198 protein-coding genes and 6 pseudogenes (1 of these 204 running past the window's edge) are annotated in these 230,686 nt (G+C 60.6%); 115 read left to right on the top strand and 89 right to left on the bottom strand.

Annotated elements, in window-relative coordinates; all coding sequences use genetic code 11:
• The 3 genes and pseudogenes from BLT00_RS32000 to BLT00_RS32070 form a co-directional block, all read left to right on the top strand.
• Positions 1–59, top strand: partial view of a hypothetical protein gene (locus tag BLT00_RS32000; RefSeq protein WP_218190042.1) — the final stretch only. 1,753 nt of this gene lie to the left of the window's left edge; the window shows 59 of its 1,812 coding nt (coding positions 1,754–1,812); its start codon lies beyond the left edge, outside the window; it ends in the stop codon at positions 57–59.
• Positions 60–121: 62 nt separating this feature from the next.
• Positions 122–943, top strand: a complete 822-nt coding sequence (locus BLT00_RS06140) for a hypothetical protein (RefSeq protein WP_092143406.1) — start codon at positions 122–124, stop codon at positions 941–943.
• Between the two features lie 140 nt (positions 944–1,083).
• Positions 1,084–1,228 (top strand): annotated as a pseudogene (locus tag BLT00_RS32070) (plasmid replication region); the annotation flags it as partial.
• A gap of 194 nt (positions 1,229–1,422) precedes the next feature.
• On the opposite strand, the gene BLT00_RS06135 reads toward BLT00_RS32070, so the two are convergent.
• The 3 genes from BLT00_RS06135 to BLT00_RS06125 all read right to left on the bottom strand — a co-directional run bounded on the left by BLT00_RS06135 (position 1,423) and on the right by BLT00_RS06125 (position 5,830).
• On the bottom strand, positions 1,423–3,204 hold the full coding sequence (locus tag BLT00_RS06135) for an ATP-dependent helicase (RefSeq protein WP_092143403.1): 1,782 nt from the start codon (positions 3,202–3,204) through the stop codon (positions 1,423–1,425).
• Positions 3,197–4,975 carry an ATP-dependent nuclease gene (locus BLT00_RS06130; protein ID WP_092143400.1) on the bottom strand — a complete coding sequence of 593 codons (1,779 nt, stop codon included), beginning with the start codon at positions 4,973–4,975 and terminating at the stop codon, positions 3,197–3,199. The genes BLT00_RS06135 and BLT00_RS06130 overlap by 8 nt, the downstream gene beginning before the upstream one ends.
• A gap of 240 nt (positions 4,976–5,215) precedes the next feature.
• Complete coding sequence (locus BLT00_RS06125; RefSeq protein WP_092143397.1) at positions 5,216–5,830, bottom strand: hypothetical protein; 615 nt, start codon at positions 5,828–5,830, stop codon at positions 5,216–5,218.
• 976 nt (positions 5,831–6,806) lie between these two features.
• On the opposite strand from BLT00_RS06125, the gene BLT00_RS06120 reads away from it, so the two are divergent.
• Complete coding sequence (locus BLT00_RS06120) at positions 6,807–9,203, top strand: DUF4238 domain-containing protein (RefSeq protein WP_158265814.1); 2,397 nt, start codon at positions 6,807–6,809, stop codon at positions 9,201–9,203.
• 288 nt (positions 9,204–9,491) lie between these two features.
• Here the strand turns inward: BLT00_RS06120 and BLT00_RS30845 are convergent, their stop codons facing one another.
• On the bottom strand, positions 9,492–9,692 hold the full coding sequence (locus BLT00_RS30845; RefSeq protein ID WP_139199604.1) for a hypothetical protein: 201 nt from the start codon (positions 9,690–9,692) through the stop codon (positions 9,492–9,494).
• Between the two features lie 148 nt (positions 9,693–9,840).
• Positions 9,841–10,101: a helix-turn-helix domain-containing protein gene (locus tag BLT00_RS06110; protein WP_092143388.1), complete on the bottom strand. Its 261-nt coding sequence runs from the start codon at positions 10,099–10,101 to the stop codon at positions 9,841–9,843.
• 87 nt (positions 10,102–10,188) lie between these two features.
• Between BLT00_RS06110 and BLT00_RS06105 the strand changes: the two genes are divergently transcribed.
• Positions 10,189–10,662: a hypothetical protein gene (locus BLT00_RS06105; protein ID WP_092143385.1), complete on the top strand. Its 474-nt coding sequence runs from the start codon at positions 10,189–10,191 to the stop codon at positions 10,660–10,662.
• On the opposite strand, the gene BLT00_RS06100 is transcribed toward BLT00_RS06105, so the two are convergent.
• From BLT00_RS06100 to BLT00_RS06080, 5 genes and pseudogenes are all read right to left on the bottom strand, one after another.
• Entirely contained in the window at positions 10,663–11,247 is a 585-nt protein-coding gene (locus BLT00_RS06100) for a plasmid pRiA4b ORF-3 family protein (protein ID WP_092143382.1), read from the bottom strand. It lies immediately after the preceding gene.
• Between the two features lie 3 nt (positions 11,248–11,250).
• Positions 11,251–12,049: pseudogene (locus tag BLT00_RS06095) on the bottom strand (transposase).
• Between the two features lie 35 nt (positions 12,050–12,084).
• Positions 12,085–12,429 carry an IS66 family insertion sequence element accessory protein TnpB gene (tnpB, locus tag BLT00_RS06090; RefSeq protein WP_092143378.1) on the bottom strand — a complete coding sequence of 115 codons (345 nt, stop codon included), beginning with the start codon at positions 12,427–12,429 and terminating at the stop codon, positions 12,085–12,087.
• Positions 12,426–12,803, bottom strand: coding sequence for an IS66-like element accessory protein TnpA (locus BLT00_RS32450; protein ID WP_057448444.1), 378 nt, complete (start codon positions 12,801–12,803; stop codon positions 12,426–12,428). Before BLT00_RS32450 ends, tnpB begins: the two co-directional genes overlap by 4 nt.
• 366 nt (positions 12,804–13,169) lie before the next feature.
• A complete protein-coding gene (locus tag BLT00_RS06080; RefSeq protein ID WP_063321245.1) occupies positions 13,170–13,994 on the bottom strand; it encodes a hypothetical protein in 825 nt (274 codons plus the stop codon).
• Between the two features lie 643 nt (positions 13,995–14,637).
• Between BLT00_RS06080 and BLT00_RS06075 the strand changes: the two genes are divergently transcribed.
• Positions 14,638–15,318: a peptidoglycan-binding domain-containing protein gene (locus tag BLT00_RS06075; protein WP_092143374.1), complete on the top strand. Its 681-nt coding sequence runs from the start codon at positions 14,638–14,640 to the stop codon at positions 15,316–15,318.
• A complete protein-coding gene (locus tag BLT00_RS06070) occupies positions 15,315–17,228 on the top strand; it encodes an HNH endonuclease family protein (protein WP_092143371.1) in 1,914 nt (637 codons plus the stop codon). The genes BLT00_RS06075 and BLT00_RS06070 overlap by 4 nt, the downstream gene beginning before the upstream one ends.
• On the opposite strand, the gene BLT00_RS06065 is transcribed toward BLT00_RS06070, so the two are convergent.
• The 9 genes from BLT00_RS06065 to BLT00_RS06025 all read right to left on the bottom strand — a co-directional run bounded on the left by BLT00_RS06065 (position 17,223) and on the right by BLT00_RS06025 (position 26,664).
• Positions 17,223–17,756, bottom strand: coding sequence for a carboxypeptidase-like regulatory domain-containing protein (locus tag BLT00_RS06065; RefSeq protein WP_139197685.1), 534 nt, complete (start codon positions 17,754–17,756; stop codon positions 17,223–17,225). The two genes, BLT00_RS06070 and BLT00_RS06065, sit on opposite strands and share 6 nt — an antisense overlap.
• A 220-nt stretch (positions 17,757–17,976) precedes the next feature.
• Entirely contained in the window at positions 17,977–18,945 is a 969-nt protein-coding gene (locus BLT00_RS06060) for an ABC transporter ATP-binding protein (RefSeq protein ID WP_092143365.1), read from the bottom strand.
• Complete coding sequence (locus tag BLT00_RS06055) at positions 18,945–19,934, bottom strand: ABC transporter ATP-binding protein (protein ID WP_092143362.1); 990 nt, start codon at positions 19,932–19,934, stop codon at positions 18,945–18,947. Before BLT00_RS06055 ends, BLT00_RS06060 begins: the two co-directional genes overlap by 1 nt.
• Before the next feature lie 2 nt (positions 19,935–19,936).
• Entirely contained in the window at positions 19,937–20,818 is an 882-nt protein-coding gene (gene ddpC / locus BLT00_RS06050; protein ID WP_092143359.1) for a D,D-dipeptide ABC transporter permease, read from the bottom strand.
• A 1-nt stretch (position 20,819) separates the two neighbouring features.
• Complete coding sequence (locus BLT00_RS06045) at positions 20,820–21,836, bottom strand: ABC transporter permease (RefSeq protein WP_003201952.1); 1,017 nt, start codon at positions 21,834–21,836, stop codon at positions 20,820–20,822.
• A gap of 76 nt (positions 21,837–21,912) precedes the next feature.
• Positions 21,913–23,493: an ABC transporter substrate-binding protein gene (locus BLT00_RS06040; RefSeq protein WP_092143356.1), complete on the bottom strand. Its 1,581-nt coding sequence runs from the start codon at positions 23,491–23,493 to the stop codon at positions 21,913–21,915.
• A 162-nt stretch (positions 23,494–23,655) separates the two neighbouring features.
• Entirely contained in the window at positions 23,656–24,195 is a 540-nt protein-coding gene (ddpX, locus tag BLT00_RS06035; protein ID WP_092143352.1) for a D-alanyl-D-alanine dipeptidase, read from the bottom strand.
• A gap of 38 nt (positions 24,196–24,233) precedes the next feature.
• A complete protein-coding gene (locus tag BLT00_RS06030; protein ID WP_092143349.1) occupies positions 24,234–25,088 on the bottom strand; it encodes a MurR/RpiR family transcriptional regulator in 855 nt (284 codons plus the stop codon).
• 199 nt (positions 25,089–25,287) lie between these two features.
• Complete coding sequence (locus BLT00_RS06025; RefSeq protein WP_092143344.1) at positions 25,288–26,664, bottom strand: XAC2610-related protein; 1,377 nt, start codon at positions 26,662–26,664, stop codon at positions 25,288–25,290.
• 155 nt (positions 26,665–26,819) lie between these two features.
• Between BLT00_RS06025 and BLT00_RS06020 the strand changes: the two genes are divergently transcribed.
• Both BLT00_RS06020 and BLT00_RS06015 read left to right on the top strand, forming a co-directional pair.
• A complete protein-coding gene (locus BLT00_RS06020) occupies positions 26,820–27,449 on the top strand; it encodes a LysE family translocator (protein WP_072345288.1) in 630 nt (209 codons plus the stop codon).
• A gap of 63 nt (positions 27,450–27,512) precedes the next feature.
• A complete protein-coding gene (locus tag BLT00_RS06015; RefSeq protein WP_092143341.1) occupies positions 27,513–28,193 on the top strand; it encodes a class I SAM-dependent methyltransferase in 681 nt (226 codons plus the stop codon).
• Here BLT00_RS06015 and BLT00_RS06010 read toward each other — a convergent pair.
• The 3 genes from BLT00_RS06010 to BLT00_RS06000 all read right to left on the bottom strand — a co-directional run bounded on the left by BLT00_RS06010 (position 28,182) and on the right by BLT00_RS06000 (position 31,562).
• Positions 28,182–28,895 (bottom strand): phosphoglycerate mutase family protein, encoded by a 714-nt coding sequence (locus tag BLT00_RS06010; protein ID WP_175456208.1) that lies wholly within the window; start codon positions 28,893–28,895, stop codon positions 28,182–28,184. The two genes, BLT00_RS06015 and BLT00_RS06010, sit on opposite strands and share 12 nt — an antisense overlap.
• 25 nt (positions 28,896–28,920) lie before the next feature.
• The gene (locus BLT00_RS06005; RefSeq protein ID WP_092143335.1) at positions 28,921–30,159 is read right to left on the bottom strand and encodes an OprD family porin; all 1,239 of its coding nucleotides are present in this window, start codon (positions 30,157–30,159) and stop codon (positions 28,921–28,923) included.
• A 119-nt stretch (positions 30,160–30,278) separates the two neighbouring features.
• Complete coding sequence (locus BLT00_RS06000) at positions 30,279–31,562, bottom strand: MFS transporter (protein WP_170862041.1); 1,284 nt, start codon at positions 31,560–31,562, stop codon at positions 30,279–30,281.
• Positions 31,563–31,824: 262 nt separating this feature from the next.
• On the opposite strand from BLT00_RS06000, the gene BLT00_RS05995 reads away from it, so the two are divergent.
• The 11 genes from BLT00_RS05995 (at position 31,825) to BLT00_RS05945 (ending at position 42,475) form a co-directional block, all read left to right on the top strand.
• Positions 31,825–32,772 (top strand): LysR family transcriptional regulator, encoded by a 948-nt coding sequence (locus tag BLT00_RS05995; protein WP_092143328.1) that lies wholly within the window; start codon positions 31,825–31,827, stop codon positions 32,770–32,772.
• 92 nt (positions 32,773–32,864) lie between these two features.
• Positions 32,865–33,656 (top strand): putative hydro-lyase, encoded by a 792-nt coding sequence (locus BLT00_RS05990; RefSeq protein ID WP_092143324.1) that lies wholly within the window; start codon positions 32,865–32,867, stop codon positions 33,654–33,656.
• 39 nt (positions 33,657–33,695) lie between these two features.
• Positions 33,696–34,229, top strand: coding sequence for a hypothetical protein (locus BLT00_RS05985; protein ID WP_092143321.1), 534 nt, complete (start codon positions 33,696–33,698; stop codon positions 34,227–34,229).
• 58 nt (positions 34,230–34,287) lie between these two features.
• A complete protein-coding gene (locus tag BLT00_RS05980) occupies positions 34,288–35,208 on the top strand; it encodes a LysR family transcriptional regulator (protein WP_092143729.1) in 921 nt (306 codons plus the stop codon).
• Positions 35,209–35,301: 93 nt separating this feature from the next.
• Positions 35,302–36,090: a hypothetical protein gene (locus tag BLT00_RS05975; RefSeq protein WP_092143318.1), complete on the top strand. Its 789-nt coding sequence runs from the start codon at positions 35,302–35,304 to the stop codon at positions 36,088–36,090.
• Positions 36,091–36,167: 77 nt separating this feature from the next.
• Positions 36,168–36,983, top strand: a complete 816-nt coding sequence (locus tag BLT00_RS05970) for a fatty acid desaturase family protein (RefSeq protein ID WP_256572756.1) — start codon at positions 36,168–36,170, stop codon at positions 36,981–36,983.
• Positions 36,984–36,986: 3 nt separating this feature from the next.
• Positions 36,987–37,721, top strand: coding sequence for a metal-dependent hydrolase (locus BLT00_RS05965; protein ID WP_092143312.1), 735 nt, complete (start codon positions 36,987–36,989; stop codon positions 37,719–37,721).
• A 93-nt stretch (positions 37,722–37,814) separates the two neighbouring features.
• Entirely contained in the window at positions 37,815–39,194 is a 1,380-nt protein-coding gene (locus BLT00_RS05960; protein ID WP_092143309.1) for a UDP-glucose dehydrogenase family protein, read from the top strand.
• A 177-nt stretch (positions 39,195–39,371) separates the two neighbouring features.
• Positions 39,372–40,079 carry an HPP family protein gene (locus BLT00_RS05955; protein WP_057450721.1) on the top strand — a complete coding sequence of 236 codons (708 nt, stop codon included), beginning with the start codon at positions 39,372–39,374 and terminating at the stop codon, positions 40,077–40,079.
• 134 nt (positions 40,080–40,213) lie between these two features.
• A complete protein-coding gene (locus BLT00_RS05950; protein WP_092143306.1) occupies positions 40,214–41,320 on the top strand; it encodes an enoyl-CoA hydratase/isomerase family protein in 1,107 nt (368 codons plus the stop codon).
• Between the two features lie 3 nt (positions 41,321–41,323).
• Entirely contained in the window at positions 41,324–42,475 is a 1,152-nt protein-coding gene (locus tag BLT00_RS05945) for an acyl-CoA dehydrogenase family protein (protein WP_092143303.1), read from the top strand.
• A gap of 219 nt (positions 42,476–42,694) precedes the next feature.
• Here BLT00_RS05945 and BLT00_RS05940 read toward each other — a convergent pair whose 3' ends face one another.
• The 11 genes from BLT00_RS05940 to pssA form a co-directional block, all read right to left on the bottom strand.
• Positions 42,695–43,468 carry an enoyl-CoA hydratase gene (locus BLT00_RS05940; RefSeq protein ID WP_063321225.1) on the bottom strand — a complete coding sequence of 258 codons (774 nt, stop codon included), beginning with the start codon at positions 43,466–43,468 and terminating at the stop codon, positions 42,695–42,697.
• 13 nt (positions 43,469–43,481) lie between these two features.
• A complete protein-coding gene (locus BLT00_RS05935; RefSeq protein ID WP_092143300.1) occupies positions 43,482–44,609 on the bottom strand; it encodes an acyl-CoA dehydrogenase in 1,128 nt (375 codons plus the stop codon).
• Between the two features lie 9 nt (positions 44,610–44,618).
• Positions 44,619–45,806: an acetyl-CoA C-acyltransferase gene (locus tag BLT00_RS05930; RefSeq protein ID WP_092143726.1), complete on the bottom strand. Its 1,188-nt coding sequence runs from the start codon at positions 45,804–45,806 to the stop codon at positions 44,619–44,621.
• 16 nt (positions 45,807–45,822) lie between these two features.
• Positions 45,823–46,584, bottom strand: a complete 762-nt coding sequence (locus BLT00_RS05925; protein ID WP_063321223.1) for an SDR family NAD(P)-dependent oxidoreductase — start codon at positions 46,582–46,584, stop codon at positions 45,823–45,825.
• A 16-nt stretch (positions 46,585–46,600) separates the two neighbouring features.
• Positions 46,601–48,265: an AMP-binding protein gene (locus BLT00_RS05920; RefSeq protein WP_092143723.1), complete on the bottom strand. Its 1,665-nt coding sequence runs from the start codon at positions 48,263–48,265 to the stop codon at positions 46,601–46,603.
• A gap of 845 nt (positions 48,266–49,110) precedes the next feature.
• Positions 49,111–50,568: an ArnT family glycosyltransferase gene (locus BLT00_RS05915; protein ID WP_175456213.1), complete on the bottom strand. Its 1,458-nt coding sequence runs from the start codon at positions 50,566–50,568 to the stop codon at positions 49,111–49,113.
• Positions 50,569–50,635: 67 nt separating this feature from the next.
• Entirely contained in the window at positions 50,636–50,929 is a 294-nt protein-coding gene (locus tag BLT00_RS05910) for a lipid-A-disaccharide synthase N-terminal domain-containing protein (protein ID WP_092143294.1), read from the bottom strand.
• 1 nt (position 50,930) lies between these two features.
• Positions 50,931–51,674: a glycosyltransferase family 2 protein gene (locus BLT00_RS05905; RefSeq protein ID WP_092143291.1), complete on the bottom strand. Its 744-nt coding sequence runs from the start codon at positions 51,672–51,674 to the stop codon at positions 50,931–50,933.
• A gap of 32 nt (positions 51,675–51,706) precedes the next feature.
• On the bottom strand, positions 51,707–52,678 hold the full coding sequence (locus BLT00_RS05900; protein WP_092143288.1) for an NAD-dependent epimerase: 972 nt from the start codon (positions 52,676–52,678) through the stop codon (positions 51,707–51,709).
• 162 nt (positions 52,679–52,840) lie between these two features.
• Entirely contained in the window at positions 52,841–53,857 is a 1,017-nt protein-coding gene (locus tag BLT00_RS05895) for an AraC family transcriptional regulator (protein ID WP_092143720.1), read from the bottom strand.
• A gap of 11 nt (positions 53,858–53,868) precedes the next feature.
• A complete protein-coding gene (pssA, locus tag BLT00_RS05890; RefSeq protein WP_092143285.1) occupies positions 53,869–55,212 on the bottom strand; it encodes a CDP-diacylglycerol--serine O-phosphatidyltransferase in 1,344 nt (447 codons plus the stop codon).
• Between the two features lie 121 nt (positions 55,213–55,333).
• Between pssA and BLT00_RS05885 the strand changes: the two genes are divergently transcribed.
• The 4 genes from BLT00_RS05885 to BLT00_RS05875 all read left to right on the top strand — a co-directional run bounded on the left by BLT00_RS05885 (position 55,334) and on the right by BLT00_RS05875 (position 57,449).
• The gene (locus tag BLT00_RS05885; RefSeq protein ID WP_092143282.1) at positions 55,334–55,897 is read left to right on the top strand and encodes a TetR/AcrR family transcriptional regulator; all 564 of its coding nucleotides are present in this window, start codon (positions 55,334–55,336) and stop codon (positions 55,895–55,897) included.
• Positions 55,898–55,942: 45 nt separating this feature from the next.
• Positions 55,943–56,422 (top strand): nuclear transport factor 2 family protein, encoded by a 480-nt coding sequence (locus BLT00_RS05880; protein WP_046062452.1) that lies wholly within the window; start codon positions 55,943–55,945, stop codon positions 56,420–56,422.
• 148 nt (positions 56,423–56,570) lie between these two features.
• Positions 56,571–56,738, top strand: coding sequence for a hypothetical protein (locus BLT00_RS31795; RefSeq protein ID WP_158265815.1), 168 nt, complete (start codon positions 56,571–56,573; stop codon positions 56,736–56,738).
• A 309-nt stretch (positions 56,739–57,047) separates the two neighbouring features.
• Positions 57,048–57,449 (top strand): hypothetical protein, encoded by a 402-nt coding sequence (locus BLT00_RS05875; RefSeq protein WP_083569150.1) that lies wholly within the window; start codon positions 57,048–57,050, stop codon positions 57,447–57,449.
• A 36-nt stretch (positions 57,450–57,485) separates the two neighbouring features.
• Here the strand turns inward: BLT00_RS05875 and BLT00_RS05870 are convergent, their stop codons facing one another.
• The 4 genes from BLT00_RS05870 to BLT00_RS05855 form a co-directional block, all read right to left on the bottom strand.
• Positions 57,486–59,909: a TonB-dependent receptor gene (locus BLT00_RS05870; protein WP_092143279.1), complete on the bottom strand. Its 2,424-nt coding sequence runs from the start codon at positions 59,907–59,909 to the stop codon at positions 57,486–57,488.
• Between the two features lie 67 nt (positions 59,910–59,976).
• Positions 59,977–60,921, bottom strand: coding sequence for a FecR domain-containing protein (locus BLT00_RS05865; RefSeq protein WP_092143276.1), 945 nt, complete (start codon positions 60,919–60,921; stop codon positions 59,977–59,979).
• Positions 60,921–61,430 carry a sigma-70 family RNA polymerase sigma factor gene (locus BLT00_RS05860; RefSeq protein ID WP_063321215.1) on the bottom strand — a complete coding sequence of 170 codons (510 nt, stop codon included), beginning with the start codon at positions 61,428–61,430 and terminating at the stop codon, positions 60,921–60,923. The genes BLT00_RS05865 and BLT00_RS05860 overlap by 1 nt, the downstream gene beginning before the upstream one ends.
• Positions 61,431–61,619: 189 nt before the next feature.
• The gene (locus BLT00_RS05855; protein ID WP_092143273.1) at positions 61,620–62,141 is read right to left on the bottom strand and encodes an SgcJ/EcaC family oxidoreductase; all 522 of its coding nucleotides are present in this window, start codon (positions 62,139–62,141) and stop codon (positions 61,620–61,622) included.
• A gap of 173 nt (positions 62,142–62,314) precedes the next feature.
• On the opposite strand from BLT00_RS05855, the gene BLT00_RS05850 reads away from it, so the two are divergent.
• From BLT00_RS05850 to BLT00_RS05830, 5 genes are read left to right on the top strand one after another with little or no spacing between them, the layout of a single operon-like run.
• Positions 62,315–63,499, top strand: a complete 1,185-nt coding sequence (locus BLT00_RS05850; RefSeq protein WP_092143270.1) for a sensor histidine kinase — start codon at positions 62,315–62,317, stop codon at positions 63,497–63,499.
• The gene (locus BLT00_RS05845) at positions 63,496–64,164 is read left to right on the top strand and encodes a response regulator (RefSeq protein WP_092143267.1); all 669 of its coding nucleotides are present in this window, start codon (positions 63,496–63,498) and stop codon (positions 64,162–64,164) included. The genes BLT00_RS05850 and BLT00_RS05845 overlap by 4 nt, the downstream gene beginning before the upstream one ends.
• Positions 64,161–66,473, top strand: coding sequence for an ATP-binding protein (locus BLT00_RS05840; RefSeq protein WP_092143717.1), 2,313 nt, complete (start codon positions 64,161–64,163; stop codon positions 66,471–66,473). The genes BLT00_RS05845 and BLT00_RS05840 overlap by 4 nt, the downstream gene beginning before the upstream one ends.
• Positions 66,470–66,937 (top strand): response regulator, encoded by a 468-nt coding sequence (locus BLT00_RS05835; protein ID WP_092143264.1) that lies wholly within the window; start codon positions 66,470–66,472, stop codon positions 66,935–66,937. Before BLT00_RS05840 ends, BLT00_RS05835 begins: the two co-directional genes overlap by 4 nt.
• Positions 66,938–66,969: 32 nt before the next feature.
• On the top strand, positions 66,970–67,866 hold the full coding sequence (locus tag BLT00_RS05830) for a helix-turn-helix domain-containing protein (RefSeq protein ID WP_092143261.1): 897 nt from the start codon (positions 66,970–66,972) through the stop codon (positions 67,864–67,866).
• A 164-nt stretch (positions 67,867–68,030) separates the two neighbouring features.
• On the opposite strand, the gene BLT00_RS05825 is transcribed toward BLT00_RS05830, so the two are convergent.
• From BLT00_RS05825 to BLT00_RS05805, 5 genes are all read right to left on the bottom strand, one after another.
• A complete protein-coding gene (locus tag BLT00_RS05825; RefSeq protein ID WP_092143258.1) occupies positions 68,031–68,846 on the bottom strand; it encodes an energy transducer TonB in 816 nt (271 codons plus the stop codon).
• On the bottom strand, positions 68,843–69,289 hold the full coding sequence (gene tolR, locus BLT00_RS05820) for a protein TolR (protein WP_092143255.1): 447 nt from the start codon (positions 69,287–69,289) through the stop codon (positions 68,843–68,845). Before tolR ends, BLT00_RS05825 begins: the two co-directional genes overlap by 4 nt.
• Before the next feature lie 13 nt (positions 69,290–69,302).
• Entirely contained in the window at positions 69,303–70,010 is a 708-nt protein-coding gene (gene tolQ / locus BLT00_RS05815) for a protein TolQ (protein WP_092143252.1), read from the bottom strand.
• A gap of 64 nt (positions 70,011–70,074) precedes the next feature.
• Positions 70,075–72,000 carry a phytase gene (locus tag BLT00_RS05810; RefSeq protein WP_092143249.1) on the bottom strand — a complete coding sequence of 642 codons (1,926 nt, stop codon included), beginning with the start codon at positions 71,998–72,000 and terminating at the stop codon, positions 70,075–70,077.
• 162 nt (positions 72,001–72,162) lie between these two features.
• A complete protein-coding gene (locus tag BLT00_RS05805) occupies positions 72,163–74,685 on the bottom strand; it encodes a TonB-dependent receptor (RefSeq protein WP_092143246.1) in 2,523 nt (840 codons plus the stop codon).
• A 448-nt stretch (positions 74,686–75,133) separates the two neighbouring features.
• Here BLT00_RS05805 and BLT00_RS05800 point away from each other — a divergent pair, with 448 nt between their 5' ends.
• Positions 75,134–76,048, top strand: coding sequence for a GGDEF domain-containing protein (locus tag BLT00_RS05800; RefSeq protein WP_092143243.1), 915 nt, complete (start codon positions 75,134–75,136; stop codon positions 76,046–76,048).
• Positions 76,045–77,082, top strand: coding sequence for an AraC family transcriptional regulator (locus BLT00_RS05795; protein WP_092143240.1), 1,038 nt, complete (start codon positions 76,045–76,047; stop codon positions 77,080–77,082). Before BLT00_RS05800 ends, BLT00_RS05795 begins: the two co-directional genes overlap by 4 nt.
• A gap of 161 nt (positions 77,083–77,243) precedes the next feature.
• On the opposite strand, the gene BLT00_RS05790 is transcribed toward BLT00_RS05795, so the two are convergent.
• The 3 genes from BLT00_RS05790 to nirB all read right to left on the bottom strand — a co-directional run bounded on the left by BLT00_RS05790 (position 77,244) and on the right by nirB (position 80,782).
• A complete protein-coding gene (locus tag BLT00_RS05790) occupies positions 77,244–77,684 on the bottom strand; it encodes a CBS domain-containing protein (protein ID WP_092143237.1) in 441 nt (146 codons plus the stop codon).
• A gap of 150 nt (positions 77,685–77,834) precedes the next feature.
• The gene (nirD, locus tag BLT00_RS05785) at positions 77,835–78,221 is read right to left on the bottom strand and encodes a nitrite reductase small subunit NirD (protein WP_092143234.1); all 387 of its coding nucleotides are present in this window, start codon (positions 78,219–78,221) and stop codon (positions 77,835–77,837) included.
• The gene (gene nirB / locus BLT00_RS05780; RefSeq protein ID WP_092143231.1) at positions 78,221–80,782 is read right to left on the bottom strand and encodes a nitrite reductase large subunit NirB; all 2,562 of its coding nucleotides are present in this window, start codon (positions 80,780–80,782) and stop codon (positions 78,221–78,223) included. The genes nirD and nirB overlap by 1 nt, the downstream gene beginning before the upstream one ends.
• Positions 80,783–81,340: 558 nt before the next feature.
• Between nirB and BLT00_RS05775 the strand changes: the two genes are divergently transcribed.
• Positions 81,341–81,754, top strand: a complete 414-nt coding sequence (locus BLT00_RS05775; RefSeq protein ID WP_072345929.1) for a CBS domain-containing protein — start codon at positions 81,341–81,343, stop codon at positions 81,752–81,754.
• An 80-nt stretch (positions 81,755–81,834) separates the two neighbouring features.
• Here BLT00_RS05775 and BLT00_RS05770 read toward each other — a convergent pair whose 3' ends face one another.
• Positions 81,835–82,458, bottom strand: coding sequence for a TetR/AcrR family transcriptional regulator (locus BLT00_RS05770; RefSeq protein WP_092143228.1), 624 nt, complete (start codon positions 82,456–82,458; stop codon positions 81,835–81,837).
• A gap of 82 nt (positions 82,459–82,540) precedes the next feature.
• Between BLT00_RS05770 and BLT00_RS05765 the strand changes: the two genes are divergently transcribed.
• Complete coding sequence (locus BLT00_RS05765; RefSeq protein WP_092143225.1) at positions 82,541–83,170, top strand: NAD(P)H-dependent oxidoreductase; 630 nt, start codon at positions 82,541–82,543, stop codon at positions 83,168–83,170.
• 2 nt (positions 83,171–83,172) lie between these two features.
• Here the strand turns inward: BLT00_RS05765 and BLT00_RS05760 are convergent, their stop codons facing one another.
• Positions 83,173–84,735, bottom strand: a complete 1,563-nt coding sequence (locus BLT00_RS05760) for a L,D-transpeptidase family protein (protein ID WP_092143222.1) — start codon at positions 84,733–84,735, stop codon at positions 83,173–83,175.
• A gap of 162 nt (positions 84,736–84,897) precedes the next feature.
• Here BLT00_RS05760 and BLT00_RS05755 point away from each other — a divergent pair, with 162 nt between their 5' ends.
• Complete coding sequence (locus BLT00_RS05755) at positions 84,898–85,581, top strand: murein L,D-transpeptidase catalytic domain family protein (RefSeq protein WP_092143714.1); 684 nt, start codon at positions 84,898–84,900, stop codon at positions 85,579–85,581.
• A gap of 172 nt (positions 85,582–85,753) precedes the next feature.
• Positions 85,754–86,716 carry a class I SAM-dependent methyltransferase gene (locus tag BLT00_RS05750; RefSeq protein WP_092143219.1) on the top strand — a complete coding sequence of 321 codons (963 nt, stop codon included), beginning with the start codon at positions 85,754–85,756 and terminating at the stop codon, positions 86,714–86,716.
• A gap of 3 nt (positions 86,717–86,719) precedes the next feature.
• Here BLT00_RS05750 and BLT00_RS05745 read toward each other — a convergent pair whose 3' ends face one another.
• The gene (locus BLT00_RS05745) at positions 86,720–91,816 is read right to left on the bottom strand and encodes a dermonecrotic toxin domain-containing protein (RefSeq protein ID WP_092143216.1); all 5,097 of its coding nucleotides are present in this window, start codon (positions 91,814–91,816) and stop codon (positions 86,720–86,722) included.
• Between the two features lie 128 nt (positions 91,817–91,944).
• Positions 91,945–92,889, bottom strand: coding sequence for a LysR family transcriptional regulator (locus BLT00_RS05740; RefSeq protein ID WP_063321195.1), 945 nt, complete (start codon positions 92,887–92,889; stop codon positions 91,945–91,947).
• Positions 92,890–93,015: 126 nt separating this feature from the next.
• Between BLT00_RS05740 and BLT00_RS05735 the strand changes: the two genes are divergently transcribed.
• The 4 genes from BLT00_RS05735 to aldA are packed head-to-tail and all read left to right on the top strand — an operon-like array spanning position 93,016 to position 97,771.
• Entirely contained in the window at positions 93,016–94,311 is a 1,296-nt protein-coding gene (locus tag BLT00_RS05735) for an MFS transporter (protein ID WP_092143213.1), read from the top strand.
• 17 nt (positions 94,312–94,328) lie between these two features.
• Complete coding sequence (gene rhmD / locus BLT00_RS05730) at positions 94,329–95,528, top strand: L-rhamnonate dehydratase (protein ID WP_046064328.1); 1,200 nt, start codon at positions 94,329–94,331, stop codon at positions 95,526–95,528.
• Positions 95,525–96,325 (top strand): aldolase/citrate lyase family protein, encoded by an 801-nt coding sequence (locus BLT00_RS05725; RefSeq protein WP_063321192.1) that lies wholly within the window; start codon positions 95,525–95,527, stop codon positions 96,323–96,325. Before rhmD ends, BLT00_RS05725 begins: the two co-directional genes overlap by 4 nt.
• A 12-nt stretch (positions 96,326–96,337) precedes the next feature.
• The gene (gene aldA, locus BLT00_RS05720) at positions 96,338–97,771 is read left to right on the top strand and encodes an aldehyde dehydrogenase (protein ID WP_092143210.1); all 1,434 of its coding nucleotides are present in this window, start codon (positions 96,338–96,340) and stop codon (positions 97,769–97,771) included.
• A gap of 175 nt (positions 97,772–97,946) precedes the next feature.
• Here the strand turns inward: aldA and BLT00_RS05715 are convergent, their stop codons facing one another.
• The 8 genes from BLT00_RS05715 to BLT00_RS05680 form a co-directional block, all read right to left on the bottom strand.
• On the bottom strand, positions 97,947–98,549 hold the full coding sequence (locus BLT00_RS05715) for a LysE family translocator (RefSeq protein ID WP_092143207.1): 603 nt from the start codon (positions 98,547–98,549) through the stop codon (positions 97,947–97,949).
• Positions 98,550–98,603: 54 nt separating this feature from the next.
• On the bottom strand, positions 98,604–99,440 hold the full coding sequence (locus tag BLT00_RS05710) for an AraC family transcriptional regulator (RefSeq protein ID WP_092143204.1): 837 nt from the start codon (positions 99,438–99,440) through the stop codon (positions 98,604–98,606).
• A 179-nt stretch (positions 99,441–99,619) separates the two neighbouring features.
• The gene (locus BLT00_RS05705) at positions 99,620–100,045 is read right to left on the bottom strand and encodes a GlcG/HbpS family heme-binding protein (RefSeq protein WP_092143201.1); all 426 of its coding nucleotides are present in this window, start codon (positions 100,043–100,045) and stop codon (positions 99,620–99,622) included.
• Positions 100,046–100,114: 69 nt separating this feature from the next.
• The gene (locus BLT00_RS05700) at positions 100,115–100,897 is read right to left on the bottom strand and encodes an ABC transporter substrate-binding protein (protein WP_063321187.1); all 783 of its coding nucleotides are present in this window, start codon (positions 100,895–100,897) and stop codon (positions 100,115–100,117) included.
• A 144-nt stretch (positions 100,898–101,041) separates the two neighbouring features.
• Positions 101,042–101,392, bottom strand: a complete 351-nt coding sequence (locus BLT00_RS05695; RefSeq protein WP_092143198.1) for a RidA family protein — start codon at positions 101,390–101,392, stop codon at positions 101,042–101,044.
• Positions 101,389–102,762 (bottom strand): FAD/NAD(P)-dependent oxidoreductase, encoded by a 1,374-nt coding sequence (locus BLT00_RS05690; RefSeq protein WP_092143195.1) that lies wholly within the window; start codon positions 102,760–102,762, stop codon positions 101,389–101,391. Before BLT00_RS05690 ends, BLT00_RS05695 begins: the two co-directional genes overlap by 4 nt.
• Positions 102,755–103,084, bottom strand: a complete 330-nt coding sequence (locus BLT00_RS05685) for a (2Fe-2S)-binding protein (protein WP_092143192.1) — start codon at positions 103,082–103,084, stop codon at positions 102,755–102,757. Before BLT00_RS05685 ends, BLT00_RS05690 begins: the two co-directional genes overlap by 8 nt.
• The gene (locus tag BLT00_RS05680; protein WP_086936577.1) at positions 103,074–104,198 is read right to left on the bottom strand and encodes an NAD(P)/FAD-dependent oxidoreductase; all 1,125 of its coding nucleotides are present in this window, start codon (positions 104,196–104,198) and stop codon (positions 103,074–103,076) included. The genes BLT00_RS05685 and BLT00_RS05680 overlap by 11 nt, the downstream gene beginning before the upstream one ends.
• 157 nt (positions 104,199–104,355) lie before the next feature.
• On the opposite strand from BLT00_RS05680, the gene BLT00_RS05675 reads away from it, so the two are divergent.
• From BLT00_RS05675 to BLT00_RS05665, 3 genes are all read left to right on the top strand, one after another.
• On the top strand, positions 104,356–105,261 hold the full coding sequence (locus tag BLT00_RS05675; protein WP_063321183.1) for a LysR substrate-binding domain-containing protein: 906 nt from the start codon (positions 104,356–104,358) through the stop codon (positions 105,259–105,261).
• Positions 105,262–105,399: 138 nt separating this feature from the next.
• Positions 105,400–106,485 (top strand): aromatic ring-hydroxylating oxygenase subunit alpha, encoded by a 1,086-nt coding sequence (locus BLT00_RS05670; protein WP_092143189.1) that lies wholly within the window; start codon positions 105,400–105,402, stop codon positions 106,483–106,485.
• The gene (locus BLT00_RS05665; protein WP_092143186.1) at positions 106,482–107,432 is read left to right on the top strand and encodes a PDR/VanB family oxidoreductase; all 951 of its coding nucleotides are present in this window, start codon (positions 106,482–106,484) and stop codon (positions 107,430–107,432) included. The genes BLT00_RS05670 and BLT00_RS05665 overlap by 4 nt, the downstream gene beginning before the upstream one ends.
• Before the next feature lie 195 nt (positions 107,433–107,627).
• Here BLT00_RS05665 and BLT00_RS05660 read toward each other — a convergent pair whose 3' ends face one another.
• The gene (locus BLT00_RS05660; RefSeq protein ID WP_063321180.1) at positions 107,628–108,341 is read right to left on the bottom strand and encodes a GntR family transcriptional regulator; all 714 of its coding nucleotides are present in this window, start codon (positions 108,339–108,341) and stop codon (positions 107,628–107,630) included.
• A gap of 100 nt (positions 108,342–108,441) precedes the next feature.
• Positions 108,442–109,473, bottom strand: a complete 1,032-nt coding sequence (locus BLT00_RS05655) for an Ldh family oxidoreductase (RefSeq protein ID WP_092143183.1) — start codon at positions 109,471–109,473, stop codon at positions 108,442–108,444.
• 234 nt (positions 109,474–109,707) lie between these two features.
• On the opposite strand from BLT00_RS05655, the gene BLT00_RS05650 reads away from it, so the two are divergent.
• Both BLT00_RS05650 and BLT00_RS05645 read left to right on the top strand, forming a co-directional pair.
• Entirely contained in the window at positions 109,708–114,540 is a 4,833-nt protein-coding gene (locus BLT00_RS05650) for a dermonecrotic toxin domain-containing protein (protein WP_092143180.1), read from the top strand.
• Between the two features lie 159 nt (positions 114,541–114,699).
• On the top strand, positions 114,700–115,701 hold the full coding sequence (locus BLT00_RS05645) for a FecR family protein (protein WP_072345955.1): 1,002 nt from the start codon (positions 114,700–114,702) through the stop codon (positions 115,699–115,701).
• A 221-nt stretch (positions 115,702–115,922) separates the two neighbouring features.
• On the opposite strand, the gene BLT00_RS05640 is transcribed toward BLT00_RS05645, so the two are convergent.
• Positions 115,923–118,271: a bifunctional acylase PvdQ gene (locus BLT00_RS05640; protein ID WP_092143177.1), complete on the bottom strand. Its 2,349-nt coding sequence runs from the start codon at positions 118,269–118,271 to the stop codon at positions 115,923–115,925.
• A 295-nt stretch (positions 118,272–118,566) separates the two neighbouring features.
• Between BLT00_RS05640 and BLT00_RS05635 the strand changes: the two genes are divergently transcribed.
• A complete protein-coding gene (locus tag BLT00_RS05635) occupies positions 118,567–118,947 on the top strand; it encodes a hypothetical protein (protein WP_063321175.1) in 381 nt (126 codons plus the stop codon).
• 9 nt (positions 118,948–118,956) lie between these two features.
• Here BLT00_RS05635 and BLT00_RS05630 read toward each other — a convergent pair whose 3' ends face one another.
• Positions 118,957–119,145 (bottom strand): hypothetical protein, encoded by a 189-nt coding sequence (locus BLT00_RS05630; RefSeq protein ID WP_003202135.1) that lies wholly within the window; start codon positions 119,143–119,145, stop codon positions 118,957–118,959.
• A gap of 150 nt (positions 119,146–119,295) precedes the next feature.
• Here BLT00_RS05630 and BLT00_RS31790 point away from each other — a divergent pair, with 150 nt between their 5' ends.
• From BLT00_RS31790 to BLT00_RS05555, 16 genes are all read left to right on the top strand, one after another.
• Positions 119,296–119,433 carry a hypothetical protein gene (locus tag BLT00_RS31790; protein ID WP_175456207.1) on the top strand — a complete coding sequence of 46 codons (138 nt, stop codon included), beginning with the start codon at positions 119,296–119,298 and terminating at the stop codon, positions 119,431–119,433.
• A 229-nt stretch (positions 119,434–119,662) separates the two neighbouring features.
• Complete coding sequence (locus tag BLT00_RS05625) at positions 119,663–120,109, top strand: DUF411 domain-containing protein (protein ID WP_092143174.1); 447 nt, start codon at positions 119,663–119,665, stop codon at positions 120,107–120,109.
• Positions 120,109–120,543 (top strand): YqaA family protein, encoded by a 435-nt coding sequence (locus BLT00_RS05620; protein WP_092143171.1) that lies wholly within the window; start codon positions 120,109–120,111, stop codon positions 120,541–120,543. Before BLT00_RS05625 ends, BLT00_RS05620 begins: the two co-directional genes overlap by 1 nt.
• An 85-nt stretch (positions 120,544–120,628) precedes the next feature.
• Positions 120,629–121,660, top strand: coding sequence for an alpha/beta fold hydrolase (locus tag BLT00_RS05615; RefSeq protein ID WP_092143169.1), 1,032 nt, complete (start codon positions 120,629–120,631; stop codon positions 121,658–121,660).
• Between the two features lie 11 nt (positions 121,661–121,671).
• Positions 121,672–122,634 carry a D-2-hydroxyacid dehydrogenase family protein gene (locus BLT00_RS05610; RefSeq protein ID WP_092143166.1) on the top strand — a complete coding sequence of 321 codons (963 nt, stop codon included), beginning with the start codon at positions 121,672–121,674 and terminating at the stop codon, positions 122,632–122,634.
• Between the two features lie 629 nt (positions 122,635–123,263).
• The gene (gene glgA, locus BLT00_RS05605; protein WP_092143163.1) at positions 123,264–124,835 is read left to right on the top strand and encodes a glycogen synthase GlgA; all 1,572 of its coding nucleotides are present in this window, start codon (positions 123,264–123,266) and stop codon (positions 124,833–124,835) included.
• 7 nt (positions 124,836–124,842) lie between these two features.
• A complete protein-coding gene (treZ, locus tag BLT00_RS05600) occupies positions 124,843–126,645 on the top strand; it encodes a malto-oligosyltrehalose trehalohydrolase (RefSeq protein WP_072345971.1) in 1,803 nt (600 codons plus the stop codon).
• On the top strand, positions 126,642–128,720 hold the full coding sequence (gene malQ / locus BLT00_RS05595; RefSeq protein WP_092143160.1) for a 4-alpha-glucanotransferase: 2,079 nt from the start codon (positions 126,642–126,644) through the stop codon (positions 128,718–128,720). Before treZ ends, malQ begins: the two co-directional genes overlap by 4 nt.
• Entirely contained in the window at positions 128,717–131,503 is a 2,787-nt protein-coding gene (locus BLT00_RS05590; protein ID WP_092143157.1) for a malto-oligosyltrehalose synthase, read from the top strand. Before malQ ends, BLT00_RS05590 begins: the two co-directional genes overlap by 4 nt.
• Positions 131,504–131,523: 20 nt before the next feature.
• On the top strand, positions 131,524–131,877 hold the full coding sequence (locus tag BLT00_RS05585; RefSeq protein ID WP_092143154.1) for a DUF2934 domain-containing protein: 354 nt from the start codon (positions 131,524–131,526) through the stop codon (positions 131,875–131,877).
• 229 nt (positions 131,878–132,106) lie between these two features.
• Complete coding sequence (glgX, locus tag BLT00_RS05580; RefSeq protein ID WP_092143151.1) at positions 132,107–134,266, top strand: glycogen debranching protein GlgX; 2,160 nt, start codon at positions 132,107–132,109, stop codon at positions 134,264–134,266.
• Between the two features lie 250 nt (positions 134,267–134,516).
• Positions 134,517–135,281, top strand: a complete 765-nt coding sequence (locus tag BLT00_RS05575; RefSeq protein WP_092143148.1) for a PIG-L deacetylase family protein — start codon at positions 134,517–134,519, stop codon at positions 135,279–135,281.
• Between the two features lie 199 nt (positions 135,282–135,480).
• Entirely contained in the window at positions 135,481–136,245 is a 765-nt protein-coding gene (locus BLT00_RS05570) for an endonuclease/exonuclease/phosphatase family protein (protein WP_219737683.1), read from the top strand.
• Positions 136,246–136,632: 387 nt separating this feature from the next.
• Positions 136,633–139,092: an autotransporter family protein gene (locus tag BLT00_RS05565; protein ID WP_092143145.1), complete on the top strand. Its 2,460-nt coding sequence runs from the start codon at positions 136,633–136,635 to the stop codon at positions 139,090–139,092.
• A gap of 294 nt (positions 139,093–139,386) precedes the next feature.
• Positions 139,387–140,301: an autotransporter domain-containing protein gene (locus BLT00_RS05560; RefSeq protein WP_092143142.1), complete on the top strand. Its 915-nt coding sequence runs from the start codon at positions 139,387–139,389 to the stop codon at positions 140,299–140,301.
• Positions 140,302–140,497: 196 nt separating this feature from the next.
• Positions 140,498–142,123, top strand: coding sequence for an NADP-dependent glyceraldehyde-3-phosphate dehydrogenase (locus BLT00_RS05555; RefSeq protein ID WP_092143139.1), 1,626 nt, complete (start codon positions 140,498–140,500; stop codon positions 142,121–142,123).
• A 19-nt stretch (positions 142,124–142,142) separates the two neighbouring features.
• Here BLT00_RS05555 and BLT00_RS05550 read toward each other — a convergent pair whose 3' ends face one another.
• Positions 142,143–143,036: a DMT family transporter gene (locus BLT00_RS05550; RefSeq protein ID WP_063321161.1), complete on the bottom strand. Its 894-nt coding sequence runs from the start codon at positions 143,034–143,036 to the stop codon at positions 142,143–142,145.
• 133 nt (positions 143,037–143,169) lie between these two features.
• Here BLT00_RS05550 and BLT00_RS05545 point away from each other — a divergent pair, with 133 nt between their 5' ends.
• Complete coding sequence (locus tag BLT00_RS05545) at positions 143,170–143,607, top strand: Lrp/AsnC family transcriptional regulator (RefSeq protein WP_003202176.1); 438 nt, start codon at positions 143,170–143,172, stop codon at positions 143,605–143,607.
• A 160-nt stretch (positions 143,608–143,767) separates the two neighbouring features.
• On the opposite strand, the gene BLT00_RS05540 is transcribed toward BLT00_RS05545, so the two are convergent.
• Together BLT00_RS05540 and BLT00_RS05535 are read right to left on the bottom strand one after the other, a co-directional pair.
• Complete coding sequence (locus BLT00_RS05540) at positions 143,768–145,117, bottom strand: hypothetical protein (RefSeq protein WP_092143135.1); 1,350 nt, start codon at positions 145,115–145,117, stop codon at positions 143,768–143,770.
• A 311-nt stretch (positions 145,118–145,428) separates the two neighbouring features.
• On the bottom strand, positions 145,429–147,915 hold the full coding sequence (locus BLT00_RS05535) for a UvrD-helicase domain-containing protein (protein ID WP_092143132.1): 2,487 nt from the start codon (positions 147,913–147,915) through the stop codon (positions 145,429–145,431).
• Positions 147,916–148,149: 234 nt separating this feature from the next.
• Between BLT00_RS05535 and BLT00_RS05530 the strand changes: the two genes are divergently transcribed.
• A complete protein-coding gene (locus tag BLT00_RS05530) occupies positions 148,150–148,845 on the top strand; it encodes a pirin family protein (protein WP_092143129.1) in 696 nt (231 codons plus the stop codon).
• 178 nt (positions 148,846–149,023) lie between these two features.
• Here the strand turns inward: BLT00_RS05530 and pgm are convergent, their stop codons facing one another.
• From pgm to BLT00_RS05510, 4 genes are all read right to left on the bottom strand, one after another.
• Complete coding sequence (pgm, locus tag BLT00_RS05525) at positions 149,024–150,670, bottom strand: phosphoglucomutase (alpha-D-glucose-1,6-bisphosphate-dependent) (RefSeq protein ID WP_063321156.1); 1,647 nt, start codon at positions 150,668–150,670, stop codon at positions 149,024–149,026.
• A gap of 91 nt (positions 150,671–150,761) precedes the next feature.
• Positions 150,762–152,159, bottom strand: coding sequence for an aminotransferase-like domain-containing protein (locus BLT00_RS05520; protein WP_092143126.1), 1,398 nt, complete (start codon positions 152,157–152,159; stop codon positions 150,762–150,764).
• A gap of 96 nt (positions 152,160–152,255) precedes the next feature.
• The gene (locus BLT00_RS05515) at positions 152,256–153,746 is read right to left on the bottom strand and encodes a hypothetical protein (protein ID WP_092143124.1); all 1,491 of its coding nucleotides are present in this window, start codon (positions 153,744–153,746) and stop codon (positions 152,256–152,258) included.
• 681 nt (positions 153,747–154,427) lie between these two features.
• Entirely contained in the window at positions 154,428–155,453 is a 1,026-nt protein-coding gene (locus tag BLT00_RS05510; RefSeq protein WP_092143121.1) for a zinc-dependent alcohol dehydrogenase family protein, read from the bottom strand.
• A gap of 257 nt (positions 155,454–155,710) precedes the next feature.
• Between BLT00_RS05510 and BLT00_RS05505 the strand changes: the two genes are divergently transcribed.
• Entirely contained in the window at positions 155,711–156,625 is a 915-nt protein-coding gene (locus BLT00_RS05505; protein WP_069970812.1) for a LysR family transcriptional regulator, read from the top strand.
• Positions 156,522–156,935 (top strand): LysR substrate-binding domain-containing protein, encoded by a 414-nt coding sequence (locus BLT00_RS05500; RefSeq protein ID WP_256572754.1) that lies wholly within the window; start codon positions 156,522–156,524, stop codon positions 156,933–156,935. The genes BLT00_RS05505 and BLT00_RS05500 overlap by 104 nt, the downstream gene beginning before the upstream one ends.
• A gap of 149 nt (positions 156,936–157,084) precedes the next feature.
• On the opposite strand, the gene BLT00_RS05495 is transcribed toward BLT00_RS05500, so the two are convergent.
• The gene (locus tag BLT00_RS05495) at positions 157,085–157,570 is read right to left on the bottom strand and encodes a winged helix-turn-helix transcriptional regulator (RefSeq protein WP_092143118.1); all 486 of its coding nucleotides are present in this window, start codon (positions 157,568–157,570) and stop codon (positions 157,085–157,087) included.
• Between the two features lie 268 nt (positions 157,571–157,838).
• Here BLT00_RS05495 and BLT00_RS05490 point away from each other — a divergent pair, with 268 nt between their 5' ends.
• The 7 genes from BLT00_RS05490 to BLT00_RS05460 all read left to right on the top strand — a co-directional run bounded on the left by BLT00_RS05490 (position 157,839) and on the right by BLT00_RS05460 (position 163,185).
• Entirely contained in the window at positions 157,839–158,822 is a 984-nt protein-coding gene (locus tag BLT00_RS05490) for an MBL fold metallo-hydrolase (RefSeq protein WP_092143115.1), read from the top strand.
• Positions 158,823–158,829: 7 nt separating this feature from the next.
• Positions 158,830–159,723 (top strand): alpha/beta hydrolase, encoded by an 894-nt coding sequence (locus tag BLT00_RS05485; RefSeq protein WP_063321004.1) that lies wholly within the window; start codon positions 158,830–158,832, stop codon positions 159,721–159,723.
• Positions 159,724–159,775: 52 nt separating this feature from the next.
• Positions 159,776–160,186: a hypothetical protein gene (locus tag BLT00_RS05480; RefSeq protein WP_092143112.1), complete on the top strand. Its 411-nt coding sequence runs from the start codon at positions 159,776–159,778 to the stop codon at positions 160,184–160,186.
• 55 nt (positions 160,187–160,241) lie between these two features.
• Positions 160,242–160,655, top strand: coding sequence for a tautomerase family protein (locus BLT00_RS05475; RefSeq protein ID WP_092143109.1), 414 nt, complete (start codon positions 160,242–160,244; stop codon positions 160,653–160,655).
• 92 nt (positions 160,656–160,747) lie between these two features.
• The gene (locus BLT00_RS05470; RefSeq protein ID WP_092143106.1) at positions 160,748–161,368 is read left to right on the top strand and encodes a flavin reductase family protein; all 621 of its coding nucleotides are present in this window, start codon (positions 160,748–160,750) and stop codon (positions 161,366–161,368) included.
• 101 nt (positions 161,369–161,469) lie between these two features.
• Positions 161,470–162,366 carry an alpha/beta hydrolase gene (locus BLT00_RS05465; protein WP_092143103.1) on the top strand — a complete coding sequence of 299 codons (897 nt, stop codon included), beginning with the start codon at positions 161,470–161,472 and terminating at the stop codon, positions 162,364–162,366.
• Positions 162,367–162,396: 30 nt separating this feature from the next.
• Complete coding sequence (locus tag BLT00_RS05460; RefSeq protein ID WP_092143100.1) at positions 162,397–163,185, top strand: enoyl-CoA hydratase/isomerase family protein; 789 nt, start codon at positions 162,397–162,399, stop codon at positions 163,183–163,185.
• 153 nt (positions 163,186–163,338) lie between these two features.
• On the opposite strand, the gene BLT00_RS05455 is transcribed toward BLT00_RS05460, so the two are convergent.
• The 4 genes and pseudogenes from BLT00_RS05455 to BLT00_RS05440 form a co-directional block, all read right to left on the bottom strand.
• Positions 163,339–163,650 carry an ArsR/SmtB family transcription factor gene (locus tag BLT00_RS05455; protein WP_092143097.1) on the bottom strand — a complete coding sequence of 104 codons (312 nt, stop codon included), beginning with the start codon at positions 163,648–163,650 and terminating at the stop codon, positions 163,339–163,341.
• 59 nt (positions 163,651–163,709) lie between these two features.
• Entirely contained in the window at positions 163,710–164,831 is a 1,122-nt protein-coding gene (locus tag BLT00_RS05450) for an alkene reductase (protein ID WP_092143094.1), read from the bottom strand.
• 96 nt (positions 164,832–164,927) lie between these two features.
• Positions 164,928–165,287, bottom strand: a pseudogene (locus tag BLT00_RS05445) (IS5/IS1182 family transposase); the annotation flags it as partial.
• Between the two features lie 368 nt (positions 165,288–165,655).
• Complete coding sequence (locus tag BLT00_RS05440) at positions 165,656–166,261, bottom strand: TetR/AcrR family transcriptional regulator (RefSeq protein ID WP_092143091.1); 606 nt, start codon at positions 166,259–166,261, stop codon at positions 165,656–165,658.
• A gap of 95 nt (positions 166,262–166,356) precedes the next feature.
• On the opposite strand from BLT00_RS05440, the gene BLT00_RS05435 reads away from it, so the two are divergent.
• Both BLT00_RS05435 and BLT00_RS05430 read left to right on the top strand, forming a co-directional pair.
• Positions 166,357–167,238, top strand: a complete 882-nt coding sequence (locus BLT00_RS05435; RefSeq protein ID WP_092143088.1) for an SDR family oxidoreductase — start codon at positions 166,357–166,359, stop codon at positions 167,236–167,238.
• Between the two features lie 221 nt (positions 167,239–167,459).
• Positions 167,460–167,852, top strand: a complete 393-nt coding sequence (locus BLT00_RS05430) for an MAPEG family protein (RefSeq protein ID WP_158265816.1) — start codon at positions 167,460–167,462, stop codon at positions 167,850–167,852.
• A gap of 202 nt (positions 167,853–168,054) precedes the next feature.
• Here BLT00_RS05430 and BLT00_RS05425 read toward each other — a convergent pair whose 3' ends face one another.
• On the bottom strand, positions 168,055–169,080 hold the full coding sequence (locus tag BLT00_RS05425) for a LacI family DNA-binding transcriptional regulator (protein ID WP_092143082.1): 1,026 nt from the start codon (positions 169,078–169,080) through the stop codon (positions 168,055–168,057).
• 338 nt (positions 169,081–169,418) lie between these two features.
• Between BLT00_RS05425 and BLT00_RS05420 the strand changes: the two genes are divergently transcribed.
• From BLT00_RS05420 to BLT00_RS05410, 3 genes are all read left to right on the top strand, one after another.
• Positions 169,419–170,447 (top strand): Gfo/Idh/MocA family oxidoreductase, encoded by a 1,029-nt coding sequence (locus tag BLT00_RS05420; RefSeq protein ID WP_092143079.1) that lies wholly within the window; start codon positions 169,419–169,421, stop codon positions 170,445–170,447.
• Positions 170,444–171,403 (top strand): sugar phosphate isomerase/epimerase family protein, encoded by a 960-nt coding sequence (locus BLT00_RS05415; RefSeq protein ID WP_092143076.1) that lies wholly within the window; start codon positions 170,444–170,446, stop codon positions 171,401–171,403. The genes BLT00_RS05420 and BLT00_RS05415 overlap by 4 nt, the downstream gene beginning before the upstream one ends.
• A 95-nt stretch (positions 171,404–171,498) precedes the next feature.
• The gene (locus BLT00_RS05410) at positions 171,499–172,917 is read left to right on the top strand and encodes a sugar porter family MFS transporter (protein ID WP_092143073.1); all 1,419 of its coding nucleotides are present in this window, start codon (positions 171,499–171,501) and stop codon (positions 172,915–172,917) included.
• 31 nt (positions 172,918–172,948) lie between these two features.
• On the opposite strand, the gene BLT00_RS05405 is transcribed toward BLT00_RS05410, so the two are convergent.
• Positions 172,949–173,884, bottom strand: coding sequence for an AraC-like ligand-binding domain-containing protein (locus tag BLT00_RS05405; RefSeq protein WP_092143070.1), 936 nt, complete (start codon positions 173,882–173,884; stop codon positions 172,949–172,951).
• A 562-nt stretch (positions 173,885–174,446) separates the two neighbouring features.
• Between BLT00_RS05405 and BLT00_RS05400 the strand changes: the two genes are divergently transcribed.
• The 10 genes and pseudogenes from BLT00_RS05400 to BLT00_RS32445 form a co-directional block, all read left to right on the top strand.
• Positions 174,447–175,502, top strand: a complete 1,056-nt coding sequence (locus BLT00_RS05400; RefSeq protein ID WP_092143067.1) for an aliphatic aldoxime dehydratase — start codon at positions 174,447–174,449, stop codon at positions 175,500–175,502.
• 87 nt (positions 175,503–175,589) lie between these two features.
• Positions 175,590–176,456, top strand: a complete 867-nt coding sequence (locus BLT00_RS05395) for a transporter (RefSeq protein ID WP_092143065.1) — start codon at positions 175,590–175,592, stop codon at positions 176,454–176,456.
• 106 nt (positions 176,457–176,562) lie between these two features.
• Positions 176,563–177,087, top strand: a complete 525-nt coding sequence (locus BLT00_RS05390; RefSeq protein ID WP_092143062.1) for a group I truncated hemoglobin — start codon at positions 176,563–176,565, stop codon at positions 177,085–177,087.
• A gap of 267 nt (positions 177,088–177,354) precedes the next feature.
• Entirely contained in the window at positions 177,355–178,869 is a 1,515-nt protein-coding gene (locus BLT00_RS05385; RefSeq protein WP_092143058.1) for an amidase, read from the top strand.
• Between the two features lie 76 nt (positions 178,870–178,945).
• Positions 178,946–179,584, top strand: a complete 639-nt coding sequence (gene nthA / locus BLT00_RS05380; RefSeq protein ID WP_092143055.1) for a nitrile hydratase subunit alpha — start codon at positions 178,946–178,948, stop codon at positions 179,582–179,584.
• Positions 179,585–179,604: 20 nt separating this feature from the next.
• Positions 179,605–180,258 carry a nitrile hydratase subunit beta gene (gene nthB, locus BLT00_RS05375; RefSeq protein ID WP_092143052.1) on the top strand — a complete coding sequence of 218 codons (654 nt, stop codon included), beginning with the start codon at positions 179,605–179,607 and terminating at the stop codon, positions 180,256–180,258.
• Entirely contained in the window at positions 180,255–180,695 is a 441-nt protein-coding gene (locus BLT00_RS05370; RefSeq protein ID WP_092143049.1) for a nitrile hydratase accessory protein, read from the top strand. Before nthB ends, BLT00_RS05370 begins: the two co-directional genes overlap by 4 nt.
• 59 nt (positions 180,696–180,754) lie before the next feature.
• Positions 180,755–181,432 (top strand): energy-coupling factor ABC transporter permease, encoded by a 678-nt coding sequence (locus tag BLT00_RS05365; protein ID WP_092143046.1) that lies wholly within the window; start codon positions 180,755–180,757, stop codon positions 181,430–181,432.
• Between the two features lie 115 nt (positions 181,433–181,547).
• Positions 181,548–182,540: pseudogene (locus BLT00_RS05360) on the top strand (PAS domain-containing protein); the annotation flags it as partial.
• A gap of 3 nt (positions 182,541–182,543) precedes the next feature.
• Positions 182,544–182,828, top strand: a pseudogene (locus tag BLT00_RS32445) (methyl-accepting chemotaxis protein); the annotation flags it as partial.
• Between the two features lie 82 nt (positions 182,829–182,910).
• Here BLT00_RS32445 and BLT00_RS05355 read toward each other — a convergent pair.
• Positions 182,911–184,087 (bottom strand): annotated as a pseudogene (locus BLT00_RS05355) (NADH:flavin oxidoreductase).
• Between BLT00_RS05355 and BLT00_RS05350 the strand changes: the two are divergent.
• The gene (locus BLT00_RS05350) at positions 184,038–184,340 is read left to right on the top strand and encodes a winged helix-turn-helix transcriptional regulator (protein WP_256572753.1); all 303 of its coding nucleotides are present in this window, start codon (positions 184,038–184,040) and stop codon (positions 184,338–184,340) included. The pseudogene BLT00_RS05355 and the gene BLT00_RS05350 overlap by 50 nt on opposite strands.
• Positions 184,341–184,358: 18 nt before the next feature.
• Here the strand turns inward: BLT00_RS05350 and BLT00_RS05345 are convergent, their stop codons facing one another.
• Both BLT00_RS05345 and BLT00_RS05340 read right to left on the bottom strand, forming a co-directional pair.
• On the bottom strand, positions 184,359–186,563 hold the full coding sequence (locus BLT00_RS05345) for a TonB-dependent siderophore receptor (RefSeq protein WP_256572752.1): 2,205 nt from the start codon (positions 186,561–186,563) through the stop codon (positions 184,359–184,361).
• A 325-nt stretch (positions 186,564–186,888) separates the two neighbouring features.
• The gene (locus BLT00_RS05340) at positions 186,889–187,746 is read right to left on the bottom strand and encodes an AraC family transcriptional regulator (RefSeq protein WP_092143037.1); all 858 of its coding nucleotides are present in this window, start codon (positions 187,744–187,746) and stop codon (positions 186,889–186,891) included.
• A gap of 150 nt (positions 187,747–187,896) precedes the next feature.
• Here BLT00_RS05340 and BLT00_RS05335 point away from each other — a divergent pair, with 150 nt between their 5' ends.
• Positions 187,897–188,280 carry a hypothetical protein gene (locus tag BLT00_RS05335; protein WP_092143034.1) on the top strand — a complete coding sequence of 128 codons (384 nt, stop codon included), beginning with the start codon at positions 187,897–187,899 and terminating at the stop codon, positions 188,278–188,280.
• A 46-nt stretch (positions 188,281–188,326) separates the two neighbouring features.
• Here the strand turns inward: BLT00_RS05335 and BLT00_RS05330 are convergent, their stop codons facing one another.
• Complete coding sequence (locus tag BLT00_RS05330) at positions 188,327–189,514, bottom strand: OprD family porin (protein WP_371914686.1); 1,188 nt, start codon at positions 189,512–189,514, stop codon at positions 188,327–188,329.
• A 902-nt stretch (positions 189,515–190,416) separates the two neighbouring features.
• Between BLT00_RS05330 and BLT00_RS05325 the strand changes: the two genes are divergently transcribed.
• Together BLT00_RS05325 and BLT00_RS05315 are read left to right on the top strand one after the other, a co-directional pair.
• Positions 190,417–190,779: a DUF6124 family protein gene (locus BLT00_RS05325; protein ID WP_092146055.1), complete on the top strand. Its 363-nt coding sequence runs from the start codon at positions 190,417–190,419 to the stop codon at positions 190,777–190,779.
• Positions 190,780–191,012: 233 nt separating this feature from the next.
• The gene (locus BLT00_RS05315) at positions 191,013–191,633 is read left to right on the top strand and encodes a TetR/AcrR family transcriptional regulator (RefSeq protein WP_092146051.1); all 621 of its coding nucleotides are present in this window, start codon (positions 191,013–191,015) and stop codon (positions 191,631–191,633) included.
• Between the two features lie 71 nt (positions 191,634–191,704).
• On the opposite strand, the gene preA is transcribed toward BLT00_RS05315, so the two are convergent.
• The 3 genes from preA to hydA form a co-directional block, all read right to left on the bottom strand.
• A complete protein-coding gene (preA, locus tag BLT00_RS05310; RefSeq protein ID WP_092146049.1) occupies positions 191,705–192,979 on the bottom strand; it encodes an NAD-dependent dihydropyrimidine dehydrogenase subunit PreA in 1,275 nt (424 codons plus the stop codon).
• The gene (locus BLT00_RS05305) at positions 192,980–194,347 is read right to left on the bottom strand and encodes an NAD(P)-dependent oxidoreductase (protein WP_092146047.1); all 1,368 of its coding nucleotides are present in this window, start codon (positions 194,345–194,347) and stop codon (positions 192,980–192,982) included.
• Positions 194,348–194,530: 183 nt separating this feature from the next.
• Positions 194,531–195,970, bottom strand: coding sequence for a dihydropyrimidinase (gene hydA / locus BLT00_RS05295; protein WP_092146043.1), 1,440 nt, complete (start codon positions 195,968–195,970; stop codon positions 194,531–194,533).
• A gap of 608 nt (positions 195,971–196,578) precedes the next feature.
• Between hydA and BLT00_RS05290 the strand changes: the two genes are divergently transcribed.
• The 4 genes from BLT00_RS05290 (at position 196,579) to BLT00_RS05275 (ending at position 201,457) form a co-directional block, all read left to right on the top strand.
• The gene (locus BLT00_RS05290) at positions 196,579–198,057 is read left to right on the top strand and encodes an NCS1 family nucleobase:cation symporter-1 (protein ID WP_092146041.1); all 1,479 of its coding nucleotides are present in this window, start codon (positions 196,579–196,581) and stop codon (positions 198,055–198,057) included.
• A 59-nt stretch (positions 198,058–198,116) separates the two neighbouring features.
• On the top strand, positions 198,117–199,400 hold the full coding sequence (locus tag BLT00_RS05285) for a Zn-dependent hydrolase (protein ID WP_063320667.1): 1,284 nt from the start codon (positions 198,117–198,119) through the stop codon (positions 199,398–199,400).
• Positions 199,401–199,484: 84 nt separating this feature from the next.
• On the top strand, positions 199,485–200,969 hold the full coding sequence (locus BLT00_RS05280) for a helix-turn-helix transcriptional regulator (protein WP_092146039.1): 1,485 nt from the start codon (positions 199,485–199,487) through the stop codon (positions 200,967–200,969).
• Positions 200,970–201,208: 239 nt separating this feature from the next.
• The gene (locus tag BLT00_RS05275; RefSeq protein WP_092146037.1) at positions 201,209–201,457 is read left to right on the top strand and encodes a DUF1652 domain-containing protein; all 249 of its coding nucleotides are present in this window, start codon (positions 201,209–201,211) and stop codon (positions 201,455–201,457) included.
• 752 nt (positions 201,458–202,209) lie between these two features.
• Here BLT00_RS05275 and BLT00_RS05270 read toward each other — a convergent pair.
• A complete protein-coding gene (locus BLT00_RS05270; protein WP_092146035.1) occupies positions 202,210–203,595 on the bottom strand; it encodes a sensor histidine kinase in 1,386 nt (461 codons plus the stop codon).
• Positions 203,573–204,256, bottom strand: coding sequence for a response regulator transcription factor (locus tag BLT00_RS05265; protein WP_047230191.1), 684 nt, complete (start codon positions 204,254–204,256; stop codon positions 203,573–203,575). The genes BLT00_RS05270 and BLT00_RS05265 overlap by 23 nt, the downstream gene beginning before the upstream one ends.
• A 266-nt stretch (positions 204,257–204,522) precedes the next feature.
• Here BLT00_RS05265 and hcnA point away from each other — a divergent pair, with 266 nt between their 5' ends.
• The 3 genes from hcnA to hcnC are packed head-to-tail and all read left to right on the top strand — an operon-like array spanning position 204,523 to position 207,510.
• A complete protein-coding gene (hcnA, locus tag BLT00_RS05260) occupies positions 204,523–204,849 on the top strand; it encodes a cyanide-forming glycine dehydrogenase subunit HcnA (protein ID WP_092146033.1) in 327 nt (108 codons plus the stop codon).
• On the top strand, positions 204,846–206,255 hold the full coding sequence (hcnB, locus tag BLT00_RS05255; protein WP_092146031.1) for a cyanide-forming glycine dehydrogenase subunit HcnB: 1,410 nt from the start codon (positions 204,846–204,848) through the stop codon (positions 206,253–206,255). The genes hcnA and hcnB overlap by 4 nt, the downstream gene beginning before the upstream one ends.
• Positions 206,248–207,510: a cyanide-forming glycine dehydrogenase subunit HcnC gene (gene hcnC / locus BLT00_RS05250; RefSeq protein ID WP_092146029.1), complete on the top strand. Its 1,263-nt coding sequence runs from the start codon at positions 206,248–206,250 to the stop codon at positions 207,508–207,510. The genes hcnB and hcnC overlap by 8 nt, the downstream gene beginning before the upstream one ends.
• A gap of 281 nt (positions 207,511–207,791) precedes the next feature.
• On the opposite strand, the gene BLT00_RS05245 is transcribed toward hcnC, so the two are convergent.
• Positions 207,792–208,397: a glutathione S-transferase gene (locus BLT00_RS05245; protein WP_092146027.1), complete on the bottom strand. Its 606-nt coding sequence runs from the start codon at positions 208,395–208,397 to the stop codon at positions 207,792–207,794.
• Positions 208,398–208,427: 30 nt separating this feature from the next.
• Complete coding sequence (locus tag BLT00_RS05240; RefSeq protein WP_063320674.1) at positions 208,428–209,351, bottom strand: MurR/RpiR family transcriptional regulator; 924 nt, start codon at positions 209,349–209,351, stop codon at positions 208,428–208,430.
• A 313-nt stretch (positions 209,352–209,664) separates the two neighbouring features.
• Between BLT00_RS05240 and iolC the strand changes: the two genes are divergently transcribed.
• The 14 genes from iolC to BLT00_RS05175 all read left to right on the top strand — a co-directional run bounded on the left by iolC (position 209,665) and on the right by BLT00_RS05175 (position 226,691).
• Positions 209,665–211,602, top strand: coding sequence for a bifunctional 5-dehydro-2-deoxygluconokinase/5-dehydro-2-deoxyphosphogluconate aldolase (iolC, locus tag BLT00_RS05235; protein ID WP_092146025.1), 1,938 nt, complete (start codon positions 209,665–209,667; stop codon positions 211,600–211,602).
• A 193-nt stretch (positions 211,603–211,795) separates the two neighbouring features.
• Positions 211,796–212,689 (top strand): myo-inosose-2 dehydratase, encoded by an 894-nt coding sequence (gene iolE / locus BLT00_RS05230; RefSeq protein WP_092146023.1) that lies wholly within the window; start codon positions 211,796–211,798, stop codon positions 212,687–212,689.
• Positions 212,686–213,495, top strand: coding sequence for a 5-deoxy-glucuronate isomerase (gene iolB, locus BLT00_RS05225; RefSeq protein ID WP_092146021.1), 810 nt, complete (start codon positions 212,686–212,688; stop codon positions 213,493–213,495). Before iolE ends, iolB begins: the two co-directional genes overlap by 4 nt.
• A gap of 30 nt (positions 213,496–213,525) precedes the next feature.
• Positions 213,526–215,028, top strand: coding sequence for a CoA-acylating methylmalonate-semialdehyde dehydrogenase (locus BLT00_RS05220; protein WP_063320678.1), 1,503 nt, complete (start codon positions 213,526–213,528; stop codon positions 215,026–215,028).
• Positions 215,029–215,063: 35 nt separating this feature from the next.
• A complete protein-coding gene (locus BLT00_RS05215; RefSeq protein ID WP_063320679.1) occupies positions 215,064–215,885 on the top strand; it encodes a TIM barrel protein in 822 nt (273 codons plus the stop codon).
• Between the two features lie 148 nt (positions 215,886–216,033).
• Complete coding sequence (iolD, locus tag BLT00_RS05210) at positions 216,034–217,965, top strand: 3D-(3,5/4)-trihydroxycyclohexane-1,2-dione acylhydrolase (decyclizing) (RefSeq protein WP_092146019.1); 1,932 nt, start codon at positions 216,034–216,036, stop codon at positions 217,963–217,965.
• Between the two features lie 31 nt (positions 217,966–217,996).
• Complete coding sequence (locus tag BLT00_RS05205) at positions 217,997–219,007, top strand: bifunctional inositol 2-dehydrogenase/D-chiro-inositol 1-dehydrogenase (RefSeq protein ID WP_092146017.1); 1,011 nt, start codon at positions 217,997–217,999, stop codon at positions 219,005–219,007.
• Between the two features lie 39 nt (positions 219,008–219,046).
• Positions 219,047–220,099, top strand: a complete 1,053-nt coding sequence (locus BLT00_RS05200) for a Gfo/Idh/MocA family protein (protein WP_092146015.1) — start codon at positions 219,047–219,049, stop codon at positions 220,097–220,099.
• A gap of 142 nt (positions 220,100–220,241) precedes the next feature.
• Complete coding sequence (locus tag BLT00_RS31785; protein WP_175456230.1) at positions 220,242–220,394, top strand: hypothetical protein; 153 nt, start codon at positions 220,242–220,244, stop codon at positions 220,392–220,394.
• Between the two features lie 51 nt (positions 220,395–220,445).
• On the top strand, positions 220,446–221,372 hold the full coding sequence (locus BLT00_RS05195) for a sugar ABC transporter substrate-binding protein (RefSeq protein WP_063320683.1): 927 nt from the start codon (positions 220,446–220,448) through the stop codon (positions 221,370–221,372).
• Between the two features lie 77 nt (positions 221,373–221,449).
• Positions 221,450–223,003, top strand: a complete 1,554-nt coding sequence (locus BLT00_RS05190) for a sugar ABC transporter ATP-binding protein (protein WP_063320684.1) — start codon at positions 221,450–221,452, stop codon at positions 223,001–223,003.
• A 148-nt stretch (positions 223,004–223,151) separates the two neighbouring features.
• Positions 223,152–224,174 (top strand): ABC transporter permease, encoded by a 1,023-nt coding sequence (locus tag BLT00_RS05185; protein WP_063320685.1) that lies wholly within the window; start codon positions 223,152–223,154, stop codon positions 224,172–224,174.
• Between the two features lie 327 nt (positions 224,175–224,501).
• The gene (locus tag BLT00_RS05180; RefSeq protein WP_003202859.1) at positions 224,502–224,906 is read left to right on the top strand and encodes a TraR/DksA family transcriptional regulator; all 405 of its coding nucleotides are present in this window, start codon (positions 224,502–224,504) and stop codon (positions 224,904–224,906) included.
• Positions 224,907–225,086: 180 nt separating this feature from the next.
• Positions 225,087–226,691 (top strand): methyl-accepting chemotaxis protein, encoded by a 1,605-nt coding sequence (locus BLT00_RS05175; protein ID WP_092146013.1) that lies wholly within the window; start codon positions 225,087–225,089, stop codon positions 226,689–226,691.
• Between the two features lie 314 nt (positions 226,692–227,005).
• Here BLT00_RS05175 and BLT00_RS05170 read toward each other — a convergent pair whose 3' ends face one another.
• The 3 genes from BLT00_RS05170 to BLT00_RS05160 form a co-directional block, all read right to left on the bottom strand.
• The gene (locus BLT00_RS05170; protein WP_072341896.1) at positions 227,006–227,242 is read right to left on the bottom strand and encodes a DUF2789 family protein; all 237 of its coding nucleotides are present in this window, start codon (positions 227,240–227,242) and stop codon (positions 227,006–227,008) included.
• Positions 227,243–227,329: 87 nt separating this feature from the next.
• Positions 227,330–227,560 (bottom strand): hypothetical protein, encoded by a 231-nt coding sequence (locus tag BLT00_RS05165; protein ID WP_063320688.1) that lies wholly within the window; start codon positions 227,558–227,560, stop codon positions 227,330–227,332.
• Positions 227,561–227,689: 129 nt separating this feature from the next.
• Complete coding sequence (locus BLT00_RS05160) at positions 227,690–227,926, bottom strand: hypothetical protein (protein WP_092146011.1); 237 nt, start codon at positions 227,924–227,926, stop codon at positions 227,690–227,692.
• A gap of 426 nt (positions 227,927–228,352) precedes the next feature.
• Here BLT00_RS05160 and BLT00_RS05155 point away from each other — a divergent pair, with 426 nt between their 5' ends.
• From BLT00_RS05155 to BLT00_RS05145, 3 genes are all read left to right on the top strand, one after another.
• Positions 228,353–228,802, top strand: a complete 450-nt coding sequence (locus BLT00_RS05155; RefSeq protein ID WP_003202850.1) for a hypothetical protein — start codon at positions 228,353–228,355, stop codon at positions 228,800–228,802.
• Positions 228,803–228,973: 171 nt separating this feature from the next.
• Positions 228,974–229,984: an ABC transporter substrate-binding protein gene (locus BLT00_RS05150; RefSeq protein WP_063320691.1), complete on the top strand. Its 1,011-nt coding sequence runs from the start codon at positions 228,974–228,976 to the stop codon at positions 229,982–229,984.
• Positions 229,985–230,124: 140 nt separating this feature from the next.
• Entirely contained in the window at positions 230,125–230,562 is a 438-nt protein-coding gene (locus BLT00_RS05145; protein ID WP_063320692.1) for a DUF3995 domain-containing protein, read from the top strand.
• The last annotated feature ends 124 nt before the right edge of the window (positions 230,563–230,686 follow it).

Below are 230,686 nucleotides of genomic sequence, written 5' to 3'. Positions count from 1 at the left end.
CGTTCTTTGCTGCCTGTGCAGAGGTAGGTGCATTTGGCTGTGTGATTTGCCAAGAATGAGACTTTTCCGGGGGATGGTTGACGCGCCGGAACAACTGACGATGACATGAGGATGAGCGGTGATGGCGGTATCTATTCCCTGGGGGCTTGCTGGAATAGTGGTTGGGTGGGCTTGGAGGAGGATCGAAAAAGTGCTGTTCTACAAAACCTACCTGGTGTCCCACCGAAGATGGTCGAACCAGTACGGGTTAGGCGCATATTGGGAGCTGCTTGGCGAAGATCTGGAATATACGCTGCGCATTGCCCAATCGACCGACCCATTGCCGCAGGTGTCGAAAATTGCGTTCCGTGCGAGGAAGCATGTGGTCAAATGCTTCAAGGGGGTATTTGAAGCCAAGGGCATGGATGTGCGGTACCAGGAAAGCATCACGATCTTCGATGTGGATGCCACACCGATCATTTACAGCTTGGTCAATCTCCCCATGTGCGAGCCCATTGACGTTAACCAACACGCCATCCGATTTTCACTGGATACGGTCAGATTCCGGCTCTGCAGCGTCGAGTTCGAGGATGGGCGGCTTGAAAGGATTTCAGATCCTTTGACGCAGACGCTTACCCAGACCTGGGCGCAAAATTCACAGTGGAAGGAGAATTGGGGGAGCTACTGGAATCTCGATGCCATCCACTTTGCTAAGCAGGAACTCGGAATTTTCTGGCGCTGGTTTGGAACATATTCCTATATTGGGCGCTACTCTCCAGGCGGTCAGCTATCTGGCTCGGCACCCTGGTGGCGGCCAATGGCCAAAATAGTCGGCTGGGTGATGAGCCTTCCGTGGCTGGTAACGGTACAGTTCTGGTTGGCGATCTGGTCTGGCCTATTTGTTCTCGACAAGGACGATCGATTGAGCTGGCGCAGGAAGGGCTCCGCGGGTGATCCGGGTTGATGGGGGAGTGCACCTGTATCATCCTTCTGCCATCTGGTCCGGAGGCACTCCAAGCTGCAGGTCGAGCGGGCGCTGATTGCTGAGATGATCGAGCTCGCCGGCTGTAGTGAGGATATGGATACGGTTCGAATGGGCAGTCGTGGCAACAGGCGATCCACTTGGCCCAGGGCGCAGCCGAACAAGCGCTGTCCGAACAGCGGCAGGTGTTACTCACCGAGAGAGAGCCGCTCGCGGCAGTTGAGGATCAAGCATCACCGGGATGCCGCCCAGCATCGTCAGCAGGCGGTGGCGGTCTGCCGATCTACCGTTGAAACCCTGGAGCAGCAGTTGCGGCAAACGATCAAGGCCGAACGCAAGAGCGGCGCCGCCCAAAAAGCGCTGATTGTGTTTTCTCATGGCCACCTATGACTTCTGGGCTTTGATACTTCTCTTAATGGTCAGATCTTGCGTCAGCAAGATGTAAGCGAGCGAGGCGGATATCAACCACTCAGACTGCGCCGATATAGCTCATCAACCCAGGGCGATTGATTGTTCCCCTGATACACTAGGCACAACTCTCTACGAGGGCGCGTGACGCCGACATAGAAGAGTCTCCGGGCTTCACGCAGTGCAGAAGTACTTCGGTTGTCTCGCGCGTTGGGAATATCGCCCTGATTGATACCGAACAGGATGACAGCGTCGAACTCGCGGCCTTTGGCACTGTGCAGCGTGCTCAAGGTCACTCGGCCAGTGCCGTCGAATCGGCCGGCAAAGGTGTTGAGCGGAATGTCACGACCCTCCACCGGATCGGTTCGCGCGATCATCTCGGAACAAACCTCCCATTCCTGGTGGACGTTTCGGGCAATGGCCCGCCAAGGCACGATCAACTCCTGATAAGCACGGTGTAGCCAAGTATGAGTGGTTTCGCCTGCATCAATGCTGCTGCGCAGAAATGCCATCAGCTGGAGTGATAGTGCATCCTCCTCTGCCTCATTCGCACGTCCTCCGTAGACAAGTGAGCGCGCCTGGCTGAGTAGTCGACCATAAGGTGGAGCTGCAACACACCACCCGCCAGTAACCCAGCCGGCACAGGACTCTATGAAGCGAGCAAGGTAGGAACTGCGTTTCACCAGCGCGTTGCCGTCAGTACGGACAAAGGTGCTGTTTGCACTTTCAAGCGCAACCGCAACCTTGTCACCGAGCCAGGCAGCGCGGTAGAGAATCGCGACCTGTTCGGCTTGAAACCCACTTGCTATGAGATGGGGTAAGACGGTTTTGGCGATATACGACGCTTGCTGGTCAAGGCCTCCCGGAACCGGAAAAAAGCTTAAATTTCCCTCTGAGGCACCTTCCACGCCACAATAATCACGCTCCTCGCCAAGCGCAGCCATTGAGGCGTTGATGATCTTCGCACCTGATCGATAGTTGAAGCGCAGGCGAACTGTTTTGACGTCCCTTCGTTCAGTAAGCCCTTGCAGTAGTCCGGGATTGGCGCCCGCGAAGCTGTAGATCGACTGATCGGCATCACCGACCGCAAATAGCCGGATCCCGCCCTCGAAGCAGAGGAGCAATACCAGTTCATGGAGCGCATGACCCAGGTCTTGATACTCATCGACAAACAGCACGGGAAAGCGAGCTCGGAGGGCTTCACGGATCCACTGGTTTTCCTTCACCATGCGGTAGGCAATGAGCGGCATGTCGTCGAAATCGATCAGCCCTTTGCGCCGTAGCTCGGTCTCGTACGCTTCGATGAAATCGGCCAGTTCAGGGTTGCTCCCTCTCCAACTGGGGCGGCTGCGATCAACCTCACGGCGGCGCTTTTCCTCAGCAAAGCCCCACCGCTCCTGCGGATCGTCTGCATCGCCGAAGACAGTCTCATGGGCCGTCTCAACCGCACGACGGCTCTCAGCGCGCGTCGCGACGCGAAAGCTGCCTGGAAGAAGGCCTGCAATACAGCGGGCATAAGGAGCAATGACTTGGGTGAGCGCAAAACTATGGACGGTGCCGATGAAGCTACGATCACTACTCATGACGCCGAATCTGGAAAGACGCGTTTCAAGTTCAATCGCACATTCGTTGTTGTAGGTGATGCATGCGACCCCACGCGGATCGATAACATCCTCCATAAGCGTGCGCGCCATGGCGGTGGTCAGCGTCTTGGTCTTGCCGCTGCCTGGACCGGCCAGAACCACGCAATGCTCGCGCTCACATACCGCTTCGTATTGCTCTGAGTTGTGTGCAAGCTCCGCGAGCGCTTCTTCCAGCGCGAGACGTTTAGACATGGGACACCACAAACTGAATCGCCGATGCGATATAGGCTGGCGGTACCAATCCAGGTAGTTTCCTTTTGAGCTTCGCGCTCAGGCGACCCTTGCCGATGTCCGAAATCATCGCGAGTAATTGGTCGGGATCGACGTCCGTACCGGAACGCCAGGCGGCGATGCGTTTCGTGCGAATGGTGCCAAACTCCTGTTCGTCGAGGATGTCGAGTAACACCTTAAGTAGGTCGGGGGTATTCGCCACCGCAACTTCGAAGGTCCGGTCGTTCAGGAAAATCCCCCGCTTTGCCCAAGCCAAACTGAAAGCGGTGAAATCGGCTTGTTCGCACCATGTGCGACCTTCGGGCGTAAGCGGAGTCGCTGCGGATACAGTGCAAAGGGCGTCCCAGATCCCTACCGTGCGGGCTTTCCCGAGCGGAGGCTGGGAACCGTCAAGTGGGTCCCAGTCGGTAACGACAGCGAATGGCAGGCCGAGACTGCTAGCGAGCTTCACATAAGGCGTGAAATTGGTACCGGCGACATTGCAGACGGTAATGCCGACCTGGTCCAAGTTGTAACCTAGCGCCTCTGCGAATCCAGGTAGCAGCGCTTCCTCCGCGTCGCCCTCAACGAAGATTACCCCCCGTGCGAAAAGTAGCTCGGACCGTGTTCCAGTCAGATAGCGTTCGATATCGTCGAGCTCTTCGGACGTTACTGGTAGCAAGGCTAGGGAATACGCGAGGGTAACGCCTTTCACTGAGCGCAAGTTCACGACCGATCGCAGCGGTGCAACCGCAGCCAGGGTAGGGGAGTGGCTAGTGACGATCAGCGCCTGAGCAGGGTCGGTACTCTGGAAAAGCTTGTCGAACACGGCTCGCTGAAGCTGAGGATGAAGGTGCGCCTCGGGCTCCTCGATACACAGCAGCGAATAGTTTCGCTCATTCTTTGCTCGCCGCCAGGCAAACTCCGCCAGTTTTAACGCGACCAACGCGACATTGGCGGAGCCCAAGCTCGCTTCAGCAATACCACGCTTCCCGTCGTCGACGAACATAGAAATCGATCGAAACAGCCGCAGGGGGTCGGCCGGCGCGAAGCGTAACCGAGCATCTATGTCATGTGTCTTTCCAGACAAATTAAGAATGCCATTGCGGAGCGAGTCTTCGAGCGCTTTCACCGACGGGAAGCTTTCCATCTTCTTAGTTGCTGCCTCAAGATCGGCGGCGACATTCTCCAGCTCGGGGCGGCTGACTGAAGCAACCGCGTCTTCGAGCAATGGCCGAAGTGGCGAACTACGCCAGGATGCGAGCTGTCCCTCTGCATCGCGCAAGGCATCTAGTAAGTCGAGCGCAATCCGGCGACGCACTCGACTTGGCACTGACCGGGATTCATCGCCTCCGCCATAGACGATGAATTCGCAATCCTCGCCAGACTGCGGCACTCCTGTTACCTCAGCTTTCTTGCGAAAGGCATAGCTCAGTCGTGCGACCTTAGGATCAGCGGCTATGCGAAAGTCGGTTAACAAAGCCACCAGTGCATCGTCATGATCGAAATCGGTGAAATCGAGATGCACTTCAATCTGAGGATCGTGCGTGAGGTCACATCCATCCCAAAAGTCCGAGAGCCTCAGTTGCCGCGCCGAATCAGGGAGGGTCGGGTCAAGTACCAGTCGAATGGCGAAAAGCAGGTTGCTCTTGCCGACTCGGTTCTCTCCCAGCAACACCACGTTGCCAGCGAGCGGGATGTCGACGCTCTGAAAATTTCGGAAGTTGTGGATGATCAATTTGGCTAGACGCATGTCATTCCCTCTATCACGCGCGGATCTGCGGAGAAGTGATATCACTTTGAGGGTATCGCGTCGATATCGACTTTCGACCAAGAGCAAACGCGCCAAGGACAGGACATCGCACAGCATTCTCATACACAGCGTAGTGCTGTCAGCTACTGTGCCAGGGCACAGCATCGTAAAGCCTGAATCAGGGCCACATTGGCCCGCAGTGTGCGGCCTTCCCCAGCCCGTCAGATCGGAAACATCGACTCAGGCTTGAGCCTCAGCATGCCGGATGATCACCTTCGGTACATGGGCGTCCGCGAGGCGATAAATTTCCTGCAGCTCTGCCTCAAATGCCCGCAACACTTCTTCAAAAGTCGGTAGTCCCCCGTTCAAAGCAGATGCGCGCCGCAAGCGGCTTTTCACTTTGTCGTAGATTTTATTCAGCACCTGGGCTGTATCGACATACTTCTTCAAGCTGGCAAGCTTATGAGGATCGGAAAAACCTGCGGCGGACGCTTCGATCATCGCCTCGTATTTGGACATGTCCACTGAAAACGCGGGTTCGATGAAGAAGTGATGGATGCAGATTTCTCTAATCCGCTGATCAGCCTCATACTCCTCTTCCTGCATGCATAGCCTTTCGCGTTCGGCCTCATCTTCGGCCTCAATCAACCTCTTCACCTGTATCTCCGCCTTCGAGGCAATAGCGAGGAGCTCCATATCATCCTGCTCGTAGGCAATCTGCTTCAGGAAAGTTGCAGCACCCAGCACCTTGTAGTCGAGGAAGACATCATCTTCTGCATACTCTGCATCAGCGACTCTTTGTGCTTCCAATTGACTGACCCATGCTTGCAAAGTGACCTTGATTGACTCACGCATCCATTTATCCCTGTCGATTGTTCAAGCTGTGTTCGTCCATGGCTGCCTAGCCACCTGCAACCAGATCGCCTCCCTAGTATCAAGTTATCGTGCGACGGCGCCGCCGGATGCCAGAAGCTTGCCGTCGGCGTGGTCGCTATGCACCGATGAAGAGTAGTGGCGCAATGGTATCAAAAAGGTCATGAGCGGTGCACGGCAGACCGACGACCTAGGAGGTTTGCAAAAGTATAGAAATCGCTCAACAGCCATGTGGACCACTAAGCGGGGGGAGCCAACGAGCGCGTTGGTAGGTCGACAGCGGCCAACGGTACCGCATGCCCACCCGCCGCATTTTTTCCGCCTCCTTTAACCCTCGGAACGCGATTGTGTCAGCGGCGTGGAGCAGACCATGGGCCAATCGTTAGCACGGTTCCAAGCCCTCCAAGGAATGGTACTGCGAGCAGGGAAAGCGCTGTAACACCGCCTGCAGCTACCACTTAGCCCGCAGCACGCGCAGTACCTTCACTGGCGGCGATTGAGTAGGTGAGGCGAGGCTTGCCGGTGACAAGTCACTCAAACGCTAGATCGCTGCGTGACGACGCTGACACGCCTGGACGGCCCACGGCGATGAGGGTCAAAATCCGTCGGAATTTGGATGCCCTGTTTACACTCGCGAAGCGGCTTGACCTGTGGTTCGATGTCCAGCGTCATTAGCCTGCTTGATATCAGGTGCCCGTGAGATGAATAGAAAAATGAATATCGCCGTAAGCGCAGTAGGACTGGGTTTGCTGGGCGGGGCTGCTATCTGCACATCTTCGGCTGTTGAGTTGATCAGAACCCAGTGGACGGGGTCACGGCGGTTAGCTATCGTCGAATCGTCATCGCTTAAGTATTGAGAGCGTCATTGGGTCCGGGTACGGCGGTCATTACCGTCCTCCTGACGTTGTGAAACTTGGCTTTGTATCAATCGCACGTTATCTCTACCGGAAGCTTCTCCGTGACGGACCAGCACACTCACGAAAACCATTACGTGCCCGTGTGGTACCAGAAGCGCTTCATACCCGCTCCTGGAGCGCAGCTTTTCTATCTCGATCTCTCGCCGCCGATTTATCCGAAAGGCCCAGGGAAATCGCTCACCAAACGCGCCCCAAAGAGCAGCTTCAAGACAACGGATCTCTACACGACCTGGTCCGGGGGACAGCCCAACGATGAAATCGAGCGTATGTTGTTTGGTGAGATCGACAATGCTGGGGCAGTCGCGGTTCGCCAACTCGCCAATAGTCAGCCAGAGGACGTACATCATGCCTTTGAGCCTTTTTTCGAATACCTGGGCGCGCAGAAGTTGCGTACGCCGAAAGGCCTAGACTGGATCAATGCCCATTACTCACTGCTTGATCAGTCTGGCCTGATGAGGGAAATGCAACACTTACTGACGCTGAACTTGACCATCTGGAGCGAAGGGGTTCGCGAGATCGTCTCTGCCAAAGAGTCGGACGTGAAGTTCATCATCACCGACCATCCTGTCACCGGTTACAACGCGGCATGCCCGCCGGACGCTTCGGCATGTCGCTACCCTAATGAGCCGGCCGTGCAATGGAACGGGACTCAGACGATCTTTCCCCTGGATGCAGAACACTGCCTGATCCTCAGTCATCTCGACTACGCGAACCGGCTAGCAGGCCTAGACCTGCTAGCCGACCGACAGAATGCCCGGCACTTAGGCAGAACGCTGGTTCGGACGGATGCATGGATTCGATCAAGGTCGCTGTCTAGAGAACAAGTAGTAACGATCAACTACCTTCTAAAGACGCGCGCGCGGAAGCATGTGGCGGCGCCAGTGCAGGATTGGCTCTATCCGGAGAAGGAATACGCCGGCGATTGGAGCGAGATCGGGGAGGTGTTACGCCCTCCAGCTAACGAGCTTTGGCATTTTGGCGGAGAGATGTACGTCGGGTACGAGGATGGCTCAACGGACTATCAAGACCCGTATGGGCGTACCTCGGGCAGCCATGAGTACCTGAAGAAAACTCCCCAGTCAGCTCCCATTGAGGATGGAGCTGAGTGCGGTTGCGGCAGCGGCTGTTCATTTGCAGCGTGTTGCAAGGATATTCCTGAAGCTCATCGTCCTACCTGGTCGGTGGCAAGCATTCGGGAGCGCAACCTGATGTTCATCGGCAAGGTGAACAACATCCTCGGGTTGGACAGCGGGAAAAGCTGGAACGACGTGCGCGCAGAACTGAACGACGAGCACGTCGCGCAAATTTATCGGTGTCTTCAGGCATTGTGGCCAGCTGACACAAACTTCAGGGAGCTTTGGCCGCGGCCGGATCCTCGAATTTTTCGGGCGGTGTACATGGGCTGCATCGACCCCCGCACAGTCGTCACCAGTGTGCTGGCCTGGACCAGCTATTTCGACGAGGTCGTGCTCCTCAACCCGTTTATCAATCCGACCTGTATACGGCCTGAGTTCAGCCCCGTCGAAAATCCAGCTCAGCACAGGGTGCAGACCCTGAAAAATGTGATGCTCTTACTCGAACTCGAGCCTTTCATTCGGGCCGGGATAGTTCACTTCGTCCCTGACCCGGGCGAGCTCGATTTCGCTTTTGGCAAGGCGATGCGGGACATGGCGCTATCTCGCGTCGGTGCTGCGGGGGACTCTCACGACGACACTGGTTTTCTCAAGCGCCTTGCCGAGGACGATACTGAGCGACTACTCACACGGCTGCCACTTAAGGCTTTCAGCAACATCATCCGCAAAGCGTCGCCCCACCTTAATGTGGCCGATGCCGATGAAATGGCACGACGAATCATAGAGAGTAGAGCTGATGACCCCTTGGCGCTACTGCAGCCTGTGGAGCCAGGAAAGGAGCACAGCCAGCTCATGGCGTTTCGTTGTGCACCGCTTGAGCTTTCGATGTTCATGGCCCAGGTGACCGGCGCCGCAGTGTTTACGGATCTTCCGGTTTTCTGGCGACAACTGCATGCTTCAGCGCAAGCTCAACCTTCCGCAACCTGCTGGGCACCATTCACGGCTTTGACCGATGAGTTGTCCTTTACGCTGGCTGATGATCTGCGCGAAATCTATCGCCTGCGGACATCAGAGGGCTTGTCCGATTTCCGAGGCGTGTTTAGAAAAGTGTCGAGTTTGCTTATCGCGCCACAGGGAGATATAGCAAGCCAGGTTGAGCAGCTTGCAACTAATACTGAAGTAGCATCCCTAGCTGCTCAGGATTGTTGGACGACTGATTGTCCCGCCGGTTCTGCGCGACGACTCAGAATTGCTATTCCTGAGGACGGATTTGCCTATACAGCGGTGCAGCGCCAGGTCCTAACCTACGGGCATGAGAACGCTCTGAAGACCGTTCCGCTGGCTCTATTCGTGGAAGCGCCTTGAGAGATCATCCGCTGCCATATATCTAGTTGTTCGACGTTGGGCAGTCCAACGTGCGGGCTTACGCCGTTGATCAACGCAGTCGTTGCCCGCGAAGCAGCCTCAAATGACTCCACCGCGCAGTACAATTCGCCAAAGCCACGGGGGGACTTGGTCGTTATGAGTTGGGACTGAATACATTGAAAATCACGGGTTCTGGCGCAGAACCGACTTTCAGAAATTTGTGTATGGGGCTTAGGGGAGACTTCAAAGCGCAGCTGTATTTCAAGAGGGGAGGAGCCGTACTTTTGCTTATCGGGCAAACTCCGGAGGGAGAATGCGTTGACGACGTGATCCAGCTGACTTTTTCATCGCCTCTTTCAAACGTTGAGCAGATCCTTCAAGCTCGGACGGCGACGCAAGGCTAAGAGCAAGCATTAACGCATCGCGGCGTTTCTGTTTACCTTCCAAAATTTCAGAGAGGCTACTTTCCGGCTGAATAGGGCGCTTCATCGTTGCTGACCTCGATCTTCGGATCAGATTGGATGCTAGCACAAGCCATACAACCCGCAGCCTTCCGTTGATCCACTTCGTATGAGGCATCAGAAATACGAATGGATCTTCTGCCGCTGCTGGTAATGGCATGTCATTTATCAGATGATCATTTCATCTCGCTTGGCAGCTCCGTTCGGATGCGGGAAAACAGTTCGTCGAGTGAGATCGGATTGTCCTGAAGCAGATAACAACCTACGAGAATAGTCAGCGGATGAACGTCCAGAACAGATGCCAGCTGACTCTTCAGGCCGCGCTCTAGAGTGCTGAGATAGGTGCGACTGCTGACATCGGAGAAATCCTCCTGCGAAAGCTTCCTTTTCGATCTCAGCTGTTTCAGAGCCACGCCAAATGCCTGCTTCAGTTCCATATTGCCGATCTCGCAAAAGGAACGATGAAGCCTTTTTGAGTTCTATAGAGCTACAATCTATAGTGTTCAATCTCAGAAGGGCTCGCTATGTTCGTAACCTACAAGCAGGCTGAAATCCCTCTCGGAATAAATTTTGGGGATGAAAATACTCAGCATTGGCAGTACGTGGAGCAAACGCTTCAGTGCCCTTGGTTTTACCTCAAGCTCGCCCGACAAAGCGGCGAGGAGGTCATGATCAGTATGCTGCTCATACCTAGCACTCCGGCATTCGAGCAGTTGCTTGGAGAGCAAGGAAACGGTCTTTGGCTCAAGGGTGTACAGCTGGTTACTCCGGGGTATATGAATGGAAGCGATTGCTGGGAAATGGAACGATTGCTTGAGATCAGCGAGGTTGTTGATGACAAAGACGACAGCTGCACATATGTCTACAGATTGGAGGGTGAGCGTCTCTATTCCGAGAACCGGCAGCTGGGTCGATCATCTCCGCGTACCACCCGTGTCATTTTTTCAGCTGTAAAACACCTTCGCAGCGTAAGCGTCCGCCCGACACCCTCTTGCTGATCAGGCCTTCACCTGCTTCTTCAGCCATTGGTTGACCCAATCGCAGTCAAACGCCGTCGGATCAAATCCATCATCCCCATACCACTCCGACATTTCTTCATGTTCGGGATGATTCGGATCTGCCAACGCTGCCAGAAACTCTTCATAACCAGCCACACCGCCAATATCTTCCGGCGGGCATCTATTGGCCCCATCGATGCAACACGGCACCTGCGGGAAAATAATCGCGGGCAAGGTTTTCTCGACTTTGATGCGCAGTTCCCAGTTATCGCCAAAGTCGTAGACATAACGAAACGTCTTCTTCCCGTACAACACGTTGATCAGCTTTTTACGCTGCTCAGAAATCACCGGCGGGCCCCAATCCGGGTCAGGCACACCGTAACTTTCACCATCAATTTCAAACTCATGCAGATGCGTGTCGCTCCAGCCAAATACAGCCTGGATCACCTGATGCAACTTGCTCAAGGTGATGTTTTCAGGCACTGCAACTCGACGCCAGATCGAAGGTTTTATCCATTTAAATTCGATGTGCAGCACCAGAACCTGATCGGTTTTAATCATGGACGGAGAAATCGTTTTGGGCATGAGTCAAGCAGCCTCGCTGTGTTCGAGGGGGTTAAGGGAAACGTTCCAGGGCAACAGTTCCTCTACCCGGTTGATGGGGTGCTCGGCGATTCGCTCCAGCACGTGGGTCAAATAGGCTTGCGGGTTCAGGTCGTTGAGTTTGGCAGAGCCCACTAGGCTATAAATCGCAGCAGCTCGCTCTCCACCGGCATCGGAGCCGACGAACAGATAATTTTTTCTGCCTAGCGCGACGGCGCGCAATGCTCGTTCGGCAGCGTTGTTGTCGATCTCAATCCGCCCGTCATCGCAGTAGCGCACCAGTGCCTGCCACCGATTCAGGGCATAGAAAATCGCACCACCCAATGCCGATTTTTTCGACAGCTGAGTCAGTGTTTGGCTAAGCCACACGTGCAATTGCTGCAACAGTGGGCCGGCTCGGCTTTGCCGAGCTGCTTTTCGCCGGTCGGGCGGTTGACCGCGAACCTCACTGGCGAAGCTTCCCACCGCAGTCAGCGCATTGCGACTCGGGCTGATGGACGTGGATTTCGCGAGGCAGGTGTTCAGGTAACGGCTTGCGCCGAGGGACGGTACGAAGTGGCGGTTCGGTTGGAGGCGTTAGTGTTGTCTGGCTGACTTCCAGCTCCTCCAGACTCAACTGGAGTTGGTCGATCATGGTGTCCAGTTGCTCGGAGCTGCGACCGAACTGTGTGCGACGCAGTTTGGCGATCATCATCTTCAAGCGCTCAATCTCTGCCCGCTGGGCAGAGACCAGAACCTTCAGAGCTTGAAGATCATTGGGCATAGAGTCGGTCACGAGAGTCATGACCGCATGTTACTGGGGTTTTTCAGTGCGGCAAGTCAGACCGCAAGGACAGGTGCTGTACGAATTGGCCTGCGCCAATCAATGCCCTCCAACAGCATCGACAGTTGCGCGCTCGTCAGCGACACGCTGCCGCTGGTTGCTTGCGGCCAGACAAAGCGCCCTTGTTCCAACCGTTTGCAAAACAGGCATAAGCCGTCGCCATCCCACCACAACAACTTGATCCGGTCACCGCGTCGTCCACGAAAGGCGAAGATCTGACCGGAGAAGGGATCGGCTTTCAGCTGGGTCTGCACCAAAGCCGCCAATCCGTCGAAGCCACGGCGCATGTCAGTGACGCCGGCGGCGATCCAGATACGGGTTCCAGCAGGAGGAGCAATCATCGCAATAACTGCTGCAAGACGAGTTGCAGCGTCTGCGGATCGGGTGCACCCGTAATACACAGCTTGGCTTTTCCTACTTCAACTGCGATCTCGGAATAATGCTCTGCCGGTGGCTGGACGACTTGCGCCAGATCCATTGGCGTCTCGATCATCTGAACGGGCAAGAGCGTTATACCCTGGCTAACCGGGCCGAATAATCCCTCCTGATACTGTTGCCGCCAGCGAAATACCAGGTTGGCATTGACGTCATGTTCGCGAGCGATCAACGACACGGAGGCGCCGGGCTGGAAGGTGGCTTCGACGACTCGGCGTTTAAAGTCGAGCGGGAAGTTGGGGCGACGACCCGCTCGACGGGCTGGGGCAACTGTATCCAAGATAGTGTCCACTAAAAAATGGTGTCCACTATCTTGGCCAATTTGGAGGGCTGTCAGGAGAGGGTGCTGGGCGGACGGTTACACCCATTTAGACTCTATGACAAGAGATGTCGCAAACACCGCATGGAACAAGCTAGCGAGACCATAGTGGAGTGTGCCCCACACTGCTCAACTTCTTACACCTCTCAGAGCACGACAATCTCGTCTGCCTTCAGCCAGCCTGCTTCAATGACGCTCGCTTTGGCAATCTCTGGGGAGGGGAGGATTTGTCAGTCGATGGCATCCACCCAAGATAATGTCTCCTGGAGGGAAAAGCAGCAACCAGGATGGGATGATCCCAATCCCGGTATGCGCCGGTTCAATTGGCTACTCTTTCTCGTCTGAAGGCTTTCGTACGAAAGGATTTATGCGCTTGTAGTACCGGTTGTCAAAGCCGATAGGTTGTCCATTTAGCCTGTCAGCTAATGCATTATTTTCATTAAATGTAGCTAGAAAAGTGGCGTCGAGTCCGGGCAGCTCTGGGTTGACTAGCATTCGGGAAAGATGATTAATTTCAGCGATTGCCAGTGCGTAATCAATGCATGCATAAAGCCCCTGTAGTATTCCTATTTTGTTCCTGCGCAGGTATTCATAGCTGACTTTTAGCTGCTGAGGCTCTACCACTACAGACGTATTGTTTGTGAGTGCAATTGGGTTCGGGTGTGCACCAAAGTCAATGGCAGCGTCATAAAGGCTGAATATATGGTGTTCATATGGGGTGTCATTGGAGTTTTCGTCGTGCTCTTGGATGTAACCTCTGAATCTTTTAATTGCTGCTGTAAATGCTTGTTTGCTGGCATTGAAATCAGCATCTGAAGTGTGTCGATTCCGCCATTTTTCGACTAGGCCTTCTTCGCGGTTAAATAGGTAGCCATAAATGGCTGATTCCATCGCGGTTCTAAACAGTGGAAATAATGCCGAAAAATGGCCGGCGCTCGCTAGGTCATAGGCTGCCACAAAAAGGGAATGAGCGTGAACGGCGGCTGTAAGTGCTTCAGTAGAGCCCAGGTCTTCGATGGAGTCCAGAATGAGATGATCGCATTTATTGACAAGGGCGATCACCTCCGCAAAATCATTTTCGATGAGTTTGCGGAGCTCGTTTTTTGAAGCGGTATACGCTTCGTAGTCAAATCGGTTGTCAGAGTTGCTCACGGGTATTTCCTACCAAGGTTGTCTGCTTATTTTAGCGTGGTACACACACGGAGTACGCATATGTTTCTGTTGTTTCAGAAACATGACATGAATGCTAAACGCCTCAACGTTGGTTGAGATGGCCGCAGAGGTGGGCGTTTTTGGGTGTGCGTGCGTGAGTTTTGAGGGTCGAGAGGTGAGCGTCGTTTAGGAGCCGTTTGGCGAATGGTGCTACGGCTGACGCGGGTTCCAGGGAAGCTTGAGTGCATTTCTACTAGTTTCGCGAACGCTTCAATTCGCAACGGCCACATGTGGATTTGGTAGCTATTGATGCTTAATCGTTCTGGTTTCGAGCTGAGGGGGGGTGATAGGAGGCAGACGGCTCAGGTGAAGGAGTAAACATCTACCCATACGTTGTTTAACATAATATACATTATGTGTACTCACAGATATTCCCACGCCCCCCATTGATGGCTGGATTTGAAGCCAATCTCATCCTCTCAATTCAATGCTGTACCGTGACGTCATCGATATCCCTCAACCAACTGTCGCCAAGTTCTCCGTGTTCCCAAAAAGGCAAATAACGTACTAAGGTTTAAATCGCCTGCTGAATGGGTGCGATTTCCTACACACGACCTTAGTGCGACATACAAGGATAGACAGTATGAATGCCAGATCGGACCCTGGCGGTGACGGCATCGTCCTGGCACTGGGAGCCGCCGAAAGCGTCGACAGCGTGGCCTACGCTTACGGACATGCGCGCTCGACACTTTGGGATCACCCACGCAATGCCAACCTGCGCCAGCAACACCCGGACGGGACGACGCTCGCGTCGGGGGATTTATTGTTCGTTCCCCCGCGCACGAAAGCGACCTTCGAACAGAACGCCACCGGGCGAAGGCACACTTTCCGCGTGCTGAACACGCCTGCCTTGCTTCGGTTTCGTCCTTATGCGCTCGCCGGACAAGGCCTGGCGCGCCACTTTGAAGTACTGCGTGGTGACACGCTGCTGGGGCGTGGCACGGCTGAAGCGAACGGCGATATTGTCTGGCCGCTCGAGCCAACCGCCGATGACATCACTGTACGCGTAACCTTTGACGGCTTCTCCCGCGACTATCCATTGAGGCTTCGCGCGCTCGACCCGATCAGCACCCTCAAGGGCGTGCAACAACGCTTGCGTGGTCTCGGCTACTTCAGCGGCGAATGCGATGGCCAGATGAATGACGCGACCCGGGTGGCCATCGGTGCTTTCAAGATGCAGGCCGGGTTGCCTGACGACGATGAGTTGCTGAGCAATGCCGTACGCGCGACGCTCCACGGCTACCATGGAGAGGCCTCCCTGTGATCCAGGTTCACAAAACGCCAACGGCCCCTCCCGCGCTACAGCGCTCGCATGCTGAGATGCAAAAAGGCATCCAGGAAGCTGTCCAGGCTGGCGCCATGGTGGTCCTCTGCACCAAAGGCACCAACACCGCCAAAACAAAAAGTGTTCCAAAAGGCGCGGTGAAGATCGTCATCGACGACGATCAGTACAAGCCGCCTCACGCCAAGGCGCTGCTGAAGGTGGACCAATATGGCAAGTGTGCCTTTTGCGAGGCGCGCTTCATGAGCACCGCAGGCGGGGATGTCGAGCACTTTCGGCCGAAAAAACGCCACGACGGTTTCGTCCCCGTGGGCGCCCAGGCACTCGATAACCTCGGCTATTTTCAATACGTTTATGACTGGAGCAACCACTTGTGGTCATGCAAGGAGTGCAATGAGACCTACAAGAAAAACTACTTCGACGTGATACCGGACAACCTGACGACCCCACCGCCGCGCCTGGAAGACTTCGACACCGAGGACGAGTTCTGGGCAGCCATTAACGAATGGGGTCGTTTGGGTCCACCGCGACACGACGCATGGAACAACCCGAGCAATGCCGAAAGGCCGGTGTTGATCAATCCTGTCACCGAGAATCCGCGCGAACACATCAGCTTCGATTCAGAGACGGGAGAAGCCGTCCCCGCTCCTCTCGACGACCTTAACCAACAAATGCAGCCCACGAGCGACAGGGGTGGCAAGAACATTCTTGTTCTCGGCCTGAACCGCAAGGAGCTTGTGTTCGCCCGCATGCGGCACCTGGCAATGTTGCGAGGCGTGTTTCTGGAGATGACCCACAACCTCGACCTAACGATCGAGTTCCTGAAATGGCAGCGTGGAGACGAGTGGTTCAAGACCCTGACGGTGCCAACATTGCGCGACAAAGTGAAACGCTACACCGCTTACCCCGTGTCGGAGGATCAAACCCGCTCGGCCATCGAGTTCTTGTACTACTCGACGACGCCCCAGGCGCCGTTCTCGGCTTTGGCGATGGATGCCCTTGCCTGCTGGAGCCTGGAGCTGACCAGACACGTGCTTCAGTCACGCGAGCACATCACTCAACTGCAGGCCGCACAAAGCGGGAATGCCCCGGCCACCCGCAGCGTCCACGAACTTCCCCGGCTCGGCCTGCATGCGGTCATCCTGGCTACCTACGAAGCGGACATGGAGGCGCTGAAAGCGTCGCGTGACACCCTTGGTGCGTATGCCCCGTTATGGAATGCCGGATTTGAGCAAACGCACATCGAATACGTCTGCCGGGACCGCCTGGCAAAGGTCATGGCTCTGCACGCCAAATTTTACAAGGACCAAAGAGGCTATCCCCGTCACGACCCGGCTTTTGTCACTGCTTTTCTGAGCCACGAGCGCGATGTCCTTGATGTCTGGAATGCCCTGGAAACCTATGAGTGCGACAAGGATACATGGAGCAGCGCGATGGACACGATGAACCAGAACCTGACGGAATATGGGCCGGATCTCGCAGAAGACCTCACTGTCCATTGCAACCAGATCGTCGGCAGACTCAACCATGCGACACAAGCGTTCACCCTGAATCGAAGCTTGAATCAGACAGCGCCCTGGTGCGACGAAGTGGTCAAGATCGGTCAGGCTGGTGAGCAACTTACCGCTGAGCTCGACCGTCGGTGCCAGGCCTGCGCAAACGAAGATGTGAGCAACAGCACCAGCAGCATGCGCGTCACACTGAAGGAAATTGCCGAGGCCGTCGCTAAACTGAAAATAGGCAATATTCCCGAAACAGTGATGCCATTTCCGTTGCCAGCCCCACCAAAACCCTGGATCACGCCCAAGGCCACCGGGCTGCGCAAACGCGCCGGCATGCCCCAGAATTTGGACGCCGCGTGGCAACATATCCGTCTCAAGTCCAATTCATGAGCCCTTCCAGCGCTCCACCGCACGCTGATCCAATTCCGGAAACGTCACCTGACAGTTGCCCGGATCAAGGCCATCCACCCTCGCCCGTCCGAACGCGTCAAGCACACCGCTGTGCTGGGTCCCGTTTGGTAATGCAATGACATAGGATTCCCCGGCAACGGGCTGCCCCTGCATATCCAACAACTCGATCTCCACGAATGTCAGTACCACCGGCTCAGGTCGACTGGCAGATTCGGAAGAGGCTTTTACTGGCAGACGCCTGCGGGCTGCGGCGGACACCGGCGCAACGACCTCTTCTACAGCGACCGAGGCCGGTACGCGAACGGGCATCGGCCGTTGGTATGGATAAACGTAAGCACACAGCTCCCCGCACCATAGTTTGCTGGCGACCTGACGGCGAACTTCGCGATCATCCAGCAGATGGACCAGAGACTCCTGGGCGGATAACAGCGCGCGCAAACGGTGTATCTGATCGGCTCCGGCAAAATGTCGGTGAATAAAACTGTCGGCCTGCCACGGTTCACGCATTTCGATCCTGGTCGCCCCGCTCCCCCCTTGCTGCATGGACGGACCGTCAGCAAAGCTGGATCGAGAGCCCAGTTCGATGCGATCAGCCCCGTCAAAAAAACATATCCGCATAGGCTGCCAGTCCTGGGCAGGAGGATGAAGGAGCAGTCTAGATGATTATCATGGAGACCCTGCTACAGGCCACTGATAAGTCCGGTGCGAAAACTGCGAAGTCAGTGACTCAATCCTGTAAATGACATCGCACACGCTGCAGCTCATCGCCCAGCAAGGCCTGAGGCTTCTCGCAGCCAGTGGTGCATAGACTGCACCGTTCGCGGAAGAAGCAGCCGCTCGGTAGTCGGCGGTTCCCTGGTAATTCGGTCGGCGCCGCGACTTGCTCGTCGTGCAGTGGCACGCCCAGTCGTGGTACCGCCTCGAGCAACAAACGGGTATAGGGGTGACGTGGCTGATCGAGCACTTGAGCCACGCTACCCAGTTCAACGATTTGCCCCAAGTACATCACCGCTACCCGATTAGCCATATGACGCACCACGGATACGTTGTGAGAAATCAGGATGTAAGTCAGATTGCGGGCACTTTGCAGCTCTGCCAGCAGGTTGAGAATCTGCGCCTGAACCGAGATGTCCAGCGCCGATGTGGGCTCGTCCAGGACAATGATATCCGGGTCTGACGAAAGGGCTCGGGCGATGGCGATGCGTTGACGCTGCCCACCGGAAAACTGATGCGCGAAGCGGTCCAGATATTCCGGGCGGATGCCGACTTGGGCCGCGACCCTGGCGGCTACATCGCGCATCTGCGCATGGCTGACATGGCCTCGGGCGTATAACGGCTCGGTGATGATTCTCCAGATAGGCAGACGCGGATCAAGGGACGACTGTGGATCCTGGAAAACAATCTGAGCGTTCCTGCGACCTTCGCCGCTGCGATTGGCCCAATTCATCTCCCCGCTGCTGGGCGGCAGCAGGCCCATCAACAGCTGGGCCAAGGTGCTCTTGCCGCAACCTGACTCGCCGACAACCCCCAGGGTCTCGCCTGCCCGCACCTGAAGATCAATGCCGTTCAAGGCGTGGGCATATCCACGCGGTCGCCCCAACCAGTCATTGCTCACGGGGAAACGAACGTGAACATCGTCAAGTTGAAGAATCGTGGGAGCCATTTGGGTGATGGGTTGAAAGACGGCACTGTTCATCACGAAAGCTCCTTGACCGGTAACCAGCACGCGCTTTTACGTTGGTCATTACCGTTGATAGTGTTGAGATTCGGGCGCTTGCTACAAACCGGCATGGCGTATGTACACCGCTCCTGAAAAGTACAGCCCACGGGCAAAGAGGCCAGGTTCGGCACCTGACCGGGAATGGTCAGCAGCGGCTGGCCCGGCTCGACCATTTCCGGCAGACCATTGAGCAAACCTTGCGTATAGGGATGTTGTGGATTTCCCATGACATCGGCCGTGCGACCCTCCTCGACCACTGCCCCTGTGTACATGACGTAGACCCGGTCGCAGAACTGCGAAACCAATGCCATGTCATGGGTGATGAGCAAGATGGCCGTGCCCCGCTGCCTGGCTTTTTCTCGCAACAGCAACAGCACCTGGCGTTGCACGGTCACGTCGAGGGCCGTTGTCGGCTCGTCGGCAATCAGCAATTGGGGTTCGCAGGAGAACGCCAGCGCGATCATCACCCGCTGGCGCATGCCGCCAGACAGCTCGAAAGGATAGCTCTCCAATACCTGTTCCGGACTGGCGATGTGCATGTCGCGCAACAGTGCGATCGCCTTGAGACGGGCTTGGGCGACGCTGATCTTCTGGTGATGAATGATCACATCGAGCATTTGCCTACCGATGCGCCGGGTCGGGTTCAAGGCGGTCATCGGCTCCTGGAAAATCATCGCGGCATCGCGCCCACGAATCGTCAGTAACTCTTTTTCAGGCGCTGCCAGCATGTCACGACCGAGCATGCTCAAGCTGCCGGCGGTGATGCGATAGCTGCGCTCGGGCAACAACCGCATGCTGAGCATGGCCGTGACCGACTTGCCCGATCCGGACTCGCCGACGACGCCGACGATTTCCCCGGGATTGACATGCAGCGACACGCCGTTCAGCGCTTTGACGTTGTTCTTGTAAGCCGGGAATTCCAGGCTCAGGTTGTCGATGGACAATACTGGACTCGACGTCTGCATGGTCACTTCCCCTGTTGCCGTGGATCGAGCAGATCGCGTACGCCATCGCCCAGCAAGTTGAACCCGGTGGCCGTGATCAGAATCGCCAGGCCTGGAAAGGTCGAATACCACCAGTTATCGAGGATGTAGTTGCGCCCGGTGGCGACCATCGCGCCCCACTCGGCCGTAGGCTGCTGCGCTCCCAGGCCGATAAAGCCCAGGGCCGAAGCCATGAGGATCGCGCTGCCGATATCCAGGCTCAGTTGCACCAGCAATGGCGGCATTGCGTTGCGCGCCACGTGCCAGTGCACCAGGTGCCAGCGCCCTGCCCCGAAGGTTTGGGCGGCCTTGACATAACCCATCTCGCGGATGCTCAAGGCTTGGCCGCGGGCTAGCCGGACATAGGACGGAATTCGTACAAGCGTAATCGCCAGCATCGCGTTGAACAGGCTCGCCCCCAACGCAGCCGCCAAGGCCATGATCAGCACCAGCGAGGGCACCGACAGCATGATGTCCATCAGGCGCATGATCAATGCGTCGAAACGACCACCGATGACCCCGGAAAAGCACCCCAGCAACCCGCCGATAAAACAGGATGCAAAAGCCACGAACAGACCGACACCCACCGACTGCTGGCTACCGAACAGCACGCGGCTGAACAGGTCGCGACCGACTTCGTCGGTGCCGAACCAATGGGTGCTGGATGGCGGCGTCAGGCGTTCGGCCAAGTTCAGCGCGTTGGGGTCGTGACTGGCGAGCCAAGGGGCGAAGATCATGCACAGCAAGACGACACAGGTGATCGCCAGGCCCGCCATGGTCAGCGGACTGCGGCGGACGCGGTAGGTCAGATAGGCGATTTTTTCGTTCCAGCGCGGGCGGCGCGTGGCCATCAGGGTAGCGGACATTTCAACTTACCTCGCCGATGCGTGGGTCGATCACGCGGTACACAATGTCGATGGCCATGTTCAGCAGCACATAGATGAACGAAACCAGAATGGCGAAGCCCATCACCGCCGGGAAGTCCAGCGACTGGATCGACTTGACGACATAGGCGCCCATGCCGGGCCAGGCGAAGACCGTTTCGGTCAGCACCGCGCCATACAGCAAATCTCCGAGGGTCAGCCCCAGGACTGTCACCGAAGGAATGAGCGCGTTAGGCAGTGCGTGGCGCAGGATCACAGTCCATCGCGACAAGCCGTAGGCGCGGGCGGTGCGGATATAGTCTTCGCCGAGTTGATCAAGCATGGCTGAACGAATCTGCCGGGCGACGACGCCCAAGGTCACGAATCCCAGGGTCGCCGCCGGCAGAATCAGATGCTCGACGGCATCGAGAAACAGCGCGCCCTCACCGGCGAGCAGCGAGTCGAGCAGATAAAAACCACTGATTGTCGGCGGCGGAGCAAGCCCTTCGGACAGCCGCCCTCCTCCCGGCAACCAACCCAGATGCCCGTAGAACAGAACGATTGCGCCCAGGCCGAGCCAAAAGGCCGGCGTTGAAATTCCGGTGACTGCAAGCGTGCGGGCGATCTGGTCAATCGCCCGATTGTGATAAACCGCTGACAGCACGCCAAGCGGCACGCCGGCCAGGATCGCAAGCACCAGCGCTACCAGCGCCAGCTCCAGTGTCGCCGGGAAGAACGTCTGCAGGTCTTCCAGAACGGGACGGCTGGTGCGTATCGAGGTTCCCAGGTCTCCCTGCACCAGGTCCATCAGGTAACGACCGTATTGTTGATACAGCGGCAGATCCAATCCCAGTTGATGACGTATACCGGCCACCAGTGCATCACTGGCCCGGTCGCCAGCGATCAATCGAGCAGGATCACCCGGGATCAGATGCGAAATTGCAAAGGTAATCAGCGAAACGCCGAACACGACCAGCAACAGGCCGAGCAGGCGCTTGCGCAACAAAGTCAGGAAGGCCATTTTGGCACCTCGGTAACACCCGCGACGAAAATCAGAAGCCGCGCCAGCCACGAATGGCCAGCGCGAGGGAGTCGGTTTACTTGCTCATACTGCCCAAGTTGAACACCTGTTCGAGCATGGGGTTGAACACGTAACCCTTGACCGAATCACGCATCGGCAAGGTGTAGCTCTTCTGGTAGAGGTAGGCGTAGACGCTGTCCTTGAGCACCATTTTCTGCGCGCTCTGGTACAGCTCGACGCGCTTCGTGGTGTCGCTATTAGCGGCGGCTTCTCGAATCAATTTGTCGACTTGCGGGTTGCTATAGAACGAGCGGTTGCCCTGCAGGCCCTGCATCTTGGAGTCGAACCAGAAGTTCATGAACATGTACGGGTCGGCAAAGTCCGGGCTCCAGGCACCGACCGCGATGTCGTAGTCCGCCTGGCCGACGCGCTCACGCAGCGTGGCGTTGGCTAGCTTTTCCAGCTTGAGGTTGATGCCCAGTGGCGCCAATGCAGCTTGCAGGGTCAGGCCGATCGGTTCCCAGTTAGGATCCTTGTCCGAATACATGTAGCTGAGGTTGGTGATTTTCTGCGACGTTTTCGCGAGGCTTTCCTTGGCGGCTGCCATGTCCTGCTTCATCGGCGGCAAGGAGCTGTCATACGCCCACATGCCGTCCGGGATTGGCCCGTTCAGGAGCTTGGCCTTGTCCCTGAGAATGCCTTTGACGATGCCGTTGTAGTCCACCGCTTCGGTGATCGCGCGACGTGCATCGACGCTGGTCAGTGGGCCTTTTTTGTTGTTCAGGTAGAGATAGGTGACCCGTAGCGACGGGAACTCCTTCACCGCCACGCCGGGCTTGCTGGCAAGAACGCCGAGCTGGTCTTCGGGCATGTCTTCGATGATGTCCAGGTCACCCCGCTCCAATTGCAGACGACGCACGGAGGGCTCACCGATGATTTTGATGACCACGGTTTTCAGCGCAGGTTTGGGGCCGGCGAAGTAGGTGTTGGGCTCCATGGTCAACGACTGGCCTTTTTGCCAGTTGCTCAAGCGGAAGGGACCGGAGCCTGCGGTGTGGCTCGACAGCCAGGCATTGACGTCCGCGCTTTTATTGACCACTGCGGGGTTGATGATCGACGCGCCATTGTGGGCCAGGGTAAACAGGAACGGCGAGAAAGGCGTCTTCAGGGTGAACCGGATAGTCTGCGGGTCGACAACCGCGACCACCATGTCCTCCGGAAATGCACCGGAAGGTCCCTGCTTGAGCGTCATCAAGCGATCAAAGGAAAACTTCACCGCGGCGGCATCTACAGGGGCGCCGTCGTCAAATTTGTTACCAGGTTTGATTTTGAATTCCCAGACCAGATCGTCCGGAGAAACGGTCCAACTCTCGGCCAGGTCACCCTGAACTTCGGTGCTGCTTTTGTCGCCTTCGACCTTGTAGCCGACCAGGCGCTGGTACGACGGGTAGGTAATGGTCCAGTCGTTGTTATCGAAGGTCACGGCCGGGTCGAGGGTCTGGGGGTCAGCGGGTTTGCCGATGACCAGGGTGTCTTGTGGTACAGCCGCTGTCGCGGCCTGCCAGGCGCCAAGGCTCAATGCACTGCACAAAATGCTCAGCAATAGCTTGCCGGCGCCGGGAAAGGTTTTGCTGGTCACGGTGTTCATTGGGTTCATGCCGGTTTCCTTGATCATTCGATAGAGGGAAGTACGTCAGGTTTTTTATAAAAGCTATAACCGGGCAGTTGCAGGTGAAACGTAAGTAACGCTGTCTTGTTATTGTTATCAGCCGCACCGAGCGTGGGCTGCGCGGTGCTATCTGTTGGTGAATCAGTGGTTTTAAACGTCTTCCAGCAAGGGGTAATCGTCGGCATTCGGAAGTTCGTAATGCCACCACTCGGTAGCAATCGCCTGGAAGCCGGCGGCGAGCATGATCCCCACCAGCAGCAATCGATTGCGTTGCACGTCTACTGGCAAGCCGGGATGGAACTGGTGGGATTTCTCTTCCATTGCGTCGAATTCAGTGCCCATATCCAGCGGTTCGCCATCAGCACCGACCAGTGTCAGATCCACCGCCACACCACGGCTGTGATGGGAGCCCAAATGTGGGTCACGCACGTAGTCGTTGTTTGGCAGTGCGTCCCACAACAGGTACTGAGCGTAAGGCGGCCGATAGGCGTCATAGATGCGAAGGGTAAGGCCGGCCTGACGCGCGAGCTGACTGGCCTTGGACAAACAGTCGGCAGCCTGGTGATGTAACAGGCAACGCGCATTTGGATAAATCACTCTTCCTGCCAGGTTGTCTGCACCGGCGTAGATCAAATCGATTTGCAGCTGGTAGCGCTGGGCATCGATCTCTACAAGGGGGCTGTTGTTCACGCCAATACTCCAGTTGGGATTCGGTGGGACGATGAGGATCAGCCTTCGAACTGACCGAAAGCTTTTTGCAATTGACGGTTCTTGGCCAAGCGCTCATCGAGCCGATCCCCGTATTTCTCAGCGACGGCCGACACGATGAGATTTAACAGGCAGGCCAATGGCGCAGGCGAATCCCAGAACTGCCCGACATCGGTTTTCAGTTGCAAGAGGTCAAGTGGGTAGTCCCTGGCCCAGGGGCATTGCAGGTCGGTGATCAGGGCCAATGGGAGGTTGTTATCTATGGCCGCGTCGCAGAAAGTCTGAGTCACGCTGGAATAAGCGCGGAAATCCGCAATGATTGCGTAGGGATTGGCAAAGCCGGAGTTCAGGGTTTCTGCGTAGATGCCGGACAGACCATCGACGTAGTAGACCTTGGGCCGGATGTACTCAAGATGGCTATGGAACGCTGTGAGAATCCCTCGAGTGGACTGAATGCCGAGAATGAACACTGCATCGGCTTCGTAGATACGTTGCACGATATCGGCGAAGGCGTCGCTGCGCGCTAGACCGTAGACATACCGAATGGCCTCGATCTCACGACTCAGGGAACGATCAAGAGCATCTTGCTGATTGCTTTCGGCACGAAAGGCGCCGATGCGATCAGTGATAAGCCACGACGTGGGTGTTTCAACGCGCAGGCTCTGTTTGATTTCATCGATGTTCTGGTAACCAAGGGATCGAAAAAAACGCCCTACGGAAATCCCAGTGGTGGAGGTCTGCTGCGCGATGCTATCGGCCGACTCGAACGGAAGCTGTTCTGGGTTACCCAACAGATAACTGGCGATCCGCTTGCCAGTCGGGGTCAGGTTGGAGAACTCTCGCTCCAGCAACTGCAGGAAGCTGTTCTTTTCCATGTTTTCAGAGCTCCCGAACGCAAAATGTTACCGCGATGACATTAATTTCTATCGTGTTAAAACAATAACATTCGATTTCGAAGCAATACAATGACTATTTTCAGCAGACGTCCTGCGGTGATTGTGTTGGGTCTCGATGAATAAGCTGGGTACAGGTGGAGGCAAGTGCGGTTTCGGTGCGTCCTAACGGAGGCTGCGTTCACTGCTTCAAATACACCCCCAGCCCCTCCTGCGAATCCGGCCCAGCGTTGTTCCCAATGACCGCGAAGCCTTTCACCAATTGAATGTGATACGGAGCGTTTTTCTCGGAGACTTGCGGCTCGCGCACGATGATCAGGTTTTCGCTTTCCATCGGTACGATGTGATGCTCGGTCACGCCGCCCTTCAAGGTCACGCTCAATTCCGCGATTTCTTTTCCGTTGGCGTCGCGGTCCGGCAGGATCTTCAAGTCCAGGTCGGCGTCGCGCCCCAGGGCGTCCTGGCGCATCTGGTAATGGCCGCTGCGCTGGTCAGCGTCGACGTCGTCGATTTTGTCGCCATCCAATTCCCGTTCTTCATCGTGCAGCAGGATCGCCAACTTGCTGTCGTCGCCCTGAATGCCGCTGACCCAGGTGCCGGTGTGATTGTAGGGTTCGACTGTTTCCCGGGAGATCCGCCAGGTACCGGTTTGACGACCGTCATCGGCGTATTCGTGGAGGCTGATGAGATCGTCGTCGGCGTCTTCCCGGGTTCCCAGCAGCTTGATCGCTTCGCCTGTGCCAGCCTGGGTGTAGCGCACCTCGCCAATGATCACGGTTCCCTGTACCTGGTACCAGAGCTCTACCGGGGTCCTGGCGTCGAGGGTTCCGGCAAGAATCACTGGATCCTCCTTTTCCGGACCTTCCAGGCTCGATTGTTCGAGCCACTGGCCATCTTTCAATTCACCGGTGGTGCGTCGCGTGTAGCCGCTGGGCATGCTGGTATTTTCGCCCTCCTCGGTCGGCTGGATTTGCTCCTCGGTGTCTGAGTGAAGCAGGACCAACTCATCGCCGCGCATTTTCCAGTGGGTGGCGCGAGTCCAGCAGCAGTCGCGGTCGGTTTGCGAAAGCAGGACGCCGTCCAGCGGGCTGACGGAGAACATGCCTTTGCTGTCCTCCTTTGCCAGGCCCGTCAGCGCAGGATTGAGGACCCATTGGGTTTTCTGCGGGTCTTGCAGGTAGACGTCGAACGCCGGTTTGTAACTCGCGTCGGGATCGTTACCGTTACGAATCGCCAAGTCCAGGCGGCCATCGAAGTTGAAGTCGTCGAAGTACAACAGGCTCTGGGGGCCGAGTAACCAATTATCGACCTTGCCGTTGCGGTCCACGGGCACATTGCCGGCGGGCGTCTGCAATTGCTGCAGGGCTTGGTGGGTGGTGTTGTCGCGAATGGTGATAAAGGCACGCGCCAGTTGATGCGGGTCTTCCGGCGGCTCCGGGAACAACACGTCGACCAGATATTGGTCGCTGCGATCATTCACCGAAAACGCCCTTGGCTCGGCCATGACCGGGGATACCAGCGTCATGGAAAGAAGCACACTGCTGACGAGCGAACGCATCCACCCACTTCCTTGCTGAAATTCGGGCCAGCAGTTTAGCGATTGCCTTGATGCATCGCGAGAAACGACTGTTGCTATCAGATTGGCCCGGACTGTAACTGACGCCCTCCTCGTCATTCGCTTACTGTCGTGGCTCACCCCACGGAGTGATCCCCATGCCGGATACCGCCAATCTCTACCTGTTCGTGGTTGCTGTTGTGCTTCTGCTGATCGTCCCAGGGCCCAACATGGCCTTTGTCACCAGTCATGCGCTGGCCCACGGTTGGCGTGCCGGTATTGCCGCCGCCCTTGGCATTTCCTTTTCGGACGTGCTGATGACGATGATGGTCAGCGCGGGCATTGGTGCGCTGGTGATGAGCTGGGCGCCGGCGTTCGACATCCTGCGCCTGGCCGGGGCTGGTTATCTGCTTTGGCTTGCCTGGCAAGCACTGAGAACGCCAGCAGCGACTCAGGATAGCCAGCTCCAGGTGGCTTCGCTGTGGAAAATCTTCTGCCGAGGCGCCCTCAACAGCCTCTTGAATCCCAAGGCGCTGCTGTTCTTCATGGTGTTCCTGCCCCAGTTCGTCAACGTCAAGGCTGGAGGCGTCAGTGTGCAGTTGATCTTCCTGGGCGCGTTGCTGGCGTTGATTGCACTCGTCTTTCATACGCTGTTGGGTGTTTGCGCCGCTCAGCTCAGGGCGAAGCTGGCAAGCGGCGGGATTTCAAGGCGCCTGGGCACGTATGGTTTTGCCGGGGTCATGGCAGCGCTGGCCGCACGCCTGTTGTTTCTTGACCGCCCGCTTTGACCACTGGCTTCCCTGCGCCAGCGATTGGCCTATGCTTACCCAATCCATTGCGGAGCTGGATCAATGTCGTCCTCGGAAACCGCCCTCCTTCAAAGCTGGCACCACAATGCCCAATCCTGGATCGAAGCCATCCGCACGGGGGCCATCGAAAGCCGGCTGACGGTCACGGACCAGGCCATGCTACTGGTGGTGCAGAGCCGCCAGCCCGAGCGTGTGCTCGATCTGGGCTGCGGCGAAGGCTGGCTGTTGCGGGCGCTGGCTGATAGGGGCATCGAAGCGGTCGGTGTGGATGGCGACGCGACGCTGGTCGAAGCGGCCCGGGCGGCGGGTTCCTCGCCGGTGCATCTGGCAAGCTATGACGCACTGGTGCAGGAGAAGGTGGACGTTGGCAGCGGCTACGACCTGATCTGCGCCAACTTCGCCCTGCTGCACCAGGACATCATCCCATTGCTCGCTGCGATGAATGCCCTGCTCAGCCCAGGTGGCGCGCTGGTGGTTCAGACGCTGCATCCATGGACCGTGGCGGCGGGCGATTATCAGGACGGTTGGCGAGAAGAAACCTTCGATGGGTTCAAAGGCCAATGGCAACGTATGCCGTGGTACTTCCGCACCTTGTCCAGTTGGCTCAATGCCCTGGACATGGCCGGTTTCCGATTGGTGCTCCTGCAGGAACCTCAGCACCCACAAAGCCCGGTGCCGCAGTCGTTACTGCTGGTGGCCGAGCAATCCCCGTCATGGCGTTAGCGACTCGACGGTAAAACACCCCGAGCGATACACCCTGCGCGCCTGCAGCCCGCGCTTTTGCAGGGTTTTCCTGACGGTTCTGAGAAACATGCCGTGAGACACCACGATCGTGGTCTTCCCCGGTTCGCCGCAACTGCTGTAAAGCTCATCGGCGACACCGAGCGCCCGCTGGTGTTCGGCTTTCCAGCTGGCGGCCCCCAGTGAAATCCCCAGCAACCACAGGATCCTGTGCAAGGCGAACCAATGCCTCACGCCCATTTTCAAGACAGGAATGCTGCTTAACCGCAGGTCGTATTCACGTAGTCGAGCATCCTGTTGGATACGTGTGGCTTCGAATAGCCGGCATGCCGTCGCGTAGGCTCTGTTGACGGGCGAGGAAATGATGTTGGCTTCGGTCGCCAAAAGCGCTCGGGACAAATCCGGTTGGCTCAGGAATGCGGCAATTTCACCCTCATCGATGGACGAGGTCTGATTGTATTCATCCAGCAGCAACTTGGCTGAATGCGCATTGCAGGGCTTGTAATCGATCAGCGGCGTGGCATGGCGTATCAGGTAAATCACAGCGACAGCTCCCTTGTTTTGCCTTGAAAATCCCTTTCGAAGCGCACCTGTATACAGGCAACGACGCCATTGATCGAGTGCAATGCTCCTTTTATCCAAGGAGTGATGACCCTGTGGCGAGGGAGCCAGTTCTTGTGCCACAGGATCGGTTTTACCAGCGATCTCTTTACCAAAGCGCCATCGTGTAGCTGACGATCAACCGGTTCTCATCCAGGTCGTTGCCAAAATTCGAGCGCACCGTTGCGTTGCGCCATTTCAAGCCGAGGCCCTTCAAGGTTCCATCCTGTACCACATAGGCGATATCCGTGTTGCGCTCCCATTCCTTGCCTTCGCCCGGTGCGCTGCGCTGGACGTTGTCGCCGGTGATGTAGCGAGTCATGAAGGTCAACCCGGGTACGCCAACAGCCGCAAAGTTGTAGTCATAGCGCGCTTGCCAGGAACGCTCGTCGATGTTGGCGAAGTCGCCGATCTGCACAAAGTTGACCAGGTAGGGATCGCTGCGTCCGATGTACGGGAACGGATCGTCGCCGCTCATGCGCTGGTAGCCCAGGCCCAGCGCATGGCCCGCCAGGCTGTAGGTGAACATGGCGCCGAAAGCCTGGTTGTCGAGTTCGCGAAAACTGCCGTCTTCGGTGCTGCGCGAATAGCGCACGTCGCTCTTGAACGACTGGCCTGCGCCCAGGTCCACGGTGTGGACGAAGCCGAGGTAGTTCTGCTGGTAGATGTCTTCCAACAGGCTATAACGGTATTGCGCCGTGAGGTTCGGCAGGAACTGATAGTCGGCTCCGGCGAACTGGAACTTGTCGCTGCTGCCGCCGATGCGGTTGGCGGTCATGTCCTGGTAATCGGTGGAGTCGACAAAATTGATCTGCGTGAGTTGCCCGGCGGTCAGCTTCAAACGATCGATTTCCTGCACGCTCAACAAGCCGCCCTTGAAGGTTCCCGGCAACAGGCGCGTGTCGTTGGAACTTACCGCAGGGTCCTTGATCTGCAACGTTCCCAACTTCAAGGTGCTGTTGGACACACGGACTTTGGCGGTCAGGCCCAGTTCGCCATAGCGGTCTTGCGAGCCGCCGGACCGATCCGCTGGCAGCAGGTTGGCGCCCGCCGTACCGCCCCCGGAATCCAGTTTGAAACCGGCCATGCCCAAGGCATCGAGGCCGAAACCCACGGTCCCGGCGGTGTATCCCGACTCCATCCGCAGCAGAAAGCCCTGCGCCCATTCTTCAGCCTTGTCCCGTGCCCCTTCGTGGCGGAAGTCGCGGTTGAAGTAGAAGTTGCGGGCCTCCAGGCTGCCTTTGCTGTCGGCGATGAAGTCGGCCTGGGCGTTCGGCACGCCGATCAGGCTCAGGCCCAGCAACGTACCGGCGGGGGTATAAAACCAGGTGGATGTGAAATGCCCCATGGCATGCTCCTTTTTTATGGACGCGAGCGAACCCTCTCGGGGGCGTTGCAATCGCGTCCGATGGTTGTTGTTTTAAGGGGTGTAGCGGCGTCCGCGCTGTGCGCGGACGTCACGGGTGGTCAGGACTCGAGCTGCCTGCCGCGGGTTTCCGGCAGGCTCAATGCTGCCAGGATCACCACACCATAGGCGCCGGCCGCAAACACGCCGATCCCGGTGCCGATGGGCAAGGTGTTGCTCAACGCGCCGATGAACAATGGGAACAGCGCCGCGATGGAACGCCCGGCGTTGTAGCAAAAGCCCTGCCCCGACCCGCGCATGCGGGTGGGAAACAGCTCGGTCAGGAATGCGCCCATGCCGGCGAAGATGCCCGAGGCGAAGAAACCCAGTGGAAAGCCCAACCAGAGCATCCAGGTGTTATCGATTGGCAATTGGGTGTAGGCCAGGACGATGGCCATGGACCCGACGGCGAACAGGATGAAATTCTTCTTGCGGCCGATGGCATCGGTCAGCAGCGCACTGGTCACGTAGCCGATGTAGGAACCGACGATGACCATCGCCAGGTAGCCGCCCGTACCGAGCACACTCAGGCCGCGCTCGGTTTTCAGGTACGTCGGCAACCACGTGGTGATGGCGTAGTAGCCGCCCAGCGCACCGGTGGTCAACAGCGAGGCGCGCAACGTCGTGCTGAGCATCCGGGGGGAAAAGATCTCGAAGAAGGCCCAGCGAGAGCCCAGTTCCGGCTTGGCCTGGCGCTGCCGCACCGCATGTTCGAAGGTGTCCGACTCCTTGACCAGTCGACGGATCACCAGCACAAACAGCGCCGGCACCAGGCCAATCAGGAACAACGCCCGCCAGGCGTCTTCCGGCGGCAGGAAACTGAACAGCCCGGCATACAACAGCGCCGTCAACCCCCAGCCCAGCGCCCATCCGGCCTGCACCATGCCCACCGCTTTGCCACGGTCCTTGGAGCGGATCACCTCGCCGATCAATACCGCCCCTGCGGTCCATTCACCGCCGAAGCCAAAGCCCATCAAGGTCCGGGCCACCAGTAATTGCTCGTAATTCTGCGCCAGCCCACACAGGAAGGTGAAGAATGCGAACCACAGGACCGTCAATTGCAGGGTCCGTACCCGGCCGATTCGGTCGGACAGGATCCCGGCGATCCAACCGCCGGCCGCCGAGGCCAGCAGCGTGCAGGTGCCAATCAAGCCGGCGTCGCCCTTGGAAATCCCCCAGGTCGCGATCAGGGTCGGGATGACGAAGCTCAGCATCTGTGTATCCATGCCGTCCAGGGCATAGCCGATCTTGCAGCTCCAGAATGTACGTTTTTCATTTTTCGACAGGGGGCCGTACCAACTGAACGGGCCCGTGCGCCCTGTCCCGGTGGTTACGCAGTCAGTCATGGTCTTTTCCATGGGAGGTTCCTGCGGCAGCAAGCGAAGATGACGGACACGCCTCGTTATTTTTTTGTGAAGGCGTTGTCGTTGGGGATGCGGACGCAGTGGCTGCGTCGTGGAGCGGATTCTTGGTGGCGGATCGGCACAGCGTCAAACGGGAAAAACACCAGATGGGACATAAGAAAATTTGATGCCCCAACGGCCCGATCTGGAGTGACAATTGCAAAACAATTGCAACATAAGAACCACCCGCACCCAGAGAGCCCTCATGAACCTCAAATTCCTCGAAACCTTTGTCTGGGTCGCCCGGCTACAGAGTTTCAGCCTCACCGCCGAGAAGATGTTCAGCACCCAGGCGGCGATCTCCAGCCGAATCGCTTCGCTGGAAGAGGAGTTGGGCCTGCGCCTGTTCGTACGGGATTCGCGCGGGGTTTCGCTGACCCCCGAAGGCCTCAAGGTGCTCGACTACGCCGAGCAGATGCTCGAAGTGCAGCGGGCGTTGAAGCAGTCACTGGACACCACCATTGCGCAGCAAGGCCTGGTGCGCATCGGCGTGATGGATACGGTGATCCACACCTGGCTCAGCCCGTTGATGTCGATGCTGATGCAAGCCTTCCCCGCCGTGGAAATCGAAATCACCGCCGATGCCGCGCGCAATCTCTGTGACCAATTGCAAAAAGGCTACCTGGACATCGTGTTCCAGACCGATCTGGTCCGCCACGAAAGCGTGCGCAACCTGGAATTGGGTCACTACCCCATGCACTGGATCGCCGCCAGCCAGTCGATCTATGCCCGCCCCTACGCGTCACTGGTGGAAATGGCCGGCGAGCGCATCATCACCTTCGTCAAGCATTCGCGACCGCATCAGGATGTACTCAACCTGTTGTACGCCCATGGCGTGAGTGCGCCACGGGTCAGTTGCGTCAACTCGGTGTCGGCCATGACCCGATTGATTCGCGACGGATTCGGCATCGGCGCCCTGCCCGCCGCGCTGGTGGCCAAGCCCCTGGCCAGCGGTGAATTGATCCAGCTCGAACCCGGCACCGCCCTGCCCCAACTCGACGTCGTCGCCTCGTGGCGGGCGGGTGTCGGCCTGGAACTGGTCGAGAACATCGTCCAGATGAGTCGCCAGGTAGTCAGCCAATACGCCGTTGATGTCGGGCCGCAACGCATGGTGGCGGCTCCCGGGCTGAACGGCCAACCACCTCTTGAATAACTTTTAGTTGTCACGGGGTAGCAATATTCCTTGTTGGACGTCATCCCCACGCTGTTCTCAAAGTAGCGAACGAACGCTTGGAGAGCCCCGTAATGATGTCCTTCGAACAACTGCAGCAATGCACACCCCTGGCCCTGCGCCAAAACATCGCCGCCGGTCAGTACCAGGGCCATACCAGCGGCCTGGGCCAGGGCCGCGTGCAAGCCAATATCGTGATCCTGCCCGGCGACTGGGCCAATGAATTCCTGCGCTACTGCACCCTCAATCGCCAGGCTTGCCCGGTGCTTGACGTGACCGAGCCAGGCGATCCGTTCTTCCGTAACCTGGGCGCCGCCATCGATATCCGCCACGAGGTACCTCAATACCGGGTCTACCGCCACGGCGAGTTGAGCGAAGCGCCGCTGGACATCGAACACCTGTGGCAGGACGACCTGGTGGCCTTTGCCCTCGGTTGCTCGTTCTCGTTCGAACAACCCCTGCTGGAGGCCGGCATCCGTTTGCGGCACATTGAGTTGGGGCGCAATGTCGCGATGTTCCAGACCAACATCGACACACGCCCCACCGCCCGCCTGTCTGGCAAGATGGTGGTGACCATGCGGCCGATGAAAGCCGCCGCGGCGATCCAGGCGATCCAGATTACCGGGCGCATGCCCAACGTTCACGGCGCCCCGGTACACATCGGCGATCCGTCACTGATCGGCATTCAATCCCTGAACTCGCCGGATTACGGCGATGCCGTGCCGGTGGAAGCGGACGAGATCCCGGTATTCTGGGCCTGCGGCGTAACGCCTCAATCGGTGGTCCAGGCCTCACGTCCACCGTTGTGCATCACCCACGCCCCTGGCTGCATGCTGGTGACGGACTTATGGAACAGTGATTTGTAAACCTCGGACGAGGCCGTTTTCAACTTGAAGGGACACACGATGAACACCGCTCAGCAATCGATTCAACAGTACATCAGCGCCAAGGACGGCAATCGCCCGCACCTGCTGGATCAGGCTTTTACGCCGACTGCTACGCTGCACATGAACGTGCGCACCGGTTCCATCACGTTTCCCGACCACGTCGAAGGCCGTACCGCCATTGGCGACGTGTTGGTCAGTCGCTTTGGCCAGACCTTCGAAAACGTCTACACGTTCTGCCTGGCCGCCCCGCCGCCGGCAAACGCCGAGGCGTTCCAGTGCAAGTGGCTGGTGGCAATGTCCGACAAGAACAGTGGCGAGGCACGCGTCGGTTGTGGCCTGTATGACTGGCAGTTCGATCCGGGGTCGAGCCTGGCCGAGCGACTGACCATCACCATCGAACACATGAAGACGCTGCCGGCAACCGATCTGCCGATGATCATGGCTTGGGCATCGCGGCTGGAGTACCCATGGTGCCAGCCTGAAGCGGTTCTCGATAACGTCCCGGATTCAGGCGCGCTCCAGGATGTTATCCGCTACCTGGAAGATCTTTGATCAGGCCGCCCGTGCGCTTTCAGGAGTCTTGCATGACTGTTTCAAGGAATCGCCCCAAGTGAACATCAAGTTTCTCGAAACCTTCGTCTGGGTCGCCCGCCTGAAGAGCTTTCGCCTCACCGCGGAAAAGCTGTTCACCACCCAGGCGTCCATTTCCAGTCGGATCGCCGCCCTGGAGGATGAAATGGGCGTGCGCCTGTTCGTGCGCGATTCCAAAGGTGTGTCGCTGACCTCCGAAGGCCAGCGCGTGCTGGAATACGCCGAGCGCATCATGGACACCATGCAAAGCATGAAAGCCGTGATCAAGGATCCACGCCAGGTGCGCGGCCGAATCCGCATCGGCGCGATGGATACGGTGATCCACACCTGGCTCAGCCCTTTGGTGACGCGCCTGATGGAATGTTACCCGGCCCTGGAAATCGAACTGTCGGCCGACACCGCGAGCAACCTGTGCTCGCAACTGGAAAAAGGCTACCAGGACATCATTTTCCAGACCGACATCCTGCGCCTGGACAGTGTACGCAACGCGCTGCTGACCCGTTACCCGATGCACTGGGTGGTGCGCACCGGCTCCGCCTATGACCGGTCCTATGCGTCGCTGGAGGACTTGTCCCAGGAACGCATAGTGACCTTCTCGCGCAACTCTCGCCCCCACCAGGACATTCTCAACCTGCTGCATTCGGCCAACATCGTCTCGCCCCGCATCAACTGCGTGAACTCGGCCTCGGCCATTACCCGCCTGGTTCGCGACGGCTTTGGCATTGGCGCCATGCCCGCGGCGCTGGTCGTCGGCGAACTGGCCCAAGGCACATTGACCTTGGTGGACGGCGTGCCGCTGCCATCGGTCATGGACATCGTCGCCAGTTGGCGGACCGGCGCGGGAATGGAACGGGTAGAAGACATCGTCAGCCTGACCCGGGAAGTGGTCGGCGAATTCGTCGCACAGTTACCGCCCGGGTATCGACTCGATATGAATTGAGCCGCCCATTCATTTCGTCATCAGATATTCACACCGGTGACATACCGTGGGCACCGATTGATCCCGTCCCTCGATCGGTGAGCTATCTGCCTGATGCAAGCATTCCTGAAAAACAGAACGCCCGAAGCGCCGGCTACAACGCCAAATCATAGGGAACACAGGCATGACACGCAGAACAGCGACAGGTCCCGTGAAGGTGAGATCTGTGTCCGGTTCCTGTCGTGTGCAGACATCCCCTCGCTGCTTGAGCTCGAACAACGGAAATGGACGGACGACCAGCGGGCCGATGCCGCCATGCTGGCCTCCCGAATCGCCGCATTCCCGGCCCTGAGTGTCGGTGCGTTTTGCACACGCAGCGGCAGCGCGCGGGCATCGCTGTTCATGAAACCGACCCGGCACGACCATATTCGCCAGTGTCCGACCTGGGCAGATTGCGCGAGGAAGCAGCACGGTGACGAATCGGCCAGAACGGATGCGTTGTTTGGCATTAGCCTGAGCAGCGTCGACCCGAAAGCGGCCAATGCGATTTTCGAGTTCTTCTGGCCCTACGCGCTGAAACAAGGCTGGTCGGTCATCTACCTGGGATCTCCTGTCCCGGGCCTAAGGGATTGGCGCTCGAAAAACCCCGGCTTCACAGAGGCGCACTACATCCTGAGTAAACGCCAGGGAGTGCCGTTGGACCCACAGCTGCGGTACTACTTCAAGAAAGGCTTTCGCAAGATTGTCGCCATCAAAGACAACTACTTCCCCCATGAGCCTTCGCTGGATGTCGGCGTGCTGCTCCAAGGCAAAGTGCCGCTGTCGGGCCTTTCGTTCATCTGGAAGAGAGTTCCGTTGCCCTGGTTGCAACGCATGAAAAAACTGGTCTTCGTGTGCCTGTGAGTACCTCCCGGGCTCTAGCCGTTGCCCGTGCAGTGGCTTTTCCTTCATCGAGCAGCAATCTTCCCAGCTACCTATTCATGCTGCTGTGCGTCCTGAATTCCGCCGCGATCGGCTGGCTGGCGACGCAGGAGGCATTCACATGGCTGGCTGTCGCACCGCTGATCGTGCTGCAGGCGATCCTGATGATCGGTGTCCAGGAGATCAAGCATCAAGGCGTGCATCGCCAGTTCCTTGTGGGCACACCTCTCAATGAGGCGGTGGGTGTGTTCGCGGCGGGCATTTTTGCGGCAAACTTCGTGGGCTACCGCTACTTCCACCTCGAACACCACCGCAAGACCTGCCAGGCCGATGATCCCGAAGGCTTGATGTACGAACAGACCTGGCCGACCCGCTGGATCAGCCTGCTGGGCGCCGCGGAGCAACTCTGGGTGGCGATTTCCACCAACAGGATCTCCCGCCGCTACCTGCCGCCGAACGCGGTCTGGCGCTGGCGCTGGAACAACGCCGTGATCGGCGTTTTTGCGGCTGCGCTGGCGTTCGGTCTCTATGAGGCGCCTCGACTGGTCGTCTGCGTCTATCTGCTCCCTTATTGCCTGTTTGCCTGGATGGATTTCTGGCTGACGCAGGCCGAGCACTATGGCGTACGGATCTCGGCCCAAGGCCCGCGACGCCCGCCCTGTGAGATCACCACGGACGTGCGCCTGCCAAAGATCCTCTCCTGGCTGATCCTCCATCGTTCGCTGCATCGCACCCACCATCATGCGCCGGCAACCCGTTGGTTCCACGCGTACGCGCAATCGAGGGTGCTCGCCAAAGACAAGCCCCGAGGCACGACAGGGCTGCCCACGTTCGTTGCGACATGGATGCGACTCGGTCCCCGACTCTGGAAATAAGCCATGAAAAACAACTGCGAGCCCTTCTGGAACGACACACCGATCAGGACCTACCTGTTCGATGCCTTTTCGGTGCTGCTCCCTGCCGGCGAACAATTTGTGATTTCAGTGGTGCAATCATCCGCTTTGCAGTTGCCGCCAAACTCGCCACTGGCTAACCAATCGCGCGACTTCGTGGCCGAGGAACGCGCCCACCAGCGAGCCCATCGTCTCTACAACCAACAACTGGAAAAGCAGGGTTTTGAAGTCAAGAAATACGAACGCGAGATCGAAAAGGACCTCGATGCCCTGCGTACCAAACTGTCACTCCATGCGCAGCTGTCCCTGGCCGCGGCGTTCGAGCATGTGACGGCCGTCACCTCGCGGATCGCCTTGCGCAGTGGCGGGCTGCTGTCGACCAGCACCTCCCCGCAAACACGCCTGTGGCGCTGGCACTGCGCCGAAGAAGTGGCTCATCAGCACGTCACCACCGATCTACTCCAGGCGTTGGGTGTCCCCTATTGGCAGCGGATTGTCTATTTTTTGGCCGCATCGGCGCTGATGAGCTTCGATGTCCTGCGGCATCTGCATGGTTTTGCTCGCTGGGACATTGCCCGCGGCCGCGTCAGCGCCAGGCAGCTGGGATGGGCCACGGGGCGCCTGCTACTGCGCGATGGTGCGAACCTGGTGCTGCTGGCCAGCGGATGGGGCGCCTACTTTCTTCCGCTGAAAACGACTGCGGTGGCAGGCTGTAAGTGAACTGCAATATCCCCGACTTATTCTGGACCAAGCGCACTGCGGCGAACGCTGGTTGTGCATGTCGCCCGCTCGGAAAGTTCCAGGGAGTTCGCCATGAAAATCAGCGTATTCGGAAGTGGTTACGTAGGCTTGGTGCAAGCTGCCGTGTTGGCCGAAGTGGGCCATGACGTGGTGTGCATGGACATCGACGAGCGCAAGGTCGACAGCTTGCGCCAAGGCCAGGTGAGCATTTACGAACCTGGCCTGGCCGCGCTGGTGCGTGAAGGCCTGGAAGCTGGCCGCTTGCATTTCACCTGCGACGAACAGCTCGCCGTGCAGCACGGCCAGGTGCTGTTTATCGCCGTGGGCACGCCTTCCCGGGAAGATGGCAGTGCCGATCTGAGCCAGGTCCTGGCCGTCGGCGAGGCCGTCGCCCGCTACCGCGAGCAACCGCTCATTGTGGTGGAGAAGTCCACCGTGCCGGTGGGCACCGGCGACGTTCTGCGGGGGCACATCGACAAATGCCTGCTCAAGGCCAGTCGCCTGCTGCAGTTCGATATTGTTTCCAACCCCGAATTCCTCAAGGAAGGCTCGGCGGTCGCCGATTGCCGTCGTCCGGATCGCATCGTGATCGGCTGCGAGCGCGATGAAGTGCGCGAAACCATGCGCGACCTGTACGCCCCGTTCAACCGCAACCACGATCGGGTCTTGTTCATGGACCTGCGCAGCGCCGAGCTGACCAAATATGCCGCCAACGGCATGCTGGCGACCAAGATCAGTTTTATCAACCAGATCGCCGAACTGGCCGAACACCTGGGGGCCGACATCGAGTCCGTGCGCCTGGGCATCGGCGCCGACTCGCGCATCGGCTATCACTTCATCTACCCGGGATGCGGCTACGGCGGTTCGTGCTTTCCCAAGGACATGCGTGCCCTGATCCACACGGCCGAGCAGGCTCATTGCTCCAGCGACCTGCTGCAAGCGGTGGAAGCCATCAACGGGCGGCAGAAACACAAGCTGTTCGAGCGGATCAACGCGTTCTACCAGGGCGACCTGCGCGGCAAGACCTTCGCCCTCTGGGGCCTGGCCTTCAAGCCCAACACCGACGACATGCGCGATGCTCCGAGCCGTACCCTGCTGGAGTCGCTCTGGGCAGCGGGTGCCAGCGTCCGCGCGTTCGACCCGGAGGCGATGCAGCAGACGCAACAGCTCTATCCCGACGAAACCCGACTCATGCTGATGGGCACGCCGGAATCGGTGTTGCCGGGGGCCGACGCATTGGTCATCTGTACCGAATGGCAACCCTTCAAGGCGCCGGACTTCGACCTGATCCAACAACGGCTCAAGGCCCCAGTGATTTTTGACGGTCGTAACCTTTTCGATCCGGAGCGCATGGCCGACAAGGGTTTCACCTATTTCCCGATGGGTCGCGGGCAGTCGCGCAACCTGCCTATCGCCCAGCAAACGTGGTTCCCGGCTTCGAGAAGCGCGTGACCTGTGAGCGTTACCTCAAAATTAATGCACTCAACCAGCATTAATATGAATTTGTAAGCAAGAGTTGTGAGCGGCACACTGTGCACCGTTCCTCCCCCAACTGTTGGAACACTTAAAGGGCTTTCTGGGACTCTCCCGTAAGCCCCTTTTTTTGTTCGTTTTTTGGATTTTCGCTTAATGCTTTCTCGCTGGTTCCCCGCCGCTATCAATACCCGTCCCACCGAGTGGAGCCGCGCCGCCATCGGCATGGCGCTGGGGACGATGTTCAGTGTCTGGCTTTGTGGCCAGGTATTCGGCCTCGAGGTGGCGCAACACCTGATCGGCCCCCTCGGCGCCTCGGCGGTGCTGTTGTTTGCGGTGTCATCGGGCGCCCTCGCCCAGCCCTGGTCGATTGTCGGCGGTTACCTGTGTGCGTCGGTCGTCGCGCTGCTGGTGGCCCATGTACTGGGCCGTACGCTGGGTAGCGCCTGCCTGGCGGCGGGCATGGCGCTGGTGTTGATGTGCTGGCTGCGTTGCTTGCATCCGCCGGCAGGCGCCCTGGCGGCGACGCTGGTGCTGGCCGCCCCGTCTATCATTGCCTTGGACTGGCAAGCCGTTGGTGCGGCGATGCTGGCCGGTTCCGGGTTGCTGGCCTTTGCGCTGGCCTATAACAACCTGACTCGGGTGCGCTATCCCAAGCGTGCCAGCGAACCGCTGGCCGTCATACCGGCTGACCATCCACCCGTCGACCGCCAGGCGATCACCGCCGAAGACCTGAAACTGGCCTTGGCGGAAATGGAAGCATTCTTTGACGTCACGCCGGAAGATCTTGAGCAGTTGATCCACGCCAGCGAGCGAAATGCCAAGCGCCGCAGCATCGCGGAGGTTCTCTCCAGTCGCGGCTAAGCCTGTGGCTGCTATAAATATGCAGAAAGGACCTGCACGTATCCCGGTTGTGCAATGCAAATTTGCACTGTTACGATCCTGAATAGGTACGCGCGACACAATTCATAAAGAAGAATAAAAGCAGGGAGTTAGCGATGACAGCTCAGGTTTCATCACACGCTGCGGGAACCCTAGACACCGCGGCCTATGAGGTGCTGGTCGACGTTCGCAATCACATTGGCCATTTGACCCTGAACCGCCCCGCCGGCCTCAATGCCCTCACCCTGGGCATGGTGCGCAGCTTGCAGCAACAACTCGATACCTGGGCCCTGGACCCACAGATCCGCGCCGTGGTGCTGCGGGGCGCGGGCGAGAAGGCGTTTTGCGCCGGCGGTGATATCCGTTCGTTGTACGACAGCCACAAGCAGGGTGACACCCTGCATGAAGATTTCTTCGTCGAGGAATACGCCCTCGACCTGACGATTCATCACTACCGCAAACCAATCGTCGCCTTGATGGATGGCTTCGTGCTGGGCGGCGGCATGGGGCTGGCACAAGGTGCCGACCTGCGGGTGGTGACCGAGCGCAGCCGCCTGGGCATGCCAGAAGTCGGCATCGGGTATTTCCCGGACGTGGGCGGCAGCTACTTCCTGCCGCGCATTCCTGGCGAACTGGGGATCTACCTGGGCGTCAGCGGCGCGCAGATCCGCGCGGCCGACGCCTTGTATTGCGGGCTGGCCGACTGGTATCTGGACAGTCGCAAGCTTGAACAGCTCGATGCGCGCCTCGATCGCCTGGAGTGGGGTGATACGCCACTCAAGGACCTGCAGAGCCTGCTGGCCAAACTCGGTGTGCAACAGCTGCCGGCCCCGCCCCTGGCCGATCTGCGGCCAGCCATCGATCATTTCTTCGGCCTGCCCGACGTGCCGAGCATGGTCGAGCAGTTGCGCCAGGTCACCGTCGCCAACAGCCATGAATGGGCAATAAAGACCGCCGACCTGCTGGACAGCCGCTCTCCCCTGGCCATGGCCGTGACCCTGGAAATGCTGCGGCGCGGTCGGCATTTGAGCCTGGAAGACTGTTTTGCCCTGGAACTGCATCTGGATCAGCAATGGTTCGAACGCGGTGACCTGATCGAAGGTGTACGCGCCTTGCTGATCGACAAAGACAAGAACCCGCGTTGGAACCCGCCGACCCTGGAGGCGCTGGACGCCGACCATGTGGCGAGTTTCTTCGAGGGCTTCGACGACCACGGGAACTGAGCCATGCATGACCTCGAACTGACCGAAGAACAAGTGATGATCCGCGACATGGCCCGGGACTTCGCCCGTGGTGAAATCGCCCCCCATGCCCAGGCGTGGGAAAAGGCCGGCTGGATTGACAACGGTCTGGTGGCGAAGATGGGTGAGCTGGGCCTGCTGGGAATGGTAGTGCCGGAAGAATGGGGCGGTACCTACGTCGATTACGTCGCCTATGCCCTGGCCGTGGAGGAAATCTCCGCAGGCGACGGTGCTACCGGCGCACTGATGAGCATCCACAATTCGGTGGGTTGTGGGCCGGTGCTGAATTTCGGCACCGACGAACAAAAACAGACATGGTTGGCCGACCTCGCCAGTGGCCAGGCCATTGGCTGCTTCTGCCTGACCGAGCCCCAGGCCGGCTCCGAAGCCCACAACCTGCGCACCCGGGCCGAACTGCGCGATGGCCAATGGGTCATCAACGGCGCCAAGCAGTTCGTCAGCAACGGCAAGCGAGCGAAACTGGCGATCGTGTTTGCCGTGACGGACCCGGAACTGGGCAAGAAAGGCATTTCAGCGTTCCTGGTGCCCACCGATACGCCGGGCTTCATCGTTGATCGCACCGAACACAAAATGGGCATCCGCGCCTCGGACACCTGCGCGGTCACCTTGAGCAATTGCACCATCCCCGAAGCCAACCTGCTGGGAGCTCGCGGTAAAGGCCTGGCCATCGCCCTGTCCAACCTGGAAGGCGGTCGCATCGGCATCGCGGCGCAAGCCTTGGGCATCGCCCGCGCGGCGTTCGAAGCGGCGCTGGCTTACGCACGTGATCGCGTACAGTTCGACAAGCCGATCATCGAGCACCAGAGCATCGCCAACCTGCTGGCCGACATGCACACCCGCATCAACGCCACCCGCCTGCTCATCCTCCACGCCGCCCGCCTGCGCAGCGCGGGCCAACCTTGCCTGTCAGAAGCCTCCCAGGCCAAGCTGTTTGCCTCGGAAATGGCCGAGAAAGTCTGCTCCTCGGCCATACAGATTCATGGTGGTTATGGGTATCTCGAGGATTATCCGGTGGAACGCTACTACCGCGATGCGCGGATTACCCAGATTTATGAAGGGTCGAGCGAGATACAGCGGATGGTCATCGCTCGGGAGTTGAAACACTACCTGGTGTGATGGCTGGGAAAGCGTCGCGAGCAGGCTCGCTCCCACAGGGACTTTGGTCGAGCTCCAATTTCGGCTCTACACAAACCCAATGTGGCGAGGGAGCTTGCTCCCGCTGGTCTGCGAAGCAGGCCTCTGCATTTTTTCAGCCGAACCACATGATCCGGTTTGCGACTGCTGCGCAGCCGAGCGGGAGCAAGCTCCCTCGCCACGGGTTATGGGGTGGCCGCCTTACTTGTCCTGGAACTCCGCCGCGCGCTTGGCCACGAATGCCGCCATGCCTTCTTTCTGATCTTGCGTCGCAAACGCGGCGTGGAATACACGCCGCTCAAAACGCACGCCTTCGGACAGGCTGACTTCAAACGCACGGTTGACGCTTTCCTTGACCATCATGCTGATGGGCACCGACTTGGAGGCGATCAACGCGGCGGTTTTCAGTGCGTCATCCAGCAGCTCATCGGCCGGTACGATCCGCGCCACGATACCGCAACGCTCTGCCTCCACGGCATCGATAAAGCGCCCGGTCAGGCACATTTCCATGGCCTTGGCCTTGCCCACCGCCCGGGTCAGGCGCTGGGTGCCGCCCATGCCTGGCAGCACGCCGAGGTTGACTTCCGGCTGGCCGAACTTGGCGTTGTCGCCGGCCAGGATGAAGTCGCACATCAACGCCAGCTCACAGCCACCGCCCAAGGCAAAACCGTTCACCGCCGCGATGATCGGCTTGCGACGGTTGGCCACGCGGTCGCTGTCGCTGAACAGGTCGTCCAGGTAGATCTGCGGGTAGGTCAGCTCGGCCATTTCCTTGATATCGGCACCGGCGGCAAAGGCTTTTTTCGAGCCGGTCAGCACGATGCAGCCAATCTTCGGATCAGCCTCCAGGCTATCCAGCGCCTGGTTCAGTTCGCTGACGATCTGCGCGTTCAAGGCGTTCAAGGCCTGGGGACGGTTGAGGGTGATCAGGCCGACGCGGTCCTTGATCTCCAGTAAAATCGTTTCGTAGCTCATGCAGGACTCCTGTTCAAAGATTGCGCGAAATGACCATGCGCTGAATGTCGCTGGTGCCTTCGTAGATCTGGCAGACCCGCACGTCGCGGTAGATGCGCTCCAGCGGGAAGTCGTTCAGGTAACCGTAGCCGCCCAGGGTTTGCAATGCCATGGAGCAGACTTTTTCAGCCATTTCCGAGGCGAACAGCTTGGCCATGGAGGCCTCCACCAGCGCTGGCTGGCCGCTGTCTCGCAGGGCGGCGGCGTAGTGCACCATTTGCCGGGCCACGGCGACCTGGGTCGCCATGTCGGCCAGGCGGAACGCCACGGCCTGGTGTTCGATGATCGGCTTGCCGAAACTGGAGCGTTCCCGGGCATAGTCCCGGGCCGCTTCGAACGCCGCGCGGGCCATGCCCACCGCTTGCGCCGCGATGCCCACGCGCCCGCCTTCCAGGTTCGCCAAGGCGATCTTGTAGCCCTCGCCCTCCTCCCCCAGGCGATTGCCCACCGGCACCTTCAAATCCTCGAAGAGGATCTGGCAAGTGTCGGAGGCATGCTGGCCGAGTTTGTCTTCGACCCGCGCGACGCTGTAGCCCGGCGAATCGGTCGGCACGATGAACGCACTGATGCCACGCTTGCCTGCGCTCGGATCGGTCACCGCAAACACAATCACCACCCCGGCGTTCTGCCCGGACGTGATGAACTGCTTGCAACCGTTGAGCACGTAATGATCCCCCTCCAGCCGCGCCCGCGTCTTGAGGCTGCTGGCGTCCGAACCGGCCTGGGGCTCGGTCAGGGCGAAGGCACCAAGCATCGCGCCACTGGCCAGGGGCGTGAGGAATTTCGCCTTCTGCTCATCGTTGCCGAACTTGAGGATCGGCACGCAGCCCACCGAATTGTGCACACTCATGATGGTCGAGCACGCGCCGTCGCCGGCGGCGATTTCTTCCAGGGTCATGGCATACGCCAGGTAACCGGTGTCGCAGCCGCCCCACTGCTCCGGCACCAGCATGCCGAAGAAGCCCAGCTCGGCCATTTCATCGATGGCTTCCCGGGGAAAACGGTGCTCGCGGTCCCATTCGGCGGCGAACGGTTTCAAGCGTTCCTCGGCGAACTGCCGGGCCATGTCGCGGATTTGAGTCTGTTCTTCAGTCGCAAGCATGGTAATTCCTTAATACAGGCATTCGACGGCCATGGCCGTGGCTTCGCCGCCACCAATGCAGATCGCCGCGACGCCGCGCTTGAGACCCTTCTGGCGCAGGGCTGACAGCAGGGTCACCAGGATCCGTGCGCCAGACGCGCCAATCGGGTGGCCCAGCGCACAGGCTCCGCCGTGGACGTTGACCTTGTCATGGGCAATCTCCAGCTTGTCCATGGTCACCAGCCCGACCACGGCAAAGGCTTCGTTGACTTCGAACAGGTCGACTTGATCCAGCGACCAACCGGTTTTCTGCATCAGTTTCTTCACGGCGCCAATCGGTGCGGTGGGAAACAGGCTCGGAGTATCGGCAAACGCCGCGTGACCGTGGATCACCGCCAGGGGCTTGAGGCCACGCTGGGCAGCCTGGCTCTGACGCATCAGCACCAGGGCTGCGGCACCATCGGAAATGGAACTGGCGTTGGCCGCCGTCACCGTGCCGCCCTCGCGAAACGCCGGTTTGAGCGAGGCGATCTTGTCGATCCGCGCTTTCGGCGGCTGCTCGTCGTGGCGAATGGTCACTTGTTCCTTGCCGACCATGACCTGCAACGGCACGATCTCGGCCTCGAAACTGCCGTCCTTGATCGCTTGTTGGGCGCGGGTGGTGGACGCAATGGCGAAGGCATCCTGGGCCTCGCGACTCAAACCATTGGCCTCGGCGCAATCTTCAGCGAAAGTGCCCATCAGCCGACCTTTGTCGTAGGCGTCTTCCAGGCCATCGAGGAACATGTGGTCAAGCACCCGGCCGTGGCCCATGCGATAACCGCCGCGGGCGCGATCGAGCAGGTACGGGGCGTTGGACATGCTCTCCATGCCGCCGGCCACCACCACCTCGGCGCTGCCGGCGATGAGCATGTCGTGGGCCAGGATCGTCGCTTCCATGCCCGAACCACACATCTTGTTGAGCGTGGTGCAGCGGGTCGACTTGTCGAGCCCGGCGCCCAGTGCGGCCTGACGTGCCGGTGCCTGGCCCTGGCCGGCGGCGAGCACGCAACCGAACAGCACCTCTTCAACCGCACCCGGCGCGATACCGGCCCGCTCCACGGCGGCCTTGATGGCGGCGGCACCGAGTTGCGGGGCGGTGAGGCTTTTCAGTTCGCCCTGGAAACCGCCCATGGGGGTACGGACGGCACTGACGATGACAATAGGATCGTTGGACATCATGAATCCTCCTTACTTATTTGGCTGCCATACGCAAGGCACCGTCGAGACGGATCACCTCGCCGTTGAGCATGCTGTTCTCAATGATATGCCTGGCCAGCGCCGCGTACTCGGACGGTTTCCCAAGGCGTGGCGGAAACGGCACGCCAGCGGCTAGGGAATCCCGCACCTCGGGGGTCATGCCGGCCATCATCGGGGTTTCGAAAATCCCCGGGGCAATGGTCATCACCCGGATACCGAAGCGCGCCAGTTCACGGGCGGCTGGCAACGTCAGACTGGCGATGGCGCCTTTGGAGGCCGCATAGGCGGCCTGGCCGATCTGGCCGTCGAAGGCCGCGACCGAAGCGGTGTTGATGATCACGCCACGTTCGCCATCGGCGTCTGCCTCGGTTTCGGCAATGGCCGCAGCCGCCAGGCGCAGCAAGTTGAAGCTGCCGATCAGGTTGACGTTGATCACCTGGCTGAAGCTGTCCAGCCCGTGGGGGCCGTTCTTGCCGAGGATCTTCTCGCCGCGCACGATACCGGCGCAATTCACCAGGCCATTCAGACCACCGAACGCATCGACCGTGGCCTGGACCGCCGCTTCAGCCGCCGCTTCGTTGCTGATATCGGCCACCACGCTCTGGCAGCCCAGTTTTTGCGCCTGGGCGGCCACGGCGTCGGCGTTGAGGTCCACCAGCATCACCTTGGCGCCGGCCTTGACCAGCATCTCGCCGGTGGCCGCGCCGAGGCCCGACGCGCCGCCGCTGACGAGGAAAATCTTGTTGTCGATCTGCATCATGGTTTCCTTGGGTTCAAGCTGAAACGTTCTGCGCCGCAGCCTCTTGAGCCTTGGCGATTTCCTGGTTGCGCAAGATAAAGCGCTGCAACTTGCCGCTTGGGGTTTTCGGCAAGTCGCTGACAAATTCGATTTCACGGGGATACGCATGGGCCGCCAGGCGCTTGCGCACATGCAGGCGCAATTCCTCGGCCAGCTCCGGTGAGGCGCGATATTGGGTGCTGAGCACCACGAAGGCCTTCACCAGCTCGGTGCGTTCCGGATCGGGCTTGCCGATCACCGCCGCTTCCACCACGGCCGGGTGTTCGATCAGCGCACTTTCCACATCGAACGGACCGACCCGGTAGCCGGAGGTAGTGATCACGTCATCGCTACGGCCCACGAAGCTGATGCTGCCGTCGGGGTTAAGCTCCACGGTGTCGCCGCTCAAGTAGTAGTCGCCAACGAAGGCCTTGGTCGGCGCACCTTCGTAACCGGCGAACCAGCACATGGGCGACTGGCTGCGGTCCACCGCGAGAATGCCCGGCTGGCCCACGCCCAGCTCGCGCTGGTTTTCATCCAGCACCACGATCCGATGGCCCGGCGAGGCAAAACCGGCCGCCCCCAGATGTACCGGATGTTCCAGCCCATGGTGGTTGCACAGCACCATGCCTAGTTCGGTCTGGCCATAATGGTCGTGGATCACCACGTTCAGATTATCGGCGAACCAACGGATCACCTCCGGGTTCAACGGCTCACCAGCGCTGCTGACGATGCGCAGCTTGCCCTTGATCGAGCGGGCAAACTGCTCGCCCCCGGCGATCAACAGCCGATAGGCAGTGGGCGAGCCGGTCAGGTTGGTGATGCCGTATTTGTTGATGACCCGGCAGGTGCTTTCCAGGGTGAACGGGCCATCGTAGAAAGTAATCGGATGTCCCATGGCCAGCGGCCCGGTCACGCCGAAATAAATGCCGTAGGCCCAACCGGGGTCGGCGACGTTCCAGAAGGCGTCTTCAGGTCGCAGGTCCACCGCGTCACGGGTGTAGCTCTGGAACGCAACGATGGCCTTGAGTGGCACCGACAGAGCCTTGGCAGGCCCTGTGGTGCCGGAGGTGAACATCAGCAGGAACGGGTCTTCGCCGGTGAGCATCAGCGGTTCGCACTGGCTGGAGTGGTTCGCCACTTCGGCCCAGAAACTGTAGTCGCCGCGCACGATGCCCTGGCCCTTTTCACTACCGACCGTGACGATGGTGGGGCAACCGGCGATTTCATTGAGCTTGGGACGGTTGACGGCGTCGGTCACGACGATCCGTGCGCCCGAGCTGCCGACGCGGTGCTCGATGGCCTTGGGCCCGAATGCGGTGAACAGCGGTTGATACACCGCTCCGATACGCCAGGTGGCGAGTACAACGATCAAGAGTTCCGCGGTGCGCGGCAGCAGGCCGGCCACTTTGTCGCCCTTGCCGACGCCTTGGGCGCGGAGGAAATTGGCGAACCGCGCGGCGTTGTCCTGCAGGTCACGGTAAGTCCAAGTCGCATCGCTGCCGTCACGGCCCTCCCAGAACAAGGCGATGCGCCCCGGCAACGCATGCCGGTCGCAACACTCGACACAGGCATTGAGCGCCTCGAGCGAGCCGTGCAGCGCGGCGTTGACGGTTTGCAGGTAATCGAATTGCGAAGTGGCGGACGAATAATCGCGCATGACCAGCATCCCTCTGTGTTTTTTATTGGTTGGGGGAACCGTGGATAGCAGGCAAATACTCGCGCCGAAGGGCTGTGGCGGCAATGGTCAAAGCTTTCAAGTTGCTTGACTGGTTTGGCCATGGTTCAGGGGTGTGTTGCCTGTCGCCCCCCCTGTGGCGAGGGAGCTTGCTCCCGCTGGGCTGCGCAGCAGCCCCAAAGCAGTCAACTCAATTAGCCTGACACACCCGGTTGTCCGGTTCTGGGGCCGCTTCGCGTCCCAGCGGGAGCAAGCTCCCTCGCCACAGGGCCGTTTTCAGCCACTACAAAGGATGCGTCCATGTGAATGAGTAAACCTTTTCCGGCGTCCCTGGCGACATTCCCACCCAGGAGCGTGGGAACGATCGAAAGTTGCTTGACTGGTTTGTGTTGCCTGTCGAGCCCCCCTGTGGCGAGGGAGCTTGCTCCCGCTGGGCTGCGCAGCCGCCCCAAAGCAGTCAACTCAATCAGCCTGACACACCCGGTTGTCCGGTTTTGGGGCCGCTCCGCGCCCCAGCGGGAGCAAGATCCCTCGCCACAGGGCAGTTTTCAGCCACTACAAAGGATGCGTCCATGTGAATGAGTAAACCTTTTCCGGCGTCCCTGGCGACATTCCCACCCAGGAGCGTGGGAACGATCGAAAGTTGCTTGACTGGTTTGTGTTGCCTGTCGAGCCCCCCTGTGGCGAGGGATCTTGCTCCCGCTGGGCTGCGCAGCCGCCCCAAAGCAGCCAACTCAATCAGCCTGACACACCCGGTTGTCCGGTTCTGGGGCCGCTCCGCGCCCCAGCGGGAGCAAGCTCCCTCGCCACAGGGCAGTTTTCAGCCACTACAAAGGATGCGTCCATGTGAATGAGTAAACCTTTTCCGGCGCCGGGGACTGGCAGCGCTGGTTATCCGCATCAGCCCCCACCAGGAACCACTCGGCCCTAGAGGTATCGCCGGCCCGGCGAGCCTTTTGCGGGTCGTAACAGCGAGCCAGGTCCCGGGCGGGGACCAGGGCGAAGGCCCGGGGGTGGCTGCGCAGCCAGGTGGCGGATTGTTCCAGGGCGTTGCCGTTATAAAAGCCGAAATGCACGATGGGTTGCCGGGCGAACAGCCAATGGCCCTCACGCCAACCCACGAGTACCAACTCGGCATTTGAAGTCATCCCCGCGACATCGCGCATCAAGGTCTGGTGGGGGTTGATGCCTTCCTTGTGGGGCTCGACGAAGCCGCGTACAAGCCAGGCACACAACCACAGCGCAGCCAATACGTTGAAAACCCTCCTGCCCCTCGGTCGCGCGCCAAACCAGCAGCGCAGCATCCATGGCACAAGCGGCGCCACCACCAGAATCAACGCGGGTAACGCGGGAAAGATATACAGCTTGCGCTTGCCGCTGCTCAGGCTAAAGAACACCAACACCAGCAGTACCCAACCGAGCAGCACCAACACCCGACCGTCGTGCTTGAGCAGTTGTTTACGCCAGGCCGGCACCAGCCAGGGGAGCATGAACACAATCGGCAGCCAGTACTTCGGAATCACCTGGACGAAAAAATACCAGAATGGTTCGCGATGCTCCCATGCGTTGGCATAACGCCCGGCAGTCTGCTTGAACAGGATTTCCTGGGCATATGCCAGGCTGTCGGCACTGCCCTGCGAGACAATCACCAGCAAAGGCCCCAGCCATAACGCGATGGCGACCAATGCTACGAGCAGCCCCAGCCACCAGCGTCCCCCCTGACCAGGCATGGCCACCACCCCCTTCCAACCTTTGCGCAGCGCATAGGCGTAGGGAATCAGCAGTAGCACCGGCAGAAAACCCACGCCTTTGCTGATGATCCCCAACCCCATCGACGCACACGCCACGTAGTACCAACGCCAGGCCGGGCCGAGCAGCATGTGCCGGCACAAGCCATAGATCCCCAGGATGGTCCAGAGCGCAAGGAAACCATCGATCTGCCCGGTGCGCAGGATGCTGTAGGTCTGGTAGGTCGCGAGAAACAAGAGCGCCGCGATCACCCCTACGCGCCGCCCCCACAAGCGTCGGCCCAGGTCATACAGGCACGCGGTGGTAACGGCGCCTGCCAGCAGCGCGGGCAAGTACAGGGCAACTTTGGGCAGGTGGGTCAGTTGCACGAACAGCGCCACCGTCCACATGAACAGCGGCGGTTTGTCGGCGTAGATTTCACCGGCGCGATGGGGAATGAACCAAGAACCGTTCTGCAGCATCTCCAGGGCAACGCCAAGGAAGCGCTCCTCATCGACGTTCATCGGTTGGCGCCAGCCAAGGCCAGCGCCCACCATGATCAAGGCCAATACCACAAACGCCAGGAGCTCGAGCCGCGAGGAAGATAGTCGTATCCGCACCGTCTCAGCCCTTTTTGGCCAGTTCGGGGTTTTCCTGCTCATGATGCTTGGCGATCAACTGCAAATTGCGCAGGTAAACGATAAAGCCGAAGGACTGGCCGACAATGAACACCGGGTCTTCGCGGTAGATGGCATAGGCCAGCAACAGCGCACTCCCGATGATGCTCAGGTACCAGAAGCCAACGGGAATCATGCTGCGCTTCTTGTATTCGCTGTACAGCCATTGCAGGGCAAAACGCCCGGTGAATGCCAATTGACCACCGAAGCCAACGGCCAACCACAACGATTCTCTGCCCATTTCAAACCTCGGTTTCTTGTGCGTTGACGTCCAGGCGGGTGCGTTTGATCAGCCACCACACCCCGAACAGATCGACAATGCCCACCAGCGCCCGGTCCAGGTTGCCGTAATTGGACACCCCGGCCCCGCGCTCACGGTGATTGACCGGATGAACCAGCATCCGGCCGTTGTGACGGCGGATCAGCGCCGGAATGAAACGGTGCATGTGATCGAAATACGGCAGGCGCAGAAACGCCTCGCGCTCGATCAACTTGATGCCGCAACCGGTATCGGGCGTCTGGTCCTTGAGCAGGCTGGCGCGCAATTTGTTGGCAAATCGCGAGGCCCAGCGCTTGCTCGCCGTGTCCCGGCGATTGACGCGATGCCCTGCCACCAGCTTGACGCCCGCAGGGGTGCCTTCGGAGCCGCGCACCAGGTCGAGCATTTTCGGCAGATCGGCCGGGTCGTTCTGACCGTCGCCGTCCAGGGTTGCCAACCAATGCCCGCGTGCCACTTCAGCGGCGTGGTAGATCGAGGTGCTCTGCCCGAGGGAACGGGTGTGGCTGAGCACCCGCAATTGCTGGTAGCCGCTACCTTGCAAGGTGCTTAACTCAGCGGCGGTGGCGTCGGTGCTCCCATCGTCCACCACGATGACCTCAAAGTTCTCATTGGCCAACGCCGCGCGCACTTCTTCAAGAAGTGGAATGAGATTACCTGCCTCGTTTTTGGCTGGAATCAGGACCGATACATAAGGGGGTTCGTGCATGATGCTCCAGAAAAAAGCTGGGAAATGAGTGGTTAGACGGCGTAATAGTCGCGGTACCAATCGACAAACGACTGCACACCGACGGGCACCGCGACCTGTGGGCGAAACCCCACCCGCGCCTCCAGTTCACGAGTGTCCGCCCACGTGTCGACCACGTCGCCCGATTGCAGTGGCAAGAAATTCTTTATCGCGCGGATGCCCAGCGCTTCTTCAATGCACTCGATAAACTGCAAAAGCCTCACCGGTGAGCCGAAGCCGATGTTGTAGACCTTGTTGCGCACGCCGGTCTCATCGGTCGGCGGCAGCGGAATCAGGCGCACGAGGCCCTCGACGATGTCGTCGATATAGGTGAAATCGCGAGACATCGCGCCGTCGTTGTAAACGTCGATGGCGCGACCGTTGAGGATGGCATCGGTGAATTTGAAGGGCGCCATGTCGGGCCGTCCCCAAGGCCCATACACGGTAAAAAAACGCAGGCCGGTGGTGGGAATGCCATAGAGATGCGAGTAGGCGTGAGCCATCAGCTCATTGGCGCGCTTGGTCGCGGCATAGAAAGACACCGGCTGATCGACAGGGTCGGTCGTGGCGTACGGCAGGCGGTCGTTCAAGCCATACACCGAACTGCTCGAGGCGAAAATCAGGTGCGCCGGCCGATGGGCACGGCAGGCTTCCAATATGTCGAGGAAACCTACCAGGTTGCTTTGCGCATAAACGTCCGGATTGTCGATGGAATAGCGCACGCCGGCTTGGGCCGCGAGGTGGACGACTTGGTCGAAGGCGTGTTCGGCAAACAACTCCAACAGTGCCTGTTTGTCTGCCACATCCAGCAGCTGAAAGCGGAAATCGCGATATTCGGCCAACTGAGCCAGTCGTGCCTGTTTCAGCTCGACGCTGTAGTAACTGTTGAGGTTGTCGATGCCAATGACCTGATGACCATCGCTGCACAGCCGCTTGGCGGTATGAAATCCGATGAACCCTGCGACGCCGGTGACCAGTACTCTCATACGCGGCCCAAAACGGTCATTTGCATACATTACCCTGATGGATGGTCCGGCTTTTCCGGGGCTTGCACAGGCTTGTATCAGAAGAAAATGACGGTTTTACGAGCGTAGAGAAAAACCCTGTGGGAGCTTGGGTAGGCACAAGATTGGAGGCCACCCGATGGGTCAATCTGGGTCGTTGAGAATCAGGCTGCGATAATGCCCCGGGTTGGACCCGGACCATTTGCGAAACGCCTTGTAGAAGGAGCTGGCATCGGCAAAACCCAGGCGCGAGGCGATTTCGACGAAACTGATGGAAGGCTCGGCCAGCCAGGTGATCGCCAGGTCCTTGCGCACGCTGTCCTTGAGGCCTTGGTAAGTCTGGCCCTCCTCCGCCAGGCGTCGACGCAGGGTGGAGGCGGACACGCACAGCTGCTGGGCCAGGGCCTCGGTTTCCGGCCACTGTTCGGCAGGCAACTGCCGCAGGTCGTGCCGGATACGGCTGGCCAGGCTTTGCGGGTCGCGGTATTTGACCAGGATGTTGGCCGGGGCCTGGGCCAGGAAGCGCTTGAGCTCATCAGCGTTGCGTCTGATCGGCAGGTCGAGGCATTCGGCGGCGAAAATCATCCGGGTGCGAGGCCGGTCAAAACGCAGGTTCTGGGAAAACATCACCCGGTAGTCGTCGCAGAAATCCGGCGCCGGGCAACGCAGCTCGATGGAAAGAATGGGAATGCGCCGCCCAGCCAACCAGCAGGCCACCCCATGGACGATCATCCAGTAGGTGAAGTAGGTAAAGGCCCGGCGCGGTTCCTGATCGTCTTCCAGCAGCACGATCTCCGCCAGGCTTTGCTGGCGCACCCACTGGGCCGGCAGGTGTTCGAGCATCAGCGACAGAAAACCCAGCCCCGCCGTCAAGCCGCTCGCCAGCGTCGACTGGGCCATGGCGCACTGGCAGAGAAACGCCAGGCTGCCGGACTTGAGCTTGCGCGGGTCCATGCCAAAAAACTCATCATCCAGGCGCCGGGCGAGCAAACGCCAGAGCCGCGCATAGGCATGGGCCGGGACCCGCGCCTGGGCGTCGTCGAGCAATGCGGGATCGATGCCCACCTTGCTCAATACCTCATCGGTAGCCGCTCCGGGAGCGCAGCTTTGCAGCAGCGCCTCACGCACCAACTGAATGGAGATGGTGTCTTTTTTCGACATGGCGCCGGTGTTCACAGGATCCGGTAAAGCAGCCGTTCTATCCGCACCCGGCTGACCCGTTTCAGGAACCTGGCCACGGCGTCGGGGTAATCCGGCAGGGTTTCCAGGTCCAGGTAACGCTCGATCCGGTGAGTGTGGCGGTAGATCTGTTCAAGCTCGGCCTGGCGCGGCGCCAGCAACTCGCCCTTGGGGTCGTCCAGCAACAGCGCGTTTTCCAGGTCCAGGCGAAAGGCCCGCGGGTTGAGGTTGTTGCCGGTCAGCAAGGTGTAGCGCTCGTCGATCCACATGCCCTTGAGGTGATAGGTGTTGTCCCCATCACGCCATAGGTGCAGGTTCAATCGGCCGCTGTCGATAGCGCGCTGATGGCGCTTGGCGAAGCGCCGCAAGCTGATTTCGTAGAGGTATGGCAGCGCCGCGATGATCTTGAACGGCTCGCTTGGCGGGATGTAGAAGTCGTTGGCGGTCTTGTCGCCGACGATGATGTCGATCTTGACCCCACGGGCCAGGGCGCGATTGAGCTCCCGGGTCACCGCCAGGGGCAGGTTGAAATAGGGTGTGCAAATGGTCAGTTGCTGCCGACTGCTGGCGATCAGCTCACCGATCACCCGGCTCAGCGGATTGTTCTTGCCCACCCCCAGCAACGGGCTTACCGACAGGCCGCTCTTATCGAGGCTGCCAACGCTGGTGTCATAGGTCGCGTACTTGAGGCGACTGCGCAGGTCGCCGATGTCCTTGCGCAAACTGCGGGTGCTGGGCAGGTTCGGCAGGTCCAGGCGGTGCACGGCCCTGGAGGTGATCAGGCCGTGCTGCACCAGGTGATGCATCGAATCGGCCAGTGCCGTGTTCTGCAGCAGGTGATAGCGGTCGTAGCGGTATTTGTCGAACTTGTGCAGGTAGACGTTATTCAGGCTGGCGCCGCTGTAGAGCACACAGTCGTCAATCACGAAGCCTTTCAGGTGCAGCACGCCGAACAGCTCGCGGGTCTGTACCGGCACGCCGTAGATCGGCACTTCGCTGGCATGGGTGCGAGTCTGTTCCTGATACCACGCCGAGTTGCCCGGCTGCTTCTTGGCGCCGATCAGCCCGCGCTGGGCCCGCAGCCAGTCCACCACCACGACCACATCCAGTTCCGGATGCGCGGCCTTGGCGGCATGCAGGGCATCGAGGATTTCCTGGCCGGCCTCGTCCTGTTGCAGGTACAGCGCGACGATGTAGATGCGCTGGGTGGCCTGGGCGATTTTCTCCAGCAGGCAACGGCGGAATTGGGCAGCGCCATCGAGGATGGTCACCGCGTCGGCGGTCAGTGCAAAGCTGCGCAGCTTGGGCAGCAGGGAGCGTTTGAAAAGCGACGGCATAGGGCTCGCAAAAGGTCGATTCCGAAGAACGGATGAGCTTACACCATGGATGGGTTTGGGTCTTCCTGTCCTCAAGAAAAAAAGACTTGACCAAGGAGAACGATCATTCTACTTTTGTTTCATGAACGAAATTACTGGTAATGAAACACGAGACATCATCCTCGATGTCGCCGAAAAGTTGATCTATAAAAGTGGCATCGCCGCCACCGGCATGGACCTTCTGGTGAAAACCGCCGGCGTCTCCAGGAAAAGTGTCTATCGCTACTTCGCCAACAAGGACGACCTGATCGTGGCCGCCCTCAGGCGGCGGGATGAGCGCTGGATGCACTGGTTCAGCAGCGAAGTGGACAAGGCGCCGACACCGACGGCGCGGCTGCTCAACCTGTTCACCGTACTCAAGGGCTGGTTCGACAGCGAAGGTTTCCGCGGCTGTGCATTCATCAACACCAGTGGCGAGACAGGCGATCCACAGGATCCGGTCCGCCAAGTGGCGAAGATGCACAAACAGAAGTTGCTCGATTACGTCACCCGGCTGTGCGTCGAACAAGGTATCCAGAACCCGGACGCATTGGCCCGCCAACTCCTGATTCTGATTGACGGCGCCATTACCGTGGCGCTGGTCATGGGCGACCACAGCGCGGCTGACGACGCCCAGGACTTGCTGAAAAAACTGTTACACGCCTGACCCGTTGAACCCTTGTGCAATTCGTCAATTCACTGGAGATCCGCCATGTCTGCCTCTTCCGAAGTTCGCCCGCCGTTGCCGCCGTTCACTCGTGAATCGGCGATCGAGAAAGTTCGCCTGGCCGAAGACGGCTGGAACTCTCGTGACCCACAAAAAGTATCCCTGGCCTACACGCTGGATACTCAATGGCGTAACCGCGCCGAATTCGCCCATAACCGCGAGGAAGCCAAGGCGTTCCTGACCCGCAAATGGGCCAAGGAACTGGATTATCGGCTGATCAAGGAGCTCTGGGCCTTCACCGATAACCGCATCGCCGTGCGCTATGCCTACGAATGGCACGACGATTCGGGCAACTGGTTCCGCTCCTACGGCAACGAAAACTGGGAGTTCGACGAACAAGGCCTGATGTACAACCGTTATGCCTGCATCAACGACATGCCGATCAAGGAAAGCGAGCGCAAGTTCCGCTGGCCGCTGGGCCGCCGGCCGGACGATCATCCGGGGTTGTCTGAGTTGGGGTTGTAACGCTCTTGACTGGACTGAGTACATATCCATTTCTGCGGTAAAGGCTGCTGGCGGTTCCGCCCTGACGGCGGGTCACTTTTGGAAGAAGAGCGCCAAAAGTAACCAAAAGCGCTTTGCCCCACCACTCGGTGCCTCGCTAGGGCTCGGCATGCCCTCACTCCGGCATTGCTCCGTGGGCCGCCGCGAAGGGCCATCCATGGCCCAGCGCGGCTATCCCGGCATCCATGCCGGGATGCCCACTGCACAATGCCTGCGTTCGGCCAGCGTGGTTAACGGGGCGCCCGAGATCAACGTCCACGCCGAGGCGGCCTTATAGCCGACCTGGCTCCCCCGGTCGTACACCCATCAGGTCTGTGGGAGCAAAGCTTGCTCGCGAGGCGGCCTTACAGCCGGCCTGGCTCTCGCGGTCGTACACCCATCAGCTCTTGTGGGAGCTTGCTCGCGATGGCGGTGGCAAATCCGACAAAGGTGCAGGCTGACTCACCGCTATCACGAGCAAGCTCCCACAGCAGCGCCAGACAAGCGGCCCCTCCAACAGGCTTGACCCACATGCCGCCAGGCATCACATTGCCTGGGCCGGCGATAAGCTCGCTGTTTCGTTGTGCAGCAGATTTTTGTGGAGCCCATGACCGCGTCGATTCCGATCCGTCCCCCCTGCCCGCCCGGCGTCTGCGATTGTGGCCGTGATGCCTTGCTGCAAGCGCCTGGCAGCGACCTGCGCATCCTTTGCCTGAATCGCCAGGAAGAAAAACGCCTGCTTGAACGTTTGGAGAACATCCAGAGCCTCGACGAACTCCAGCGCCTGCAGCAACGCCTGTACGAGAACCTGGGGATCCGCTTGAGCGTCGAGCCCGGCTATAACGAAGTGCGGACCATGCGCGGCATCGCCATCGAATTCCAGGAGCAGCCCGGGCTGTGCCGGAAAATTCGCCAGTCAATCCCCGCCGCCATTCGCCGCGGGCTGGAAAAACGCCCCGAGATCGCCTGGCGGCTGCTGGATGCCCACGATCTGTTTCGCGACATCTGAACCCAGGCGGCTCCTTCCCTGGAGCGGCACTTCGGCCTAGAAATCCACCGTCGCGGAAAGCAGGTAGGTGCGCGGGGTCGACAGCGTCAAGCCAGGCTCACTGTCATCCGACGCGCCGGCCGAACTCCAGTAACGCTTGTCTGCCACGTTTTCGATGTTGGCCCGCAGGGTGATGTGTTTTTCGTCGACCTTGAATGCATAGCGGGCGCCCACATCGAAACGTTCCCAGGAATCGATTTCCTTGGTGTTGGACTGGTCCAGGTACTGCGAGCTGGAATAGATGCCACGGCTGGTCAAGGTCAGGCCCTGTAGCGTCGGCACGTCCCACTCGGCGCCGAGGTTGACGTTGTACTTCGGCGTGGCCGGTGCGCGGTTGCCGTCGAAAGTGCCGTTGGTGGTCTGGGTCAGTTCGCTGTCGATGTACATCACGCCGCCGAGCAAACGGGTTCCCTTCAGCGGTTCGCCAAACACACTCAACTCCACGCCGGTGTTTTCTCGCTTGCCGTTCGGGCCGAAGACACGCGTCGTCGCGTCGGTCGCATAGGCCGGCTGCTTGATCCGGAACAGGGCGGCGGTGACGGCGAACGGACCGGCATCATACTTGGCGCCCACCTCGACCTGACGGCTGATGAATGGCGGGAAAATCTCGTCCTCGTTCACCGATGTCGACGGCGCGATCTTGCCCTGGCTCAGGCCTTCCATGTAGTTGGCATACAACGACAGCTTGTCGGTCGCCTTGAACAAGATGCCGCCCGACGGCGAAACCTTTTCTTCGTCGTAGGCGGTGTCGCCCTTGACGTTATTCGTCCAGTCGTCAACCTTCACCCGCTGCCAGCGGGCGCCGAGGGTCAGCAGCAAGCGATCATCGAACAGCCCCAGGGTGTCGGACAAGGCCACGCCACTGAAGCGGTTCTCGGTATAGACCTTGTCGTCCTGTCGGGTCGGGTTGCTCGGCGTCGGGGTCTGTACCGGGTCATACAGGTTGCTGCGACCGTTGGCGTAGCGGGCGCCGCCATTTTCGAAGTCCATGTAGAAATAACTGGCCGCCAGGTTGACCTCATGGCTCACCGGACCGGTATGGAACCAGTTGCGCACCCCGGCCGTGGCCGTGCGGACATTTTCGTCGCGGGTAAAATCTCGGGGCTGGACCGTGAAGTCACCGGCGTCGTTGATGACCGAAACGTTGTGCCTGAGGAAGTCATGCTCGCTTTTGCGCGCGCCGACACCGCCATACAGCATGACGGAATCGTTGACGTCGAATTCAGCGTTCACGGCGCCGAAGGTGTCCTTGGTGCGTGCCTTGCTCCAGGACTGGGCGTAGTTGTCACGTACGTCACTGGCGTGAGGAACCTGTGCATTGGCACCCACCTGCACGCGCTCCTGGGGCGCGTCGGTGTTACGCTCGGTGTGGCCGATGTCCGTCGACAGTCGCAGGCGCTCACCGCGAAAATCCAGGCCCAGCACCGCCATCTCGCGGTCCACGCTCTGGTGATCCCATTCGGTATCGCCCGCCTGCTTCACGCCATTGAAACGGATACCGAACTTGTCATCCTCACCAAAACGCCGACCGACATCCACGGCACCGCCAAGCTGGTTGTTGGAGGCATAGCTGCCGGTGAACGAGGTGATGGGCTTGTCGGTGGCACGCTTGGGCACCACATTGATCCCGCCCCCCACGCTGCCCCGCGGCGAGATACCGTTGATAAGCTGGCTCGGGCCCTTGAGGATATCGACGCGTTCGGCCATCTCCATGTCGATGGTGTAGGTCGGCAAGATGCCGTAGAGACCGTTGTACGCCACATCACTGTTGAACAGGCTGAAACCACGAATGGTGAACTGCTCGTAGCGCCCGCCCGCCGGGTTGGTGGCGCGGACAGAGGGGTCGCTGGCGATCAGGTCGCCCAAGGTACGCGCCTGCTGGTTCTTGACCACCGCGCTGGTATAGGTGGTCATGCTGAACGGCGTTTCCATGAAGTCCCGCGAGCCCAGCAAGCCTTGCGAACCGCGACGAGCAACCTGGCCACCGGCATACGCCGGGCTGTCCGTCGACGCCGTGGCGCCGAGAATCGAGGTGGGTGCCAGTTGCAGGCTGCCGCGTTCCGGTGCCGGCGTCAGGATATAGGCCTGCTCACCCACCGCTTGCAATTGCAGGCCCGAGCCCGACAACAGCCGGGCAAACCCCTCCTCAACCCCGAACTCACCCGAAAGGCCGGCGCTGTTGCGACCACTCACCAGGGCCGGGTCCACCGACAGGTTGACGCCCGCCAGCCCGGCAAACCGGGTCAACGCCACGCCGAGGCTGCCAGCCGGCACCTGGTAGCTGCGCCGGTCGGCATCTTCGGCCAGGCTCGATGAGATAAAGAATGGACTGGCGCTCAAACTCAGCATGAGGCTCAGGTTCAACAGCGGACGCCAGCCGGCAAAGGCCGGGCGCAAAAGCAAAGGTGCAACTGCGGACATTGGAAAGCGCTCTCATTTTTGTTCAGTTGCCTTGAATGACAAGCGAGACAAAAAAAGGGGACAGGCCTCAGGCCATATTTTTGCGAAGTGTCAACGTGACCCAGTAGCGTGTGCGCATGTGCACGTCCAGCGGTAGGCTGGCCGCAAGCAGCGTGAGGATTCGGTCGGTATTGTCCAGGCGGAAGCTGCCTGTGATTCGCAGGGGCTCCAGGGTTTCGTCCCAACGCAACACCCCGGGGCGATAGCGGCTCAGTTCCCGCAGGAAATGCCCCAGTGGCTGGTCCTGCGCAACCAATACGCCGTCACGCCAACCCAGCTGTGCCACGTCGAACGCCTTCACTGGCCCCGCGCCCGAGTCCTGGATGTTGACCTGCTGGCCTGCTTCCAGGCTCAGCAATGGCCCGCGCAAGGGTTGCAGTTGTGCCGAGCCGCTGACCACCGACACCCGGCAATCGCGTTCGCCCAGGTGCACACAGATTTCGCCACGACCGACGGTGATGAGCCCGTAGGGTGATTGAACGGACAGCGGCGTGCGCCCGGCGAGCGTGAGGGCGATTTCGCCGCGCAACAGCACCAGGCGATGCGTCTTGAGGTCCAGGTCAACGGCGCTGTCGGTGTTCAGTTGCAGCGCACTGCCATCGACCAGCGACCAGCGCCGTTGCTCGCCCGTGGCGGTGTGCAAATCAGCGCGCCAGGCCTCCAATGGCAGCTCTCGCCCCAGCAACCAAGCGGTCGGGACCAATGCCGCGACGCCCAATGCGCGTTTGAGCGCCTCGCGCCGAGCCAGCACTGGGCGGTCCAGCGTTGCCATGCCCAGGGACGCGGGCACCCCGGCAAAGCGCTGGCGCAATCGCTGGGCCTTCTGCCAGGCCGCCTCATGATGAGCGCTGCTGTCGCGCCAGCGTTGCAGGGCCGCCGAGTCGAATGCATCTGCGTCGAACTCCATCAGGGTCAACCAGCGAGCCGCCGCCCGCGCCGCTTCGCGGGCTTCGGGTGAAGGGGCCGAGCGCATCAGAAGTCCACCAACAGGCAATGCTCATAGGCCTGGGCCATGTAGCGTTTCACGGTGCGTTCGGACACGTGCAGGCGTTCGGCGATCTCGCGATAACCCAGGCCTTCAAGTTGGCTCCAGAGAAAAGCCCGCCGCACCAGGGGCGGCAGGCCATCGAGCAGTTCGTCCAGGGCTTGCAGGGTTTCCAGCAGCAGCCAGCGTTGCTCTGGCGACGGTGCGCAGGCTTCGGGCAGGCTCGCCAGGGCGTCGAGATACGCCTGTTCCAGACTGCGCCGGGTGTAGAAATTGCTCAGCAGACGTTTGCCAACGGTCAGCAGATAAGCCCGGGGTTCTTGCAGGTCAGCCAATGTCTGGGAACTGGAAAGCACCCGCAGGAAGGTATCCTGGCGCAGGTCCGCCGCATCCCAGGCATTGCCCATGCGCCGTCGCAGCCAGCCTTCCAGCCAACTACCGTGGTCACGGTACAACGCATGGAGGGAATGCTCCGTCGGCGTAACTGCATCACACATGTCCAGAAGCCTGCGCAAAGTCTTAAATGAGACTGATTCTAATTAATGTTCGCGCGTTAATCCAAGCTCTTTATACAAAGTGTGTCTAAACAGGGGATGGGATTGATTGGGGGGGGCTACGCAGCCCAGCGGGAGCAAGCTCCCTCGCCACAGGGCAGATTTGGAAACCTGTGGGGGCGAGCAGTGCGATCAGTGACTGGCGTGCAAGGTCTTCGCCACCTCGGGCATGGCCGATGAGTGATGGTTGATGATCTTCCACTGGCCATCGAGGCGCTCATAGAGGAAGGTGTAGCGCGCCTGGATCTCGCGCTTGGAACCGTCGGCCTGGGTGAGCGTGAAGGTATAGACACCACTGTCCATCGCCGCATCGGGGCCCAGATGGCGGATCTCCCGGTAGTTGATTTGCCCGACCGGTTTGCCGGCCAGGAAATGCTCGAAGTAATCCTGGATCTGCGCCGGTGTGTTGCGCACCTTGTTGGAAACAGTCGGTTGCAAAATCGCATCCGGGGCGTAGAGGCCGGTCACGGCTGTGGCGCTACCGGTTTGCAGCGCGGCGTTCCAGCGGTCGAACAGTGCCGCGATCTCGCGGTCATTCACATTCTTGGGCTGCTCGGCCACCGTGCGATACACATAAGGCGTAGCCTCAAGCGCCTGGACAAGCGGTGCGGCCAGCAGGAATAAAGCAGCAATGGCGCAGGTTTTCATTTTCATCAAAGCGTTCCTTTGGGTTTCAATGGCTCCACTTTGCCGGCCTTCCCTGCCTTCGCCATCGGCCAACCGGTGCCAATCGCCTATGCCGTTCGGCAGATAGGCCCGGTGCCGGTGACACGTTCTAATGACGCCACCGCGAACCGGACCGGTCCTCTTCCACGCTGGAGTTCCCCATGCAAAGCCCACCCCATGACCCCGGCAGCGCCCTGGCCATCCGCAGCCAATATCGCCAGTCGCAAAGCCGCGCCGCACGCCTGGGCCTGCTGCTGGGCACCGGCCATGAACTGACGCAACTGCCCCTGTCGGCCATGCGCCAGCGTGCACTGCAACGGGCGTGCGCGTTCATGGCCATGGACCATGGCCTGCTGCTGGAGTGGGCACCGGACCACCCGTTGCGCACCCTCGCCAGCCACGGCAGCGCGGAGCGACTCGAGCTGCTCGCCAACCTGGCCCGGCCACAAACGCCCGGCCCACAATGGCTGGAGTCGCCCGGCAGCGCCCTGCCCCAGGTCTTGCGGGTGCCGTTGCGGGCCTCCGACGGTATAGCGTTCGGGGCGTTGTTGCTGGGTAACAGCGTGGCCCTCGGCGCGCCGGACAACGAAGACATCGAATCGCTGCAATTGCTGGCAACGCTGTTGGCGGCGCACTTGGAGAACAGCCGTCTGCTCGAAGCACTCCAGGCCCGCGAGCGGACCATGTCCGAGTTGGTCCACCGCCTGTTCAGCGCCCAGGAAGACGAACGCAAGCGCGTGGCCTACGACCTGCACGACGGCCTGGCGCAGAACCTCGCCGGTTTGCATCAGCGCTTGCAGGGCTTCGCCGGTCGCTGCCCGTCGCTACCGCCTGCACTGGCCAACGAGCTGCAAAGCATCCTCGACCTGGCCCAAGGCTGCGTTGGCGAGGGCCGGCAACTGATCGGTGGCCTGCGCCCCCACGTGCTGGATGATTTCGGCCTGTACAAAGCCGTCGACAAGGAAGCCGACCGCCTGCGTGACGCGGACCTGACGGTGACCTGGGTCGAACACAGCACCGCGCGCCTGCCGGGCCACACGGAGATCGCCTTGTTTCGCATTGCCCAGGAAGGCATCAACAACATCCTCAAGCACGCCCAGGCCAGCCACGTGTGTTTGGGATTGGCGGTAGAAGACGGCCACGCTTGCCTGCGCGTGGAGGACGACGGCCGTGGCTTTGCCCTGGAGCAACCCATCGAAACCAATGGCAGTTGCCATCTGGGACTGGCCGCCATGCAGGAACGCGCGCACTTGCTGGACGGCCACTTGAGCTGTTGCAGCCAGCCCGGCGGCGGCACCCGACTGCTGGCCAGCGTGCCGCTACCGGCGCACGGAGGACACCCATGAACCTACCCTTGCGCCTGCTGCTGGCCGATGACCACGAAGTCACCCGCACCGGGTTTATCAGCATGCTCGCCGGCAACCCGGGATTCGAGGTCGTCGGCCAGGCCCGCGACGGCCAGGAAGCCCTCGACCTGTGCGAGCGGCTACAGCCGGACATCGCGATTCTCGACATCCGCATGCCCGTCCTCAACGGCCTGGGCGCGGCGCGGATCCTGCAACAGCGCCAGCCCGGAATCAAAGTCGTGATCTTCACCATGGATGACAGCCCAGACCACCTCGAAGCCGCCATCGGTGCGGGCGCGGTCGGCTATCTGCTCAAGGACGCCAGCCGCGATGAAGTGCTCGACGCCCTCAAACGGGTCGCCCAGGGCGAAGAGGCGTTGAACAGTTCGGTCAGCGCGCGCCTGCTGCGCCGCATGGCCGAGCGCGGTGCCAATGGCGCCACTCAAGTCCAGGCCCTGACCGCCCGAGAGCGCCAGGTCCTGGGTCTGGTGGCCGGCGGTTTCAGCAACCGTGAAATCGGCGAAAAGCTGGGCATCGCGCCCGGCACGGCCAAGGCCCACGTAGAGCGAGTCATCGGCAAACTGGGCGCCGCCGACCGGACCCAGGCCGCCGTGCGCGGCGTTGCCCTGGGCCTGGTGGCGCAACCCTCCGGGCAATGGCCATGAGGTTTCTCGCCGCCCGCCGCTGGGCCGACCTGCCCTTGCGAGGCAAGGCCCTGGTGGTGATTTCCCTGCCCCTGGTGGTCCTGCTGCTGTCGCTGGTGCTGATCTATATCACCGAACGCCAGACCGCGCGGGCCGAAGAGGACGTGCGCCGGGTGCTGCTGGTCCAGGGAGATATCCAGACAGTCCATACCCTGTTGGCCGAGGCAGCGGCCAGCGTACGAGGTTATCTGCTGACCCGGCGCGAAGATTTCCTGCCCAGCTACGAACAGGCCACGCCGCTGATCCACGCGGCGTTGCAGCGCCTGGACCACAACATTCGCGATGCCAGGATGCGTGAACACCTCAAGACCATCACCCCGCTGATCGCCGACAAACTCGACGGTCTGCTCGCGTTGCGCAACGGCAAGCGCGACGACCCCGAGGCCATCACCGCGATCCTGATCGAAAACAAACAGGTGCTGGATGTGCTGCGCGAGCAGATCAGCGCCATGCGCATCCGCGAGGACGCCCTGCTCGCCGACCGCAGCGCCGCCGCCTCGTCCACGCGCATGCGCCTGTTGTTCGCCACCTTGCTGGCGGCGGTGTGCGGGCTGCTGGGGGCGATTGTCGCGGTGCTGTTCCTGTCCAAGGGCATTGTCGCCCGCGTCCAGCAGGTGCAAGGCAACGCCCAGCGCCTGGCCTTGGGCCAACCCTTGTTGCCGCAACCGCCGGAGCAGGACGAAATAGGCCAGCTCGGCACGCGCCTGGTGGAGGCCGGGCAGTTGCTCGCCGAACGCGAGCGGGCCCTGCGCGACAACGAGGAGCGCTTGCGGCTGATCATCGATGGCGTGAAGGACTACGGGATCTTCGCCCTGGATGCCCAAGGCTACGTCACCACCTGGAACGCCGGCGCGCAGCGGATCAAGGGCTACACCGAGCAGGAAATCCTCGGCCGCCATTTTTCCCTGTTCTACCTGGCCGAGGAATGCCCGGCGCACCCGGACATGGCCTTGCGCGAAGCCACCCGCGACGGTCATTACATGGAAGAAGGCTGGCGGTGCCGCAAGGACGGCAGCCGCTTCTGGGCCAGCGTGGTCATCACCGCCCAATACGATGGCACCGGCGCCTTGCGCGGTTTTTCCAAGATCACCCGCGACATCACCGACCGACGCGCTGCCGAGATCGCCCTGCGTACCGCCCGCGAAGAAGCCGAAAGCGCCAGCCGGGCCAAGAGCGAGTTTCTCTCGCGCATGAGCCATGAGCTGCGTACGCCACTGAACGCCATCCTCGGTTTTGCTCAATTGCTGGACATGGACTCCACGGCTGGCCAACGCCCCCAGGTCAGCCATATCCTGCGGGCCGGCCAGCACTTGCTGGCGCTGATCAACGAGGTGCTGGACATTGCCCGGATCGAGGCCGGGCGCCTGCCGCTGAACATCGAGCCGATCGCCCTGTCGACGGTGCTGCACGAAGCCCTGACCTTGGTTTCACCGATGGCCGCCGACGCCGGGATCCACTTGGCCGAGCTGCCAGCGCTGCCCGACGACAGCGGCGTGCTCGCGGACCGCCAGCGCCTGGTGCAGGTGCTGCTCAACCTGCTGTCCAACGCCATCAAGTACAACCGGCCCGGCGGTGAGGTGCGCATCGAAGTCAGCGTCCAGGCCCATCAGGTAAGCATCGCCGTCAACGACACGGGGCATGGCATTGCCCCGGAACAGCTGGACCAACTGTTCAAGCCCTTCGAACGCCTGGGTGCCGATCCCCAGGTCGAAGGCACTGGCTTGGGGTTGTCGTTGAGCAAGAGCCTGCTGGAAATGATGCAAGGTAACCTGCAGGTCCACAGCGAGCCCGGACACGGCTGCTGTTTCACCCTGCAACTGCCCGGCACCCAGGTAGTTGGCGCGCATTTGCCACCCATCGCCGCCCTGGCGGTGACGCGTTCGCCTCTGGACTATCACGGCAAAGTCCTGTGCATCGAAGACAACCTGTCGAGCCTGGCCCTGATCGAAACCCTGATGCAACGCCGCCCGGGCATCCAGTTGTTGTCGAGCATGCAAGGCCAGATGGGCCTGGACCTCGCTCGCCAGCACAGCCCGCAACTGATCCTGCTGGACGTCAGCCTGCCTGACCTCGAAGGCCTGGAAGTCCTGCGCCGCCTGCGCCAGTCCCCGGCCACCGCCGCCACGCCCGTGCTGATGATCACCGCCGATGCCAGCGACCTGACCCACCGCGCCCTGCGTGACGCCGGCGCCACGGCGATCCTGACCAAACCTATTCATATCCAGGCCTTCCTGGGCCACCTCGAGCACTATCTACCGGAGCCCGCATGAATCGCGACTTGCGCATCCTGATCGTCGACGATCAGCGCCCCAACCTGGACCTGATGGAACAACTGCTGGCCCGCGAAGGGTTGCACAACGTGCTGAGCAGCACCGAACCTTTGCGCACGCTCGATCTGTTCAACAGCTTCGAGCCGGACCTGGTCATCCTCGACCTGCACATGCCGGCGTTCGACGGCTTTGCCGTGCTGGAGCAACTCAACCGGCGCATTCCGGCCAATGATTACCTGCCGATCCTGGTGCTGACTGCCGATGCGACCCGAGACACGCGCCTGCGGGCCCTGGCCCTCGGCGCCCGGGATTTCATCAGCAAACCCTTGGACGCGCTGGAAACCATGTTGCGCATCTGGAACCTGCTCGAAACTCGCGCGCTCTATAAGGCGTTGCGCGAGTTGATCCCGCCCCAGCAGATCGAACTGTTGCGCCAGCACCGTCCTGCTGCCGGCCCGGCTTGACCTGGCGGCCGTTCCATCGAGGCATGCGAAGCATGGAAGTCACTGAACGAACATCGGCAACCGGCCTGCAGGCACACATTCGCGGCGAGCGCCTGGCGACGTCCGACGGCGTATCGGCCAAGGAGATTCTGGTCGAGATCTTCGTCCGTGAGCGCAGCGAAGCACACATCGTCGTGCCGGCAGTGGCCGAACCGTTGCTCGTCTGGGTGCTGTCCGGGGAAGCCATCGTCGAGGAGCGCGTTGCCGACGAGGCGTGGGAAGCGAATACCGTGGGCAGCGGAGATTTTTTCCTGACCACATCCCCGGTTCCTTATGAGATGCGCTGGCAAGTGACCAGTCGCGAGCCGTTTGTGGTCATGCATCTGTACCTGGGGTTGGCATTGCTGGAACGCGCCCTTGCCGAAGCCGGCGGCAGCGGCGCGATCCAGCTGCGGGAAGTCTCTGGCGGGCGGGATGAAGCACTTTCGGCCTTGCTCGAACAGATTCGGACGGAATTGACCCGGCGCGGTGAAACCAGTGCCTTGCTGATCCAGGGCGTGGCTCAGTGCGTAGCGGTGCACCTGGCGCGGCATTATCTGGATGCCAATGCCGACGACATGTCCGGACGTAACGCCCTGCCCGCTTTCAAGCTCAAGCGGGTGACCCAGTTAATGGAACAACACCTGGCCGAACCCTTCAGCCTCGGTGACCTGGCCCAAGCCATCGGTATGAGCGAATACCACTTCAGCCGCCTGTTCAAACGCGCCACCGGGCGATCACCTTCGCAATACTTCATCCAACTGAGAATGGCCCGGGCCCGGCAACTGCTGCTGGAAACCGAGCGCAGCGTCATCGATATCGGCCTGGAGGTTGGCTATGGCAGCGCCAGTCACTTCTCCCAGGTATTCCGCCGCGAAGTGGGTGTGGCGCCAAGTCATTACCGCAAGTAAGGACCACACAACCATGTCCCCGGACCAAACAATCCCCTGTGGCGAGGGAGCTTGCTCCCGCTCGGTTGCGAAGCGAGCGCAAGATTTTTGGACCGCTGCGCGCTCCAGCGGGAGCAAGCTCCCTCGCCACAATGGGGTTCTTGGCCGATGTCTAGATACGGCGTTTATTTGATCCGGTAGTGAAAGGTATTGCGCACCGCCGGCACCGTCACCGCCTTGCCATCGATGATCCGCGGCTGATAACGAAACGTCTGGGCGGCAGCCAAGGACGGTCGGATGAACAATGGGTGGCAACCGTCGAGCACCTTGGGGTTATCGATCCGCCCGTCCGGCGTCACGCTGTATTCCACGGTGCAATCGCCTTCCAGGCCCTTGTCCAGGGCGCGTTGTGGATAGTCCGGGGCTTGCTTGCTCAGCGGTTGGTAGCTGCGGCTGTCGGCGACGGCCTGGCGCGCCTGCTCGGCTTGGCGTTGCTCGGCAAGTGCTTGCGCCTGCCGGGCCTGACGCTGTTGTTCGGCGGCCTGCTGCTCGGCGTCTTGCCTGCGTCGTTCGCTTTCCTGGCGTTCGCGTTGCTGTTGGGCCTGTTGCTCGCGCTTTTGCTCCTCGACCCGTTTGCGGGCCAGGGCCGCCTGCTCCAGTTTCTGTGCCTGGACACGCGGATCGACAACAGGTTGGCTGGGAACGGGACGCGGCGCTTCTACCGGCGCCGAAGTCGGCTCGGCCGATGGCGGTGCTACAGGAATGACAGCGGCCGGTGCGGGCGCTTCGGGCACCGGCGGCGCTGGCAACATCACCAGTTGCGTGCGCAACACCCGGGGTGCCTCGGCGGCTGGCTTTTCCACGCTCCAACCCAGCACCAACAACGCCACCACACCCGCGTGCAGGGCCACGGCGAGCCCCGCCGCCAGGCCGTTTTTCCAGAAGCGACGGCCCAGCGCAGGCACGCTCAAGGAGGGCCTGTGCATGATCATCGCCGTCATTGCGGCGCCTCGGTCACCAGTCCCAGATTGCTCACGCCGCCCTGCTGCAACGCGGCCATGGCTGCAACGACCCGGCCATAATCGGCATGCTCGTCGGCACGGATGTACACCTGGGTATCGCTGCGCTCGGCCACGACCTGCGCCACCTTCACGCGCATCTGCTCCAGATCCACGGCGCTGTCAGTAGCGTGGCGGGTGTCCAGCTCACCGCCCAGGTTCCAGTAGTAACCGCCCTCGGCCTTGACCGACAGGGTGAGGATTTGCTGGCGACTATCGTTGGCCAGTGCTTGGCTGGCGACCTTGGGCAGTTCGATCTTCACGCCCTGGGTCAGCATCGGTGCGGTGACCATGAAAATCACCAGCAGCACCAACATCACGTCGATGTACGGCACCACGTTCATTTCGGCCTTGGGACCGTGCTTGCGTTGTGGCTTGACGAGCATCTGCCCTCTCCTCTCAAGCGGCCGTGGCCAGGTTTACCGGTGCACCGTGCAGCTTGCGGTGCAGACGCGCCTGCAGCTCGTTGCCAAAGGCGTAGTAACGGGTCAGCAGGGTCTGGCCGCGAGCGGCAAAACGGTTATAGGCAATGACCGCCGGGATCGCCGCGAACAAGCCGATGGCCGTGGCGATCAACGCTTCGGCAATGCCCGGTGCCACGGTGGAAAGGCTGGCCTGTTGCACTTGGGACAGGCCGATAAAGGCATTCATAATCCCCCAGACAGTGCCGAACAAGCCGATGTAGGGGCTGACCGAACCGACGGTGGCGAGAAATTGCAGGCCTTTTTCCAGCTGTATTTCCTGTTCGCTGATCGCCACTTGCAGCGCGCGCTCGACGCCTTCAAGCACCACTTCTGGCGTGCTTGAAGGTTGGTTGAGCTGAGTGAAGGCCAGCACACCCGCCTGAAAAATCGGCGTGACACCAGCGTCTTCTTCACGGACTTGTGCGTGTTCCCGGTACAAGGGCAACAGATCCTGGGTGCTGCGAAAACGCTGCATGAAACCGTTGAGCTGACGCTCGTTGCGTTGCAGCACGGCGCTGCGCTGGATGATCAGATACCAGCTCAATAGCGAGGCCAGCAGCAACGTGAGCATGACCGCCTTGACCAGCAGGCTCGCGTCACTGATCAGGCCCCAGATCGTCATGTGTTCCAGAGTGGCTTGCATGGTTGAAACTCCTGTCTGGCGGTTATTCGATGAAATGTTCGTGACCGGTTGATGACAGCGTCGCTCAAGGCAGGCGCAGCGCTTTCGCCACGTCGGCCCAGGGCACGAACTTGAAGTTCTGGGTCTGTTCGGGCATGCGCTTGCGTCCGTCCTGGACCACCAGCATGCCCTGGCTCCAAGGCCCGCCGAGGTTCATCGAGGTCACCTCCAGGCCATCGGTTTCCGACGCGCCATCAATGCCCGCGGCAGCATTCAGGCCGACCCGGAAGGCGCCCCGCACGGCATAAGGCGGCTCGGCATCGAGCACCAGGTAGCTGTCGTTGCCCTGGCTGGAGATCACCAGGTAGTCGTGGCCGTTGGCCTGGTACAAGGCCATGCCCTCAACGTCGGCGTGCAACAAGGGGCCAACCTTGATCACACTGTTCAAGGTCGCCGGTTGGTCGGCCCGGGCATCCACCGCCCAGACACCTACATCCTCTTCACCGAGAAACAGACGCTGGCGCCGCTCATCTGCCACGCAACCTTCGGGCTGGCTGTCGACGCTGAACTGGCGCACCAACTGGCCTTTCACCACGCCGTCCGGCGCGCTCAGGCGGTACTGCACGAAGCGCCCGTCCTTGCCGTTGGCGAAGGCATACAGCTCACCTTCGGCAGGCTGGAACAAACAGATGCCGTAGATTTCCTGCAATGACGTCATGATCTCGCCCGCTTCGCGCAACTCGCCACTGGCGCGGTCGATACTGAACAGGCTCAAGCTGTTGCGATCTCGGTTGCTGGCCACGGCCAGATCGACGGTTTGCGTGCCCAGCTTGAAGTTCGCCCGCACATCGACGTTATTCAGGCGCCCGACCGCCAGTTCCTGCAGCAGCTTGCCTTGCAGGTCATAGGCCAGCAGGCCTTGCTTCTTGTTGGTGCCCAACACCCGGCTCAGCCCGGGCGTCGTCGGATGAACCCAGATCGCCGGGTCATCGGCGGCATCGCCCTGGCGGGCCACCGGTTCGCTCTGGACGATGGCAGCCACAGTGGGCAGTACCGGCGGCAAAGGCACTGGCGTGGGTTTCCAGCTGATTTCGCCTTGGTACAGGTGACCGTTGTCATCGTCGCGCAGCAGCACTTCGATGCCACTTTTCGTCAGCCGCGCCGCGAGGTTTTCCGGCTCCTTCAGGCCCGGCAGCGGCAGACTGGCTTCAGCACTCCAACCCTCTCCCTGCTGCTGATACACATGCAGGCGCGCCGCTTCCGGGTCCAGCCCCAACAGGCCTCCCGGCAACACGGCCATGGCCCCGGCGCGTTGCTGGAGCTCGCCGAACGGTGCGCGCATCGCCACGGGCACCCGCACGGTCTCGGCCTCAGAGGATGCCGGGTAGGCCCACCACCCCACCCGCTCCTCGTTGACGAACAATTGATTAGCGCTGTCCTGCACCTGGCAGGTCTTGGCATCCGGCGGCAACGGCAGGCCCCGCACCCGTTGCGCGGTGTCGCTCAGGCGCTCGCCATTGCCCACCAGCCATTGCTCGCCCTTGCCTTCCTCGCCGACCAGGAACACAAACAGATTGCTCGCCTCGTCGCGGTACAGGCACAGGCCGTTGACCGGGAAGTCCCGCGTGGGCAGGTACAGCGGCGTGCTCCACTGGCGACTTTGTGGATCGAGGCTGACGACCATGGCTTGCTGGCGCTCACTGTCGAGGCTGGCGACCAGCACGTTCTCGCCCTGGGCACGGCTATCGACACCTTCGAAGGTGCCCTTCAGGCGCGTCAGTTCGCGCCCCTGGGCATCGAGCAAGAACAGGCCCTCGCGGGCGCTGGCCAGGCGTTCGGTCGTCGAAGGGCCAGGCAGGAATGCCAGGGCGTTGATCGACCGTTGTTCGGCTTGAGGCCAGGGTTGCAGCTTTAGCTTGGGCGCTGAAGCAGCCGCCAGCGCGGCAGTTGATGCCAGGCTGAGCGCCATCGCCAGTAGGCAGCGCTTGGGTAAGAAAAACATCGTGATCAACGGGAAAATCCTTGTCATTGGGCCAACTTCAGAAATGGCATGTTCACTATTCCTGTGACGAGGGAGCTTGCTCCCGCTTGGGTGCGTAGCGCCCACACAACAGGTCTGCTGCGCAGCCCAGCGGGAGCAAGCTCCCTCGCCACAGGTGATCTGCATCGGCACCTAGAAATGGGTAAAGGTCAGCCCCAGCTTGTAGGTCGGGCCGTACTCTTCGTACTGGCCGTTGTAGGAGCGGTGGCCGGTGTAGACGAAATACGGCTCGTCGGTGAGGTTCTGGGCTTCCAGGCTGACTTGCAGGTTCTTGGTCAGCGAGTAACGCGCGCTGAAGTCGACGAAGGTCTGGGCATCGACATGCAGGTCATGGTCGCGGTCGCTGATGGACGCCAGCTCGAACAGGTACGCGGATTTGTAGTTGGCCGACAGCCGCAGGCTCAGCTTGTCGTTTTCCCAACCCAACATCAGGTTGCCGACCGTGTCCGACTGGTTCGGCAAGTCGATGCTACGTTTGCGCTGGGTACCACTGGCTTGGTCGAAGCCTTCGATCTCGGCGTCCGAACGGCTGAAGGTGGTGTTGGCGCCGAGCAGCAGGCCATTCCAAGGTGCTGGCAGCCAGTCGAACTTTTGCGAGTAGGCCAATTCCAGGCCGTACAGCTTGGCGCTGTCGCCGTTGGCGTAGCTGTGGGCCTCTGAAAAATCGGTCCAGGCGCCCGTGCCGGCCAGGTCGGTGTTGTAGACAAAATTCTTGATGTCCTTGTAGAACACGAAGGCCGAGACCGTGCCGGCGTGCCCCATGAAGTGCTCGATGCCCAGGTCCAGGTTGCTCGATTCCAGCGGCTTGAGCTCCGGGTTGCCGAACGTGGCCTCGTCATCGTCGATGACAAAACCCGGCGCCAACTGCCCAAAGGTCGGACGCACCACGGATTTGGTCCAGGCCGCACGCACCTGGGTGTTCTTGTCCAGTTGATAGCGGGCGTGCAGGCCCGGCAACCAGTGGTGATACTTGCGCCGGGTCTCGGTGTCGGTGAATACGCCGTCGGTGGCGCCGGTGCCCTTGGCGTCGAACTCCGTGCCTTCGTAGCGCATGCCGGCGATGAAGCGCCAGTCATCGATATCGACGGTGTTCATCAGGTATCCGGCGTTGATGTCTTCGCTCATCTTGAAGTCGTTGACTCGCGACTCCTGCTCGTCAAAGAACTGATCGCGATTCAGACCGCCGAGCAACTGCTTGATCGCATCGGCGCTGATACCCGGGCCGAAGCGGCCAAGGCGATAATCCACGTTGCCTTTCTGGAACTGCCCAAGGTTCAACTGCTCGTCGGTAAAACCCAGGTCGTCGAAATCCTCGTAGACCCAGGCATTGAGGTCGTTGTCCTTGTCACGTCGGCTGACTTTGCCACCGAACTTGACCTGGGACGCGTAGCCACGCAGATCATAGTCCCGGGCCAGGTCCAGGCGCAGGTTTTTCTCGGTGTCGGTGGTCTTCTGCTCCTCCCAATCCACCTTGTCGAGGCTGAAGTTGGCGGGATCGTAGAACCCCGAGCCGATGATCGGCCGCGGCTTGTCGTTGTCGTAGAAGCCGCCGTTGAAACCGTCGATGCCTTCGAAAGTGGCGCCGGCGATGTGGCCGGGGCTGTCTTCGCTGGATTGGCTATAGCCGCCCTGACCGCTCAGGGTCCAGAGCCCGAACAGGCGCTCGCCACCGAGCACGTAGGATTGAATTTCCTGGGTTTCTTCACGTTGCTTGAGTTTGCGCTCGCCCTCGGCGTCCCCCAATTCACCGGCGGCTTGCGGGTCTTCGAAGGCAATGCTGGCGGCGTTGCGGGTTTCACTGTCCTTGTAGCGGCTGTACAGCGTGCGCAGGTAATAGCTACTGGAGTCGTCGGGCTTGTAGTCGAAGTTCAACCCGCCACCGGCCCGCTCGCGACGGATGTCGTAGTCGCGCAGTTCGAACTCTTCGAGGCGCGAGCCTTGCTCGAAATCCCAGGCGCCGCCGGTTTCGACGTTGTCCGAACCGAAGTCACGCTTCTGCCAGCTCAGCGCCGCGGCCACGCCGAAGTTGTCGATGCCATCGCCGAGGCTGAAACGATCGCTGATGGCACCGGAGAATTTCGGGCTGGTCTGGCTGGTGTTCTTGTCATAGCTGGCTTCGCTGCTGCCGGTGTAGAACAGGCCCTTGTGGTCGAAGGCCGAGAGGCTTTTGACGTCCACCGTGCCGCCCAGGGAGTTGGCGTCCATGTCCGGCGTCAGGGTCTTGATCACCGACAACGATTGCACCAGCTCCGAAGGCAGCACATCCAGGGCAACGGCCCGGCGTTCGCTCTCCGGGGCTGGCACCAGCGTGCCGTTGATGGTCACGCTATTGAGGTCCGGTCCCAGGCCGCGCACGCTGACAAACCGGCCTTCGCCCTGGTCGCGCTCGACGCTGACACCGGGCAGGCGCTGCACCGCTTCGGCGACGTTTTCATCCGGCAACTGCGCCACGCCGTCGGCATGCACCACACTCTTGATGCTGTCGGCGTTGCGCTGCTCCTTGAGGGCCTGGTCGATGCTGGCCGCCTGGCCGACCACTTCAACGTGTTCAGTGGCCGCCTGCTCGGCGGCGCTCAGCCGCTCACTGGCAATGGCCATCGCCAATGCGGTGAACGTGAAACCGACGAGCCCGGCAGTGCTTGTGCGGTGATACATGGTGGTCCTCCCCAGGAATCCGGAAATCCGCCAGGCAATGGCCCGGCAACTGGGAGGGCACGCTAGGGGTGCGGAATGACGGTTCTGTGACAGGGTTTGGCTGGAGGGGCAGCAATCGGCTGATTTAGGGGGGCTGGCGAGCCGGAATGAGCTGAAATGACCTACTGGAACCGCGCTCGGAAACTCCGTGGCGAGGGAGCTTGCTCCCGCTGGGGTGCGCAGCGCCCCCACAACCAGGCGCCACGGTCCTGATAGACAGACCATCTGCGCCTGCTGCGCAGTCGAGCGGGAGCAAGCTCCCTCGCCACAGGGGCGGTGTTGTCGCAAAAAAACCAGATGACCGATGAGCTGATTCGACCTCCCCCACCCCATCACCCGCCGTCACCGCACTGTCACATTCATCTGCTGTGCTGGGGCCGCATTCCGCTTCTGCCAAAGGATTCCGGCCATGTTCTCCGTGCTGCGCCCGCACTGCCTCAAACTCGCCCTGCTCCTGCTGGCGGCCAACGTCGGGTTGATCCTGCACTTGGCCAGCGGCGAACTCAAACCCGTCGCCGAATGGGTCTGGCTGGACATCCTCGGCGAAGGTGGCTCAGCGCTGCTGGCGCTGGTCTGGTTGGGGCTGGTGCTGAAAAGCCGCCCGACCGGACGGGTCACTAACTACCTGATCCTGGGCCTGGGCTGCATCTTCTTTTCCTGGTGGATCGACAGCCTCGATGAATTCATCCGCCTGCCCGACAGCATCACCTGGGACCACTGGCTCGAATCCGGGCCGATGCCGGTGGGCATGATCCTGTTGACCCTCGGCATCTATCATTGGCACCGGGAGCAACTGGCGATCAACGGGCAGATGGAGAAGCGCGAGCGGCTGTTCCGTGAGCATCGCCTGTTCGACAAACTCACGCCGCTGGGAGGCGCCGACTTTCTCAAGCACGAACTGTCCGCCAGCCTGGAAGACAGTCGACGCCGCCAGCAACCCTTGTCGCTGCTAGCCCTGGACCTTGACAACTTCACCGCCATCAACCAGCGCTTCGGCCACGGCGAAGGCGACGCGGTGTTGCAGGCCGTCAGCCAGTTGCTGGTATTGAACCTGCGGCGCCAGGATCTGCTGTGCCGCCTGGCCGGTGATCGCTTCGTGGTGCTGCTGCCCGATACAGGCGAGAGCCAGGCCCGGCGCTTGGCCCTGGAGCTGGAAATTGCGGTGCGCAGCCTGGCCCACAAGACCCGGCAACACAGCGAACGGTTGCAACTGGTCGCCAGCACGGCGGTGGTGATGGCGTTCGACGAGTCCCCCGAAGCCTTGCTCAAACGCCTGAACCTGGCGCTGGCCCAGTCCCGGACCACATTGGCGAAAAGCGCATGACGCTCAAGACGTGCTGGTACGAAACCGACAGCCGCTTCATTCCGGGGCACTATCAGCCTGCCGCGCTGATCGACCTGGCGCTGTCGCGGGACATCGACAGCCATCGCCTGCTGCGCGGCACCGGGTTGTTTCACGACGATATCCTCGCCGGCCAGAGCCGTATCAGCCCGCAGCAGTTCCTCGGCCTGATCGACAACAGCCGGCGCCTGCTGGATGCCAGCGACAGCAGTTTCCTGTTTGGCCAGCGGCTGTTGCCGGGCCACTACGGGCCTGCGAGCCACGCTTTGCGCCACGCGCAGAATCTGCATCAAGCCCTGCAAACCCTGATCGACCAGCAGGGTCTGCTCAGCCCGCTGGCCGCCCCGAGGCTGCTGTTGGACGAGCACTATGCCTACCTCCATTGGCTTGACAGCTGCGGCGCCGATGAACAATGGCGCTTCGTACTGGAGGCGAGTATGACCTCGATGGTGGCGATGAGCACCTGGCTCAGCGGCGAACGCCTGCCCTGGCAATGCAGCTTTCGCCACAGCGAACCGCGTTACGTCGAGCAATATTGGGTGCACCTGGGTGAGCACACCCAGTTCGACCGCCCCCTGGACCTGATGCGCCTGCCCCGCCACTGCCTCGCCCAGCCCTGGCCCAACGTTTCAGCCACCGCCGGCCAGGTGGCGCGGATCGAAGCCCGGGAACAGCTTGATCAACTGGGCTTCGCTTCAAGCTTTCTGGATTGTATCTACGACTACCTGCACGCTCATGTGCAGCAGACGCTCAGCCTGGAACAGACCGCCCAGGCCTTCGCCATGAGCCCGGCAACCCTCAAGCGCAAGCTGCACAAGCACCACACCGGATTCCAGCAACAGGTGGATCGGGTGCACACCCATGTGGCTTTGTATCTGTACCAGGTCAAGGGGTTCAGCAACGAGGAAGTGGCGCAGTACTTGCGCTTCAACGACACGGCGAACTTCCGTCGTTCGTTCAAGCGCTGGACCGGTAGCACGCCGAACCTGATTCGGCAGTTGTTGATGCTGGGGTGAGGCTGTTGGCGTGGAAATGCCTTACGGCGAACAGCCGTTGTGGAGAAGAAGCTTGCTCCCGCTTGGCTGGGCAGCGACTGTGAAATCGTGGGGCCGCTGCGCAGCCCAGCGGGAGCAAGCTCCCTCGCCACAACAGCCGTTCTGACTTGAACAATGCGGGCTCAGTGCCCGCGGATGTAGTGCTCCAACTGCCGGATCAAATCCGCCTGCTCGACAATCGCCTCTTTCACCAGGTCGCCAATGGACAGCAGGCCGATCAACTGCCCGTTATCCAGCACCGGCAAGTGCCGCAGGTGGCTGTCGGTCATGACTTCCATGCAGCGATCGATGCTTTGCTGGCTGTCGGCGGTGACCACGGGGGCACTCATAATGGTGCGAACCGTCGTACCCACCGACGACCGCCCCTTGAGCACCATCTTGCGCGCGTAATCGCGCTCGCTGAACACGCCCACCACTTGCCCGTCTTCGATCACCGGCAGCGCGCCGACGTTTTTCTCGGCCATGATTTGCAGCGCTTCGAGCACCGTCTGTTCCGGAGCGATGCTGTGGACCTGCTGGTGCTGCACGCTTTTGAGTTTCACCAGTTGAGCGGCGGTTTTCATTGCTTATCCCCCTAGCAGCTTGCCTGATACGTTCGCTTGAGAACCCCTTGTGGCGAGGGAGCTTGCTCCCGCTCGGGTGCGCAGCACCCGCAAGATTGTGGGGCCGCTGCGCAGCCCAACGGGAGCAAGCTCCCTCGCCACAGAAGCGGGTCAGTCTTCGCCGATCTCGACCACGTCGCCATTGAGGCGCACCGGCCAGACCCGCAGGCGCTGTTCCGGGTATTCCAGGCAATGGCCGTCTTCCAGGCGGAAATGCTGCTTGTACATCGGCGAGGCAATCACCAGGTCGCCCTTGATGCTGCCCAGCAAGCCACGACCGATGACATTCGCGCCGGACTTAGGATCACGGTTGTCGATGGCGTACAGCGGCTTTTCCTCATGCTCGGGCAGGTACAGCAGCGCCACTTGGCTGCCGTCGTGCCAGGCGACCACCCCTGAGTTGGGGACCAGATCGTCACGGCTGCACAGGGCACGCCATTGCAGCGGTTCTTGAGCGACATCGCGGACAGGAATACGAACGACGTTTGACTGGCTCATCAGAGCACCTCCTCGGTAACGGGAATCAGGTGGAGTTCGTGGGCGTGAACCGGCCGGCGCTGGCCGCGCTCGCGGACGAAATGAACATCCGGATCGCCGCGCCCGTCGTTGACGAAGGTGCGGAAACGCTTGAGCTTTTCCGGATCCTTGAGGGCGTTGGCCCATTCGCATTCGTAGCGATCGACCACCAGCTGCATCTGGGCTTCGAGCTCGGCGCCCAAGCCTAGGCTATCGTTGATGATCACGTCCTTGAGGTAGTCCAGGCCGCCTTCCAGGCTTTCGCGCCAGACCGAGGTCCGTTGCAGCTTGTCGGCGGTGCGGATGTAGAACATCAGGAAGCGGTCGATGTAGCGGATCAGGGTCTCGTCATCCAAGTCGGTGGCGAACAGCTCGGCATGCCGTGGGCGCATGCCGCCGTTGCCGGCCACGTAGAGGTTCCAGCCCTTCTCGGTGGCGATCACGCCGACGTCCTTGCTCTGGGCCTCGGCGCACTCGCGGGTACAACCGGACACCGCGAACTTGAGCTTGTGGGGCGAGCGCAGGCCCTTGTAGCGATCCTCGAGGGTCAGGGCCATCTGCACGCTGTCCTGCACGCCGTAGCGGCACCAGGTGCTGCCCACGCAGGATTTTACCGTGCGCGTGGATTTACCGTAGGCATGCCCGGTTTCGAAACCGGCTTCGATCAGCTCGGCCCAGATGTCCGGCAACTGGTGCAACTGGGCGCCGAACAGGTCGATGCGCTGGCCGCCAGTGATCTTGGTGTAGAGGTCGTATTTCTTGGCGACCACGCCGATGGCGATCAGCTTGTCGGCGGTGATTTCCCCACCGGCGATACGCGGCACCACCGAGTAGGTGCCGTTTTTCTGCATGTTCGCCATGAAGGTGTCGTTGGTGTCCTGCAACGGCACCAGGGACGGGTCCATGATCGGCTGGTTCCAGCACGACGCCAGGATCGAGCCCACCGCCGGTTTGCACAGGTCACAGCCGGTGTGACCACGACCGTGCTTGGCCAGCAGTTCTTCGAAACTGATGATGCCTTCCACCCGCACCAGCGCATACAACTCCTGGCGGGTGTAGGCGAAATGTTCGCACAGGCTCTTGTCGACGCTGACGCCGCGGGCAGTCAACTCATGCTCGAACACTTGCTTGACCAGGGCCGCGCAGCCACCACACCCGGTACCGGCCTTGGTGTCGCATTTGAGCTGGCCCAGATCAGTGCAGCCACCGTCGATGGCCGAGCAGATCGAGCCCTTGGTGACGTTATGGCACGAGCAAATCGTGGCGGTTTCCGGCAGCGCCGCCGGCCCCAGGGTCGGGGCGCCTTCGGACGATGGCAGGATCAGGCTGGCAGCGTCCTTGGGCAAGGCGATACCGTTCTGCATGTATTGCAGCAAGGTGTCGTAGTAGCTGTTGTCGCCCACCAGCACCGCGCCGATCACGCGCTTGCCGGCGGCGTCCACCACCAGTCGCCGGTAGCTGGCGCTGGTTTCGTCGATGAATTGGAAGCTGCGCGACCCCGGGGTGTTGCCATGGGCGTCACCGATGGAGCCGACGTCCACACCCAGCAACTTGAGCTTGGTGGACATGTCGGCCCCGGTGAAGGCGTCAGCGCTTTCGCCGCACAGCCGGGCCGCGACATTGCGGGCCATCTGGTAGCCCGGGGCGACCAGGCCGAAAATGCTGCCGTTCCAGGCCGCGCATTCGCCGATGGCGTAGATGTCTGGGTCGCTGCTCTGGCAATGGTCGTCGATCACCACGCCACCGCGCGGACCGATCTGCAGGTCGCTCTGGCGTGCCAGGGCATCCTGGGCGCGGATACCGGCGGAAAACACGATGAGGTCGGTTTCCAGGAAATCGTCGTCGCCGAAATTCATTCGATAACGGTACTGCTCACCGGCGCTGATGGACTGGGTGCCCTTGGACAGGTGCACGCCGACGCCCAGCTTCTCGATACGGGCCTTGAGGGCCAAGCCGCCCTGGGGGTCCAATTGCACCGGCATCAGTCGGGGGGCGAATTCCACCACGTGGGCCTCCAGGCCCAGGGTCTTGAGAGCGTTGGCCGCTTCCAGGCCGAGCAGGCCGCCACCGACCACCACGCCACGACGGGCATTGCTGGCGGCAGCGCGGATCGCGTCCAAGTCTTCGAGGGTGCGATAGACCAGGCACGAATCGCCTTCGGCACCTTCAATCGGTGGCACGAACGGGTAGGAACCGGTGGCGAGCACCAGTTTGTCGTAGTGAAGGCGATCATGGGCGGTAACGACCTGATGGGCGTCACGGTCGATTTCCAGCACCGGCACACCCAGGTGCAACGTGACGCCAGGGGTCTGGTACAACGACGCTTCGCCAAGGGCCAGGGACTCGGCATCGCGGCCCGAGAAGTACTCGGACAGGTGCACGCGGTCGTAGGCACGCATCGGCTCTTCGCTGAACACATGCACACGGTAATGATTGAGGGCACCGCGCTCGATCAATTGCTCGACGCAGTGATGGCCGACCATGCCATTGCCGATCACGATCAGCGTTTGCAGCTTGTTCAGAGAAGCAACGTTGGAATTCATAAAAAGCACCCGACAAAAGCCCATCACGATTTTGAAAGCAAAAAAAAGACGCCTGAAACCTTGCGGTTCCAGGCGTCTTTGCCTGTTCTGTGCGGTATCGGCCCGGCGACTGCGCCCTGACCTACCGATGTCCCCCGGCCTGCTGGCGCTCGATCTTCGTTGACCGACGGGGCTGCCCACTCGACTGTGTTCACGGTGGGCCTGGATAGCCTCTTGCAGCGAGCGTGCCAAACCTAATCCGCAACGCTATTGGCAACCTCGCATTCGCCGACGATCCCCTGTGGGAGCGGGCCTGGCCGCGAAACCGTCGGCCCAGCCACCGCGAGCTGAGCGGCCTCTTCCGCCGTTTCCCAAGCACCGCCCACTGCCTTGCGATGGTGCGATCACCCGCCTGCGGCTTCATAAAAGTGCAGCCATTCAAACCTGTCGGGAAAAATCCTGAACCATCACCCACCCGGATTTTCACAATAAGTGAGGCCCCCGTCCGGTGTCGCGCAGGTGACTTGCCCGGCCCGGATCGAGGCTTGCTGTCCAACCCGAGAAAAAGGAGATTCAGCGATGAAAATCAATGAAGTCATGAGTCGGGAAGTACGCACGGTCTCCCCCGAGACTTCCTTGCGCGAAGTCGCGCAAATCATGCGCCAAGCCGACATCGGTGCGCTGATCATCAATCAGGACGACCGTATGGCCGGTATGATCACCGACCGTGACCTGGTGGTTCGAGCCATGGCAGATGGCATGGACATGAACACCCCGGTCAGTCGGATCATGAGCGATGAGGTGCGCTACTGCTTCGAAGACGAAGAGATCGACCATGTGGCCAAGAACATGGCCCAGATCGAAAAACGCCGCCTGCCGGTGGTCAATCGCGACAAGCGCCTGGTGGGTATGGTCTCGCTGGCCAACGTCGCCAGTTGCAATGCCGACAAGCTCAGCGCCAATCTGCTGCGTGGTGTGGCCCGGCCCCATTAAAACACCCCCGAAGCAAGCACGAGGCGGTTGTCCGGCATGCACTTTGCGCTGGGAGCGAGCCTGCTCGCGATAGCGGTGGGTCAGCTTGAAGGGTTATCGGCGGTCCTGGTCACCATCGCCACGATACTGGCCAATAACTCTTCCTTCGCCTCGTCAGCGCTGACTTCCCCAGTGGCGGCGGCATTGGACAATGCTTCCGCCGCTCCCAGCATCGCCCGCAAACCGGCCTGGGTGATGCCCTTCGTGCCGGCGAACGGCTCCAGCACCGCGCGGCACTTGTCGAGAAAAATACCCTCGTATTCGCGCTTGATACGTTCCAGCTCCGGCGAACTGTTCAACGCCGCGATCACCCCGGGAATCTCTCGGCCCTGCAACAGCACGCACTCGACGTAGGAAGAAGCAATCACCGCCGCCCGACTTTGCAGGGTCGCGTCGCTGGCGTCCAGGGCTGCGTCCATCAACGCGGTCTGGCGGGCGTCGAAATCCTGGTACAGCGCCGCCAGCAACCCGGACCGGGTGATGAAGTGGTCGTAGACGATGGGCTTGGTCACCCCCGCCTGGTCCGCCAGCCGCGCCAGCGTCAGGGCGTCGCTGCCCTCCTCCCGCACCAGTCGCCAGGCGACATCCAGCAATTGGCGCTGCCGGTCATGCCGGGATAAACGACGACGAGGTGACGCCTGCGAATGTTCGTCAGTGCTTGACATGCTAACTTTACCAACCGTAACTTACTAAGCGTAACTTAAGCATACCTGTCATCAAGACCTCGTGACCAGAAGGAGTTTCGCCATGCATGCACTCATCGTTGTGGCTCACCACGATCCGCGCTCCCTCACCCACAGCCTGGCCGGAAAAATCGCCGAAGGCATCACCCGCGCCAACCCCGCCGATACGTTCGAGATCGCCGACCTGGCCGCCGAAGGCTTCGATCCGCGTTTCAGCTTTGCCGACCATGCCGTGCACCACCGCGAAGCCTTGCCGCCGGCGGATGTGCTGGCCGAGCAAGCCAGAATCGACCGTGCCGATACGCTGGTGCTGGTCTATCCGATTTACTGGTGGTCCATGCCGGCGCTGCTCAAGGGCTGGATCGACCGGGTGTTTTCCAACGGCTGGGCATTCGATTTCAGCCTCGACAAGCCCTTCATCCAGAAATTGCAGCACTTGCAGGTCCATCTGGTGGGGGTCGGCGGCGCCGATGCCGACAGCTTCCAGCGCCACGGCTACGGTGAGGCCATGACCACGCAGATCGACCATGGCATTTTCGGTTACTGCGGCGCCCGCGTGGTGAGTTCCCAGCGCTTGCTCGACTCGGAAACCGCCGATCCACAACAACATCTGCAGACCGCCGGCATTATCGGCCAGCGCTTGTTCGCAACGCTCGACGAAACCACCCATGCCCCCGCGACCGCATGCGCCTGAACTCAGAGCGCGCGACCACGGGCGGCCGACAGTGTCGCGTCACGCCCGTAGATATCCGGAACGTACACCGCCTGGCCCTGGCTGTCCGCTTGTGCTGTCCAGTAGCCCAGCAGGATCGGCACGGGCCGGGCCAGCCTGAACTCGTGGGTCGACTCACTGGCCAGCAACGTCTCAGTGCGGGCGCGTTCGGCCGGGCTTACCAGCAAGTCGCGCAGGCGCATCACTTGCTCGATCCGCACGCAGCCTGAACTGAAGGCTCGCGGGCCTTTGCTGAACAGTGCCTGGCTCGGTGTGTCATGCAGGTACACCGAAAACGGGTTGGGAAAACGAATCGCCATTTTGCCCAACGGGTTCTTCGGGCCTGGATCCTGGCGCAACATGAGGTTGCCCGGGTGCTCCCAGTCGATATCTTCCGCCAGCAATGGCAGGCCATCACCATCGAGAATCCGCAGGTTGTGGCGGCTGAGAAACTCCGGATCGCGGCGGATCTCGGGCAGTTTGTCTTCGCGCATGATGGTCGGCGGAATGGTCCAGGTCGGGTTGAGTGTCAGTCGGGTGACGTGGGATTTGAGCAACGGCGTCTGCCGTTGCGCGCGGCCCACCTGGGTGCGGGTTTGCCACACCGGGGCGCCGCCCTGGTAGACCGTCAACTGCGCCGCTGCCACGTTGACCAGGACACTGTCGGCCTCCACGTCCTGGGCCAGCCAGCGCATGCGCTCCAGGTTGATGCGCAGCTGCTCGCGGCGCATGGCCGGGCTGATGTTCAGCTCGGTGACGGTCCACGGCCCCACCACCCCATCGGCCTGCAACGAATGCTGGGCCTGGAAGCTCTTCATCGCCTCCACCAGCATGGGGCTGTAGTGCTCGTCGCTCAACTGCGGCGGCGTACTCAGGTAACCCTCGTTGAACAGTCGTTGGGCCAGGGCGGGTACGCGGGCGTCCTGTTTGTCCGGTTGCAGCAACGGCCCGCCCGGCACCGCTTGCCATTCGGCTAAAGGCTGTTGTCGCAGCCGGGCATAGAGGCCACGCAGGTTGCGGTAGAGGTCCAGGTTCGGCCGTGCCTGTTCAAAAGCGTCGGCCAGGTTCCGCAGGCCCAGCCCGGCGATGGCCAACACCACGGCCGGATGGTCCTGTGGCGGTGGATTGGCCTTCCACACCGGTTCCAGCCGGTCTTGAGGCAGGTAGCCGAAACGCAGGTCATGCAAGGCTTGCAGGTAGCGCCGGCTGATGGCGATGTCGGCACAATGAGGGCCTTGGGTCGCCCCCTCGACCGGCAAGCCATAGCGCCCGGGATCGAGACCGTCGTCGGCCAGTTGTTGCAACTGGACCTGCAACGCCCCCCGTCGTTCGTCATCCGACCAGACTTCCTGGCCTGCGTTTTGCTGATAGAACGATTGCAAATCGAGCTGCGTCGGAAAATCGACGCCCACCACGACGTCCGGGCACGCGACCGCCAATTGCGCCAGTGTGGTCTGCACGAGCGCCGGATCGCTGTCTTCGGCTGTGGCGACCAATGGCGCAGTGAGCAATAAAAGGCTCAGGTAACATGCGGACTTTTTGAACAACTGCTTTACTCCACTCCATGGCCGTCTCGTTGACGGTGAATTTTGCGACAGGTACGACCCGCCATCATGCAAACAAACGAAATCGGACGGGATGCCGCGAACGAACACCACGCTGGAAACGCTTCGCCTGTACAGGGCTTTTTGCGCCGACTCTGCCTGGTCATGCTGGGCCTGGGCGTCATTTGCAGCCCGGCACTGGCCGAAAAGAAGACGAATTCGCAAACGCTCTACAACAGCCTCGCCCACGCAGCGCCGGAACTCAATCCCCAGGCGCTCAAAAGTGCCCTGAGCGCCATGCAATGCGCGGTCGCCAATGGTGCCAGCCAGGCCCGCCACCTGGCGGTCATCGACTACTCGCAACCCTCCACGGCCCGTCGCCTGTGGATCTTCGACCTGCGTCAAAAGAAGCTGGTATTGCGTGACCTGGTGGCCCACGGGCAAAAATCCGGGGAAAACTTCGCGACGCAATTCTCCAATCGCCTGGGCAGCTACCAATCCAGCCTGGGCCTGTTTCGCACCCAGGAAAGCTACCAGGGCACCCACGGCTATTCGTTGCGCATGGACGGCCTGGAGCCGGGTTTCAATGACCTGGCCCGTGATCGGGCCATCGTGATCCATGCCGCCGACTACGTGAACCCGTTGTGGAGCGTGCGCCAGGGCCGCATCGGGCGCAGCCAGGGTTGCCCTGCCGTACGCCCCCAGGTGGCGCGCCAGGTGATCGACAAGCTCAAGGGCGGTCAATTCATGTTTTCCTGGTATCCGGACCCCAGTTGGCTCAAGCGTTCGGCGTACCTCAACTGCCAGCCGCAACAGGTTGCCAGTATCCTTGCGACCAGCGGCAGTTAGGCACGGCCCCCGTGGCGAGGGAGCTTGCTCCCGCTTGAGTGCAAAGCGCTCACACTGTTGATTGGGCCGGCTACGGATGGGGGCTGCTACGCACCCCAGCGGGAGCAAGCTCCCTCGCCACAAGGGTCACGGGTGGTTAGAATGCCGGCCCTTCGAATTGCTGGCCTTTGCGATGAACCCTGAAGCCGTTCAAACCCTTCACGCCCATTTGCTGACTGCCCTGGAGTCGGCGCCAGAAGAAACCCGGCGCCTGTTCCATGGCCGCGGGCGCTGCTGGCCGGGCCTGGAGCAAATCACTGTCGACTGGTTACAAGGGGTGGTCCTGGTCTCGCTGTTCAAGGAACCGGAACCCACGCACCTGGAGGATTTGATCGCGACACTGCTGGCGCTCGCTACGTCGTCGGCCTGGCAACACAGCAAGGCCCATACGCTGGCCGTACAGCACCGCTACCTGCCGCAAAGCCTCACCCAATGGCTGGTGGGCGAGCCCATTGACGAATGGACCCTGACCGAAGGCGGCCTGCGTTACCGGATCGATCTGGGCAAGAAGCAGAACAACGGCCTGTTCCTCGACATGCGTTATGGCCGCGACTGGGTGCGGGCCAATGCCAACGGCAAGCGAGTGTTGAATCTGTTCGCCTACACCTGCGGTTTCTCGGTGGCAGCCATCGCCGGCGGCGCGCGGCACGTGGTCAACCTGGACATGTCACGTGCGGCCCTGAGCCGAGGTCGCGACAACCATCGCCTGAACAGCCATGACCTGGGCCAGGTGAGTTTCCTCGGCCACGATTTATTCAAGTCCTGGGGCAAGGTGATCAACAGCGGGCCGTATGACCTGGTGATCATCGACCCGCCCACCTTCCAGAAAGGCAGTTTCCTGCTGACCAAGGATTACCAGCGCGTCCTGCGCCGCCTGCCGGAACTGCTGACCACCGACGGCACGGTCCTGGCCTGCAGCAACGACCCGGCCACCGGCCCGGACTTCCTCATCGACGGCGTCACCCGCGAAGCACCGGGCCTGGTGTTCGAACAGCGGCTGGCGAATCCGCCGGAGTTTCCAGATGCCGACATGGCGTGTGGCCTGAAAGCGCTGGTGTTCAGGATGACGGCCTCTGGCGAGGGTGCCGGCCAGTAACCTCTATTGCGTGCGCAACGACCACCAAGGGCTGACCAGGCCTGTGGTGATCCGCTTGACCATCCCTTCAACCTCCCGGCTCTTGACCGAGCGATAGATGGCCATGGTGCGCCGCAACTGGTCTTCGCTGAGCGTCACCGGCTGGCCGGCGGCCCAATCCACATCCGCCACCGCCTCGAGCCTCACACGGTGCCAGACGATCCCTTCTGGCCCGGTGACGGATTCCAGGGCACTGGGCAGGTCGGCTTCCGGGTGTGCCAGGTTATCCAGCAATACCTGGGGCCAATGGGAAGGGTCCACCGGCTCGCTGAAGGCATCCACCAGATCGTCTTCCACGGTGTCCCAGATCGCCAAGCCGTCGGACCACTCGCGGGACATCAACCCCAGGTAGGGACGCCAGGTCAGTTCGCCGACGCGGGGTATTTGATCGTTGCCGTTAAAGGAGTCCTGGGCGTCGCTGAGCCAGTTGATGAAGCCTTCCCGTGTCATGGCCGCCCGCAACTGCGAGACGTCGGGATAACGCCCGCTCAATACTCTGCCCCAATAGTCATGGTGGCGGCCCAGGAAGCTCGCGAAAGGCACCCTTTGCGGCTCGAGGCGGGCACGTTGAACCGCCTGGAACATCAGGAAATGCGCCTCCAGTTCGGGGACGTCCGGCGGTTGCCTGTCCAGCACGCGGGCCTGCAAGCGTGTGCGCAGTTGAGCCAATTGCTGGTCGAAATCCGCAACCCGTGCCGAGAGGTCGGCATAGATGTCCGGGAAACCGGTGTAGTACTGCAGGATGCTGGTCGCCCTTTGTCGATCGCCGGCGGCCAACCCGCCCGACACATCGGCATCGGCGTCACGGATGAGGCCGGAGTACCAATCGATGAAACGCCGCCCGCCGGCATCGTCGCGGGCCACTTCCAACGCCCGCTGGAGTTCGTTGAAGGGATCAAGCCAGTCGTCGACGGTGTAGCGAAAAGCCTGGGGGTCCACGGCCCGCAGGATTCGGATCTGGGCGCTGGGCAGTGGATTATCTTCGAGCCAAAGCCCAAGGGTATTCCCCGTTGGCAGGTTGCCCAGCGCCGGGATCAAGTCACCCTGAATGTCAGTGATGCGATTGCCCTTGAGGTCGATGAAGATTGGCTCGGATGATGTTTTCGAGAGCAACCGCAATGCCAGCGCGGGAACGCGTTCAAGCCCGGCGTTGGCCAGCTCCAGCGCCTCCAAGGACACCAGTTCGGGGAGGTCCGGTAAATCGCGACAGTTGTTACCGCTCAGCCGTAAATCCCTGACGGTCGTGGCGCTACGCAGGAATGCACTGCCCTCTTCATCCAGGCGCAGGCCACAGCGAGCCAGGTCCAGGGTGCGCAATCCCGGTAAAGCGGTGATGGCCTGCAATTCCTCGGGGGTGAAATGCAAGTTGTCGGACCATACCAGTTCCCGTAGCGAGGGCAGCTCCGCCAAGCGACCGATGGCCACGGCTCGGTCGGCACCGGGTACGGTCCCGCCGCTCACCTCGGACAGGTTCAGTTCCTCCAGACGAGGAGCACGGTCGGCGCCCAGCAAGGGGGCGAATACCTCCGCGTCCAGGTTGAGTGGATTCCTGCCCAATGACAGCTCCAGCAGGTTGCGAAACTCGCCGGCCGCCGCTGGCACGGTAGTGAGATTATTGCCGTGCAGGCGCAGCGTCTCGATATTGGGAAACAGCCGCAGGAAATCCGAGGGGTCTTCACTCAAGCCCATGTGCGCCAACATCAGCTCTTCGATATGGTCGAAACGCGCGCTGAGGGGCGGAAGCCGGCCGATGTCCCACCCCGATAGACGCAATATCAGCTCGCTATCTTCCCGGTCCGGATCGGGTTCACGTCGCCAGGCCCGGCGGATTTCCCTCGTCACCTCCCTGCGCACCGAAATCAGTTCATCACGGTTGTAACGGCCCTCGTTAGGGTGATGAAGGCCCTCCTCAACCTCCCATTGGCGCAGCCCTTCATCCAGGGTTGCCCATTCAGTCGTCAACCGGCCAACCAGGTCATCGAGACTGATGCCTTCACGCTCGGCCTGCTCGGTCAAGCTGCGTTGCAACCCCTCGAAGGCGGCTCCGGTATGGTGGGGATACAGCCGTTCAAGGCGCCCTTGGAGGGTGCCAAGCCAGCGCCGCAACGGCAGTCGGCCACGGCCGCTCATGGGATAACCAAAGTATCCGTTCAGCCACTGCGGCCCCTCATTCATGTTGTCGAAGCGCTTGAGTCGCAGGTACGGACGCAGACTCTGTCGATCATCCAGGGCTTGCCCAAGAAGGGCCTCACGCAGCTTGGCTGCGTCCCAGATATTCAGGCCCAAGGCATTGCGTGCTTCGTCCGGCATCGCCCTGAGCAACGCTTCTTCCAGGCTCGAAGGCCCGGCCAGTTCGTTATCCGCTTCGTCAAAAGGACGGTATTGGCCGTCCTCCTGGCGAATGACTTTCAAAGGCCCTGCCTCTCCCACCGTGAGCGGGCCTTGCTGCTCGGGCGAGGACAGACGCAGGTGCAGCCGACCGTGTAATCGCGCAGTGTCGCCAAGCAACCCCATGACCATGGCGTCCCGGTCGGCGCTGCTTTCGCCGCGCTCCAGGGCGCGCAAGGCACGGGTCAGGCGCAGCTCGCTCAGGGCTTCTACACATTGCTTGCCCAGGCGCCCGGTCACCCGGCCTTCAAGCAGGCGCAGCCGGTCCTGGCCTCGAGCCTGGCTGGCCAGTTCGTTGGCCAAGGACTCCGGCAGGCCCGGGAAAGCACGCGCCACGGGAACGGCCTGCGGATCGAGCACTGCGGGCCGGGCCAGGGCAGCGCTCACTTGCGTCCCATGGCGTTCCAGGTAGTCGGACCAGCGCCCGGCCAACAACCGGCTGCGCTCCACCGGGCGCAGTCCGAGGGGGCTTTGCCCCAGCAGCGTGCGCTGTTCATTCAGGCTCAATCCGGCCAGGATGCGATCCGCCCAGGCGTCTTGCTCCAGGTCTGCGTCGTGTACGTCGAGCACGCGCGTAGCGGCTGTGTCACCGGTGACGTGAGCCTGCCCGCCGTCGTGATAACGCAGCCTCAGCTCGCTTGGCCAACCCGGCAAATCCACAAGGGTGTGGGCGATTTGCACAGGCACATGCCCGGGCGCTTCATCACGCCGCAGACGGCCAATGGTCTGCTGCACCTTTTGCCAGTTGCGCGCTTCACTCAGGGCGTCGGCGAATAGCGCCGGCAGCGGCTGTCCTTCCACTTGCAGGTAACGCAGGTGCGCCTCACTGATGCTGGCCTGTCGCTGCAAGGCAAGGATCGTCTTGTCGTCCAGCTCGCCTGGCGTTTCGGCAAAGTCGCGCAGCAGTTCCAGGTTGCTGCGCTGCAATGGGTTGCGGTGCGCCCAGCGCCAGCCGCGAGCACGGCTCCATTCCAGCAGAGGCGTCACGCCTCGATGGCCGGCGGGCAGGCGCAAGCCCAAGGCGTCGGCAGTCCCTTGCACCTCGAAATACTGGCCCTCGACCTGCACCCACGCCTGGTCGGCCGTGCGCCAAACACCCCAGGCGTCCTGTTCGGCCACCAAGGGGGGGCGCTGCCGGGCCTGGAACGGCGTGACATCGCCATTCCACAGGCGTGTCGTACCGTCACTCAGCGGCATGGGTTCAACGGCCCCGCCGATAAAACCCAGATAGGCACCTTGAGCGATCCCAAACAAGACGTTGAAGATATGGTCGATGCCTTCCTGGGCGTGGCCTTCGTTGAATGCCTGGATACCTTCGAAGAACTCATACACCAGGCGTACCCCGCCCACCGCCGCTGCGGCCATGCCAATCGGTGCGCAAAACGGGATGAAACTGACGGCGAGCATCAGCGAACGCTCCGCGAGGCTTTCCCAATACTCGAAGCGTGCCAGCAGCGCCTGCCAGTCCTGGTCCTTGGTGGGGACCATCAGCGTCGAGGCATTGGCCAGGATATGGGTGCGCCATTCGTGATAGCGATCGTCCCATTGATTTTTGCGCACATCGCCAAGACTCCAGGGCACGTGGGGCGTCGGCACCCGGATACGCCTGGGGTTGCCACCCTCGCCCAGCTCCCCTTCTCGCCAGCCGGTCACACGCGCATGGATTTCCTGGAACAGATTGAGGTTGTCCTTTATCTCCCATTCCACCTGATCATGCAGGGCATCGCCCAGTTGGGCTTGCAGGCGCAACGGGAGGTAACGCATCAGGCTCTGGCGATAACTGCGCTTGCGCAATCGTTCGGCCAGCTGTGCTGCCATGGCCTGCAGGCTGGGGAATTGCTTGACGGGCGCCACCACGTCATGGGGCAAGTGCAAGACCACCGGGCGTACGCCCTGGGCGTTCCCTGCCACCCCCCAGTAGACCCGAGCACCGAACAACGGCACAGACAGCACTTCCAGTGCCTTGATCTCGCAAGCCAGAGGCTCCACGGGCCGATCTTCGAGCTGCACACCGACATAGGCCAGCAAACGCTCACCGGTCTCATCCAGGCGCCCATCCAGCTTCGCCTCGTAGGCGTCGTAGGCCAGCTGACTGCGTGCATAGGCCATGTAAGCCTTGGCAACGGCGGGAACCTCAGCGCCGATATGCGGCAGCCGCTGTGCGAGCAAACGCTGGTAAGCGCCACCCGCGTCCATGCTTCGACACAGAAGGGCGAAACTGGCCGGGGTCATGGGCAGCGGCAGGGTCGCTGACGGAGCGCCCCAGCGATGGAACTCCCCGGGCTGGCCCTTGATGAACAGCTCGCCTTTCTTGTCGAACTCGCTGCCGACGGCGGCATCGGCGGGAGGGTAATTGCGCATGGCCGCTTCGACCACCGACAACGAGGTGCCGAAGGCATCGCGCTTGATCCGCGCCCGACGTACCGCCTCCACGACGCCGCCCTTGCCCTTCACCGGTCCCCAGGCCTGCACGGGCGGCTGAGCCAGCAGCAGGTCGCGCGTAAAGGTATCGGGGGCCGGCAAGTCGACCATCAGCGCATTGAGGGTGTCGCTGTCGCGTTGCAATTGCTGGGTCAGGACCTTGAACCGTTTCTGGTGGGCTCGCGAGGCGCGTTTCAACCAGATGGGCAGCCTGGCGTGGATGAACTCGACATGGGTCTCGAGTGTGGACATGTTGGACCTCCTTCCTTGGGGGCGATTGAATGCGTTGAGGTGGCCGATGCTCTCCAAACTGATTTTTTTTTGAAACCGCGCAACCGTTGCAAGGGGTTGCGGGCGTCAGCGCAGCAAGCGAATCGGTGCTACCTTCGCGCCGCGGCCTGGGTGCGTAGCAGGTCAATGAACAGTCCCAGCTCCCGGTTCACCGGCTCACCCTTGCGCCGCAACATGCCAAACGGCGCCAGTTGTACGTCCAGTGCCACTGGCAGCGCCACCACCAGGCCCATTTTCAGGTAATCGCGCAACGCCGTTTCCGAGAGCACCATGATCGCGTCGGTCAGCTGGATCAGCTGCTGCATGGAATACACCGAGCTGCACTCGATGATGTCCGCTGGCATTGGCAACGCCAGGCGTTGCAGCGCCTGATCGAGGCCGATGCGCGCCGGGCTGGTTTCCGGTTGCAGGATCCATGGCCAGTCGCTGACCAGTTCGGCCAGGGCCAGTTTTTTGCGCCGTGCCAGGGGATGGCCGGCGTGGACTACCACCAGCAGTCGTTCATTGCCCAGTTGTTCGAAGTCGTAGTGCTCGCTGTCGGTGGCAGCGTTGCGTCGGGCGATGGCCAGGTCGATGCGACCTTGCTCCAGCAACTGGATCACCTGGTCGCTGGTATCGCCCATGATGCGGATTCGCAGCTGCGGATTGAGCGCCTTGATCCGCGCGATGGAATCCATGACCAAGTCCGGCGCCGCTCCCATGATGGTGCCGATGGACAGGTAACCATAACCGCCCTGTTGGCGCGCCAGCAGATCTTCGGCGCAGCGATCCAGGCCGCTGAGGGCTAACTCGGCGAAGCGGATCAGTTCCTGGCCCAGGGCGGTCGGGCGCATACCCCGGGGCAGGCGCTCGAACAGGTCGCAACCGAACATGTCCTCGATCTCGTGCAGCATCCGGGTCGCCGCCGGTTGCGACATGTTCAGGCTCTGGGATGCCCGGTGCAGGTTCTGGCTGGCGCTCAAGGCCACCAGCATGTGCAAATGTTTGTAGCGCAGGCGGTTGAACAGACTGCGCGACAATACAGGATGAGTCATTGATAGGCCCCTGATTACCGATACCTTCAAGGTATCGGTTGTTAGCGAGATTCGATTTGTAACGCATCAATCGCCCGCCGTACAGTCCAGCCCATAAGAACAAATACCTGCTAAAGGACTCCCGCGATGAAGACTCTTCCTGTGTCTGTACTGGCCAAGATTTCCTGGCGCCTGCTGCCCTTCCTGCTACTGATGTACATCATGGCTTTTCTCGACCGGGCCAACGTTGGCTTCGCCAAACAGGCCTTCCAGGCCGACACCGGTATCGGCGACGCCGCATTCGCGTTTGGTGCGGGCGTGTTCTTCGCCGGTTATGCACTGCTGGAAGTGCCCAGCAACCTGATCCTGCACCGCGTCGGTGCGCGGTTGTGGATGTGCCGGATCATGGTCACCTGGGGGCTGGTGTCGGCGGCCATGGTCTTTGCCCACAACGAAACCAGTTTCTACGTGCTGCGCTTCTTGCTGGGCGTGGCCGAAGCCGGGTTCTTTCCCGGTGTCATCCTCTACCTCACCTATTGGTTCCCCTCGGCGGCCCGGGGCAAGGCCATGGGCTTCTTCTACTTCGGCGCGCCGCTGGCGTTCATCTTTGGCAGCCCGCTGTCGGGCCTGCTGTTGGAGCTGGACGGTTTTGCCGGTGTTCACGGCTGGCAGTGGTTGTTCGCCGTTGAAGGCCTGATGGCCTCGGCTGTGGGCATCTGGGCCTATTGGTACCTGGACAACCGCCCCGCCGATGCCAAATGGCTGACGGTCGAGGAACGCCGGCAGGTCCAGGCGCTGCTCGATGCCGAGGACCTGCACAAACAATCCCACGGCCGCAGCCTGCTCAGCGTGCTGTGCCAACCTTCGGTGTTGTACCTGTGCCTGATTTATCTGCTGATCCAGGCCAGCGTCTATGGCGTGGTGTTTTACCTGCCGACCCAGGTCGGCGGTCTGTTGGGCAGCAAGGTCGGGTTGATGGTGGGGCTGGTCACGGCCATTCCATGGATCTGCGCGCTGTGCGCGGCCTACCTGATTCCCGGTTACAGCGACCGCACCGGCCAGCGCCGCCGTACCGCCGCGTTGACCCTGCTGATGGCGGCCGCCGGAATCGCCTGCTCGGTGAGCGTTTCCAGCCCATTGCTGGGAATCATCGCCCTGTGCTTCGCCGCTTCCGGCTTCATCGCCGTGCAGCCGGTGTTCTGGACCTTTCCATCCAGCTACCTGGCCGGCAGCGCGGCAGCAGCGGGCATCGCGTTGATCAACTCCTTTGGCGCCCTCGGCGGCTTTATCGCCCCGGTGCTGAAGAATTGGGCCGAAGGCGCCTTCCACTCTCCCGCCGCAGGCCTCTACCTGCTCTCCGTTACCACCGTTATCGCCGCGTTGCTGGTGCTGGGTATCCACTCGCCCGGCCAACGCGCTTCGAAGACGCCCGCCACTGTTTAACTCAAGGAGCTGCACATATGGGTATTCCCACAATCAAACACGTTCGCGCCTTCGTGCTTCGAGGCGGCGGCGCGGACTATCACGACCAAGCCGACGGCCACTGGATCGACGATCACATCGCCACGCCCATGAGCAAGTACCCGGACTATCGCCAGAGCCGCCGCAGTTTCGGCATCAATGTGCTCGGCACCCTGGTGGTGGAAATCGAAGCCAGCGATGGCACCGTCGGGTTCGCCGTGACCACCGGTGGCGAGCCCGCGGCCTACATCGTTGAAAAGCACCTGGCACGATTCGTCGAAGGCGCCCGGGTGACCGACATCGAGAAGATCTGGGACCAGATGTACCAGTCCACGCTCTACTACGGCCGCAAGGGCCTGGTGATCAACACGATTTCCGGCGTGGACCTGGCGCTCTGGGACTTGCTCGGCAAGATCCGCCAAGAGCCGGTGCATCAATTGCTCGGCGGCGCGGTGCGTGACGAATTGCAGTTCTATGCCACCGGCGCGCGGCCGGACCTGGCGCAGAAAATGGGTTTCATCGGCGGCAAGATGCCTTTGCATCACGGCCCGGCCGAAGGCGAGGAAGGCTTGCGCAAGAATCTCGAAGCCCTGGCAACCATGCGCGAGCGGGTCGGCCCCGATTTCTGGCTGATGCTCGATTGCTGGATGAGCCTGGACCTCAACTACGCCACCAAACTTGCGGTCGGCGCCCACGAGCACGGTTTGAAGTGGATCGAAGAGGCGTTGCCGCCCGACGACTACTGGGGCTACGCCGCGCTGCGCAACAACGTGCCCAAGGGCATGCTGGTGACCACCGGTGAGCATGAGGCCACCCGTTGGGGCTTTCGCATGCTGCTGGAGATGGGTTGCTGCGACATCATCCAGCCGGACGTTGGCTGGTGCGGCGGCCTCACCGAACTAGTGAAGATCTCGGCCCTGGCCGACGCCCACAACGCGCTGGTAATCCCCCACGGCTCCTCGGTCTACAGCTATCACTTCGTCGCCACCCGGCATAACAGCCCATTCGCCGAGTTCCTGATGATGGCACCCAAGGCCGACGAAGTGGTGCCGATGTTCCACCCGCAACTGCTGGGTGAACCGGTGCCGGTGGAAGGCCGCATGCGCCTGTCGGTCCTTGACCAGCCTGGCTTCGGCGTGACGCTCAATCCGGATTGCCAGTTGCACCGACCTTATCACCGCGAAAGGAGCACGCCATGAACATGCCCCGCAACGCCTTCAAGGCCGCGCTCACCTCAACACAGCCCCAGTACGGTATCTGGGCCGGTTTCGCCACCGGCTATGCCGCCGAGATCATCGCCGGCACCGGTTACGACTGGATGCTGATCGATGGCGAACACGCGCCCAACACCGTACCCAGCATACTCGGCCAGCTCCAGGCCGTGGCGCCCTATGCCACCGCGCCGGTGGTGCGGGCGGTGACTGGTGACGCCAACCTGATCAAGCAGTTGCTGGATGTCGGCGCCCAGACCCTGATGATTCCCATGGTCGAAACCGCCGAACAGGCCCAGGCCCTGGTACGCGCCATGCGTTATCCGCCCCATGGCATTCGTGGCGTGGGCGGCGGCCTGACCCGCGCCACTCGTTGGGACGGTGTGGCGAACTACCTCACCACCGCCCATGAAGAACTGTGCCTGATCGTCCAGGTGGAATCGCGCACGGGCGTGGAAAACGTCGAAGCCATCGCTGCCGTCGAGGGCGTGGACGCGGTGTTCATCGGCCCCGCCGACCTGTCCATCGGTCTCGGCCATGCAGGCAACCCGGGACATCCCGAGGTACAGGAGCGCATCCGGCACGCGGTCGACGCCACCCTCGCGACGGGCAAGGCCTGCGGCATCCTGGCGCCCAACGAAGCCGATGCGCGTCGTTATCAGGCTTGGGGCTGCCAGTTCATTGCGGTGGCCATCGACATCAGCCTGCTGCGCCAGAGCGCCCAGGCTACCCTCGCCCGCTATCGCGAACCTGCCACCGTCCAAGCGCCGTCGCGCACTTACTAAAAGGAGCCTGCCATGTCATCCGTTCCTGTGTTCCAGAACTTCATCAACGGCCAGTTCACCCACAGCGAAGCACACCTGGACGTGTACAACCCGGCCACCGGTGCATTGCTGTCCCGGGGCCCGGCCTCCACCGCCGCCGATGTCGATCAGGCCTTGGCTGCCGCCCGCGCCGCGCAGAAAGCCTGGTCGGCCAAACCGGCCATCGAACGCGCCGGTCACCTGCGACGCATCGCCGGCAAACTGCGGGAGAACGTTGCGCACCTGGCGCGCACCATCACCCTGGAACAAGGCAAGACCAGCGCCCTGGCCGCAGTGGAGGTGAACTTCACCGCTGACTACCTCGACTACATGGCCGAGTGGGCCCGGCGCATCGAAGGCGAAATCATCACCAGCGACCGCCCCGGGGAAAACATCTTCCTGTTCCGCAAGCCCCTGGGTGTGGTGGCCGGCATCCTGCCGTGGAATTTTCCGTTTTTCCTAATCGCTCGCAAAATGGCCCCGGCCCTGCTGACCGGCAACACCATTGTCATCAAGCCCAGCGAAGAAACCCCGAACAACTGCTTCGAATTCGCCCGGTTGGTGGCCGAAACCGACTTGCCGCCCGGCGTGTTCAACGTGGTGTGTGGCGACGGCCAGGTGGGCGCGGCCTTGAGTGGTCACAAAGGCGTGGACATGATCAGCTTTACCGGCAGCGTTGATACCGGCTCGCGGATCATGACGGCGTCGGCGCCGAACATTACCAAGCTCAACCTGGAACTGGGCGGCAAGGCCCCGGCCATTGTGCTGGCGGACGCTGACCTGGCGTTGGCGGTCAAGGCGATTCGCGACTCACGGATCATCAACACCGGTCAGGTCTGCAACTGTGCCGAGCGGGTCTACGTGGAGCGCAAGGTCGCCGATCAGTTCATCGAACGCATCAGCGCGGCCATGTCCGCCACCCGTTACGGCGACCCGCTGGCCGAGCCCGATATCGAGATGGGCCCCTTGATCAACCGCCATGGCCTGGACAGCGTCGAGCGCAAAGTGAGAACCGCCCTGCAGCAAGGTGCCAGCCTGATCAGCGGAGGTCGCGTGGCAGACCGCCCCGACGGTTTCCACTTCCAACCCACCGTGCTGGCCGGTTGTAACGCCTCGATGCAGATCATGCGCGAGGAAATTTTCGGTCCGGTACTGCCCATCCAGATCATCGACGACCTGGACGAAGCGATCGCCCTGGCCAACGACTGCGACTATGGCCTGACCTCTTCGATCTACACCCGAGACCTGGGTCGCGCCATGCACGCCATTCGAGGCCTGGACTTTGGCGAAACCTACGTCAACCGCGAAAATTTCGAAGCCATGCAGGGGTTCCATGCCGGGGTACGCAAGTCCGGGGTGGGCGGGGCTGATGGCAAGCATGGCTTGTATGAATACACCCATACCCATGCGGTGTACTTGCAAAGCTGACCGGCGATAGAGCCAGATGGGCCGGGATACCCATTGTGGCGAGGGAGCTTGCTCCCGCTGGGCTGCGAAGCAGCCCCCGCTCAATCAACCTGATTCACCGCGTCGCCAGGTTTCAGGGCCGCTTCGCGCCCCAGCGGGAGCAAGCTCCCTCGCCACAATGGTTCTTTCCGATCCCTCAGACCACCAACGTCGCCCATGCCGACACCAGCAGCAACAGCGCCATGGTCCGATTGAACCGGCTCATGGCTACAGCGGAACGGCAGAACCTGGCCGCACCGAGGCCCAGATAGGCCCACACGGTCATGCACGGGATGGAAATCGCGAAAAACGCCAGGGACAGCCAGAGCACCCGCACGGTACGGTCAGCCTCGGCGCCGGCAAACACGCTGACCACCGCCAGCGCCATCATCCAGGTCTTGGGATTCACCAACTGCAACCCGGCCGCTCCCGCCAGGCCCAGTCGCGGGCCTTCGGCGGGCCGGTCCGGGTCAATGGCCTGGGCCGGCGCGCTGAAAATCTGCCAGGCCATCCAGCTCAACCAGGCAATGCCGGCCCATGAGAGCAATGTTTGAATCGTGGCATGACGCGCCAGCACGTCCCCCAATCCGGTGCCGACCAGGAGCACCAACAAGGCTGCCGCCGCGCACGCGCCGAGGATGATCGGCACAGTGGTTGCCAGGCCGAAACGCGAGCTATGGCTCAACACCAGGATATTGGTCGGACCCGGGGTGATGGAGGCGACAAAGGCGAACAAGGCAAACGGCAGTAACTGGTCCATGGAGCAACTTCTCGGTGAATGATCGATCGCTTGATCATCCCGATGAAGCCATGGTCAGTCTGGAACAATTGAGCAGCGCTTGCGGTAGTCCGCCGGGCTCAGGCGATAGGCGCGCTGGAACCAGCGGCCCAAGTGACTTTGATCGGCAAAACCGAGCATGGCCGCCACCGCCACGGCACTCTCGCCACGCGCCAGCAGGCGCCGGGCGCGGGCCAGGCGCAACTGGATCAGATAAGCATGGGGCGCCAGGCCGAATGCCGCCTTGAACGCACGGGTCAGGCGGAAACGATCCACGCCGGTGACCTGCGCCAAGTCATCCAGCCCGATGTCTTCGCTCAGGTGACTGTGCAGATAATCCCGGGCCTGCTGCGCCACCAATGGCAGCCGTGGATCCGGGTTGATCCGCGCCCGCCAGTGCAGATGTTGGGTCAGGTTGGCCAACAGCGTATCGAGGGCCGTCTGGCGCACGATGCGGATCTCCTGCTCGTGCAGGCTCTGGAAGGCCATGGCCGTGGCACTCGCCAGCCGCGCATCGTCCGTCAGGGTGGCGGCAAACCCCAACTGGGCGTTGTCCGGCGCCACGTCGAACAAGGAACGCAATTCGCGCTCCAGCCATTGAGGCTCCAGGTACAACGTGCGGTAGGTAAACCCGTGGTCGTGGGGGGCATTGCCGTCATGCAGCTCGCCGGGCTCGAGCAGGAACACTTTGCCCGGCGTACTGTTGTGCTGCTGGCGGCGGCAATGAAACTGCTGCACGCCCTGCTCGGTCACGCCCACCAGATAGGTGTCATGCCAGTGGGGATCATAGGCATGCCCCTCGAAATGCGCGCGCACGGTCTCGATACCGGACGTGGCGTCCTGCTTGAGATCGATCCAGTTGCGCGCTGTCATGCCCTATCCCGCTTGGTGAATGTGCTCTTGGCAGATTAACGGCTGATGAGGAGAGTGTCTGGAAGATTTGTGCAAACCTTGTGGCGTTCGGGTTTGCTCACGATGGTGTTCGGTCTGTAGATGCATCTGTAACTGACCCACCGCTATCACGAGCAAGCTCGCACAGGTTTATAGCCGCCTCAGGAATCCGGAGTAATCACCGGCAACACCGTCTCTACCGCCAAGCGAGCCAATTCAGCATCCTGCTCAGCCTTGACCCCAGAAACCCCGATGGCACCGATGCACTGGCCGTCATGGTGAATGCTCACCCCACCTTCAAGCATGCCCTGCACGTGCGGAGCGCTGAGAAACGCGTAACGACCACCATTGATCATGTCTTCGAAAACCTTGCTATCACGCCGCCCCATGGCGGCCGTGCGGGCTTTTTCGGTAGCGATATAGGCCGACAACGGCGAGGCATCGTCCAGGCGCAGCAGCCCCAACGGGTGGCCTCCGTCGTCTACCACACAGATCGACACCGCCCATTCCCGCTGGTGCGCCAGATCTTTGGCCGCTACCAGCAACATGGCAACGTCTTGTTCAGTGAGTGCCGCTTTGGTTTTCATGGATCACTCCGTGCTGTGTAACAGGAAGCCCGCAGATATAGCCTGCGGGCCAAAAACCAGCCTCGAACCTCATTCGCCGTAGATATCGAAGTCAAAGTACTTCTGGCGAATCCGCTCGTAAGTGCCGTTGGCGCGAATGGTCGCCAGTGCCTGATTGAAGCGGCCCGCCAGCGTATCGTTCTTGCGTACCGCAATGCCGATGCCGGTGCCGAAGTATTGTTCCTCGGTGAAATTGGGCCCGACAAATTCGAAATCATTGCCCTCGGGACGCTTGAGCAGGCTCTCGTCGATCACCACCGAACTGGCCATGGTCGCGTCCAGGCGCCCGCCCAGCAAGTCGAGGAATATTTCGTTCTGCGAACCATAGCGCACTACCTCGGCGCCCGCCGGGGCAAAGTGATCGGTGACATAGCGATCGAAGTTGGTGGCCCGCTGCACGCCGATCCGCTTGCCGTTGAGTTGTGCCGGAATATCGTTGATGCCGCTGCCCTTGCGAAACACCAGGCGCGCCGGGATTCGGTAATAGCGATCAGTGAAGTCCACCGACTTCAATCGCTCGGGGGTGATGGACATGGAGGAAATCACCGCGTCGACCTTCTTCACCTTGAGCGCTGGAATCAAACCGTCGAATTCCTGTTCCTGCCAGACACAACGGACCTTCATCTCGGCGCAAAGTGCCTGGCCGATGTCGTAGTCGAAACCGACGATGGCGTTGTCCGGAGTTTTTGAGGCGAATGGTGGATAAGCCGCCTCAATACCGATGCGCAACGATGATTCGGCGGCTTGCAGGCTCGTGCCGAAAGCCAGCAGCGAGACGAGACCCAGTTTCAAGGCGATGCGTTTAACGTTCATTCATTTGCTCCAGGTGCGATGTTATTGATTTCGGGCACTGCGCAGAAGTCGCCCGTTATGGCAGCAGCAATGTGAACAAGCCCGGGCGGTGGCTCTGGTGGTCGCCTGCCCGGTGACAGCACAACGGTGATCCGGCCGACGGCCTCAGACCGCCGCCGTGACAATCAGCTCCAGCAAAATCTCCGGGTCGTCGAATGCCACCTGGGCCGTGGCCCGCGCTGGCGTCTGCGTGGCATCGAGCCACTCGCTCCACATTGCGTTCATCGCAGCGAAATCCCGGCCCATGTCTTTCATCCATATCTGCACATTGAGCAGCCTGTGCTTGTCGCTGCCCGATGCGGCCAGCAGCTCATCGATCCGCTGCAGCACCTGGCGGGTCTGGCCCTCGATGTCCTGGCTGCAATCGGCGGCCACGACACCGCTGAGCCAGGCCACGCTGTTGTGCACGACGCTACGGCTCAGGCGTGGGTTGCTTTCGATGCGTTGAATACTCATGAAGGTTCCTCGAGGGAAAGACGCTCACCGGCCAATTGGGCGAGCGTGATGGGTTTGAGGGGTGAACGGATGCGGTAATAGCCCACCTCGGCGGGTGCGACGTGGCGGCGTTCGGCAATGATTTCAGTGACGCTCAGACCGCATTGGCGCCCCTGGCACGGGCCCATGCCGCAACGGCCGAAGGCCTTGGTCTGGTTGGGGCCCAGGCAACCCAGGTCGACGTAACGGCGAATGTCGCCAGCGCTGACCTCTTCGCAGCGGCATACCGTGACGTCATCAGCGGGGATACGATTCTGGGGCCGGGGGCGATACAGGGTGTCGAGCAGCGGCCGTGCGGCGCGGGCGCGGCGTAACAGCTGCTGCAGGGCGCGCGCGCGCGTCGGCTGGCCGGCGATTGTCAATGCGACCAGGCGCCCCTCCAATTGCGCCACCTGGGCACCGCCGATGGCACCACCGTCACCGGCGATAAAAATGCCCGGCGCGCTGCTTTCACCCCATTGATTGCGATGCGTAATCCAGCACAGTTGCTGTTCGTTCCAGTCGTGCTCCAGGCGCAATGACCAACTGACCTGGGTGTTGGGCACCACGCCTTGATGCAGCAGAACCAAATCGGCGCGAATGCGCCGCGAGCGGCCTTGACTGTCGAAACTCAAGGCGCAGGCCCGATCCGTGCCTTCAACCTGCAGGTTGCGCGCGCCGCAAAAATGCCGGACGCCGGCACGCTTGAGCTCGGTCAGCAGCTTCAGTCCTTTGAGCAGATCACGCCAGCCGCGCAATGCACCGGGAACTTCCCGCCAGGCACGCAGCAGATCGCTCCGATGGCTGGTATCCACCAGGGCCTCAAGCGCGACGCCTGCACGCAGGTATTGCACCGCCAGCAAGTAGAGCAATGGACCACACCCGGCCAGCACCACTGGCGTGGCCGGCACCATGGCAGCGCTCTTGAGCAGAATCTGCCCGGCCCCGGCGGTCATGACGCCCGGCAGGGTCCAGCCAGGAATCGGCATCGGCCGTTCGAAGGCCCCCGTGGCAATCAACAGATGGCGCCCTTGCAAGACTTCTGCACGCCCCTCGAACAGGTAGTGCACCTGACGCTGCGGCGTCACCTGCCAGATGGCTGCGTTGGGCAGATAGCGGGCACCGCATTGCAGAAAGTCGGCGGCCAATTTTGCCCCGGCCACGTAGTCGTCACCCAACACGGCGCGGCGGCGAGCGTCAGCCTGGAGCACCTGGCGATATATCTGTCCGCCTGGGCTGGCCTGCTCGTCCAGCACGACGACCGACAGGCCGTGGGCCCTGGCTTCGAGCGCAGCGCTCATTCCCGCCGGACCAGCGCCGATGATGATCAGGTCGATGATTGCATTACTCATCGCCGCCCTCCTGCCATGGTGCCAGGCACGCGGCTCCGCGTTGGCGCCGCACGCGCATGCCGGAACTCACCGGCACCAGGCAAGCCTGGGCATTGGCTTGTCCATCCACTTCCACCAGGCATTCGAAGCACACACCCATCATGCAATAAGGGGCGCCGGGGCGACCGTTGATCGCGCTTTCGCGGGTGTGGCGAATGCCACAGGCCAGCAGCGCCGCCGCCAGGGATACCTCGGCGGGCACTGTGAGCGGTCTGCCTTCAAATTCGATCTGCACGGTGTGATCTCCCGAGGCCAGCGGCCGGAACAGACTGTCAGCCGACATGGCGCACCTCTGCTTGCAGGTTGAAACGCTGCAACCCGAATGGCTTCACCGCCGGCTCATCGAATTCCCCGGCGATCCAGGGCACCAAGCGCAAGGCATGGGCGGCAGCCAGCGTCACGCCGCTGTGGCAACTGATAATCGACAGCCCCGGGCAGCCTTGGGGCATTTCGTATATCGGAAAGCCATCGGCACTCATCACCCGCAGCGCCCCCCAGGCCCGCACCACTCGTACCTGGCCCAGCCGCGGAAAACACTGCACCGCGCGCCGGGCAATAGCCGCCATGACCTGGCTGCCGGTGCCGTCATCGAAGCCCGTTGACTCGTGGGAATCACCCAGTTGCAGCGTGCCCTCGTCGGTCTGGCGGACATAGGTAGTGGGGTACTGCAGAAAAGGCTCAAGCCGCTCGGTGACCAGAATCTGCCCACGGTTCGGCTGCACCGGCACGTCCAACCCTACCCTGGCCCCCAACGCCCGATTGCCGAGGCCAGCGGCCAGCACCACCTGGCGGGCAGCCCAGCGCTGCTCTCCTGCCCGCAGTTCGAAGCCCGTGGTGCCCGCGTCGATGGCCTCGACGTGATGGCCGTTGATGAGCTTGACCCCGCGAACCTGGCAGGCGGCATAGAGCGAGCGCAGCAGCTTGAGCGGGTTGACGTGGCCGTCCATGGGCGAGAAACAGCCGCCCACGACATCAGGCCCAACGCCGGGCAAGCGGGCGCGCAGTTGCGCGGCGTCCAGCAGTTCAAAGGGGTAGTCGCCAGCAAAGGCGTCACGCAACCAAGCCAGCCGATGACTTTCCTCGGCCATTTCCGCGTCGCTCAGGCACAACTGGAAGCCACCCTGTTGGCGTAGATGGACATCGATGCCGGTATCGGCTTGCAACGCCGCGGCGAATCGAGGCCAGAGCGCCACCGATTCCCGCGTCCACCGGGCATACGGGCTCATGCGGTAGCCCTTGCCCTGCACCCAGAGCAAACCAAAGTTGCCCCGGGCGGCGCGAATAGCGTCATCGCCCTCGTCGAGCACGCTCACCTGGCGCCCGAGCAAGGCCAGTCCATAGGCGATGGACATACCCACCAGGCCACCCCCTACGACAATGACATCAGTTTTTGACATGGTTTTCGGATCGCTGTTTTCGGCGCCACTGATTCAATCAGACGCCGGCCCATGGCTGGTTCAAGTGCTTTCTGTCGATCCTAGGGCGATGACAGCGCCTTGAAAAATGCTTTATTTTGGCAACCTCATGTCTTTTTGTTATGGGTGGATCCGAGCTATGAATCTCCGTCAGTTGGAAGCCTTTCGCGCCGTGATCCTGGGCCAGACCGTGACGCGGGCTGCCGAAATGCTGCACATCTCGCAGCCGGCGGCGACCCGACTGATCGCCAGCCTGGAAGAGGACATCGGCTTCAGCCTGTTCGACCGGGTCAAGGGGCGGCTGCAACCCACCGCCGAGGCCATGACCCTGTACCAGGAAGTGCAGCGTTCGTTGTTGGGGGTGGAACGCATTGCGCGTACCGCCCAGGACATCCGCACGCTCAAGCGCGGTTCACTGCACATTGCCTGCGCACCGGCCATGGGGTTGTCATTCGTGCCCCGGGCGATTGCTGCGTTCATGGCCGAACACGATCAAGTGCAGATATCGCTGGTGGTGCATTCGTCCCGGGAAGTCGTGGACCTGGTGGTGGGCCAGCGCTGCGACCTGGGCCTGATCGTGCTGCCCAACACGTACCCCAGCCCTCGTGCCGAAAAATTGCTGGCCACGCGCATGCTCTGCGCCCTGCCCGCCGGCCATCGCTTGCAGGACCAGGCGACGATCCGCCCGGAAGACTTGCAGGGCGAACCGTTCATTTCCTACCCGCAGTCGATTGCCTCACGCCAGCACATCGATGCGATCTTCGCCGCCCATGGCATAGACCGCGAACTGCGCCTGGAAACCCAGCTCTCGCTGCCCATGTGCGCGTTCGTCGAACAGGGCCTCGGCGTGGCGTTGGTGGATGCCATCAGCGCCGTCGAGTACCGCGGCCAGGGCATCGTCTTCCGTGCCTTCGAACCGGCGATAGAAATGGACTTCAGCATGCTTCTGCCCGTCCAGGGGCCGGTTTCCAAGCTGCAAGCCAGCTTTCTGGAGCACATGCAGCGGTTCATCGAAGCGCAGGTGCCGGCGGCCTATCGGTTCTGATGTGACCGCCAATCGCCCACTAATGGATCCACTGATAAGATAAATTGGTCATTTACGCCGCAATACCGTTGACAACGAAATTAGTTAAGAGAGTTAATGGATCCACAGACAAGAACAACATCCGCCTGGAGATCCCTCATGTACCCCAAAAATGCCTGGTACGTTGCCTGCACCCCCGATGAAATCGCCGACAAGCCCCTGGGTCGCCAGATCTGTGGTGAGAAGATGGTTTTTTACCGGGGGCATGAAGGCAAGGTCGCGGCGGTGGAAGACTTCTGCCCCCATCGCGGCGCCCCGCTCTCCTTGGGGTATGTCGAAAACGGCAACCTGGTGTGCGGCTATCACGGCTTGGTGATGGGCTGCGACGGCAAGACCGTCGAGATGCCGGGGCAACGGGTGCGAGGCTTCCCTTGCAACAAGACTTTTGCAGTACAGGAACGGCATGGGTTCATCTGGGTCTGGCCCGGAGACCAGGCGCAGGCCGACCCGGCGCTGATCCATCATCTGGAATGGGCTGAAAGCGATGAATGGGCCTACGGTGGCGGCCTGTTCCATATCCACTGCGACTATCGCCTGATGATCGACAACCTGATGGACCTGACCCACGAAACCTACGTCCACGCCTCGAGCATCGGCCAGAAGGAAATCGACGAGGCGCCGCCAGTGACCACGGTCGATGGCGATGAAGTGGTCACCGCCCGGCACATGGAAAACATCATGGCCCCGCCGTTCTGGCGCATGGCCTTGCGCGGCAACAATCTGGCCGATGACGTGCCGGTGGATCGCTGGCAGATCTGCCGTTTCACCCCGCCCAGCCATGTGCTGATCGAAGTCGGCGTGGCCCATGCCGGCAACGGCGGTTATCACGCCGCGCCGCAATTCAAGGCGTCAAGCATCGTGGTGGATTTCATTACGCCGGAAACCGAGACGTCGATCTGGTACTTCTGGGGCATGGCCCGGCACTTCCAGCCGCAGGATGAAGCCCTCACCGCGTCCATTCGCGAAGGCCAAGGCAAGATTTTCAGCGAAGACCTGGAAATGCTCGAACGCCAACAGCGCAACCTGCTGGACCATCCGCAACGCAACTTGCTCAAACTCAACATCGACGCAGGCGGCGTACAGTCCCGCCGGGTGCTGGAGCGCTGGATCGCACGGGAACGGGAAGCACAGGCCGGGTTGATCGCCAGCAGCCATCAACCACAACGGGTGGAGCAACGGCCATGATCGAAGTCCAGGTCGCGGCGCGACACAACGAAGCCCTCGATATCTGCAGCTACGAATTGACGCGTGTCGATGGCGAGCCGCTGCCGGCCTTCACCGCCGGCGCCCATATCGATGTGCACTTACCCGGCGGGCTGATTCGCCAGTACTCGCTGTGCAACCATCCCCAGGAGCGGCACCGCTACCTCATCGGTGTGCTCAAGGATCCGGCGTCCCGCGGTGGTTCGCGCAGCCTGCATGAGCTGATCCAGCCAGGCATGCGTTTGCACATCAGCGAGCCGCGTAACCTGTTCGCTCTCGCCCCGCAAGCCCGGCGCAGCCTGTTGTTTGCCGGCGGCATCGGCATTACGCCGATCCTGTGCATGGCCGAGCATCTGGCCCAGAGCGGTGCCGCGTTCGAGCTGCATTACTGCGCCCGCGCCCGGGACCGCGCGGCCTTTGTCGAGCGCCTGCGCCAGGCGCCTTATGCCGACCGGGTATTCCTGCATTTCGATGAAGAACCGGAAACCCTGCTGGACGCCGCCAGGGTGCTGGCCGCGCCGAGTGACGATGTGCATCTCTACGTCTGCGGCCCCGGCGGGTTCATGCAACACGTCCTCGACACCGCCAAAAGCCAGGGCTGGCAGGAAGCCTGCCTGCACCGCGAATACTTTGCCGCCGCCCCTACCGACACCCGTGCCGATGGCAGTTTTTCGGTCAAGCTGGCCCGCAGCGGCCAAGTGTTCGACGTGCCGGCGGACTGCAGTGTGGTGCAGGCGCTGGAGCGCCATGGCATCGAGATCCCGATCTCGTGCGAACAAGGGGTCTGCGGCACCTGCCTGACCCGCGTGCTGGAAGGTGTACCAGAGCATCGGGACATGTTCCTGACCGAGGCTGAACAGGCCTGCAACGACCAGTTCACGCCGTGCTGCTCCAGGTCGAAAACCCCGGTGCTGGTGCTGGATCTCTGACAACCACCGGAAAACAGGCACCCCAAATCCCGTGGCGAGGGAGCTTGCTCCCGCTCGGCTGCGCAGCACTCGCAAACCAGACAATGCGATTTACCTGAACGATATAGGGCCTGCTTCGCAGGCCAGCGGGAGCAAGCTCCCTCGCCACAGGGGGATGTTTGCTGGCTACACAAATACAGCAGTCATCCGGGCCGTTCACTCCGAACGGAGAATCACCGTCATCCGCTCGTCAGCCAGTGTCGAGCCGAACACTTCGGCATAGCGCAGGGTCGCGTTGGCATGCTCGCGCATGATTGCCTCGGCGCGGCCGCTCTGGCGGTTGATCAAGGCGTCGAACACCGAATGGTGTTGCATATGGGCATAGTTGAAGCGGCGAAATTCGCCGGCCATGTTCTGGCGATCCACAGCCAGGGCGGTGACTGAGGCGAATGGCAGATGATCGTTGCGGGCCAGGGCATCGGCAATCGCCGGGTTGTGGCTGCCTTCGACGATCACCTGGTGAAAGCGCATGTTGAGGTCGTGATAGACCTCCAGGTCGTCCTCGGTCACATAGCCCTTGGCGAACAATTCATCGCCCTGCGCCAGGCATTGCTCGAGTATCGCACGGGCCTCTTCAGATAAACCGTGCTCGGCCGTCTGCCGTGCCGCCAGGCCCTCCAGCACGCCACGCACCTCCACGGCCCCGGCGATCTGTTCGGCACTGACCGAACGCACCTGGAAACCTCGTCCGCCGAAGCGCACCAGCAACCCTTCCTGCTCCAGGGTGCGGAACGCCATGCGCACCGGCATGCGCGATACGCCGAACAACTCGGCCGTGGGTATTTCCATCAGACGCTCGCCAGCGGCCAACTCGCCCGAGGCGATCATCTTGCGCAGCGCAACCAGCACCGTTTGGCCGGGCTTACTCATCCAGGCGATTCCACAGAAAAGAAGCCGTCATAGTAGAAGGCTTGGCGCAGCGTGTCACGGCAAGGCAGTGGCAGCCAGGCTGGCCGCCACAGCGGATTGTTCAAACCCCTGCCAACTCGCGCAGCTGCGCCAGGGTCTGTTCGTCCAAGCTGATCCCATGCTCATTGGATTTGCTGCGTTCGCGATGGCGACGGTCTCCCGGCAAGCGCCGCAACCCGACGCCATGCATCTGCCTGACCAGTTCCTGGCTGCGCTCGGCGAAGTTTTGCCCGGCGGTCTTGCTCGGGTCGATCACGATCAACAACTGACCGGTCCACGGGGTCTTGGCACCCGGATGGTTGTGCCAGTCGAACTCGAAGGAAAAATTGCCGCCAGTCAGGGCTGCCGCGAGCAACTCGACCATCATCGACAGCGCCGAGCCCTTGTGCCCGCCAAAAGGCAAGAGCGCTCCACCTTCGAGAATCGCCTTGGGGTCCCGGGTCGGCTGGCCGAGGCTGTCCACGCCCATTCCTGGTGGCAACAACTCGCCCTTGCGTGCAGCAATCTGTACGTCGCCGTGGGCAATGGCGCTGGTGGCGAGGTCGAAGACAATCGGCTCACCGTCAGCCCGTGGTGCGGCGAAGGCAATGGGGTTGGTGCCGAACAATGGGCGGTCCGCGCCATGGGGCACCACACACGTCATGCTGTTGACCACACTCAACGCCACCAGGCCTTCATAAGCGAACGGCTCGACATCCGGCCAGAGGGCGGCAAAGTGATGGGAGTTGCGAATGGCCAGGACGGCGATACCGGCACTGCGGGCCTTCGCCACCAGCAATGGACGCGCCGCGGCCAGGGCGGGCTGGGCAAACCCGTTGCAGGCGTCCACCGCGACAAACCCTGAAGCGACGTCGTCGACCATCGGCACGGCCTTGCCGTTGACCCAACCGCTGTCGAGTGTCGAGACATAACCGGGAATGCGAAACACCCCATGGCTGTGGGCGCCGTCGCGCTCGGCCCCGGCGCAGTTTTCAGCCAGGCACCGAGCGACTTCGGTCGACGTGCCATGACGCAGGAAAATTTTCTCCAGCAAGCTCACCAGAGCATCGAAAGACAAGGTGCAAGAAGCGGCATGATCGGATGGCACAGACATCTGAAGCTCCAGAATGATTGTTGGAGGTAGCAACAGCGTAAAGGGACCCGCCGGGGGATTAAACACCGGTTCAGGCGCGCACTGTCAATCCTTGTCCACGGCATCTGCCCGGCGTGGCAGGTCGAAAACCAGCATGCGGTAACTATGTACCACCTTGGCTCATTCATCGTTGCCTAGTCTGGCGGCTTCCTCCACGTTCGCGCCGCTTTGAGGCGCCCCGATCGAGAAGCAACGATGCTCACTGAAACCACACCGCTTTTATTTCCCGAGGTATTGCACACCCATCGCCTGGACGAATTGACCGCAACCCACGGACTGACGCAGGCAGACCTCGACTGGTTGCAGCACATCGCCCTGCCCGACCACACCCAGCGCGCAGCGCAGACACCCCCGATGTTCGCCGAAACCATTCTGTTGCAAGCCGATGAAAAACCGCCCATTGCACTGGCCGGCTGCTTTGTCCTCAGCACCTCGTCGAACAGCAGCAAAACCAGCGCCCACCCGGCGTTCCTCTACACGCCAAGTGGCGGCATAAAAAAGTTCGACAACCTGGCATCCCTCGAAGAGCAGATTGACCAGATGCGCCGGGACACTGCGCAACGCGACGACCTGTTTCGTCTCTTGTCGATCTCCCAACGCAGCGAACTGAACAGCACCACCGACATCAGGCAGACCCGGCAACTCATCGAAGAGGACGTTTTCAAGACCCAGCTCGAATCCATCGAGCACGCCCAGCACCTCAATGCCCTGGCCATGGTGAATGAACTGATCAAATTGCCCTCGTTAAGATCGATGCTTGACCAGGTATTGAACGAGGCGCTGCCAGACCTGGATCATCGACAGATCCGCGTGGCCTTCAGCAAGGGGGCTTACCCAGGAAATCCAAGGGCCATCCAGGTGACCGAAAGCATTCCACTGGGCGATGCCATCCTGGGCTATTTCCATCATCAGGGCTGGCCAGTCGGGCATGACATCGATCTGACTCACCCGGGTACGCCCGCATCGTCCTACAGCCCGCAGCAATGGGAAAACATCATAAAAAACATTGCCAGGAAACTGATTCCAACGCTTATCGGTTGCATCGATGCCTTTTGGGAGAACATGACGACCCACTTTTATATGTCTCGGCGCAAACTGCTTTCCCAAGTCATCCACGACAGACTCTGGGCAACCATCCTGGTCGAGCGGGAAAAAAGACAACTGACGGAGGAACAAAGTCGTGAACTGCTCCGATTGTTCAGGCCCTCGCGCCGGGACGAAGCACTGCTGTTCATCGAAACGATTCGCCTCTGGGAATATGAGCCGCACTTTGTAGAACTTGCAGGCTCCTTGATGATCAGCGCCAAAGGCAACTATCTCTACACCCCCATGCAGGGTCTTCAGAAGATAGACAACCCTCCAGGTTTCAAGGCTGCGCTGTTCGGTCACCCCGCAAGCACCGCACAAAAGGAAGCGCTCTATAGCCTACTGAGCCTGGAAGAGCGCAACCGTTTCCTGCGCTTTGACGAACCACAGATTTCGGGCAAGCCGCTGGATTTTCCAGTGTCCGAATCCCTGGCGAACGCCATCATCGAAAAACAGAAGAATAACTTTCATTACGCACTGGAAATGTCTCGCCAGGGCGATGTCGACATCCACGCGCTCATCGACAAGGCGCTGGATATACGCACCCTCATCAATAAAAGCCTGTTGGACCCGCCTACTGCCGGACACTGGGGGACTCATCCCGCTTTTCATGGAAGTCTGCGCCCGTCCAACTTCATGGCTGATCAGATGCAAAGAAAGGTCAAGAGCTACACCGATGTCGAAGCCGCTTTCGATAGCCTCTTTACCCGGTTGCCGACCTCCCACAACGTTTCGCTGCACAATGGGCTCCGGCAATTACTGGCTGAACTGACCAATGTTTTTTCCTTGGGGATACGGGCCGAGGCCGAACTCAGGGAACTTAACGCGAGCCTGCCGTCGATTGCCAATGACCTGATCAGAACGGTTTTTGCCTACGATTCAGAATACCCGGACCGTGCCCAACGGATCGGCGTCAGGGGCTTCCGGCCGGATGTCTATTCGTTGACGCTGGCCTGTAGCGAAGAAGACCGAACGGTTTATCTGCCCCTTGCCAACTGCTTTTTATTAACTGAGCGCGGAGGCCTCGATACCCCCTATTCGGGCATGGCCATCCTGTGGACGCCCGCCGATGGCTTGCAGGCGTTTTCGTCCGTAGATGTTGCGACCCAGCAATTGAATCGGCACCTGCTCGATTCCCGAAAACGCTTTGGTTTGCTCGCCAACCTCACCCCGGCCCAACGCCAACCTCATGGACGCTATCAACTCCAGGCATATGAACTGATCGAGGACAACGTGCTGGTGAATCGGATGAGTTCGTTCATCAAACACTTTGAGGCCGAGCATGCTTATCTGACCAGCTTGAAAGCCGGAAGCTGGCAACTGACCGGCAAGGCTCTGTCGCGAAGCCTTCAGGCATTGCTGGACAAAGGCGCGCCGACCAATCTCAAGCGCGCCACCCACATTGCCCGGGCCAATAAGCAGCAACAGCAACTCCCCGCCTGGCTCGGTACGGCGGCACTTGACGATCAACGCCTGCACGTCGAGTTGCTTGAGCAATATAAAAACAGCGTGGTCGATGGCAAGGACTATCTGGACGGTATCGAGCCGCTGCGCACCTATGTGCGTAATAAATTGAAAGCACTGCTGAGCGCACGCTTCGCTGCAAACAACCTTGACCCCGACACCCTCCAGATCACACCAAACCTCGCCATAGTCGGACCGGCCAGTTCGCTAACCGACTTCGCCATGCATCACATCGAAGTGACCCGGGAGGGCTTCAAGGTTTCTTCAACGTCCACGCAGAAATTGCCGGACGGCCTGAACGAGATCACCGTCAGGCAGATGCTGTCCTCGTTGAATATCTCGACCGATTTTAAAAATCAGGTGGCGCAGAAACTGTCCGGCCCCACTGCGCAGGCCCGGCAAAGAAAAACGGCCTTCCGCCAACAAATGCCCTGGCAGTTGCTGCAATACGCTCACGCACGTTATCTGCAACAACACCTCTCCCCCTTGGCCTTTGATTTGATTCATCAGGTGGTGGACATGCCCGATGCCGTCGCTCGCAAAGCCGTTGAGGGTGCCAACGCGTTCATTCGCCCGCTGGAGTTGATCAAGACCGGTGGTGCAGTGCCGGTCAAAGCGCAAGGGCTCTACTTGATCGGCTCGAGCGTCGATGCGACAAGTCCTCAGGTCCTGTATTCGCCCTACCACGAGGGGGAGCACTTCATCGAATTCAAGGATGAAGCGAGCGTCATTGCCGCATTCAATACGCCAGGGATACTTCAGAACCTGCTGATTCGCCGGCTTCCCGAGCACCAGCAGGCCACATTCAGGCACCTGTTCGCCGCCACCGTCGGGCAGCGATCGGAAATCACCCTGGCCTCGAACCCTATCCAGACCAACCTGTTCGACACATTGTTCGACGACAACTCAGCATTGTTATCGGACATGCTGAGCGCACAAACCAATGAAAAACGACAGTTTGACTGGGAAACGGTCCTGCACCTGTTCAGCTCCAGCATCAAGTCAGTGGGGAGGCAACTGTCGGGCAAACTGACTTTTATCGAAACGCTTTGGGAAAGCTACCAGGACTTCAAGGCTTCAGCCGAAGCGTTGCAGCAGCATGACTGGAAAACAGGCCTGCACGATTTTATCGCCGGCGCTGCCGAGATGGTGTCGCTGGGCCTGATGAATCGCGAGGATACATTCGGTCTTCTCGATCCCATTGAACCGCTTTCGCAAGGCGCTACGTTGGCCAATCGCTGGAAGGACATCGCTTCCACCGCCCGGATCCGAACCGACTTGAGCGTTTTCGAGGCCATGGGTATCAGCCTGTCGGACCTGCAACCAGACCTGATCGACGGCACCTACAAGGCACTGGAAAACGGCAGGCTTTATATCCCCCTTGCCGGCAAAGTCTTCCAAGTAGCGAAAGCCGGCCAAACCTGGCGAATCGTGCATGAGCACGCAGAGGGGCCGTTATTGAGAAAGTCGCCTGACGGCCGGACATGGGAACTCGATCCACAACGCCAGACCATACGCTTTGGCAAAGCCGGATCGAAAATGGCCGTCACCTACAGCGACTTCAAGGCCAAGGGCTCACTGAATATCGAAGCAAAGGGCATGGCTGAGATACGCAGGAAATATCCGCACCGTGCAAACGCAATTGTGCAGGCACTGGAGACCGCGAGGTTCTATTCATTCAACGCCCTTCACAACCTTGATCAATTCAAGCGACAACCACTTGCGGGCTCTCGGCTGGATAATTTCATGAGATTGTTTTTTGGGGTCGACAGCGTCGACGCTCGTCTTATCAGCAAGATAGAGACGGCGATCTCGCCCATATGCCGGGCATTGGCCGATCCATCCTGGGCGCAACAGAATGCCGACCGCATCGTGATCGGCAACCTCAAGCACCTGGAAGATCGAGCAACCGCCTTCGTACTCGAGCCGGCAGCCGTCGGCAGAATCTATATCACGCAGTTTTTCTTCGACATGGGCTTGGATTGGTACAAAGCCGTCGTACCCGAGTTCTTCAATGTCGATGCGCATGCCCAGGGAGCGACCCTCATCCACGAAATTTCCCATCAGTTGTTCAATACGTTCGACATCATCTACCTGGACGCCGCACTGCCATTTCTCGATTTGATTTCAACAGCGACTTACGCCGGAAAGTTGCGATACGACGAGCAAAGGGACCTGCAACTCAACGGGCTTTCATTGACCACACCAAAGTCAAAACTGTTCACGCAGTGGGACAGCACGGATAACACTTACAAGAAGCTGGAGCTGTTGCCTGGATACAGTCAAATCACCCGGGAAATCCTGAAGATTACTGGCGCCAGAACCATGGATAACGCTCGCGATGATTTTCTCGATTCGATTTTGCCGGACAAGCGCATCGACGTCATACTTCGCAACGCCGACTCGCTCACACTCTTGATCTGTGAATTGGGACGCCAACTAGACCCCACTCCACCACGGAAAACTACCGTGCCATGAACGGTTTGGGTGGTTGATCTTTTTTTCACGCAATGTATGCGACGGTAGGCGACAACGAGTGTTTGAGTAAAAAAACAGGCGATTGATGCGTAAACGCCATGACGGTTGTTCTCGGCAGCTCATGCCGAAGGTTAGAATGCGGCAAACCAGGAAGAGTCAATGACCGAACATCCCCTCTCGGAAGCCGAATACGACGCCATTACCGATGCCGCTGCCCATTGGTGCATGCGTTTGCATGCCGCCGATTGCACCCATGCCGAACGGCAGGCGTTCAAGCAATGGCACGATGCCGATCCCCTGCATGCTTTCGAATACGAAGCCATGCTGGAGATCTGGGCTGTTGCCGATCATCTGCCGCGTGTCGAGTCAACGCCGACGGCTCCAGCACGCCGCACCCAGTCGCGTTGGAGCCGGTTGGCGGTCGCCGCTGCGGTGTTAGTAGTGGGCACGCCCCTGGCTGCTTACACCGGCTGGAATCTGGGCTGGGTTGCCAATTCCTACCAGCGCTTCGAAGCGGGCGCCAGCGTACGTCATGTCACCCTGGGTGACGGCAGCCAGGTCGAACTCAACCTGGGCAGTGAGCTGGTATTTGCCAACTACAAAAACGAACGCCGGGTGACGCTGAAAAAGGGTGAGGCGTTTTTTGACGTCAGCCATGACAAACAGCACCCGTTTGTCGTTCGGGCTGGCCAAGGCCAGGTGCGTGTGACCGGTACACGTTTCAACGTATGGATGTACCAGGACCAGGTACGGATCACGCTACTGGAGGGCTCGGTGAGGGTGACCAGCAACCAGGCACTCAGCCGTGACGGCCTGCCGCTTTTCCCGGGCATGCAGGCCAGCTACAAGGCAGGCGACCAACAACCGCAAGTTCGTGAGACAGATGCCAATGACAGTTCGCTGGCCTGGCGCAACGGCAAACTGGTGCTGGATAACCTTGCCCTGAGCGATGCACTGCCGCTGATCAACCGCTACCTCGACCGGCCTGTCATGTTGGCCGACAACAGCACCGGTGGCCTGCGTATCGGTGGTGTCTACAACATCAGCGAAGTGCAAAACCTGGTGCCTTCGCTGCCGAAAGTGCTGCCGGTCTACCTGACCCAGAACAAGGACGGCAACCCGGTCCTCAATTCCATCGGGCAACGACCAGCCACTCACTGACAGCTTTTCTCTGTGGGAGCCTAGCTTGCTCGCGATAGCCCGGGTCAGCTTGCCTCGACGTTGAATGCGCCGCCCTCATCGCGAGCAAGCTCGCTCCCACTGGGGATTTGTGTTGGCCGGGAAATCACAGGCTGGCACCGATCCTATGTGTGGAAGCGAGCTTGCTCGCGAAGGCGGTGGATCAGTCTACATTCAGTTTGAATGTGACCGCTCACCAGCGGCTATTGCGTCGCCACCCTGCCCGTCTCATCACGCTCGCGGATAATCAACGCTTGATAGTGCGGATCGGCCTTGATTTGCTGTTCAGTGAATGGCAGTACACTCCACTGCTTCTGCGAAAAGGCCTGGGTCTGGTCCGCCGAATATGGCGATGCCGGGTCGCTGGAGAGGGAGAATGCCAGCAACCCCTGGGCCTGCGGACCGTTGCCGTCAAACGTCACCACTTGCAGATAACTGGTCCCGCTGACCACCTCCCGCTTGCCGTCCGCCCCGGGCACACTCTGGATCGCGTTGTAGATGCCCAGCTCCCCGGGACCGCCGTGAATCGGTGTCTGTCGGCTGCCGCTGCTGGCCACCTGGACGTCTTGCCATTGGCTGTCCTTCGACAAGCCGGCGACCTTCACCGTCTCCACCGAAGCCAGCATGGCATCGCGCACGGCCTTGAGTACCGCTGGCCGCTCAATCGCCAGGCCACGCGGTGTGTGTTGCGGGTCTTTGGGGTCGAACGCGACGCGCCATGAATCCGGCACCGCCTGCAAGCGGTCCATGATGTGCTGGAAATGCACGAACCCCAGGCCGCTATTCAGGCCGGCCTTGCGATCCCACGCCTTGAGGCTGGCACACGCCTCGACCAATGCCGAAGCATCAGCCCCCAGGTCACCGGCGCACACGCCGAGCAGGTCCGGCATCACTTGGTCAGCCAGGTAAACCTGATCGTCCATGACCATGCGCTGCAAATCCTCGATCTTCACCGGCCCGCTCTTGGCCAATTGGCTCATCCAGTCCAGCGCAAAACGTGCCCGCAGTCCCAGGGGCTGGCCTTGCTGACTGATCAGTGGGGAGTAACCGGACAGCGGCTGCGCAGGGTTGGCCATCCAAGCCGAATCGTTGGAGTTCTGCACGTAATCGCGGCGCAGCAACTGCGGAAGCCTGTCGGCGGCATAGGTGCCTTTTTGCACAGCTTTGGAATCGATGCCCCAGGCACACTCGCTGCGAGAGCCATCCAGCACGATCAGTCGCAACCCGGCCCGGGGATCGCTGCACCGGGCCAGTTTCTCGGCGTCGACATTCGGCACCACCGACACGTTCATGTAAAGGCTTTGCCCCTGGTCGTCCACCGCCAGGGTATTGACCCAGGGAATGCCCTGGATCTTATGGACGGCGTCCTGCAGATCCTTGAGCGTGACCGCCTTGTTCATGGCGTACCACTGCGCCAGCACGCGATCGTTTTCCAGGTTCGCATCCCGCAGGCTGTAGGCGAACCGATTATCCCAGTCCAACCGGCCAGGCCATTGCACGATCGGTCCGAACTGCGAGCCATAGATCACTCGGGTGACCGTCTGCACCTGTCCATCAGGTTGCTTGACGTCCACCGCGACCGTCTGCTGACTCATCGGCACAGACTTGCCGTCAAGCAGATAGCGGGTCGGGTCCTTAGGGTCGAGTTGCAGGCGGTATAGGGTGAAGTGTTTCGAGCTGTCGACGGTGTGGGTCCAGGCCAAGTGCTGGCTGAAACCGATATTGATCATCGGCAGGCCTGGCAGCGCCGCGCCCATGACGTCCAGCTTGCCGGGAATGGTCAGGTGCATCTGGTAGAAACGCATGCCGCCCAGCCACGGAAAATGTGGGTTCGCCAGCAACATCCCACGGCCGTTGAACGAGCGCTCGCTGCCGATGGCCAGCGCATTGCTGCCGCGCTCCAGGGCAAAACGCTGCTGCCGAGTGGCGGCGGCCGCGAAACCAGCGACCGGGGTGCCCGCGAGTGCGCTCGCCTGGGGCGGTTGCGCGCCGGCCAGGGCCTCGGCGAATTGACCAACGCCGCCTTCCACCAACAACCGACGGGTCAACTTGACCAGGTCCAGCGCCGTGATCGGCCGCACCCACTCGCTTGCACATTGTTCGGGCAGGCCTTTGGCCTTGCGCTCGACCAGCGCACGGTTGTAGCCCGCCACGTAGCCTTCGACCAGTTGTTGCACTTGAGGCGTCTGGGCCTGCCAGAAACCGGAAACCGCTTGTGGCGTGTTGAGCCAACTGAAGAACAGATCACTGACGCGGTTCTCCCGCTGCTCCACCGTCCTGCGCTCGGGCCCGAAATAGCGCGAGCGCTGGGCATTGACCGTGACAATTTCATTGGCCAGCAGGCACAGGTTGTCCTGGGCGTAGGCGTAGCCGATGCCATAACCCAGCCCGCGCTCATCCTGCGCCCGGATATGCGGTACGCCAAAACCGGTGCGACGGATCTCGGCACTGGCCTGCTGCCCATCGTCTTGCGCATTGACCACGGGGCTGAGCCCGAGGGCGATCCCCAGAAAAGCGCCTGCGAGGCCAATCCTCGATAACTGCCCGGACATTCTCACATTCACTCCTGATAAAACTTCAGAAACCAGGACGGCCACCGGTGCGACAGAAGACAAACACTCGACCCGCCTGGGAAATCACATGCCGCTTGCTGAACCGGAATGTGCCTCCCTTGAAAACGAACCGGATGAAAAAAAATTAATGGCTGGCAGCCTTTTGAATATGGGGGTTTGACGCAGCAAGGGCATTTTTTTCACATCATGGTCCTCATGATTGTGCGTCCTCGTTCGTCCTATTACAGGAGAGTATCCGTGACCTTTTCTGATCAGGCTGGTAAGGAGTTTTTGCATGCGTAACGCGCAACTGCCCATGGAGGGCAAGCCAAGGGCGACCGGCGTCTCGCTGAGCGCCCCCCACCGTGTATTCGACAGGCCGGCAGAGCGAGGCGGCAATGACCACATCAGACGCTTGCTCAAGAGCTTCGGGCTCAGGACCAGCCTGATTCGTCTCAAAGTCATCGACGCGCTGCTCAAGGCCGCCCAGGAAAACCGCAGCCTGGGCGTGCGCGGGGTGCACAGCCAGTTATTGGGGCTGGACATTCCATTGTCCTTTCTCAGCGTGCGTGAGGTGTTGAAGCGCTTGTGCAGCGAGGGCGTCGTCACCCTCAACCCGGATAAAAGCTACCGCCTGCACCCCAGTGCGATGGCCGTGCTCAAGGCCGAGGAATGAAGCCGGCGCTCAGGACTTGACCTTGCGCCGCATCACGCCGTTGATCACCACCACGATGACCGCCACGGCGATGGCAATGTATTGAAACAGCTGCTCGCTGATCATGCCCTTGCCCTGCATCCACGACAGCCCCAGCATGATTGCCAGGACGACGAGGACGATCAGAATCGAGTATTTCAAACGTTGTGAATGAGTCATTACCAATTTCCTGAATGTATCCGCTCTGTGTCCGAAGGCTTGCCAAGTCCATACCGTATTGCGGGAATGGCGGGCTGCCAACGGGGTCCCATGGTACAGCCGAAGGAGCGTATTCGCGCAACCGCGGCGGTTAATCATGAGCAATTATGTATGTTTCGTCGTATCAGCCTATTGCTTGCCTTGTTGTTCACCCTGACCCTGAGTGGCTGCCTGTTTTTCCCCCACGACCGCAGTCATGGGGATCGACCTGATCACCGTGGCGGCCCGGGCTTCGACATGCCCCGCTAACTGTCTTTTTGGCGTGGGAGCAAGCTCCCTCGCCAACCTTATGCAACACTGGTTTTATCGCGCCTTGCCTTCCCCTGAAGCGGCGTCACCGCCATCACGAGCAAGCTCCCAAAGGACGTTATTCGCCCTTGCAACTGACAATTCTGTAATCCCCACTTCAGCCCACCGTCAGCTCGCGCTCGCTACTCTGTTATCCTCCCTCCAAACTGTTCGACACGAGACCTCCCTCATGGCCCATCCCCTGCACCTGCTCGCCTTGAGCGCCCTGTTCATGACCACCCTGGCCCAGGCCGCCGAACCAGTCACCATCGATGTACACCGCGATGCCAATTGCGGCTGCTGCAAAAAGTGGATCTCGCATCTGCAAGCAAACGGCTTCAAGGTCAACGACCATGTCGAAGCCGACATGAGTTCGGTCAAGCAGCGCCTGGGCGTGGCGCCGAACCTGCGTTCCTGCCACACCGCCGAGATCAACGGCAAATTCGTCGAAGGCCATGTCCCGGCCGACCAGGTACTGGCGCTGAGCAAGCGCGATGACCTGCTCGGTGTCGCCGCGCCGGGCATGCCCATGGGCTCGCCCGGCATGGAAATGGACGGTATGAGCGATGCCTACCAAGTCATCGGCTTGAAGAAAAACGGGACCCAAACCGTAGTGGCGGATTACCCGGCCCACTAATGGGCGAAGCCTATATCGGCTTGTTCCTGGCGGCTTTCGGCGCGGCAACCTTGTTGCCGTTGCAATCGGAGGCGGTGTTGGTCGGCTTGTTGCTCAGCGAGCGCCATCTGGCCTGGCTGTTGCTGGCCGTTGCCACGCTCGGCAATGTCCTCGGCTCACTGGTGAACTGGTGGCTGGGCACGCGGCTGGAGCACTTCAAGAATCGGCGCTGGTTTCCGGTCAGCCCGGCCCACCTGGACAAGGCTCGCGTGCATTACCAACGCTTCGGCCACTGGTCACTGCTGCTCAGCTGGCTGCCGATCATCGGTGATCCGTTGACCTTGGTGGCCGGGGTGATGGGCGAACCGTGGCGGCGTTTCCTGCTGCTCGTGAGCCTTGCCAAGGGCCTGCGCTATGGCGTTCTCGCCCTGGCGACACTGGGATGGATGGACTGAACGTTCGGGCTGTTCGGTTGCCTGTGGTTAATGTCGCCATAATCGGGTCGCGCCAGGATCGGCGGCGGCCACAAGGAGATTGACCATGCCCCGTACCCCCGCGCGCTGGTTGCCCAGCCTGTTCCTCACCGCCGCCCTGCCCCTGTTCGCCCTGGCCGCCACCCCACCCGAAGGCCCGGCCTACGGAGCGCAGTTGGAGGGCTTCGAATACCCCTACACCCTCAAGCGCTTCGCCTTCCAGTCCCAGGGCCAGTCGTTGCAGATGGGCTATATGGACGTGCCGGCCCAAGGCAAGGTCAATGGCCGCACAGTGGTACTGATGCACGGCAAGAATTTCTGCGCCGCCACCTGGGGCGATTCGATCAAGGTGCTCAGCGAAGCCGGCTACCGGGTCATCGCGGCGGACCAGGTCGGTTTCTGCACATCGAGTAAACCCGAGCATTACCAGTACAGCTTCCAGCAACTGGCGAGCAACACCCAGGCCTTGCTCAAGGCCCTCGGCGTACAGAAAGCCGTCATCCTCGGTCACTCCACCGGCGGCATGCTCGCCACCCGCTACGCCTTGCAGTTTCCCGACGAGGTCGAACGCCTGGCGATGGTCAACCCCATTGGCCTGGAAGACTGGAAAGCCTTGGGCGTACCCTATCGCACCGTGGACCAATGGTACGCGCGGGAGCTGAAAGTCAACGCCGAGGGTATTCGCAACTACGAGCGCACGACCTATTACGCAGGCCGCTGGAAACCTGAGTTCGAGCGCTGGGTAGACATGCTCGCCGGCTTGAACAAGGGCCCGGGTCATACGCAAGTGGCGTGGAACTCGGCGCTGATCTACGACATGATCTTCACCCAACCGGTCTATTACGAGTTCAAGGACTTGACGGTACCCACCCTGCTGCTGATCGGCACCTCGGACACCACCGCCATCGGCAGCGATATCGCGCCGCCGGCGGTCAAGGCCAAGCTGGGCCACTACGAGGTATTGGGCAAGCAAGCCGCCCGGCTGATTCCCAGCTCGACGCTGGTGGAGTTCCCCAATCTGGGGCATGCCCCGCAGATGGAGGAGCCGGATCGGTTCCACAAGGCCCTGTTGAGCTGGCTGGACAAACCCATTCCCTGACGAGGTGTTCCATGGCGGTGCAAATAGCAGTCATAGACGATTGGCAAGATGTGGCACGCGACGTTGTGGACTGGTCGGTGCTGGACAGCGTCGGCCAGGTGACGTTTCTCCATGACTATCCCGCTGACCGCGACACCCTCGCCGAGCGCTTGCAGCGCTTCGAGGTGATCTGCGTGATGCGTGAACGCACATTGTTCGACGAAGGCCTGCTGCGTCGCTTGCCCAATCTGAAGCTGTTGCTCACGGGCGGCATGCGCAATGCCGCCCTGGACCTGAAGGCTGCCGCTGAGCTGGGTATCCAGGTATGCGGCACCGACAGCTACAAGCACGCCACGCCTGAATTGACCTGGGCGCTGATCATGGCCCTGACCCGCAACCTGATGCAGGAAGCCAACGCCCTGCGCGCCGGCCTGTGGCAGCAAGGCTTGGGCGGCGACCTGCACGGCAAGACGCTGGCGATCCTCGGCCTGGGCAGCATCGGTACACGGGTGGCGCAGTTTGGCCAGGTGTTTGGCATGCGGGTCATCGCCTGGAGCCAGAACCTCAGCGCCGAGCGCGCCGCCGAAGTGGGCGTGACGTATGTGAGCAAACAGGCATTGTTCGAGCAGGCCGATATTCTTTCGATCCACCTGGTGCTCGGCGAACGCACCCGCGGCCTGGTGGATGCCCAGGCCCTGGCCTGGATGAAACCCGAGGCGCTGCTGGTCAACACCTCCCGCGGGCCGATCGTCGATGAAACCGCCCTGATCAACGCGCTGCAGCACAAGCGCCTGGCCGGCGCCGCCCTGGACGTATTCGCCCAGGAACCTTTGCCCGCCGCCCATCCGTTCCGAACCCTGGATAACGTACTGGCCACGCCGCATGTGGGCTATGTCAGCCGACAGAATTACCAGCGGTTCTATTCGCTGATGATCGAAGACCTGCTGGCCTGGGCGGCGGGCCAGCCGATCCGGTTACTGACGCCAGCAGGCTGAACCTAGAGCATCAACACACCTTCCCTTGTGGGAGCGAGCTTGCTCGCGATAGCGGCGGATCAGTTGCAAGTTCGGTGACTGGCACACTGCTATCGCGAGCTCGCTCCCACAGGAGACATTGTGTTTTATTGGCCATTAAAACGCCTCTATACCACCCGCCCTCCAATGGTGCACCCCGCCATTCCATCGCGCACGCCGATGAAACAACGCCGTTCCCATACACCCCTCTGGTTTCAGAAAACTGCACTTCGTCGGTGCGTATCCCCCTTTGTCATGTAAGAGATTGCCGACAAAAACCGTGATTGTCGGACAATGCGACGAACCGAGCCGCACCGCTCTACGTTCTGACCTAGACTGCCTAACCGGGGGGAAAACCAACCGGTCATCCAGACGAAAAAAAGTCGAAACTTTTCGCAACGGCGACAGGTCAGGTTAGAGGTAGGGCAACCGCGACTGGTGCAGTCCTTGCACTAGTCATTGCAACAGCTCCTTCAGCTGATTCGCTTCGCCGCATTGGGTAGCCGTTCGCTTTCCTTGCGTAGCGCTTGTGCGCCTGGCCGCAGGATTTGGCCAATGAAACAACAGCTCTGGCGCTTGCCGGAAACAGATCGAGAAAATGGGAGATATTTATGATCAGTGCTGCCTTGGAACCACAACAAGTTCGTTCTCAATTACCGCCCGCGGCCGAATCGCCAACGGCACCGGTGCTGGCCACCGGCGGCAAGGCACTGCTCCCCGTCGTTCGACAGAATCCCAACCGCAAGAAAGTATTATTCGTTACCTCGGAAATCGCCGACCTGGTAAAGACCGGCGGCCTGGGCGACGTCTCCTCCGCACTGCCCCGGGCCATGGCCGGGCTGCATGATGTCCGGGTGCTGATCCCCGGTTATCCGCAAGTGATGAACAGCGGCAATCCGATCCACATCATCGGCGAACTGGGCGGTCACGCAGCACTGCCGCCCTGCAAGATCGGGCGCATGGACATGGCCGACGGCCTGGTGATCTACGTCCTGATCTGCCCGGAACTCTTTGCCCGCGAAGGCTCCCCCTACGGAGCCAACAACGGTCGCGACTGGCCCGACAACCACATTCGCTTCGCTCGCCTGGGCCTGGCCGCGGCCGACATTGCCGCCAACCTCGCGCAGATCCATTGGTGCCCGGACCTGGTCCACGCCCACGACTGGCCAGCCGGGCTGGCGCCGGCCTATATGCACTGGCGCGGGCAACGCACCCCGACCCTGTTTACCATTCACAACCTGGCCTACCAGGGCGTGGTCAGCCTGGCGTCCTGCCCGGAACTGGGCATCCCCGAGCACGCCCTGCAACAGGAAGGCATGGAGTTCTACGGCAAACTGTCGTTTCTCAAGGCCGGGATGGCGTACTCCAGCCATATCACCACCGTCAGTGCCACCTACGCCCAGGAGATCACCACCCCGGCGTTTGGCTGCGGGCTCGACGGTTTCCTCGCTGCCAAGACCCAACAAGGCTTGCTCAGCGGCATTCCCAACGGTATCGATGAAAGCTGGGACTCGGCCACCGACACCCACCTGTTCCGTCAGTTCGCCATGGGCGACTGGGAAGGCAAGGCGGTCAATGCCTCCCATGTGCGCGAACTCTTTGGCCTCGACGACTCCACTGGCCCGCTGTTCGCCGTGGTTTCGCGCCTGGTCTACCAGAAAGGCCTGGACCTGACCGAAGCGGTCGCCGAGTTCATCGTCGAGTCCGGCGGCCAGATCGCCATCATCGGCCGTGGCGAACCGGAGGAAGAACAGGCCATGCGTGAACTGGCCCTGCGTTTCCCCGGACGCATCGGTGTGCGTATCGGCTTCAACGAAACCGATGCGCGGCGGATGTTCGCCGGCAGCGACTTCCTGCTCATGCCGTCGCGCTACGAGCCCTGCGGCTTGAGCCAGATGTACGCCCAGCGCTTCGGCTCGCTGCCGGTGGCGCGCAATACCGGAGGGTTGGCGGACACCATCGAAGATGGCATCACCGGTTTCCTGTTCGATGAGTCCACCGCGGAAAGCTACAAACAGGCCTTGAGCCGGGCCTTCAAGGTCTTCGAGTTCCCCGACCTGCTCAACGCCATGCGCTGCCGGGCCATGTCGGCGCCGTTCAACTGGTGCAAGGCCGTGGAACCCTATGCCGAACTCTACGAACAGCTGGTGGCTAAGTCACTGGGAAAATCGGCCAGACAATGAGGTAACAATGACGTCAAGGACGCCTGAGACATGGACCCACGGGGCGGTCATGCTGGATGAAGAGCACACCCGCTTCGCCCTCTGGGCCCCGGATGCATTTTTTGTCAGTGTCGAGCTCGACACTGGAGATTCAATACCGCTACTGCCCCAAGCCGACGGCTGGTTCATGATCCAGACCCGTTGCCCCGCCGGCACCCGCTACCGCTACAACATCGATGGCGAGCTGGAGGTGCCGGACCCGGCCTCGCGCGCCCAGGCCGGCGACATCGACCGCCACAGCGTGGTGGTCGACCCGCATGCCTACTCATGGCGACACACCCAATGGTCCGGTCGCCCCTGGCACGAAGCCGTCATCTACGAATTGCACGTGGGCGCCCTGGGTGGTTTCGACGGCGTCGAACAGCATCTGGCACGCCTGGCCGGGCTGGGCATCACCGCCATCGAGCTGATGCCGTTGGCGCAGTTTCCCGGTGATCGCAACTGGGGCTACGACGGCGTCCTGCCCTACGCGCCCCAGGCCTCCTACGGCACGCCCGAACAGCTCAAGCACCTGATCGACAGCGCCCACGGCCATGGGCTGTCCGTCATCCTGGATGTGGTCTACAACCACTTCGGCCCCGACGGCAACTACCTGCACCGCTATGCCAAGGGCTTCTTCCGTGAAGACAAGCACACGCCCTGGGGCGCGGCGATTGATTTCCGCCGCCGCGAAGTGCGGGACTTCTTTATCGACAATGCGCTCATGTGGCTGCTGGAGTACCGTTTCGACGGCCTGCGCCTGGACGCGATACACGCCATTGAAGACCCGGACTTTCTCCAGGAACTGGCGACCCGGGTGCGCGAGCAGGTGGACCCGATCCGGCATGTCTGGCTGACCGTGGAAAACGAACACAACCAGGCCCACCTGCTGGAGCATGTCTACGACGCCCAGTGGAACGACGACGGACACAATGCCCTGCACGTGCTGCTGACTGGTGAGACCGACGCCTACTACGCCGACTATGCCGAGCAGCCGACCGAACAACTGGCACGTTGCCTGAGCCAGGGCTTCGTCTTCCAAGGCCATCTCAATCGCCATGGCGAAGCCCGGGGCGAGCCCAGCGGCCACCTGCCGCCGAGCGCGTTCGTGCTGTTCCTGCAGAACCATGACCAGATCGGCAACCGTGCCCTGGGCGAACGCCTGCATCAGCTCGCCGCGCCCCAGGCCCTGCAAGCAGCGACAGTCTTGTTGCTGTTATCACCGATGATTCCGCTGCTGTTCATGGGCGACGAGGTGGCGGCCGAACAACCGTTCCTGTTCTTTACCAGCCACCACGGCGAGCTGGCAGAGCAGGTGCGCGAAGGCCGACGCAACGAGTTCAAGGCCTTCACCGCCTTTGCCGATCCACAGAAGCGCGAACGCATTCCCGACCCCAACGCCGCCAGCACCTTCGAGGCGTCACGCCCAAGCCTGGAATCGCAAGGCCCGGAGCAACAGGCCAACGAGGCGCTGTATCGGCAACTGCTGAAAATCCGCCGTGAAGAGATCGTCCCGCGCCTGCCCGGTGCCCAGGCCCTGGGGACCGATGTGCTGGGCCATGGCGCCATCAGCGCACGCTGGCGGTTGGGCGATGGCAGCGTGTTGCGCATCGACTTCAACCTCGGCGACCAGCCCGTCGAACACAATGCCCCGGAAGAGGCACGCATTCTTTTCGAACATCCGCAGCAGGTCATGGGTCTGTTGCAACAGGGCGTCCTTGCGCCCTACAGCGCGCTGGTCAGTCTGACGCAGGCGACAACCTTGCCCAACATCACTGGAGAGCGCCTATGAGCGATGCGCAACTGGAAATCCTCGCCAGCCGAGCGGGCCTGGCGGTGGATTGGATCGATGCCAATGGCCGGGCCCAGAAAGTCTCGCCGGCGGTCTTGCGTTCGGTCCTCAGCGGCCTGGGCCATCCGGCCGGCAGCGCCCAGGAAATCGACGCCAGCCTGCTGCAGTTGCAGGAAGCTCAACAGAACCATCAATTGCCACCGCTGATCACCGCCGACGTCGGGGTCAGCCTGGACTTGAGCCGCTACTTCGAGGCCGGGACACCCTGCGAAATCAAACTCGAAGAGGGTGCGACACTGAATTTGAACCTCGATGCCGATGCCAAGCTGCCGGGGATGGTCCCGGTGGGTTATCAGCATGTCAGCATCCAGGACCAGCATTTCACCCTGGCCGTCGCGCCGGCCCGCTGCTACAGCGTGGCCGATGCAGTGGACGACCCGACGCCCCGGGCCTGGGGCCTGAGCGCGCAACTGTATGCCCTGCGCCGCCCCGGTGACGGTGGCTTCGGTGACACCCAGGCCTTGGAGGAGCTGGCGCGGGTGGCCGGCGAGCGCGGCGCCGAGGCCATTGCCATCAGCCCGATGCACGCGATGTTCAGCAGCGACACCGGGCGCTACAGCCCCTACTCACCGTCGAGCCGACTGTTTTTCAACAGCCTTTACGCCGCGCCGGGCACCATCCTTGGTGAACGTGCGCTGCGCACCGCCATCGACGCCACTGGCTTGACCAATCAACTGCGCACCCTGGAAGAGCAGCCGCTGATCGACTGGCCGGTCGCCGCCCAGGCCAAACAGAAAATCCTGCGTGCCCTGTACGACGGCTTCAGCCAGGGTGAGCATCCGTTGCATGAGGACTTCAGCAGTTTCCGCCACACCAGCGGCGAAGCCCTGGAAAACCATTGCCGCTTCGAGGCCTTGCAGGCCGAACGCGCCGCCCGGGGGGAAAGCCTCGACTGGCGCCACTGGCCAGAAGAATGGCGCGACCCGCGCAGCCCCGCCCTGGCCCATTTCGCCGAGGAAAATGCCGATGAGATCGGCTTCTACGCTTTTTGCCAATGGTTGATCGCACGCTGCCTGGAGCGCGCCCAGAGCGCAGCCAGATCCAGCGGCATGGGCATCGGTCTGATCGCCGACCTGGCGGTGGGTGCCGATGGCGGTGGCAGCCAGGCCTGGAGCCGGCAGGACGAACTGCTCGCCTCGCTGACTGTGGGCGCCCCGCCGGACATTCTCAACCGCTCCGGCCAAGGTTGGGGCATCTCGGCATTTTCCCCGGAAGGCCTGGTGCGCAACGGCTTTCGCGCCTTCATTGAAATGCTGCGGGCCAACCTTGCCCATGCCGGAGGCTTGCGCATCGATCATGTCATGGGCTTGCAACGACTGTGGGTGATCCCTAACGACGCTCCACCTTGCGATGGCGCCTACCTGTATTACCCGGTAGACGACCTGCTGCGTCTATTGGCACTGGAATCCCATCGTCATCAGGCTATCGTGCTCGGCGAAGACCTCGGTACCGTGCCCGATGGCCTGCGGGACAAGCTCAGCGCCCGCTCGATCCTGGGCATGCGCGTGCTGTTGTTCGAACAGGACAACACCCACTTCAAGCCAATTCTCGACTGGCCGGACAATGCCCTGGCCACCACCAGCACCCACGACTTGCCGACGCTCAATGGCTGGTGGCACGGTCACGACATCGACTGGAACGCCCGGCTCGACCTGATCGATTCCCACACCGAAATGGACTGGCGCAAACACCGCGAGCGCGAACGCGAAGGCCTGCGCCACGTGCTGAACCAGGACCCGCAGAACTTTCGCGAAGAACACCGCGAGACCGACCAGGTGCTCGATGCCAGCGTGCGCTTCCTCGGTCACACCCGCGCACCGCTGGTGTTGTTGCCGCTCGAAGACGCCCTGGGGATCGAGGAGCAGGCCAACCTGCCGGGCACCATCGACACCCACCCCAATTGGCGCCGCCGCCTGTCCGGGCAAAGCCAGGCGTTGCTGGATCACCCGGACGCTGCCCGGCGTCTGGAAATACTCGCCTGTGCCAGGCTTCAGGCGAACGAGCGTGACCGATGAAACAGACGTTGATCCAACCCCTGCGGGCAACATTGCGCCTGCAGTTTCATAAAGGCTTTACCCTGGACGACGCCATCCCCCAGGTGCCGTACTTCGCCTCGCTGGGCATCAGCCACCTGTATGCCTCGCCGCTGCTCAAGGCTCGCGCCGGGTCCATGCACGGCTACGACGTCGTCGACCCGACCCTGGTCAACCCTGAACTGGGTGGCGAAGCCGCGCTCAAGCGCCTGGTCGCGACCTTGCGCGAACATCGTATGGGGCTGATCCTCGACATCGTGTCCAATCACATGGCCGTCGGCGGCAACGACAACCCCTGGTGGCTGGACTTGCTGGAATGGGGGCGCCTGAGCCCCTACGGTGAGTTCTTCGACATCCAGTGGCATTCCCCCGATCCACTGATGGAAGGCCAATTGCTGCTGCCGTTCTTGGGCAGCGACTACGGCGTGGCGTTGCAGGAAGGCACCTTGCAACTGCACTTCGATGCCAGCCAAGGCAGCTTCTACGTCGAGCACTACGAACACCGCTTCCCGATTTGCCCGATGCACTACGGCGAACTGCTCAAACCCAGCGAAACCTTGCCCGCCGAGCAAACCGAATCGCTCAAGGCCCTGGCCGAGCGCTTCACCACGCTGAATTACCAGACCGATGCCCATACCCTCGCCCGCCCGTTGCAAAAAGAATTGCAGGACTTGGCGGCGCAAGAGGGCATCCTCGCCGCCATCAAGGACAACCTGGACGGCTACGACTCTACTCAACCCGAAGGCTTCGAGCGCCTGCACCAACTGCTCGAGCGCCAGAGCTACCGGCTCGCCAGCTGGCGCACGGCGGCGGACGACATCAATTGGCGGCGCTTTTTCGATGTCAACGAGCTGGGTGGGCTGCGGGTCGAGCGTCCGGCGGTATTCGAGGCGACCCATGCCAAGATTTTCCAATTGATCGGCGAAGGCCTGGTGGACGGCCTGCGGATCGATCACATCGACGGCCTTGCCGACCCTCGCGGTTACTGCCGCAAATTGCGCAGGCGCGTCGATTCGCTGTCGCCGACCCGGCACCTGCCGATTTTCGTCGAGAAGATCCTCGGCGATGGCGAGACGTTGCGGCAGGACTGGAACATCGACGGCAGCACCGGCTACGAGTTCATGAACCAGGTCTCACTGCTGCAGCATGACCCGGCCGGTGCCGCCCCCCTCGCCGAATTCTGGAGCCGGAACAGTGAGCGGCCAGCGCACTTCATCGAAGAAGCCCGCCTGGCCCGCCAGCAGATTCTCAATGGCTCCCTGGCCGGAGACTTCGAAAGCGTCGCCCAGGCCTTGCTGCAAGTGGCCCGTGACGATGTGATGACCCGCGACCTGACCCTGGGCGCAATTCGGCGGGCCTTGCAGGAACTGATCGTGCACTTTCCGGTGTATCGCACCTACATCACACCCCTGGGGCGCTCGGCCGAAGACGAGGTCTTCTTCAACCATGCCCTGGAAGGCGCCCGGCAAACCCTGAGCGAAGCTGACTGGCCGGTGATCGATTGCCTGGCCGGCTGGCTCGGTGGGATGCCCTGGCGGCAACGTCCGCGCGGCAACCAGCGTAAACGCCTGCGCCATGCCTGCGTGCGTTTCCAGCAACTGACCTCGCCGGCCGCCGCCAAAGCGGTGGAGGACACCGCGCTCTATCGCTCGGCGGTGCTGTTGTCACGCAATGACGTGGGCTATGACACCGAGCGCTTCAGCGCCCCGCCTCAGGTGTTCCACCACGCCTGCCTCGATCGACTCGAACATTTCCCCGACAACCTGATCACCACCGCCACCCACGACCACAAGCGCGGCGAAGACACCCGCGCCAGGCTGGCCGTGCTCAGCGAACGCGCCGATTGGTACACCGCCTGCGTGGAGCAATGGCGCATCCTCTCGCCTTCGCTGCACAGTGACCCGGCGGCGCCCTCGGCCGGGGATGAACTGATTCTGTACCAGGCCCTGCTCGGCAGTTGGCCGTTGGACCTCGACCTCCAGGACCACAAAGCCCTGGCCGCCTACAACGAGCGCCTGTGGCAATGGCAACGCAAGGCCCTGCGCGAAGCCAAGCTGCAAAGCAGCTGGGCGGCGGTCAACGACGCTTATGAGCAAGCCACCCAGATGTTCCTCGAACGGTTACTGCTGGGCGATGAGGGGTTGCCCTTGCGCAGCGCCATCGCCGAGGCGGTCCAGGCCATCGCCCCGGCGGGCGCCCTCAACAGTCTGGCGCAAACTTTGCTGCGCATGACCGTACCCGGCGTACCGGACCTGTACCAAGGCAACGAGTTCTGGGATTTCAGCCTGGTGGACCCGGATAACCGCCGTCCGGTGGATTTCCAGACACGCCGCGAGGCGTTAGGGGCCGACAGCACGCCAGCCGCGTTGATTCGCGATTGGCGTGACGGCCGGATCAAACAGGCATTGATCGCCAGGACACTGGCCGTGCGAGCCGAGTATCCGCTGCTATGGCGCCAGGGTCGCTACCAGCCGCTGGAAGTGCTCGGCGAGCAAGCGGAGCGAGTATTGGCCTTCATGCGTGAAGACTCGCAACAACGGGCGATCATTGTTGTACCTGTCCATGCGGCGCCGTTGCTGGAAAACAGTGCCACGCCGCTGGTGGCTGCGTCGGATTGGGGCGATACCCGTGTGTCGTTACCGTTCGCCGCCGGGGATGAAAAACTGAAGGGACTTTTTTCAAGCACAACAGTCACACCCCAAAGGGAGCTGCTGATCAGCACCGCTCTGGGGAATTTCCCGGTCAATGTCTTTATCCAACCTTGAGTTGAATCAGGAGCACTGCGATGAGTACCGACGATAAACGCATTCGCGAATTCGCCTATCAGATCTGGGAGTCCGAGGGTAAGCCCGCCGGGCAGGAGAAACGCCACTGGGAGATGGCGCGCAAACTGGCCGAAGCCGAAGCGCTGGCGCCGAGCAAGCCACCCAAGGCGGCGAGCAAATCCGCGGCCAGCAAAACCGATGGCGCCAAGCCTGCTGCCGCCAAAAGCGCCACGGCCAAGACTGCCGCAAAAAACACGTCCCCCAAGGCCAAGCCTGCGGCCAAACCCTCCGCAGCGACTGCAGCAGTAGTGCCACCCGCCAACAAAACAGCGGACAAGAAGCCCCGGGCACCGCGCAAGCCGCCGGCTGTTTGATTGATCCTATCGGTCTCCTCGTCAGATGGGAGCAACGCCTGCTCGCGAAACAGGCGCCTCGATTCCAGCAGGCGCGCATTGCTGCATCGCGGGCAAGCCTTGCTCCCACAGAGAAACAACTGTTGTCCCGCATAGCGGGGACAAATCCCCTCGTCACAGGTGAAGGGTGGAACCACCCACCCCAAGTGAACCGCATCGCTGAATCTGTCTGTCTTTTGCAGGAGCAACTATGACCCGTCCAAAAAAAAACACGCCGCCGCCCGTGATCGAGGCTTCGCGGATTCGTGAAGGGCTGCCTTTTCCACTGGGTGCAACCTGGGATGGCCTCGGGGTCAATTTCGCGCTGTTTTCAGCCAATGCCACCAAGGTCGAACTGTGCATTTTCGACGATGCCGGCGAAGTCGAACTCGAACGCATCGAGCTGCCGGAGTACACCGACGAGATTTACCACGGTTATTTGCCAGATGCCCACCCGGGCTTGATCTATGGCTACCGGGTCTACGGCCCATACGACCCGGCGAACGGCCACCGTTTCAACCCCAACAAGTTGCTGATCGACCCGTATGCCAAGCAACTGGTCGGCCAGTTGAAGTGGTCGGAAGCCCTCTTCGGCTACACCATCGGCCATCCCGATGGCGACCTCAGTTTCGATGAGCGCGACAGCGCCCCGTTCGTCCCCAAGTGCAAAGTCATCGACCCTGCGCACACCTGGGGCCACGACCATCGCGTCAGCGTCCCCTGGGACAAGACCATCCTGTATGAGACCCACGTGCGCGGCCTCACCATGCGTCACCCGTCGGTGCCCGAGAACCTGCGTGGTACGTTCGCCGGGCTGATGGTCGATGATGTGCTGGAGCATATCCGCAAGCTGGGTGTCTCTTCGGTGGAACTGCTGCCCATCCATGCCTTCGTCAATGACCAGCACCTGCTGCACAAAGGCATGACCAACTACTGGGGTTACAACAGCATCGCCTTCTTTGCCCCGGACCCACGTTACCTGGCCAGCGGCAAGATCGCCGAGTTCAAGGAGATGGTCGCCCACCTGCACGAGGCCAACCTGGAAGTCATCCTCGACGTGGTCTACAACCACACCGCCGAAGGCAACGAACAGGGGCCCACCCTGTCCATGCGCGGCATCGATAACGCCTCCTACTACCGGCTGATGCCCGACGACAAACGCTACTACATCAACGATTCCGGCACCGGTAATACCCTGGACCTGAGCCATCCTTGCGTTCTGCAGATGGTCACCGACTCCCTGCGCTATTGGGCCACGGAGATGCACGTCGATGGCTTCCGCTTCGACCTGGCGACCATTCTGGGCCGCTACCATGACGGCTTCGATGAGCGCCACAGCTTCCTTGTGGCCTGCCGCCAGGACCCGGTGCTGCGCCAGGTGAAAATGATCGCCGAGCCTTGGGACTGCGGCCCCGGGGGCTACCAGGTGGGACGCTTCCCGCCGGGCTGGGTCGAATGGAACGACAAGTTCCGCGACACGGTGCGGGCCTTCTGGAAGGGCGACGACGGCCAGCTTGCCGATTTCGCCAGCCGAATGACGGCCTCGGGCGAGATGTTCAACCAGCGTGGTCGGCGTCCGTACGCCTCGGTGAACTTCGTCACCGCCCATGACGGTTTCACCTTGCATGACCTGGTGTCGTACAACGACAAGCACAACGAGGCCAACGACGAGAACAACCAGGATGGCAGCAATAACAACCTGTCCTGGAACCATGGCGTCGAAGGGCCGACGGACGATCCAGAGATCAACGCGCTGCGTCATCGGCAGATGCGCAACTTCTTCGCCACCCTGCTGCTGGCCCAAGGCACGCCGATGATCGTCGCCGGCGACGAATTCGCCCGTACCCAGCACGGCAATAACAACGCCTATTGCCAGGACAGCGAGATCGGTTGGATCAATTGGGACCTGAGCGAGGATGGCGCGACGCTGCTCAAGTTCGTCAAGCGCCTGATCAAGTTGCGCCTGACCTATCCGATCCTGCGACGCGGGCGGTTCCTGGTGGGTAACTACAACGAGGACATCGGCGTCAAGGACGTGACCTGGCTGGCCCCGGACGGCAGCGAAATGACCATTGAACAATGGCAGGACAGCCATGGTCGCTGCCTCGGCATGCTGATGGACGGCCGCGCCCAGGAGACCGGCATTCGACGCAAGGCCGGCGATGCAACGCTGCTACTGGTGGTCAACGCCCACCATGACATCGTCAACTTCCGCTTGCCGGAAGTCCCCGAGGGCAGTTTCTGGACCTGCATGGTCGACACCAACCAGCCGACCGTTCGAGGACAAGAGCGCTTCGATTTCGATTCCGAATATTCCGTCACCGGGCGCTCGCTGCTGCTGTTTGAGCTGCAACGCGAAGAAGAGGAATGAAGTACCGGTTGTAAACCGCCAGAGAGACCGCAAGGACGCGGTTTTTCGCTGCACACAGCCCAGTTTTAAGAAAAAAGTGCAGTTCAGACACACATCTCGCAAGACGAATCGGCCGACATGGTCAATACTTCACATGCGGTAGTCTCCAGGATTCGGAGCGCTGTGAATCGCAGCCATACCCACGCGGGCGTCATCGGACAGTAGGCCCGGTAGATGGCTGAAAGATTGAATACACACAAGGATGTCTCTCATGAAACCCGCCTCTCGCTTGCCCGGCCGGCAGCATCCGCAAATCTGGAACAGCGCTGCGCAACTGGCCGATATCCCGATTATCAGTACCCAGACGCTCATTCCCGCCGGCGCCCGCGCGGTCGTCCTCTCCCCGCATCCGGGTGATGAGATCGGTGCCTGTGGCGGATTGCTGCAGTTGCTGAACAATCTTGATCAGCCCATGTTGCTGATCTCGGTCTCCGATGGAGCCCTGATCCATCCCGGTTCACCGTTGTGGACCGATGAGCGCCTGCGTACACACCGCCCTCACCCGCAGGAAAGCGTGGACGCCCTGCATCGCCTGGGCATAGCAGCCCATGGCCTGCAATGGGTACGCGGTGGCTTCCCGGAAAAGGCCTTGACCGAACACGAGGCCGAGCTCACCGACTTCATTGCACGTCATCTGCGCCCCGGTGACGTGGTGTTCAGCACCTGGCGCCAGGATGGCGACAGCGACCACGAGACCGTCGGGCGCGCCGGGGCCCTGGCCGCCGACAGGATCGGGGTGGCGTTCAACGAACTACCGGTATGGGCCTGGCACTGGCCGGTCCGTGAGCAAAATAAGATCCCCTGGCACCGGGCCCGTAAACTGCGCCTGGATGTCTGGACTACCGCCCGCAAGCGTCACGCCATGTACGCTTACGTCAGCCAACTCAACGGCGAACCGGCGAGCGGCATCGCCCCGCTGGTGCCCCGGGTTATCCTGGATCGGATGGGTATGCCGTATGAGATTGTCTTCATCTGAACACGTGCCTGTAGGAACTGGGCTTGTTCGTGATGGTGGTGGTTCGGATACACCGCTATCGCGAGCGAGCTCGCGATAGCGCTCGGCAAGGACACGAAAAATCCGGAACTGCCGACGCCTTGGGTCAGTCGCATGAACAGGTACGTCTGATTCAGGAGGGAACGTGACTCAAGATCCCGATTGGCGGGCCGTCGAACCAATGCCATCGGAGCTGCCTGCGGCGGTTCATCGGCTGCGAATCCTGACGGTCAATACCCACAAGGGTTTCACCGCCCTCAACCGTCGCTTCATCCTGCCCGAATTGCGCGAAGCGGTGCGCAGTACCGGCGCCGACCTGGTGTTCCTGCAAGAGGTGCTGGGCGAACATGACCGACACGCGTCACGCTACGACAACTGGCCCCAGACATCCCAGTACGAATTCCTCGCCGACAGCATGTGGAGCGACTTCGCCTACGGCCGCAATGCCGTCTACCCCGATGGCCACCATGGCAACGCCCTGCTCTCCAAATACCCGATCCGCCAGTTTCGCAATCTCGATGTGTCCATCACCGGCCCGGAGCGGCGCGGGTTGTTGCACTGTGTGCTGGATGTGCCCGGGCACGCCGCTGTCCATGGGATCTGCGTGCACTTGAGTCTTCTGGAAAGCCATCGCCAATTGCAGCTCAAACTGCTCTGCCAACTGCTCGATTCGCTGCCCGAGGACGCCCCGGTGATCATTGCCGGCGACTTCAATGACTGGCAGCTGCGTGGCAACCTCGCCCTCGCCCGCCGTGGCTATCTGCATGAAGCCTTCGAGCACCACCATGGTCGCCCCGCCAGGACCTATCCAGCCCGCTTCCCGCTGTTACGCCTGGACCGTATTTATCTGCGCAACGCCAGCAGCCATGCCCCGCAAATCCTGGGCAACAAACCGTGGACGCACCTGAGCGATCACCTGCCGCTTTCGGTGGAAGTGCATTTGTAGAGCGTAATGCTGTTCACTTAAGAAAATGATGGACCTGTGGCGAGGGAGCTTGCTCCCGCTCGGCTGCGAAGCAGTCGTAAACCGGCGGGTGCGGTGTGTCTGATGCTGCGCATTTGGCAGGTTCAGGGGCCGCTTCGCAGCCCAGCGGGAGCAAGCTCCCTCGCCACGGGTTTGTCGATGGCCTTAAGTGAACGGGATTAATTTGTAGAGCGGGCCTTTTCTGCTCTTTCTGCCCGCGGACCTGTAAGTTCTGACAGTAGCGACGCTGGTTTTTCATTGCTAGGGTGCCATTCCATACAGCGAGCGTTGCCAGGCCCTGTGTGCCATCTGTTGTGCAACCGATGCTGAAACCGGCATTTACGAGATGCCGATGCAGAGGGATAGCACATGATTCGGCACGATAGAGGATTCAATCGGCTGTTCAACGCTGTGTGGATATCAGCCCCCTTCCTGTTACCCGTCCCGGCCACCATGGCCGCTTGCACGCTGACGCCAACCGCAGGCGATGACGCTTATGTCTGCGACAGCGGCACCAGCCCCGGGCTGACGGACCTTTCGGGTAACAACAGCCTGACCATGCCCGCCAACGGCAGTGGTGTCATTAGCGGCGACGTCACATTCGGTGCCGGCGTCGACCGCATCGTGATCAATGCCAACGGCTTGATTGACGGTGATGTCCAGCAAGGCTCCGGCGTGGACGACTTCATCATGAATGGCGGCAGGATCCTGTCCCTGGCACAAGGTGACGGTCTCGATACGTTCTTGATGACCGGCGGCACCATCGTCGACGCGTTCGAAGACGGCGACGTTGCGCAGATGACCGGCGGCACGATCGGCCGGGTCGACATGAAGCTCGATGACAACGTTTTCGATATGTCAGGCGGGCAGATCATTGGCAACCTGGTGACCGGTTTCGGCCAGGACACCATCATCCTCTCCGCCGGACGCATCGGCGGCAATGTCAGCGTCAGCGGCGGCAACGACAGCATTACCGTCAGCGGCGGCGAAATCCTCGGCGAGGTCCGGGCCAGTGCCGGCGACGACCAGTTGCAGTGGAGCGGTGGCCTCATTCACTCGGCTATTTTGATGGGTGACGGCAGCGACACGGCGCTGTTGAGCAACCTCGATGAGACCGGGCTGAGCATCACCCCCAGCGTGAATGGCGGATTGGGCCAAGACGTCCTGACCTTTGAAGGCAGCACCTCCAGCACCGGCGCCCGTTACCTCAACTGGGAAACGGTCAACCTCACCCAAGGCTCGCAACTGGACCTTGATGACACGCTGACGTTGGGTGACAGCGCCACCGGCACAGGGACGCTCAACATCGAGAGCGGCAGCACGCTGACGGCGACCCAAGGCGTTGTCGCCCCTTTTACTGCCGGTCAACTGGCGACGCTCAACAATGCCGGCACGATAGACCTTACCCAGGGCAACACCCGCACCATCGATACCCTCACCGTCCAGGGTAACTACGTCGGCGACAACGGCCAGTTGCACGTGCAAACGGCAATCGGCGCCGATGGCTCCGCCAGCGACAAGCTGGTGGTCAACGGCGGGACGCTCACCGGCAATACCGCCATCACAGTCACGAACCTGGGCGGCACGGGCGCACTGACGACTCAGGATGGCATTGAAGTGGTCCAGGCCCAGGGAGGCGCGGTCAGTAGCATCGATGCCTTTTCTCTGGCGCAATCCGTCTCGGCCGGCGCGTTCGATTACCGCCTGTTCAAAGGCGGCGTGACGGGTAATCAAAACAACTGGTACCTGCGCTCCACCGTGGTCGCCGGACCGGTAGCGGCGCCCATCCCGACGGCGCCCCCCGCGCCGGGCGCGCCCCCCGTCCCGACGCTACCGCCCTTGCCAACCGCAGTGCCCGGCGCGGCCCCCATCCCGTTGTATCGCCCGGAAGTGCCGACCTGGTCGGTGCTGCCTCCGGCGGCGGCGCAATTGACGTTGATGGCCCTCGGTACGTTCCATGACCGCCAGGGTGACCAGCGCCTGCTCACGGAAACCGGCGCGTTCGGCGCGGGTTGGGGTCGGGTCTATGGCGTAGACCTGGATAAAACCTGGGCCGGTACGGTGACGCCGCAGTTCGATGGGTCGATCAAAGGGTTCCAGGTGGGCAACGACCTATACAGTTCGCTTCTGTCCGGCGGCCAGACCCAGCGCATTGGCTTCTTCGTCGGGCACACGGAATTGAACGGCAATGTCAAAGGCTTCAACCTGGGTTTCGAAGGCCGACACGCCGGCAAGATAGAACTCGACGGCGACAGCTACGGGCTCTACTGGACGCTCACCGACCCCAACGGCGGCTACGTCGACACCGTGGTGATGGGCACGCGATTGAACGGCGACAACCGTTCCGAGCGCGGCCTGAAAATCGACAATCGCGGGCACGCCTTGACCGCTTCGGCGGAGACCGGCTACCCCTTCAAGGTGACCGCTGACTGGGACTTTGAACCCCAGGCCCAGATCATCTACCAAAAGGTCTCCCTGGATACGCAAAACGATGGGGTCTCCAAGGTCGAATTCGATTCCGACGGTGCCTGGACCGGCCGCCTCGGTGCGCGCCTCAAGGGCCGCTACCAGGTCAGCGGCATGCCCGTGGAGCCGTACCTGCGCGCCAACCTCTGGCATACGTTTTCCGGCACCGACTCGGTGATATTCGACGACACCGAACGGGTCGAGACCCAACAGCGCGCCTCCACCGGCGACCTCGGGATTGGCGTCACCGTGAGCCTGGCGCCCAGCGTCGCCATGTACGCTGGCGCGAACTATAGCCAAAACCTCGACAGCAACCAGCAACACAGTGTCATGGGCAACGTCGGTTTTCGGATCAGTTGGTAGGCAGGGTCTACGACAGAGGTTTGACGCCCGAATACCCACCACAATAACCAATTGAAATCAGCGCTTTATTAGCGCTGATTTCATCTTGCCATTCATCGTTCATTTTCTTGACGCGCCGCCATCGGTCTTCTTGACTACACCGTACTACCCCCGGAAATACAGTCAGGGGCAGGCCTCTGGAACCCGCCAACACGGGCCGCCAGAGGCTTGCCTCAATCCATTCGGTCGCCCCTCATTCGGGGTAGGAGAGACGCCAAAAAGCGAGAAACGCATGCGATTGCAAGGCAGGCCCCCATGAAAACTTCCCTCCGTCCACAAGCGCTCACCACCACTTTCCATACCGTCTCGACATCGTTGCTGCTGCTTTCATCCATGGAGGTCCAGGCCTGGCCTGCCGAAGAGACCGTGCAGCCTTGGTACGACCGAACATCATCCATCCACCTCGATACCGCACTGGTTGGAAGTGAGCCTGCTTCCGGCAAAAGCCCCGCCCTGTTCACAGTGCGAAACGGCGACGGTCATACCCAGCGCATGGGACTGATCAGTGGGCAACAGCAGATCACTTCAACCGGCGGCGGCCTGTTGGTGATGCCCGCGCTGGCCGACCCGGACAAAGATGCCGTCAACCTGAAAGGTTCGAGCCTCGGCGCCTACTGGAGCCTGACCGGCCCCGCGGGCTGGCACGTCGACCTGAGCGCCAGCGGCGGCCGGATCAATGGCTACAGCCGCACCGAACAAGGCCAGCGCCAGGCCACCGAAGGCCATGCGGTGACGCTGTCGGTCGAAGGTGGCTTCCCTATTGGCATCAGCACCCACTGGGTGGTCGAACCCCAGGCGCAACTGATCAACCAGCGCATCACCCTCGATACGCCGAATGCCGAGAGCGGCACCGGCGATGAACTGAGCAGTTGGAGCGGCCGCGTTGGCGCACGCCTCAAGGGTAACTACCAGGTCAACGGCCTCGGTGTGGAGCCTTACCTGCGAACCAACCTGTGGCACACCGTCCAGGACGCCAGCACGGTGTCCCTGGACAAGGTCGACAAGATCAGCAGCAGCCGAAAATCCTCCACCGTCGAAGTCGGCCTGGGCCTAGTCGCCCGGGTCACGCCGGCGGTCAGCCTGTATGTCAGCGCCGATTACAGCAGTGACGTCGACGACAACGACCTCAATGGCATCATTACCAGCATGGGCGTGCGGATGCGCTGGTGAGTCGTTGATAACGCCCACCGCTTTCCAAGGCTGGGCCTGTGGGAGCTGTCGAGCGAAGCGAGGCGGCTCCTGCATAAGTCCGGCACAAGCAAACTGCCGCCACTTAAAAAACACCTCCATTAAGGCGTATAACGCTAAAAGCGATTTATACCTGCAAGCCGTCTGCCCTGGCTCATTTCATTGATGGAGTAACGACATGACCACCGTCCCCTTCCTCGCCAACCTTTTTCCCAGCGCCACCGACATCCCACCGGCCTACCGCCTCGAAGGCCGGATCGAACAGCGTGAATACCTGGTCGACGGCGTCCTGGAAACCTGGCAAGGGCCACTGGCCGTCGTCCGCAGCCCCGTTTACCTGACGGGTGAGCTGGGCGATGAACAAGTGATTCTCGGCAGCACGCCGCTGCTGGATGCCGAGACCGCCCTCACCGCCCTGGATGCTGCCGTGCGGGCTTACGATCGCGGCCAGGGCCAGTGGCCGACGATGCGCGTTGCCGAGCGCATCCGCCATGTGGAAACCTTCCTGGCACGCATGCGCGAGCAACGCGAGGCCGTGGTCAAGTTGCTGATGTGGGAGATCGGCAAGAATCTCAAGGACTCCCAGAAGGAGTTCGACCGCACCTGCGACTACATCGTCGACACCATCAACGCCCTCAAGGAGCTGGACCGGCGCTCCAGCCGCTTCGAGCTGGAACAGGACACCCTCGGGCAGATCCGACGCGTGCCCCTGGGCGTGGCCTTGTGCATGGGCCCCTATAACTACCCGCTGAACGAAACCTTCACCACGCTGATCCCGGCCTTGATCATGGGCAACACCGTGGTGTTCAAGCCGGCCAAGCTCGGCGTCCTGCTGGTGCGGCCGTTGCTGGAAGCTTTCCGCGACAGCTTCCCGGCGGGCGTGATCAACGTGATCTACGGCAGCGGCCGCGAAACGGTCAGCGCGCTGATGGCCAGCGGCAAGATCGACATCTTCGCCTTTATCGGCACCAACAAAGCGGCCAGTGACCTGAAGAAGCTCCATCCACGGCCACACCGCTTGCGCGCCGCCCTGGGGCTGGATGCGAAGAACCCTGGCCTGGTGCTGCCGGACGTCGACCTGGACAACGCGGTCAACGAGGCGCTGACCGGCTCGCTGTCATTCAACGGCCAGCGCTGCACGGCGCTGAAAATTCTGTTTGTCCATGAGGATGTGGCGCCGGCGTTCATCGAGAAGTTCAACGCCAGGCTCGCCACCCTGAAACCTGGCATGCCCTGGGAGGACGGTGTGGCGCTGACGCCGCTGCCTGAAGCGAGCAAAGTCGATTACTTGCATTCGCTGGTCGCCGATGCACTCGCCAAAGGTGCAGAAGTGAAGAATGCCCATGGCGGCGAGTCGCGAAGCTCGTTTTTCTACCCCGCGGTGCTGTACCCAGTGAACACAGCGATGCGGGTCTACCACGAGGAACAGTTCGGTCCGGTCGTGCCCATCGTGCCGTACCGCGACCTCAATACCGTCATCGATTACGTACTGGAGTCCGACTTCGGCCAGCAGCTCAGCATTTTCGGCACCAACCCGGCACAAGTCGGCAAGCTGGTGGACACCTTCGCCAACCAGGTCGGACGCATCAACATCAACGCCCAGTGCCAACGTGGCCCGGACACGTTCCCGTTCAATGGCCGGAAGAATTCGGCCGAGGGTACCTTGTCGGTCCACGATGCACTGCGCACCTTTTCCATCCGCACGCTGGTGGCAACCAAGTTCCAGGAGAACAACAAGGCGTTGATCAGCGACATCATCCGTGAGCGCGATTCCAACTTCCTGACCACTGACTACATCTTCTGATCCACGCCCGAACGGTGGGCTACGACAGGACTGGGCGCCGCGACTTGATGCCCCAGCCCTGTTGCATGCCGGCAGCCGCCAGCAGGATCGCCGCCACGCCCAACCATTGCAGCGGCTCCAGGCGATGGCCAAAGGCGAACCAGTCGACGAAGATCGCTGCGATCGGGTAGATGAACGACAGTGCACCGGTCAACGCGGTCGGCAAGCGTTGTATGGCGCTGTACAGCAACACATACATCACGCCGGTGTGCACCATGCCCAGGGTCAGCAGGCTGGCCCAGGCTTCGGTTTGCTGCGGCAACGCCGAGAAGTTCGCCCAGGGCGCCAACAGCAACACGCCGGTGCTAACCTGGATCAGCGCGATCAGATGCGGCGGCGTGCCGGTCAGGCGCTTGATGATCAACGCCGCGATGGCGTACAGCAACGCAGCCCCCAGCGCCAAGGCAATGCCCAGCAGATAATCATCGCCACCCTGCCCTTGCTCGCCATGGGCACTGACGATGGCCAGCATTCCGAGAAACGACACCGCCAGCCAGAACAGTTTCTGCGCGGTGATTTTTTCCCCCAGAAACAGCGCCGCCAACCCCACCAACATGAACGGCTGGACGTTGTACACCGCCGTGCCGATGGCAATCGAGGCGCGGGAATAGGAGGCAAACAACAATACCCAGTTGCCGACGATCGCCACACCGCTGAGTACCGCCAGCAGGAAAGTGGTACGGGTGAGGATGCCGGGGCGCAAAAAGCCGAAACCGGCGCAGATCAGCAGCAAGGTCACGGCGCCGAACACGCAGCGCCAGAACACCACATCCAGCACCGGCAGGCCGGAAACCAGCACGAACCAACCAATGGTTCCGGAGATCAACATGGCGGCAGTCATTTCCAGCGAACCGCGGCGTAAGGTCTTGTCCATCTTCAGGCTCCTTCAGCAAGTGGGCACAGTATGCCGAGCCGTCGGGGGGCTTCTCCATGGTTTGAAAAAGGCTAAACTGCGATTCGACCTTTTTTATCAAGGCAACTTCACACATTCGCCTAATGGAGTTGAAATGACTGACGATATTGACCAGATCCTCATCAGTGCCCTGATGGAAGATTCCCGACGCTCCCTCAAGGCCCTGGCAAACCTCAGTGGCCTGTCCTCCCCCAGTGTCGCCGAGCGCCTTCGCCGGCTCGAAGAACGTGGTGTGCTCAGGGGCTATACCGTCGAAGTGGACCCCAAGTGCTTCGGCTATCAACTCCAGGCCATCGTGCGTATCCGCCCGCTGCCGGGGCAGTTGCAGGAAGTGGAGCGGCAGATCCAGGCCATCGCTGAATTCACCGAATGCGACAAGGTGACCGGCGACGACTGCTTCATCGCCCGCCTGCACGTGCGCTCGATGGAACAGCTGGATACATTGCTGGACAAACTCAATGTCCACGCCGAGACCAATACGGCCATCGTCAAGAAGACGCCCGTCAAGCGGCGGTTGCCGCCGATGGCTTAGGTGCCGCCTGGTTTGAGCGAACGCATGGCCCGGTGGGAGCGGGCTTGCTCGCGATGACGGCGGGTCAGTCACACCGAAGCTGGATGTGCCGGCCTTTTCGCGAGCAAGCTCGCCCCCACAGGAAGTCCGGCCTCGGCGCTTGTCCGAGGCCGGGGGCACGCTACTTGAGCTCTTCCAGTTCAGGGCTGCGCTGTACTTTAAACACCTCTTGTTCAGGCGCATTGCTCGCCTTCATCAGGTTAAGGGGCTGGACTTTGGCGCAAGCATTCTTGCCGTCGGCATAGATTCCGCTGTGGTTGCATTTCCATTCATAGAAGTTCGCCAGGGCGCCGGACAATTGCAGGCTGTAGTCCGTGCTGCGGGTGCCCGGCGAAAACGGCTGTCCAGCCGGGATGTTCTGGAACCATTTCATCCATTCCTCGCCTCCCACCGGTGGCGGGTTGGCTTGGAAGGTCGGATTCATTGGCGCCAATTGCTGGTACTCGGCGGTCATATGGCAACTCAGGCAAGAGGCCTGAGGGTTGTCCACGGGGCCGTTGAGGCGGCCGTTCCAGCCCAGGTGGGTCGGTGGCAGCTCCTTGGTGTTGGCATTGATCGCGGTCTGCTTCAGCGCCGGGTTGATCTTGGTTTCAGTCGGCGTCGGGTTGGTGAACGCGTTGCCGTTCTCCTTCGGATCGTTCCCCCACATGATTCCCACCGGCACCAGGTTGTCCCAGCCCGATTTACCGGTCATCGCACCGTTGTACTGAAAGGTGCCGAACAACCAGCCGGTATCTTTGACGCGCGTGTCCCGGACGGCGATGTCCATCTGAATCAACGCGACTTTGGTGATGGCGCGTTTGGTTGAGTAGAAGTCCTTGGTGGTGTAGGCACTCCAAAGTACCGGATTGACCAGCGAGGGCACCGTACTGATATCGATGTCTGCGAACAACGCCTTGCACACCACTGTGCCATTGGGAAATCCCTTTGGTTGCGAGGTGTAGCTCGGGTCAGGGTTCTGCGGATCCTTCCAAACCTGGCCGATGGTGTACGCCCCTATATCGTTATAGATGCCGACCGCATAGGTCTGGCCATTCACGGTTTGGGTACTCGCCAACTGTTTGGGCTGGATAGGCGCCTCTTTGGTCAGCCCGTGAATAGCTTCACGACCGTTGGGGCCATAGTGTTGCCAAGGCATGTGATACCACTGACGAACCTTGTTTTTCTGCACGTTCCAGCCGACTTCCGTATTGCCCTCCAGGCAGTAGTTCTTTACCTCGTTCATATAGGTGCGCCAGCTTTCAAAATCATTGCTGAAATTGGCGGGCAGGTGCTTGAAAAACGACGGCATCGAAGTCGGGCCCGGCGCCACGATGGGGTAGTCCTGACTGAGCCGGAAAAATGCGGAGGGATACGAACTTTTGGGTGGCGCGAAGCCGTAATCAGGGAACGTCCCGGCCTGGGCGCCAGCCATGGACAACGTGCCGGTCAGGGCCAGTAGTGCAACGATCTTTCCTTGGAAATGCTTCATCGATATCTCCTTATCGGGAGACGCCTGCCGTCCCATCGAAGGGTTGAGCGATGCGCAGGGCCTCCTTCTGTTATCAGGCGTTGGCACGATGCCAGACCTGCTCACGGTCCACGCTCAGCGATGTGACGCACCTCCTTGGCGCCCGCCAAGCGGGCACGGTCAGGCCTGGCTCTGGCTGCCGGGTGGGAACGATATCGAGGGAGTGTGGCGAAGATTTCGCGCGGTGATCGATCGATCAACCGCATGCCGACCTTGGCAATGCAATCCCTTGCCATAGGTGTAGATCATTTATCCAAAGGTGCCATCATGCTTCAGGCTTTTTGCCGGCCATTTGCCACGCTCCGGCGATGGTCAGCAAAAAAGGGCTTGTCCCCGGCAATACGATCCGAAGCCTTGGGCCCATTGGCCGCCTGGCCGTCCTGGCCATCGACGTACCAGTAACAGTGCTGCACCGCACGCGTGATGCCCACATACGCCAGGCGCAGGATTTCGTCCTTTTGCGCCGAGTCGTAAGGTTCGGCATCACCGTCCTTGCCTAGCCCGACCATTCGGTAGACCTGGTTCTTGTAGGGTGAACTGCTCAGGTGCTGGCAGTCGCCCAGCAGGAACACCGCATCGGCCTGGAGCCCTTTGGCACTGTGGTAAGTCATCTGCCTGAGCCGCCTCGCCTCCCACGGCAAGCTAGAATCCACATTAACTGTTGGCTGAATATACTTTTCTATCAATAGCTTATCGCTGCTTTTTCGATACAGCATCAAGATCGAATCACCCTTGCGGTAGTGCTCATCCAGTCGCCGCGCCAGCCCTTCATCGTCTCGATCCAACACATTGACCGGGCTCAGCGAGCGAGACACGCCACTGGCCTTGGCCTTCTTGCCTGGGATAGCCGCAGCGGCGCGAACAATATGTTCGGCCGCATCGATGATGTGTTGGTGGCTGCGATAGTTGTCAGTGAGCATGACCCGGGTCGTCGTCGGCGACGGGAATTGCTGGTTGAATGCCATGAAATAACTCGGTGAACTGCCGCGCCAGCCATAGATCGATTGCCAATCATCCCCGACACACAACAAGGAAGAACGCTGGGCGCCACGCCCCACGTGCATCGCGGGACCACGGCTGCGTACTTCCCGAAGACTGGCTCGCAGCCAGGAGACGATCTGCGGCGACACGTCCTGGAATTCGTCGATCATCAGGTGCGAAAGCGGCCGGAGCAACGCATCCCCCAGCAACTTGAAGTTTTCCGGCGAGTGTTCGCTGAACAGCGCAAACATGCGGTTGTAGGTCATGACCGGCGGCGATTGGTCGAGCAGATGGTCTTCGAATGCCCGCCAGTAGCGACTCAGCGCCTCGAAGAAATACCGATCGGGGTCATCCTGGGCAAAGGACATCCGACCCACGGCATCCGGGACGTCCAGGCCTAGGTTCTCGATAAAGCCCGCCGCCGCGACAAAGCAGTCCAGCAACGGTGCCGAACCCAGCTCGCCCTTGACCTTGTAATCGAACCCTGGCCCGGCACTGGCATCGCCGGCCATTGATGCTAATACACGTTTTGACGCCTCATAACTTTCAAGCCATATCAGTGGCTTACGACAGAAAGCTTGAAACAGGGTGCGCTTGACCGCCCATTCCGCGCGGATGCTCAACTTGGCGCCCGGACGACTGAGCCGGGCGTCTTCCCGTGGATCGAACCCCAGTATGACCCAGGCATCCAGGGAAGGCGCGTAACCATGGCAGTGGAACGTCGACCCATTGATCTCGAACGTTTGTCGTTTCGGCTCGATACCCTTGATCGGCCATGCACCGGCGCGCAACCACAGGTCTTCGACGGCATCGCACAACTCTTCGTCGCGCTGGGCTGCCAGCGCGGTCACGGCGACCCGCTTTTGTACATCCGGGTGATCGCGCTCCAGCTCCTTGAGCTGCAGCGCGTGGCGGGACAACGGCAGGATCAGCTCACGGAAACGCGGGTCACGCTGGTAAAGGTTGTAATAACAGGCGTTGAGTTGCTGGCGCTGGGCGTCATTGATGCGCAAATCAAAAGGATTGCCCTGGGCATCATCGTCACCCGCTTCGGCGCGATGGCTCAGGGTCTCGAACGCCTGGAGCCGTTCGAACCCGGGCAAGCTGCGGACCATGGGCAAGATTCGCGAATGGAATGTCCGCACCAAGTCCCGAGCTTCCTTGAGGCTGACGGTACGTCCCCACAGGGCAAACACTTCGATCAGTTTCTGGATGAAATCCTTACGCGATTCCCGGGTAAACGTCACCACGGTCATCGAGTCCAATTCGAAACCCAGGTAATGGGACAACAGCACAATGCGCAGCACCAGGGTGGTGGACTTGCCCGCCCCGGCCCCGGCGATCACCGAGGTCGAGGGCGTGTCGCTGAAAATCATCTTCCATTGCGCGGCACTCGGTTGTGCATGGACCGGCAGCAATCGGGCGACATCTGCCTTGATGCGTTTCTTCAACTCAGCGGTCAGCGGCAGGCGCCAGTCATCGAACAGCAGATCATCGACCTGCGGTGCCGGATGCTCCGTGCTGCGCGAATCACGGATCAACAGGACCTGACGGCCTTCCTCAAGCCCTTCGGCCCGGCCTTCCTTGTATCCATAGTCAAAACCGGCGGTATGACCGCTGCGGAAACCGTCGGCCTGGCCATGCAACCAGGAGGCACGATGTTGGGCTCGCAGGCGTGTCAGGCCATGGCCGAAGAGCCGGGCGGCCAGGCGCTTGAACAGCGGCATCTGGGCCAGGGATAAAAGCTCGGGGGGAAGATCGGGAGTGTGTTGCGCCACGCTGGGACTCCGGTGTTCATGAACCATGACGGCTATGGTGTCTGTATTTGCCGCCAGGTTCCACCCAAAAGCTTTTAAGTCATGGGTTTAGGCGATGAAGTGAAAGTTGGCTCACGAATTCATATCTGGTTAGTCGATAGGTTTGACGCGTTTTTTACGCTTTTTGTCGATGGTTTCCTTCGCGAGAATAGCGCATCAACCATCGCTTTCGCTCCCAGCGAAAAGGACACGAACATGCTCGAACTCAGGCCCTTCGCCACCTTGGGCGCCGCCAACCACGGCTGGTTGGATGCCCACCACCATTTTTCGTTCGCCGAGTATTACGACCCACAGCGCATGAGCTGGGGCAACTTGCGGGTCTGGAACGATGATGTCATCGCCCCTGGCAGCGGTTTTCCCCAACACCCGCACCGGGACATGGAAATCATCACCTATGTGCGTGAAGGCGCGATCAGCCACCAGGACAATCTGGGTAACAAAGGCCGTACGCAGGCCGGTGATGTACAGGTCATGAGCGCCGGCACCGGCATTGCCCATAGCGAATACAACCTGGAGTCGACGGCCACCCGCATCTTCCAGATATGGATCATCCCCAACGAAGAAGGCCTGGCACCGTCATGGGGGGCCAAGCCGTTTCCCAAGGACTCGCGCGAAGGCTTCGTGACGTTGGCCAGTGGCAAGGCCGGCGATGACCAGAGCCTGCGCATTCGCGCTGACGCACGACTGGTAGCGGCCAATCTCAAGGCGGGTGAAAGTGCGGAGTATCGGCTGGACGCCGCACGTCGAGCCTATCTTGTGCCGGCAACAGGGTTGATAGAAATCAACGGCTTGCGTGCACAAGCTCGAGACGGTGTTGCGATTGAAGATGAACGGATATTGCGGGTGACCGCGATCGAAGACAGCGAAATCGTGCTCGTTGACCTCGCCTAAACCCTGCATCGCAGCACTGCTGCTCTTGTGGCGAGGGAGCTTGCTCCCGCTGGGTCGCGCAGCGGCCCTAGAACCCGGCGACGCGGTGGATCAGCTCGATTGAGTGAGCTTGGGGGGGGGGCTGCTGCGCAGCCCAGCGGGAGCAAGCTCCCTCGCCACAAAGCTCACATCAGATGTATCACTTGCTGGTGATAGCCCCATCCACCAACGTTTGCGCCTCAGCCACCAATTGCTTGAGGTGCGCATCGCCAAGGAAGCTTTCGGCGTAGATCTTGTAGATATCCTCGGTCCCGGACGGGCGTGCCGCAAACCAGCCGTTTTCGGTCATGACCTTCAGGCCGCCAATGGCCTGGTCATTGCCCGGCGCATGGCTGAGGATATTCTGGATCTTCTCCCCGGCCAGTTCGGTGGAGGCCACCTGATCGGGCGACAGCTTGCTCAACAGTGCCTTCTGTTGAGGGCTGGCCTTGGCATCGACGCGTACCGAGAATGGTTCGCCCAGCTCGTCAGTCAACGCGCGGTAGGCCTGGCTCGGGTCGCGACCGGTGCGCGCGGTCATTTCAGCTGCCAACAGCGCCGGGATCAGGCCGTCCTTGTCGGTACTCCAGACGCCGCCGTCCTTGCGCAGGAACGAAGCACCGGCACTTTCTTCACCCCCAAAGCCCAGGGAACCATCGAACAAGCCATCGGCAAACCACTTGAAGCCAACCGGCACTTCATAGAGACGGCGCCCCAGGCGCTTGGCCACGCGATCGATCAGGCCGCTGCTGACCACCGTCTTGCCCACGGCGGCATCGGCGCGCCATTGCGGGCGATTCTGGAACAGGTAGTCGATGGAGACCGCCAGGTAGTTGTTCGGCGCCAACAGGCCACCGGATGGGGTCACGATGCCATGGCGGTCATGGTCCGGGTCGCAGGCAAAGGCCACGTCGAAACGTTCCTTCAGGCCAATCAACCCTTGCATCGCATGGCTGGAGGACGGGTCCATGCGGATCTGCCCGTCCCAGTCGACGGTCATGAAACGGAAGGTGGAATCCACGTGAGTGTTCACCACGTCCAGGTCCAGGCGGTAATGCTCGGCAATGGCCGGCCAGTAGCGCACGCCCGCGCCGCCCAACGGATCGACGCCCAGACGCAACCCGGCGGTACGGATGGCATCGAAATCGATGACGTTGATCAGGTCTGCCACGTAGGTGTTTACATAGTCGTGACGGTGGGTGGTATCGGCTTTCAGGGCCTGCTCGTAGCTGACGCGCTTGACGCCGGCGAGCTGGTTGGCCAGCAATTCGTTGGCCTTGGCTTCGATCCATTTGGTGATGTGGGTATCGGCCGGGCCACCGTTGGTAGGGTTGTACTTGTAACCGCCACTTTGCGGTGGGTTGTGGGACGGCGTGATGACGATACCGTCCGCCAGGCCCGAGGTGCGGCCACGGTTGTAGCAGAGAATGGCGTGGGAAACCGCCGGTGTCGGGGTGTATTCATCGCCTTCGGCGATCATTACGGTGACGCCATTGGCCGCGAATACTTCCAGCGCGCTGGCACCCGCCGGGGTCGATAGCGCGTGGGTGTCGATACCGACGAACAGCGGCCCGTTGATGCCCTGGGCTTCGCGGTACAGACAGATCGCCTGGCTGATGGCCAACACGTGCCACTCGTTGAAGCCCAGGTCGAAGGAGCTGCCACGGTGCCCGGAAGTGCCAAAAGCCACGCGCTGGGTCGCAACCGAGGCATCGGGTCGGCCGGTGTAGTAGGCCGTCACCAGTCGCGGGATATCGATCAACAACTCTGCCGGTGCCGGCTTGCCCGCAAATGGACTGACTGTCATGCAAAACCTCTGAGTGGAGTGGCTCGGTAAATGGGATGCAGTTTACTGACAGTTCGACCATGGCGCGATGGGTTCGATCCATTGCTGCCGACTACGCTTGTTCGAGCCTCAAGGCATCGGCCAGCGCGCAGAGGGCAGCGTCCATGTCCTGTGGCCCGTTCAGGGCGTGGGTGAGGCGCATATGTTGCGCATACAGGCCCTGGAGGCTGAACAACTCCCCTGGCGCGATAACGATTCGCTGGGCAAGCAACCGATGGAAGACCCGCCGCAAGTCGACCCGTCGCGTCGATTGCATCCAGATCGTCGCACCACCTTGAGGTTCTGCCCATTGCAGGCTATCCCCTAGCCGCTCGCGCAGCATTTGCGTAGTCGAAACCGCGCTTTCGCGCAGCAGGCGCCGCAACACCAGCAAATGCTGGTCAATCCGACCGTTGCTGTACAGCCGGGCGATGGCTTTCTGGCGAATCGGCGACAAGCAAAACGCGCGCAGCAGGAAATGTCGCTGCAGGTGCAAGGTCAACTGGCGCGACAACACGTAGCCATACGGCGCCTCTGGCCCGATGGTTTTCTCGAACGTCGAATAGACAATCAGCCGGTCCGGGTCGAGCAAGTCTCGAAAAGGCGTCCCCCTCGCCTCGAACGCCAGGTCCGTATGGCTATCGTTCTCCAGCACCCAAGTTCCGTGCCGCTCCAGCAGATGCGCGATGGCACGACGGTTCTCTTCCGGAACGAGCGTGCCCCTCGGCATGTTCAAGACCGACGACAGCACCACCAGGCGTACAGTTTCGTTCACCAGCAGTTGTTCCAGTTGCTCGACATTGAGCTCGCCGCTGGTCAGCAGTGGCAGCTCGATGACGTTGACTTCCGCCGCCTGCAGCAGGCGCAACACTGCCCAATCGCAGGGCGATTCGATCAGCACGGCGGCCCCGCGCAGTGCCAGCACCGCGATCAGGATCTCCAGCACGCCACGCAGGTCGGCGCCAATGTAGACGTCATCGGCATTCCAGCAACGGGCCGGCGAAGACGTGTAGCGGGCAGCCAGCGCGGTGCGCAGCTCCAGCTCACCCCAGGGTTGCGAGGGTGTCTGCGAGGAGCGTGGGTACTGGCGCAGCAGTTCGCGTTCGAGCAGCAACAGCGGGCTGTCCAATGGCTGCATCGACGCCGGTTCGTCCGCACTGAGCACCCGCATGCCTGGTCGTCGGGCATTGACGTACAGGGTCTCGAGCAAATCGTCACCGCCGTCCAGGGTGGCCATGCTGGGCACGGGCAGCGCGTAGTAACCGGACTTGGCGATCGAATAGACCCGCCCTTCCTTTTCCAGCAGCGAATACGCGTACTGAATGGTCGATATCGATACGTTCAGACGCTCGGCCAGTTGCCGCAGCGACGGCAGGCGAACCCGCGCATCAACCTCCAGCTCGTTGATCAGCGTGGTCAGGTAGCGATAAACCGCCTGGTAGGCGAAGCCTGTCTCCCGGCAACCTTTCATCGGCTCAGGCCAGGACAGCGGGTCGCCGCCGACCCAGTCGCAACGCCGGGTACAAGGACTGGGGACGAGGTAGATGATTGCGTCAAACCTCGTTCCTCAATGCCTTGCCGAGCGTTCATGCAGCCCATCGGCAGGCGACCCGGCTTCCGCAGTGTCGATGCCGTCAATGGTCTGCTGCAGATCGGCGCCCGGGGCAATGTCCGGTTGTTCCGGCAGTGAGACGCTCGCCCGGTACAGCTTGCCAAGGATGTCGATGGGCAGGCCGCTGACCTCGACCATCCACTGCGCAACCTGATCGACGACGGTCGCGCCCTGCATGGCCTTGTGCAGGTCCGGCATCGCCACCAGCATGCCGGGATGGCAGCAACGCAGGAAATGCTCCAGGCCCGCACCCTGTCCCACGAAGGGCGCGAACAGCATGCACACCAGTTGCGTTTCGCTGAGCCCCAGGATCTTTTGCGCTTCAAGGGCGGCGTAGGCACGACGTTCGGGAATCGACGACGGTGAGCCGAACAGTGCCCGGGCCTGTTCGCAGGCGTGTTCCGGCAGTTGCTTGCGATGCATGATCATGATCGCTCGCTGCGCGTAGTCTCCATAGCCGGTTTCATAGCTGCGTCCATGCAGGTAGCAGGCCTGCAGACCGTGCAGATGGGCCGACAGTAGCGGGCTGATGTATTCGTTTTCAGGCGCCGATGGCACAAGCCCCTCGGTCTGCACCCGCAGGAACTCGTTGAAGAGCGGCCAGTTGGTTCCCTCCGAACGAACGACGATCAGGTCGTCGATGCCGACGTGCCCCACTCGCCGGCAAGCCTCGAAGTGACCCTCGGGCCTCCAGGCATCGAGGCGATCCGGCCCATAGAAATGCCGGTAGATATCACCACCCAGGGTGTCGAGGTGGGCAAAGAGGTTGTCGAAACCGCAGGCGTGCTCGGTCTGCAGGCCGATCTTGCGAGTCGCGCGGCGAAGGCCTGATATGAATTGTTTTTGCTGGCGCGGTGTATCGCTGCTGACCAACGAATCCACGCCCGACTCCCAGCGAGCCATATGCCGATAGAATTCGGCCATTGCCAGGTAGCCGTCATCCCCAATCTCCAAGGGGCTGTCGACCGCACGAAGATGCCCCAGGACCAGCAGGTCCATGCGATTGGCTTCGTGCCCTGCCACCGACAAGGGCTGCCGGTGATTGAACGGCAACACCTCGCGGTTATCCGCCATCAGCAATTCGACCCGGGGATCATCGTAGACAAACAGCGCGCTGTAGCAGCGGTGGATGTTTTCCAGCGTCGCCTGGGTGGTTTCGCTCAAGCGTGGCGTGGCGACACGCAAGGTGAAGGTCACCGGATGTCGCCCCGCGATACTCAGCTGTGCGGCCCGCAAGGCGGTCAGCACATAAAAGCTTTCCCGGCTCCCGTTCAGGACCGTCAACACGCGATAATCGCCAATCCGCTCGATGCCTCCGGCGGCGACAATTAAACGCTGGATCAAAAGCTGCAACGCGGTACGTTCTGCCCGGGAATAAAAACCTGACAGTCGTTGCAGTATCTGTTGATACACGTGAGTCATTGCCTGCTCATGAATTGCACTCATAGCCATTTACCTGGAAATTCAACTATCGGCGTCGCACCCGCACCAACGTGACTGCACGACGTGTTGGTCTAGATGATTGTTCTAGCACTCAAAGAGTATTAGCAATACGCTCGAGCATTGCTTGTTGTAATTATTTGATACATATACTGAGAGTCGGCTCACGCCCCAGCAACCCTCCGCCGAAAGCCTTGAAATCAGGGGGCCTAACCGACCAAACGGCACGTCCTAGGAGAATTCCGACAACGTCCCACAGACAATGAGTACGAGAAATAAAGAACTTGCCGAACTTTAATTGACTCTCTACCCCGCCCTGTTTTCCCCAGGGTCGATAGATAGCCCCATACCCATTAACGTTTATTGCCCCTTGAATGCATCTTGAAGGATGAAGACCTTCGAAAAAGTTATACAGCACCACGACTTCTTCCTTGATATGGAAATCAGCGTTCAATTATCAAGACTTAAACAATGATTAGAAGATACAGATTGAGGGCAAAAACCAGTTCAGATGTTGGTCGGCAGACCGTTTCAGGCTTGAGCGAACCGGGACAGGCCATTCAAGGCACGAAAGGCCAGGTAAGAACGCAGCACCGCCAGGCAGGAGGTGCCGTCAGAAAGGATAAGAAGGTGTCAGGACGAAGGCAGCGCAAGAGCCCAGGCGATGACTCTTGCGCAAGGCAGGGTTCAGACCGGGTCGATGACCTGAAGGGCAACACGTTCACGGCAAGGGCATTCGCCCATGTAACGGTGAGCCTCGACAAACTCGGAGAACGGGAAGACCCGAGTCTTGAGTGGCAACAGCACACGGTCGGCGGTCAGTTGATTGATATCGCGCAGTGCTCGTTGCAAGGCCACCTGGTCCTGGAGAATGCCCAGTTCCGGTTTGCCGGTGAAATTGCCGATGCAGTGCACAAAGAACTGAATGTTCTTCTGGAACGCCGCGCAGGCTGGAAACGGCGTCTGGTTGCCGCCCTGCAAGCCATACAGCACCAGGCTGCCACGCGGTGCCAACACGTCACCCAGCAGCGACATCTGCGGCCCGCCGAGGCCGTCGAAGACCACATCGACGCCACGGTTGTCGGTGAGCTTGTTGATTTGCATCAGCAAGTCCTGCTCTTCGGTGACGATGACCTTTTCGGCGCCCAGCGACAACAGGTACTCACGCTCTTCAGCCGTCTTGGTGGCCGCGATCACCCGCACACCCAGGGCCTTGCCCAGTTGTACGAAGGAAGGACCGGCGCAATGACTGGCATCGGTGACCAGGGCGAATTGCCCCGGCTTGACCCGTGCCAGGTCCATGTAGGCGAAATAGGCGATCAGCAGCGGCGTGTAATGCACGGCGGCTTCGATCGGGCTGAGCACGTCGGGATAACGGGTCAGGGCGGTGCGTGGCAGCACGATGACCTCACCGTACACCGGATAATCGTTCGGGCTTTCGGCCGGAAAACTGGCGACCTTGTCGCCCACGGCCAAGTCATCGACGCCGTCGCCGACGGCCGTGACCACGCCGGCCATTTCATGGCCCAGGCCCGAAGGCAGGCGCGCCTGGGACGACGCCAGGTTCTGGCGCCACAAGGTGTCGTACCAACTGATGCCGATCGCTTCGACGCGGACCTGCACTTCTCCTGGCGCAGGAAGAGCCGCCGTATGCTCTTCGCATTTGAGCACCTCGGCACCACCAAACTTGTGAAAACGGATCGTGCGGGACATCGCAAACCTCGTCAAAGTAACCTCTAATGCCATGAACTCTATCCGGGCTTTGTACCCAAGACCATCAGTGGCTATTAATAGTCGACATGCCTGTCATTGATTCCGCAGCAAGAAAAACCAAGCCATTGCGTAGGACTTAACCTAAGAAAACTCAATTAGCCGGTGCAGAGTACCAGTCTTTCCCCGTAAGATTCATGCCGGCCATTGTTCCCATATGGCCGCTCACGTCAAGCTTGCCGAATCTGCCAGGACCCCAGATGAATCGTAATGACCTGCGGCGTGTCGACCTGAACCTGTTGATCGTGTTCGAAACATTGATGCATGAACGCAGTGTGACTCGCGCGGCCGAGAAACTGTTCCTAGGCCAACCGGCCATCAGCGCCGCGCTGTCGCGCCTGCGCAGCCTGTTCGATGACCCGTTGTTCGTACGTACCGGTCGCAGCATGGAGCCTTCGGCCCGGGCGGTCGAGATCTTCGCCCTGCTCTCCCCGGCCCTGGATTCGATTTCCACGGCGGTCAGCCGGGCGGCGGAATTCGACCCGGCAACCAGCACCTCGGTGTTTCGCATTGGCCTGTCGGACGACGCCGAATTCGCCCTGCTGCCGATGCTGCTCAAGCGCCTGCGGGCCGAGGCGCCCGGCATCGTGCTGGTGGTGCGCCGGGTCAACTACATTCTGATGCCTGGCTTGCTGGCGTCCGGTGAAATCTCCATCGGTGTCAGCTACACCGACGACCTGCCGGCCAACGCCAAGCGCAAGGTCCTGCGACGCAGCTTGCCCAAAGTGTTGCGGGCCGACACCGCGCCGGGACGACTGACCCTGGACGAATTCTGTGCTCGCCCCCATGCCCTGGTGTCTTTCGCGGGTGATTTGAGCGGCTTCATCGATGAAGAGCTGGCGAAACTCGACCGCAAGCGCCATGTGGTGCTGGCCGTACCGCAATTCAATGGCCTGAGCACGCTGCTGTCGGGCACCGACATCATCGCCACCGTCCCTGACTACACCGCCGACGCCCTGACCGCCGCCGGCGGCGTACGCGCCGAAGACCCACCGATTCCAGTGCGTAGCTTTGAGCTGCACATGGCTTGGCGCGGATCCCAGGACAACGATCCTGGGGAGCGTTGGTTGCGGTCGCGGATTCAGATGTTCTTCGGGGATCCGGATAGCCTGTGATGGATTTTCACTGCGCAGTGGCACTCATCTCAACTTTCAGTTGATCAAGGCGGCCAACGACCTGAGGCGCTCGCTAAGGATCCGAATGGAAGTCTCCAGCTACGACGCGCTATGCCTGACGGTTCAGGCCGGCCTGGGCATTGGCATCATGCCCGAGGGGAGCGCGGCGATTTACAAAATGGACGGAGCGAAGGTGATCAGGCTGGATGAGCCGTGGGCCTCCCGCGAACTCAGCGTATGCGTGAGGTCGCGAACGGCGTTGTCGGTCGCGGCAGGCTTGTTCCTGGAGCACTTGCTCGAAATGGAGTAAGCGATGTCGGGCTCAAAGGCGCGAAGGTAAAATCACCCGTTTATGAACAGCGTGCGCTCGATGACGCCCCATCTCGCGCAAGGCGGAAGCTATTCGAGCATGGATAGCCTTGCACCACATGCTGCATGTCATGACGCCAAAGATGGCTACTAAGTAGCGATCGCCTGCTCGTCGTCGGCCCTGAGCTGGTCCAATACCGAACGCTCCGGACGCGGTGCACCGAGATGCAAGTAACGTAGTTCATCCATAAAGGCACTCCAGAGTGAAGGGCCGCCCTTCTCCAGCACCTCCGCGCGCAAAGACGCTTCCTTGCTCGGCTGCGTATGCCGAACACCCCAGGCAGCCACATGCGCGAGCAGAGGTACCAGCTGTATTGCTGCTTCCGTGAGGCTGTAAATTACTTTCTGCTGGTGATTCGGATCCGGGCATCGTGTCAGCAGGCCAGACGCGGTCAAGTGTTTCAGCCTACTTGCGAGGATGTTCGTGGCGATGCCTTCCTGGTTTTTCTCCAGCAGGACGCCATAACTGCGTCTGTTCTCGAACATGACATCGCGGATAACGATCAGGCTCCAGCGGTCGCCGATCTGCTCAAGCGTCAGGTTGATCGGGCAGCCCGATCGTCTTGTTTGTTGCACAGCTACTCTCCTTGAATTTCCACTTGCATTGTGCAAGGTGCTCGAATATTATTCAACCACTTGCACAATGCAAGCGCTATGACAGCTCAGGCGGATCGGCAAAAAATCGAACATCCGGGCTTTCATCACGGGTAACACCGGCAATTCGATGCTGCGTATGGCCGGAAAGGCGGTAACAGCGACATGGCACGATGAGTTGGCGTTTTGCTGAAGGTCATCACAGCTGTACGTACCTACATATCCACCACACACAATGGTTAAGAACACGATGAAATTCTCCACCATCACTTCGCGTACCCTGCTCGCGGTATCGTTAGCATTCGCGGGCGCCTTCGCTGCTGTAGCTCCGGTCCAAGCTGCTGCGCCGATGCAGCACAAGCAGGTTCCAGGCTTCTATCGCACGATGATTGGCGACTATGAAGTCACCGCGCTCTATGACGGCGGCGGTAGTATCGACTCCAGTCTCCTACACGGTGATCCCGCGCTCATTCAGTCCCTCTTGGCGCGCTCCTTCCAAAACGATCCCAAGCATGTTTCGGCAACCGTCCAAGGCTTCCTCGTCAACACCGGCTCCAAACTCGTTCTCATCGATACCGGTTCAGGCGGTCACTGGGGCCCTCCTACACTGGGCAAGCTCGCGCAGAACTTGAAGGCCTCCGGCTACAAGCCGGAGCAGATTGACCTGGTTCTACTGACTCACCTTCACGCGGACCATGCTGGCGGTATCTACCAAAACGGGAAACGCGTCTTTCCGAACGCGACCGTGATGATGACGAAGGCCGACGCCGATTTCTGGCTGTCGAAGGAAATCATGGCCAAGGCTCCGGAAGAATCGAAAATCTTCTTCAAGGTCGCACAGGATGGCGCCGCGCCTTATATCGCTGCGGGTAAATGGAAGCCGTACGAAGGCATGGCCGAAATCGTTCCCGGCATTGCACCGTATGCCATTCCCGGCCACACGCCCGGTCACACCGGCTACATGATTTCCTCAAAGGGTCAGTCGCTGCTCATCTGGGGCGACGTAGCTCATGTTGGCGCCGTCCAAATGCCGCACCCGGAAATCAGCATCATCTTCGACTCAGACAGCGCGTCGGCGGTCAAAACGCGTGAAGACCTGCTGGTAAAACTCGCTGCGGACAAGACGATGATTGCCGCAGCCCACATGCCGTTCCCTGGCCTGGGCCGTCTTCGCAAAGCCGACAACGGCGAAGGCTACGACTGGGTTCCGGCGACTTTCCTCAACCTGGAGTGAACTGACCATGACTTACGATTCATCTTCCGTCCGTGAGCTTCGGGATGCGATGTTTGCCTTCGACTTTGCGCATCCCGTACGCACCATCGAGACGCTCCGCGTCGGCATGGAGGCCATTTCACAAGCGAACCCACCGGCAGCCGACCTAACCGTCGAGACGATCCAACTCGGTGGCGTAGCTGCGGTGGCGATTACGGCTCCTGGCGCTTCCAAGGACCGAGTCATCTACCATTTCCATGGTGGTGGCTGGGTGGCTGGCTCTCCTTCCTCGCATTTAGGCATGCTTGGGGAGCTGTCTCGAGCGGCAAAGTCCCAGGTCATCGTTCTGGACCACTCCAAGGCACCTGAGCACCCATTTCCGGCGTCCTACGACGAGTCCATCCGCGGCTACGAAGCACTGCGTGCGCTTGGCAAGCCATTCGCCGTGACAGGTGACTCCAGTGGCGGAGGCATGGCTCTCAACGTTCTGGCCTATGCAGCCTCGAAAGGCCACAAGGACGCGCGAGCAGCGCTACTCATTAGCCCATGGGCAGACTTGACGCTGACGCTGCCCTCGTTAACGCAACTGGCTCACCGCGACCCAATGGTCAACGCGAGCGCGATGCGGGAGATGGTAGCGGCTTACGCTGGCAACCACGATTTGAAGGATCCGCGCATCTCGCCCCTGTTCGCCGACATGCACGGTTTTCCTCCGCTGCTCATACATGTCGGAAGCGACGAAGTACTTCTCGACGACGCGCTTGAAATTGACCGAAAGGTGCGCGCGGCCGGCGGCGAATCGCACCTTGAGGTGTGGCCGGAGATGTTGCACGTCTGGCACATTCAAACAGCCTCTTTGCCCCAGGCCCACGACGCGCTCCAGAGAGCCGGCGAGTTTCTCATCGGGCACCTCGCTGACTAGCACGCGCACGCACACACACTGCAAAACTGCAGACACTCGATAGGAGATTGTAATGACTACTGACACCAACCCACCGGGAACAGCATGGATGCAAATCGTCAAGAAGAAAGGAACGAGCGACTTCGCAAAGTCGTTCACCGCTGACGCCAGCCTTCAGACCTCAGCCCTAAGCAAGACGGTGGTCGGCCCGACATCCATCGGGGCATTCTTTGCCGCGACGAGCACGATGTACGAAAACTTCGTGTTCACTGCGGAGACGGTTGACGGTGCGAAGACTTACCTTGAGTGGGATGCCATCCACGGTGGTAAGCCGATCGCCGGCACCACCATCATCACTCGGAATGAGTCTGGCCTCGTCCACAATATCAAGCTCTTTCAAAGCCCGTTCCCCGTCGTTCGTGAGTTCTCGGCTGGCCTGAAAGAGCGACTCGAAGAAACACTCGGTCAAGACTTCTTTAGCTAAGCCGGGCCAATTCGTCGCCGCGTATTAGCTGAACAGCACAACTGAGGAAACCCTCATGCCAATTTTTCACGCCCACATTCCAGCTCGGAAATTCTCTAGCGAAGAGAAACGCGCGCTGGCGGATGCCTTGAATCTCGCTCTTCATGAAGCCATGGATACGCCCAAGGATGACCGCTTCGTCATCATCAGTGAGCACAAGGACGATGAGCTTTTCATCCATCCGACTTTTCCTGACATGAAGAGATCTGACAAGCGCATGGTCGTAACGGTGACGATAGGCTCGAGCAGGACAGTGGAGCAGAAGCGCAAGCTCGCGGAGTTGGTCACCCGTTACGCGGTAGAAAAAGTGGGTGTCAGCCAGGACGACATCAGCCTGATCATGTATGCCGTTCCCTTGGAGAACATGAGCTTCGGCGGTGGCAAGCTGGTCTCTGACATTGACCTCTCCATGCCTTGGGTAAACAAGTAAGAAATACGAACGCCGCCCCGTTCTTTAGAAACGGCGCAGCAGAATTGACTCGAGCAGGTGGCAGTCCTTGCGCGCGCCCAAAGAGGTAAGCTATGACCGATTGGCATTTCTACGAACCGGCACAGGGACATTCCCTGCGGCACGATCCGCTCAACGCCATCGTCGCTCCGCGCCCGATCGGCTGGATCAGTACTGTCTCCAACGATGGCGTACGTAACCTCGCTCCCTACAGCTTTTTTAACCTGTTCAGCTACAAGCCGCCGATTATCGGCTTTTGCTCGCTTGGTGCGAAGGACTCGCTCGCCAATGCGCGTGCGACCGGCGAGTTCGTATGGAATCTGGCGACGCGAGAACTCGCAGAGGCAATGAACGCCTCTGCAGCGATGGCGCCAGCGGACATCGATGAATTCGAGTTGGCCAAGTTGGAGACGCTGCCCTCCGCAAAAGTACGGCCATCGCGCGTTGCGGCCAGCCCGGTGCAGTTCGAGTGCGTGGTCACCCAGATCGTGCAGCTTGAGGCGCAAGGCGGTGCAGCGCTCCCGGCGTGGCTGGTGTTGGGCGAAGTAGTAGCGATCCACATTGACCAGCAACTGATCAAAGACGGCGTGTATCAGACGGCCCAGGCGCGTCCGATCCTGCGCGGAGGTGGGCCGGCCGACTATTTCGAAATCGGCGCGGAGCAACTCTTCACGCTCGAGCGACCAGGCAATTGACCAGGCATCGAGTGACCGAGGCAAAAGGGTGGACGGCATGAACTGCCGCTGCGCATAGGGTTTACGGCGCCGCCTGACCTCTTTATACAAGGAGAACTTCCATGTTTCGACGTACCGATATCGCGTTCGAAGCCGAGGGCGGCGTCACGCTGCGCGGCTGGCTCTATGTTCCCACCGGCGGCACTGCCCCCTATCCTGCCATCACCATGGCGCATGGTTATGCCGGCGTGAAGGAGCACGGCCTGGAGCCATTCGCTGAGCAGTTTGCCTCCAACGGCTTTGTCATCCTCCTGCACGATCACCGTAACTTCGGCGCCAGCGAAGGCACGCCGCGCCAGGATATCGACCCATGGTGTCAGATCGCCGATTGGCGGCGCGCGATCAGCTTCCTCGAAGACCAGGACGCCGTCGACGCGAAGCGCATCGGCTTATGGGGCACGAGCTATTCCGGCGGTCACGCACTCGTGCTTGGCGCAACCGAACGACGCTTGCGTGCGGTCGTCGCGCAGGTGCCGACGATCAGCGGCTTCGAGCAAGGATTGCGCCGCATTCCGCCCGATGCTGTCGCCGCCATCGAGGATGCCTTCGCGGCGGACGAGCGCGCGCAAGCACGCGGCGAGCCGCCGCGTAGACAGGCAATTGTCAGCGCCGATCCGGCCGTCCCTGCTGCTTACCGCACCCAGGAAGCCATCGAGTTTTATCTGCAGCCCGTACCCGACGGCGCCTGGGAGAACAGCGTCACGGTGCGCTCGACGCGCGCTGCGCGCATGTACGAACCGGGCACGTGGATTGCGCGCGTGTCCCCCACGCCACTGCTGATGGTCGTCGCGCTGCAGGACACGATCACGCTGACCGATCTTGAGCTGGCCGCCTACGAGCGTGCCCTTGAGCCAAAGCGCCTCGTGACGATTCCCGGCGGCCACTTCGATCCGTACATCACCAGATTCGATCAATCAAGTACCGCCGCGCTGGACTGGTTCAAGGAACACCTCGCCTAACTTCAGCTTGCGACAACGCAGGAGCCCGACATGTCTCATCTCACCCATACCATTGAGAACGGCATAGCAACGATCATTCTTGATCGCTCGCCGCAAAACCGCATCGACGACCAGATGGTTGACGAACTGGCTACGGCAGTCAGCGCGATCGAACGCAGTGACGCACGCGTCGTGCTGGTGCGCGCCGAGGGCGAGAACTTCAGCTTTGGCGGCGACATCACGTCCTGGCCCGATGACACCCCCCGCCAGTTGCGTGCACGCTTCGAGGGTTACATGGACGTCTTCAATCGCTTCGAACGTCTGCCCTTGCCTGTCATCGCCGTGGTGCAGGGCTTGTGCGCAGGCGGTGGTTTCGAACTGGCGTTGCGTGCCGATGTAATCTTTGCTGCCGAAAGCGCAACATTCTGCCATCCGGAACAGTCGCTTGCCTTAGTGACCCTGTTGGGCGGCATCTACCGCGTCGCCGAACGCGCGGGACGCGTACGAGCCATGGAATGGGCGCTGACTTCCGAGCGTGTCCCCGCTGCGACGATGGAGCGCTTCGGCGTCATCAACCGCGTCGTCGCCGATGCCGAACTGCTTGCAGCGGCGCATGCCTTCGCCGCGAAGTTCGTGCACGGCCCCACACGCGCCCACGCCGCTCACAAGGCCTTGCTGCGCGCCTGGGCCAACGGCGGCATCCAGGCGGCCGACGATGTGATGTTCAACATTGCCATGCCCTTGTTCGAGACAGAAGACGTGAAGAACGGGCTTGCTTCGGCCATCAAGGCCCTGAAGGCCGGTACGCCGCGCCTGGAGCTCGAATTCAAGGGTCATTGATTTCCGCTACGCAAACCGACTCAAGGAGCGGAACGTGCGCGATTAGCCGTGGAGAGAGGCCAGTAGGCCACCCCGGCGCAAACAAGTCACGAACCAGCAGGGGCCCATCGCTTGTTGGCGCTGATACGATTTTGCCCCAGGCCGCCGCAGGGCTCAGACGTCCAGCTCGGAATGCAATTCGGACAACGCGGCAAAAAGTTGCTCATCGTTCCGCTTGTAGTACGTCCATTTTCCAACTTTTGTTGCTGTCACGAAATCCATGTCTTGAAGAACCTTCAGGCAAAGGGATGTCGCAGGTTGCGACATCCCCGCTTTGTCCTGAATCAAGCTTGCGCATACACCGTATACGCTGAAGTCGTAGAGCTGGCTGTAGCTCTTGAAAGACTCGTGGGGGTTTGCCAGCCACGCGAGGACAGCTCGTCGGGTCGGATGAGACAAGACCTTAAGTGCTTCGCTTAACTCCATAAACCTTGAACCTTGACTCTAATGTGGGGCTGCCCCCAGTTGGGTGACCCCGCACGCTGTCAGGCGCTGTGCGGATAGTCGGTGTATCCCCGCTCCCCACCGCCATACAGAGTTGAAGGATCCACGGGGTTGAGGGGGTGGTTTTCTTTGAAACGTAGTGGCAAATCCGGATTTGCTATAAACGTACGTCCGAAGCCGAAAAAGTCGCCGTAACCCGTCGAGAGAATACGTTTGGCTTTCTCATGAGTGTAGTTACCGGCATACATGATCGGGCCCGAGAACGTCTCACGCAGTGCCTGCCGGAATGAGTCTGGAAGATCAGGGCTATTGTCCCAATCTGCTTCTGCAATTGAAAGGTACCCGATGCGCAGGCCTTCCAGCATTTTGGTCGCTTCGACGTAGGTCTCTTGCGGATCTTTTTCGACCAGCCCCAAATAGACCCGTTCTTCATCCGTCGATTCAAATAATGGCGCGAAGCGTACACCAACGCGCTCGCTTGCGAATACACCAATGACCGCTTCAGTCACTTCACGTAAGAACCGCAGCCGGTTTGTGAGAGATCCCCCGTACTCGTCAGTTCTGCAATTAGTGTGTTCTGAGATGAATTGGTTGATGAGGTATCCGTTCGCGCAGTGCAGCTCAACGCCGTCGAACCCCGCACGCTTCGCATTTTGAGCCGCTCGGCGATAAAGCTCTACCAACTCCTTGACCTGGAGAGTGGTCAATTCTTGCGGCATGCTCGGATCTGCTAACTGTCCTTCGTTAGGGCCGGTTTCAATGAACACTTTAACGTTGGTGGCACGGATAGCTGAAGGGGCAACTGGAGGCTGATTATCGGGTTGCAAACTGACGTGGGAAACACGACCAACGTGCCAGAGTTGGCAGAAGATGGTGCCGCCCTCGGCATGAACGGCTTCGGTCACCTGGCGCCAACCTTCGACCTGTTCGTCACTGTAAATACCGGGTGTCCAAGCATAGCCTTGTCCACGTGGCTCGATTTGAGAGCCTTCGGTGACCATGAAGCCAGCTGTAGCGCGTTGGCGGTAGTACGCTGCCATGAGCGAGTTCGGTACGTTACCTGGCTGCGAGCTTCTGGAGCGAGTGAGTGGGGGTAGGACGATACGATTTCGAAGCACCATGCTGCCAAGGTTCATAGCATCAAAAAGACTGCGAGAGGACATTGTTGAGCTCATAGGGGTAGTTGAGTGTGCAAACACATTAACACATAAGAATGTACTAATGTGTAGCGGCGACGCATTCATCTGTATTCAAAGCGCCTAGGCACTGTACGAAAAGTACTGTCTCAAACACCGCATGGCGCAAGCCAGTGAGACCATCGCCGCATAAGTTTTCGCGAGCTTGTCGAAGCGCGCAACGATGCGGCCGTTCTCCTTCAGCCAGCTGAGCATGCACTCAATGATGTTGCGTTGTCGGTATTTGGGGCGATCACACAGTCTCGGTAATCCTGGCTTGGATTTGCGCTTCATCGTGCGCAGCGGGATAACCGGCTGCATCCGATAGCGGTCGCAGTAGCGCCGCAACGCTACGCCATTGGCATCGCACAGCATGTGAATCTTCGTCATCAGGCCGACCCGGCTTCGTCCGAGGGCATGATCTTGCGGTTCTTTAGCAGCGCCCGAGCAGAGCACCAGAACACTGGGCTCCTGCCTTTGATGGACGCGGACTTTACTGAGTCCCGACGATTGCTGGGTTCAAATGAGTTTCAGCTGATTTCGTACAGAACCCACGCATGGCTGGGTACGCCCAAGAGCCTGAACTCGGCTTTTTCAGCACCACAAAGCACTATTAATTTCTTATACGCAGACACCCTAACGCCCCACTCACCGGAGTTTCGGGGCGCGAAGCGAGAATATTCTCATGCGCCGTGAATTGTTATGAATGGCTCTGCAAATATCAATCAAACAGTATTCAGATAAGCCACTTTTTTACCCCAGACGAACGAATACCTGCTTCTACAGAAACACTGGGCTGAGAGGCATGCTCATCAGAACATAGAAAAAGCGACTAACAGCATCTTCTTTACAATCTGCGGATCCTCGCCACGAGATATCTGTGACGCAGCATTACTTAATTGCGCATCAATATAGATAGATGCAAACTCTGATGACATGTCTGCAGAGAATTCACATTTGGCTTTTGCACGCTCCACCCATTTCCTGTAAGCCGTTAATGCTTGCTCTTGAATGAAATCGATTTGTGCTCGTGTTGCCTCACCCAAGTGCATGCGTGATTCGCGCATCTTTATCAAAAGACATCCCTTTGGTATCCCTTGACTGTCACTCACCGAGGTGGCGAATGACACCAGGCTGTCAAGCATCTCTCGAAACGGCTTTTCTGCCTTTAACATCTCCAGCACAGAATCCAGCTCCTGTTCCTGATATTTAAGAATAACGGCTTTCATCAAGCCATCTTCATTCCAAAATTCACGATAAAGACCTGGCTTCGATATATCGCACCTTCTGCAAATTTCATTAAGGGATAAGCTGCGTACGCCCTCTTTCCAATAGGCTTCCATTGCCACATCCAAAACGTGATCACGGTCCAGGGTCTTAGGTCGTCCCCTTGAAGGCTTTGTCGGATTTAAGCTCATTTTGTACCACCTGGTATTTTAACTTGACACACGGCACCCTCCCCTCCTATTTTGTACCGAATGGTACTTAATAGACAACCCAGCGGGAAAGAAAAATGAGCGAAGCCAAAAAAAGCGTCATCATCACCGGTAGCAGCAGTGGATTTGGCCTAAAAGCAGTGAAAGACTTTGCAGACAAGGGCTACCAAGTGTTCGCCACCATGCGTGGCACAGAAGGCAAGAACGCCGCAGTCAAGACCGCGCTGGAGGCGTATAGCAACCTCATCCATGTCGTAGATATGGATGTCACCAGCGACGAATCCGTCAAGACAGCCATTGCTGGTGTGCTGGCTAAAGCGGGCAAGATTGATATTTTGATTAACAATGCAGGCGTAATGTACCTGGGTATTACGGAGGCATTTAGCATTGCCCAAGCCAGGGAACAGATGGAAACCAACTACTATGGCGCCATGCGCATTATACAAGCTGTCTTGCCCGCTATGCGGGAAGCCAAATCCGGTCTGATCATTAACACCTCATCAATGGTCGGCCAGATTTCGGCGCCGTATTTCTCTACATACGCCGCCACCAAGCACGCTCTGGAAGGCTACGTCCAAGGCTTACGTTACGAAGTGGCGCCCTTCGGTATTGATGTTGCCATCGTGCAACCAGGCCCGTTCCCTACTGGTCTGAGTGCTGGAGGGCAAGCGCCTTCCCGTCTTGACGTACTGGAGAGCTATGGTGACTTGGCAAAGATACCTGATGCTATGTTCGCAGAATTCGCGAAATTCATGCAGTCTGACCAGGCACCAGATCCACAGTTGGTCGTCGATACTTATTTAGCGTTAGCAGATATGCCTGCCGGCAAACGTCCTACACGCACAGTGGTAGGCATGGTTTGGGGTGTTGATGAAATTAACGCTGCCAAACAACCCATTCAAGACCGTGTTTTAAAAGAAATGCAACTAGAGAATATTTTAGGCGGCGCTGACGCGTAATTCCCTGTAACAGGGCAAGCTATTCCTTGCCCTGTTTCAGCTAAATATCACAATCGCACTCCTTCCTTGGGAAACGTCCAATAGCAGTTCTTTAGCTCCGATTAGCGCAGCGCAATTGAAGAGCAAAGATCTAAGCGCCAACAGCCTTCGCGGGGTGCATACGCTTCGAGGCGAGCAATTTTAGCCACTAGTTAGGCCCCTTGCGGGGCAGGGAGCATACAGTGAAGGTTACACTTCTCTACGGTGGCCTACTTGCAATCTTATTCATTGCACTAAGTGCCCGAGTAATTATTGGAAGAATGGGGCCTGGCAGCCCTAGCCTTGGCGACGGTGGCAATTCCGTCATGTTTCGGCGCATTAGAGGACATGGCAATTTCGCTGAGTACGTTCCACTGGCGCTCGTGCTGATTGGATTTCTAGAATTAACCGGCTCACCGCAATGGCAACTACACACGCTCGGCTCGGTACTACTTGTTGGACGCATTCTACATGGCTACGCACTTTCGTTTACAGACGACAATTCTTTTGGTCGTAACGCCGGCATTTTTGCAACTCTTTTAGTACTGTCCACCTCGGCCGTGCTTTGCATTTGCAGGTATTTTGGTGGCGTCTAATTAGGCGTGCAACGCGACCTTTTTTCGGGCTGTAACTACCGTCCTGGGGCCCAGTCAAAATGTTCTTCGAGGATCCGGATAGTCTGTAATCGTATCGGCTGCATGGCAAGGAGCACCGTTTCTCGATCGGTACTGACTCCGACATAGGCCTCCATCCTTGGTTTTGCTGAGGGACACGGTTGGGTAGAACGCAACGTTGGCCTTACGCACCACAGTTATATCGAGTGTGAATCAAGATCTGTGTTGAGGGTGGCGCGCTCGCCGCGCCCTCGATCGCTCCTCGTATCCAGCGCACCGCTGCGGCCGTCTCGCCAACGAAATCATGAGAGATAACGTAATCCATAACACCGGACTCCAGCATCGCCCGCGTATGAACCGTAAGCTCATGGCCGACGAAAATAGGCCGATCCTCAGCCGCAATGGTATCTATTGCGCAAGCAACGCCCCGATTGGCGCCGGCCACGTTGTAGATGGCTGCCGGGTAGTCGTGTTTGGAAAAGTAACGCGTCAATTGTTCAGTCGTGGTCTGAGGGCGATCATCGGACATCACCCGCTCGTCGATCTTCAGATAGGGAAACTCCGAGCGGAGCACCCGGCGAAACCCCATCTCCCGCTCTTGCTGACAACGAAACGGCACACTGGTCACCAGCAGGATTTTCGCGGGCTCTTTAGGTAACGCATTGCCGATCAGTAACCCGGCGACACTGCCTGCCGCATATTGATCATTGCCAACATAGGCGCTACGCCCGGAATTAGGCAGGTCGGTGGTCAGGCACACAACTGGAATACCCAGGCTGCAGAGTTTGCGAATCGCTCGGTTGATCGCCGGATGCTCGCGCGATACGACGATCACCCCATCCGCCGAGGCGCCCTGCGCCTGAACCTGATCAGCAAACGTGGCGGGATCGACCTGGTTAGTCGGTTCATAGTAGCCATGCACCACGACACCTGGCGTCGAAGCGTTCACCAATGCCTCGGCGTCAGCCAATGTTGCATTGAAGGTTTCGCCCGAATCGCAAAAGAGCTTGATCTGCAACGTTGCCATGCCATCAGCCAAGTCCTTCTTTAGCTTATCCAGCGCCGCCAGCACTTTCAGACGGGTGTTTTCTCGCACGCCGGGGCGGTTATTCAGCACGCGGTCGACGGTGGCTGCTCCGACCCTGGCCACCTTGGCGACCTGTTGAACGGTGGGCCCCTTCCATAAACGCGCCGATGTTTGCATGGTCATATAGCCCGCTCTCTCTTGATGTCATTTACATCATATACGTATTACTGATGGCTGTTTTCAAGAGCAATGAAAACCACTACTACACCTTCAAATTTGAGGTTTTTCACATCATAAATAGCCTATGGCGCGCCTTGATGATTGCTTGTTCGGTGCTAATAATCGAGGCACAACAAACACAACAAACCGCCAGGATAGTCCCATGAATAACTCGCCTCATCGGTTGGTTTCGACCGCCACGGCTACGCCGCTTATGGCCACATACATCTCCCTTCCCAGTCCACACGCACGCGAGTTCGACGTTGCGTTGATGACTGTCGCCCATTGATAGGTCGTTGAATATGAGCATACGAATCGCCGTTATCGGCGCAGGGATTATGGGGGAGGATCACGCCCGCATCATTGCCCAGGACCTTCCGGGAGCCACTTTGCACGTGGTGTGTGATGCGTCGCCAGAGCGAGCGAAGCTGATAGCTGACCGTTATGGCGCTGCTGACGTTTCCACTGATCCACTGTTCACGCTTTCAAGGTCCGATGTCGATGCAATCATCATCGCCAGCCCGGACGAAACCCATGCGGTCCTGACCATGGCAGCCATCGAGGCAGGGAAGCCCGCACTGTGTGAAAAGCCGTTGTCTCAAAGCCCGGACCAGTGCCTGGCGGTCATCGACAAAGAGGCCTCTCGGGGTCGCCAATTCGTGCAACTGGGCTTCATGCGCCGGTTTGACCCTTCGTATAGGGAAATGAAAAGTGCCTTGAGCGACGGCGTGATAGGTCGGGCTGTGATGATGCACAACTTCCACCGCAACGTAGAAGCCCCCGCCAACTTCAGCGGGCAAATGGCAATCAGTAACTCCGCGCCGCATGAGTTCGATGTGGCACGTCACGTGCTCGACACTGAATACGTTGCCATCTCAGTGTTCCAACCCACCCACACGTCTGAGGACGGCGTCGGCGCCCCGGTATTCATGGTGCTGGAAACCCGGGAAGGCCATCTGGTGAACATCGAAATCAACAACAACGCCCATTACGGGTACGACGTCCGTGGCGAGTTGGTGGGTGAGCGAGGTTCCGTGCAACTGAACACACCCGTACATGCTCGTTTCAACACCTGTCTTCAGGGTTTTGAAAGGTACGCGGCCGATTGGCGGCCGCGTTTCGCCGACGCCTACCGCCTGCAGAACAAAGCATTCGTGGCGTTCATCAACACAGGTCGGTTCCCAGTCCATGCCGCGAATGCCTGGGACGGCTATTGCGCAGCCATTGTCGCCCAAGCCGGCATCGAGGCACTCAATCAGCGTCGCCGGATCGTGTTGCCGACGCTGGAAGCACCGCCCCTCTACCGGTCGCGAAAAGGAGCTACGTCATGAAGCTGGGATTCGTCACCGATAGCCTCGGCAACCTGCCCCTGCGGGAGATGCTCAAGCAGGCTGAACGGCTGGGAGTGTCGGGCCTGGAGATCAACACTGGCGGATGGTCCACCGCGCCGCACTTTGACTTGGCCCAGATGCTCGCCAGCGCCGACCACCGCCAGGCCCTCAAACGCAGCTTCCAGGAACACAATCTGGAGATCATTTCCCTGAACGCCAACGGCAACCCTTTGCACCCCACGCAGCCTGCACAAGGCCAGTGCCTCAAGGACACGATACGCGTAGCCGGTGAGTTGGGAGTCAAGACCGTCTGCACCATGTCTGGCTTACCTGAAGGTCAGGCCGGCGACAGGATGCCGAACTGGGTGGTTGCCTCATGGCCTCCCGAAACCCAGGCAATGCTGCGCTATCAATGGGAAGAACGCCTGCTGCCCTTCTGGAGCGAGATAGCTGATCTGGCCAAGGAAAATGGTGTGGAGCGCATCGCTTTGGAATTGCACGGTAACCAGTGCGTCTACAACGTCCGTTCGCTGCTGAAGCTACGCAATGCCATCGGACCGGTAATTGGCGCCAACCTCGATCCCTCGCATCTGTTCTGGATGGGCGCTGATCCGCTGGTCGCCGCCGAGGCACTGGGCGACGCCATTTATCATGTGCACGCCAAAGACACTTTGCTTAATGCGCCAGTCCAGGCCGTGGATTCACTCCTGGAAAATGGCTCATTGATGGATATCTCATCCCGAAGCTGGTCCTACATCACACTTGGATTCGGCCACGGTGAGCAATGGTGGCGGCAGTTCTGTTACCGCCTGAAGATGGCTGGCTACGATGGCTGGCTATCGATCGAGCATGAGGACGTTTTACTCAACAGCCTCGAGGGTTTGGAAAAGTCCGTAAGACTGCTACAGAGCGTCATGCCGGTTGCCACCAGCGATTTCAAACCCCAACCCATCTGAATCGCACCACGAGAAAAACCCATGTAATTGCATATTGAAACGCTCACCGCGATGGCGAGTGAGTATCCCCATGAGTTTCAGTCAGGAATATCACAATGACAATTAATTCCTACGGAAATACGGCAGACACTTCAGCCGCCTATGTAAGCCCTGAAAAGCACCAGGCACAGCGCTACCTGCAAAAAATCACTTGGATTGCCACGTTTGGCGGCTTGCTATTCGGCTTCGACACCGGCGTCATCAACGGCGCCTTGCTCTACATGAAAGATGACCTGGGCCTGACACCCTTTACGGAAGGTCTGGTCGCCAGCGCCCTATTGATCGGCGCAATGATGGGGGCACTGTTCAGCGGTCGCTTATCGGACCTCAAGGGTCGCCGCCGTATCATTCTTTTCCTCGCCGTAGTGTTTTTTCTTGGCGCGTTGGCTTGTGCGCTGGCGCCAACCCTCGACGTCATGGTGGCCGCCCGCTTCACGCTGGGGTTAGCGGTGGGCGGCGCATCGGTCGTCGTGCCGGCGTATCTTTCGGAGATGGCGCCATCCAGCATCCGCGGTCGCATCATTACCCGCAACGAGTTGATGATCGTCACCGGGCAATTCCTGGCCTTCACCACCAACGCCACACTGGGCAATTTGTTTAGCGATCTCGATGGTGTGTGGCGATGGATGCTTGCCTTGGCAACCCTGCCAGCAGTGGCACTCTGGTTGGGAATGCTCTACATGCCGGAAAGCCCGCGCTGGCTGGCCACCAAAGGGCGCTTCAGAGAGGGCCTGGAGGTGCTGAAACTGGTACGGGAGGAGTACTACGCCAAAGCTGAGATGGAGGCGATCACCCAGCAGATCAGCAACGAACGATTCATCAAAAAAGGCGGCTGGCGTGACCTGTCTCAAAAGGGTGCGCGGCGAATCTTTTTGATTGGCATCGGTATCGCTGTTACGTCGCAGCTGACCGGAGTCAATTCAATCATGTACTTCGGCACCCAGATCCTCACAGAAGCAGGCCTGGAGCAACGTAGCGCACTGATCGCCAATGTTGTAAACGGCGTTATCTCCATTGGCGCAACCTTCGTGGGCATTGCTTTGCTCGACCGTGTAGGCCGTCGTCCAATGATGTTGCTCGGTTTCACTGGCACCACATTGTCTTTGCTGTTGATTGGCCTGGTTTCAGTTTTTTTCGATCCCTCCGTCACCCGCGCCATGCTCATCCTCGGCGCCATGGCGATGTTCCTGGCCTCCATGCAAGGGCTGATCGGGCCTGCTTTTTGGGTGCTTCTGGCGGAAATTTTCCCAATGCGCATCCGCGGCGGATGCATGGGTATGGCGATCGCAGCGTTCTGGTTGACCAACGTGATGATCGGCATGTTCTTTCCATCTTTGGTTGCGATGATCGGGATCGGCCAAACCTTCTTTGTGTTCGTGGGAGCAGGACTCCTGTCCCTGACCTTCGTCGCGGTATGGGTACCGGAGACACGCGGCAGCACGCTCGAAGAGATTGAGCAGCGGTTGTATGGTTAGGCTTCGCTTCAGGAGCGATAAAGCCCCTCTTTCACTCTCGTCGCAGGAGAGTATGGGGGGCAACGCCAAAGGCTTTGCGAAAAGCGTGGCTGAAATGAGAGAAGTCGGAGAAACCGAAATCCAGCGCCGCCTGAGAAATACTGCGGACTTGACCGCGCTCAATAGCGTCGCGGCTGGCAAGCAATCGTGCCTTCCAGATTTCTGCGACCGGCGATTTCTGATGACGGGCGAAAGCGCGCGTCACAGTGCGCGTTGAGACATGGTGGGCTTGAGCAATGCGTTCGAGCGACAGGTCCGCCTCGGTCAAATACCGGTGGATGTAATTCATGATCCGGCCATGCAGATCCAACTCGTCATGAGTCTGCTTTAAATCCTGGAGTTCCAGGCTGACCACCAGAAGGTCGAGCAACGTGCTGGAGTAACGACTGGATACTCCTTCGTTATGGAAGCCTGAAGGCATACTCGCGGCTTGCCGTAACATCTCGCGTAACGGAATCACTCCCGGGCGACGATCATCCAGAACCACAGCGGTGCAGTCCGCTATGGAGGGCAAGCGCTGACTGAGCAGTTTTCGCGGAATGCGGACAAGGTGGTTATCAGTACCACCGAAGCTGAATCTGAACGGCTGGGATGCGTCATAAAGAAACAGATCGTCCGCCGCCAGTTTCGTCCGTCGGTCAGCCTGCTCCAGTTCGCCATAACCGCTCCTGGTAAAGCCCAACCACAAGTCGTCATTGGGATCACTGCGCAGGTGTTGGGCGGAGCGCTCCCAATAATGCAAGGGGGCGGACAACGTGCAGATGTCCAACTCGCCCATGCCATGCACCTCCAGCGCCCCGTCAAAATCGCTCTGCGCCAGCAGTTTGCTGTCTGCGTCCAGGCAGTGGTGACAAACCACTTCCTTCCAGTAATCGAACCGGAGGGGGGCCGTAACGGCAAGCGTTGAATACTGACAGGTCTGGCTCATTGCATTCACCTCGCGGCGGCGATTCAACAAAAAAAGCGGGGTAACGTTTCGGCGAGCCAAGCAATTAGCAGGCCATCGCCATCGCCTCATTCCCGCTGTCAGACACCTTGGAAGATAGGTGCCTGCGCGTTACATGGGCCGATTCTTCCAATACTCCTGATGCCACTTCTCGGGGCACCTCGCCCCCTTGATTCACAAGCCCCGCACCATTGCTGCGCGCTGATATGCCGGCCTTTTTTGCCTGTCCTTTTTAACCAAACGGTTGTCCATTCGAGCCAAGCACGTTGCATCCCCCCTGGATAATTTCTACTCCACGCCGTGCCCCTACAAGCACGAATGATGAGGTGTCTCATGCATCCACGAGAACAGCAGCGACTGTCCGATTCATCCTGGTTTTTACAGCGATGGGACATGGCACCCGAAGAGATTGCCACTTACCTGGTGCAGCTCGGGACCTTGATGCTGCAACGCCGATGGCGCGGTACTCACCGCAAAACAACAACATCCACTGGGATGTAGAACAGCGAACCGTCCGTTTGAGACGGAAATAAAGGAGCCCCCCATGGAATCTGCGATCGATAAACATCTCAAATGTCCCCGGACGTTGTCCCGTCGTGTTCACGACGATTACCAGCCACCCTTCCCGATGTATGTGGGGCGAGCCGACGAAAACGTGAAGCAAGTGGTGATGGCTTACCTCGGGGTGCAATTTCGCGACGAGCAACGCGCCGCCGCCCTGCAAGCCATGCGCTACATTGACGCCAGCTTTGCCCTCGCCGATGGCCCAGGGAATCACGACCTGACCTACCACCTGGATAATCAGGGGTATGGGAACTTCATCGCCGTGGGCTATTGGCGTGATCCCGCCGCCTACCACCGATGGCTACTTTCAGCGCCTGTGGCCGATTGGTGGGGCGACGATGCGCGCCTGAACGAGGGGTTGGGGTATTTCCGCGAAGTCATCGCACCGCGCGCCGAGCAGTTCGAGACGCTGTATGCATTCCAGGACGATTTGCCAGGTGTCGGTGCGATCATGGACGGCATCAGCGGCGAGATCGAGGAGCACGGCTACTGGGGCTCGGCGCGCGACCGCTTTGCTATTTCACAAACCGACTGGATGCAGCCGACCAGCGAACTGCAAGTCATTTCAGGCGACCCCGCCAAGGGCGGCAGGGTCGTGGTGCGCGGCCACGACAACCTGACGCTGATCCGCTCCGGACAAGACTGGGTCGAAGCCGGCGAGGAAGAGCGCGCGCTCTATTTCAACGAGATGCTGCCGCCCCTGCAAGACGGCATGAACTTCCTGCGTGACGAGGGGCAGGCGCTGGGCTGCTACAGCAACCGCTTCGTACGCAACGTCGACCTGGATGGCAATCTTCTCGACATCGCCTATGACATCGGTCACTGGCGATCCCTCGACAAACTGGAACGCTGGGCAGAATCCCACCCCACTCATTTACGTATTTTCACCACGTTCTTCCGAGTAATCGGAGGCCTTTCGAAGCTGCGGCTGTATCACGAGGTCTCGGTAGCGGACGGTAGCCAGCAACTGTTCGAGTACATCAACTGCCACCCGCAGACCGGGATGATGCGCGACGCGCAAGTGTCGCCTACCTGACTTCATCGCTGACTCCACTTTTAGCCCTGCGCATTGCCTGACTGGCGATTGCGGGGCTCTTTTTGCCCGAAAAAAGGATCGTCGATCATGAAACAGTTCCGCTACCTGTCGCTTGCCGCCCTCCTCCCCAGCCTTTCTTCTCACGCGCTTGAGGTGGATCCTGGCGATTACGAGCCGCTCCCCGTCGGAGCGACCATCGGCGTGGTCTACTACCAGCACGCCACCACGGACAGTGCCTATGCCCAGGGTCACAAGACCAGCTCCGATTTCAACCTGACTTCCGATATCGGCATTCTGCGTCTGCTGCACGTCTACCAGTTGAGCGAGCGGCTGACCATCGAGCCCCAATTCCTGTTGCCCTTCGGTCATGTCTCGGGCGGTGGTGACGCTTCTGGTCTAGGCGACGCCAGCGGCATCGGCGACCTCATTCTCACCGCGCCACTCAAGTACCGTCTCAACGACGCCAACGACACCCTCGGTGCGACCGCCTACTTGTACGTGCCGACTGGCGACTATGACAAAGACGACGCGCTCAACATTGGCGAGAACCGTTGGAAGGTTGATCTCCAGGCCGCTTACGTCAAGCACTTCACGCAGAAGTGGGCCATCGACCTCGTCGGCGACGCCATCTGGTACGCAGACAACAACGACTTCGGCGCCAACTCCGCCCGCCGGGAGCAGGACGTTTCCTACGGTGCTCAGTTAATGGGGCGCTACATGCCCGACGAGACCACGGCGCTGGCTATCGGCTTCGGCCACAGTTGGGGCGGGGAAAACCAGATCGATGGTGTCAACCAGGACGACAGGATGGAAACCACCAACTTCCGTATCACGGCCAGGAAGTTTTTCACCGCCAAGGACCAACTCCAAGTGCAACTTGGACGCGACCTTGCGGTGGAGAACGGCCCCAAAGAAGACTTTCGCATGAACCTGCGTTACGTCAGGGTTTTTTAGACCCGCCCGTCTCTACCACCCGTTGTCCTTATCAACCAAGCGTGTGCCCAACGGCGCGACAGTTGGCTAATGAGATGCCTCTCACCCGAAACGGAGTAACCAGACAATGACCGACCAGCAATCCACCATGGAACAACAACCCTCCCTCTATACCCGTCTTGGCGGCTATGACGCGATCTATCAGTTCGCAGGCGCCGTGTTGAGAAAGACAATGGGACACCCCGCCATCGGGCACATCTGGGCCCATATGTCGGAATCGACGTTCCAAAAGGAACACATCAATTTTGTCGATTTCCTTTCCGAGCACTGGGGTGGAAGCGCCAAATACCGGGGTAGAGACATGGTCACCGCGCATCGCGGGATGGGCCTGACCGAGGTGCACTGGCAAGCGGTGCTCGATTGTCTCGAGGCGTGCTACGACGACTACGGCCTGGCCCCGGATCTGCGCAAAGAGGTCAACGACTTCCTCATCAAGTTCAAACCGGCGGTGATCGGGAGCCCCTCCTATCGGGACGTCGTGCTCGCGCACCCGGAAATGGACCCCGCCAAAGGCATGAGAAGCGTTGGGGTTGTCTGGCCAAAACCAGGGAAGTCATCTCAGAAACAGGCCACGCCGGAATCCAAAGACTAATACGCTCGGCATCAGCCTACGGCTGCCAGGGCTCGCTCTGGCCGCCGACGGCTACCGTGGCGTGGCTATAAAAACAGGGGCAAGCGAGTCCCGCTCAACCAAGCGACTGTCCTCCTCAGCCAAGCGCTGCTCAATCTGTGGAGATAGCTTGATACCAGCCCCGAGCACGGCTCGCCAAGAGTGCGCAGCGTGCCCGGGCATCCCCGAGATGACGTTTGAACAGACATTGCCAGCCCCTACGGGTTGGCACAGGACACAGGACACCCCATGGCCATCATCCGCCCGACTCTCGAACACGTGCAGGATCTCGCCAGCCGCCTGCACATACAGCTGACACCCGAGCAAGCCAGCGAATACCTGGCGCTTATGCAATCCAGTTTCGATGCCTACGACCTGGTCGATGAGTTGCCAGATTTCATCCCTCCAGTGCGCTACGAGCGCAGTGCTGGTTACCGCCCTTCAAGCACGGATAATCCGCTGAACGCCTGGTACTACAGAACCGAGGTGATGGGCGCCAGTTCGGGCAAGCTTGCCGGCAAGACGGTCGCGCTCAAGGACAACATCTCTCTGGCCGGTGTCCCGATGATGAATGGTGCCGCGCCACTGGAGGGTTTCGTACCGTCGTTTGATGCCACCGTGGTGACGCGTCTGCTCGACGCAGGAGCAACCATCCTCGGCAAAGCCACCTGCGAACATTACTGCCTCTCCGGTGGTAGCCATACCTCGGACCCCGCGCCTGTGCACAACCCTTTTCGCCATGGTTACACGACGGGCGGTTCGTCTTCAGGCAGCGCGGCGCTTGTGGCGACGGGCGCGGTCGACCTGGCTATCGGTGGCGACCAAGGCGGTTCCATCCGCATTCCTGCCGCATGGTGCGGCATTTATGGAATGAAACCTACCTGGGGTCTAGTGCCTTACACCGGGGTCATGGCGATCGAGTCCACTTTCGATCATGTCGGCCCCATGACGAGCAACGTACGCGATAACGCGCTCATGCTCGAAGTGATGGCCGGCGCCGACGGGCTCGACCCTCGCCAAGCCGCCCCCAAGGTCGATGCCTATTGCGATTATCTGGAACGAGGCGTGACCGGACTCCGGATCGGGATCCTCCAGGAAGGCTTCCAACTCGCTAACCAGGATCCACGTATCGCAGAAAAGGTACGCAGCGCTATCGCCCGGCTAGAGGCGTTGGGCGCGCGGGTCGAGGAGGTATCGGTTCCCGAACACAACCTGGCGGGGTCGTTATGGAGCCCTATCGGTTGTGAAGGCCTGACCATGCAAATGATGCACGGCAATGGCGCGGGTTTTAACTGGAAGGGGCTGTACGACGTGGGCCTGCTGGACAAACAGGCCGGTTGGCGCGACCAGGCGAACGCATTGTCGCCGTCACTCAAGCTTTGCATGTTCGTCGGCCAGTTCGGTCTGGAGCGCTACAACGGTCGCTACTACGCCAAGGCCCAGAACATTGCGCGCTTTGCCCGGGCGGCCTACGACAAGGCGCTGGACACCTATGACCTGCTCGTCATGCCGACAGTGCCAATCACCGCTCAGCCGCTCCCGGAACCGGGTTCTTCAATCACCGAGACCGTCACGCGTGCGTTGGAGATGCTTGGCAATACGGCCGCTCAAGACATTACGGGGCACCCCGCCCTGTCGATCCCTTGCGGCCTGGTGGACGGACTGCCCGTGGGGCTGATGCTTGTCGGAAGACATTATGCCGAAGGCACCCTCTATCAAGCGGCAGCGGCATTCGAGGCTTCTGTCGATTGGCGGACGTTGTAGACCTGCGCATCGCATTGGCGAACGAACACCGGCAAGTAGCACTGAAAGTGAGTATCGACTTCAGAGGAGCCAATACATGAGCCATACCCATGAACATCACCACGATCACGATCACGATCACACCGAGCCACCCGAGGCCATCGCCTTGCGTGTCAAGGCACTCGAATCCCTGTTGATCGAAAAGGGCTTGGTCGACCCAACCGCCATGGATGCGCTGGTGGACACTTACCAACACAAGGTCGGCCCGCGCAACGGCGCTCAGGTGGTCGCCAAGGCTTGGTTCGATCCCGATTACAAGCAGCGGCTGCTGGAAGATGCCACCGCGGCCATTGCCGAACTGGGTTTTTCCGGCGTGCAGGGCGAAGACATGGTGGTGGTGGAAAACACCGCGACCGTACACAACGTGACAGTCTGCACGCTGTGCTCCTGCTACCCCTGGCCGACCCTGGGTCTGCCACCCGTCTGGTACAAATCCGCGCCCTATCGGTCACGGATCGTCATCGATCCGCGCAGCGTGCTGGCCGAATTCGGCTTGATCATTCCCAATGACAAGGAAGTTCGCGTCTGGGACAGCAGTGCCGAGTTGCGCTACCTGGTATTGCCGGAACGTCCGGCAGGTACTGACGGCTGGAGTGAGGAACGACTGGTCGAGCTGGTGACGCGCGACGCCATGATCGGTACCGGACTGCCTAAGAATCCGGATCAAGTAGCCTGAACCTGAGAAGGAGAAAACCCATGAACGGTGTACACGACTTAGGCGGTATGCACGGTTTCGGCCCAGTGCTTACCGAGGAAAATGAACCGATCTTCCATCACGACTGGGAGCGCAGGGTCTTTCCGCTGTTCGCCTCGCTCTTCGCCGGCGGACACTTCAATGTCGACGAATTCCGACACGCCATTGAACGCATGGAACCGGCTGAATACTTGCAGTCCAGTTACTACGAGCATTGGCTGCATGCCTTCGAGAACCTGCTGCTGGAAAAAGGCGTGATCAGCAATGGCGAACTGCAGGGTACGGCCAAACCAACCCCACCGACACAGCCCGTCACGGTTTTAACACCGGACATCGTCGAGGCCGTAGTGCTCGGCGGCGCCTCTTCCCGGGCAAAGGAACCTGTCTCCGGCCGCTTCCAGGTCGGTGACCGGGTGCGGACGAAGAACCTCAACCCAACCACCCACACCCGACTGCCGCGCTACGCGCGCGGCAAGGTCGGGACCATCGAAATTGCACACGGTGCGTTTGCCACCCCAGACACGATGGCCCACGGTCTCGGCGAACAACCCCAACAGGTCTATGCCGTTCGCTTCACTGCCACAGAACTGTGGGGAGTGGCGCGACCGGACAGCGTTTGCATTGATCTGTGGGACAACTATCTGGAGGCCGTATGAGCGCCAGCCTGCATCACATCCCCCCAATAGCCGGCCTGTCTTCCGACGATGAGGGCCCGGTGTTCGACAAACCTTGGCAGGTCCAGGCGTTTTCCCTGCTGGTACACCTGCACCAAATCGGTCTATTCCCCTGGAAAGACTGGGTGCAGGTATTCAGCGACGAGATCAAGGCTAGCCCGGCGCAACCCGGAGAAAGCGTCAACGACACTTACTACCGGCAATGGATCACAGCGATGGAAAGAATGGTCACCACACTTGGTTTAACGGGTATGGAAGACATCACCCAGCGCACCGAGCAATGGCAGCAGGCTTACTTGAATACCCCCCATGGACAACCGGTGACGCTGCTCAATGCGAGTTGCCCACCGGCCCATGGAAACGGCCACGAGCACTTGCCACGGCATGAGCCGGTAGCGATCAGCCGGGCCATCAGCTGAGGCCGGAGTCGTCCTGTTTTTTACTTTCGAGGTCGCGAAGCGGCCAAGGAGCAATCGTCATGCATATCGAACCTAACCTGGTGGAAGCTGGAAAACTCTGGCTGAGCTATGTCACTGCCGCGGGTGCCGGCGCCTACACCCTCAAACTCGCGGCCCAAGCCATAGGCGAGCGTGGGGTCTTCTCGCTGCTGGCTCGCACTATCACTGCCACGGCCCTGGTATTCAGCTTCTTCGAGCTACTACCGCACCATCCAGTCGGCGTCTCCGAGGTGCATCTCATCCTGGGGTCAACGCTGTTTCTGCTGCTCGGCGCCGCACCTGCGACAGCGGGTCTAGCCCTGGGACTGCTGATCCAGAGTCTGTTCTTCGCGCCATTCGACCTGCCGCAATACGGCATGAACGTCACCACCCTTCTGGTACCGCTGTTCGCAGTCGCCGCCCTGGCGAAACGCATCATCGCGCCAAACACGCCGTATGTGGAACTGAGCTATAGACAAGCGCTGGGGCTGTCGACCGCCTTCCAGGCCGGCATCGTCGCCTGGGTTGCCTTCTGGGCCTTCTATGGACAAGGCTTCACCGCAGGAAACGCCCTGTCAATTCTGACCTTCGGCAGTGCCTACATGACCGTCGTCACCCTCGAACCGCTGTTGGACCTGGCCGTGCTGGCCGGTGCCAAGGCAACACATCGCCTGCGTGGCAGCGCGCTAATCGAGCGCCGTCTGTACCAGTCCGCCTGAGTCGACAAACTCCAGTCCAGGTCAGACAGTCCCCGAGCATTCGAAGACCGGAATGCTCGGGTCATCAAGAACCAGAACCGCCCCGAAACCTCGTGAGTAAAACTAGAGGTATTTGATGTTTTTCAGAAATAGCACCCGCAAGGAATTGAAGCTGCTCGGCGAACGACTGGAACAACCCGACGGCGAGGAAGTATCGATAGCGGCGAAGGATTCGTCACTGCGACGGGTACTGGCCGGCATCGAACGCCTGCTCGCCGATCGCACGGCGCTCCGGGCCAGCGTGGTCGACCTTGATGCTGAACTGCAACGCCTCAAGCTTCAGCTGGGTGAGTACGAAACGCAGTTGCACGATCAAGCGCAACTTTGGCAATTGGCGGCTTGCGGGTCGGGTGATTTGCTCTGGAAATTGCAGTTCAATGGCAGCCTACAGCCCGCCCGCGATGCAGTACTGCAATGGTTCGGCAACCTGCCCACTCAGGCGGACCTCCCCTTCTATCTAGGCCCCTGGAACGATTGCCTGCACCCTGACGACCGCCAGGTCAATCTGAATGCCCTGGCTCGTCACCTGGCCGATCGCAGCGGGCACGCGCCCTACCAGGTGGAGGTGCGTCTCGCGAGCCACTCGGGAGAATACCGCTGGGTCCGGATCTGCGGTGAAACGCTCCGGGACGAACGGGGGCTGCCACAGATCAGCGTCGGTATGCTGCGTGACATCCACAGACAACGCTTGCAAGACGAAGAATTCGCGATGCTCTCGGCCCGCTTCGAGATTTCCCGCGAATGCATTCAGGATGCACTCTGGGATATCAATATCATCGCAGGCGATCCAGCCAATCCCCATAACGCCATCTGGTTCTCGTCACAGATGCGTCGCCTGCTCGGCTACGAAACCATCGAAGAGTTTCCCAATGTGTTCGAAAGCTGGTTGTCCCGCCTGCATCCCGAAGACAGCCAACGGGCCGTGCAAGCGTTTGTCGAACATGTCACCGACCGCTCCGGCCAAACACCCTTCGATGTGACCTACCGCCTCAGGCACCGCAACGACGAGTACCGTTGGTTCAGAGGCCGGGGTCAGACCCAGCGAAGCAACGACGGCACGCCCTTGCGTACAGTGGGGGCGATCACAGACGTGCACGCCCATCGCGAGGAAAGCCAGTTGCGTCAGACTCAGGAACGTCAGCATCAAGCGATGCAGGAAAACCTCGCCAAGCTGACGCAGATAGTCGCCGCCATCCAAAGCATCGCCAAACAGACCAATCTACTGGCCTTGAACGCGGCGATAGAAGCGGCCAGAGCCGGTGAGGCCGGAAGGGGTTTCGCAGTGGTCGCCGACGAGGTCCGCAAGCTGGCCACCCGCACCAGCCAGGCCACCCAGCAGGCGGCCGACATGATCGAGGGGTACTGAGTTCAAGCTGTGCATCCATTCTCATTAGATTGAAGGTGTGGCCTGCGCGTAAATGCCCGGGCCACCCCGCAATTCAAACCAATTCAGCTAAAGAGGCCGGATTGAAGCCCTTCAAATCCGCGTAATCGCCTCTTTCCACCTTGGCGACCCAATCCTTGTCACTCAGCAACACACGCCCTACTGCAATCAGATCGAACTCTCCGCGCTCCATACGCTCAATGAGCCGATCCAGACTCGCGGGGGTTGAGCCCTTTCCGGCGAAGGCGTTAGTGACATCATTCTCCAGCCCAACCGAACCGACGCTGATGGTGGTGGCGCCAGTGACTTTCTTCGCCCAGCCCGCGCAGTTCAACCCGTTCTCACCGTCAATTTCGGGAAACTCAGGTTCCCAGAAGCGGCGCTGCGAGCAGTGCAGGACGTCGACACCGGCCTCGACCAGTGGCAACAACCAGTCCTCCATCACCGCCGGCGTTTCAGCAACGCGCACCCCGTAGTCCTGTTGCTTCCACTGGCTGACGCGCATGATGATCGGGAATTCAGGGCCAACAGCCTGACGAACGGCAGAGACGACCTCACTGGCAAAACGCGAGCGTTCCTTGATTGTCGGCCCGCCGTAGCGGTCGGTGCGCAGATTGCTACCAGACCAGAAAAACTGATCGATCAAATAACCATGGGCTCCGTGGATCTCAACGGTATCGAAGCCCAGTCGCTTGGCATCTGCTGCGGCCTTGGCGAAGGCGGCTACCGTGTCGGCAATGTCTTCTTCACTCATCGCCACGCCACGCAGGTCACCTGGCGAAACAAGGCCCGACGGGCTTTCAACGGGTGCATCTGGCTCCCAGTCGTTGATGTAACGCGTGGAGCCGGTGTGCCAGATCTGCGGTGCCATGCGCCCGCCAGCCGTGTGGACGGCATCGATCACGTTCTTCCATCCAGCCAGCGCCGCTTCGCCGTGAAAAAAAAGGAATACCGGCATCATTACGCGATGCCGGGCGATCAATCACGGTGCCTTCCGACAAAATCAGCCCGACACCTCCCTCTGCCCGCCGCCAGTAATAGGCAGTGCTCGCGTCCCCCGGGATGCCCTCGGGTGAGAACAGACGCGTCATCGGCGCCATGACAATGCGGTTTTTCAGTTCGAGCGACCGGATGGAAAAAGGACGGAATAAGTTGTTCGACCAGATCGCGGATAAGTGGTCAATGATGGTTCTGGCGGTGCTCGATGACGGACCGCATCGCTTTAACGCCATCAAACGTCGCCTGGAGGGCGTCACCCAGAAGGCACTTACCCAGTGCCTGCGGCGGCTGGAACGCAACGGTCTCGTCTCGCGCCAGATCATTTCGTTCTCGCCCGTGGCAGTGCAGTATGAGATCACCCCGCTGGGTCGAACATTGCAGCAGCCATTTCGCGAGTTGCATAAATGGACGCTCGACAAATTGCCCGAGGTTGAAGCGGCCCGGTCGAAGTTTGACGAGGCCGCGGAGCTTAAGGTGATGGAGTGATTCGGTTAGCCGCGCAAACTACAGTTTATAGTTCAACGTCATCAGGGCATTACGCGGCGCTCCGTAACTGACAGTATCGAAATCGCCTTTCTGGGTTGCATATTTTTTATCGAACACATTGTTGACATTGATTGATAGGTCCATGTTCCTTGACAACTCATAACGTGCCATCAGTGACGTCAGCGCATAGGGGTCTTGTTCCGCTACCCTTGTGCTCGTACTGCTGCTTAAGAAGCGGCTTTGCCATCTGACGCCTCCGCCCAAAGTCAACTTTTCCAACATGCCAGGTAATTTGTACGTAGTGAACATCTGAGCGGTAGTGCGCGGTACCTGTGCGTTCAGCCTGGCGTCGTTGCCATCCTTGGCAGTGAAGGCGGCGACGCCAGCGTAGATGTTCCAATTGGGAGCCACTTCACCCTGCAGGTCAAACTCGACCCCGCGGGATTGGGTGCCATCAACCCCTTTGTAAGCTTGCGCACCGGCTGGCGTAAGGAGACTGCCATCCGGTTGTGCAGCATTGTCCAGTTCAGTGTCGAACAATGCGACAGACGCATTCAATCGCCCCTCCAGGTATTCAGCCTTGACGCCAATCTCTTTCGTCTTGCCTTCCGTCGGCGTGAGGACATTGCCATTGCTGTCTCGGAACGATGTTTGCGGGTTAAATATGCCGGTATAACTGATATAGACGGAATACGTACTATCAATCTCGTATATCAGACCTGCGTAGGGCGTGAACTCGTTACTCTTTTTATAATTGAACGGCGTCCCACCTGCGGTCTCGTCGATCTCGTACCGACTGAACCGACCTCCGACAACCAGTTTCAATGGGTCGGCCAATGAGAATCTCGCTGTGCTATAGAAGCCGCGCTGTTTAACCTCGGTATCGGTCGGCACAGACGCCATTGAATCAAAGTCGGGCTTGGGGAAATGATTATTCCAATTGTAGATATTGCCGGGCGTGAACCCTACAAAAAAGGGACTGATATCGTCTTTGTTCGAGGTATACCGAGAACTCATAGCGCCTACTACCAGATCATGTTGGCGCCCCATAAAATCGAAGGGACCGCTCGCCATCACATCAAAGGTGTTTTGACGGCTTTTCCCTTTGCCGGCCAACGCAACCGGATAAACGCCATTAGGGAAAATACCTAATCCAGTCTCCTGGTCGGGTGTACCAAAGCCGCCCAATAACTGGGAGTCATACTTAGTGCGGTACTGGTTCACCATACTGTGAACTTTCCAACCGTTATCAAACCGGTGTTCAAGTTCGGCAAAGGCAGTCTGCCGGGTGCTGTCCCAGCGATTCCAGTCCGCGGCCAGGGATTTGGAGCGCGACCATTCTGCCTCTGAGCCGTTGCTGAACCAGAGAGGAACACCGCCCCATGTCGGTCGCTCAGGGGAACTGTTCTGATAGTCGTACCCTATATCCAAGGTGGTGTCTTCGGTGAGATCTGCCTCAATGATCCCGTAGAAAGCTTGCTTTTGTGTTTGGTAACCATCGATGTAGGAGTGACCATCGTTATTGACCCCTACCATACGTGCTCGGATACGACCGTCGGTTGTCAACGGTACGGAAATATCCCCCATCTCTCGGAAATTGTCCCAAGACCCCGCACTGATAGAAGTGGAGGCCGAGAACTCTGGCGTTGGTCTTTTGCGCACCAAGTTGATCGCAGCTGACGGATTACCCGTGCCGGTGAGCAGCCCGTTAGCCCCGCGCACAATTTCGACACGGTCGTAAAATGCCGTTTCCAGATCGCTGATTCCGCTGCCGTTTATGACATCGCCGATGACGGCGGGTATGCCGTCATACTGGATGTTGTCGATCAGAAAGCCTCGGGAATAAAAACTCGTACGTTGGCTATCTGATTGGTAAGACGAGATGCCAGTCGTGTTCTCCAGCACCCCCTGGACTGTATCCAGCTTCTGATCGTCCATGCGCTGACGTGTTACCACGGAAATGGATTGCGGCGTCTCCCGCAACGTCAGCGGCAAGCGAGTCGCGGCCGTGGTTTGACCGATGGTGTAAAGTCCCGTCCCTTCCGTCGGGGTGGTATCAGGTGTCCTCGTCCCGCTTATCGTCACCGATGGGAGAATTATCACGCCTTGAGACTGAGTGCTCTCATCGGCTTCGACAGGGTCCTGCGCCATTACACAATTCGAACTGCCTAAAAGCACCAACAGCGCTGCAGTAACCGGATTTTTCAGCAAACGCTCAGGCACGCAAGGACGCCTCTCACCGCAGTAAGTCAACGAACTCCACATCAGCCATTCCTTATCAAGAAAAAAACAGACAGCGGCCGACCGTCAAGAGACGGGTTTGAGAAAGGGCCGACAACTCAACCGGCGCCAGGCCGGAGAACAGAAGTGACAAATCAGTCTCAAGTGAAACTGATTTGCATTCGTTGTCGCGCAATCTAGCAACAAGCCGCCGTTGCCAGATATCGAAGGATGGCCAGATTATTTTCCAGTTCAGCCAATGTCAGCGATTGGCCGTTTTCCTTCCGCCACGAGGATGGTCAGGTTCGGATAGATGGCCTACAAGCCATTACAGGTCGTCAGGAAACAGGATTGACGGCACGGGCAATGATTCACCTGAGATGAGAGCGCTGGCTGAGCGTGCGGAGAGATATTGCACAGGCGGTTTGCCTACGGTTTTGCGGAACATCGTGATGAAACCACTGGGTCCCTCATAACCGAGTTCCAACGCAACCGATTGGACGCTCTCGCCCCTGGTCATGCGTTGCAGTGACACAATCACATGCAATTGCCGACGCCAACGTCCAAAACTCATCCCTATTTCCTGCAGCAAAAGCCGACTCATGCTGCGCTCACTCATGCCAATGCGAGTAGCCCACTCGCGCACCGAAACCTTAACAGCAGGGTCGGCCAAGAGCATTTCAGCGAGCCTGCGCAGACGCGTGTCGCGAGGCATCGGCAAATGCAGGTCCTCCACGGGGGCTGCCGACAATTCGTCCAACAACGTTGCGATCAAGCGGTCTTCGCGCGCGACATTGACAGCGTCTCCCGAGAACGCCGCCGCCTTCAGCAGCAACTCGCGCAACAGCGGTGATACGCCAATCGTGCAGCAGCTTCGCGGAAGATCCGGAGCGGCATCAGGTTCAACAAACAGGCAATAACATTCTGTTTCTCCTGAACCACGTGTCGCATGTGACAAACCACCGGGTATCCATACGGCACATTGGGGTGGAACGATCCAGACGCCATCTTCTATTTCACAATTAAGGATGCCGCGCACGGAATAAAGCAGTTGCGCCTTACGATGTTGATGGCTGGCCTGCTCCCAATCCTTGCTCACCATCGAAGCGCTGAGGGCAACGACAGGCCGGGAAATGCTGTCGACGTCCCAAACAGTCACCGTGTCTCTATTGGCCGTGTTCGCCATAACAGGTGTGCGCCCCACGCTAATCCCCTCAAAACGGCTGATTTGAACAATATTGTGGCCAGACTGTGCAATTAAGCCGACTCGCTTGCAGAGTATCCTGAAACCGCGGGACATCACAGAAGTTTGGCAACGTGTCGAAGGACTATAGAAATGCGTATAGACGCCACACAATTTCCGTTCGTTTGGATGCAAAAAGCCACACTGGGCCATAGCCAAGAAGAGTCTCTCGCCGAGTTCGAAGCCGTGCTTGCTCGCAATGAGCCCTTCGTATTGATCAGCAATGAAGGTCTGGACAAGGAGCAACCGGAACACTCGCCAGAGGAACTGAAACAAATGACCTTGTGGATGAAGCGCCACAAAAGCGAACTCAAGCGTTATGTCAAAGCCTCGATTCATATCGAATCAAGTCTCGCCAAACGGCTGGCAGGCAAAGCGTTCGCAATCATGTATGAAAAATTTTGGGGTTATCCCATGCTCATCGCAACCACTGAAGATGAAGCCTTGGCGCTGGCGCAGAAATTATTGAAAAAATAGCGGCGTACCTGCACGCCGCTACTCATCAAGTGGAACCGGAGATGTTTTATAGCAGCGAGATAGGGTAATTGATGAAAATCCGGTTTTCATCAAACTCATTGGTGCTGAAGTCCCGGCGAATCGACGCATTGCGCCATTTCACGTTGAGGTTTTTCAGCGCGCCGCTCTGCACGGTGTAGGCCAGTTCGGTTTCGCGACCCCATTCCTTGCCGTCGTCAACGGTGGCGGTGTGCACATTGTCACCACTGATGTAGCGGTTCATCAGGGTCAGGCCCGGCACGCCAACGGCGGCGAAGTTGAAGTCGTGGCGCAGTTGCCAGGATTTTTCCTTGGCGTTGTCGTAGCTGGAGTTGTAGCTGTCGTTGGCCAGGGTGCCGCCGCTGGTGCCGTTGACGCGCATCCAGGCATCATCGCCGCCGACTTTCTGCAGGCCGACATAAAAGGTGTTGCCGCCGTACTTGGCCGAGAGCATGGCGAACGCGGTTTTGTTGTCCAGGTCGCCGGCCAGGGCACTGCCGTTTTCCTTGCCGGTGAAGTAGCCGAGGTTGGCGCCCAGGGTCCAGTCGCCGATGGGCTGGCTGTGGGTCAGGTTGAAATATTGTTGCTGGTAGATGTCGGACAGTTCCGCGTACCACACGCCGACCTGGGTGCGTTTTTCGTTGAAGGCGTATTCTCCGCCGCCGAAGTTGAAACGGTCGGAGGTGAACGCGCCGCGGCCGTTCATGGACATGTCTTCCATGCTCGCGTCGTTGCGCGGGCTGTTGGCGCGGAACTGGCCACCGTACAGCGTCAGGCCGCTGATTTCGGTGGAGGTCACCTGGCCCCCACGGAAGGTTTGCGGCAGGGAACGGCCGTCGTCGGAGCGCAGGATCGGCAGCACCGGCATCCATTCGCCGACTTTCAGTTCGGTTTTCGACACCTTGGCTTTGAGGGCCACGCCCAGGCGACCGAAGTCATCGGCGGGGCGACCGTCGTCATGCACCGGCAGCAGTTGCGTGCCGGTGGTGCCGCGCCCGCCGTCGAGCTTGAGCGAGTACGTGCCGAGCACGTCCACGCCGAAACCGACCACGCCCTGGGTGAAACCGGACTTGGCGTCGAGGATGAAACTCTGGGTCCATTCCTCGGCTTTGCCTTGGGCATTGTTCGGGTTGGTGAAGTTACGGTTGAAATAGGCGTTGCGCAGGTTCAGCGTGGCTTTGGCATCATCGACGAAGCCTTCGGCGCTGGCGGTCATCGGGAGAAACAGAGACAGGCTGCTGCAACCGAGCAGGATCAGTGCAGGGCTGGTGTTGAGAAGGGTACGGTGGTTTGGACGGTGCTCGGGCGAAAAACGGACACGTGTGCTCACTATGACGCTCCCTACTTTTTTGTTGTTTTTATTTGTTATACGTCGTCGTACAACATGAGGGCGATTATTTGGAAGCCGCACGTCGTTGTCAACTGGCCATTATCGGAATTATCCAAGCCGAGGGTGCTTCAAAATGAGGCGTTTCGATGGTTGCAGGTGAGCGAAATGAAGATAGAAGGCTTTGACGCCAGGCCTGTACGGGACTCTGAAAACAGTTGTGCGGGGTGTAGTTGTGCGATGACTGGTCTAAGACATTAGTCGAATGCCCACGATCTAATGGATGCAGAAGTCTCCTGTGGCGAGGGAGCTTGCTCCCGCTGGACTGCGAAGCAGGCCCAAGTTCTTTGTTTCAGCACAAATTTTTGGGGCGGCTTCGCCACCCAGCGGGAGCAAGCTCCCTCGCCACAGGTGTGCTGTTGACCCTATTCCCAGTCCAAACAGGGCAGTGTTTATCCGAATGTAGGATCCTTCTGGATCGGGCTACGTTGTCTTGCGCCATTGCCTACACCTGCGCCAGAATCCGCCGGCTTGTGCGCCTGGCGGTCGGGTTTTATCGTTTCCGGGTCGCTGAGGAATCAGCGATCGGGTTTGGTAGCCCTGGTGTCGGTGCATAGCGTCATCTCTTGCAAGTGCAATCATGCACTTCGCTTTTTGGTGGCCATGCGCAGGGTCTCTTCGGAGGCGCCGGCTCCGATGCCCGGTCTACCAACCTTCGTATGGCCGCCACCCTAATTCGTTTGGTAGCGAGAGGGTGTTGGCTCCCTTACTACAGCATCGGAGCTTCAACTATGTTCAAAGTAACCCCCAACCCACCGGACACCGACCCGACTCCACCACGCAAAAAAACCAAGAAACTCGACGAAGCCGCCGAGCGCGTACTCGACTATTACCTGAACCCCAAGCCGGACAAGCCCGAAGCCGAGGCTGCGCCCGTCCAACTCTTCACCGTCATCCAAAACGTCGACACCGAAAGCCTGCTCGCCAACCTCAGCGAAACCCTGGCCTCGGCCAATGTCATGGTCAACGACCTGGCTTTCGACCTGGATGGTTCACGCCGGCATTTCCTCCTGGGCATCCAACAACTGATCGAACTGGGCAGCCTGCTGGCAAACCGTGCACTGGACAACATCGAAACCCGTCAGCCGACATAACCCCCCGTGGCGAGGGAGCTTGCTCCCGCTGGGTGGCGAAGCCGCCCCAAAAAAATTGTGCTGAAACAAAGAACCTGGGTCTGCTTCGCAGTCCAGCGGGAGCAAGCTCCCTCGCCACAAGGGCACTGTGCACATCCGCCTGAACATGCACGGTCAAATAGGGAGCGAGCCCCCAGTGTTATCGAAAGTGAGTGAATGCTAACCTTGGCCAACGCTGTCCCCAGGGAGCCCTCATGGGCAATCACAAGATCGAGATTCGTCGCAGTAACGTCGAGAAAATCCTGCTGGCCGCCGAGAAGGTCTTTGCCGAAAAAGGCTTCGGCAGCACCGCCATGGCCGACATCGCCGCCGAAGTGCAATTGCCCCGTTCCAACCTGCACTATTACTTCAGCACCAAGAGCGAACTCTACAGCGCCGTGCTTTTCGACCTGCTGGAGGTCTGGAAGCAGGACGCCTTGTGCTTCGAAATGTTCGACGACCCCCGGGTGGTGCTCAGCAGCTACATCCGCGCCAAGATGAACCACTCCCGCAGCCGCCCCTATGGCTCGAAAGTCTGGGCCAACGAAATCATCCACGGCGCCCCGACCCTAGGCCAGGCCTTGGACGCCAGTCTCTACGACTGGGCCAAGATGAAGGAAGCGAAGATCCGCCAGTGGGTGGAAGACAAACGCATCCTCCCGATAGAACCCTCAAGCCTGCTCTACATGATCTGGGCCTCGACCCAGCACTACGCCGACTTCGACCACCAGATCAACATCCTCAACGACCACCAGCCGCTGTCGGACATGCAGTTCGAACGGGCGGTGCAGACGGTGACGAGTGTGATTTTGCGGGGGATTGGGTTGGAGCCCTGAGGTTTTATGCTGTGGCTTAGGGCCTCATCGCGAGCTTGCTCGCGATGGCGTCAGCCCAGGCACCTCAACTTTCAAACCGCCACATGATAGGGATTACGCGGATCATGGTTCCAATCCAGGAACGGCTTGCCCGTGTCCACCGTCACCATTTCGATGCAGTCCTGCACCGGGCAGGTGATCTGGCACAGGTTGCAGCCCACGCATTCTTCATCGATCACTTCATATTTACGCGTGCCGTCTGCTTGCTTGAGGCTGGCGATGGCCTGGTGTGAGGTGTCTTCGCAGGCGATGTGGCAGCGACCGCAGCCGATGCAGGCCTCCTGGTCGATTTTCGCGATGACCTGGTAGTTGATGTCCAGGTACTTCCAGTCGGTGGTGTTGCCCACCGCGCGCCCGGAGAAGGCCTGGAGGTTGGCGTGGCCGTGCTCGTCCATCCAGCGTGACAGGCCGTCCTTCATTTCTTCGACGATACGAAAGCCATGCAGCATTGCGGCGGTGCAGACTTGCACCGCGCCGCTGCCCAAGGCGATGAATTCCGCCGCGTCGCGCCAACTGCCGATGCCCCCTATGCCGCAGATCGGCAAGCCGTGGGTCTGTGGGTCGCGGGCGATTTCGGCGACCATGTTCAGGGCGATGGGCTTGACCGCCGAGCCGCAATAACCGCCATGGGTGCTCTGGCTGCCGACGCTGGGCAGGGCGACCATGCGGTCGAGGTCGACGCTGGTGATGGAGTTGATGGTGTTGATCAACGACACCGCGTCCGCACCGCCGCGATGGGCGGCCCGGGCGGCGACGCGGATGTCGGTGATGTTCGGCGTGAGCTTGACGATCACCGGCAACGAGCAATAGGTCTTGCACCAGCGGGTCACTTGCTCGACGTACTCCGGCACCTGGCCGACCGCCGCGCCCATGCCGCGTTCCGGCATGCCGTGGGGGCAGCCGAAGTTCAGTTCGATGCCGTCGGCGCCGGTGGCCTCCACCAGGGGCAGGATGCGTTTCCAGGATTCTTCGACGCAGGGCACCATCAGCGACACGATCAACGCCCGGTCTGGCCAATCCTTTTTCACCTGGGTGATTTCCCGCAGGTTGATCTCCAGGGAACGGTCGGTGATCAGCTCGATGTTGTTGATGCCCAACACCTCGCGATTGGCGCCGTAATGGGCCGAATAACGCGAGGACACATTCACGGCCGCTGGATCCTCACCGAGGGTTTTCCAGACCACGCCACCCCAGCCGGCCTCGAAGGCGCGGACCACGTTATAGGCCTTGTCGGTGGGCGGCGCGGAGGCCAGCCAGAACGGATTGGGGGCTTTGATACCGGCGAAGACAATCGACAGATCGGCCATTTACGCAGCCTCCACGTTGAGCATGAGTTGAGCGTTGATCGCCTCGGCGGCGAGCTTGCCGTGCTGCACGGCCTGCACGGTGAGGTCCTGGTCCAGGCTGGTGCAATCGCCGCCGGCGTAGACACCGGGAATGCTGGTGCGCAGGTGTTCGTCCACCAGGATTCGTCCGTCCTGGCGCTTGAGCTCCCGGGCCAGCGGGTCCACCAGTGCGTTGTCATCGAAGGCTTGGCCGATGGCTTTGAAAATGGCGTCGGCGGGCAGGTCGAAGGTGTCGGTGCCGATGACCAGCCGACCGTTTTCCAGATGGGTGCGGGAGAAACGCATGCCGCGTACCTTCCCCGCGTCATCGAGCAACACCTGTTGCGGCTGCGCCCACGTCAACAGGCGCACCTGATTGGCCTTGGCGATGTCCTGTTCATGGCCGGTGGCGCCCATGTCTTCCAAGCCTCGGCGGTACACCAGGCTAACGTCCCGGGCGCCGAGGCGAGCCATTTGCACGGCCATGTCGATGGCGGTGTTGCCGGCGCCGAGCACGATGCAGCGGTCGGCCAGGGGCAACTGGCTGAGGTCGTCGGCCTGGCGCAGTTCGCGGATGTAGTCGGTGGCGGCCAGCAGCCCCGGCGCCTGTTCGTCGCTCAGGCCTAGTTGTTTGCTGGCCGCCAGGCCGAGGCCGAGGAACACCGCGTCAAACTGCTGGTGCAGGTCGCTCAGGCTCAGGTTCTCGCCGAGTTTTTGGCCGTGACGGATTTCGATGCCGCCGATCTCTAACAGGAAGTCCAGTTCACGTTGGGCGTAGTCGTCCACCAGTTTGTACTTGGCGATCCCGTATTCGTTGAGGCCGCCGGCTTTTTCACGGGCTTCGAAAACCACCACGTCATGGCCGTGCATTGCGCTGCGATGGGCGCAGGACAAGCCCGCCGGGCCGGCCCCGACCACGGCGATGCGCTTGCCAGTGGTGGCGGCACGCTTGAACGGGTGTTCGCTGAAATGGGCGTTATCCACGGCGTAGCGTTGCAGCTGGCCGATCAATACCGGCGCGCATTCATGGACGTTGTTGCGCACGCAGGCTTGCTGGCAAAGGATCTCCGTGGGGCAGACCCGGGCACAACTGCCGCCGAGGATGTTGGCCGAGAGGATTTTCTGGGCCGCGCCTTGGACGTTGTCCTGGTGGATGTTGCGGATGAATGAAGGGATATCGATTTCGCTTGGACAGGCGTTCACGCACGGTGCGTCGTAGCAATACAGGCACCGGGAGGCTTCCAGGTGGGCCTGGCGCGCATTGAGCGGTGGCGCCAGGTCGCTGAAGCGGGCGGCGAGGGTGGCCGGGTCTTCCTGGGAATGGGGGAGGTGACTCAAGGGCTGGATCATGGAGTGGGCCTCACGGTGTTTGAGGTGCTGCCTCTGGTGGGCAGTGGTTTTTTTCGTTGCCTTGATCGTTCCCGCGCTCTGCGTGGGAATGCCTCTGGGGACGCTCCGCGTTCCGCTCTGGGACGCAGAGCGTCCCGGGCTGCATTCCCACGCGGAGCGTGGGAACGTTCAAAGGCCCGGGTTTCAGCGTTTCACGGCGGTTGGCTTGTTCAACTCCGCCCGCTTGCTCAGCAAATCGAACACCGCCGGATACGCCGGCCGCTCGATATAGCGCCCCGCGCCGCGCTCGGCCCGCAGGTCGCCGTCGGCCCACACCAGCCGGCCCTGGCTGATGGTGTGGCTGGGCACGCCGCGCACGGTCTTGCCTTCGAAGATGTTGAAGTCCACCTGCTGATGGTGGGCTTTGGCGGAAATCGTGCGGCTGCCTTGCGGGTCCCAGAGCACCAGGTCGGCATCGGCGCCGACGCGGATCGCCCCTTTGCGCGGGTAGAGGTTGAAGATCTTCGCGGTGTTGGTGGAGGTGAGGGCGACGAAGTCGTGCATCGACAATTTTCCGCTGTTGACCCCCTCGTCCCAGAGCACGGCCATGCGGTCTTCGATACCGGCGGTGCCGTTGGGGATCTTGCTGAAGTCGTCGCGGCCGGCAGCCTTCTGTTCGGCGCAGAAGCAACAGTGGTCGGTGGCGGTGGTGTGCAGATTGCCGGACTGCAAGCCGTGCCAGAGAGCCTCTTGATGCCCGCGTGGGCGAAAGGGTGGGCTCATCACGTAGCCGGCGGCGGTCTGCCAGTCGGGGTCGCGATAAACACTGTCGTCCAGCAACAGATGCCCGGCCAGTACTTCACCGTAGACCGGTTGGCCCTTGCTGCGGGCGTAGGTGATTTCGTCCAGGGCCTCTTTGGTCGACACATGCACCAGGTACAGCGGTGTGCCCAGGGTTTCGGCGATGCGGATGGCCCGGCTCGCGGCTTCGCCTTCCACTTGCGAAGGACGCGACAACGGATGGGCCTCCGGCCCGGTGATGCCCTGGGCCAGCAACTTGCGTTGCAGGTGATAGACCAGTTCGCCGTTTTCGGCGTGCACGGTGGGCACCGCGCCCAGTTCCAGGCAGCGCTCGAAGCTTGCGACCAAGGTGTCGTCGGCCGCCATGATCGCATTCTTGTAGGCCATGAAATGCTTGAAGCTGTTCACCCCATGATGGCTGACCAGCTCGGCCATTTCTTCGCGGACCTGTTCGCTCCACCAGGTGATTGCCACGTGAAAACCGTAGTCGCTGGCACTTTTCTCGGCCCAGCCACGCCATTGGTGAAAGGCTTCCATCAACGATTGCTGGGGGTTGGGAATCACGAAATCGATGATCGAGGTGGTGCCCCCGGCCAGACCTGCCGCCGTGCCGCTGAAGAAGTCCTCGCTGGCGACCGTGCCCATGAATGGCAACTGCATATGCGTATGGGGATCGATGCCGCCGGGCATCAGGTATTGGCCGCCGCCATCGAGCACTTCGACAGCGGCCGGAACATCCAGGTTGTCACCGATGGCCTTGATCACGCCGTCGGCGCAAAACACATCGGCGCGATAACTTTCATCATGGGTAATAACGGTGGCGCCACGGATTAACAGAGACATTCCGAGTTCCTCGCAGGCATGACCGACTGTTGCCGGTTCTTTATGTTTTATCGATCACGGTAGGTAAAGTCGTGGCGGTTTATATTCTTGTCACGACTGTCAGGATTAGACGCTAGCTGGAGTTTATGAAATGAGCAAGATTATTTTTTATAAGCTTATGCGTTAATTAACTTATTGAAATTAAAGTATTAATTTATAAATTCACCAAAATGGTGAGCCTGCTCACCATTTTGACGCACTTGACAGGATCGTTATTTGAGCGAGATTTGTCATGGTAAATCAGCGGCTTGAAAGCGTTGCAAGTGCGGTCTAGACACCTTGCGTTGATCCGGGGTGCACCACTTTGAATCTCCCCCTCGACAGGGCGTGAAGGTCATCTAGCCTCAAGGGCGGTAAGCAGGGAGTGAAACAAGGCAACAACGTGGCTTTAAAACGTTAAACATCAAAAGGTTGAAAGGGTTATATCGATCATCCGGTCAGCTCAGCGCATTATCCGGCACGGTTATTGAGTGCCGTCGTGGGTCTGGCGGGGTGGTCGGTAGCACGCGTGCAAGTACTCCGGCCATCGCCCGTCGATGAGCAAAAATAATGAAAACAGTGGAGCGGACATGACCAGATCAACAGTGACCGAGCGCGACGGATTGTTCGAGCTTGAAGCCGGCAGCGACGTCCTCGACAGCCCCCGTTATAACCACGACATCGCGCCGACCAAGGTGCATGAGCGAACCTGGAACAAATGGCACATCACTGCACTGTGGGTGGGCATGGCGATTTGCGTGCCGACCTACACCCTCGGTGGCGTGCTCACCGCCTATTTCGGCCTGACGGTGGGCGAGGCGCTGCTGGCGATTCTGTTTGCCAACATCATCGTGCTGATCCCCCTGACCCTGAATGCCTTTGCCGGAACCAAGTACGGCATTCCGTTTCCGGTGCTTTTGCGCTCATCCTTCGGCGTGATTGGTTCCAACGTGCCGTGCCTGATCCGCGCCCTGGTGGCCTGTGGCTGGTTCGGGATCCAGACCATGTTCGGCGGGCTGGCGATCCACCTGTTTCTCGGCTCGGTGTTCGAAGGCTGGAAGAGCCTGGGTGGCACCGGCGAAGTGATCGGCTTCATGGTGTTCTGGGTCATCAACCTGTGGGTGGTGCTGCGCGGTGCCGAGTCGATCAAGTGGCTGGAAACCTTGTCAGCGCCGCTGCTGGTGCTGGTGGGCGTCGGTCTGTTGGTGTGGGCATTGCCCAACGTTTCATTGACTGAACTGATGGCGGTCCCGGCCAAGCGTCCCGAAGGCGCCGGCGTGACCAGCTACTTCCTTGCCGGCCTGACGGCCATGGTCGGTTTCTGGGCCACGCTGTCGTTGAACATTCCTGACTTCAGCCGTTATGCCAGGAGTCAGAAAGACCAGATCGTGGGGCAGATCATTGGCCTGCCATTGACCATGTTCCTGTTCGCCTCCCTCGGCGTGGTCATGACCGCCGCCTCGGAAAAACTGGTGGGGGTGACCGTCTCCGACCCGGTGACCTTGATCGGGCACATCCAGAGCCCGGTATGGGTGGCCCTGGCCATGGTGCTGATTATTGTCGCCACGCTCTCGACCAACACCGCCGCCAACATCGTCTCGCCCACCAACGACTTCCAGAACCTGGCGCCGAAACTGATCGGCCGCACCAAGGCGGTGATGCTCACCGGGTTGGTGGGGCTGGCGCTGATGGCCCACGAACTGCTGAAGAAGCTTGGCCTGATTGTGTCCGAGGTCAGCCTGGAGTCGGTCTATTCCAATTGGCTGCTGGGTTATTCGAGCCTGCTGGGGCCGATTGCCGGGATCATGGTGGTGGATTATTTCCTGATCAAGAAACAGCAACTGGACCTGGCCGGGTTGTACCGCGACGACACTTACCCGGCGTGGAACTGGAATGGCTTCATCGCCTTTGGCGTGCCGGTGGTGCTGACGCTGCTGTCCCTGGGCAGCGATGCGTTCAGTTGGTTCTACAGCTACGGCTGGTTCACCGGCTCGGCGCTGGGCGGGGTGATTTATTACGGGTTGTGCAGTATGCGAGCGAGCCCGTCCGTCGCTAAAACCGCGGTGTGAGGGAGGGCCTCATCGCGAGCAAGCACACCAAAAACATGCCTGAAAAAATGGAGATCCCCATGAACGCAGCCATCGACGTCCTGCAATCCACCCACCCGCACATCAATCGCGATCGCCTGTGGCAATCGCTCATGGACCTGGCCCAGCTCGGTGCCACGGTCAAGGGCGGTGTGTGTCGGCTGGCCCTGACCGACCTCGACCGCCAGGCCCGCGACCTGTTCGTGCAATGGACCCAGGCGGCGGGCTGCACCGTCAGCATCGATGCGGTGGGCAACATCTTCGCCCGTCGTCCGGGGCGCAATCCGAACCTGCCACCGGTGATGACCGGCAGCCACATCGACACCCAGCCCACCGGTGGCAAGTTCGACGGCTGCTTTGGCGTGCTCTCCGGGCTGGAGGTGCTGCGCACCCTCAATGACCTGAACATTGAGACCGAAGCACCGTTGGAGGTGGTGGTCTGGACCAACGAAGAAGGCTCGCGTTTCGCCCCGTGCATGATGGGCTCCGGCGTGTTCGCGGAAAAATTCACCCTCGAAGAAACCCTCGCCAAGGTCGACGCCGAGGGCATCAGCGTGGGCCAGGCGCTCAATGCCATCGGCTATGCCGGCCCGCGCCCGGTCAGCGGGCATCCGGTGGGGGCGTATTTCGAGGCGCACATCGAACAGGGGCCGATCCTCGAAGACGAGGGCAAGACCATCGGCGTGGTGATGGGCGCATTGGGGCAGAAGTGGTTCGACCTGACCTTGCGCGGCGTCGAAGCCCACGCCGGCCCGACCCCGATGCACCTGCGCAAGGACGCCCTGGTGGGCGCCTCGATCATCGTTGGCGCCGTCAACCGCGCCGCCCTCGGTCATCAACCCCATGCCTGCGGCACGGTCGGGTGCCTGCAAGCTTATCCGGGGTCGCGCAATGTCATCCCCGGCGAAGTGCGCATGACCCTGGACTTTCGTCACCTGGAACCGGCGCGGCTGGATTCGATGATCGCCGAGGTCAAGCAGGTGATCGAAGACACCTGCCAGCAGCACGGCCTGACCTTCGATTTGAAACCCACGGCCGATTTCCCGCCGCTGTATTTCGACAAAGGCTGCGTCGACGCCGTACGCGGCGCTGCCCAAGGGCTGGGCCTGTCCCACCTGGACATCGTCAGCGGTGCCGGTCATGACGCGATCTTCCTCGCCGAACTGGGCCCGGCCGGGATGATCTTCGTGCCTTGCGAAGGAGGTATCAGCCACAACGAAATCGAAAACGCCGCCCCGGACGACCTCGCCGCCGGTTGCGCAGTGCTGCTGCGAGCGATGCTGGCCGCCTCACAAGCGATTGCCGAGGGGCGCATGGCGGCTTGAAGGGCCGATGCACTATTGCAAACCCATGTGGTCGTAACCTTCAACGCATCCATGCTTGAAACCTACTGACCACATGGAGACCCAATGAATCAGCAAGTCCCGACCACCGATACCAACCGTCGTCAATTGCTGCAGATCATTGCCGGGCTGTCCGACGGGGTGATGTTGATCGAGGTCGACCAGACCATTGCCTGGGCCAACGCAGCGGCCTTGGCGATGCACGGGGTCAAGGATCTCAGTGAGCTGGGCACCACGGCCAGGCAATACGCCCGGCGTTTCAATTTGCGTTATCGCAACAATCACCCGCTGAGCGACGACAACTACCCCATCGCCCGGGTTGCCCGTGGCGATGAGTTCAGCGATGTGCTGGTGGAAGTCACGCCCCAGGCCGACCCGGATCGGACCTGGGTGCATCGGATCCGCAGCATGGTGCTGGCCGACCGCAACGGCGAGCCGGAGCTTCTCGTGCTGATCCTCAGCGATGCCACCGAATGGGCCAGCGCCGAGCAGCGCTTCGAGAAAACCTTCGGGGCCAACCCGGCACCGGCGGTGATCTGTCGCCTCAGTGACCTGCGTTACATCAAGGTCAATCCGGGATTCCTGGAGATGACCGGCTACAGTCGCGAGCAGGTGATTGGGCGTTCGGTCTATGAGCTTGACGTGCTTGAAGCCGCCGAAAGACGCGACCTGGCCATCGAACGCCTGGGGCAGGGCGCGACCATTCCGCAAATGCAGGCCGAGTTGAAATTGCCTGACGGCACCTGCAAACAGGTGATCGTCGCCGGCCAGCCGCTGGACCTGCACGACGAAGACTGCATGCTGTTTTCCTTCATGGACATGGAGCCGCGACGCAAGGCAGAAACGGCCCTGCGCCAGAGCGAGGAGCGCTTTGCCAAGTCGTTCCGCCTGTCGCCCGTACCCACGCTGGTGTGCAGCGCTGAACAGCAGTTGTTGGAAATCAACGAGGCGTTTCTCCAGACCACCGGTTACGCCAGCGAAGAGCTGTTGGGAAAAACCGTGGAGGAAATCGGCTTTCTCGACAAGGACGCCAGCGCCGCGCTGTTTGCCCGGCTGGAAAAGGCTGCCGCTGTCTCGAGTATCGACGTCAAGGTGCACAAGAAGGGCGGCGAACTCATCGACTGTGAGGTCGCCGCCGATACGGTGCTCATCCAGGACAAACCTTGCTATCTGTTGGTGCTGATGAACATCACCGAGCGCAAACGCTCGGAGCTGGAGCTGGTGGCGGCTATCGAAGAGGTGATGAAAGATGCGTCCTGGTTCAGTCGGACCCTGATTGAAAAATTGGCTAACGTGAAGAGCATCAACGCCCAGGTGCCCAGTGTGTCATTCACCGAGCTGACGGCCCGGGAGCGCGACGTGCTGGGGCTGATTTGCGAAGGCTTGGCGGACAAGGAAATCGCCGCGCGCCTGAAGCTGGCGCCCAATACCGTGCGCAATCACGTGGCTACGCTGTATTCGAAACTGGATGTCCATAGCCGCAGCGAGGCGATTGTCTGGGCGCGGGAGCGGGGGTTATTCGCAAACGAATGGCGAATGAAGGCACCATGATAGCCAGTGCAAATGCACCGGGCATGCTGGTGCAAATTCGGGTTTTGCATGGGGGGGCGGTTCCTTAGGCTGTCAGTGTGCGACATCGTCTGTGATGTCGCGTCCCCACGAAACAGTCAAGGAATACGCCACAATGTGCAGTGAACTAACCCAGTATGAGAGCGACAGGATGCCTATGCGGACCAGGAGGTCGGTGCTGTCCACCGTTCATTTGTGCCCCCAGGGCTGAGGTGCATCTCATGACCCATCTGGCCCCCTTGCGCACCCGCCTGGAAGAAAGCTTTACGCCGCTGGCCTGCGAATGCAGCCTCAATGGTGACGGCACCCTCACTGTACGCCTGTATCACCGTGAAAGCGGCGAGGTGGACCTGGTGGTGAGCGGCATGAGTGTCGACAGCGTCCGCTCGGAAGAGAGCATCGCCAAGTTGATCGAAGAGCTGCGCTATGAGCTGGAAAATATCCCGCTGCATCGCAGTGACCCGGTATAAATAATCAGGACAGGCTAATCACCAAAGTTCAGGCACCGCACACCGCGTGGCGAGGGAGCTTGCTCCCGCTGGGGCGCGCAGCGGCCCTGAAGCCCGGCGACGCGGTGGATCAGGTCGATTGAGCGAGCTTGAGAGGGGGGCTGCTGCGCAGCCCAGCGGGAGCAAGCTCCCTCGCCACGAAAGCTCAAGAGCTCAAAAGCTCAAAAGCTCAAAAGCTCAAAAGCTCAAAAGCATCCCGGTCGACCAACCGATTTGCTCTTGAAACTAACACTGATTCGAGGCATTCCCTTAACCCGCGCCATGCCCAATTCCCCGTGGCGAGGGAGCTTGCTCCCGCTGGGGCGCGAAGCGGCCCTGGAACCCGGCGACGCGGTGGATCAGGTTGATTGAGTGAGCTTGAGAGGGGCTGCTGCGCAACCCAGCGGGAGCAAGCTCCCTCGCCACAAAAGCTTAAAAGCTCAAGAGCTCAAAAGCTCAAAAGCATCCCGGTCGACCAACCGATTTGCTCTTGAAACTGACACTGATTCGAGGCATTCCCCTAACCCGCGCCGTGCCCAATTCCCCGTGGCGAGGGAGCTTGCTCCCGCTGGGGTGCGCAGCGGCCCTGGAACCCGGCGACGCGGTGGATCAGGTTGATTGAGTGAGCTTGAGAGGGGGGCTGCTGCGCAACCCAGCGGGAGCAAGCTCCCTCGCCACAAAAGCTCAAGAGCCACAGGTGCAGTGTTCCCTGCAGCAACACAGGTGCGGTTTCCCTACAATAGTGTCCCCCGGCAATCGAGCACCAACCGCGCGCCGCCGTGTTCGCTGCTACCCACCTCCAGCGTGAACCCATGCAGATTGACGATCGCCGCGACGATTGACAGGCCCAGGCCGAATCCGCCGTGCTGGCTGCTGCCCTCGGCACGGTAGAAACGGCGAAACACGGCCTTGCGCTCCGCCTCGGGGATGCCCGGGCCCGAATCGAGCACTTCGATGCGGGTGCTGTCGCCCTGATCGACCCCACGCAGGATCACTGTGCCTCCCGGCGGAGTGAATTTGATGGAGTTGCTCAGCAGGTTCGAGACGGCCTCGAACAATAATGCCCGGTCGCCGTTGAGCAGGGGCAGCGCATCAGGCACCTCGAGGATGAAGGTCAGCTCGCCTTCCTCGGCCAGCGGCAGGTAAAAGTCATGCAGCTCCTGCAATAACTGCAACGGGTCGAGGCGCACGAAACCCGAGCGCCGCTGCTGGTCTTCCAGCTCGGAAATCCGCAACAACCCCCGAAACCGTGCCATCAGGGTGTCGGTCTCGGCGATCACCTGATCCATTTGCAAGGCCTCGGGCGAGCCGTCCGGCGCCTGTTGCTGGATGCGATAAAGTTGCGCACGCAGACGCGTCAAGGGGGTGCGCAGGTCATGGGCGATGTTGTCGCACACGCCCTTGACCTCATTCATCAAGCGCTCGATACGCTCGAGCATGGCATTGACGATTGCCGCCAGCATGTCCAGCTCGTCGCGCCGGCTCGACAGCGGCAGGCGATGGGTCAGGTCGCCGGCAACGATGGCTTCGGCGCTGGCCTGCAACAGGCGAATCCGTCGTAGCGGTCGGCGGCGCAGCAGGTGCCAGCCAGCGATGCCCGGCAGGACGGTCAGCGATACGCCCCAGAACAGCGCGTGCAGGATGATCCGTGTCACCGCGAACAGCGAGCCGTTGTCCCGGGCCAGGACCAGCCAGCGACCGTCCTGGGTCCGGGTCGCCACCGCGTCGCAGCTGTCGGAAGGCACGCCGGGGTCATCGGAATCGACGCAGCCGCCGAGCATGTGGATCTTGCCGTCAAGGGGCAGGTCGGCGGGCACGCGCAGGATCGGCCCGCTCAAATGGCGCAGTTGCGGATCGAACAGCCCGTAGGCGTCAACGCCGCGCTCGTCCAGCGTCAGGCTGGCCATGAGCGCATCTTCCAGTTGATCGCCATGGATCCGGGCGAACAGGTGCTGGCGCTGCATCAGGGAGTGCTTGGCCAGGCTGTCGAGGTAGCCAAACACTTCGTAATACATGACCCCCATCAGGATCGCGCTCCAGATCACGAACAGCGAACTGTACAGCGCCAGCAGACGGCTGCTGGAGGAGCGCCAGCCTTTAGCGGGGTTCAGCAATGACATAGCCGGAACCCCGTACCGTGCGAATCAGCGGTTCCAGGCCCGGCGGGTCGATTTTCTTGCGCAGGCGGCCAATGTGCACGTCGATCAGGTTGGTGCCAGGGTCGAAGTGATAGCCCCAGACTTCCTCGAAAATCATCATGCGCGAGAGGATCTGCCCGCTGTTGCGCATCAGGAATTCGAGCAGCTTGTATTCGGTGGGCAGCAGGCTGAGCAGTTGCCCGTTGCGGCTGGCTTCGCGGCTGATCAGGTTCAGTTCCAGATCGGCCACCCGTAGCGCGGTTTCCGGTTCGCGGGCGCCATTGTTGCGCCGCAGCAGCACTTCGACCCGGGCGGCCATTTCGTCGGTGGCGAACGGTTTGGTCAGGTAATCGTCGCCGCCGGCCCGCAGGCCACGGACCCGCTCGTCCACGTCGGAGAGGGCGCTGATCATCAGGATCGGCGTGGCCACGCCCATGGTGCGCAGCGTGGTGACGATCACCAGGCCGTCGAGCTCGGGCAGCATGCGGTCGAGGGTGATCAGGTCGTAGTCGCCGCTCACCGCCCGTTCCAGGCCTTCGCGGCCGTTGTCGACCCAATCGACGTCCAGGCCGTTGCGGGTCAGCTCGGCGACGATTTCACGGGCGGTCACGGCGTCGTCTTCGATGGTCAGGATGCGGTTCATGGGCGGTACCGTGTGGGGAAGTCGGTGCTATTGCGCAGCATTCTGCCAAAGAATACCTGTCGGCTTTCTGAAAAAAAGTTCATGAGCCGAAAAGCGGATTCACTGGCGTGGATCAACAACTGGTCACAAATAACTCCTAACATAAATCGGCGCGATCCAGCATGTTGTATCTGTTGCCCTGTGGTAGTGCGCTGTCGCTGCCAGGTACTGATACTCGTGGTGTGCCGCAAGGAGCCCGCCCCACAGAACTTTCAAGGAAGAGCAATATGATTCAACCTCAAGACCTTCTACGCCGAAAATTTGATATCCAGCCGCTGACCCAGGCCGACATGACGGTGCACCTGGACGGGCAGGCCGTCAGCGCCGCCCACGGTGAAACCGTCCTCACGGTCATCCAGTCCTTGGGTCAACGGCAGGTGGCCCGCAACGACCACGACCAGATCAGCGGTGCCTATTGCGGCATGGGTGTATGCCAATGCTGCCTGGTCAAGATCGATGGCCGCCACAAGCGCCGCGCCTGCCAGACCCTGGTACGCCCCGGCATGCAGATCGAAACCCGGGTCAACCGCATCACCGAAACGGAGGCGCCATGAACCTCGATCCGGTGATTGTCGGCGGTGGGCCGGCGGGGATGGCCGCAGCCATCGAACTGGCCTCCCACGGCGTGCGCTGCACCTTGCTCGAAGAAGCGCCGCGCCTGGGGGGCGTGGTGTATCGCGGACCGTTGCGCGATGGCGTACGCCTGGATTACCTCGGCCCGCGCTACAGCGAAGCCCTGGAGAAACTCCACGGTGAATTCCAGCAACACGCCGGCCTGATCGACGTGCGATTGAGCAGCCGTGTCATGGGTGCCGAAGGCTTCCGGGCGCTGATGCTGCTGGATGCCGACGAGCGCCTGGGCGAGGTCGCCTATTCCCATCTGGTGCTGGCGGCCGGTTGTCACGAACGCAGCGTGCCGTTTCCGGGCTGGACCCTGCCGGGCGTGATGATGCTCGGGGGCCTGCAATTGCAGATCAAGAGCGGTGTGGTCAAGCCGCCGAGCCCGGTGGTGATCGCTGGCACCGGTCCGTTGTTGCCACTGGTGGCTTGCCAACTGCACGCATCGGGCGTGGCGGTGGCGGGTGTGTATGAGGCCTGTGCGTTCGGCCGGATCGCCAAGGAAAGCCTGGCGTTGCTGAACAAGCCGCAACTGTTCCTCGACGGCCTGAGCATGCTGGCCTACCTCAAGCTCAATCGCATTCCCGTGCGCTATGGCTGGGGCGTGGTGCAGGCTGACGGCGAGGGAGAGTTGAGCGTCGTTACCGTCGCGCCTTACTCCACAAACTGGGAGCCCGACCTCAAACGCGCTGAACAGGTGCCGGCCCAGACGCTGGCGGTCGGCTACGGGTTTATCCCGCGGACTCAATTGAGCCAGCAGATGGGCCTGGAGCACGGTTTCAGCGACGACGGCTATTTGCGGGCCGTGTCCGATGCCTGGCAACAAAGCAGCGAAGCGCACATTCACCTGGCCGGCGACATGGGCGGGATTCGCGGCGGTGAAGCGGCCATGCTGAGTGGACGCATCGCGGCGCTGTCGATCCTGATGCAACGCAACGTGCTGGATCCGTCCACGGCCCTGGCGCGCCGCGAACGCTACCAGGCGCAACTGGAGCGGATCATTCGCTTCCGCGCCGCCGTGGACCGCTACACCCAGCGCGGCGCCGGGCAAACCGCGTTGCCGGCCGCCGATACGGTGATCTGTCGCTGCGAGCACACCACCCGCGCCGACATCGACCGGGCCCTGGAGCAGGGTGTGCAAGACATGGCCAGCCTGAAAATGAGCACCCGCGTGAGCATGGGCGATTGCCAGGGGCGGATGTGTGTCGGCTATTGCAGCGATCGCTTGCGCGAGGCTACCGGGCGTGCCGACGTGGGCTGGCTGCGACCGCGTTTCCCCATCGATCCGATTCCCTTCTCAGCGTTCCAGAACCTTGGCACCGAGGTCGTTTCCCATGATTAAGCACTATGACGTGGTCATCGCTGGTGGTGGTGTGATCGGCGCCTCCTGTGCCTATCAACTGTCCAAGCGCAAACACCTGAAAGTCGCCCTGATCGACGCCAAGCGCCCCGGCAACGCGACCCGCGCTTCGGCGGGCGGCCTGTGGGCCATTGGTGAGTCGGTGGGCCTGGGCTGCGGGGTGATTTTCTTTCGCATGATGTCGGCCAACCGCAAGCGCCAGACCCAAGGCGCCGCGGTGGCGGTGGACGCCAGCACGCCGCACATCCTGCCCCAGTCGTTCTTTGATTTCGCCTTGCAGTCCAACGCGATGTATCCGCAGTTGCACCGCGAGTTGATCGACAACCATGGCATGGATTTCAAGTTCGAGCAGACCGGGCTCAAGTTCGTGATCTACGACGACGAAGACCGTTTGTACGCGGAGCACATCGTTGCCTGCATTCCTCATCTGGCCGATCAGGTACGCTGGCTCGACCAGGCCGCCCTGCGTGAGGCGGAGCCGAATGTCAGCCATGAAGCCTTGGGAGCGCTGGAGTTTCTCTGCGATCACCAGGTCAGTCCGTTCCGCCTGGCCGATGCCTACACTGAAGGCGCCCGGCAGAACGGTGTCGACCTGTTCTTCAACACCAGCGTGACCGAGGTGCTGCGCAGCGGCACGCGGGTGACAGGCGTGAAAACCGCCGAGGCGGGGACATTCAACTGCCGGACCCTGATCAACGCGGCCGGTGCCTGGGCGGCGGACCTGAGTGAGCAGGCCACTGGCGTGCGGATTCCGGTCAAACCGGTCAAGGGGCAGATCCTGTTGACCGAGCGCATGCCGAAAATCCTCAACGGCTGCCTGACCACCAGCGACTGCTACGTGGCGCAGAAAGACAACGGTGAGATCCTCATTGGCAGCACCACCGAAGACAAAGGCTTCGACGTGACCACGACCTATCCGGAGATCGAAGGGTTGGTGCAAGGCGCGGTGCGGTGTATCCCGCAATTGGTCGACATCAACCTGAAACGAACCTGGGCCGGCCTGCGCCCGGGGTCACCTGATGAATTGCCGATCCTGGGGCCGATGCGCGGGGTGGAGGGCTACCTCAACGCCTGCGGTCATTTCCGCACCGGCATCCTGACCTCGGCCATCACCGGGGTGCTGCTGGACAAGCTGGTGAACAACGAACCGCTGCCGCTGGACCTCACGCCGTTCCTGGCGGATCGCTTCGAAGTGGCACCGAGTGTCGTCGAGCCGAAGGACGTGGAGCTGGCCTGAAGGGGAGCCATGAAGGAGCTGAGGTGAACACCTCTCCCACAGTTACCCGAAAATAACTGTGGGAACATGCACGAATCTGCCCATCGCCACCGTCCCCAGTGGCGAGGGAGCTTGCTCCCGCTGGGGCGCGAAGCGGCCCTGAGACCTGGCGATTCGGTGTGTCAGGCAAATGGTTGGGGCTGCTGCGCAGCCCAGCGGGAGCAAGCTCCCTCGCCACAAGGGATTGGCTGGATACACCATCGAAGTACACCGCCGAATCCCACAGAAACCACACCCATCCGTTATTCCATCGGCGTACTGACAAACGCCTCCAACCCTTCGGCATAGGCGGTGAACGCGCTGATCAACGGAAAAGCCTTGCCCTGCACCTGGTCCGGCACCACCAGGTTGGTGAAGCTCCAGGCCACCGCGACAGTGATGCCGGCCTGATCGAGTTTGCCATCAGTGCTCAACGGCTGTTTTTCCAGTTCCTGCTCCAGCATTCCATAAGCCGCCGCCAGTTGGCCTTCTACGCGTTCAACCCAAGGCGCGTGCTGGATCTCCCGCAGGTTGCGTTCGTAGTAGATCTGCACCGACTTCTCACAGGCCGCCAAGGCCAATCCAATCAGGCGCAGTGATCGCAGCCGCTGCCCAAGGTCGGCCGGCATCAAGCTTTTCCCCGGAGCAGCCAAGGCCTCCAGGTAATCGATGATCAACGTGGAGTCCATTAGCACCGAGCCATCGTCCAGCACCAGGGTCGGGGCCTTGACCACCGGGTTGATGCGCTGGAACTGTTCGAAATGCCTGAACACCGAAACGGAATCGTGCTCCAGGGCAACCCCCAGGCACTTGGCGGAAATGGCGACGCGTCTTACATAGGGCGAATCCAGCATGCCGATCAGTTTCATGACTTCTCCTTGAGTAATTCCTTGCGGGCGTTAATCCTCGAACCCGACCTGTTCATGGATTTCATCGACCTTGAGTTCCAGTCGGTAAGCCACGGCGATGAACAATGCCTGGCACAGGCACAACGTGGCACTCAACGAACGGAAGGCGAACGAACTGCCTTCGTTGACCAGCAACACCGCGTTGGCCCGTTTGGCCAGGGGCGACAGGTTGCTGTCGGTGATGATCAGGGTCTTGGCCTGATGGTGCTGGGCAATGCGCAGGCAGTGCTGGGTTTCCTTGCCATAGGGCGTGAAGCTGATGGCGATGACCAGGTCGTTGGCGCGCACGCTGCGCATCTGCTCGCGGTAACTGCCCCCCAGGCCGGACACCAGGTGAATGCGCTTATTGGTGTGTTGCAGGTTGTAGACCAGGTAATCGGCCACCGCGAACGAGCGGCGCACACCCACCACATAGATATTGTCGGCGTTGACCACCAGGTCTACGGCCTTTTCGAACGCCTGGTCATCCAGCTCCAACCCCAGCCGCTCGATGCCCGACAGGGTCGCGTTGACGCACTCACGGGCCAGGTCGCCGCCGCTGGCTTTCTGCGACTTGTTGGCGATCATGCTGCGGATGCGCTGCTGGTAGTTCTGCACCGGCGTGGTCTTGTGGGTGTAGGCCTCGCGGAACAACGCCTGCATTTCGCTGAACCCGCTGAAACCGAAACGCTGGGAAAACCTGACGATGGCCGAGGGGTGCACTTCGCACTCCCGTGCGATGTCGCTGATGCGGTCGACCATGATCCGGTCGCTCTGCTGGCTCATGTAGCTGGCGATGCGTTTGAGCTGGCGCGGCAGGCTTTCGTATTCATCGGTGATCAGTTGCAGCAGGCGCTCGGCATTGATCGGTGGGCTCGGGAGGGCGGTTTCGGACGCGCTCTCGGACGGCGCCGGCAGATCATCGGGGCGGGTCATAGAAAATCCTTCTGGCTTGTTCTTATAGGGCCGCCCGAAAAAAGGCCGGCCCTCGACAATAGGTTGGCTGGTCGCAGTCTACAGCGTAGGCGCAGGGAAAATCATGGGCGGACAAATGTTGCGGCAACTGCTGAAACGATGCACTGCGTCTGGTCCGGTTCGGGCATAGCGTATTGGAAAAAATATTCCACGTAAAAAATTTATAGAATAATTATTGATTATTGCCCGCCGCTCGTTTTAGTCTGCATTCACCAACAGCGCTGGCGTCGGTTTTGGCGACAAGCGCAGGCTGATAAAAATAACAGGAGCCAGCATGGGCCAGACTCGTTTTGCCAGTGGGCGTCAATTGGATGTGATCTGCCTGGGACGCCTGGGCGTCGACCTTTACGCGCAGCAAGTCGGCGCGCGCCTGGAAGATGTCGCAAGCTTCGCCAAGTATCTGGGCGGTTCGTCGGCCAACATCGCTTTCGGCACGGCACGGCTGGGGCTCAAGTCAGCGATGTTGAGCCGGGTCGGGGACGACCACATGGGCCGCTTCCTGGTGGAATCCCTGGCACGTGAAGGCTGCGACGTCAGTGGCATCAAGGTCGATCCCGAACGCCTGACGGCCATGGTCCTGCTGGGTATCAAGGACCGGGAAACCTTTCCCCTGGTGTTCTACCGGGAAAATTGCGCCGACATGGCGTTGCGCGCCGAAGACATCGACGAAACCTTCATTGCCTCCAGTAAGGCGTTGCTGATCACCGGCACGCATTTCTCGACCGAAAGCGTCTACAAGGCCAGCATCCAGGCGTTGGATTACGCCGAGAAACACAGCGTCAAGCGCGTGTTGGACATTGACTACCGCCCCGTGCTCTGGGGCCTGGCAGGCAAGGCTGATGGGGAAACCCGTTTTGTGGCCGACCAGAAGGTCAGCCAGCATGTACAAGGCATCCTGCCGCGTTTCGATCTCATCGTTGGCACTGAAGAAGAATTCCTGATCGCCGGCGGCTGCGAAGACCTGCTGAGCGCCTTGCGCACCGTGCGCTCGCTGACGGCGGCGACCCTGGTGGTCAAGCTTGGCGCGCAAGGTTGCACGGTGATTCATGGCGCCATTCCGGCCCGCCTTGAAGACGGCGCCCTTTACCCTGGTGTCCGGGTCGAGGTCTTGAATGTACTGGGCGCCGGTGATGCATTCATGTCGGGGTTCCTCGCCGGTTGGCTGGAGGACGCCAGCGATGAGCGCTGCTGTCAGTTGGCCAATGCCTGCGGCGGCCTGGTGGTGTCGCGCCATGCCTGTGCCCCGGCGATGCCGACCCGGGCCGAGCTCGACTACTTATTCAAGAGTCCGGTGCCGATTACCCGGCCGGACCAGGATGCGGTGCTGCAACGGCTGCATCAGGTCAGCGTGCCGCGCAAGACCTGGAAACAATTGTTCATCTTTGCCTTCGACCATCGCTGGCAACTGGTGGAGCTGGCCCAGAAAGGCGGTCGCGACCTGAACTGCATTGGTGACCTCAAGCAACTGTTCATCCAGGCGGTGGAGCGGGTTGAAGCCGACCTGCAGCGCCAAGGCATCGAGGCCGACGTCGGTCTGCTGGCCGACCAACGCTTCGGCCAGGACTCGCTGAACGCTGCCACCGGACGTGGCTGGTGGGTGGCGCGCCCGGTGGAGGTACAGAATTCGCGGCCACTGGCGTTCGAGCATGGGCGCTCCATTGGCAGCAACCTGATCGCCTGGCCGCAGGAACAGATCATCAAGTGCCTGGTGCAATTTCACCCTGATGACGAACCACTGCTGCGCCTGGAGCAGGAAGCGCAATTGATGGGGCTGTACAAGGCTTCCCAGGTCAGCGGCCATGAATTGCTGCTGGAAGTCATTCCGCCCAAGGATCATCCGTCACCCCACCCGGACGTGCTCTATCGCGCCCTCAAGCGCCTCTACAACCTGGGTATTTTCCCGGCGTGGTGGAAGATCGAGGCCCAGAGCGCTCAGGAGTGGAAACAGCTTGATGAGCTGATCCAGCAACGCGACCCGTATTGCCGCGGCGTGGTCCTGCTGGGCCTCAACGCCCCGGCCGCTGCCCTGGCCGAAGGCTTTCGCCAGGCCAGCCAGAGCACCACCTGCCGCGGTTTCGCCGTGGGTCGGACGATTTTCCAGGAACCGAGCCGGGCTTGGCTGGCCGGGGAAATCGATGATGAAACGCTGATCCGGCAGGTGCAGGGCCGGTTTGTGGAATTGATCGAGGCCTGGCGCAGTGCCCGTGCTTGATGGCAATGCAGGGCTTTTTGTGGCGAGGGAGCTTGCTCCCGCTGGACTGCGAAGCAGTCCCGATCAGCCAGCCCCGGTTCGACAGGCAAACCGCATCCACAGGTTGACGACTGCTTCGCAGCCGAGCGGGAGCAAGCTCCCTCGCCACAGGTGATCGGTTGAACATTTAGAGACAACAATAAAAGGTGCAGCCATGCCCGCTATTCGAATTGGCATCAACCCGATTTCCTGGAGCAACGATGACTTGCCGTCGTTGGGCGGCGAGACGCCGTTGAGCACGGCGCTGAGCGAGGGCAAGGAAATCGGTTACGAAGGTTTTGAACTCAACGGCAAATTCCCCAAGGACGCCAAGGGTGTCGGCGATGTGCTGCGTCCTTATGACCTGGCGCTGGTCTCCGGCTGGTATTCCAGCCGCCTGGCCCGGCGTTCGGCGGCCGAGGAGATCGATGCGATCGCCAGCCACGTCGAGCTGCTGGCACAGAACGGCGCGACGGTGCTGGTGTACGGGGAAGTCGCCGACTCCATCCAGGGCCAGCGGATTGCGCTGATCGAGCGCCCGCGTTTCCATACGGATGAAGCCTGGCAAGCCTACGCCGACAAACTCACCGAACTGGCGCGCTTCACCTTGTCCCAAGGCGTACGCCTGGCCTATCACCACCACATGGGCGCTTACGTCGAGTCACCCGCGGACATCGATAAATTGATGGCCCTGACCGGCAGCGAAGTCGGCCTGCTGTTCGACTCGGGCCACTGCTACATGGGCGGTGGCGAACCGTTGCAGGTGCTGCGCAAACACATCGAGCGGGTCTGCCATGTGCACTTCAAGGACGTGCGCAAACCTGTAGTGCAACTGGCGCGCAATAACCTGTGGAGCTTCCCCGACTGCATCATCAACGGCACCTTCACCGTGCCGGGGGACGGTGACATCGACTTCGCCGCGTTGCTCGACGTGCTGCTGGCCGCCGATTACCAAGGCTGGCTGGTGGTGGAAGCCGAGCAGGACCCTGCCGTAGCACCGAGTTATGCCTACGCCAAGAAAGGCTACGACACCCTGCGTGCCTTGCTGCAAGAAAGGAGTCCGTCATGAGCCTGTTGATCAAGAGCCATTCCAGCGGTCGAACCATGGTCCAGTTGCCGGCAGGTGAGCTGGAATATGTCGGATTCGCCGCCTACCGCCTGAGCCTGGGCGAAACCCTGCCGGTGGCCGCCGATGACAAGGAATTGTGCCTGGTGCTGCTCAGCGGGCGCATCAGCCTCAAGGGCGAAGCGCCGGGGCAAGGGGCCTTCGATTGGGACAACGTCGGTGATCGCCAGTCGGTGTTCGAGGACAAATCACCCTATGCCGCCTACCTGCCGCCCGGCAGTCAGGCCCAGGTCACCGCGCTGAGCGATGTACAGATTGCCGTGTGTGCCGCACCGGGGTCTACGCAGAACAGTTATGGCCCACGGTTGATCCGTCCGGACAGCATGAAGCGCAGTGTGCGCGGCAAGGGCGCCAATACCCGTTATGTCTGCGACATCCTGCCGGACAGCGAACCGGCCCATTCGCTGTTGGTGGTGGAAGTGCGCACACCGTCGGGGCACTCCTCGAGCTACCCACCGCACAAGCACGACACCGACGACCTGCCGCACCAGAGCTTCCTGGAGGAAACCTATTACCACCAGGTCAACCCGTCCCAAGGCTTCGTGTTCCAGCGGGTCTACACCGATGACCGCAGCATCGACCAGGCCATGGCCGTAGAGAACAGCGACCTGGTGGTGGTGCCCAAGGGTTACCACCCGGTCAGCGTGCCCTACGGGTACGAGTCGTATTACCTGAATGTCATGGCCGGCCCGAAGCGGGTCTGGCAGTTCCATAACGATCCGCAGCACAGCTGGCTGCTGGACCTCTGATTTCCAACATTCGTACGGAGAACAAGAACAATGAGTGACGCCCCGGTAGTAGGCCATTACCTCAACGGCCACGTGCAGGACCACGACAGCACGCGGTTCAGCAATGTCTTCAACCCGGCCACCGGTGCGGTGCAGGCCCGGGTGGCCCTGGCCGAGCCAGGCACCGTCGACGCGGCAGTGGCCTCGGCGCTGGCGGCGTTTCCGGCCTGGTCCGAGCAGTCGTCATTGCGTCGTTCGCGGGTGATGTTCAAGTTCAAGGAACTGCTGGACCGGCACCACGACGAGCTGGCGCAAATCATCAGCCGCGAACACGGCAAGGTGCTGTCTGACGCCCACGGCGAAGTCACCCGCGGCATCGAGATCGTCGAGTACGCCTGCGGTGCGCCGAACCTGCTCAAGACCGATTTCAGCGACAACATCGGCGGCGGCATCGACAACTGGAACCTGCGTCAACCCTTGGGCGTTTGCGCCGGGGTCACGCCGTTCAACTTCCCAGTGATGGTGCCGTTGTGGATGATTCCCCTGGCGCTGGTCGCCGGCAACTGCTTCATCCTCAAGCCTTCGGAGCGCGATCCGTCCGCCAGCCTGCTGATGGCCCGGTTACTGACCGAAGCCGGCTTGCCGGACGGTGTGTTCAACGTGGTCCAGGGCGACAAGGTGGCGGTGGATGCGCTGTTGCAGCACCCGGACATCGAGGCGATTTCCTTTGTCGGCTCCACGCCCATCGCTGAATACATCCACCAGCAAGGCACGGCGCACGGCAAACGTGTGCAGGCCCTGGGCGGGGCGAAGAACCACATGATCGTCATGCCCGACGCCGACCTTGATCAGGCGGCGGATGCGTTGATCGGTGCCGCTTATGGCTCGGCCGGTGAGCGCTGCATGGCGATTTCCATTGCCGTGGCAGTGGGTGACGTGGGCGATGAATTGATTGCCAAGCTGTTGCCCCGCATCGACCAACTGAAGATCGGTAACGGTCAGCAGCCTGGCACCGACATGGGGCCGCTGGTCACCGCCGAGCACAAGGCCAAGGTCGAAGGCTTCATCGACGCCGGCGTGGCCGAGGGCGCTCGGCTGATCGTCGATGGCCGTAGTTTCAAGGTGCCCGGAGCCGAGCAGGGATTCTTTGTCGGCGCGACGCTGTTCGACCAGGTCACCGCCGAGATGAGCATCTACCAGCAAGAAATTTTCGGCCCGGTGCTGGGGATCGTTCGCGTACCGGATTTCGCCACGGCGGTGGCGCTGATCAACGCCCATGAGTTCGGCAACGGCGTGTCCTGTTTCACCCGTGACGGCGGCATCGCCCGGGCGTTCGCCCGCAGCATCAAGGTCGGCATGGTGGGCATCAACGTGCCGATTCCGGTGCCCATGGCCTGGCATTCCTTTGGTGGCTGGAAGCGTTCGTTGTTCGGCGATCACCATGCCTACGGCGAGGAAGGCCTGCGCTTCTACAGCCGTTATAAAAGTGTGATGCAGCGCTGGCCCGACAGCATTGCCAAGGGTCCTGAGTTCAGCATGCCGACTGCTCAATAACTCACTTTTGAATGACTGCCGGAGGGAGAATAACAATGAACAAGCCCCTGCGTTTTGCCTTGAACCGAATGGTTGCGCCACGCCTGTCACTGCCCGAGTTCATCGACCTGGCGCTGGCGTTGAGAACCGATGCCATCGAGATCCGCAACGATCTGAAGGGCGTCGAGATCGAAGACGGCATGCCGCCCGGCCGGGTGCGCGAGTTATGTGAGGAAAGGGGCATCAAGGTGCTGTCGATCAATGCCCTTTACCCCTTCGATGTGTGGAACGAGCAGCGCCGTGCCCAAGCGGTGAGGCTGGCCGACTACGCCCGCGAATGCGGCGCCGAAGGGCTGGTGATGTGCCCGCTCAATGACCGCGCCGACCCACGCAGCGAGGCTGAGCGCGCGGCTGGGCTGCGTACGGCCCTCAGCGAACTGGCGCCGATCCTGCGCGCCTTTGGCATCTACGGGTTCATCGAGCCCCTGGGTTTCGAAGAGTGCGCGCTGCGCCGCAAGCGCACGGCGGTGGAAGCGATCAAGAGCATTGGCGGGCTGGATGTGTTCCGCCTGGTGCATGACACCTTTCACCATCATTTGGCCGGTGAACAGGAATTCTTCCCCGAGCTGACCGCTCTGGTGCACATTTCCGGCGTCGAGGATGCCCAGGCGCCGCTGGCGACGATCCGTGACGGCCACCGGGTGCTGGTGGGCGAGGCCGACATCTTGGGCAATGCCGTGCAGATCGAGGCGCTGCGGGCCGGTGGCTACGAGGGCTACCTGTCCTTCGAGCCGTTCGCCGAGAGCGTCCATGACCTGGCCGACATCCGCCAGGCGTTGGGGGCGAGCATGAATCACCTGCAAAGCTGCCAGGCCTGATCCGATTCCCTGAACGATGGAACCCCAGTGGGAGCGAGCTTGCTCGCGATGACGGCGGCATACTCAACATCTGAGCTGCCTGACACACCGCTATCGCGAGCAAGCTCGCTCCCACACTTGACCGAGTTGCGTTTGAAAAGGTGCACGCATGACCACAACACGACTGACCATGGCCCAGGCCCTGGTGAAATTCCTCGATAACCAGTACATCGAAGTCGATGGCGTCCAGAGCAAGTTCGTCGCCGGGGTCTTTACCATTTTTGGCCACGGCAACGTGCTGGGCCTGGGTCAGGCGCTGGAACAGGACAGCGGCGACCTGGTGGTCCACCAGGGCCGCAACGAACAGGGCATGGCCCATGCCGCTATCGGTTTTGCCAAGCAGCATCTGCGGCGCAAGATCTACGCCTGCAGCTCGTCGGTGGGCCCCGGCGCGGCGAACATGCTGACGGCCGCAGCCACCGCAACAGCCAATCGCATTCCGTTGCTGCTATTGCCCGGCGATGTCTACGCCAGTCGTCAGCCGGACCCGGTGTTGCAGCAGATCGAGCAGTTCCACGACCTGAGCATCAGCACCAACGATGCGTTCAAGGCCGTGAGCAAATACTGGGATCGCATCAACCGCCCCGAACAGTTGATGACTGCCGCCATTCATGCCATGCGCGTGCTGACCGATCCGGCCGAAACCGGCGCGGTGACCCTGGCGCTGCCCCAAGACGTGCAGGCCGAAGCCTACGATTACCCGGATTATTTCCTGCAAAAACGCGTGCACCGCATCGACCGTCGCCCGGCCACCGAGGCAATGCTAGGCGACGCCCTGGCGCTGCTCAAAGGCAAGCGCCGACCGTTGATCATCTGTGGCGGTGGCGTGCGGTATTCCGAGGCCAATGCGGCGTTGCAGGCTTTTGCCGAGCGCTTCGACATTCCGTTCGCCGAGACCCAGGCGGGCAAGAGCTCGGTGGTGTCCAGTCATCCGCTGAACGTCGGCGGCGTCGGTGAAACCGGTTGCCTGGCGGCGAACCTGCTGGCCAAGAAAGCCGACCTGATCATCGGCATCGGCACGCGCTACAGCGATTTCACCACCGGCTCCAAATGGTTGTTCCAGCACCCGGACGTGCAGTTCCTCAATCTCAATATCAGCCCCTGCGACGCCTTGAAGCTCGACGGCGTGCAACTGCTGGCCGACGCCCGCTCGGGCCTGGAGTCGCTGTCCGCCGCGCTGGGCGACTATCGCGCTGAATGGGGCGGGCAGATCGCCGACGCCAAGGTCCAGTTGGACGCCGAGGTCGATCGGATCTACCAGGCCGATTATCAAGCCGAGGATTTCCTGCCGGAAATCGACGACCACATGGACCCGGCGGTGTTTCGCGAATTCATCGAACTCACCGGTTCCTGCCTGACCCAGAGCCGCGTGCTGGGCACCCTCAATGAAACCCTGGCCGACGATGCGATTATCGTCGCCGCCGCCGGTAGCTTGCCCGGCGACTTGCAGCGCGCCTGGCGCAGCAAGGGCGTGAATACCTATCACGTCGAGTACGGTTATTCGTGCATGGGCTACGAGGTGAATGCGGCGCTGGGGGTGAAACTCGCCGAGCCCGACAAAGAGGTCTACGCCCTGGTGGGCGATGGCTCCTACATGATGCTGCACTCGGAACTGGCGACCTCGATCCAGGAGCGCCGCAAGATCAACGTGGTGCTGCTGGACAACATGGCCTTCGGCTGCATCAACAATTTGCAGATGGGAAATGGCATGGACAGCTTCGGCACCGAGTTCCGTTTCCGCAACCCAGACACCGGCAAGCTCGACGGCGCCTTCGTGCCGGTGGACTTCGCCATGAGTGCCGCGGCCTATGGCTGCAAGACCTACAGGGTCAAGACCCTCGACGAACTGCACGCGGCCCTTGCCGATGCGCGCCTGCAGACGGTCTCCACCCTGATCGACATCAAGGTCCTGCCCAAGACCATGATTCACAGCTACCTGTCGTGGTGGCGGGTGGGCGTGGCGCAAGTGTCCACCAGCGCCCGCACCGATGCGGTTGCCAAGACCCTCAACGAACGGCTGGCCAAGGCCCGTCAATACTGATTGCCCCAACAATACGAAAGGAGTTCTCTACATGTCTTTGAAGCTGGGCGTCATCGGCACCGGGGCCATCGGCCAGGACCATATCCGTCGTTGCAGCCAGACCTTGCTCAACAGCCAGGTGGTGGCGGTGACCGACATCAACCTGCAACAAGCGGCCAAGGTCGTTGCCGATCTCAAGCTGACCGCCGAGGTCTACCCCGACGGTCATGCATTGATCAAGGCGCCGGACGTGGAGGCGATCCTCGTCACCTCCTGGGGCCCGAGCCACGAAGAGTTCGTGCTGGCGGCGATTGCGGCGGGCAAACCGGTGTTCTGTGAAAAGCCCCTGGCCGTCACGGCCGAAGGCTGCCGCAAGATCGTCGAGGCTGAAATCGCCCACGGCAAGCGCCTGGTGCAGGTCGGTTTCATGCGCCCTTACGATGAAGGTTATCGCGCGCTCAAGGCGGTGATCGACAGCGGCCAGATCGGCGAACCGCTGATGCTGCATTGCGCCCACCGCAACCCGAGCGTGGGCGAAAACTACAAGACCGACATGGCGATCACCGACACCCTGATCCATGAGCTGGATGTGTTGCGCTGGCTGCTGGCCGATGACTACGTGTCGGTGCAGGTGGTGTTTCCGCGCAAGTCCAGCAAGGCCCTGGCCCATTTGCGCGACCCGCAGATCGTCCTGCTGGAAACCGCCCGGGGCACGCGCATCGACGTCGAAGTGTTCGTCAACTGCCAGTACGGCTACGACATCCAGTGCGAAGTGGTGGGGGAGACCGGTATCGCCAAGCTCCCGGAACCGTCCCAGGTGCAACTGCGCAGTGGCGCCAAGCTGTCGAATGCGATCCTGATGGATTGGAAGGACCGTTTCATCGCGGCCTACGACGTCGAATTGCAGGCCTTCATCGACGGCGTGCGCGCCGGGCAGGTGGGCGGGCCGTCGGCCTGGGACGGCTTCGCCGCAGCGGTGGCGGCGGATGCCTGTATCCAGGCGCAGCAGAGTGGGCAGATCATCAAGGTTGACCTGCCCGAGCGCCCGCGTTTCTACGGCTAACCCACAGGGTGCATTCCAACCGTGACCTAAGGAGCTTTCATGCGAATCGGACTAGTGGGCTATGGCAAGGGCGGACGATTTTTTCATGCGCCGCTGATCAGCAGCCTACCGGGGGCTACGTTTGTTGGCGTGGTGACCCGGTCCGTCGAGCGGCGCGAGCAACTGGCGAGTGATTACCCGCACGTCCAGGCCTTCGACACGCTCGAACAACTGGTGGCGGCCGGCGTCGATGTGGTGGTGGTCTCTACGCCGCTGGACGGCCGCCCGACCGTGGTGATGGAAGCCATCGAACGGGGCGTGGCCGTGGTCAGCGATAAACCGTTTGCCCGCGATGCCGCCGAAGCCGAAGCGATGGTGCTGGCGGCCGAGCGGCGCAATGTGCCGCTCGGCGTGTACCAGAACCGTCGCTGGGATTCGGATTTCCTGACCCTGCGCAAACTGTTGGCCTCTGGTGCGCTTGGGCAAGTCATTCGTTTTGAGTCGAGTGTCGAACGTTATTCGCCAACCTCGGTAGGCAAAGGTAGCGGCGGCGGATTCCTGCGGGACCTGGGCAGTCATCTGGTGGACCAGGCGCTGCAGTTGTTCGGGCCGGTGGTGCGGGTCTACGCCGAGCTGGACTACCGGCAGCCGGACCAAGTGTTCGACAACGGCTTCTTCATGTCCTTGACCCACGCCAGCGGCGTGATTTCCCACTTGAGCGGCAACTGTGTGCAGAACGCAGCGCGCCCGCGCTTTCGGGTCAACGGCACCCAGGGCTGCTATACCGTCGAAGGCCTGGACGGGCAAGAAGCCCAGGCATTGGCGGGCTTGAGCCCGGCGTCCGAGGGCGAACGCTGGGGCGCTGAAGAGCACCGGCGCTGGGGCTGGTTCGAACACGGCACCGAGCGCGAGCGGGTGACCTCGGAGCGTGGCTGCTGGCTGGCGTTCTACCAACACCTGCAAACCGCATTGCACGGCGCCGGCCCGCTGCCGGTGGAGGCCCGTGATGCACTGGCGACCACGCGCATCCTTGATGCTGCCAGGCAGAGTGCCGAGCAGGGCGAAGTGGTGCGGTTGTCCACGCCTGTCGGTCATGGAATAAAAAACGAATAAAATTCTAAAATCAGTTGATATGGAAAATATTTTCCAATAAAGTCGATTCCAGGTTACCGACAATCCTGTCCGCCTCCCGCCAAGCCAGCCTTGAACGGATGAAGGACGAAACAAAAACAAGAAACACAGCTAGGTACCGTCGATGAAAACCTTCAGCCGCTCTGCGTTTTACCTGTCACCTCTGCTGCGCCTGTCCGCAATCCTTCCCCTGTTCGAATCCCTGTGCATCCAGCGCAAGGGCGCTGTTGTGTGTTGCATGCCCGGCGCGCCCATCGTGCGCTTGCCCCGTTCCTGATCCGCTACGCCTTATCCATAAAACCAACAAAAAAGTGGAGAAAGACCGTTCATGAAGACCAAGACCCGTATCGCCTCGCTGGCCCTGTCGTTGATGCTCACCAGCGGCGCTGCCCTGGCGGACTTGAAGATCGGTGTCAGCATGTCCCAGTTCGATGACACCTGGTTGACTTACCTGCGTGAATCCATGGACAAGAAAGCCAAGTCCCTGCCGGACGGCGTCACCCTGCAGTTCGAAGACGCCCGCAGTGACGTGGTCAAGCAACTGAGCCAGGTGGAAAGCTTCATCAGTCAGAAGGTCGACGCGATCATCGTCAACCCGGTGGACACCGCCGCGACCCAACGCATCACCAAGGCCGCCGTCGCCGCCGGTATCCCGCTGGTCTACGTCAATCGCCGTCCCGACGACCTGAAACTGCCGGCAGGCGTGGTCACCGTTGCCTCCGATGACCTGGAGGCCGGTCGCATGCAGATGCAATACCTGGCCGAAAAAATGGGCGGCAAGGGCGACATCGTGATCCTGTTGGGCGACCTGGCCAACAACTCCACCACCAACCGCACCAAGGGCGTCAAGGACGTGCTGGCCAAGTACCCCAACATCAAGATCGAGCAGGAGCAGACCGGTACCTGGTTGCGGGACAAGGGCATGACCCTGGTCAACGACTGGCTGACTCAGGGGCGCGAGTTCCAGGCGGTGGTGGCCAACAACGACGAGATGGCCATCGGCGCCGCCATGGCCCTCAAGCAAGCGGGTACCAAGAAAGGCAGCGTATTGATTGCCGGGGTCGATGGCACACCGGACGGCTTGAACGCGATCAAGAAGGGCGACATGGCCGTCTCGGTGTTCCAGGACGCCAAGGGCCAGGCCGATGGATCGATCGATACAGCCGTGAAAATGGTCAAGAAACAACCGGTCGAACAGTCCGTCTGGGTGCCGTATCGTCTGATCACGCCGGAAAACGTCGGTCAGTTCAAGTGACGTTTGACGCACCGGTCCCACCACAACAATAAACAGGCAAGGTTGCAACGCCGACCTTGCCGAGGGAGTACCTGATCATGTTCGCTTCAGCGACTGCTTCGAGCGCCCCGGCGATGACTTTCCGGCCGGACGTAATACCTGATGAACCGTATCTGCTGGAAGTCGTCAATGTCAGCAAAGGCTTTCCCGGCGTGGTGGCCCTGTCCGATGTACAGCTGCGGGTACGCCCCGGTTCCGTACTGGCCCTGATGGGCGAGAATGGCGCGGGCAAATCCACCTTGATGAAAATCATCGCCGGTATCTACCAGCCGGACGCCGGCGAACTGCGTCTGCGCGGTAAACCGGTGACATTCGACACGCCGCTCGCGGCGTTGCAGGCCGGCATCGCGATGATCCATCAGGAACTGAACCTGATGCCCCACATGAGCATCGCCGAAAACATCTGGATCGGCCGCGAGCAACTCAACGGCCTGCACATGGTCGACCATGGCGAAATGCATCGCTGCACCGCCCGCCTGCTGGAGCGCCTGCGCATCAAGCTCGACCCTGAAGAGCAGGTGGGCAACCTGAGCATCGCCGAGCGGCAGATGGTGGAGATTGCCAAGGCCGTCTCCTATGACTCCGACATCCTGATCATGGACGAACCGACCTCGGCCATTACCGAGACCGAAGTCGCCCACCTGTTCTCGATCATTGCCGACCTCAAGTCCCAGGGTAAGGGCATCATCTACATCACCCACAAAATGAACGAGGTGTTTGCCATCGCCGATGAAGTGGCGGTGTTTCGCGACGGTGCCTACATCGGCCTGCAACGGGCCGACAGCATGGACGGCGACAGCCTGATTTCGATGATGGTCGGGCGCGAGCTGAGCCAGTTGTTCCCGGTGCGGGAGCAACCCATCGGCGATTTGGTGCTGTCGGTGCGCGACCTGAGCCTGGACGGCATTTTCAAAGGCGTTTCCTTTGACCTGCATGCCGGGGAGATCCTCGGCATCGCCGGGTTGATGGGTTCGGGCCGGACCAACGTGGCCGAGGCGATTTTCGGTGTGACCCCGAGTACCGGCGGCGAAATCCTGCTGGACGGCCAACCGGTGCGTATCAGCGACCCGCACATGGCCATCGAGAAAGGCTTCGCGCTGTTGACCGAGGACCGCAAGCTCAGTGGCCTGTTCCCGTGCCTGTCGGTGCTGGAAAACATGGAGATGGCCGTGCTGCCCCATTACGTGGGCAACGGCTTCATCCAGCAAAAAGCCCTGCGCGCCTTGTGTGAGGACATGTGCAAGAAGCTGCGGGTCAAGACCCCGTCGCTGGAGCAGTGCATCGACACCTTGTCTGGCGGCAACCAGCAGAAAGCGCTGCTGGCCCGCTGGCTGATGACCAACCCGCGCATCCTGATCCTCGACGAGCCGACCCGTGGTATCGATGTCGGTGCCAAGGCCGAGATCTACCGACTGATTTCCTACCTCGCCAGCGAAGGCATGGCGGTGATCATGATTTCCTCGGAGCTGCCGGAAGTACTGGGCATGAGCGACCGGGTGATGGTGATGCACGAAGGCGACCTGATGGGCACTCTCAACCGCGGCGAAGCGACCCAGGAACGGGTCATGCAATTGGCTTCGGGCCTGTCCTGATGCCAGCCCGTTCAACTTAATAACGTCGAGCAACATGTGGCGAGGGGATTTATCCCCGCTGGGCCGCGAAGCGGCCCTGTCCCAGGGGCGCCACACCTCCCGGCAGGGAACAACCCCCCTCGCCAAAGAACAAAAAAGGTGAATGGCTATGAACGCGATACTGGAAAACAAACCCACGGCCGCACCGGCCAGGGCGCGCCGGCGGCTGCCGACGGAGCTGAGTATCTTCCTGGTGCTGATCGGCATCGGCCTGGTGTTCGAAATGTTCGGCTGGATCATGCGCGACCAGAGCTTCCTGATGAACTCCCAGCGTCTGGTGTTGATGATCCTGCAGGTGTCGATCATCGGCCTGTTGGCTATCGGCGTGACCCAGGTGATCATCACCACCGGTATCGACCTGTCGTCCGGCTCGGTGCTGGCGCTGTCGGCGATGATCGCCGCCAGCCTGGCCCAGACCTCGGACTTCGCCCGGGCGGTGTTTCCCTCGCTGACGGATTTGCCGGTGTGGATACCGGTGGTGGCGGGGCTCGGGGTGGGGCTGCTGGCCGGGGCGATCAACGGCAGCATCATCGCCATTACCGGTATTCCGCCGTTCATTGCCACCCTCGGCATGATGGTTTCGGCCCGTGGCCTGGCGCGCTACTACACCGAAGGCCAGCCGGTGAGCATGTTGTCCGATTCCTATACCGCCATCGGGCATGGTGCGATGCCGGTGATCATTTTCCTGGTGGTGGCGGTGATCTTCCATATCGCCCTGCGCTACACCAAGTACGGCAAATACACCTACGCCATCGGCGGCAACATGCAGGCGGCGCGCACCTCGGGCATCAACGTCAAGCGTCATCTGGTGATCGTCTACAGCATTGCCGGCTTGTTGGCCGGGTTGGCCGGCGTGGTGGCCTCGGCGCGGGCGGCGACCGGGCAGGCGGGCATGGGCATGTCCTATGAACTGGACGCGATTGCCGCGGCCGTGATCGGCGGCACCAGCCTGGCGGGAGGGGTGGGGCGCATCACCGGCACCGTGATCGGGGCGTTGATCCTTGGGGTGATGGCCAGCGGTTTCACCTTCGTCGGTGTCGATGCCTACATCCAGGACATCATCAAGGGCCTGATCATCGTGGTGGCGGTGGTCATCGACCAGTACCGCAACAAGCGTAAACTCAAGCGCTGATACCCGGGACGTTGCGACAAAGCGCCACGCCTGACCCGCGTGGCGTTGCCATTTGTCTTCTTAATACAGCTATTGCACCGAATTTCTTGTTATAAACGCACTCCGATGACTGCCAAAAGCCTGTCAGAGAACATTTGAAGGGGTTGTCGGACATTTTCCCTATGTTTTCAGTTGCTGAGGCCTCGACTCGGCCTTAGACTGCCGCCCCTCGTAAATTGAGTGCCGGGTGGCGCTTGGAATAGACGGCGCCTTCCTGATGAGCGTGGCAGCTGCGCTGCGGGACGCTCAATAATTCGCCTTAATGCACGTTTTTTTATAGAGATATCAATGACAAAGGAAAAGTTGCTGGCCATGCCGGCGGATGACTACATGAATGCCGAGCAGCTGGCTTTCTTCACCAAGCTGTTGCAGAACATGAAAGTCGAAACCCACGAGCGCATCGAACAGAACCGAATCGCCATTGAGAGCCTGGACACCCCGGCTGACCCGGCGGACGCTGCTTCCGTAGAAGAAGAGCGTACCTGGCTGGTCAACGCCATTGATCGCGACCAGCGCATGCTGCCTCAGTTGGAGCAGGCCCTGGACCGTATCAACGACGACAGCTTCGGCTGGTGCGACGACAGCGGCGAGCCGATCGGCCTCAAGCGCCTGCTGATCAGCCCGACCACCAAGTACTGCATCGAAGCCCAGGAACGTCACGAACAGATCGACAAGCACCAGCGTCAGGCCTGATTCGCGTTTTCCAAAAAAAGATCGCGACCTTTTGACGAAGGCCGCGATCTTTTGCTTTCGCCCGTGCTCGTACGTCTACTCCCGTTGATCTGCTGCAAGAACGCGACTAATGGACCATGGATAATGGCTCTGTAGTGGCGTTTAATGCATTCATAACAACGAGAAGCGTGGGTGACGAACATGGCGACAGACGGATCTCTGGCGGGTGCGGTGCCGGCCTCGGTACCTGGGACGAACAGCACGGCGCGCTGGCTGACGCCGACCTTGCAGAGTCTCGCCCTGGCATTGCTGCTGTGCGGCATGGCCCTGGGCGGCTGGTCGCTGTACCTGGGCCTGCCGCTGGTCATGCTCATCGTCTGGTTGCCGCGCTTGCGTTCGCGCGTGGCCGCGGCGCCCGCACCCGCGACCGACACACTGGCCGAGCTGACCCGCGACCTGTCCTACACCACCAGCCATAACGCGCTGTCGGCGGCCGGTGTCGCCTATTCGGTCAAGCAATTGGCTGGCAAGGTCCAGTCGCAACTCGATGCGGCGGCGCAAATCGTCAGCAATGCCGAATCGATGATCGCCACCGAGCAAGCCACTTCGCAACTCAGCCAGCAAGCCCTGGGCGCCGCCAGCGAGGCCCATCGCAGCAGTGTGGCCGGGCGCAGCGAGCTGGTGGAATCCATCAGCCGCATGCACCAGCTCAGCCAGCGCGCAAACGACAGCCGCGAGTTGATCGAGGCCTTGAGCGTGCGCAGCGATGAAATCCAGCGGGTCAGCCTGGTGATTCAGTCGATCGCCAGCCAGACCAATCTGCTGGCACTGAACGCGGCCATCGAGGCCGCGCGGGCCGGTGAGCATGGCCGTGGGTTCGCGGTGGTGGCCGATGAGGTCCGTGGCCTGGCCGGGCGCACGGCGGCGGCGACCGGCGAGGTCGGGGTGATGGTGGCCGACATCCAGCAACGCACCGCCCAGGTGGTGGAGCAGATCCGTCAACTGGCCGCTGACCTGGACATTGGCGTGCAGCAGGTCGAGCACACCGGCCAACACCTGGAAAACATCGCCCGGCTCGCCGCCGGCGTCGAAACCCAGGTCAGCGCCATCGCCGAAGGTACCGACACCAATCGCGAACAACTCGACAGCCTGTTCCACGCCATCGAGCAGATGCGTGGCGACCTGTCCATCAGCGACCAGCAGACCCAGCGCCTGGCCGAAGCGGCGGTGCAAATGGAAGGCCAGGCCGAAACTATCAGCGAACGCCTGGCCCAAGTGGGCCTCGACGATTATCACCAACGGGTCTATGACCTGGCACGGGAAGGGGCGAGCCAGATCGCCGCGCAGTTCGAAGCGGACATCGACCAGGGCCGTGTCAGCCTGGAGGATCTGTTCGACCGTAATTACCAGCCCATCCCCAACACCCAACCCGCCAAATACCAGACCCGTTTCGACCGCTATACCGATCAGGTGCTGCCGGCGATCCAGGAACCCTTGCTGGCCCGGCACGAGGGCCTGGTGTTCGCGATTGCCTGCACTCAGCAGGGCTACGTGCCCACCCATAACAAGGTCTTCAGCCAGCCGTTGACCGGCGATCCACAGGTGGACACGCTCAATAACCGGACCAAACGCAAGTTCTCCGACCGCACCGGGATTCGCTGCGGCAGCCATCAACAGCCGGTGTTGCTGCAGACCTACACCCGCGACACGGGAGAACTGATGCACGATCTCTCCGTGCCGATCATGCTCAAGGGGCGTCATTGGGGTGGTTTGCGGCTGGGCTACAAACCCGAGAAGCCGCGTTAGGCCCTGTGGCGAGGGAGCTTGCTCCCGCTGGGCTGCGCAGCAGCCCCAAAAGGCTGGATGCAGCCAGCCTGACACGCCGAGCCAACAGCGCTCGAGGGCGAACCCTGTGGCGAGGGAGCTTGCTCCCGCTGGGCTGCGCAGCAGCCCCAAAAAGCTGGAGGCAGCCAGCAGCCGGAGACACGAGCCGGCAGTACTCCGGGGCGACTGCTGCGCAGTCGAGCGGGAGCAAGCTCCCTCGCCACAAGAGCTGTCTTGTACTTAGCTAAAAGTCCTGGCTGCTACAGGTGCCTTGCCACAGCCAAAAGTCCTGGCTGCTATTTACCGTCATGCAGCCGCACATTCAACTGATCCACCAGCACCGCCTCTTCACCGTCGGCGAGCAGCCATTCGCGCAGCAAGTCTTTCTGCTGGTCCGACCAGAAATCGGCCTCCACCAGCTTGACCTCCGGGGCCAGTGGGTGTGCCACGATGAAATCGTCGATGGCTTTGCCGTCCGAGGGCAGGCCGAGTTGGTCGAACAGGGTGCTGAGTTCGTGCGAAGGCTGTTCCATGGGGTTCTCCTTTGGGCGGGCGCCGTCATGGCGCCTCGGTTGCTTCCCTTTATCTGAGGCAAGCGCTGGTCAGGAGTTCGATCGGACTCAGGCTTTCAAGGCCCCTTCATCCACTGCGGCTTTCAGCGCCCTGGCGGCTTCCCGGGCGGCCTCGGCAGCAATTTCCGCGGTCTTGAACCAGCGATCTTTTTCCACTTGGTGCCAACTGACCGTGGTCAGGGGCGGTTTGGCGCGCATCACGATGACGGCCTGGAACTCGCCTTCGACCTCTCTGGCTTCGCCCCGGATAAAAAATTCGCCGATATCAAATTCCGTCACGTCGCGCCTTCTCAAAAGTCATGGTGTGGGTGCGCGATCCGTCAATGGGTGACGGTCTTCGCGGGCAGGCAGTATGGCAGCAGTTGCCTGTCGGCGGCTGAGTTAAGTCATGAAGGGGCGCATATGAGCTCAGGCACTTCGTTCCAGACGCCTGGCCAGGTGGCAGGCCTCGTTATGATCGGTGCGGAATCCTCTTACACGTCCAGTGGATGTTTCCTCAATATGGAAAAAGCACTTGCCGGCCAGGACGACCCGGTAACGCGGTTGAATCAACGAGACAGGCAGGCAGTCGACCCTGTCGAACGTGTCGGATGTCTCGACGACACAAGGGGCTTCAGGTTGGATCAGGGTTGTGAAAGTAGCCATGTGAATTCCTTTTCTATGGTTTACCGACGAATTGCCGAGCAGTTTGGGTAGTCTCCACGCCTCTGGCTGCTCTAGAATCGGCAGCACCGTGTGGACGGCTTGCCTATCTAAAGCAATTTTTTTTGGGCTCGATGTCAGAAAAATGCTTTTTTAAGTGAGAAATTTCCCTAAAGTTAGTAGTCCCATCTTTTCCGATGCTCAGAGTGGCTTTTTCCTTCAGCCTCTGGCGACCCCCCGGGAAAGACGGCGAGAGCGGCAACCTATAGTCTGCTCTCGGCCCGGGACAGGGCGCGCCGTTCACTTCGAATTTCAGTTACAGGTCCATTACGACGTTACAGTCGGCACGGGTTCTCGTGGTCCGTCCTTTCCGAGGGGCGGGCCTTTTTCAAAGATGGGGATGTTTCCTTGGCAGTAAGTAATCTCGACATGCATGCGTTATTCGTACTTGGTGACCTGCGGGCAAAACTGGTCAAACTCTTCCAGTCACGTTTCGTCTACATCACCGAGCAGACCGCCGAAGGTATTTATGTCGCCGAAATCGACACTGAGTCGGCCCTGGTGGTCGATGACAAGCCCAGGCTCGAACTCAAGGTTGGTGATCATTTTCGCGCAGCGGTGTTGCCCAGCCGCGAAGGTGGCAAGTTTGAAATCCGCTTTCGCGAAATCAAGCTGACGGTCTATGGCCTCGGTGATTACGCCTTCGTCACGACCCCCGGTGGTCAGGCAATCCTGTTCAAGGAAGGCCACAGCGTGGTGACCGTGTTTGCGGCCAACGAACAACTGCAAGAAGGCTTGACCAAGACCCTGAAGGCGGTCACCGCCAAGGCCGCCAAGTGGCGCAAGGGCGAACTGGTGACGTTCAAGGCCAGCGAATGAGGCGGGCAGTGCCGGTGAGCGCGGGGGCCTCGGTCGCCCTGGACCGGTTACAGTTTTAACGAGATATCGCTGGAACCTCGGCTACAGTCAATTGACTGAACTATTCAGAGGCTTGCGTTCGGTGACGCAGGGCCGTTCAGCCATTGCTGTGTTTGGTACGAGGTTAAAAGCATGAAACGAGTTCGACAGTGGCTGGCTGCCTGGGCCACCTTCACTGTGTTGGTTTCGCCGTTCCCGACGTTGGCCGCGTCAGCGCCGATTCACTTCGCTGACTTGAACTGGGAAAGTGGCAGCCTGATCACCGATATCCTGCGGATCATCGTCGAAAAAGGCTATGGGTTGCAGACCGACACATTGCCGGGCACCACCATCACCCTGGAAACCGCCCTGGCCAATAACGACATCCAGGTGATCGGCGAGGAATGGGCCGGCCGCAGCCCGGTGTGGGTCAAGGCCGAGGCCGAAGGCAAGGTGGTCGCCTTGGGTGATACGGTCAAAGGCGCGACGGAAGGTTGGTGGGTGCCCGAATACGTCATCAAGGGGGATCCGGCCAAGGGCATCAAGCCCCTGGCGCCGGACCTGCGCAGTGTCGAGGACCTGGCGCGCTACAAGCATGTGTTCAAGGATCCGGAGAGCCCCGACAAGGGCCGCTTCCTCAACAGCCCCATTGGCTGGACCTCCGAGGTGGTCAACAAACAGAAGCTCAAGGCGTATGGCCTGTCTGACAGCTACGTGAATTTTCGCAGCGGTTCGGGGGCGGCGCTGGATGCGGAAATCAGCTCGACGATCCGCCGGGGCAAGCCGATTCTGTTTTATTACTGGTCGCCCACGCCACTGCTCGGGCGCTTCAAGCTGGTGCAGTTGCAAGAGCCGCCGTTCGATGCCGAGGCCTGGAAAACCCTGACCGACGCCGATAACCCCAACCCGAAGCCGACCCGCTCACTGGCCTCGAAACTGTCGATTGGCGTATCTGCGCCGTTCCAGAAGCAATACCCGGACATTGCCGAGTTCTTCAGCAAGGTCGATTTGCCCATCGAGCCGTTGAACAAGGCCCTGGCCGACATGAGTGAGAAACGCATCCCACCCCGTGAAGCCGCCGAGGCGTTCCTCAAGGCACATCCGCAGGTCTGGCAGGCCTGGCTGCCCAAGGAAGTGGCAGATAAGGTCTCCGCGGGCCTGTAGGAGGGCTCGCGCGCCAGCAGGTTGAACTCTTGATCCTGGGCAATGAGTCATTCGCTGGAAACTGGCAACCTACGCCCGTCCAGCGAAATGCCAAATTCCAGCTAGGATGATTGTTCAACTCTTTTCAGGAGGCTGGCGAGATGACGCTTGTGTTGGCTCGGTCGCTGGTCGCAGTGTTTGCGACCATCAGCTTGATTCATATGTATTGGGCCCTGGGTGGGCGGTGGGCGGCCAAGGCAGTGGTGCCTCAGGTGCCGGTGAAGCAGGGGGAGGCGCTGCGACCGGCGTTCGATCCCTCAGGCTGGTTGACCTTGCTGGTGGCCCTGGCCCTGCTGATGGTGGCGCTGCTGGTCTGCCTGCGGGTCGGCCTGCTGGCGCAGCCGGTCACTCATCGGGCGTTGCAGTGGCTGATCAGCGCGATTGCCTTGCTGATGTTCGCCCGGGCCATTGGCGAGTCGGAGCTGGTGGGTTTCTTCAAGGAGGTCAAGGGCTCGACCTTCGCCAGGCTCGACACCTGGGTTTATTCACCGTTGTGCGTGGTGCTCGGGGCAGGGCTGCTGGCGGTGGCATGGGCCTGACTGGCAGCGCAGTGGGTACACAGCCTGCTTTTTGTGGCGAGGGAGCTTGCTCCCGCTGGAGGGCGCAGCCCTCCCAAAAAGCTGAACACCAGTCAGCCTGACACACCGAGGTGACAGGTCTCAG

This window comes from Pseudomonas sp. NFACC51 (assembly GCF_900103575.1).
In the GTDB taxonomy this organism is placed as follows: Bacteria; Pseudomonadota; Gammaproteobacteria; order Pseudomonadales; family Pseudomonadaceae; genus Aquipseudomonas; species Aquipseudomonas fluorescens_Q.
The sequence above is the reverse complement of the archived record's forward strand: the minus strand, read 5'-3'. Positions and strand labels throughout refer to the sequence as shown.

Excerpts from the sequence above, each read along its gene's own strand:
- BLT00_RS06140 (WP_092143406.1), top strand. The coding sequence starts at position 122 with ATGGCGGTATCTATTCCCTGGGGGCTTGCTGGAATAGTGGTTGGGTGG.
- BLT00_RS06135 (WP_092143403.1), bottom strand. The coding sequence starts at position 3,204 with ATGTCTAAACGTCTCGCGCTGGAAGAAGCGCTCGCGGAGCTTGCACAC.
- BLT00_RS06130 (WP_092143400.1), bottom strand. The coding sequence starts at position 4,975 with ATGCGTCTAGCCAAATTGATCATCCACAACTTCCGAAATTTTCAGAGC.
- BLT00_RS06125 (WP_092143397.1), bottom strand. The coding sequence starts at position 5,830 with ATGCGTGAGTCAATCAAGGTCACTTTGCAAGCATGGGTCAGTCAATTG.
- BLT00_RS30845 (WP_139199604.1), bottom strand. The coding sequence starts at position 9,692 with ATGAAGCGCCCTATTCAGCCGGAAAGTAGCCTCTCTGAAATTTTGGAA.
- BLT00_RS06110 (WP_092143388.1), bottom strand. The coding sequence starts at position 10,101 with ATGGAACTGAAGCAGGCATTTGGCGTGGCTCTGAAACAGCTGAGATCG.
- BLT00_RS06105 (WP_092143385.1), top strand. The coding sequence starts at position 10,189 with ATGTTCGTAACCTACAAGCAGGCTGAAATCCCTCTCGGAATAAATTTT.
- BLT00_RS06100 (WP_092143382.1), bottom strand. The coding sequence starts at position 11,247 with ATGCCCAAAACGATTTCTCCGTCCATGATTAAAACCGATCAGGTTCTG.
- tnpB (WP_092143378.1), bottom strand. The coding sequence starts at position 12,429 with ATGATTGCTCCTCCTGCTGGAACCCGTATCTGGATCGCCGCCGGCGTC.
- BLT00_RS06075 (WP_092143374.1), top strand. The coding sequence starts at position 14,638 with ATGAATGCCAGATCGGACCCTGGCGGTGACGGCATCGTCCTGGCACTG.
- BLT00_RS06065 (WP_139197685.1), bottom strand. The coding sequence starts at position 17,756 with ATGCGTGAACCGTGGCAGGCCGACAGTTTTATTCACCGACATTTTGCC.
- BLT00_RS06060 (WP_092143365.1), bottom strand. The coding sequence starts at position 18,945 with ATGAACAGTGCCGTCTTTCAACCCATCACCCAAATGGCTCCCACGATT.
- BLT00_RS06055 (WP_092143362.1), bottom strand. The coding sequence starts at position 19,934 with ATGCAGACGTCGAGTCCAGTATTGTCCATCGACAACCTGAGCCTGGAA.
- ddpC (WP_092143359.1), bottom strand. The coding sequence starts at position 20,818 with ATGTCCGCTACCCTGATGGCCACGCGCCGCCCGCGCTGGAACGAAAAA.
- BLT00_RS06045 (WP_003201952.1), bottom strand. The coding sequence starts at position 21,836 with ATGGCCTTCCTGACTTTGTTGCGCAAGCGCCTGCTCGGCCTGTTGCTG.
- BLT00_RS06040 (WP_092143356.1), bottom strand. The coding sequence starts at position 23,493 with ATGAACCCAATGAACACCGTGACCAGCAAAACCTTTCCCGGCGCCGGC.
- BLT00_RS06030 (WP_092143349.1), bottom strand. The coding sequence starts at position 25,088 with ATGGAAAAGAACAGCTTCCTGCAGTTGCTGGAGCGAGAGTTCTCCAAC.
- BLT00_RS06025 (WP_092143344.1), bottom strand. The coding sequence starts at position 26,664 with ATGCGTTCGCTCGTCAGCAGTGTGCTTCTTTCCATGACGCTGGTATCC.
- BLT00_RS06020 (WP_072345288.1), top strand. The coding sequence starts at position 26,820 with ATGCCGGATACCGCCAATCTCTACCTGTTCGTGGTTGCTGTTGTGCTT.
- BLT00_RS06015 (WP_092143341.1), top strand. The coding sequence starts at position 27,513 with ATGTCGTCCTCGGAAACCGCCCTCCTTCAAAGCTGGCACCACAATGCC.
- BLT00_RS06005 (WP_092143335.1), bottom strand. The coding sequence starts at position 30,159 with ATGGGGCATTTCACATCCACCTGGTTTTATACCCCCGCCGGTACGTTG.
- BLT00_RS06000 (WP_170862041.1), bottom strand. The coding sequence starts at position 31,562 with ATGACTGACTGCGTAACCACCGGGACAGGGCGCACGGGCCCGTTCAGT.
- BLT00_RS05995 (WP_092143328.1), top strand. The coding sequence starts at position 31,825 with ATGAACCTCAAATTCCTCGAAACCTTTGTCTGGGTCGCCCGGCTACAG.
- BLT00_RS05990 (WP_092143324.1), top strand. The coding sequence starts at position 32,865 with ATGATGTCCTTCGAACAACTGCAGCAATGCACACCCCTGGCCCTGCGC.
- BLT00_RS05985 (WP_092143321.1), top strand. The coding sequence starts at position 33,696 with ATGAACACCGCTCAGCAATCGATTCAACAGTACATCAGCGCCAAGGAC.
- BLT00_RS05975 (WP_092143318.1), top strand. The coding sequence starts at position 35,302 with ATGCAAGCATTCCTGAAAAACAGAACGCCCGAAGCGCCGGCTACAACG.
- BLT00_RS05970 (WP_256572756.1), top strand. The coding sequence starts at position 36,168 with ATGCTGCTGTGCGTCCTGAATTCCGCCGCGATCGGCTGGCTGGCGACG.
- BLT00_RS05965 (WP_092143312.1), top strand. The coding sequence starts at position 36,987 with ATGAAAAACAACTGCGAGCCCTTCTGGAACGACACACCGATCAGGACC.
- BLT00_RS05960 (WP_092143309.1), top strand. The coding sequence starts at position 37,815 with ATGAAAATCAGCGTATTCGGAAGTGGTTACGTAGGCTTGGTGCAAGCT.
- BLT00_RS05955 (WP_057450721.1), top strand. The coding sequence starts at position 39,372 with ATGCTTTCTCGCTGGTTCCCCGCCGCTATCAATACCCGTCCCACCGAG.
- BLT00_RS05950 (WP_092143306.1), top strand. The coding sequence starts at position 40,214 with ATGACAGCTCAGGTTTCATCACACGCTGCGGGAACCCTAGACACCGCG.
- BLT00_RS05945 (WP_092143303.1), top strand. The coding sequence starts at position 41,324 with ATGCATGACCTCGAACTGACCGAAGAACAAGTGATGATCCGCGACATG.
- BLT00_RS05940 (WP_063321225.1), bottom strand. The coding sequence starts at position 43,468 with ATGAGCTACGAAACGATTTTACTGGAGATCAAGGACCGCGTCGGCCTG.
- BLT00_RS05935 (WP_092143300.1), bottom strand. The coding sequence starts at position 44,609 with ATGCTTGCGACTGAAGAACAGACTCAAATCCGCGACATGGCCCGGCAG.
- BLT00_RS05930 (WP_092143726.1), bottom strand. The coding sequence starts at position 45,806 with ATGTCCAACGATCCTATTGTCATCGTCAGTGCCGTCCGTACCCCCATG.
- BLT00_RS05925 (WP_063321223.1), bottom strand. The coding sequence starts at position 46,584 with ATGCAGATCGACAACAAGATTTTCCTCGTCAGCGGCGGCGCGTCGGGC.
- BLT00_RS05920 (WP_092143723.1), bottom strand. The coding sequence starts at position 48,265 with ATGCGCGATTATTCGTCCGCCACTTCGCAATTCGATTACCTGCAAACC.
- BLT00_RS05915 (WP_175456213.1), bottom strand. The coding sequence starts at position 50,568 with ATGGTGGGCGCTGGCCTTGGCTGGCGCCAACCGATGAACGTCGATGAG.
- BLT00_RS05910 (WP_092143294.1), bottom strand. The coding sequence starts at position 50,929 with ATGGGCAGAGAATCGTTGTGGTTGGCCGTTGGCTTCGGTGGTCAATTG.
- BLT00_RS05905 (WP_092143291.1), bottom strand. The coding sequence starts at position 51,674 with ATGCACGAACCCCCTTATGTATCGGTCCTGATTCCAGCCAAAAACGAG.
- BLT00_RS05900 (WP_092143288.1), bottom strand. The coding sequence starts at position 52,678 with ATGAGAGTACTGGTCACCGGCGTCGCAGGGTTCATCGGATTTCATACC.
- BLT00_RS05895 (WP_092143720.1), bottom strand. The coding sequence starts at position 53,857 with ATGTCGAAAAAAGACACCATCTCCATTCAGTTGGTGCGTGAGGCGCTG.
- pssA (WP_092143285.1), bottom strand. The coding sequence starts at position 55,212 with ATGCCGTCGCTTTTCAAACGCTCCCTGCTGCCCAAGCTGCGCAGCTTT.
- BLT00_RS05885 (WP_092143282.1), top strand. The coding sequence starts at position 55,334 with ATGAACGAAATTACTGGTAATGAAACACGAGACATCATCCTCGATGTC.
- BLT00_RS05880 (WP_046062452.1), top strand. The coding sequence starts at position 55,943 with ATGTCTGCCTCTTCCGAAGTTCGCCCGCCGTTGCCGCCGTTCACTCGT.
- BLT00_RS31795 (WP_158265815.1), top strand. The coding sequence starts at position 56,571 with ATGCCCTCACTCCGGCATTGCTCCGTGGGCCGCCGCGAAGGGCCATCC.
- BLT00_RS05875 (WP_083569150.1), top strand. The coding sequence starts at position 57,048 with ATGACCGCGTCGATTCCGATCCGTCCCCCCTGCCCGCCCGGCGTCTGC.
- BLT00_RS05870 (WP_092143279.1), bottom strand. The coding sequence starts at position 59,909 with ATGTCCGCAGTTGCACCTTTGCTTTTGCGCCCGGCCTTTGCCGGCTGG.
- BLT00_RS05865 (WP_092143276.1), bottom strand. The coding sequence starts at position 60,921 with ATGCGCTCGGCCCCTTCACCCGAAGCCCGCGAAGCGGCGCGGGCGGCG.
- BLT00_RS05860 (WP_063321215.1), bottom strand. The coding sequence starts at position 61,430 with ATGTGTGATGCAGTTACGCCGACGGAGCATTCCCTCCATGCGTTGTAC.
- BLT00_RS05855 (WP_092143273.1), bottom strand. The coding sequence starts at position 62,141 with ATGAAAATGAAAACCTGCGCCATTGCTGCTTTATTCCTGCTGGCCGCA.
- BLT00_RS05850 (WP_092143270.1), top strand. The coding sequence starts at position 62,315 with ATGCAAAGCCCACCCCATGACCCCGGCAGCGCCCTGGCCATCCGCAGC.
- BLT00_RS05845 (WP_092143267.1), top strand. The coding sequence starts at position 63,496 with ATGAACCTACCCTTGCGCCTGCTGCTGGCCGATGACCACGAAGTCACC.
- BLT00_RS05840 (WP_092143717.1), top strand. The coding sequence starts at position 64,161 with ATGAGGTTTCTCGCCGCCCGCCGCTGGGCCGACCTGCCCTTGCGAGGC.
- BLT00_RS05835 (WP_092143264.1), top strand. The coding sequence starts at position 66,470 with ATGAATCGCGACTTGCGCATCCTGATCGTCGACGATCAGCGCCCCAAC.
- BLT00_RS05830 (WP_092143261.1), top strand. The coding sequence starts at position 66,970 with ATGGAAGTCACTGAACGAACATCGGCAACCGGCCTGCAGGCACACATT.
- BLT00_RS05825 (WP_092143258.1), bottom strand. The coding sequence starts at position 68,846 with ATGACGGCGATGATCATGCACAGGCCCTCCTTGAGCGTGCCTGCGCTG.
- tolR (WP_092143255.1), bottom strand. The coding sequence starts at position 69,289 with ATGCTCGTCAAGCCACAACGCAAGCACGGTCCCAAGGCCGAAATGAAC.
- tolQ (WP_092143252.1), bottom strand. The coding sequence starts at position 70,010 with ATGCAAGCCACTCTGGAACACATGACGATCTGGGGCCTGATCAGTGAC.
- BLT00_RS05805 (WP_092143246.1), bottom strand. The coding sequence starts at position 74,685 with ATGTATCACCGCACAAGCACTGCCGGGCTCGTCGGTTTCACGTTCACC.
- BLT00_RS05800 (WP_092143243.1), top strand. The coding sequence starts at position 75,134 with ATGTTCTCCGTGCTGCGCCCGCACTGCCTCAAACTCGCCCTGCTCCTG.
- BLT00_RS05795 (WP_092143240.1), top strand. The coding sequence starts at position 76,045 with ATGACGCTCAAGACGTGCTGGTACGAAACCGACAGCCGCTTCATTCCG.
- BLT00_RS05790 (WP_092143237.1), bottom strand. The coding sequence starts at position 77,684 with ATGAAAACCGCCGCTCAACTGGTGAAACTCAAAAGCGTGCAGCACCAG.
- nirD (WP_092143234.1), bottom strand. The coding sequence starts at position 78,221 with ATGAGCCAGTCAAACGTCGTTCGTATTCCTGTCCGCGATGTCGCTCAA.
- nirB (WP_092143231.1), bottom strand. The coding sequence starts at position 80,782 with ATGAATTCCAACGTTGCTTCTCTGAACAAGCTGCAAACGCTGATCGTG.
- BLT00_RS05775 (WP_072345929.1), top strand. The coding sequence starts at position 81,341 with ATGAAAATCAATGAAGTCATGAGTCGGGAAGTACGCACGGTCTCCCCC.
- BLT00_RS05770 (WP_092143228.1), bottom strand. The coding sequence starts at position 82,458 with ATGTCAAGCACTGACGAACATTCGCAGGCGTCACCTCGTCGTCGTTTA.
- BLT00_RS05765 (WP_092143225.1), top strand. The coding sequence starts at position 82,541 with ATGCATGCACTCATCGTTGTGGCTCACCACGATCCGCGCTCCCTCACC.
- BLT00_RS05755 (WP_092143714.1), top strand. The coding sequence starts at position 84,898 with ATGCTGGGCCTGGGCGTCATTTGCAGCCCGGCACTGGCCGAAAAGAAG.
- BLT00_RS05750 (WP_092143219.1), top strand. The coding sequence starts at position 85,754 with ATGAACCCTGAAGCCGTTCAAACCCTTCACGCCCATTTGCTGACTGCC.
- BLT00_RS05745 (WP_092143216.1), bottom strand. The coding sequence starts at position 91,816 with ATGTCCACACTCGAGACCCATGTCGAGTTCATCCACGCCAGGCTGCCC.
- BLT00_RS05740 (WP_063321195.1), bottom strand. The coding sequence starts at position 92,889 with ATGACTCATCCTGTATTGTCGCGCAGTCTGTTCAACCGCCTGCGCTAC.
- BLT00_RS05735 (WP_092143213.1), top strand. The coding sequence starts at position 93,016 with ATGAAGACTCTTCCTGTGTCTGTACTGGCCAAGATTTCCTGGCGCCTG.
- rhmD (WP_046064328.1), top strand. The coding sequence starts at position 94,329 with ATGGGTATTCCCACAATCAAACACGTTCGCGCCTTCGTGCTTCGAGGC.
- BLT00_RS05725 (WP_063321192.1), top strand. The coding sequence starts at position 95,525 with ATGAACATGCCCCGCAACGCCTTCAAGGCCGCGCTCACCTCAACACAG.
- aldA (WP_092143210.1), top strand. The coding sequence starts at position 96,338 with ATGTCATCCGTTCCTGTGTTCCAGAACTTCATCAACGGCCAGTTCACC.
- BLT00_RS05715 (WP_092143207.1), bottom strand. The coding sequence starts at position 98,549 with ATGGACCAGTTACTGCCGTTTGCCTTGTTCGCCTTTGTCGCCTCCATC.
- BLT00_RS05710 (WP_092143204.1), bottom strand. The coding sequence starts at position 99,440 with ATGACAGCGCGCAACTGGATCGATCTCAAGCAGGACGCCACGTCCGGT.
- BLT00_RS05705 (WP_092143201.1), bottom strand. The coding sequence starts at position 100,045 with ATGAAAACCAAAGCGGCACTCACTGAACAAGACGTTGCCATGTTGCTG.
- BLT00_RS05700 (WP_063321187.1), bottom strand. The coding sequence starts at position 100,897 with ATGAACGTTAAACGCATCGCCTTGAAACTGGGTCTCGTCTCGCTGCTG.
- BLT00_RS05695 (WP_092143198.1), bottom strand. The coding sequence starts at position 101,392 with ATGAGTATTCAACGCATCGAAAGCAACCCACGCCTGAGCCGTAGCGTC.
- BLT00_RS05690 (WP_092143195.1), bottom strand. The coding sequence starts at position 102,762 with ATGAGTAATGCAATCATCGACCTGATCATCATCGGCGCTGGTCCGGCG.
- BLT00_RS05685 (WP_092143192.1), bottom strand. The coding sequence starts at position 103,084 with ATGTCGGCTGACAGTCTGTTCCGGCCGCTGGCCTCGGGAGATCACACC.
- BLT00_RS05680 (WP_086936577.1), bottom strand. The coding sequence starts at position 104,198 with ATGTCAAAAACTGATGTCATTGTCGTAGGGGGTGGCCTGGTGGGTATG.
- BLT00_RS05675 (WP_063321183.1), top strand. The coding sequence starts at position 104,356 with ATGAATCTCCGTCAGTTGGAAGCCTTTCGCGCCGTGATCCTGGGCCAG.
- BLT00_RS05670 (WP_092143189.1), top strand. The coding sequence starts at position 105,400 with ATGTACCCCAAAAATGCCTGGTACGTTGCCTGCACCCCCGATGAAATC.
- BLT00_RS05665 (WP_092143186.1), top strand. The coding sequence starts at position 106,482 with ATGATCGAAGTCCAGGTCGCGGCGCGACACAACGAAGCCCTCGATATC.
- BLT00_RS05660 (WP_063321180.1), bottom strand. The coding sequence starts at position 108,341 with ATGAGTAAGCCCGGCCAAACGGTGCTGGTTGCGCTGCGCAAGATGATC.
- BLT00_RS05655 (WP_092143183.1), bottom strand. The coding sequence starts at position 109,473 with ATGTCTGTGCCATCCGATCATGCCGCTTCTTGCACCTTGTCTTTCGAT.
- BLT00_RS05650 (WP_092143180.1), top strand. The coding sequence starts at position 109,708 with ATGCTCACTGAAACCACACCGCTTTTATTTCCCGAGGTATTGCACACC.
- BLT00_RS05645 (WP_072345955.1), top strand. The coding sequence starts at position 114,700 with ATGACCGAACATCCCCTCTCGGAAGCCGAATACGACGCCATTACCGAT.
- BLT00_RS05640 (WP_092143177.1), bottom strand. The coding sequence starts at position 118,271 with ATGTCCGGGCAGTTATCGAGGATTGGCCTCGCAGGCGCTTTTCTGGGG.
- BLT00_RS05635 (WP_063321175.1), top strand. The coding sequence starts at position 118,567 with ATGCGTAACGCGCAACTGCCCATGGAGGGCAAGCCAAGGGCGACCGGC.
- BLT00_RS05630 (WP_003202135.1), bottom strand. The coding sequence starts at position 119,145 with ATGACTCATTCACAACGTTTGAAATACTCGATTCTGATCGTCCTCGTC.
- BLT00_RS31790 (WP_175456207.1), top strand. The coding sequence starts at position 119,296 with ATGTTTCGTCGTATCAGCCTATTGCTTGCCTTGTTGTTCACCCTGACC.
- BLT00_RS05625 (WP_092143174.1), top strand. The coding sequence starts at position 119,663 with ATGGCCCATCCCCTGCACCTGCTCGCCTTGAGCGCCCTGTTCATGACC.
- BLT00_RS05620 (WP_092143171.1), top strand. The coding sequence starts at position 120,109 with ATGGGCGAAGCCTATATCGGCTTGTTCCTGGCGGCTTTCGGCGCGGCA.
- BLT00_RS05615 (WP_092143169.1), top strand. The coding sequence starts at position 120,629 with ATGCCCCGTACCCCCGCGCGCTGGTTGCCCAGCCTGTTCCTCACCGCC.
- BLT00_RS05610 (WP_092143166.1), top strand. The coding sequence starts at position 121,672 with ATGGCGGTGCAAATAGCAGTCATAGACGATTGGCAAGATGTGGCACGC.
- glgA (WP_092143163.1), top strand. The coding sequence starts at position 123,264 with ATGATCAGTGCTGCCTTGGAACCACAACAAGTTCGTTCTCAATTACCG.
- treZ (WP_072345971.1), top strand. The coding sequence starts at position 124,843 with ATGACGTCAAGGACGCCTGAGACATGGACCCACGGGGCGGTCATGCTG.
- malQ (WP_092143160.1), top strand. The coding sequence starts at position 126,642 with ATGAGCGATGCGCAACTGGAAATCCTCGCCAGCCGAGCGGGCCTGGCG.
- BLT00_RS05590 (WP_092143157.1), top strand. The coding sequence starts at position 128,717 with ATGAAACAGACGTTGATCCAACCCCTGCGGGCAACATTGCGCCTGCAG.
- BLT00_RS05585 (WP_092143154.1), top strand. The coding sequence starts at position 131,524 with ATGAGTACCGACGATAAACGCATTCGCGAATTCGCCTATCAGATCTGG.
- glgX (WP_092143151.1), top strand. The coding sequence starts at position 132,107 with ATGACCCGTCCAAAAAAAAACACGCCGCCGCCCGTGATCGAGGCTTCG.
- BLT00_RS05575 (WP_092143148.1), top strand. The coding sequence starts at position 134,517 with ATGAAACCCGCCTCTCGCTTGCCCGGCCGGCAGCATCCGCAAATCTGG.
- BLT00_RS05570 (WP_219737683.1), top strand. The coding sequence starts at position 135,481 with ATGCCATCGGAGCTGCCTGCGGCGGTTCATCGGCTGCGAATCCTGACG.
- BLT00_RS05565 (WP_092143145.1), top strand. The coding sequence starts at position 136,633 with ATGATTCGGCACGATAGAGGATTCAATCGGCTGTTCAACGCTGTGTGG.
- BLT00_RS05560 (WP_092143142.1), top strand. The coding sequence starts at position 139,387 with ATGAAAACTTCCCTCCGTCCACAAGCGCTCACCACCACTTTCCATACC.
- BLT00_RS05555 (WP_092143139.1), top strand. The coding sequence starts at position 140,498 with ATGACCACCGTCCCCTTCCTCGCCAACCTTTTTCCCAGCGCCACCGAC.
- BLT00_RS05550 (WP_063321161.1), bottom strand. The coding sequence starts at position 143,036 with ATGGACAAGACCTTACGCCGCGGTTCGCTGGAAATGACTGCCGCCATG.
- BLT00_RS05545 (WP_003202176.1), top strand. The coding sequence starts at position 143,170 with ATGACTGACGATATTGACCAGATCCTCATCAGTGCCCTGATGGAAGAT.
- BLT00_RS05540 (WP_092143135.1), bottom strand. The coding sequence starts at position 145,117 with ATGAAGCATTTCCAAGGAAAGATCGTTGCACTACTGGCCCTGACCGGC.
- BLT00_RS05530 (WP_092143129.1), top strand. The coding sequence starts at position 148,150 with ATGCTCGAACTCAGGCCCTTCGCCACCTTGGGCGCCGCCAACCACGGC.
- pgm (WP_063321156.1), bottom strand. The coding sequence starts at position 150,670 with ATGACAGTCAGTCCATTTGCGGGCAAGCCGGCACCGGCAGAGTTGTTG.
- BLT00_RS05520 (WP_092143126.1), bottom strand. The coding sequence starts at position 152,159 with ATGAAAGGTTGCCGGGAGACAGGCTTCGCCTACCAGGCGGTTTATCGC.
- BLT00_RS05515 (WP_092143124.1), bottom strand. The coding sequence starts at position 153,746 with ATGAGTGCAATTCATGAGCAGGCAATGACTCACGTGTATCAACAGATA.
- BLT00_RS05510 (WP_092143121.1), bottom strand. The coding sequence starts at position 155,453 with ATGTCCCGCACGATCCGTTTTCACAAGTTTGGTGGTGCCGAGGTGCTC.
- BLT00_RS05505 (WP_069970812.1), top strand. The coding sequence starts at position 155,711 with ATGAATCGTAATGACCTGCGGCGTGTCGACCTGAACCTGTTGATCGTG.
- BLT00_RS05490 (WP_092143115.1), top strand. The coding sequence starts at position 157,839 with ATGAAATTCTCCACCATCACTTCGCGTACCCTGCTCGCGGTATCGTTA.
- BLT00_RS05485 (WP_063321004.1), top strand. The coding sequence starts at position 158,830 with ATGACTTACGATTCATCTTCCGTCCGTGAGCTTCGGGATGCGATGTTT.
- BLT00_RS05480 (WP_092143112.1), top strand. The coding sequence starts at position 159,776 with ATGACTACTGACACCAACCCACCGGGAACAGCATGGATGCAAATCGTC.
- BLT00_RS05475 (WP_092143109.1), top strand. The coding sequence starts at position 160,242 with ATGCCAATTTTTCACGCCCACATTCCAGCTCGGAAATTCTCTAGCGAA.
- BLT00_RS05470 (WP_092143106.1), top strand. The coding sequence starts at position 160,748 with ATGACCGATTGGCATTTCTACGAACCGGCACAGGGACATTCCCTGCGG.
- BLT00_RS05465 (WP_092143103.1), top strand. The coding sequence starts at position 161,470 with ATGTTTCGACGTACCGATATCGCGTTCGAAGCCGAGGGCGGCGTCACG.
- BLT00_RS05460 (WP_092143100.1), top strand. The coding sequence starts at position 162,397 with ATGTCTCATCTCACCCATACCATTGAGAACGGCATAGCAACGATCATT.
- BLT00_RS05455 (WP_092143097.1), bottom strand. The coding sequence starts at position 163,650 with ATGGAGTTAAGCGAAGCACTTAAGGTCTTGTCTCATCCGACCCGACGA.
- BLT00_RS05450 (WP_092143094.1), bottom strand. The coding sequence starts at position 164,831 with ATGTCCTCTCGCAGTCTTTTTGATGCTATGAACCTTGGCAGCATGGTG.
- BLT00_RS05440 (WP_092143091.1), bottom strand. The coding sequence starts at position 166,261 with ATGAGCTTAAATCCGACAAAGCCTTCAAGGGGACGACCTAAGACCCTG.
- BLT00_RS05435 (WP_092143088.1), top strand. The coding sequence starts at position 166,357 with ATGAGCGAAGCCAAAAAAAGCGTCATCATCACCGGTAGCAGCAGTGGA.
- BLT00_RS05425 (WP_092143082.1), bottom strand. The coding sequence starts at position 169,080 with ATGACCATGCAAACATCGGCGCGTTTATGGAAGGGGCCCACCGTTCAA.
- BLT00_RS05420 (WP_092143079.1), top strand. The coding sequence starts at position 169,419 with ATGAGCATACGAATCGCCGTTATCGGCGCAGGGATTATGGGGGAGGAT.
- BLT00_RS05415 (WP_092143076.1), top strand. The coding sequence starts at position 170,444 with ATGAAGCTGGGATTCGTCACCGATAGCCTCGGCAACCTGCCCCTGCGG.
- BLT00_RS05410 (WP_092143073.1), top strand. The coding sequence starts at position 171,499 with ATGACAATTAATTCCTACGGAAATACGGCAGACACTTCAGCCGCCTAT.
- BLT00_RS05405 (WP_092143070.1), bottom strand. The coding sequence starts at position 173,884 with ATGAGCCAGACCTGTCAGTATTCAACGCTTGCCGTTACGGCCCCCCTC.
- BLT00_RS05400 (WP_092143067.1), top strand. The coding sequence starts at position 174,447 with ATGGAATCTGCGATCGATAAACATCTCAAATGTCCCCGGACGTTGTCC.
- BLT00_RS05395 (WP_092143065.1), top strand. The coding sequence starts at position 175,590 with ATGAAACAGTTCCGCTACCTGTCGCTTGCCGCCCTCCTCCCCAGCCTT.
- BLT00_RS05390 (WP_092143062.1), top strand. The coding sequence starts at position 176,563 with ATGACCGACCAGCAATCCACCATGGAACAACAACCCTCCCTCTATACC.
- BLT00_RS05385 (WP_092143058.1), top strand. The coding sequence starts at position 177,355 with ATGGCCATCATCCGCCCGACTCTCGAACACGTGCAGGATCTCGCCAGC.
- nthA (WP_092143055.1), top strand. The coding sequence starts at position 178,946 with ATGAGCCATACCCATGAACATCACCACGATCACGATCACGATCACACC.
- nthB (WP_092143052.1), top strand. The coding sequence starts at position 179,605 with ATGAACGGTGTACACGACTTAGGCGGTATGCACGGTTTCGGCCCAGTG.
- BLT00_RS05370 (WP_092143049.1), top strand. The coding sequence starts at position 180,255 with ATGAGCGCCAGCCTGCATCACATCCCCCCAATAGCCGGCCTGTCTTCC.
- BLT00_RS05365 (WP_092143046.1), top strand. The coding sequence starts at position 180,755 with ATGCATATCGAACCTAACCTGGTGGAAGCTGGAAAACTCTGGCTGAGC.
- BLT00_RS05350 (WP_256572753.1), top strand. The coding sequence starts at position 184,038 with ATGATGGTTCTGGCGGTGCTCGATGACGGACCGCATCGCTTTAACGCC.
- BLT00_RS05340 (WP_092143037.1), bottom strand. The coding sequence starts at position 187,746 with ATGGCGAACACGGCCAATAGAGACACGGTGACTGTTTGGGACGTCGAC.
- BLT00_RS05335 (WP_092143034.1), top strand. The coding sequence starts at position 187,897 with ATGCGTATAGACGCCACACAATTTCCGTTCGTTTGGATGCAAAAAGCC.
- BLT00_RS05330 (WP_371914686.1), bottom strand. The coding sequence starts at position 189,514 with ATGACCGCCAGCGCCGAAGGCTTCGTCGATGATGCCAAAGCCACGCTG.
- BLT00_RS05325 (WP_092146055.1), top strand. The coding sequence starts at position 190,417 with ATGTTCAAAGTAACCCCCAACCCACCGGACACCGACCCGACTCCACCA.
- BLT00_RS05315 (WP_092146051.1), top strand. The coding sequence starts at position 191,013 with ATGGGCAATCACAAGATCGAGATTCGTCGCAGTAACGTCGAGAAAATC.
- preA (WP_092146049.1), bottom strand. The coding sequence starts at position 192,979 with ATGGCCGATCTGTCGATTGTCTTCGCCGGTATCAAAGCCCCCAATCCG.
- BLT00_RS05305 (WP_092146047.1), bottom strand. The coding sequence starts at position 194,347 with ATGATCCAGCCCTTGAGTCACCTCCCCCATTCCCAGGAAGACCCGGCC.
- hydA (WP_092146043.1), bottom strand. The coding sequence starts at position 195,970 with ATGTCTCTGTTAATCCGTGGCGCCACCGTTATTACCCATGATGAAAGT.
- BLT00_RS05290 (WP_092146041.1), top strand. The coding sequence starts at position 196,579 with ATGACCAGATCAACAGTGACCGAGCGCGACGGATTGTTCGAGCTTGAA.
- BLT00_RS05285 (WP_063320667.1), top strand. The coding sequence starts at position 198,117 with ATGAACGCAGCCATCGACGTCCTGCAATCCACCCACCCGCACATCAAT.
- BLT00_RS05280 (WP_092146039.1), top strand. The coding sequence starts at position 199,485 with ATGAATCAGCAAGTCCCGACCACCGATACCAACCGTCGTCAATTGCTG.
- BLT00_RS05275 (WP_092146037.1), top strand. The coding sequence starts at position 201,209 with ATGACCCATCTGGCCCCCTTGCGCACCCGCCTGGAAGAAAGCTTTACG.
- BLT00_RS05270 (WP_092146035.1), bottom strand. The coding sequence starts at position 203,595 with ATGTCATTGCTGAACCCCGCTAAAGGCTGGCGCTCCTCCAGCAGCCGT.
- BLT00_RS05265 (WP_047230191.1), bottom strand. The coding sequence starts at position 204,256 with ATGAACCGCATCCTGACCATCGAAGACGACGCCGTGACCGCCCGTGAA.
- hcnA (WP_092146033.1), top strand. The coding sequence starts at position 204,523 with ATGATTCAACCTCAAGACCTTCTACGCCGAAAATTTGATATCCAGCCG.
- hcnB (WP_092146031.1), top strand. The coding sequence starts at position 204,846 with ATGAACCTCGATCCGGTGATTGTCGGCGGTGGGCCGGCGGGGATGGCC.
- hcnC (WP_092146029.1), top strand. The coding sequence starts at position 206,248 with ATGATTAAGCACTATGACGTGGTCATCGCTGGTGGTGGTGTGATCGGC.
- BLT00_RS05245 (WP_092146027.1), bottom strand. The coding sequence starts at position 208,397 with ATGAAACTGATCGGCATGCTGGATTCGCCCTATGTAAGACGCGTCGCC.
- BLT00_RS05240 (WP_063320674.1), bottom strand. The coding sequence starts at position 209,351 with ATGACCCGCCCCGATGATCTGCCGGCGCCGTCCGAGAGCGCGTCCGAA.
- iolC (WP_092146025.1), top strand. The coding sequence starts at position 209,665 with ATGGGCCAGACTCGTTTTGCCAGTGGGCGTCAATTGGATGTGATCTGC.
- iolE (WP_092146023.1), top strand. The coding sequence starts at position 211,796 with ATGCCCGCTATTCGAATTGGCATCAACCCGATTTCCTGGAGCAACGAT.
- iolB (WP_092146021.1), top strand. The coding sequence starts at position 212,686 with ATGAGCCTGTTGATCAAGAGCCATTCCAGCGGTCGAACCATGGTCCAG.
- BLT00_RS05220 (WP_063320678.1), top strand. The coding sequence starts at position 213,526 with ATGAGTGACGCCCCGGTAGTAGGCCATTACCTCAACGGCCACGTGCAG.
- BLT00_RS05215 (WP_063320679.1), top strand. The coding sequence starts at position 215,064 with ATGAACAAGCCCCTGCGTTTTGCCTTGAACCGAATGGTTGCGCCACGC.
- iolD (WP_092146019.1), top strand. The coding sequence starts at position 216,034 with ATGACCACAACACGACTGACCATGGCCCAGGCCCTGGTGAAATTCCTC.
- BLT00_RS05205 (WP_092146017.1), top strand. The coding sequence starts at position 217,997 with ATGTCTTTGAAGCTGGGCGTCATCGGCACCGGGGCCATCGGCCAGGAC.
- BLT00_RS05200 (WP_092146015.1), top strand. The coding sequence starts at position 219,047 with ATGCGAATCGGACTAGTGGGCTATGGCAAGGGCGGACGATTTTTTCAT.
- BLT00_RS31785 (WP_175456230.1), top strand. The coding sequence starts at position 220,242 with ATGAAAACCTTCAGCCGCTCTGCGTTTTACCTGTCACCTCTGCTGCGC.
- BLT00_RS05195 (WP_063320683.1), top strand. The coding sequence starts at position 220,446 with ATGAAGACCAAGACCCGTATCGCCTCGCTGGCCCTGTCGTTGATGCTC.
- BLT00_RS05190 (WP_063320684.1), top strand. The coding sequence starts at position 221,450 with ATGTTCGCTTCAGCGACTGCTTCGAGCGCCCCGGCGATGACTTTCCGG.
- BLT00_RS05185 (WP_063320685.1), top strand. The coding sequence starts at position 223,152 with ATGAACGCGATACTGGAAAACAAACCCACGGCCGCACCGGCCAGGGCG.
- BLT00_RS05180 (WP_003202859.1), top strand. The coding sequence starts at position 224,502 with ATGACAAAGGAAAAGTTGCTGGCCATGCCGGCGGATGACTACATGAAT.
- BLT00_RS05175 (WP_092146013.1), top strand. The coding sequence starts at position 225,087 with ATGGCGACAGACGGATCTCTGGCGGGTGCGGTGCCGGCCTCGGTACCT.
- BLT00_RS05170 (WP_072341896.1), bottom strand. The coding sequence starts at position 227,242 with ATGGAACAGCCTTCGCACGAACTCAGCACCCTGTTCGACCAACTCGGC.
- BLT00_RS05160 (WP_092146011.1), bottom strand. The coding sequence starts at position 227,926 with ATGGCTACTTTCACAACCCTGATCCAACCTGAAGCCCCTTGTGTCGTC.
- BLT00_RS05155 (WP_003202850.1), top strand. The coding sequence starts at position 228,353 with ATGCATGCGTTATTCGTACTTGGTGACCTGCGGGCAAAACTGGTCAAA.
- BLT00_RS05150 (WP_063320691.1), top strand. The coding sequence starts at position 228,974 with ATGAAACGAGTTCGACAGTGGCTGGCTGCCTGGGCCACCTTCACTGTG.
- BLT00_RS05145 (WP_063320692.1), top strand. The coding sequence starts at position 230,125 with ATGACGCTTGTGTTGGCTCGGTCGCTGGTCGCAGTGTTTGCGACCATC.